The organism is Streptomyces sp. SAI-127, assembly GCF_029894425.1.
Classification (GTDB): Bacteria; Actinomycetota; Actinomycetes; order Streptomycetales; family Streptomycetaceae; genus Streptomyces.
This window is the reverse complement of record NZ_JARXYJ010000001.1, coordinates 6,053,326-6,276,960: the sequence shown is the minus strand read 5'-3', so window position 1 is coordinate 6,276,960 and position 223,635 is coordinate 6,053,326. Positions and strand designations below refer to the sequence as shown.

Sequence of the window (223,635 nt, the reverse complement as noted above, 5' to 3'; positions counted from 1 at the left end):
TCGGGTACTCGTCGGGCTTGGTGAACAGCTCGATCTGGGCCAGGGTCTGGTCCGCGAAGGAGTTGGACATCACGAACGACGGGTGGCCGGTCGCGTTGCCCAGGTTCAGCAGACGGCCCTCCGACAGCACGATGAGCACCTTGCCGTCGGGGAACTTCCAGGTGTGCACCTGCGGCTTGACCTCGTCCTTGACGATGCCCGGGATCTTGGCGAGACCGGCCATGTCGATCTCGTTGTCGAAGTGACCGATGTTCCCGACGATCGCCTGGTGCTTCATCCTGGCCATGTCCGAGGCCATGATGATGTCCTTGTTGCCCGTCGTGGTGACGAAGATGTCGGCCTTGTCGACGACCTCGTCCAGCGTCGTGACCTGGTAGCCGTCCATCGCCGCCTGCAGAGCGCAGATCGGGTCGATCTCGGTGACGATCACGCGGGCGCCCTGGCCGCGCAGGGACTCCGCGCAGCCCTTGCCCACGTCGCCGTAGCCCAGGACGACCGCGGTCTTGCCGCCGATGAGAACGTCGGTGGCGCGGTTGATGCCGTCGATCAGGGAGTGACGGCAGCCGTACTTGTTGTCGAACTTCGACTTGGTGACGGCGTCGTTCACGTTGATCGCCGGGAACAGGAGGACCCCGTCGCGCTGCATCTCGTACAGGCGGTGGACGCCGGTCGTGGTCTCCTCGGTCACGCCGCGGATCTCCGAGGCCAGCTGGGTCCACTTCTGCGAGCCGTCCGTGATGGTGCGGTGCAGGAGTTCGAGGACGCAGCGGTGCTCGTCGGACTCGGCGGTGTCCACGGAGGGAACCTTGCCGGCCTTCTCGTACTCGACGCCCTTGTGGACGAGGAGGGTGGCGTCACCGCCGTCGTCCAGGATCATGTTCGGGCCGCCGGTGGGGGTGTTCGGCCAGGTCAGCGCCTGCTCCGTGCACCACCAGTACTCCTCCAGGGTCTCGCCCTTCCAGGCGAAGACCGGGGACACCCTGGGGGTTGTCCACGGTGCCGTTCGGGCCGACGGCGATGGCGGCGGCCGCGTGGTCCTGGGTGGAGAAGATGTTGCAGGACGCCCAGCGGACCTCGGCGCCCAGGGCGACGAGGGTCTCGATGAGGACGGCGGTCTGCACGGTCATGTGCAGGGAGCCGGTGACGCGGGCGCCGGCGAGCGGCTGCGTCTCGGCGTACTCCTTGCGGATCGACATCAGGCCGGGCATCTCGTGCTCGGCGAGGGTGATCTCCTTGCGGCCGAACTCGGCCAGGGAGAGGTCGGCGACCTTGAAGTCCTGTCGGTTGTCGACAGTCGTCATGTGGTGCTGCTCCTCGGGTTTGGGGCGCGGAAGTACTGCTGGTCTGCGCGGCGGCGGACACAGGGGTGCCCGAAGAGGACACAGGCATGCCCGGTGCGCGCAGCGCAGTCCGTCGGAGGCCCTCTCTCCCTCGGTCGGTCCGCGTGCGGACCGCCCGACCGCCATCAGCAGCGACGTCTGGCTCCGTCCCAAGCTACACCGGTCGGCCGGGGCACCCCAGTCCGCCTCCGCATACATCAGGCCGATCATGGGCGGCCGTCCGGGATGTCGGCGGGGCGCCGTCAGTCGCCCTGACAGGGTGCCGTGACTCAGGTGACAACAGGCCTGAGAACTGCGGAACAGGCGACATCAGACCAGGTCATCCGGGGACTTTTGCTTCTCGGTCGGTCTGGGCAGGTGAGGGAGGATGCGAAGAGATCGGAAGATCTGATCGATCTTGCGGGGCGTCCGGGACGGCGTTTCCGCGGGACAAAGGCGTGAGGAGATCGACGTGACCAGTCCGGCCGGACCTCCCCCCACGGGCGACGGCAGCGAGCAGCAACGGTTGAAGCTGCTCGCGGTGACCGCGTGCCCGACCGGCATCGCCCACACATATATGGCCGCGGAGAAGCTCGCACAGGCCGCTGCGAGCCGTGGCATCGATATGAAGGTGGAGACCCAGGGCTCGATCGGGGCTGAAAATGTCCTGAATGACAACGATGTCAGCAACGCGGACGGCGTCATCATCGCCGCGGACAAGGACGTGGACCTGAGCCGTTTCGTGGGCAAGCGCGTTCTGACCGTGGGGGTGGCGGAAGGGATCCACCACCCTGAGCAGTTGATCGAACGGGTGCGGTCTGCGCCGGTGCACACGGCGGGCGCCACCCCGGCGGCATCGGCATCGGGCGGTGGCAAGGAGCGGAGCGTCGCGTACAAGGCGCTGATGAACGGGGTCAGTTACATGATCCCGTTCGTGGTGGTCGGCGGGCTGCTGATCGCGATCTCGCTCTCGCTCGGCGGGCACACCGATCCGTCCGGGGGCCTGGTCATCCCGAAGGACTCCTTCTGGATGGACATCAACAACATCGGTGTCATCGGCTTCACGCTGATGGTGCCGATCCTGTCCGGATACATCGCCTACGCCATCGGGGACCGGCCCGCCCTCGTGCCCGGCATGATCGGTGGCTGGATCGCGAACACGGGTGACCTGTACGACTCCAAGGCGGGCGCCGGATTCATCGGGGCGATCGTGACCGGCTTCCTCGCCGGGTACCTGGTGCTGTGGATCAAGAAGGTCAAGGTCCCGAAGTTCGTGCAGCCGATCATGCCGATCATCGTGATCCCGATCGTGGCGACCACGGCACTGGGACTGTTCTTCATCTACGTCATCGGGAAGCCGATCTCCTGGGTGTTCGAGCACCTGACCGACTGGCTCAGCGGAATGACGGGCACGAGCGCGATCCTGCTGGGCGCGATTCTGGGGCTCATGATCGCGTTCGACATGGGTGGGCCGGTCAACAAGACGGCCTTCCTGTTCGGCACGGGGCTGATCGCGACCGGCAACCAGACGGTCATGGGCATGTGCGCGGCCGCGATCCCGGTCATGCCGCTCGGACAGGGACTGGCGACCTTGATACGGAAGCGCCTCTACACCGAGCAGGAGCGGGAGACCGGTCTGGCCGCGCTGTTCATGGGCTGTTTCGGCATCTCCGAGGGAGCGATCCCGTTCGCCGCGGCGCGGCCGGCGCAGGTGATTCCGGCCAACATGCTCGGCGGCGCGGTGGCCGGCGCGATCGCCGGTGTCGCCGGGGTCGAGGACGCGGTGCCGCACGGCGGGCCGATCGTGGCGGTGTTGGGCGCGGTGAGCGGGGTGCCGATGTTCTTCGTGGCCGTGTTGATCGGCACCGCGGTCACCGCGCTGACGACGGTCACGTTGGTCGACGTCAGCGAGCGGAGGCGCGAGGGTGCGGCACCGGTGGCCGGACTGGGCGCGGCCGGGCCGCTCGAGCCCGCGCTGGTCGGGGTGGGCGCAGGTGCGGCGGCCGGTGGAGCCGCCGGTGCCGTGGTGGCGCAGCGGGTCGTGGCCTCGTCGAGCGCGTCCGCTGCGGAGGCGTCACCGACCGGGACGCCGAACGTCGGGGGCACCCGTGCGGGCACCGAAGCCGTCGGCACCCCCGCGGCCGAAGCCGACGGCGAAGTCCTCTCCGGCTATCTCACCGAGCAGACCGTGAAGGTCGCCCTCGACGCTCGCGACAAGGAGGCCGCCATCCGGGAGATGGCCGAGCTGCTCGCCCGGACCGGCAAGGTGGCGGACCTGGACGAACTGGTGGCCACCGCCTTGCGGCGGGAGGGGGAGGGAACCACCGGGCTCGGAGAGGAGATCGCGATTCCGCACGCCAAGACGGATGCGGTGACCGCGCCCGTGGTCGGATTCGCGCGGTCCGCCGAGGGCGTCGAGTGGGGTTCGCTGGACGGTACGAAGGCCAGGCTGGTCTTCATGATCTCCGTGCCGGAGGCGGCTGCGGGCGATGAACACCTACGGATCCTGGCGCTGCTGTCGCGCAAACTGATGGACCCCGGGTTCCGGGAGCGGCTCATCGCGGCGCCGGACGAGGGGGCGGTGCTGGAGGTGCTGAGCGAGATCCGGTAGCTGCCGGAGCACCGAGAACCGACGGGGCCCGCCGAGAAAGCCGGCGGGCCCCGTCCTCGTGCAGCAAAAGGCCGTACCGCGACAGAGCCTCAGTGGCCGGCCGTCGGCTGCTGTGCCGGTCCCCCGGGGGTCGCCTCCCGGTCGGCGCCCTTGGCGGCCTCGGTCTCGCTGTAGATGTCCGGCTCCAGGTAGATGACGCGGGCGATCGGGACGGCCTCGCGGATACGGGACTCGGCGGCGTTGATCGCGGAGGCGACCTCGGCGGCCGTGTCGTCGTGCTGGACGGCGATCTTGGCTGCGATGAGCAGTTCCTCGGGACCGAGGTGGAGCGTGCGCATGTGGATGATGCCGGTGACGGTGTGGCCGTCGACGATCGCGGCCTCGATCTTCTGGACCGCCTCGATGCCGGCGGCCTCGCCGAGCAGCAGCGACTTGGTCTCCACCGCCAGGACGAGGGCGATCAGGATGAGCAGGATGCCGATGCAGAGGGTGCCGATGCCGTCCCACACGCCGTCGCCGGTGAGCAGGGCCAGGCCGACGCCGCCGAGGGCGAGGACCAGGCCGACGAGCGCGCCGAGGTCCTCGAGGAGGACGACCGGGAGCTCGGGTGCCTTGGCGCGGCGCACGAACTCCTTCCAGGAGAGGTTGCCGCGCAGCGGGTTGGACTCCTTGATGGCCGTCCGGAAGGAGAAGCTCTCGGCGATGATCGCGAAGACGAGGACGCCCACCGGCCAGTACCAGTGCTCGATCTCGTGAGGGTGCTTGATCTTCTCGTAGCCCTCGTAGACGGCGAACATGCCGCCGACCGAGAAGAGGACGATGGAGACCAGGAAGGCGTAGATGTAGCGCTCGCGGCCGTACCCGAAGGGGTGTTGCGGGGTGGCCTCGCGTTGGGCCTTCTTGCCGCCGAGCAGCAGCAGGAACTGGTTTCCGGAGTCGGCGAGGGAGTGCACGCCCTCGGCGAGCATCGACGAGGAGCCGCTGAACGCGAACGCCACGAACTTCGATGCCGCGATCGCGAGGTTGGCGCCGAGTGCCGCCACGATCGCCTTGGTTCCGCCTGACGCGCTCATCTGCTCGCGTTGTCCCTTCGCCTCAAGTGCCTCTGTGCCCGTCCAGGCCTTTGCCCGTCCTTTGCCGGGGGGCCATTCTTGCAGCATCGCCCGGCACGGACGTCTCAGCCGTCCACAGGCCCGGTCATACGATCACACGTCACGGTCACACGATCACCGTTGCCCGGAAGACCGTGCCCGTGCCGGACACCTCGGCCTTCTCGCCCGCCGGTACGAACACCGACCGGCCGGGGCTCAGTTCGTGTTCCCCGGTTCGCACGGAACCTGCCGTGCAGAGCAGGATCTGCGGGGTCGGGCGGGTCAGGTCGTGGGTGGCGCCGCCTTCGGGAAGGACGTAGCGGGAGAGCCGGAACTCGTCGATGGGGGTCTCGTAGACCTCCTCGCCGTCCGGGGACGCCTCGGGGCGGAGGACGCCGGGGTCGGCGGCCTCGAAGCGGACGATGCGCAGGAGTTCGGGGACGTCGACGTGCTTGGGGGTCAGGCCGCAGCGCAGGACGTTGTCGGAGTTGGCCATGATCTCGACGCCGAGGCCGCTCAGGTAGGCGTGCGGGATGCCTGCGCCGAGGAACAGGGCCTCGCCGGGCTGGAGTCGGACGTGGTTGAGGAGCATCGCGGCGACGACGCCCGGGTCGCCCGGGTAGTGGTGGGCGATGTCGGCGTACGGGGCGTGGTCGCCGCCGAGGCGGGCGCAGGCGGCCGCGGCCTCGGTGACCGTGTGGGCCATCTCCGCGCGGTCGGCGGTCAGGACGGCCGTCAGGACCTCCCGCAGGGCCGCCTCCTCGGGGCGGGCGTGCAGGAGGTCGACGTAGGGCTTGAGGGAGTCGACGCCGAGCGCGTCGAGCAACTCGGCCGCGCGCGCGGGCTCACGGAAGCCGCACAGGCCGTCGAACTCGGTGAGCGCGCAGATCAGTTCGGGCTTGTGGTTGGCGTCCTTGTAGTTGCGGTGGCCCGCGTCAACGGGGATGCCGCGGCGCACCTCGTCGTCGTAACCCTCTTTCGCCTGGGCGAGGTCGGGGTGCACCTGGAGGGAGAGCGGGGCGCCCGCGGCAAGGATCTTGAGCAGGAAGGGCAGCCGGGGGCCGAACTTGGCGACGGCCTCGGCGCCGAGTTCCTTCGCCGGGTCTGCGGCGATGACCTCGACGAGCGTGCCCCGGCCGGTGCGTGAGGGGGCTCCCGGGTGGGCGCCCATCCACAGCTCCGCCTGCGGTTCACCGGTCGCGCGGACGCCGAGGAGTTCGGGGATGGCGGTGGTGGAACCCCAGGCGTAGGGGCGGATGGTGTTGTCGAGGCGGTCCATCAGGCTCTTTCTGTACGTACGGCGATCAGGGCGTCCTGGGCAACGTCAGGCCCCCGAGGCGAGCGCCAGGTAAACGGCGGCGAAATCCGTGACGGCGATCAGTTCCGCGAGGGTCTCGATCTCGCCGCCGGACTCGGGCTCCAGCTCGCTGATCGGCGTGTCGTGGCTGAGGGCCAGGTCACGGGCGGCCGGAGCGGCGCTGAGACCGCCGATGGGCCGGTCGCGAAGGAGCACCACGCGCGCGTGCAGCGCGGGAGCTTCCTCGACGCGGTCGCGGAAGAAGTCGTCCGGGTCGGCGCTGGCGGCCAGCGGCCCGGCGAGCAGCGTGCTGTGCGCGGCGAGGGCCTCGGGAAGTTCGGAGATCACGGCGGGGCGGCCGGAGAGCTCGGCGAGAGCGGCGGCGAAACGGCGGCCCGCGGGCCCTGCGGAGGTGCCCTCGGTCCAGATCACCGGGAGCGCGTCGAAGAGTTCGGCGGCGAGGGTCTTGGCCGGGTTGCTGTAGGTCGCGATGGCGGGGCCACAGCGCTCGGCGATCTGGTCGAGGCGGTCTGCGATCTTCTCGAGCGTGTCGGGCGGGGCGGTGAGCAGGCCGGCGCGGTCGAGGATCGCGAGCAGCGGTGTGAGCAGGGCCCACAGGACGCCGGGGGCGGATGCGGTGAGGGGTGTGGCCTGCTCGTACGGGGCCGTGGCCATGGGCACGAACATGCCGTGTGCGCCCTCGACCGCCTCGCTGAGCGGTGTGCGGCCGGGCGCCACCGCGACGACCGTGCAGCCGCGCCGGTAGGCCTGGTCGGCGAGCAGGGACAGGCCCGGTTCGGTGCCGTCGGGAGTGGCGATCAGAAGCAGGTCGACCGAGCCCGCCCAGCCGGGGAGTTCCCAGCGCAGGGCGCCCGCGGCGGGGGCGACTCCGGTGGGGGCGAGGCGGGTGACGGGGCTGCCGGCGCCGGCGAGTGTGCCGAGGAGGTCGGCGGCGCAGGTGGCGGCGGCGCCGGGTCCTGCGATGAGGACGGCACGGGGGCGGCCGTCGGGCTTGAGGTCGTTCACCCCCGCCTCGGCGGCGTGCCGGGCTGCCGTGCGGACGCGGGCGCCGGCCTCCGCGGCGCCGCGGAGCAGGCCTCGGCGGTCGGCCTCCGAGAGGGCCTCGGGGGTGTCTAGCAGCGATTCGTCGAGCATGGGGCGGCAGCCTCCGATCGCCGGGTCTCCGGGGACGCCGGGTTGTCGCTTCGCCGGGTCGTCGGTCGCGCGGGTCCGGGACTCCGGTGGTCGCTGTGTCGTTGTCGCTCTTACGGCAGCTGGGTCGCTGTCTCGCCTACGGCGGCAGCGGGGACGTCACGCGGGGCGGCGGGCCTCGTCGACGAGGAGGACGGGGATGCCGTCGCGGACCGGGTATGCCAGGCCGCAGTCCTGGCCGGTGCAGATCAGCTCGGTGTCCTGCTCCTTGAGGGGGGCGTGACAGGCCGGGCAGGCGAGGATCTCCAGGAGGCCGGCTTCGAGCGGCATGGGGGTTCCCTTCGGGGGCGGACGGCTGCATGTGCGGATGTGCCTGGTCAGGGTACCGCCGGGGAGAGGGGGGCGCCGGGGTTGGGGCGAGGTCGGCGGGTGGGGGTTCCCGTCGCGGTTTTTACGCCGGGGCCCGAGCCGCGACTTGGTCGTTCGCCCCGCCACCTCGCCCCCGGCAGCCGCGTTCCGTCAGGCTCTGATGATCGCCAGTACCTCGTCGCGTATCTTCGCCGTCGTCGCCTCGTCCCTCGCCTCCGCGTTGAGGCGCAGGAGGGGTTCCGTGTTGGAGGGGCGGACGTTGAACCACCAGTCGGGGGTGGTGACCGTGAGGCCGTCGAGCTCGTCGAGCTGTACGCCCTCCTGGCCCTCGTAGGCCGCCTTGATCGCGGCCAGGCGGTCCGTCTGGTCGGCGACCGTGGAGTTGATCTCGCCGGAGCCGACGTAACGGTCGTACTGGGCCACCAGGGACGAGAGCGGGTCTTCCTGGCCGCCCAGTGCGGCCAGGACGTGGAGGGCCGCCAGCATGCCCGTGTCCGCGTTCCAGAAGTCCTTGAAGTAGTAGTGCGCCGAGTGCTCGCCGCCGAAGATCGCGCCGGTCCTCGCCATCTCGGCCTTGATGAAGGAGTGGCCCACGCGCGTGCGTACCGGTGTGCCGCCGTTCTCCTTGACGACCTCCGGGACCGACCAGGAGGTGATCAGGTTGTGGATGACCGTGCCCTTGCCGCCGTGCCTGGCGAGCTCGCGGGAGGCCACCAGGGCGGTGATGGCGGACGGGGAGACCGGGTTTCCGCGCTCGTCGACGACGAAGCAGCGGTCGGCGTCGCCGTCGAAGGCTATGCCGAGGTCGGCCCCCTCCTCGCGGACCCGCTTCTGGAGGTCGACGATGTTCGCCGGGTCGAGGGGGTTGGCCTCGTGGTTCGGGAACGTGCCGTCCAGTTCGAAGTACATCGGGACGACGTCCAGGGGCAGGCCCGCGAACACCGTCGGCACGGTGTGGCCGCCCATGCCGTTGCCCGCGTCCACGACGACCTTCAGGGGGCGGATGGAGGTCAGGTCGACGAGGGAGCGCAGGTGGGCCGCGTAGTCGTCCAGCGTGTCCCGCTGCGTGATCGTGCCGGTCCCCGCGGCCGCTTCCGGGGCGCCCGCCTCGCTCCACCGCTCGACCAGTTCGCGGATCTCGGCGAGGCCGGTGTCCTGGCCGACCGGGGCCGCGCCCGCACGGGACATCTTGATGCCGTTGTACTGGGCGGGGTTGTGGGAGGCCGTGAACATCGCGCCCGGCAGGTTCAGCGCGCCGGAGGCGTAGTACAGCTGGTCGGTCGAGCACAGGCCGATCTCGGTGACGTCCACGCCGCGGGCGGCCGCTCCGCGCGCGAAGGCCCGCGACAGACCCGGGGACGTGGGCCGCATGTCGTGGCCGGTCACGATCGCGCTCGCCCCGGTCACCTGGACGAAGGCGGCACCGAAGAGCTCGGCCAGCGTCTCGTCCCACTGGTCGGGAACGACTCCCCGCACGTCGTACGCCTTCACGAGCTGTGACAGATCAGCCACGGCCAACCCTTCTGAAAGTCCTGTCGGTCACCACAAACTACCCGTAGCCACTGACAGCGGGTTGTGCGGGAGCCAAGTGGACTCCGAGCCGTTACCTGAGGTCAGACGGCGTCGACGGGGTCAGGGAAGCATCCAGCCCAGGACCGGTGAGCTCTGTCCGACCACGATCAGGCACATCACCAGCAGCAGTCCGAGGCTCCAGGGCAGCACCTTGCGCAGCAGGTCCCCCTCACGGCCCGCGAGCCCGACGGCCGCGCAGGCGATGGTGAGGTTCTGTGGCGAGATCATCTTGCCGAGCACCCCGCCCGAGCTGTTGGCGGCGGCCAGCAGCTCCGGGGAGAGCCCGGACTCCCGCGCGGCGGTCACCTGCAACGCCCCGAACAGCGCGTTGGCCGAGGTGTCGGAACCGGAGACGGCCACTCCGAACCAGCCGAGGACCGGCGACAGGAAGGCCAGTCCGGCGCCCGCGGCCGCTACGAAGTGGCCGATGGTGGCGGCCTGTCCGGAGAGGTTCATGACGTACGCGAGCGCCAGCACGGACGTCACGGTCAGGATCGCGAACCTCAACTCATGGACGGTCGCCGCCCATTCACGGACCGCCACGCGCGCGTGCACGCCGAGCACGAGGGCTGTCAGGATCCCCGCGAGCAGCACGAGGCTGCCGCCGGTGGAGACGATCGGCCAGGTGAAGACGTTGCCGCCGACCGGATCCCCGTCGGGACTCACGACGTTGAGGAAGGGCCAGTCGTACATCCGGGTCGCCTTCGCCAGCCAGTCCTTGACGGCCGGTACCTGCGCGACGGAGAAGATCACGACGATCAGCGCGTATGGGGCGTAGGCGCGCAGGACTTCACCGCGCGGGTCCGTCTCGTCGAGGTCCTCGCTGCGCGCGCCGGTCAGCACGGACGCGCGTACGGACTCGTCGGCCGGTACGCGCGCGTGCGGTACGGCGACCAGGGCACCCGCGCCGGCCAAGGCGGCCCCGATGTCGGCGAGTTGCGCGGAGACGTAGTTGGAGGCCGCGAACTGGGCGACGGCGAAGGCGACTCCGCAGACCAGTGCGGGCACCCAGGTCTCGCGCAGGCCCCGTCTGCCGTCGACCAGGAAGACCAGCACCAGAGGCACCACGAGGGCCAGCAGAGGCGTCTGACGGCCCACCACGGACGCCACGTCGTCCAACGGCAGCCCGGTGACCTGCGCGAGTGTCACGACCGGTGTGCCCATCGCGCCGAAGGCCACCGGGGCGGTGTTGGCGACCAGCGCGACAACCGCCGCGCGCACCGGGTCGAAGCCGAGGGCGACGAGCATGACCGAGCAGATCGCGACCGGTGCGCCGAACCCGGCGAGGGCCTCCAGGAGCGCGCCGAAGCAGAAGGCGACGACGAGGGCCTGGATGCGCGGGTCGTCGGACAGCCTCCCGAAGGAGCGGCGCAGGATGTCGAAGTGCCGGGTGCGGACGGTCATCCGGTACACCCACAGGGCGTTGACGACGATCCACAGGATGGGGAAGAGCCCGAAGGCGGCCCCCTGCGCGGCACTGGAGACGGTCTGGCCCAGCGGCATGCCATAGGCGAGCCAGGCGACCAGAGCGGCCGCCAGGAGGCCTGTGAGGCCCGCCAGGTGCGCCTTCATGCGGACGCCGCCGAGCAGAACGAGGACGATCAGCAGGGGCAGGGCCGCGACGAGGGCGGACAGCCCGAGCGAGTCGGCGACGGGTTCGAGTTCCTGGACGTACACGGGCGCCTCCCCCGATTCCGTCAGGCGGAAAGCGATTTCTCACTTCTGCTTAACGGAATGGTCGTGTCCGCGCCAAGTTCACGTCAATGGGGCGTGCGTGGGTCAGCGAGCGAAAAGCGCGCCGAACGCGCCTGGAAGACGGGTCAGTTGTCGGGAGAGCGCAGTACCCGCAGATGACCGCGGCGTGCGACCTCCATCGGGTCGGCCGCGCGAGCTCCGCCGGCTTCGGCGGCGCGCTCCTGCGGACGGGCCGCTTCGCGCACTGCGTTGGCAAGCGCTTCCAGGTCGTCCCCGCTGGGCCGGGCCGGGGCCGAGGCGTCGAGGAGCCTGACGACCTCCCAGCCTCGTGGGGCGGTGAGGCGCTCGGAGTGCTCGGCGCACAGGTCGTAGCAGTGGGGTTCGGCGTAGGTGGCGAGCGGGCCGAGGACCGCGGTCGAGTCGGCGTAGACGTACGTCAGCGTCGCGACGGCGGGACGGCCGCAAGCGGTGCGCGAACAGCGACGTACAGGGCTCACGACGTTGGACGGTACCGCACTCTTGAACGGGCCGCGACGACTCTCCCCCAGGTCACCCCACCGTGTCGTGCTGTGAAACGTCCCACACGGCACTCCCGTCACACCGCGATGACCTGCGCGGACACCCGCTTTCGAGGGGCCGAACACACCTGAAACCGATCACCAGTTGGCGCAAACCATGTCAATTGCCCCAGATCGGCGGTCTCGGAGAGATACGGATTCGAGCCCAACCTTGGCTGGATTGGTCAACTGCCGACATGCCGTACGGGGCGGCCGTACGCCGTTTCGGACCGCGTCCGGGGTACCGCGTGGGCGGCGCACGCGGGGGTGCGGCGAGGATTACCCTTCACCAGTGATGGACAACCCTGTACCGCCCCGCGCCACCGGCCCCGGGCCCCGCCGCCGTGATCGCCACGGACGGGGCATGCGCGGCCCGATCGCCCCGCCGCAGGTGCCTCTCGCCGCGAGTCGAGCCGAGGCGTTCGCGGACCTGGTGCAGGACTCCGTGGAGCGCCTGGAGCGGCGCTGGCCACAGCTCGCCGACATCGATTTCCTGGTCCTGGAGGTGCCTCGGCTGGACGGACAGTCCTGGAACGACGAGGCGGTGCCGCTGGGCGGGACGATTGCGGCGCGTGAGGGACGCCCCGCGCGCGTGGTGGTCTACCGGCGGCCGGTGGAGATCCGCACCAAGGGGCGTGACGAGCGGGCGGCGCTGGTGCACGAGATCGTCGTGGAGCAGGTGGCCGAGCTGCTGGGGCTCACTCCGGAGACCGTGGATCCGCGGTACGGCGAGGACTGAACCGCCCGCGGATCATCCCGGGCTACTTCTGCAGCACCGACAGGTCCTGGTCCGCCTCCGGCACCGCCACCCATGCCCCGGTCGTCCGGGAGGGCCTGGATGGTGAAGCCCGGCACTCCGTCCGTGGTGGCCGTCAGGGTGCGGGCGCCGTAGACCGGGCCTCCCGAGACATGCTCGACCGTGAGGGCGTAGGTGCCCTTGAGGCCGGTCGGGGTGGGGGCTGCCACGTTCTCCGTGGTGCCCGCCTTGAGGGTGAACGTCTTCGTCACGGCCTCACCGCCCTCGCTGCCCGCCGAGGCCGTGACCTTGACGGTGGCCGCTCGGGTGGGGGCGGTCAGCGAGAGCGTGGTGCCCTTGGCGCTGTTGTCGGCGACCGTCGCGCGCGTGCCGACCGGACGCGTGGCCGGGATGAAGGCCGTCTCCTGGTCGTCGCCCTTGCCGCGGACGACCCGCAGGGCGGCGACCACCGGCACGGATGTGTCGGTGGGGGTCAGGACCAGCGAACCGGCCTCCCCGCGGGTGACGTCGCCGAGGTCGGCGGAGGTGGTCATGCCCGCCTTCACGTGCAGCGTCTCGTTCCCGGCGGGGGTGATCAGGCCGGTGGGGGACGCGAGCTGCACCTTCAGGTCGGCGTCGGAGTCACTGGGCGTGAAGGCGACCAGGCGCACGGCGGTGGCGTCCTTCGGGATGCCGGGCAGCACCAGGCTGCCGGACGGGTCCGTCGACGCGGCCAGCCAGTCGCCGCCGAGCTTGTCGTCCAGCGCCTGCACGGCCGCGCCCACGCGCCCGCTGCGGACGTTTACATGGACGGTGAGGTTCTCCTGCTTCTCCTCGGTGAGCGTGGACAGCAGGATCGGGTCGCTGGAGTGCGGCGCGACGGTGATGCCCTCCCCCAGCGTGGAGTCAAGGGCGCCGTCCTTGCCGTAGAGCTCGATGTCGACGACGGCGGCGGAGTCGTCGGGGTTGGTCAGATGGACGTAGTCGGTGCGGTCGGCGGCGGTGCTCGCGCCCGGGAACCAGAACTCGGTGTCGGGGGCGGAGCAGTTGACACCCTGCAGCCCGCGTCCGGAGCCCGCGGCGACCTTCGTGGTCTCCTGGACGGTCCAGCCGGGCGCGAACTTCCCCTCGGCGGTGCCGACGAGGGCCTGCGCGTCGCCGCCGGAGGTCTCCCCGGTGGCGGGCCTGCCGGGCTCCTCGGGCTTGAGGACCGGCTTGCCGGCCTTCTTGCCCGCGCTCTTGCCGTCCGACTCCTCGGCGGCCGCCCGGAGTTCGCCCTTGCCGCCGCTGTCCGCACCCTTGGTGACGGGCGTGAAGGACGTGTACGACGTCTCCGCGATGTCGGAGGTGCTGGGCGCCGGGCACAGCAGGCTGGTGCGCTCCACGGGCAGCTCGGCGGCCGTCCTGGCGGTGCCGGCGGCCTGCGGTGAGCTGAGCGTGGCGAACCCGGTGACGGCGGCGAGCGCGGCGGTGCCGGCGAGGAGGGACACGGTGGTGCGGTTCACTGCTGACTCCCGTCGGGACGCTCACTGCCGGTGGCGTCCGGGTGCTGCTGCGCCGGGTCGTACGCGGGGTCGTAGCCCTGGTCGTACTGCTGCTCGAACTGGCCGCCGTACGTCGTCTGGTCGTACGACGCCTGCTGGTTCTGGCCGCCGTAGGCGTACGGGTCGTACTGGCCGCCCTGGTAGGGGTCCGCCTGGTACGGCTGCTGGTCGTAGCCGCCCGTCGGGTACTGCTGGGCGGTGCCCTGGTACTGCTCGCCGCCGTAGGTGCCGTACTCGGCGTTCGCGTAGGTCGGGGCGTCCCAGTCGCCGTAGGACTGCTGCTGCGGGACCGCGGCGGGGGCCTCCTGCGGAGGCGGGGGGAGGTCCTCGGGGCGCGCGGCCTCCTCGGCCTGGGCACGCAGACGGCGGGCGCGGCGGCCCTCGCCCGCCACGGCCTGGGCGGGGATCGACGGCTCCTCGGGAAGGTCGTCGTCGACGTCGCGGCGGCGGCCGGGCAGGGCCATGACCACGAGGACGACGGCGAGGAAGCCCTGGATCCACAGCCAGAGCGTGTGGGTGAAGGGATCGTCGAAGGTGACGTCCAGCTTGCCGCCGGAGGCGGGCAGCTCGAAGCCCTGGGCCCAGCCGTCGACGGTGGTGCGGGTCAGCGGCCTGCCGTCCAGGGTGGCGGTCCAGCCCTCGTCGGCGGTGTCGGCGAGGCGCAGGATCCTGCCGTCGGCGCCGGCCGGGACCGTGGTGTGGATGTCCACGGGGCCCGCGGCCACGGGCTGCGCGGTACCGGATCCGGACTTGGCGACGACGGTGGCGCGCGCGACCTCCTGGTCGACCCGCCACAGTCCGCTGCCGTCCTGCTGGCTGAGCCGGGTCAGGCCGGGCGTGGCGTCCAGCACGCGCGTGACCTCGCGGGGCGCGCCCTTGTGGACGAGGACGTAGCGCACGGCGAAGCCGCCGAGCTGGTTCGCCTGGTCGGCGCCGGAGCCGGCGACGAGGTTCGCGACGACCTTGTCCAGCTTGTCGTTCTCACCGTCGGCCGCCGCGAGTTCGGCGTCGCCGAGGCGGGCGCCGGAGCCGCGCACCAGCATGTAGCCGACGTGCGCCGCGGAGTCGCTGTCGAGGACGAGGGTGCGGGCCTGGTCGCGGGTGCCGCTCTCCTCGGCGACGAACGCGGGCACCTGTACGGGGTCGCGGCGCTCCAGCGGTCCGTCGGCGCCGCCGATCATCCAGCCCGCGGCGACGAGCAGCGGGCCCGCGGCGGAGGCGAAGGCGATCAGGGCGGCGACCGGCTGGCGCCAGCCGAAGCTCTGCTCGGCCACGCGTGCGCGTGCCCCGTCGGCGCCGAGCATGGCGGCGGCCAGCAGGGCGAGGCCGTAGACCAGGGTGGCGGGGCCCGCCCACGTCGAGTCGTTGGACAGGACCGCGAAGACGAGGCCCACCAGGGCCACCGCCCAGGCCGTCCAGATGCCGAACTGGCGCTCGGTCCGCAGCAGGGCGGCCAGGGCCGCCAGCACCACGCCGATGAGCATCAGCCCGTCGACCGTGCCGGGGCCGCCGGGGCTTGCGCCGAGCAGGTCGAGGGCGGAGGCGGCCGAGGAGCCGTACTCGAGGCCCGCCTGCTCGAAGAAGCCGAACGGGAGCAGCGTCAGCGACCAGGGGGCGAGGACCAGCAGGGGGGTGCCGAACTGGGCCAGGAAGCGCAGGCCGTAGGCGGTGATGTCGGTGCGGCGCACGACCAGCAGGCCGATGCCGAGGATCAGCGCGATCGGCCAGATGATCGGCGTGAACGCGGTGGTGATCGTGAGCATGAGCGCGAACGCCCAGGTGGCGCGCCAGCTGCCGCGCGTGCCCGTGGTGTTCGTCAGGCCGCCGGCCACGACGCCCGCGCGCGCGATGAGCGGCAGCAGGACGGCGAGGACGGCGGTGCCGACACGGCCGCCGGCGAGGGCGCCGGTGGCGGCGGGCAGGAAGGCGTAGACGACTGCCCCCCACGCGCGCAGGAGGCGGGACTCGACGAGCGGGCGGGAGGCGAAGTAGGCCGTGAAGCCGGCCAGCGGCACCGAGCAGACCAGCAGGACCGTCAGTGCGAGACCGGTCGAGCCGAACAGTACGGAGGACAGCGCGGCGATGATCGCCAGATACGGCGGCGCGGACGGGGTGCCGCCGGCGCCCACCGCGTGCCACGCGTCCGTGTAGCGCGACCACAGCTCGCTCGCGTCGGCCGGGGCGGGCAGCAGGGCGCCGCCCGCGAGCGCGCCGCCGCCCAGGAGGTTGCGGCAGGCGATCAGGGCGACGAGCAGCAGCGCCAGGAAGAGCACCGGTCCTGGCTTGCGGGCGACGCGCTTGAGGCGGGCGAACTGCTCGATCTCCAGGAAGTCCGCGTCGTCGCCGCCGGGCCCGGACTCGATGCCGCCGCCATGGCGTCCGGCCGCGGAGGCCTCGGCGTCGGAGCCGCCGAAGAAGTTGCCCGCGACCTGTTCCACGGTGGCCCGGACGGTCGCGCCGGGCGGCGGGAACAGCTGCCTGAGCTCGTCCTTGTCGACGACCGGCGTGCCCCGCTTGCTCCGCCCGGCAATGATCCGCTCGGGCCGCAGCAGGGTGCCGAGGAGGCCGCGGATCTCGTCGAGAGCCTGTCCGGGCACCTTGCCGACGAGGTAGGCGACGGTCCGCAGCGCTGTGCCCAGGACCAGGCGCACGAGCACCCAGGGCAACGCGGCCGTACGCGTGTTGACGAGCAGGGTGTAGGCGGCGCCCGCCTTGTCGACCTTGTGCGGGGACGCGGTGGTGCGGCCCGCGCAGTCGACGGTACGGCGCTCCCGGGAGGCCGCCTCGGCATGGCGTACGACGGCTTCGGGGGCGATGAGGACGCGGTGGCCGGCGGCCTGAGCACGCCAGCACAGGTCGACGTCGTCACGCATGAGGGGCAGGCGCCGGTCGAAGCCGCCGAGCTGCTCGAACAGGTCGCGGCGGATCAGCATGCCCGCGGTGGACACGGACAGCACGGACCGGACGTGGTCGTGCTGGCCCTGGTCCTGTTCGCGGCGGTCCAGGCCCGTCCAGCGGCGGCCGGAGTTGGCGATGGAGACGCCGACCTCCAGGAGCTGCCGCTTGTCGTACCAGCCGCGGAGCTTGGGGCCCACGACGGCGACGTCGTCCCGGCCGAGCTCCAGTTCGTTCTCCACGACGCGCAGCAGCTGGGCCAGGGCGTCGGGCTCGGGGGCGCAGTCGTCGTGCAGCAGCCAGAGCCACTGGACCGGCTCGCCGTGCGGCAGCTCCGGCAGGTCGTAGGCGTCGTCGCGCCACGTGCGCGTGACCGGGTCCCAGCCGCTGGGCCGCTTCAGATACGGCAGCTGGTCCGGCGTCAGGACGGGAGCGGTGCGGGCGGCCTCCTCGACGGCCTGGCCGAAGCCGGTGCGCCGGGCGAGGTGCAGGACCCGGTCGGCCCCGAGAGCGTCGGTGACCAGCTGGGCGGAGTCGTCCGCGCTGCCGGTGTCGGCGGCCATGGCGAACTGCACGGGGCGCTCCTGGCCGAGCAGCCCGGCGAGCGCGTCGGGCAGCCAGCGGGCGCCGTCGTGGGAGACGAGCACCGCGGTCACCACATGACGCGGGAACTCAGGAGTGGCAGCGTGGTCTTGGGCTGCCGTGTGGCTGTGCACGGACATCGAGGTACGGGCCCCGGTTCGGTGGACTGCGGTGGGCGCCTGTGCCCTGAGGGGGCGGCGAGGCGTCTCGGACGAGCGCCCACACTATCGGCTGGGCAAGGCGGCGGCCCGCCGCCTGTGGATAACCCACGTGCGACGGGCCGTTCGGTTGCGTACGAAAAGTGCGGCGACGCGTGCCTCGCGTCAGACGGCGGCCTTCTTCAGCCTGCGGCGTTCGCGTTCCGACAGGCCGCCCCAGATGCCGAAGCGCTCGTCGTTGGCGAGGGCGTATTCGAGGCATTCGGAGCGGACCTCGCAGGACAGGCAGACCTTCTTGGCCTCGCGGGTCGAGCCGCCCTTCTCGGGAAAGAAGGACTCGGGGTCGGTCTGGGCGCACAGCGCGCGCTCCTGCCAGCCGAGTTCCTCGTCCGCGTCGTCGACCAGCAGTTGCTGCACCAGCTCGGTCATGTGCGCCCCTCGTCTGTCTTCGCGTCCCCGTGTGACGGCCGTTACCGATTTCGGCTGAACGACACGAGTGAAATTACAAGTGTGCTGCTCCGGGCGAGTCAAGCCGAGATCTGCTATTGAGCCCCTTATTCACTCTGCGGAACCAAGGCCTTGCAGAAAGTGTTCAAATCGGCCTAAACCTTGACAAGCAGACGAGACCCGAGCGGGCTGCCGAGCCGTGCCGGCCCTTTCGGACCTGTACGGGGAAGGACGCCCATCAGTTCGAACTCGTTCCGTGTGCGCCCGTGGAAGTCGTGCGAAGTCGCGGCCCGTGCGCCCGGTTGTGCGCCATGTGTCCCGGTAGGCGCGTGAACAAACCTTTCATCAGGGAGATGGACCGGATGAGGTGAAACATGTCCCACTTCCCGGGTGTCGAGTTGACAGTGAACGTGTGACCCGCTGTCCTTGTGGGCATGCTCGCGAACTTGGCACTCACCTCGACCCGCACTGCCGGGTCCCACGGTGCTGCCCGCGCTCGCTGTAGCTGTTGTTGCTGTTCCAGCTGTTGAGCCCAACGCGCTCCGGCTGCCTCTGAGTCCACCGTGACTCGGCTGCTTGTTCCCCGCCCGCATCCGGGCATTCCTGTCTTCCCGTGATCCGGGCGGACGGTACGCGACACCCAGCCAGCCCCCACACTCTCCGCCGAGGACCCATCGCACCCATGAACAGCGACAACGACCTCCAGATCGCCGGCGACCTCCTAGAGGTCCCGCACCTCCTCCAGGCCCCGCGCGAGCACCCGGCCACCGTCGCCGACTTCGTCGGCCTGGCACGCTCCATCGCCGCCGACCGCTCGCAGTGGGGGCACCTCGTCCAGTACGACGCGACGAGCCGCTGGTACCACCGGCTGCGTACCGGGCCCGGCTACGAGGTGTGGCTGCTGTCCTGGGTCCCCGGTCAGGGCAGCGGGCTGCACGACCACGGCCGCTCCTCGGGGGTCCTCACCGTCCTGGAGGGCACGCTGACCGAGCGCGCCGAGCGGGGCACGCGCGCGCTGGGGGCGGGGGCGCAGCGGGTGTTCGCGCCGGGGTACGTGCACGAAGTCGTCAACGACGCGCTGGAGCCGGCGGTGAGTCTGCACGTCTACTACCCGGGGCTGACCGAGATGCCGATGTACACCGCCTGCACCGCTCGCGAGACCCACGGCGAGGTGGACGTCGTAACCGCATGACGCGTTGTCGTACCCGCCTGTAAGACTTGCTCCCATGCGCATTGTGGTTCTGGCAGGCGGCATCGGCGGTGCCCGGTTCCTGCGTGGTCTGAAGCAGGCCGCGCCGGACGCGGACATCACGGTCATCGGTAACACCGGGGACGACATCCACCTCTTCGGGCTGAAGGTCTGCCCGGACCTCGACACGGTGATGTACACGCTCGGCGGCGGTATCAACGAGGAGCAGGGCTGGGGGCGGGCCGAGGAGACCTTCCACCTCAAGGAGGAGCTCGCGGCGTACGGCGTCGGACCCGAGTGGTTCGGGCTCGGGGACCGGGACTTCGCCACGCACATCGTGCGGACGCAGATGATCGGTGCCGGGTATCCGCTGAGCGCGGTGACCGAGGCACTGTGCGACCGGTGGAAGCCGGGGGTGCGGTTGATCCCGATGACCGACGACCGGGTCGAGACGCATGTGGCCGTGGAGATCGACGGTGAGCGCAAGGCCGTTCACTTCCAGGAGTACTGGGTGCGGCTGCGGGCGTCCGTTCCGGCCCACGCGGTCGTGCCGGTGGGCGCGGAGCAGTCCAAGCCGGCGCCGGGGGTGCTGGAGGCGATCGCGGAGGCGGACGTCGTGCTGTTCCCGCCGTCCAACCCGGTGGTGTCCGTCGGCACGATCCTCGCCGTGCCCGGCATCCGCGAGGCGATCGCCGAGGCCGGGGTGCCGGTGGTGGGCCTGTCCCCCATCGTCGGGGACGCGCCCGTGCGCGGCATGGCCGACAAGGTGCTGGCGGCGGTCGGCGTCGAGTCCACGGCCGCGGCCGTCGCCGAGCACTACGGCTCGGGGCTGCTGGACGGCTGGCTCGTCGACACCGTGGACGCCGGAGCGGTCGACCGGATCGAGTCGGCCGGCATCCGCTGCCGGGCCGTACCCCTGATGATGACCGACCTGGACGCGACCGCGCGGATGGCCCAGGAGGCGCTGGAGCTGGCGGAGGAGGTGCGCGGAGCTTGAGCGGCGAGGTGGCGGGTGAGGCACGGGGCTCGGGGGAAGCGGTGGCCGGGAGCCGGGGTCGCGCGGCTCCGGAAGGGGTGGCCGGAAGCCGGGGTAGCGCGCGTGCCGCCGGCGGCGGGCCGGTGAACGACGAAGCGGCCGCGAGCGGCCGGTCCGGGGTCGCGGGGGGCGCGGTGACCGGGTCCGGTCGTGGGTCGACGGGCAGCACGGCGGACGGGTCCGGTCACGGGACGACGGGCAACACAGCCGACGAGACCGGCCACGGGACAACGGGCAACACGACCGACGAGTCCGGGCGCGGGACCGCGGGCAGCAGCGTGGCGAACCCGACCGGCCACGGGACAGCAGACGGCACGGCGAACCCGTCCGGTCACGGAGCGGCTGGGAGCGCCACGAGCGGGTCCGGTCACGGGACAGCAGACGGCCCCACGGACCCGGTCGGCCACGAGTCCGCGCAGGACTCGGCGGGGGGTGGTTTCCGTGTGTGGGCCGTGGCCGGTATGCCTGAGGTCGCGCGGGGGGACGACCTTGCCAAGCTGATCGCCGCCGCCGAGCCGGGGCTCGTCGACGGGGACGTGTTGCTCGTCACCTCGAAGATCGTGTCGAAGGCGGAGGGGCGGGTCGTCGAGGCGAGCGACCGGGAGGCCGCGATCGATGCCGAGACCGTACGGGTCGTGGCGCGGCGCGGGGCGCTCAGGATCGTCGAGAACCGGCAGGGGCTCGTGATGGCCGCCGCCGGGGTCGACGCCTCCAACACCCCTTCGGGGACCGTGCTGTTGCTGCCCGAGGACCCCGACGCGTCGGCGCGGGCGATCCGGGACGGGCTGCGGGACGCCCTCGGGGTCGACGTCGGGGTCCTCGTCACCGACACCTTCGGGCGGCCCTGGCGCGCCGGGCTCACCGATGTCGCGATCGGCGCCGCCGGAGTGCGGGTGCTGGACGATCTGCGGGGCGGCACGGACGCGTACGGCAATCCGCTCAGCGCGACCGTCGTGGCGACGGCCGACGAACTGGCCGCCGCCGGTGATCTCGTCAAGGGCAAGGCCGCAGGTCTCCCCGTCGCCGTCGTGCGCGGGCTGGCGCACGTCGTGGCCGGGGAGCACGGGGAGGGAGCGCGGGCCATGGTGCGTCACGCGCGCGACGACATGTTCCGGCTGGGGACCTCGGAGGCCGTCCGGGAGGCGGTCACCCAGCGTCGTACCGTACGGGCCTTCACGGACGAGCCCGTCGACCCCGGAGCCGTACGACGGGCCGTCGCCGCGGCCGTCACCGCGCCGGCACCGCATCACACGACGCCGTGGCGGTTCGTTCTGCTGGAGTCCGAGGCCTCGCGGACCGGGCTGCTGGACGCCATGCGGGACGCCTGGATCGCCGATCTGCGGCGGGACGGGAAGTCCGAGGAGTCCATAGCCAAGCGGGTGCGGCGCGGGGACGTGCTGCGCAACGCGCCGTATCTCGTCGTGCCGTGTCTGGTGATGGACGGCTCGCACACCTACGGCGATGTGCGGCGGGACGCGGCCGAGCGGGAGATGTTCGTCGTCGCCGCGGGTGCCGGGGTGCAGAACTTCCTCGTCGCGCTGGCCGGGGAGCGGCTGGGGTCGGCGTGGGTGTCGTCCACCATGTTCTGCCGCGAGGAGGTACGGGAGGTGCTGGGGCTGCCGGCGGACTGGGATCCGATGGGGGCCGTTGCCGTGGGACATCCGGCGGAGCAGCCTCGGCCCCGGCCGGATCGGGATGCGGGGAGTTTCATCGAGGTGCGGTGATGTGCGCCGGCTTCGTCGAGGTGCGGTGGTGGGCCTCGGCTTGCGCCTAGTCTCGTAGGGCTTCTTCCGGTTCCTCTCGTACCCCAGGACTTCATTCGTGGCAGGACGTTTCGCTCCCCGGCCCACGCGTACGACCGTGCGCGGTGGGGAGGTCGTCGTGCCCGCCGCGCGGCGGGAGGCGCCGCGGGTGGAAGCACCGCTGGTGCGGAAGTGGGCGCCGGGGTGGCCCGTCGATCTCGGGCTGGTGCTCGGGGCGCTCAGGCGGGGGCCCGGGGACCCCACGTTCCGGGCTCTTCCGGACGGGTCCGTGTGGCGGGCCAGTCGTACGCCTGTCGGTCCAGGGACCCTGCGGGTTTGCGTGTACGGCGGTGAGGTGCGCGGTGAGGCGTGGGGGCCCGGGGGTGAGTGGCTGCTGTCGCGGTTGCCGGAGCTGCTCGGCGCCGCGGACGATCCTTCCGTCTTCGTGCCCCGGCACCGGGTGGTGGCTCATTCCTGGCATCGGCGGCCGGGGCTGCGGCTGACGCGGACCGGGCTGGTGCTGGAGTCGTTGATTCCTTCCGTGCTGGAGCAGAAGGTCACGACCGATGAGGCGTATCGGGCGTGGCGGTTGCTGGTGCGGAAGTTCGGGGAGCCCGCGCCCGGGCCTGCGGCGGGTGGGCGGTTGTGGGTGATGCCGGCGCCCCGGACGTGGGCGTTGATTCCGTCGTGGGAGTGGCATCGGGCCGGGGTGGACAACAAGCGGGCCTCGACGATTCTGCGGGCTGTGCGGGTGGCTGCGCGGCTGGAGGAGGCGGTGGGGATGTCTCCGGCGGCTGCGCAGGCTCGGCTGGAGGTGGTGCCGGGGGTGGGGCCGTGGACGTCCGCGGAGGTGGTGCAGCGGAGTCATGGGGCGGCGGACGCGGTGACCGTGGGGGATCTGCATCTGCCGGGGATCGTGGGGTTCGCGCTGGCGGGGGATCGGGATGCGGACGATGCGGCGATGTTGTCGCTGCTGGAGCCGTATGCGGGGCAGCGGCATCGGGCGGCTCGGTTGATCCTGTTGAGTGGGCGGGTTCCGGGGCGGCGGGCGCCGCGGATGACCCGGGGGGATATCGGGCGGTTGTGAAGGTGCGGTGGGTGGGGTTGGCGTGGCGGTTTTTCGCCCCCGCCGCCCCTACCCGTCCCATCCCCAGGGGCTGCCGCCCCTTCGACCCCGCCCAGGGGGCTCCGCCCCCTCCACCCCCGCCGGGGCTCCGCCCCGGACCCCGTCGGCCCTGAAGGGGCCTCGTCCTCAAACGCCGGACGGGCTGACAGAGGCAGACCGTCCTCAACACGCGTTCGCTACTGGTCCGACGAGAAGCGGACCGCTCCCGCGGGGATCTTCGCGTCGCACCAGACTCGCGCGCCGTCCCGCAGTTCGTTGTCGGCGCCGATGATCGCGCCGTCGCCGATGACCGTGCCGGTGAGGATCGAGCGTTCGCCCACGCGGGCCCTGGTGCCGATCAGGGAGTCGGTGATGACGGCACCCGGTTCGACCACCGCGCCCGGAAGGATCGTCGAGCCGGAGACCCTGGCGCCTTCCGCGATGTACGCGCCCTCGCCGACCACCGTGCCGCCGGTCAGTTTCGCGTCGGGGGCGACCCTGGCCGTGGGGAGTATCAGGCGGTCGCCGCAGCGGCCGGGCACCGCGGGGGACGGTGCCCTGCCCAGGACCAGGTCGGCCGAGCCGCGCACGAAGGCGGCGGGGGTGCCGAGGTCCAGCCAGTACGTCGAGTCGACCATGCCCTGGAGGTGGGCTCCGGCCGACAGGAGCTCGGGGAAGGTCTCGCGCTCCACCGAGACCGGGCGGCCCCCCGGGATCGCGTCGATCACCGAGCGGCGGAAGACGTACGCCCCCGCGTTGATCTGGTCGGTGACGATCTCCTCCGGGGTCTGGGGCTTCTCCAGGAACGCCAGGACCCTGCCCGTCTCGTCCGTGGGGACCAGTCCGTAGGCCCGCGGGTCCGTCACCTTCGTGAGGTGCAGGGAGACGTCCGCGCCCGTTGTCTCGTGCGTGCGCACCAGCGCCCTGATGTCCAGGCCCGTCAGGATGTCGCCGTTGAAGACCAGGACCGGCTCGTCGGGGGCGGAGTGCAGCCGGGCGGCCACGTTGCGGATCGCGCCGCCCGTGCCGAGGGGCTCCACCTCGGTGACGTACTCGAGGTGAAGCCCAAGGGAGGAGCCGTCGCCGAAGTGCGGTTCGAAGACCTCCGCGAGATAGCTCGTCGCGAGGACGATGTGGTCGACGCCCGCCGCTCTCGCTCTGGCCAGCTGGTGCGTGAGGAAGGGGACACCGGCCGCGCGGACCATGGGCTTCGGGGTGTGGACCGTGAGGGGTCGCAGCCGTGTGCCCTTGCCGCCGACCAGGAGGATCGCTTCTGTCACCTGTTGTCTCCGCTTCCTGCCGGGACCGGCCCGAACTGTCTTTCGACCGGCCAGTGTATGCAGACCGTTGTGCGGCACCTTCGGCGGCCGTGCGGCATTCGCGCCTGCCCCCCGACGGCGGTGAAACGGGTGGTACGAACTCTCTTCGGTCCTCAGCGACCGTCAACGACCTTGGAGACGGGCAGCTGTCGTGCGGGTGGACCCGAGTTTGCGGTAGAGCTGCCGTCCGGGGCACTCCGTGACGAAGCCGTCCCGATGGCCGGAGATCACGTTCAGTCGTACCTTCCTACCCTTCGGATAGCGGTTGCCACCGCCCGACTTCAGATACGTCTTCCCCTTCGGGTTCGCGCCGTACAGGCCGAGCTTCCACGCGGTGAGCCGTGCGATGGCCCGCGTCACGGCGGCGGGCGGCTTCTTGGAACCGTAGCTGCCGAGGACGGCGATCCCCACGCTGTTGGTGTTGAAGCCGAGGGTGTGGGCGCCGAGGACCGGCTTCGCCACGCCGCCCGCCCGGCCCTCGTAGATGTTTCCGCACTTGTCGACGAGGAAGTTGTAGCCGATGTCGCGCCAGCCCCTGCTCTTGACGTGGTAGCGGTAGATACCGCGAATGAGCGAGGGCGCCTGCGTACAGCGGTACCCGTTGCCGGACGCCGTGTGGTGCACGAAGGCCGCCTTGGACTTCTTCGTGTAGACGAACTTCCGCTCGCGCAGCCTCTCGTCGGCGCCCCAGCCGCGCCGGGTGATGATGCGCGGGCGCGGTCCGATGTACGGCTTCGTCCGCTGCCGTTCCGTCAACTCCCCCGCGCGCAGGGCGAACAGCTCCTGTTCGGTCTGCTGCCGGTTCAGCGCCGGGATCTCGATGGCGCCGGGAGCGGCCAGACCGGCGTTGGCGGCGGACGCGTCCATGGCGGCGGGATCCTCGGCCGGTTCGGCGGTGGGGTCGGACGCGTCCGTCGCGGCGGGATCCTCCGCCGGTTCGGGGGTGGGGGTGGAGCGAAGTGCGACGGCGCGGTGGGAGGCGCCGGCCGCCGCGGCTTCCTGCCGGGCGGACTCCGGTGCGCTGTCCCCCGGGTCCACCAGTTCCAGACGCAGCCCCGCCGGGAGAGGAGCGGTCGTGGTCGCCGTACGGGAGCCGCGGGCCATGTCCTCGGTCCGGTGGTCGGCTTCGGCTCGGACCCTCACCTCCACGCCGTCCGAGTCGCCCACCCACAGCGGTGCCGTCGCACCGTGGACGCGGCCGGACGTGCGCTCGGCCGTGTCGGGGTCGGCGGTGTCGTCGTTGTGGGTCTCCAGGTCCTGCCAGCCGGACCAGGTGTCGGTGCCGACCGCACGGGTGCGGATCTGGACGCGGCCATGCAGCTCGATGTCCGGGTCGTCCCAGATCACGCCTGCGAGGGAGAAGTGCCGTACGTCCCGGCGGGGCAGGCCCTGTTCGTCGGCCGGGGCGAGGGTGAAGTCGCGGGAGGCGAGGGGCGCGAGGGGCAGCGACTGGGTGCTGCCGAGGGCTTCCGCGCCCGACGCCGGTCTCACGGCCGCCGGGGACACCGGTCTCGCCGCGACCGCGGGCGAGGTGAGGGGCAGGGCGAGGGCGGCCGCACAGGTGACGCCGACCGAGGAAGCAAGTAGTCCACGCATGCTCCCGATCCTGGACATAGTCATATAAATCTGTCCATCGGGAAACTGACGGACCGTCGGGTGTTGTTGCGCCGAACCGGTGGCCCCGCGCGGGGGTGTCGAGCCGCGTGCCCGCGTAGGCTTCTGCGGATGAACGCCACCGATCGCACCCCCGCCGACCTGCTGCGTTCCGCGCTCGCCGCGGATCCTGCACGCCCCCTGGTGACCTTCTACGACGACGCCACGGGCGAACGTGTCGAATTGTCCGTGGCCACCTTCGCCAATTGGGTGGCCAAGACCTCGAACCTCCTCCAGGGCGACCTCGCCGCGGCGCCCGGTGACCGGGTGACGCTGTTGCTGCCCGCGCACTGGCAGACGGCGGTGTGGTTGCTGGCCTGCGCGTCGGTAGGGGTGATCGCGGATGTCGGCGGAGATCCGGCCGCGGCCGACGTGGTCGTGAGCGGGCCGGACACACTGGAGGCGGCGCGGGCGTGTTCCGGGGAGCGGATCGCGTTGGCCCTGCGGCCGCTGGGCGGGCGCTTCCCGCAGACGCCGGACGGCTTCGTGGACTACGCCGTGGAGGTGCCGGGACAGGGTGACCGGTTTGTTCCGTTCGCTCCGGTGGAGCCTGACGAGCCCGCGTTGATCGTCGCGGGGCGGGAGTTCAGCGCGGCGGAGGTCGTCGAGCGGGCCCGGGCCGAGGGGACGGGGGATCGCGTGTTGTCGGGGTTGCCGTACGACACATGGGACGGGTTGAACGCCGGGTTGTACGGAGCGCTCGCCACCGGGGGGTCCGTGGTGTTGTGCCGTCATCTGGAGCGGTTGGGCGAGGAGGGGCTCGCCAAGCGGATCGAGAGTGAGCGGGTCACGGCTGTTCGTCGCTGACCGGGCGGTTGCACGCCGGGTGCGGTCACCCGAGTGGAGCAGTACCGGCCGCCCCCGGACACCGGTCCGCGTCATGGTCGTAAGTACAGATTCGTACGCCATGAGGGGTGGGCCGACTCGTGACCGACAGCGCTCGCGCCCTCGGACCCGGCCTCGGGGCGTCGGCCGGTGGTGAAGGGCTCATACGCCGGCGTCGGCGGCGGTGGCTGGGCGGTGCGGGGCTCGCCGCCGCCGTGGCCGTCACGGCCACCGCCGGTGCCGGATGGGCCCTCTACGCCAAGCTCGACGGGAACATCACCGCGGACGACGCGGCCGCCGCCGAGCTCGCCCGGTACGAGAAGGAGCGGCCCACCTCGCTCGTCAAGGACGCGCAGAACATTCTGCTGATCGGGTCCGACTCACGGTCGGGGGACGAGAACGCGCGGTACGGGCGGGACTCGGGGACCGAGCGGTCGGACACCACGATCCTGTTGCATCTGGCCGCCGGGCGACGCACCGCGACGGCCGTGTCGCTGCCGCGGGACCTGATGGTGGAGGTGCCGGCCTGTCTGGGGTCGGACGGGACCCGTGGCGAGGCCGTGTTCACGATGTTCAACAGCGCCTTTCAGAAGGGCGGTTCGGCCTGCACGATCCGAACCGTCGAGAAACTCACGAACATTCGCGTGGACCACCACATGGTCGTCGACTTCCACGGCTTCAAGGACATGGTGGACGCCGTCGACGGAGTGACCGTCTGTCTCGACGAACCGATCAACGACAAGGCGGCCAGGCTGCGGCTTCCGGCGGGGCGGGTGACGCTGGACGGCGAGGAGGCGCTCGGCTATGTGCGGGCCCGCAAGTCCCTCGGCGACGGCAGCGACACCGAGCGGATGGACCGTCAGCAACGTTTTCTCGGGGCGCTCGTCCACAAGGTGCAGAGCAATGACGTACTGCTGAATCCGGTGAAGCTCTATCCGGTACTGGACGCGGCGACTTCCTCACTCACCACCGATCCCGATCTGGCGAGTCTGCGCGGGCTGTACGAACTCGTGCGCGGCCTGCGGCACATCCCCACGGAGCGTGTGCAATTCCTTACCGTGCCGCGAGAGCCGTACGTCAACGACGCCAATCGTGATCAACTCGCGGAACCCGAGGCCCGGCGGCTTTTCGAACGGTTGCGCAAGGATGCGCCGGTGAAGGTGACGGAGAAAGCCCCGAGGTTTTCAGAACATTCTCATGACGAAGAACCTTATGGAGAATCCGAGAAGGAGGGCGGGGCGCCCACCTTCCGCGGCAACACGGCCGCCGAGGACAGCTGCGGGTAAAGCGTTTCCCAAGGCGGCGAACCGGTGTCCGAGCAAATGGGCGGATTGCCCGGTTGTAGGGGCGTGGAATTTGTCACCGTCGTAACCTGTCGGCGAATCGGACGGCTAGTGTGAGCGCTCCGGTGCATCCGGCCGACGGAGGATTCAGCAACCGTGGACGCACAAGGCCGTGGGCGGGCGGGCGACATCGACCCCGCAGACCAGTGGGTACTCAACCCGCACACCGGTGAATACGAACTGCGACTGACCCCTTCCGCACCGCAGTCGGGTATTCCCGGTCCCCGTAGATCCGCGCCCTCCCCGAGCAGGGTGGGCGCACCCGCCGGTCGTACGGCCACTCCCGTGGCGCCGGGCCGTGGGGTGCCGCCGCCGCGCAGGCGGCGGGGCGCGCCGCCCGAGGAGCCGCTGCCGGGGCGCCGTGGGCGCCGGCCGGTCAAGCAGAAGTCGAAGGCGAAGAAGGCCCTGCTGTGGACCGGCGGCGCGATGGCGTTCGTGCTGGTCGCGGCGGCGGGCGGCGGCTATCTCTACATCCGGCACCTGAACGGCAACATCACCTCCGTCTCCGACGACGGTGCGAGCACCGGCGGCTTCCAGTCGGACAAGGCGATCAACATCCTGCTGATCGGCACCGACAAGCGCACCGGCGCGGGCAACGGGAGCTACGGCGACAAGAACAGCGTCGGGCACGCGGACACCACGATCCTGTTGCACGTCTCCAAGGACCGTACGAACGCGACCGCGCTGAGCATCCCGCGCGACCTGATCGTGGACGTCCCCGACTGCGAGACCAAGCAGGAGGACGGCAGCACCAAGGTCATCCCGGGCACGGACGACGTCCGCTTCAACACGAGCCTGGGCCAGGACGAACGGACGCCCAGCTGCACGGTGCGGACCGTCACCGAACTCACCGGGATCCAGGCCGACAACTTCATGGTGGCCGACTTCAACGCGGTCAAGACGCTGACCACGGCGGTCGGCGGGGTCGAGATCTGTCTGGCCAAGGACATCGACGACGAGGACTCCAAGCTCAAGCTGTCGAAGGGCACGCACACCATCTCGGGCGAGCAGGCCCTCGCCTTCGTGCGCACCCGGCACTCGGTCGGCTTCGGTGGTGACCTGAGCCGGATCACGCTCCAGCAGCAGTTCCTGAGCGCGCTGATGCGCAAGCTGAAGTCGAACGACACGCTCACCGACCCGACGAAGATGATCAAGCTGGCGGAGGCGGGCACCAAGGCGCTGACCGTCGACTCCAACCTCGACAGCATCGGCAAGCTGAAGGACCTCGGTCTGGAACTGGGCAAGCTGAACGTGAAGAACCTGACGTTCACGACGGTGCCGGTCGTCGACAACCCGACGGAGAAGGTGAAGGCGACGGTCGTTCTCAACGACGCGACGGCTCCCACCGTCTTCGACATGATCAAGAACGACGTGTCCTTCACCGAGGTCAAGAAGAAGGCCAGCGCGTCCAAGAGCGCCGAGGCGGCCGAGGAGGCGGCCCGGCTCAAGGGCACCAAGTCGGCCGCGTCCGAGGTGCGGGTGCGCATCCTCAACGGCGGTGCGGCGGCGGGCAGCGCACAGGCCGAGCTGGAGTACCTGCAGAACGAAGAGGGCGTACTGAAGTCGGAGAACGCGGGCAACGCGGACGCGGCGCTGAGCAGGACCACGCTGGAGTACGCCCCCGACCAGGCCGACCAGGCACGCAGGCTCGCGGACATCATGGGCCTGTCCGGGGCCCAGCTGAAGCCCGGCAAGAGCGTCATCAACTCCCAGGGCCTGCCCACCATGACCCTCACCCTCGGCAAGGACTTCAAGGGCGCCGGAGTGTCGTTCACCACGGCGACGAAGGCACCCGAGGGGGTGCAGCAGTCCACGGCCGACAAGGTCGAGTGCGCCAAGTGAGAGCCGGCTCTGCGGTGACCTAAGAGGCCTGTCGTGCGTCTAACCAGTCGTACGGCAGGTCTTTTCGTTCGTTCTGCGTGAGGGTGGGGAGACAGGGGATGGGGCGCAGCAGTGTGTACGAGGAGGGGGCGCGGCCGGATGTGCGGCCCGCCGAGGGGCCCGGTCCTGACAGACCCGGACGGCGCGGGCGGCGGCGGGCCAGGGCCCGGCGCAAGCACCGGGTGCTCAGATGGTCGGCGGCCACACTCGCCGTGCTGATACTCGGCAGCGCCGGCGCGGGATACCTCTACTACCAGCATCTGAACAGCAACATCCGCAAGGGGGAGCGCAGCAGCGGTGACTCCAAGGCGCACAAGGCCGAGGCCAACGCGGCCGGGCAGACGCCGTTGAACATCCTGCTGATCGGCTCGGACAGCCGTAACTCCGACGAGAACGTGAAGCTCGGCGGCAGCCGGGACAACCGCGGCAACCCGCCGCTGGGCGATGTGCAGATGCTCATCCACCTGTCCGCGGACCGCAAGAGCGCCGCGATGGTGAGCATCCCGCGCGACACCCGGGTCGACATCCCCAAGTGCACGGACCCGGACACCGGGAAGACATACCCGCCGATCACCGACATCATCAACACCTCCCTGGCGCGCGGCGGCGCCGGCTGCACGCTCGCCACCTGGCAGAACCTCACCGGGGTCTACATCGACCACTGGATGACGATCGACTTCTCGGGCGTGGTGCGGATGGCTGACGCCATCGGCGGTGTCTCCGTCTGTGTCCAGCAGAACGTGTGGGACCGCCCGACGGCCCAGGTGCCCGGCGGATCCGGGCTGAAGATGACGAAGGGCACGCACAAGGTCCAGGGCAAGCAGGCCCTGCAGTGGCTGCGCACCCGGCACGCCTGGGGCAGCGACCTGATCCGGGCCAGGGCCCAGCACATGTACCTGAACTCGATGATCCGGACGCTGAAGGGGCAGAACGTCTTCACCGACACCCCGCGGCTGATGGGCCTCGCCGAGGCGGCCACGAAGTCCCTCAAGGTGTCCGAGGAGATCGGCTCGGTCAAGAAGCTCTACGACCTGGGCATGCAGCTCAAGTCGGTGCCGACGGACCGCATCACCTCGGTGACGATGCCGAACGTCCCGGACCCGAAGAACAAGGAGCACGTCGTACCCGACGGCGCGAACGCCGACAAGCTCTGGGAGATGCTCCGCGACGACGTGTCCCTCGACAACAAGGGCAAGCCCTCGGAGGGGAAGAAGACCGTCGCGGCCACCAAACCCCCTTCCGCGCCGGACGACGAGATCGGCGTCCTCGTGCAGAACGCGACGGCGACCGCCACCCTCGGCCCGGTGGGCGGACGCGCCGGCACGATCGCCGAGGAGCTCGTGCAAAAAGGTTTCTCGCAGGCGTCCAAGGACGCGACGGCGGGCCTCTCCGAGGACCGGACGGTCGTGCGCTACCCGAGCGCCGACCTGCAGGGCGACGCCCAGCGCATCGCCAAGTCCCTGGGAATCCCCATGAGTTCGGTGAAGAAGTCGACCGATGTCTCCGGGGTCACCCTCGTCGTGGGCGCCGACTGGCGTACCGGGACGGCGTATCCGAAGCAGTCCGAGGCCAAGGCCGGTGACCTGCCGGGCAACTCGGACTCCATCAACGGCTCGGACACCGGTCAGTGCATGAACGTGTACTCGGTCTACCGCTGGTAGTCGAACGCGACGGCCGGGGGGCGAACGGAAGGGTCCGGGCGTACGTACATACTTACAGAATCGGCACGGGAACAACTCACGTCGCTCAAGGCCCAACCGGGCGGATAGTGTGAGCGATCCAGCGATCGCCGCGTGGCCCTGACGGAGGATTCGGACAACCGTGGACGCACAAGGCCGTGGGCGGGCGGACGACGTCGACCCCGCAGACCAGTGGGTGCTCAATCCGAACACCGGTGAATACGAACTGCGACTGAGTGCTTCCGCACCGCGGTCGGCCGTTCCCGGTCCGCGTGGATCCGCGCCCTCGCCGAGCAGGATGGGTGCACCGGGCAGTCGTACGACCGCCCCCGTGGCCCCCGGCCGGGACGTACCGCCGCCGCGCAGGCGCCGGGGCGCACCGCCCGAGGAGCCGCTGCCGGGGCGGCGCGGACGGCGGCCGGTCAAGCAGAAGTCGAAGGCGAAGAAGGCCCTGCTGTGGACCGGCGGCACGATGGCGTTCGTCCTGGTCGCCGGTGCCACGGGGGGCTACTTCTACCTCAAGCACCTGGAAGGCAACGTCGGCGTCGCCGACGTCGGTGACGCGGCCGCGAGCAGCTTCAGCAAGGACGAGGCCTTCAACATCCTCATCATCGGCACCGACAAGCGCACCGGTGAGGGCAACGAGGGCTACGGCGACGCGGGCAGCGTGGGCCACGCCGACACCACCATCCTGCTGCACGTCGCCAAGGACCGGACGAACGCGACCGCGCTCAGCATCCCGCGCGACCTGATCGTCGACATACCGGACTGCGAGACCAAGCAGGAGGACGGCTCCCAGAAGGTCGTCGCGGGGCAGGAGGACGTCCGCTTCAACAGGAGCCTCGGGGAGAGCGGCCGGGACGCCGGCTGCACGATGCGCACGGTCGAGGCGGCCACCGGCATCAAGCCCGACCACTTCGTGATGGCCGACTTCAACGCGGTGAAGACCCTGACCACGGCGGTGGACGGGGTCGAGGTCTGTGTGGAGAACGCCGTCAACGACAAGAAGTCGAAGCTCGTCCTGCCCGCCGGCAAGTCGAAGGTGGAGGGCGAGCGGGCCCTCGCCTTCGTGCGCACCCGGCACGCCTTCGGCAACGAGGGCGACCTGGACCGGATCAAGGTGCAGCAGCAGTTCCTGGGCTCGCTGATGCGCAAGATGACCTCCGGCGACACCCTCACCAACCCCGCCAAGCTGCTGAAGCTGGCGGAGGCCGCGACCAACGCGCTGACCGTGGACAAGGCGATCGGCAAGGTCGGCACGCTCAAGGACATCGCTCTGGAGCTGAAGAAGGTGCCGACGAAGAACATCAGCTTCATGACGATCCCGGTCAAGGACAATCCCGCCGAGACGGTCAAGGCGACGGTGGTCGTCGAAGAGACGCGAGCCCCCGCCATTTTCGACGCGATCAAGAACGACGTCTCCTTCACCGAGGTCAAGAAGCAGGAGAAGAAGGAGAAGGCGGAGGTCGCGGCCCGGCTCAAGGGCACCAAGTCCGCCGCGTCCGACGTCCGCGTGCGCATCCTCAACGGCGGTGCGGCGGGGGGCAGTGCGCAGCAGCAGCTCTCCTGGCTCCAGACCGAGGAGGGCGTGACCAAGTCCGAGAACGCGGGCAACGCCGAGGTGACGCTGGCGAAGACGACCCTGGAGTACGCCCCCGACCAGGCCGACCAGGCGCGCAGGCTCGCGGACATCATGGGGCTCTCCGGCTCGGCGATGAAGCCGGGCAAGAGCGTCACCAACTCTCAGGGCCTGCCGGCCATGACCCTCACCCTGGGCAAGGACTTCAAGGGCGCGGGCGTGAAGCTCAGCTCCTCCGCGGCGGCCGCACCGGGCGTGGACAAGTCCACGGCGGACAAGGCGCAGTGCGCGAGTTGAGGTCCCCCGGGGCAGGACCCAGGTCTCACACAGCTTCGTAGGGCAACCTCACGGGCCCGTCGTATGTCTAAGACGTGCGGCGGGCCCGTCGCATGGCGTGCGGGTCCGGTGGGGTGGGTGGGGAGGACGGAAACGTTGACAACGCAATACAGCGTGCAGGAAGTCGCGCCGGGGACCGAGGCGGAGTCCGGGCACGGCAGCCGGAGGGCGCCGCGCAAGCACCGGATGCTCCGATGGTCCGCGACGACGCTCGCGGTGCTGATACTCGCGGTGGCCGGGACCGGCTACCTCTACTACCGGCACCTGAACTCCAACATCGAGCAGGACGACCTGAACCTGGGCGACAACAAGGTCGCCGAGCCGACACCGAACGCGGCGGGCCAGACCCCGCTGAACATCCTGATCATCGGTTCCGACGCGCGGGACAACGAGGAGAACCAGAAGCTGGGCGGCGCCAAGGAGACGTTCGGCTCCACTCCGCTCGCGGACGTGCAGATGCTGCTGCACCTGTCCGCCGACCGCAGCAACCTCTCGGTCGTCAGCATGCCGCGCGACACCCTCGTGAAGATCCCCAAGTGCACGGATCCGGACGACGGCAAGGTGTACGAGGCGAGCAACGGCCGGACGATGACCAACCAGAGCCTCGGCCACGGCGGCCCGGGCTGCACGGTGGCCACCTGGCAGGAGCTCACCGGTATCCACATCGACCACTTCATGATGGTCGACTTCTCGGGCGTGGTGTCCATGGCCGACGCCATCGGCGGCGTCCCGGTCTGCGTGGACGCCAACATCCACTCGCGGGACAGCCAGGGGCACGGCTCCGGCCTGAAGCTGGAGAAGGGCACCACCTCCATCAAGGGCGAGCAGGCCCTGCAGTGGCTGCGCACCCGCTACGGCTTCGAGGACGGCAGCGACCTGGCCCGCGCCAAGGCCCAGCACATGTACATGAACTCGATGGTCCGCGAGCTGCGCGCCAACGCCACCCTGAGCAGCCCGAACAAGCTGCGCAGGCTCGCCGAGCAGGCCACGAGGGCGATCACGGTCGACTCCGGGCTCGGCACCGTGAAGAAGCTCTACGACCTCAGCAACGAGCTGCGGAAGGTCGAGCCGAAGCGCATCACCATGACCACGATGCCCAACCGGTACGTGGGCGCCCGGGTGGAGCCCACCGAGGACGCCGAGCAGCTCTTCCGGCTGGTGCGCGAGGACATCGCGCTGGACGGCAAGGACGCGAAGAAGGCGACCGCCGAGAAGGCCGATGCGGCCTCCGGCGACCCGGCCGCCGCGAAGGACGAGATCGGGGTCCTGGTCCAGAACGGCACCCGCACCGACACCCTGGCCGCGGCGGGCGGCCGCGCGAGCACGGTGGCCGGGCTGCTGGTGGAGAAGGGCTACGACAAGGCGGTCTCCGACCGGACGGGGTCCCTGAGCGAGGCGACGACGCTCGTGCGCTACCCGAGCGCCGAGTTGGAGGGCGACGCCCAGGCGGTCGCCAAGTCCCTGGGCATTCCGATGAGTTCGGTGAAGAAGTCGACCGATGTCTCCGGGGTCACGCTCGTCGTGGGAGCGGACTGGCGCGAGGGTACGACGTACAAGGCTGCCAAGGAGGACAACACCACCCCGAAGACGGCTGAGGCCCTCAACGGGGCGGACGACTCGGCCTGCATGCACGTCAACCCGGGGTTCACCTGGTGATGCGACTCACACCTTGTTCGGCACCGCGGGCCGCCGCGAGGCGATGACCCGCCTGGCCAGCGAGCGCGGGCTGGTCAGGAAGCCGTAGCCCCAGCACATGTGCATGGTGGCGAGCGCCACAGGGATCTGGAGCCGTGCCTTCAGGGGGAGCCCCTTGCCCGCGGGCAGCGAGCCGAGGACGATCGCCGCGAGGTAGCCGCCGGGGACGACGAAACCGAGCGGGGTCAGCGCGGCACCGACCACGATCCCGGCCGCGATCGCGCACACCGCCGTCGGCGGGGCGAGGTAGCGCAGGTTGATGGAGCCCTCGTGGTAGCGGGCGACGACGTGCCGCCAGCGGCCGTAGTCCTTGTACTGCTTGGCGAGGGCCTTCACGCTCGGCCTCGGGCGGTACGACACCCTGAGCTCCGGCGAGAACCAGATCAGCCCGCCCGCCTCACGGATCCGGAAGTTGAGCTCCCAGTCCTGGGCGCGGATGAACTCCTCGTTGTAGCCGCCCTGTTGCTCCAGCGCCTCGCGCCGGAAGACACCGAGATAGACGGTCTCGGCCGCCTGCGCCTCGCCACCGGTGTGGAAGGCGGCGTTGCCCACACCTATCTTCGAGGTCATCGCGGCGGCGACCGCGCGCTCCCAGTCGTTCTCGCCCTCGGCGTGCATGATGCCGCCGACGTTCTGCGCGCCGGTCTCCTCCAGGAGCCGTACAGCGGTCGCGATGTAGTTCGGCGAGAGCATGCCGTGCCCGTCGACGCGGACGACGATCGGGTGGCGGGAGGCCTTGATCGCGGCGTTGAGGGCGGCGGGGGTGCGGCCGGTGGGGTTCGGGACGGTGTGGACGCGGGAGTCCTCTGCCACGAGCTGGGCCGCGATCTCGTCCGTGCGGTCCGTGGACGGACCGAGGGCGATCACGACCTCCATCTCGCCGGCGTACTCCTGCGCGAGGATCGCTTGGACGGCTCCGCGCAGATGCCGCTCCTCGTCGAGGACGGGCATGATCACAGATACGGCGGGGAGCTGCACGTCGGGCTTGGCGTTCATAGGGGGCTCACGTTACCGCGAACGGGGGACACCGCCGCGCCCCGCCCGGGGCGGTGCCGGTCGTCGCAGATCGTATGGGCCTACGGTGCTCACGATCCCTCGTTCGGCTGCCCTCGCGGAGGTGTCCCCCCATGCCCACCACGCCGCCCCGCCCCTCCGCCGCCCGCCCTCGCCCCCCGCAGCGCCGGCCCTCCCGGCCCCCCGTGCGACGCAAGCGGCCCCGCTGGGGCATGCGGGCGGCGACCACGCTGTCCGTCGTCGTGCTCGCCTCCGCCGGGATCGGGCACGCGGTCGTCACCAGCCTCGACGCGGACATCGCGCGCGTGGACCCCTTCAAGGACATGAAGAACCGGCCGCGCGCCGGAGACGGCATGAACGTGCTGCTGGTCGGCACCGACGGCCGCGACAAGATCTCCGAGGTCGAGCGGCTGAAGTACCGCTTGGGCGGCGCGCCCTGTCACTGCACCGACACGATCATGATCGTGCACATCTCGGAGGACCGGGAGCGCGCGAGCGTGGTGAGCCTGCCGCGCGACTCGTACGCGATGACGCCCGATCACGTCGACGTGACCACGGGGGAACGCCACCACAGGCACCCCATCAAGATCAACGCGGCTTACGCGGAAGGCGGGCCCCAGCTGACGGTCCGGACCGTCGAGAACATGACCCACGTGAAGATCGACCACTATCTGGAGGTCGACTTCACCAGCTTCATGAAGACGGTGGACGTGCTCGGCGGCGTCGACATCTGCAACGCCGACCCGCTCAAGGACGCGTACACCGGCCTCGACCTCGCGGCCGGCCGGCACCGGCTGATGGGCGGGCAGGCACTGCAGTACGTCCGCTCCCGGCACGCCGACGGCTCCTCCGACCTCGGCCGGATGAAGCGGCAGCAACGCTTCCTCGCGGCGCTGATCGACCGGGCGACCTCGTCCGGCATCCTCCTGAACCCGATCAGGTTCCGCGACGTGACCCGGGCCGTCCTCGGCTCCGTACGCGCCGACAAGGGCTTCGGCACGGACGAACTGCTCGGTCTGGGCCGGGCGATGCGGAACTTCTCCCCCTCCTCCTCGGAGTTCACGACCGTGCCGATCGAAGAGATGGGATACGTCGTCAAGGGCGTGGGGTCGACCTTGAAGTGGGACCCGGTGAAGTCGTCGCGGCTCTTCAAGTCCCTGCGTGAGGACCAGCCGCTGGCCGCGTACAAGCCGAAGAACAAGGCGCTGCTGGTCCCGGTGGCCCCGCAGCAGATCCGCGTCCAGGTCGAGAACGGCACGGCGGCGGGCGGACTCGGCAAGCGCGTGGACGCGGCGCTGGCGGCGACGGGGTTCCGTACGACGGGGTTCCCGGTGAACGCGGCCGACCGCACGCTGAAGCGCACGGTCGTCGCCTACGACCCCCGCTGGGACCGCTCCGCCCGCTCCCTGGCGGCGGCCCTGCCCGGCAGCGAGCTGCGGGCGGTCAAGGGTCAGGGGGCGGTGCTGAAGGTGATCGCGGGCGCGGACTTCGAGCGGGTGCGCAAGGTACGGGCCGAGGACGAGCTCCAGGGTGAGTTCGGGGTGGTCACGGGAGACGAGGTGGGGTGCGTGTAGGCGGAGCGCCGGCCGTGACCTCTCTCACACGGGCTCAGTCCTCGAAACCCTCCGCCGCCCGCTTCTCCCGCAGCTCCATGATCGCCCGGCGTCGCGCGAGGCGGTGCGTGCGGCGGATCTGGGCCTCCTGGTAGCGGCGCTCGTCCCTCTCCGTCTCCGGGAGCACCGGCGGGACCCGGCGGGGCTTGCCGTCGGCGTCCACGGCCGCGAAGACGAGATAGGCGGAGCCGACCTGGGTGGCGGGCGTGGACTCGTTCCAGCGCTCGGCGAGGACCCGCACACCGACCTCCATCGAGGTGCGGCCGGTCCAGTTGACCTGGGCCTTCACATGGACGAGGTCACCCACCCGGACCGGCTCGAGGAACGCCATCTCGTCCATGGAGGCGGTGACCGCGGGCCCGCCGCTGTGCCGCCCGGCCACCGCGCCCGCCGCGTCGTCCACCAGCTTCATGATCACGCCGCCGTGCACGGTACCGAGGAGGTTGGTGTCGGCCTGCGTCATGATGTGGCTCAGCGTGGTGCGGGACGCCGAGGTGGGCTTGCCCGGGATCTCCGGAGTGCCCGGTTGCGTGAGGGTGGCCTGGTCTGTCATGGCCTCCACCTTATGCCGTGATGACAATCGCGGAATTTGTGTCAGCTTGGCAACAGCGGTGCCCTGATTTTCCGACGACCCTTGTATAGGGCACAGCCGGTACCTGCACACTGGGCCCCATGAACGATTGGCCCGAGGGATGGTCCGGCGACAACCGCGACCGGTACGGACGCGGCAGCGCGAGCGCACAGCCCGAGAGCGCCCGCGTGATGCGGCAGGTCCGCCGCGATCAGGGGGCGCCCGGGCAGGGCGCGTACGGCCGTCAGGGCCCGTCCGCGCCGCCGTACGGCAACGGCGTGCCCCAGCAGCCGTCGTACGTCAACGGCCAGGGCCACGGCGGTGGCTACGACGCGTACGACAGCGGCTACAACACGGGCCAGGTCTACGGCGGCGGCGGTGGCCAGGGCGGGCCCGGCGATCCGGGCGGCGGCCGTGGTCCGCGGCCCGCGCCGAACTGGCGCAAGCGGATCAAGTGGACCGCGATCGTCGTGATCACCGGGCTGATCGTGACGACCGTCTCCACCTACTTCTGGGCCGACTCCAAGCTCAACCGCGAGGTCGACCTGTCCAAGGTCATCGACCGGCCGGAGCAGGGCGACGGCACCAACTACCTCATCGTCGGCTCCGACAGCCGCGCCGGGCTCTCCTCGGAGCAGAAGAAGCAGCTGCACACCGGCTCCGCCGCGGGCAAGCGCACCGACTCGATGATGATCCTGCACACCGGCAGCAACGGCGACACGCTGATCTCGCTGCCGCGTGACTCGGACGTGGAGATCCCGACCTTCGTGGGCTCCGAGTCCGGCAAGACCTACAAGGGCACGGGCCGGCACGTGAAGCTGAACGCCGCCTACGCCGAGGACGGTCCCGAACTGCTGGTGCGCACGGTCGAGTTCAACACCGGCCTGAAGATCGACCACTACGTCGAGATCGGCTTCGCCGGCTTCGCGAACATCGTGGACGCGGTCGGCGGGGTCGAGATCGACATCCCGAAGGGCGGCATGAAGGACACCAAGTCCGGTGCCGACTTCAGCGCGGGCAAGCAGACCCTGAACGGCGACCAGGCCCTCGCCTTCGTCCGCACCCGGTACGCGCTCGCGGGCTCCGACCTGGACCGCACGAAGAACCAGCAGAAGTTCCTGAACGCGCTCGCCAACCAGGTCGCCACCCCGAGCACGATCCTGAACCCGTTCAAGCTCTACCCCACGATGGGCGCGGGCCTGGACTCGCTGGTCGTCGACAAGGACATGGGCCTGTACGACCTGGCCAAGATGTTCTGGGCGATGAAGGGCGTCAACGGCGGTGACGGCACGTCCATGAACATGCCGATCGCCGGCTCCACGGGCGGCAACCTGCTGTGGGACAAGGCCAAGGTGAAGACCCTGGTCGACGAGCTGAAGAACGACGAGAAGGTCACGGTCTCGGGCAACTGAGCCCTACGCCCGCCGTCCCGAGCCGAGCAACGCGATGTGCGGAAGGGCCAACTGCCCTTCCGCCACCGCGTGTTCAGTGCTCAGACGCTCGTACTCCCGCCGGATCCGTACGACGGTCTCCGGGCCCTGCGAGGTGACGATCAGTCCGATCGTGGCGACCCCGCCCACGGCGGCGCTCCACCACTCCTCGACCCCGGCACGGTGCTCCCAGGTGAGTTCGGCCGCCTCCGCCTCCATGAACCCGGCCCCGCCGAGCAGTTCGGCGAGGCCGTCCGCCGTACGGGCCCAGTCCTCCGCCGGATCCAGCCGCGGGAGGTAGGCCGGCGGTACGGCCCCGCCCGCCTCGCACGCCCGGCCCAGCAGGTCCTGTCCCGCGCCGCGCCGTGCGCTCCACGTCGTGAGGGCGATCCGGCCGCCGGGGCGCAGGAGGCGGTGGAGTTCGGCGAGGGCGGTGCGGGGGCGGCCGACGTGATTGAGGACGAAGTTGCCTACCACAGCATCGAACTCGCCGTCAGGATAAGGGAGTTCGGGCAGCACACCGGTGCGTGCGTCGAGCCCGCGGGCCCGCGCCGCCGCCACCATCCCGGCATCGGCGTCCACGGCACTCACCCGGGCACCGCGCGCCCGCGCCGCCACGGCCGCCGTACCGGTGCCGGTACCGACATCGAGGACCCGCGTCCCCTCGCCCACTCCGGCCGCGTCGAGCAGGGCCTCCACCGGGTGGGCGCACAGCCGCGCGAAACTCCCGGCGTAGGCCTCGGTCCGGCCCTGCCACATGTCCCGCTCGGCGGCGTCGAAGGCCTCGGTGGCGTCCGTCGCCGGGGGCAGCGGCGGCGGCTGGAAGAGCCGGTCCGCGGGCCGCCCCTGTCCATCCGTGTAGGGCGGTGTCGCGTTCTCGTGCGAGGTCATGTCCGGAAGTCTGCCCCCCGATGATCAAGGGCACCCCGGCGGGTGCCCTTGATCCCGTCAGCCGGCAGGCGTCACATCGCCATCCCCGACATCGCTCGACAGGTCTGCACGCAGCGACGACACGCCTCCGCGCAGCGCATCATCTGCGCATCGTCCGGCATGGACATACACGCCTCGGCGCACATCTCGCACGCCTTGGCGCACATCGCGCACATCTCCGCCGACAGGGGCGAGCGGCGCATCATCATGTCCGCGCACATGCGGGTCATCTCGGCGCAGTCGATGAGCGCGCGCATGATCTGCATCTGCGCCTGGCCACCCATCTGCATGCAGGAGCTCATGGTCTCCTCGCAGACGCTGTGGCATTCCATGCACGCCGCCACGCAGTCCTGCATCTCCTTGCTCATCGCGGACATGCTCTCGGCCTGGGTCATGGCTCCTCCTGGGGGATGCGGGGACCCGGGGCGGGCCCCGTGCCCTTCCGTCCTACGCCCCTGTCTCGCGGGGCGCCATCGGGCGGACACGAACAATCCACCCCGAAATACCCCAGCCGCAGTACGACAAAAGCCCCCGGAACGCATCCGGGGGCTCGGTCGTCGCCGGTCGGACCGGCTACGGCAGGTTGCGCGCCATGACGATCCGCTGGACCTGATTCGTGCCTTCATAAATCTGCGTGATCTTCGCGTCGCGCATCATGCGCTCCACCGGGTAGTCCCGGGTGTAGCCGTACCCGCCCAGCAGCTGGACCGCGTCCGTGGTGACCTCCATCGCCACGTCCGAGGCGAAGCACTTGGCGGCGGCGCCCTGGAAGGTGAGGTCCTTGTCGCCGCGTTCGGACTTCGCCGCCGCCTGGTACGTCAGGGCGCGGGCCGCCTCGATCTTCATGGCCATGTCGGCGAGCATGAACTGGATGCCCTGGAAGTCGGCGATGGCCTTGCCGAACTGCTTGCGCTCCTGGACGTAGCCCTTGGCGTAGTCGAAGGCGCCCTGGGCGACGCCGAGGGCCTGGGCGGCGATGGTGATGCGGGTGTGGTCCAGGGTCTTCATGGCGGTGGCGAAGCCGGTGCCCTCGTCGCCGATCATGCGGTCGGCGGGGATGCGGACGTTGTCGAGGTAGACCTCGCGGGTCGGGGAGCCCTTGATGCCGAGCTTCTTCTCCGGGGCGCCGAAGGAGACGCCCTCGTCGGACTTCTCGACGACGAACGCGGAGATTCCCTTGGAGCGCTTGGTCGGGTCCGTGACCGCCATGACCGTGTAGTACTCGGACTCGCCCGCGTTGGTGATCCAGCGCTTCACGCCGTTGAGGATCCAGTGGTCGCCGTCGCGGACCGCCTTGGTCTTCATGCCGGCCGCGTCGGAGCCGGCGTCCGGCTCGGAGAGGGCGTACGAGAACATCGCGTCGCCCTTGGCGAGCGGGCCGAGGTACTTCTTCTTCAGCTCCTCGGAGCCGGAGAGGATCACCGGGAGCGAGCCCAGCTTGTTCACGGCGGGGATGAGGGAGGAGGACACGCAGGCGCGCGCGACCTCCTCGATCACGATCACCGTGGCCAGCGCGTCGGCGCCCGCGCCGCCGTACTCCTCGGGGACGTGCACGGCGTGCAGGTCGCCCGCGACCAGCGCGTCCAGCGCCTCGCGCGGGAAGCGGGCCTCCTCGTCGACCGCGGCGGCGTGGGGCGCGATCTTCGCCTCCGCCAGCGAGCGGATGGCGTCCCGGAGCATGTCGTGCTCCTCGGACGGGCGGTACAGGTCGAAGTCAGCCGATCCGGCCAAGGTCTCTCACGCTCCAAGGACGCTGCAATGCCTGTGCTAATTACCGTTAAGTAACTCAAATTTTAGGGCCCGGCCCACGGGAGTGATACGTGAGCTTGGCGACAGCGGGAAAATTGCCCGTCAGACCGTCCGACTATGCTCGGGCGCGCACTGGCCCGTCCCCCTTTCTGGAGTCTCCATGGCCCTCAAGATCACCGTGATCGGCACCGGCTACCTCGGCGCCACCCACGCCGCGGCCTTGGCCGAGCTCGGTTTCGAGGTGCTGGGGCTCGACGTGGTGCCCGAGAAGATCGAGATGCTCCAGCGGGGCGAGGTCCCGATGTACGAGCCGGGCCTGGAGGACCTGCTGCGCAAGCATGTCGCCGGGATCGAGGGCTCCACCGGCCGGCTCCGCTTCACCATGGACTTCGCCGAGGTGGGCGCCTTCGGGGACGTGCACTTCGTCTGTGTGAACACTCCGCAGCGGCACGGCGAGTACGCCTGCGACATGTCGTACGTCGACTCCGCGATCGCCTCCCTCGCCCCGCACCTGACCCGCCCGGCCCTCGTCGTCGGCAAGTCGACGGTGCCCGTGGGTTCCGCCGACCGGCTGGCCCGCTACCTGGCCGACCACTCCCCCGCGGGCGCCGACGCCGAGCTGGCCTGGAACCCCGAGTTCCTGCGCGAGGGCTTCGCGGTGGACGACACGCTGCACCCCGACCGGATCGTCGTCGGTGTGCGCAGCGAGCGTGCGGAGAAGCTGCTGCGCGAGGTGTACGCGACTCCGCTCGGCGAGGGCACGCCGTTCGTGGTGACCGACTTCCCGACCGCCGAGCTGGTGAAGACGTCCGCGAACTCCTTCCTGGCGACCAAGATCTCCTTCATCAACGCGATGGCGGAGGTGTGCGAGGCCGCGGACGGCGATGTGGCGAAGCTGGCGGAGGCCATCGGCTACGACGACCGGATCGGGAAGAAGTTCCTGCGGGCGGGTATCGGTTTCGGCGGCGGCTGTCTGCCGAAGGACATCCGGGCCTTCATGGCCCGTGCGGGTGAGCTCGGCGCCGACCAGGCGCTGACGTTCCTGCGCGAGATCGACTCGATCAACATGCGCCAGCGCGGCCAGATGGTGGAACTGGCCCGGCAGATACTGGGCGGCGGGCCGTTCCTCGGCAAGCGGGTCGCGGTGCTCGGCGCCACCTTCAAGCCCGACTCGGACGACGTCCGGGACTCGCCCGCGCTGAACGTCGCCGGGCAGATCCACCTCCAGGGCGGCCAGGTCACGGTCTACGACCCGAAGGGCATGGACAACGCCCGCCGTCTCTTCCCGACCCTCGGCTACGCCGACACCGCCGTGGACGCGGTCCGGGGCGCCGACGTCGTACTCCACCTCACGGAGTGGCGGGAGTTCCGCGAACTGGACCCGGCGGCCCTCGGCGAGGTAGCGGCCGCAAAGGTCGTCCTGGACGGCCGCAACGCGCTGGATCCGGCGCTGTGGCGGAAGGCCGGATGGACTTACCGGGCAATGGGGCGGCCGACCGCCTGACCCCGGAGACGGGTCGTACTGGGCCCCGGCGCCGTTCCAGCGCCGGGGCCCTGTCGTGCGCCGACCTGGCATATGCCCGCCCTTCCCGGAATCCTCAACACGAGTTCGATTTGCATTCGAGCACAGTGTGGAATCGACCGTTCTCACAGACCGCACCCCCGTGATGGAGAGGTAGGCAACCATCGGTTAACCGGTGCGTAGTGATGCGGAATCCACGCTCCACTCCACTGTTCGTCATCGGCCGCGTTCTTCGGTCCGATTGATCTGAGCATGTCAGGAGTGAGTCATGCCCTTGTTCCGCAGGGCGACGGGTGTCCCTCCGCGTGACCACCGCGACGAACTGGTCGCCGGGGCGCTCGTCGGCACCGTGGTGATCGTGCTGGGGTACGCGTCGGGCATCGGCGCCCCCGCCTCCGGCGCCGCCGAGGCCGCTCCCCCGGTGACCCCGCCCGCGGCCACGGCACCGGCGACGACCTCCCCGGGGTCCGGTCAAGCCCCGGTGGGCTCCGGGGAGTTGCCGTCGTACGGCGGAGTCGGCGGAGTCGGCGGGGGTCTCGGATACGGCGGCGGGGGCGCGGTGACCGGTACCGTCCCCGTCGGCTCCGGTGGCGGCCAGGGCGGCGGGCACGCCGGCCACGGGACCACTCCGGTTCCGGGCACCGGCTCCCCGACGCCCGCGCCCACCACCCCCACGCCCTCCCCCTCGGGCACGGACTCCTGCGCGGACGGCGAGGTCGAGCTCGTACAGCCGCTGCTCGTCGGGGTCACCGACTCCGTCCTCGGTCTCCTGGACGGCCCGGCGGCCACCCCCTCCCCGTCGCCGACCGCGTCCCCCTGCGTCGGGCTCGCCCCCGCCTCCAGTCTCCTCGGCGGCATCCTCGCCCCGGCCGCCGCCTCCCCGCAGCCGGAGGCGACCCCGTGAGGACCCTGCGCCGAACCCTGCTCCTGCTCGCCGCCCTGCTCTGCGCCCTGTTCGGCGCGGTCCAACCCGCCTTTGCCCACACCGGGTTGGTGAGCTCCTCCCCCAAGGACGGGGCCGACCTGGCGAAGACACCCGACCGGCTCACCCTCACCTTCGACGAAGCCGTCGACCTGGCCGATGTACGGGTGCTGACGGTGGACGGCGACCGGCTGCCGGTGTCGGGTACGGCGAGGAAGAGTGTGGTGCGGGTCGCTCTCAACAGCCCGGCGGACGGGAGGTTCGCCGTCGTCTGGTCCGTCGTGGACGAGGAGGACGGACACGCCTCCTCCGGTCGGATCGCCTTCACCGCCGGCACGGCCTCCGCCAAGACCGACGGCGACGAGGCCCCGGCCGCCGCTCCCGCTCCGTCCCCCTCGGTGCGCAAGGGCCTCGTCGCCGTCCGCTGGGCCGGATACCTCGCACTGGCCCTGTTCGTCGGCGGGCTCGCGTTCGTCGCCCTGCTGTGGCCGGGCGGCACCCACGAGCCGCGGGCCCGGGTGCTGCTGGGGCTCGCCTGGACGGGCGGGCTGCTGGCGACCGTGGCGGCCGTCGGGCTCCAGGGCGCCTACACCTCCTTCGGCGGGCTGCGGGACGCGCTGCGCCCGGCGACCTACGCGGACATCCTGGCCACCGAGCCCGGCATCGTGCTCGCCGCCCGGGGGCTGATGTGGGTGCTCGCGGCCGTGGTGCTCAGCGCGCTGCTCCAGGGCGGCGCGGCGACCTCCCGCTCGCCGGGCTGGCGGGTGGGCGCCCTCGCGGTGACCTTCGGGCTGCTGCGCACGACCGGGATGGCGGGCCACAACTCCGAGGGCAGCGAGCCCACTTGGGGTGCCGTCGCCGACTTCGTGCATCTGCTCGGGGCCGCCCTGTGGATCGGCGGGCTCGCGATGCTCGCGCTGGCTGTGCTGCCGCGCCGCCGGGCCGCGGAGCTGGCGCGGGTCGTGCCGGGCTACTCGAAGCTCGCGGCCGTGAGCGTCACGGGCATCGTCGGCGCCGGGCTGGTCCTCGCCTGGCAGGTGGTGGGGTCGTACGGCGCCCTGCTGCACACCTCGTACGGGCATCTGCTGCTCGTCAAGACAGCCGTCCTCGGGGGCGTCCTGGTGGCCGCGTACGCGAGCCGCCAGTGGGTGCGCACCCGTCTCGATCTCGCCGTGCTGCTGCGCGGCGATGCCGCCACCGTGCGGCCCTTCGGTTACTCGGTCGCGGTCGAGACGGGGCTGGTCCTCGTCGTCCTCGCCGTGACGAGTCTGCTGGTCACGGCCGATCCCGGCCGCTGAACTCCATGGGAAACAACTCCCTGGGAAACAATAGGAGTTGAAGTGAATAGAAGCGATGAGACCGGCGAACGGCGGCTCGAGCCGCCGACGGCCAAGGCCGGTAGGTCCGGGGGCCGGTCCCTGCTGTTCGTGGGACTCGGTGCGGCGCTCGCGGCCGTGCTCAGTCTCGGACTGCTGAACGCGGCGTCGGGTTCCACGAGTTCCTCGCAGCAGACCGCGGGCGCGGCTCAGGCGCCCGCTGCCGCCGCTGCCGAGGTCCAGCCCGCCGCGGCCGCCGAGCCGGACTACCAGGTCGACATCATGAGCTACAAGTTCGGCGACGGTAAGCAGCTCGTCGTCGAGGCCGGCCAGACCGTCCAGTGGACCAACCACGACAGCGCACCGCACACGGTGACCACGACCAAGGCCCCGGTGGCCTTCGACTCGGGGACGCTGAAGCAGGGCCAGTCGTGGTCGTACACCTTCACCAAGGTGGGGACGTACGAGTACTACTGCGCGGTGCACCCGGACATGGTGTCGTCCGTGAAGGTCGTCGCCGCGTCCGGTGGCGGCGGTGGCGGTACGACGCCTGCGCCCACCCCGACCGCGACGCCGACCGGCACACCCACGGCCACCCCTACGGCCAGCCCCACCTCGACGCCGCCCACGGGCACGCCCACCGCGGCCCCGACGCCCACGCCGACCTCCGGTGGTGGCTCCGGCTCCGGCGAGCAGTGCGCCAGCATCAACAACGAGCTGCTGCCGATCCTCCAGCACCTCTACGCGGCGCACCTGGAGGAGTCGCCGGGCCAGCAGGTGCAGGACGCCCTGGCGCTCGACTCGTATCTCAAGATGCACACGGTGTGGATCGAGTCCATCCTCAAGCCGGCCGTCAGTGACGGTGGTTCGGTGGCCGACGACACCCTCACCGTGCTCCTCCAGCACATCTACTCGGCACACCTGGAGGAATCGCTCGGACAGCAGGTCACCGATCTGCTCGACGTCGACGGCTACGTGAAGATGCACACCGTCTGGGCCGGGCACATGCTCAAGCCCACCACGGACTTCCTCACCGCCAGCTGCTGACGCGTCCCGCGCAAGGGTGGACGCCGCTCCGGCCGGGGCTCAGCCGGCCGGAGCGGCGTCCACGACCCATTCTCCACACCCCCGCCACATTTCGGGAACCGCTTTCCAAGGAGTTCGGGATGACAACCGTCACCCTGCCCACCGTTCCTCCGCCCCGGCGCCACACCGTGGCCCCCGGCCGCTCGCTCGCCGAACTCACCGCCTGGTACGGACCGTTGCCGCTGCGGCGACGGCGGGTACCGCTCGCCGAGGCGTCCATGGAGACGCCCGCGGACGCCGCCGCCGGACAGCCCGCGTTCCGCTTCGCGTTCGACGATCGTGAACTGCGGGCCGTCCTCACCTCCGAGCGGGTCGACGCCGTGCCCGGCGACCGGCTCCAGCTCACCGGCGACCTGGATGTGAACGGTGTCGCCTTCCCCGTCCTGCTGCGGCTGCGGGTGGTCGAGCGGGCCGAGGACCGGCTGCTCGTCGTGGGCGCGGCCAAGCTGCCGTACCGGCTGCTGCGCCGAGCCACCGGATTCCGGCTGCCGTGGCGGCTTCCGGCCACGCGCCTCAGGCTGCTCGTCGCGGCGGAATTCGCATGAGGGGGGTGCTGCGGGCCGCGGCGGTGCTCGCGCTGCTCGTCGTGGGGATGCTGCCGTACGGTCACGAGGCGTCGGCGGCGACATTCCAGGTCGCGATGAAGGGGTACGCGTTCGCTCCCGCCTCCCTCTCCGTGCCGGCCGGGTCCACGGTCACCTGGACCAATGACGACACGGCACCGCACGACGTGAAGACCACCTCCGGCCCGCTCGCGATCCACTCCCCCATGCTGAACAAGGGCGAGAGCTGGAGCTTCACCTTCACCACGGCCGGTTCCTACGGCTACGTCTGCACGGTCCATCCGGACATGACGGCGGGCATCACGGTACGGGCGGCGGCTCCGGCGCCGGCCCCGGCGGCACCGACGCAGCACGAGCACACGCAGCCGTCCACGAGTCAGGAACAGCACTCGACGATGCCGGGCATGACGACGAGCCGCAGGCCCGCGGCGACCCGTGCCGGTTCGTCGCCCTCACCCACGGCGTCCCAGGCCGCCGTACCGCAGACGGCACCGTCGCCGCAGGCCTCGCAGGCGGCGCCGCCGGCCGCGACCCAGACGGCCGCGTCCACGGCCCGGCCGCTGGATCCGCTGCTGGTCCTGGCCGGCCTGGTCGCGGGGGTCGCGGTGCTGTGCCTGCTCCTGGTGGGGTCGCGGGCGGCGGCTTCGGCTCCGCGGGGAGGAGAGGAGGGAGTGTAGGTCGGGTGCGGCGCCGTCGTGGCCGGTCGCGCAGCTCTCCGCGCCCCTGCAGGGCGCGAAGCTGTATCGATATGCGGCTCCGCGTGGGCGCGACCGGCCCCCATGGCGCCGCACTCCCTAAGGCGCCCCCTTCCCCCGATACCGCCGCATCTTCGCCCGCGCCCCGCACACCCGCATCGAGCACCAGCGGCCCCGGCCCGCCGGACTGCGGTCGTAGTACGCCCAGTGGCAGTCCGTCGCCTCGCAGGCCTTCAGACGGGTCCAGGTGCCCGCGACCAGGGACTCGGCGACGGCGGCGGCGATGCGGGAGAGGAGGGCGCGGGGGTCGGCGGGGGCGAGGGCGGCCGAGCCGTCCGACGGGTCCACCGCCAGACACAGGGGCGCCCCGGCCAGCAACTCCCCCAGCGGCGTCACCGTGCGATGCGGCGGGTGTCCAGCGTGGGCCAGCAGAGCGACTCTCAGCGACTCCCGCAGCTCGCGCGCCTGCGCGGCCTCGCCCTCGACGATCCCGAACGGCGCCCGCCCCTCCGCCGTGTCCAGCGTGTCGGCTCCCGACTCCAGGTCCAGCGTGTTGACCAGGGACTCCACCAGGGCCAGGGCCCCGGGCGCGGGCGATCGTTCACTCATGGCTGCACGCTACCTAGCTCTTGAATCCTCCCCTCCCTGAAGAGAAGGGGATTCCTGGCTCAGGCCGCCTCCTGGAGCAGCGCTCCAGGAGGTCTTCCGCCATCAGCACCAGCCGGGTCGAGACCAGCCCGGACAAGCATCACGCGGGCGGAGTTCTTGTCCCGTGGGGACACGGCTCCGCACACGGCGCAGGTGTAGGTGCGCTCACCCAGCGGCAGGCGATGCTTGGCTCTCGCATCGCAGTGCGCGCAGTCCATCGTGGTGTACGCGGGGTGGACGAGGCGGATGTCCCGCCCGTGCTTGCGGCCCATCTCGATCAGAGCGGCCTTGGTGGCGCCGATGGCGGCGTCAGCGGCCTTGAGGGCCATGGTGGTCCTGGCCAGGAACTTCGGGCGGAAGTCCTCGACAGCGATGGCGTCGTGGTCGCGGACCACCTTCTTGGCCCACTTGCGGCCGGTGTCCTCCCGCTGCCTGGCGACCTTCTTGTACGCCTTCGCCCGCAGCTTCTTCGCCTCACGGTAGCCCTTCGACGCCGGATGTCCCTTCTTCGGCTTGCGGCGGGCCACCATCCGGTCGTACCGGGCCAGCTTCGCCTTCGCCTCCCTGCCGTGCCCGGCGTGGGGAAGGTCGTACGCGTCAAACGTGGTGGTCGCGGTCTCCTTCACACCCCAGTCGACACCGAGTACGCGACCGGTCCTGGGCAGCGGCTCGACGTGGGCGGGCACGACGAACGAGGCGTACCAGTGCCCGAGGCTGTCCTGGTACACGCGCACCGAGGACGGCTCGGCCGGCAGTTCCCGCGACCACACCACCGCCGCGACGATGCCGCCTGCCAGGTGCAGCCGGCCGTCCTTCAACCGGAACCCGCGCCGGGTGTAGTTGAGGGTCGGCGCTGCCTCGCGCTTCTTCTTGTACGTGGGCATCCCCGCCCGGCGCGCCATGGGCAGGCGCCCTTCGATGTCCTTGTGCGCCTTGGCACGGGAGCGGCCGAAGTCGCGGATGACCTGCTGCTGGCAAACCGACGAGCCCTCACGCAACCACGGCGTACGGGCGCGGGCCTCGGTCAGCATCCGGTCGAGCTGAGCGGGACCGCACGTGGCCTTCTCGCCGGTGGCCTTGCTGTGCAGGTGCACGGCCCTGGACTTGGCCACGCATTCGTTCCACACCCAGCGGCACCGGTCCCACTCCGCCCCCAAGACGGTGCGGGCAGCGGCCGACACGCGCAGCCGGTAGGTATACCGCGCATGCCCGGCCTCCGCAGCCGCCGTCACCTGCGCCACCTCGCCCCCTCACGGTCTGCGGCCGGAACCACTGCGCCGCCCCGAACCCTCCGAAGGACCGTACGTACGACAGCCGTACAAACGCACCCCCATCCCACAACCGCCACCCCGACCAGCGATCACCGGCACACGCGTTCGTATCACCTCAGCAACGCCGACAGCGGTACGGACGCTCCGCGTCCTGAACCCGACGCGGCGACGCTCCGCGTCGCGAGCACAGGATGCGATGCCTACCCGGCGTGAACGCCGGAGCCCCCTCGCAAGAAAGGTGAATTCGCTTGCGACGTTACCGCCTATGACGGAGCATGCGGTAACCGTAAGCGTTACTGGTTGCCAGCTTCTACTGGTAACCGCACTTCAAGGAGGAAGCCATGGCCATCGCCGAACTCGGAGTCGTCGTACTGGACTGTCCGGACCCCCGCGCGCTCGCGGGTTTCTACGCCGGTGTCCTCGGGGGCAGCGTCGAGGGGGAGGGCGACTGGGTGGACCTCAGGACCCCTGGCGGACCGTCGCTGGCCTTCCAGGCCGCCCCCGGCTTCGTACCGCCGAAGTGGCCCGCCCCCGACGCCTCGCAGCAGTTCCATCTGGACCTGACCGTCGAGGACCTCGACGCGGCCGAGAAGGATGTGCTGGCGCTCGGGGCGAAGCCGTTGGACGCCGAGGACCACTCCCGCACCTTCCGTGTGTACGCGGACCCGGCGGGGCACCCGTTCTGTCTCTGCGCCTGCTGAACCGCCTGTCGAACCAGGAGGATCTCTCGTGACTGTCGCACGCTTCCGTTCCGTCGTGATCGACTGCCCCGATCCCCGCGCGCTCGCCCGTTTCTACGCCGGGATCGTGGGCGGCACCCCGGAGGACGACGACCCCGAGTGGGTGGTCCTGCGCGTCCCCGGCGGCCCCCGGCTGGCCTTCCAGAGCGCCCCGGGGCTCACCCCGCCGGAGTGGCCGCGGGCGGACCGCAACTCCCAGCAGTTCCACCTCGACTTCGACGGCGGGACCACCTGGGAGGAGATCGACGCGGCCGAGGCCCGGGTGCTGGAGCTGGGTGGCCGGCCGCTGCACGCGGAGGACAAGGAGGACTTCCGGGTCTACGCGGACCCGGCGGGACACCCCTTCTGCCTCTGCCGGATCGACCCCGTGTAGCACCGTCGGCCATCCGCCTGGGCTCGGCGATGCCACCTCCACCGGGATCGGGCCCGTGCGGCACCGCCAGCCATCCGTCGAGCCCGGCGATCCCGCCTCCGCCCAACCGATCCCGTGGCGCGCCACCGGACCATCCGTCGAGCCCGGCGATGCCACCTCCACCGGGATCGGGCACGTGCCGCGCCACCGGCCATCCGTCCAGCCCGGCGACCCGCCTACACCGGACCGATCCCGTGCCGCGCCGCCGGCTATCCGTCGAGCTCGGCGATCTTCGCCGTGGACGGCTCGCGCCGTAGCTGGGCCGCCCGTGCGGTGAAGTCGGACTCGCGCAGCACCCGCTGGACGTTTCCCCAGGTCAGCAGTGCGAGGTCGGCCTCCTCCCAGCCGCGGCGCAGCAGCTCGGCGACGAGATGCGGGTAGCAGGCGGCGTCGTCGAGCTCCTGGGGGTGGGCGATGCCGGCGTCGTAGGTGCCGGACAGGCCCACGCATTCGGCGCCCGCGACCACGCGCAGATGGTCGAGGTGGTCGGCGACGTCCCGGACCGTAGGGCCGGCCTGCTCGGCGGTCAGCGGCACCATGCACAGGCCCCGGGCGGCGCCCAGCTGGGCGAGCACGTCGTCGGGAAGGTTGGCCGGATGGGGGCGCAGGGCGCGGGCGGCGGAGCGCGTGAAGAGCACCGGTGCCTTGGCCACCGCCAGGGCCCGCCGGACGGTGGCCTCGGAGGCGCCGGAGAGGTCGGCGAGGACTCCGAGCCGGTTCATCTCGCGCAGCACCTCCTCACCGAACCGGGTGAGCCCCGCCTCGCTCGCCCAGGACACCCCGGACAGGGTGAGGACACGGAGGCCGAGGGTGTGCAGGGAGCGCAGGATGCCGAGCGAGTCGCCGAGGGCGGCGGCTCCGGCGGGGCCGAGCAGGACGGCGACGCGGCCGCAGTTGCGGGCGTCGGTGGTCTGTCCTGCGGTGCAGGCCAGACGCAGCCCCTCCGGGTGATTCCGTACGACCGTCTTCACCAGGTCGAGCTGTTCCAGGGTGGCGCCGACGGCACGGTCCCCGTCGAGCCCCTCGGGCAGGTGCAGCGACCACATCAGGGCGCCGACGTGGCCCTCCCTGAGCCGGGGCAGATCCGTGTCCACGGCGCTCTCGCCGACCTCCAGATCGAACCAGCGCAGGTGTCTCAGGGCCCAGGGCAATCCGCTGTAGCCGTCGGCGACGGGATGTGCGGCGAGGATCGCGCGGGCACGGTCCAGGGGCTCGCTGTCCGGGTCGGAGACGGGGGTGTACAGCTCCGGCACAGCCTCGAAGAGCCGGGGCAGCTCTCCCATCTCGGCCGTGGGGGGCAGTTCGTCCTGGAGGTCTGCCATGACGGGCTCCGTACGTCGTGATCTTCCTCATCGCCGTACGGCCACCGTCGCACGGAGCGCGGGGGGCTTCCTGGTGGGCGGGGCGTTCGGGGGTCGGGAACTGCTGCTGGTGTACGGAGCAGGAGTGACTTCTGGTGAGTGTGAGTGCGCGCCCGAGGTGCCGTGCGCCGGCTGGGGGCGGTTGGTTCGAACATCACCGCGCTCCACACCGACCGGCACACGGCCGGCTGGCGGCGGGTGACCGAGGCCGTGCGGGCGACCGGCGGGCGGATGTTCCTCCAGCTCCAGCACGGCGGCCGGGTCGGCCATCCGGCGACCACGGGCCTGACGCCCGTCGCACCCTCCGCCGTACCGCTTCCGGAGACGATCTTCACTCCGGGCGGACACCGGGCGGCCGTCGTGCCCCGGGAGATGACCGCGGCCGACATCCGGTCCACCGTCGACGACTTCGCCGCCGCCGCCCGCCGGGCCGTCGAAGCGGGCTTCGAGGGCGTCGAGGTGCACTCGGCCAACGGGCATCTGCTGCACCAGTTCCTCGCCGGGAACACCAATCGCCGGACGGACGGCTACGGCGGGTCGGTGGAGCGGCGGGTGCGGTTCACGGCGGAGGTCACCGAGGCGGTGGCCGACGCGATCGGCGCGGACCGGGTGGGCGTACGGCTCTCCCGGGAGCACGGTCAACGGTGTCGAGGAGGACGACACCGAGGTCCTCTACCCGGCTCTGCTGGCCCGGCCGAAGGGCCTGGACCTGGCCTACCTGCATCTCGTGCACGCCGACCCCGGCACACAGTGGTACCGGGGGATCCGCGCCGACTGGCCCGGCGTCCTGATCGGCAACCCGGTGCTGTCCGGGCTCACCACCGGGGCCGTCACCCGGGCCGCCCACGACATGCTGGCCGCGGGGGCCGACCTGGTCGCCCTGGGTCGGCCGTTCCTCGCCAACCCGGACCTGGTGGACCGGCTGCGGCGGGGCGTGCCCCTCAATCCGGTCCGGGACCGGTATCTGATGTACGTGGGCGGGGCGGACGGCTACACCGACTACCCCGCCCTGGGGGCGGACGGCGGTCAGCCGTCCAGCGACTCGATGGTCGCGTTGGACGGCGCACGGGTCGCCTGAAGGCCCCGGGCCACGTCCTCCGCCGCGCCCAGCACCCGTACCGCGTTCTGCCAGGTCAGCTTGGCGAGGTCGGGCTTCGACCAGCCGCGGTCCAGGAGTTCGGCGATGAGGTTGGGGTAGCCGGCGACGTCGCTGAGGCCGTCGGGGGTGAAGGCGGTGCCGTCGTAGTCGCCGCCGATGCCGATGTGGTCCACGCCGGCCACCTCGCGCATGTGGTCCAGGTGGTCGGCCACCGTCGAGACGGTGGCGACCGGGCGCGGGGTGCGCTCCTCGAAGGCGCGGTGCACCTTCATCGCCTCCGGGGTGGTCGCGAGGTGGTGGAAGCCGTGCTCGCGCATGTTCTCGTCGGCCGCGGCCGTCCAGTCGACGGCGGCCTGGAGGACGAACTTCGGGACGAAGGTCACCATCGCCATGCCGCCGTTGGACGGGAGGCGCTCCAGGACGTCGTCCGGGATGTTGCGCGGGTGGTCGCACACCGCCCGCGAGGAGGAGTGCGAGAAGATCACCGGCGCGAGCGAGGCGTCGAGCGCGTCCCGCATGGTCGTCGCCGCCACGTGCGAGAGGTCCACGAGCATGCCCTCGCGGTTCATCTCCCGGACCACCGCACGGCCGAAGGCCGAAAGCCCCCCGACGCCGGGCTCGTCGGTCGCCGAGTCCGCCCAGTCCACGTTGTCGTTGTGGGTGAGGGTCATGTAGCGCACCCCGAGGGCGTACAACGCGCGTAGCGTGGCGAGGGAGTTGGCGATGGAGTGACCGCCCTCGGCACCCATGAGGGAGGCGATACGGCCCTGAGAGCGCGCCGCCTCCATGTCGGCGGCCGTCAGCGCGGGCGCCAGTGTCTGCGGGTAGCGCGCCAGCAACTGCCGTACGCAGTCGATCTGTTCCAGTGTCGCCGGCACCGCGTCGGGCAGGTCCGAGCGGACGTACACCGACCAGTACTGCGCACCGACCCCGCCCGCCCTGAGCCGCGCCAGGTCGGTGTGCAGGTGGGCCGACTGGTCCGTGGCGATGTCCCGCGCGTCGAGGTCGTAGCGGACCTGTTCACGCAGCGCCCACGGGAGGTCGTTGTGGCCGTCGACGACCGGGAACTCGCGCAGGAGTTCCCGGGCCGTCTCCAGCGGTCCCACGGCCGTCACTTGCCGAAGCCGAAGCCGTTGGAGCCCTCGACCTTGGCGCGCAGGCGCTTGCCCTTCTCGGTGGCCTGGTCGTTGAGCTCCTGCTGGAACTCCCGCATCCGGCCGAGGAGTTCCTCGTCGTGTGCGGCGAGGATGCGGGCCGCGAGCAGACCGGCGTTGCGGGCGCCGCCGACGGAGACGGTCGCGACCGGGACGCCGGCCGGCATCTGCACGATGGAGAGCAGCGAGTCCATGCCGTCGAGGTACTTCAGCGGGACCGGGACGCCGATGACCGGGAGGGGGGTCACGGAGGCGAGCATGCCCGGGAGGTGGGCGGCTCCGCCGGCCCCCGCGATGATCGCCTTCAGACCCCGCTCGGCCGCCTGCTCGCCGTACGCGATCATCTCGCGCGGCATGCGGTGCGCGGAGACGACGTCGACCTCGTACTCGATCTCGAACTCGTCGAGGGCCTGGGCGGCGGCCTCCATCACGGGCCAGTCGGAGTCCGAACCCATGACGATGCCAACAACGGGGCTCATTCGGTGATCGTGCCTCTCAGGTAGCCGGCAGCGTGACGTGCGCGTTCGAGAACGTCGTCCAGGTCGTCGCCGTAGGTGTTGACGTGGCCGACCTTGCGGCCGGGCTTCACGTCCTTGCCGTACATGTGGATCTTCAGCTTGGGGTCGCGGGCCATGCAGTGCAGGTACGCGGAGTACATGTCGGGGAAGTCGCCGCCGAGGACGTTGACCATCACGGTCCACTTGGCGCGGGGGCGCGGGTCGCCGAGCGGGAGGTCGAGGACGGCCCGGACGTGGTTGGCGAACTGGGAGGTGATCGCGCCGTCCATCGACCAGTGGCCCGAGTTGTGCGGGCGCATCGCCAGTTCGTTGACGAGGACGCGGCCGTCGCGGGTCTGGAAGAGCTCGACGGCGAGGTGGCCGACGACATCCAGTTCCTTGGCGATGGACAGGGCCATCTGCTCGGCCTTGAGGGCGAGGGCCTCGTCGAGGCCGGGAGCGGGGGCGATCACGGTGTCGCAGACGCCGTTCACCTGCTGGGACTCGACCACCGGGTAGGCGACGGCCTGGCCGTGCGGCGACCGTACGACGTTGGCGGCGAGCTCGCGGACGTAGTCGACCTTCTCCTCGGCGAGGACGGGGACGCCGGCCCGGAAGGGGTCCGCGGCCTCCTCGACGGAGTCGACGACCCACACGCCCTTGCCGTCGTAGCCGCCGCGGACGGTCTTGAGGACGACGGGGAAGCCGTCGCCCTCGGCCGCGAAGGCCGCCACGTCCTGGGGATCGACGACGATGCGGTGCCGGGGGCACGGGACGCCGAGCGCGTCGAGCCGCGCGCGCATCACGCCCTTGTCCTGGGCGTGCACGAGCGCGTCGGGGCCGGGGCGCACGGGGATGCCGTCCGCCTCCAGGGCTCTGAGGTGCTCTGTGGGTACGTGCTCGTGATCGAAGGTGATCACATCGCACCCGCGCGCGAAGTCGCGCAGCGTGTCCAGGTCGCGGTAGTCGCCGATGACGACGTCGCTCACCACCTGCGCCGCGGAATCCTGAGGGGTGTCACTGAGGAGCTTGAACCTGATGCCGAGCGGGATGCCTGCCTCGTGTGTCATACGAGCGAGCTGGCCTCCGCCGACCATGCCGACTACGGGGAACGTCACGACCCCAGGGTATCGGTCACGCCACGGCGGCTGGATTCAGCGCCTCTTACCGGCCCTCTTACCAGCTTGTTTCCCTGTGTGTGAGTTCGTCCACAGGCAATGGGCCAGAGGGGTGGTTAGCATGGCTGAGTTGACGAAACCAATCGACTGGGGGCCTGTACGACCATGGGACATGGTTCCTCAGGGCTGCGAAGGATCGTTCGCGAGGTCGCCAAATTCGGTGCGGTGGGCGGAGCCGGCCTCCTCGTCAACCTCGTCGTGTTCAACCTCGTACGGCATGTCACCGAGCTTCCGGTGGTCCGTGCGAGCGTCATCGCCACGGTTGTGGCGATCGTCTTCAACTACATAGGGTTCCGGTACTTCACGTACCGTGACCGCGACAAGAGCGGCCGCACCAAGGAACTGACGCTGTTCCTGCTGTTCAGCGTGGTCGGCCTGGTCATCGAGAACGGCATCCTGTACGCCGCGACCTACGGCTTCGGCTGGGACAGCCCCCTGCAGAGCAACATCTTCAAGTTCGTCGGCATCGGCATCGCCACCCTCTTCCGCTTCTGGTCCTACCGCAGCTGGGTCTTCAAGACCCTCCCCGCCCGCGAGGCGGTGGCGAGCGCGGAGTCCTTCCTGGAGGAGGCGGAGCAGGCGGCGGTCAAGAAGCCGCCCCGGCCCAAGCAGCGGGTGCTCTGACACAGGCCCCTGACCCACCATCCCCGGCTCAGCCCGCGCAGCTCACCGCACCGTCGGCTCGTCGTCGTCCAGCACGGCCGGGGCCGGGCCTGAAGCATCTCCAGGCGGCCGCCGTCGGCCTCCGCCCAGAACAGCGGATCCCCCGGCTCAGCCCGCGCAGGACACCGCACCAACGGCTCGCCGTCGGCCTCCGCCCCGAGCAGCGGATCCTCGGACACAGGCCCCTGACCCACCATCCCCGGCTCAGCCCGCGCACCTCACCGCACCGTCGGCTCATCGTCGTCCAGCACCGTCGACTTGAGCGGGGTGCGGGAGAGGAACAGGCCGAAGACCGGAGGCTGGGCCTGGAGCATCTCCAGGCGGCCGCCGTCGGCCTCCGCCAGGTCCCGCGCGACCGCGAGGCCGATGCCCGTGGAGTTGCGGCCGCTGATGGTGCGCTCGAAGATCCGCGCGCCGAGGTCGGCGGGGACGCCGGGGCCCTCGTCGGTGACCTCGATGACGGCCTGGTTGCCGGTGACGCGGGTGCGCAGCGCGACCGTGCCGCCGCCGTGCATGAGGGAGTTCTCGATCAGCGCGGCCAGGACCTGGGCCACGGCGCCGGGCGTGCCGACGGCTGTGAGGTGCCGTTTGCCCGAGCTGACGATCGCCCGGCCCGCACTGCGGTACGCCGGCCGCCACTCCGCGAGCTGCTGCTGGATGACCTCGTCGAGGTCGAAGGTGACGGCGTTGCCGGCCCGGGGGTCGCGGGAGTTGGTCAGCAGCCGCTCGACCACGTCCGTCAGCCGCTCCACCTGGGTCAGCGCGACGTTCGCCTCCTCCTTCACCGTGTCCGGGTCGTCGGTGAGGGTGATCTCCTCGAGGCGCATCGAGAGCGCGGTCAGCGGCGTACGGAGCTGGTGGGAGGCGTCGGCGGCCAGGCGCCGCTCCGCCGTCAGCATGCGCGCGATGCGCTCGGCGGAGGAGTCCAGCACATCGGCGACCCGGTCCAGCTCGGGGACGCCGTACCGCTTGTGCCGGGGTCGTGGGTCGCCCGAGCCGAGCCGTTCAGCGGTCTCGGCGAGGTCGGTCAGCGGCGAGGCCAGTTTGTTGGCCTGGCGGATCGCGAGCAGCACCGCGGCGATCACCGCGAGCAGTGCCACGAGGCCGATGATCAGCAGCGTGCGGCCGACCTCCCGGGTCACCGAGGAGCGCGGCTCCTGCACGGTGACCGTCTCGCCCTCCTCGCCCTTCTCCGTGGAGCTGATGACCTGGCCGACCGGCTTGGAACCGACCTCGATCGGTGCCCTTCCGGGGATCCGGATCACGGCGTACCGTTCCTGCGCGACCTGGTCACGCAGGATCTCCGCGGTCACGTCCTCCGCGGCGAACAGCCGGCTGTCCACGATCCCGGCCAGCCGGATCGCCTCGGAGTCGACCCGCTCCTGGGCGGAGTTGCTGATGGTGCGGGTCTCGACGATGACGAGGGAGACGCCGAAGACGGCGATCACCACGAGCACTACGGCGAGCGTGGACTGGATCAGTCGACGGCGCATGTCCTCTTACCTGCTAGCCGGGTACCCGGGGAGTCAGCTCTTCTCGAAGCGGAAGCCCACTCCTCGTACCGTCGCGATGTACCTCGGGTTGGCCGCGTCGTCGCCGAGCTTCTTGCGGAGCCACGAGATGTGCATGTCGAGCGTCTTGGTCGACGACCACCACGTGGTGTCCCAGACCTCGCGCATCAGCTGGTCCCGGGTCACCACCCGCCCCGCGTCCCGCACCAGCACCCGCAGCAGGTCGAACTCCTTCGCGGTGAGCTGGAGTTCCTCGTCGCCCATCCACGCCCGGTGCGACTCGACGTCGATGCGCACCCCGTGGGTGGCCGGCGGCTGGGCCGGCTCGGACGCCCCGCGTCGCAGCAGGGCCCGGACCCGGGCGAGCAGCTCGGCGAGCCGGAAGGGCTTGGTCACGTAGTCGTCGGCGCCCGCGTCGAGACCGACGACGGTGTCCACCTCGTCGGCACGTGCGGTGAGGATGAGGATCGGTACGGCGTGGCCCTCGGCGCGCAGTCGGCGGGCCACCTCGAGGCCGTCCATGCCGGGCAGACCCAGGTCGAGGACGACCAGGTCGATGCCGCCCTGCATTCCGGCGTCGAGTGCCGTGGGGCCGTCCTCACGCACCTCGACCTCGTACCCTTCCCGGCGCAGGGCGCGGGCCAGCGGCTCCGAAATGGACGCATCGTCCTCGGCGAGCAGTACACGGGTCATGAGCTGATGGTAGACCGCTCCTGACAGATGCTGTGGTGTGATCGCAACCCAGTGGTTCTTACCTTTTGTGGTTGTGGGGTGAACCTGTGACTGTGGGGTGCCAATCCCGTAAGGACCTTAGAAACAGGGTGTACGGTTCCTCGGTCACCTGTGATTCACGTCTCAAGTCCTTCCATTTCCGGCCGTATCCTGCCGTATGGTGAATCAATACCTGTCGCATCGTGGGGGCCTTTGGCGCGTATCTGTCGCTGAAGGTCTCTTTTGTGTGCGGTGATCCCCACCAGCAAGGAACGACCATGGCGTCCAGCCTGACGAAGGACTCGGTGACTCCGGGCACCCCCGGTTCCGACAAAGCCTTCTTCGGCCACCCCCGCGGACTGGCCACACTCTTCATGACCGAGATGTGGGAGAGGTTCTCCTACTACGGCATGAAGGCCCTGCTCACCGTCTACCTACTCTCCGGCGGCCCCGACGCCGGCAAGGGCAGCATGGGCGGCGGCCTCGCGATGGACCTGGCGACCACCACCGTGATCGTCTCCGTCTACTCGGCGATGGTCTATCTGCTCGCCATGCCCGGCGGCTGGCTCGGCGACCGCGTCTGGGGCCCGCGCAAGACCGTGGCCATCGCGGCCGTCACGATCATGTGCGGCCACCTGGTGCTGGCGCTGCCCGGCGGCCAGGCACCGTTCTTCGCCGGTCTCGCGCTCGTGGCCGCCGGTTCCGGTCTGCTCAAGGCCAACATCTCCACGATGGTGGGCCACCTCTACGACGGCCCGGACGACCCGCGCCGCGACGGCGGCTTCACGATCTTCTACATGGGCATCAACGCGGGTGCCTTCTTCGCCCCGCTGGCCATCGGCACCGTCGGCCAGGAGGTCAGCTGGCACCTCGGCTTCGGCATGGCCGCGGTCGGCATGGCGATCGGTCTGGCCGCGTTCCTGCTCGGCACCCGCAACCTGAGCCCGCAGAGCAACCTCGTGCCCAAGCCGCTGGCGGCCGAGGAGCGCGCGGCCTGGCTGCGCAAGGGCCTGTTCTGGGTGATCGCCGCGACCGTCTTCTACGGCGCCGTCGGCTTCACCGGCCACTTCACACTGAACTGGGCGATGATCCCGCTCACCGTCATCGGTCTGGTCGTCCCGGCGGGTGTGCTGCTGCGCATCAAGCGGGACAAGGAGCTGACGGCCGACGAGCAGTCGAAGATGTCCGGCTACATCTGGTTCTTCGTCGCCGCCGCCGTCTTCTGGATGATCTACGACCAGGGCGCGTCCACGGTCCAGGCGTTCGGCTCGAACGACCAGAAGACGGCCGGCTCACTGCTCGGCTTCGACTTCCCGACCTCCTGGTACCAGTCGCTGAACCCGCTGTTCATCATGGCGCTGGCCCCGGTCTTCGCCTGGCTGTGGGTGTGGCTGAACCGCAAGGGCAAGGAGCCCGGCACCATCGTGAAGTTCGCGATGGGCCTGGTCCTGGTCGGTGTCTCGTTCTTCTTCTTCCTGGTCCCGATCGCCATGGCGGCGAACGGCACCGTGGTCAGCCCGATGTGGCTCGTGGGCATCTACTTCATCCAGACCGTGGGTGAGCTGTGCCTCTCGCCGGTCGGCCTGTCGGTGACGACGAAGATGGCTCCCGCGAAGTACGCCTCGCAGATGATGGGTGTCTGGTTCCTCGCGGTCACCGCGGGCGACTCGATCACCGGCCTGCTGTCCAACCCGGCGATCGCCGGGGTCGACCTCAGCGGGACGCCCGCGGTGTTCGGGGAGGCCGCGCTCGCGGCTCTCGCCGGGTTCGCCGTGTGGATGTACCGGCGGAAGGTGAAGTCCCTTATGGGGGACGTTCGTTAGGGCCGGGCCGAAGCGACGGGGCCGTTGGAATCCGGGTGGGTTCTGACGGCCCCGTCGATGTCACCGCTGTGCGTTCCCCGCGCCCCCGAGCGCGTTACCTGGTCCGCCTTCCAGGCATGAACGTGAAGACCGCCCCGCCCAGTAGCACCGCCGTGCCCGCCACCAGGCCCAGTGCCTTCAGCGCCGCGTGGCCGTCCGCACCCGTCGCCGCCAGGCCGCCGCTCGTCGACGTACCGGACGAGGAACCGCCGGAGGACGACGACCCACCGGACGCCCCGCCCTCCTGCTCCTGCGTGGTCAGGGTCAGGGAGACCTGCGTCCGGTCCGGCTTGCAGGTCGTGGTCGTGCCCAGCGCCTTGATCGTCAGAACCCCCGGCGACAGGGTCGACTCACCTGTCGCACCGGGCTTGTACGTGCCCGTCATGTCCGGGATCTCTATCGGGTCGCCCGACTTGATGGCCTCGGAGTTGGTGGGGCCCTCGACATGGACCGAGCCTGTGTCGTCGCCGCCCAGAACCACGTCCATGGAGGGCTTGACCGAGTCCGCGGGGATGTCGGCGGGGCTGTCCATCGGGGAGTTCTTGAACTGCACGGTGAGGCCGTAACTGCCGCCGTTCTTCTTGGCGTTGATCTGGATCGTGGAGGTGGCCTTCTTCTCCCCGAGGGGCGACTGGCAGGTGTAGGGGATGTCGACCGCCTTGCCGGTGAAGTCGGTCTGACCGTCATCCGACGCGGTGGCGGTCGGGCTCGCGCTGTCCGTCGGGCTCGCGCTGTCGGTCGGCGTGGCGCTGTCGGTCGGGTCGGGGGACTGGGACTCCGTCCCGGTCGGCGTGGGAGTCGACGTCCCGTCACCCGCCGCCACGGTGACCGTCGCCCCCTTCGGCACCGTCTCCGTCGGCGTGCACACCGTGTTCGTCCCCATCGCGTTCACCGTGTACGGGCCGGGCGTCAGGGTGAGTTCCCCGGCCGCCGTCAGCTTCAGCGTGCCCTTCATGTCGGACAGCACCATGTCGCCGCCCTTGGGGATCGCCGGGTTCTCGCGCGGTCCGGTCATCGCGATGTCGGCGGTCTGCGCGCCCGCCGCCTTCAACGTGCCGGTCGGCTGGACGGAGTTGGCGGGCAGATCGATGATGTTCGGGTTCTTCGACGCGGCCTGCGTGAACTTCCACACCACGTCGATCTCGTCGCCGACCTTCGCGCCGGCCGGCGCGGTGATCTCGACCTTGGTGGTGCCGTTGACAGGGTCGAGTCCGACGCCCGCGGGTGGCACGCACCGGGTCGCGAACGACACCTCCGCGGCCTGGGCGGGCCCGGCGGCCAGGCCGAGCACCACGCCCGCCCCGGCCAGCACCAGCGCCGCACCCGCCGCGCCCGCTCTTCTCGGCCCGGCGGCCGGGGTGACTCTCCTTCGCATGCTCACGGGGATCCCTCTCTGGTGGGAGTCGTCGGACTCGTCGGGCTGTCGTCGTGCGGTGCGGAGAGCCGGCCACCGGCCGCGCCCGGATCCGCGTCCGGGCTGAACCACGGCAGGGTGGACGCCGGGGTGGCCGCGTGCGCGGCCGTGGAGGGCTTCAAGCCCGGCAGGCGCAGGGCGAGTTCGGGCAGCCGCAGGCCGCGGTGCCGGATGCCTCCGGCGGGCCGTGGCCGTACCCGGTCCACCACCGCCATGCCGATGCGGAACAGCGCGGCGGGCACCACCAGGCAGACCAGGATCCAGAACAGGGTCACGCCCCAGGGCCGGCCCACGTCCCAGGGCTGCTCGGCCAGCACCTTGCCGCCGTACTTCAGCGACACCGTGTACTCGCCGTGCGCGCCGCCCGTCAGCTCGACGGGCAGTTCGAGCCGCGCCTTTTTGCCCGGCTGGATCGTGCCGCGCCACTGCTGTTCCTCCCACTGCGGGGCGAACACGCCGTGTGCGGTGCCGACCTGGAAGACGGGGTTCTTGACGGCGGAGGTGCCGACGTTGCCGACGGTGAAGACGAGGGTGCGGGCGGGGGGCGCCCCGAACCAGGTCAGCAGGCCACCCGAGCCGTCGAGCCGGGTGTCGGTGAGGACGGACAGCCGCCCGCCGTCCGTCTCGGCGGGCAGCGGTTCCACGGCGTGTCCGGCCACCTGGAAGATCGCGTCGGCCTCGGCCTTCGCCCCGGTCACCGTGGCCACGTGCACCACGCAGGGACAGGGCACCGGCGGCTCCGCGACGGGCAGCTTCCTGCTGAAGCGCCCCTTCGAGTCCGTGGTGACGGCCCGGCCGTCCGCGTTGGCACAGGAGTTGGTGCCACCGGGCACCCCGCGCGACGGCACCGCCTGCCCGCAGATCAGGATCATCAGCAGCGCCCGTTCACGCCATCCCCCTCCGCTCACGGTGATCGAACTCCCGGTCCCTGCCTGGGACTTCGACAGCTTCACACTCGGCTTGTCCGCCGCGGCCGCCGTCCCCGCCAGGGGCGCGAGCAGCAGCGAGAGCACTGCCACCAGCACCGCCCACCGCACCCTGCCGCTCGCGCTCACGTCGTCACTCCCGTCAACTCGGCGTCCGTACACGGGGATTCGGGCCCGGATGCGGCCGTACGACGCCTTGGACGCCGTACGCGAGACCAACCGCACCCCGCCACCACGCCGTGGGGCGTGCCGGACGACCCGTCGGCGACGCGGGCCGGCGGGATCGGTGGAGGCAGGACACGGGCGGTGGACGGCATGCGCGGCTCCAGCTGTCGTACGAACGCGGTCCGGGGCCGCTCAGCGGCGCGCGCGGGCCGCCTGGTTGCGCCGGGTCAGCCACAGCGCGCCGGCCGCGCCCGCGAGCAGTACCGTGCCGCCGAGCGTGCCGAGGGCGATCGCCGAGTCCTCGGGGCCGGTCTGCGGGAGGGCGGAGCCGCTGCCGGACGCGTCGCTGTCGCTCTGGGTGCCGCCGGAGGAGCCCGAGGCGGCGGTGACGTCCAGGGTCAGCGAGGCGCCGGGGCTGTTGGTCGGCGTGCAGGTGGTCGTCGTTCCGAGCGCCTTGATGGTGAGCACGCCCGCCGTGAAGGTGACCTTGCCGGACTTCTTCGGGGTGTACGTCCCGGTCAGGTCATTGATCTTGATGGGAGTGTTGGCGGGGACGGTCGCCTGGTTGGCCGGGCCCGTCACGTTCATGGTCCCGCTGTCCGCGCCGCCCAGCTTGATGGTGGCGCTCGGGTTCATCGCGCCCTTGCCGAGATCGACCGGGCTGGACGAGACGCCCTTCTGCCAGGACATGGTGAGCTTGTAGCCGCCGCCGCTCTTGACGCCCTTGATGTCGATGGGCGAGACGGCGCTCTTGTCACCGATCGGTGTCTTGCACTGGTAGTTGACGTTCACGACCTCGGCACGGGCAGCGGGGGCGGCCATCAGCACCGCCGAGCCGGCCAGAGCCGCGACGGACGCGAGCGCGGCGGTTCGTTTCGGGTACGACACGGTTCCGCTCCCCTTACTCGTTCCTGACGGCACATCAGATCGGCCGTCAAGGTACGCCGGGGCACCAGAGGAAGGAAGAGAAAGTAAGTGTCGGAACTGTGGGGACACCAACGGGAGAGCGCCGGGCCGGTGCTAGGCGGGTGCCCCGAGCTCCGCCCACACGGTCTTGCCGGCCAATCCGGGGGCCCGTACGACTCCCCAGTCCAGGCAGAGCCGCTGCACGATGAACATCCCGTGCCCGCCCGGCCGTCCGGCCCGGTGCGGAGTCCGCGGCGCCGGCTGCCCGGTGCCCTTGTCCGAGACCTCGAGGCGGATCACCTTGTTGTCACACGAGATCCACAACTGGTCCGGGCCCTCCGCATGCAGACACGCGTTCGTCACCAGCTCGGAGACGACGAGCAGCACGTCCTCCGCCACGGCCCTCCGGTCGGCGGACGCCGCCGGAAGCCACCCCCACGCGTACAACGCCTGCCGGGTGAAGTCGCGCGCGAGCGGGACGACCCCGCTCTCCCCCTCGAAGCTCAGCCGCCGGACCTGCCGTCCCGTCGGCACCTCGGCTTCGCCGCCAGGCTCCACGCTGGGCTCCGGGTCACGGTCGCCCGGCGAGTAGGGCCGGGTGGTGCTCATCAGCGCTTCACCTCACCGATTCACCGGTTCACGATTCAAAACGTCACTGCATGGTCGCTCACCGAACAGTCAGTACGGATGTCTCCTGCCCGAGCGGACCGGTAGAACACCCCTCCATTGGGGACGTATGTCCGGCACGAGGGGTGTGACACCCGATGGGGACCGGCCGGAGGAGACGAGCGGGGCGCGAGCCAGGACACCGTGACCGCCACTCGTCTCGCCGCCTCAGCCGCCGGATTCCTCGGCCAGGGCCTCGTCCAGGGTGTCGTGCACGGTGAAGACCGCATCGGCCCCCGTGATCTCGAAGACCCGTGCCACGACCGGCAGCATGCCCGCGAGGTGCACGCCACCTCCCGCCGCCTCAGCTTTCAGCCGCGCCCCGAGCAGCACATTCAGTCCGGTGGAGTCACAGAACTCCAGCCGTGTGCAGTCGACGACAAGCCGGCTCTTCCCCTTGGCGAGGCAGTCCTCGAGTGGCTCACGCAACAAATCGGCCGTGTGGTGATCCAACTCACCTGCTGGAGTCACGACGGCGCTGGAGCCCTCTTGCCGCACCTCAACCAGAAGCCGGCCAGACTGTGCGCTGCCGACCGTCCCGCGGTCCATGCCGTCTCTCTCTCCCGACATCGTGGCTGCTGATGACGCCCTCGAACACTACGCCTTCTCCACACCCTCCGACACCCGAACAATCACCCACAAACGGACATAACCACACAGAACACACTTGCGGTCGTGTCGGGAAACCGGGTAGGGCTAGTAGAGACACGTACTCGACACGGCCGGCTTTGGAGGCGCCGCACACCGCAGTGCACGAACTGGCTTCGGCAGCCTTATGCCGAGAACGATGGAGGACATCATGTCACCCCGGCTCGACGCCTCGCATACCCATCAGGCGACGTCGACATCCCCCCCGGAACATCTGAATCCCATCGAGCAGGGCAGCGAAGACGATGTGCTCGCCGGGCTCCCGGACATCCCACCCTTCGAAGAGGTGGGGGCCGTGGACGCGCGCGCGCTCTCCAAGACCCTCTTCGCGCGGCTGGAGTCGCTGGAGGAGGGCACGCACGAGTATTCGTACGTCCGCAACACGCTCGTCGAACTGAACCTCGCCCTGGTCAAGTTCGCCGCCTCCCGCTTCCGCTCCCGCAGTGAGCCGATGGAGGACATCATCCAGGTCGGCACCATTGGCCTGATCAAGGCGATCGATCGCTTCGAACTCAGCCGCGGTGTGGAGTTCCCCACCTTCGCGATGCCAACCATCGTGGGCGAGATCAAGCGCTTCTTCCGGGACACGTCCTGGTCGGTGCGGGTGCCGCGCCGCCTCCAGGAGCTCCGGCTCGACCTGGCCAAGGCCGGCGACGAACTGGCCCAGAGGCTCGACCGCGCCCCGACCGTGGGCGAGCTCGCCGAGCGTCTGGGACTGTCGAAGGACGAGGTCGTCGAAGGCATGGCCGCGTCCAACGCGTACACCGCCTCCTCGCTGGACGCCCAGCCCGAGGAGGACGACTCCGAGGGTGCGCTGGCCGACCGGATCGGTTACGAGGACCACGGCATCGAGGGCATCGAGTACGTCGAGTCCCTGAAGCCGCTGATCGCCGAGCTCCCGTCCCGGGACCGCACGATCCTCTCGCTGCGCTTCGTCGCGGGCATGACCCAGTCGGAGATCGGCGACGAACTCGGGATCTCGCAGATGCACGTCTCGCGGCTGCTGTCGCGGACTCTGGTACGGCTGCGCAAGGGGCTGACCGTCGAGGAGTGACGCGTCGGCACTACTGACCTGCGCGTGTGCCCGGTGTCCATTCGGACACCGGGCACCGTGCGTTCGGGGTGGCTCGTGGTTACTCGGAGAAACCCTTTCCCCAGCGGTTCACTTCCCCCACTATGGTCCCTCACAGACTGGCCGGTACGTCGGGAGGAGGGTGCGCATGACCCCCGACGGGGCGTCCGACGCCCGGCTCACGGAGCTGCTGCGCGCCGACACGGTCACGGCGTACGCGGCCCTGCTGGAGCTCCGCGCCCGCCACCAGCCCTCGGTCCTGGCCTACGCCCGCCTCTGCACGGCCGGTGAGAGCGCCGCACGGCAGCTGACCGCGCAGACCTTCACCCTCGCGGCCCGGGAGACGGCCCGCGGGGTCGACCCGGGTGTCCCGTGGCGCCACCGGCTCCTGCTGCTGACGGCCCGCTCGGCGGCGGCGTGGGCCGGGGACGAGCGGGCGGCGGGCCTGGACCCGAGCGTCCTGCTGCTCCTGAACACGGCGGGGCCCGGTGGCCCGGTGCCGCCCGTGCTCACCGCCTTCGAGTCCCTGCCGGCCCGCACCCAGGGCCTCGTCTGGTACGGCCTGGTGGAGGCCGAGCCGGAAGCCCGCACCGCCGACCACCTGGGCCTGACCCGCGAGGACGTGGTCTACGGCATGGAGGGGGCCCTGCAGTCCCTGGCCCGGACCTGTCTGAGGCTGCGCCTCGCCGCCTCGGACGACTCCCGCTGCGCGGACTTCCGCCGCCTCATCGAGGAGTCCGTACGTCCGGTCAGTCCCCGCGCCAGCACCGACCTGCACGCCCACATGGTCCGCTGCCCGCACTGCACCGCGGCCCACGAGGAGCAGTGCGCCTTACGGGACGCTCCGCGGTCGGCGCTGGCGGAGGGGCTGCTGCCGTGGGGCGGGACCGCGTACGTGGGGCGGAGCACGGCCGAGCCGGAGGCGCGACCGCGGGCGGGGTCCCGTACGCCGTCCGGCACCTGGCCACGCCCGCGTCGGCTCGTCCTGGCCTCGGCGGCGCTGGGGGTGGCTCTCGCGCCGCTGTTGCTGTTCCTGGTGGCACAGGGCGGTGACTCTCCGACCGACGCGTCGGCCTCGGTTCCGGCCTCGGCCTCGGCTTCAGCGGGCGGGGCGCTGCCCGGCCCACCGCAGGTGACGGTGACGACGACGGTCTCGCCCTCGCCTTCCTCGACCAGCAGACCGCCGTCCCCCTCTGCGTCCCCTTCCGCCACAAAGAGTTCGGCCCCGCCCCGGAGGACGAGCCCGCCCCCGTTCCGCCCGCCGGGCGGCTCCTACGCCCAGGTGGTCAACGTCTCCACGGCCCGCTGCCTGGACGTCGCCGGCGACTTCGGCAACGGCACGGACGTCGTCACGGCCCCCTGCTCCTCGGCCAGCTCCCAACGCTGGCGCGTCGACTCCGGCCGGGGTGTGCTCCAGTCCGCCGCCGACCCCGACTTCTGCCTCGACAGCCGCGGCGACGTCGACAAGGGCCTCGGCATCTGGTCCTGCGACTCGGTCGAGGGCGACAACGGCGACAACCTCCGCTTCACGGTCGACCCCGACGGGGTGATCCGCCCGGCGATCGCCATCGCGACGGGGCTGACACCCGGGGGCGGGGACGGTGTCTCACTGGAGCCGCTGACCGGGGGCGCGGGGCAGCGGTGGCGGGCGGGGGCAGCGTGATCGTCGCGGCCGGCCCGTGCGGCCGGCTCAGGCCACGCGTGCGCCGCGCCGCCACACCCCGCTGACCAGCGGCACCCCCGGCCGGTACGCCAGGTGTACGTGGCTCGGGGCGTCCAGGAGGATCAGGTCGGCGTAGGCGCCGGGAGTGAGACGGCCGATGTCCTCGCGGCGGAGGGCGGCCGCTCCGCCCGCCGTGGCCGACCAGACGGCCTCGTCCGGCGTCATCCGCATGTCGCGTACCGCGAGGGCGATGCAGAAGGGCACCGAGGAGGTGAAGGAGGAGCCCGGATTGCAGTCCGTGGACAGGGCGACGGTGACACCCGCGTCCAGGAGACGGCGGGCGTTCGGCCACTCGGCGCGCGTGGAGAACTCCGCGCCGGGGAGGAGCGTGGCGACCGTACGGCTGTTCGCCAGGGCGTCCACGTCCTCGGCGGTGAGGTGGGTGCAGTGGTCGGCACTGGCCGCGTCCAGCTCGACGGCCAGCTGTACGCCGGGGCCGTAGGAGAGCTGGTTGGCGTGGATGCGGGGGTGCAGGCCCTTCGCCCTGCCCGCCGTGAGGATCGCGCGGGCCTGGTCGCCGTCGAAGGCGCCCTTCTCGCAGAAGACGTCGATCCAACGGGCGTACGGGGCGCAGGCGTCGAGCATCTCGCCGGTGACGAGGGAGACATAGCCCGCCGGGTCGTCCGTGTAGTCCGGCGACACGATGTGGGCACCGAGGTAGGTGACCTCGTCGGTGTGGGCGGCGGCGATGCGCAGGGCCCTCGCCTCGTCCTCGACCGTCAGGCCGTAGCCGGACTTGGTCTCGAAGGTCGTCGTGCCCTGGCGCAGGGCCTCGGCGAGGTATCGGGTGAGGCCCGCCTCCAGTTCTGCGTCCGTGGCCGCGCGGGTCGCGGCGACCGTCGTACGGATGCCGCCCGCGCTGTAGGCCCGCCCCGACATGCGGGCGTTGAACTCCTGCGTGCGGTCGCCCGCGAAGACGAGGTGGCTGTGGGAGTCGACGAAGCCGGGGAGGACCGCCCGGCCGTCCGCGTCGACCCGATTGTCAGTGGCGGGTGCTTTGCTTTGATCACCGGTCCACACGACGCGGTCGCCCTCGATGACGACGGCCGCGTCCTGGATCAGTCCAAGGGGGGATCCGTCACCGAGGGAGGGGTCATTGGTGACCAGGGCGGCGATGTTGGTGATGAGCGTGCTTGCGGTGCTCGCGGAGTGGGCGGGGCTGACGGTCGTCGCGTTGCTCATGGCGTCCTCGGTGGCCTGGTCGGCGGTGGGGGCGGGTTCGGGGGCCGGCCGCGGGGGCGGGCGGCCCGGGGTCATCCGTGCAGCGCTGCGACGGCGTCCGCGAGGGCTCCCGGCACATCCGGCACGAGCGCGTGGACCCCGTCCCGTACGACGTGCCGGCCTCCCACGACCGTGTGCGACACGTCTGCTGCCGACGCGGCGAATACGGCCGTCTCGGCCCCGAGCCGCGGAAGCGGCCCTGCCGTCCTGACCGAGTCGAGGGCGATGGTGGTGAAGTCGGCGAGCGCGCCGGGCTCCAGGGTCCCGGCGCCGTCCCAGCCGAGGGCCGCGTGGCCGTCGGCCGAGGCCGCCCGCAAGAGGGCCGCCGCCGTCCAGTGACCTCGCCTGCGGGTGCGCAGGCGCTCGTTCAGCTCCATCGCGCGGGCCTCTTCGAGCAGGTCGATGACGGCGTGGCTGTCGGAGCCGAGGGAGAGCGGTGAGCCCTTGCGCTGCAGGGCGACCGCGGGTCCGATGCCGTCGGCCAGGTCCCGTTCCGTCGTCGGGCACATGCAGGTGCCGGTGCCGCTGTCGCCGATCAGGGCGATGTCCTGGTCGGTGAGGTGGGTGTTGTGGACGCCGGTGGTGCGCGGCCCGAGGACACCGTGCTCGGCGAGCAGTTCGGTGGGCGTGCACCCGTGGGCCTCACGGCACGCGTCGTTCTCGGCGGTCTGCTCGGACAGGTGCACATGGAGCGGGGCCCGGCGTTCCTCGGCCCAGCGGGCCACGGTCGCCAACTGGCCGGCGGGCACGGCCCGTACGGAGTGGATCGCCGCGCCGATCCTCGCGTGATCCCGGTCCTTGAGAACTGAACAGCGTTCGGCCCAGGCGTCCGCGCTTCCGTCGGAGAAGCGGAGCTGGTGGGTGGTGGGCGGCTGTCCGAAGCCGGAGGAGAGATAGGCGGTGTCGAGGAGGGTGATACGGATACCGGCTTCGGCGGCGGCCTCGATCAGGGCCTCGCCCATGGCGTTGGGGTCGGCGTACGGAGTGCCGCCGGGGGCGTGGTGCAGATAGTGGAACTCGCCGACCGCCGTCACGCCCGCCAGTGCCATCTCCGCGTACACGGCACGGGCGAGCGCGTGGTACGTCTGCGGGGTCAGCCTGTCGGCGACCGAGTACATGACCTCGCGCCAGGTCCAGAAGGTTCCGGAGCCGACCTGGACGGTGCCGCGCAGGGCCCGGTGGAAGGCGTGCGAGTGGGTGTTCGCCAGGCCCGGGAGCGTCAGTCCGCGCAGGACCTCGGCGCCGGGGGGCGGGGTGTCGGCGTCCGTGCGGACGGCGGCGACGCGGCCGCCCTCCACGTCCACGGCCACCCCCGGCTCGACGTGGGTGTCGAGCCAGGCGTGCTCCAGCCAGTAGGTCTTCGGTGTCACCTGCAGGCCAGCCCTTCCAGTACGTCGGCGAGCGCGAGGACCCCGGCCACGCAGTCGTCCTCGGCGGCGGATTCCGCCGGGGAGTGCGAGACGCCCGTGGGATTGCGCACGAACAGCATGGCGGTCGGGATGCTCCCGGAGAGGATCCCGGCGTCGTGTCCGGCGCCGGTACCCAGGACGGGCACCTTGAGACCGGCGCCGGTGCCCAGGATGCGGGCGAGTTCGTCGCGCAGGGCGTGGTCGAACTCGACGACGGGTGTGAAGGACTCCCGGACGACGTCGAGGGCGATGCCGTGCGCCTGCGCGTACTCCCTGGCGGCCTTCTCGATCCCGCCGACCACCTGGTCGAGGCTCTCCTGGTCGGCGGCACGGGAGTCGAGCCAGCCGCGCACCAGGGAGGGGATGGCGTTGACGCCGTTGGGCTCGACGGCGATCTTGCCGAAGGTGGCGACGGCACCGGCGAGTTCGGCCTCGCGGCGGGCGGCGAGCACGGTCTCGGCGTAGGACAGCATGGGGTCGCGCCGGTCCACGAGGCGGGTGGTGCCGGCGTGGTTGGCCTCGCCCCGGAAGTCGAACCGCCAACGGCCGTGCGGCCAGATGGCGCTGGCGATGCCGACCCGGTCGCCGGAGAGGTCCAGCGACCGTCCCTGCTCGACGTGCAGCTCGACGAAGGCGCCGATGCGGGCGAGCCGTTGCGGGTCGGCTCCGATGCCGTCGGGGTCGTGTCCGGCGGCTTCCATGGCCCGCGGGAGCGTGACCCCCTCCCCGTCGGTCAGCCGGTGCGCCTGCTCGACGGTGAGCTGCCCTGCGGTGAGCCGGGACCCGACACACGCGAGCCCGAACCGGGCGCCCTCCTCGTCCCCGAAGTTGACGATGGCGAGGGGCTTGGTGAACTCGGCCTGCCGAGCGCGCAGTTCATCGAGCGCGGCGAAGGAGGACACGACTCCGAGGGGCCCGTCGAAGGCGCCCCCGTCGGGCACGGAGTCGAGGTGCGACCCGGTGACGACGGCGTCCCCTTGGGCGGGGTCCCCCAGCCAGGCCCACTGGTTGCCGTTCCGGTCGACCTCGTAGGTCAGTCCGCGGGCTTCGGCCTGCTCCTTGAACCAGGCCCGGCACTCGGTGTCGGCCCCGGTCCAGGCGAAGCGCCGGTAGCCGTGGGAGTCGGGGTGCCGGCCGATGGGGCGCAGTTCACGCCACATCTCCTGGAAGGAGGCGGTGCCGTGGCTCCGGACCGTTCCGGCGGGGCCGTGGCTCTGGACTGTTCCGGAGGTGCCGCGCTCCGTCACGCCGAATCACCTTCACGCATCGGCACCCGCACACCCCGCTCGTCGGCGACGGACTCGGCGATGTCGTATCCCGCGTCCACGTGCCGGATGACACCCATGCCCGGGTCGTTCGTCAGCACCCGCCGGACCTTCTCCCCGCCCAGCTTCGTGCCGTCGGCCACCGTGACCTGCCCGGCGTGGATGGACCGACCCATCCCCACGCCACCGCCGTGGTGAAGGGAGACCCAGGACGCGCCCGAAGCCACGTTGACCATCGCGTTCAGCAGCGGCCAGTCGGCGATCGCGTCGGATCCGTCGAGCATGGCCTCGGTCTCGCGGTACGGGGAGGCGACGGACCCGGCGTCCAGGTGATCCCGCCCGATCGCCAGCGGCGCCGCCAGCTCTCCGCTCGCCACCATGTCGTTGAACCGGTCCCCGGCCTTGTCCCGCTCGCCGTAGCCGAGCCAGCAGATACGCGCGGGCAGGCCCTGGAAGTGGACCCGCTCTCCCGCCATCTTGATCCAGCGGGCGAGGGACTCGTTCTCGGGGAACAGTTCCAGGATCGCCTTGTCGGTCTTGGCGATGTCGGACGCCTCACCGGACAGCGCGGCCCAGCGGAAGGGTCCCTTGCCCTCGCAGAACAGCGGCCGGATGTAGGCGGGGACGAACCCGGGGAAGGCGAACGCCCGGTCGTACCCGGCGAGTTGGGCCTCGCCCCGGATCGAGTTGCCGTAGTCGAAGACCTCGGCGCCGGCGTCCATGAAGCCGACCATGGCCTCGACGTGCCGGGCCATCGACTCACGGGCGCGCACGGTGAACCCGGCCGGGTCCTTGGCGGCGGCGTCGGCCATGTCCTCGAAGGCGACCCCCACCGGCAGATACGCCAGCGGGTCGTGGGCCGAGGTCTGGTCGGTGACGATGTCGACGGGCGCGCCCTCGGCGAGCATGCGCGGCAGCAGCTCGGCCGCGTTGCCCAGCAGACCGATGGAGAGCGGGCGGCGGGCGTCCCGGGCCTCGACCGCGAGCTGGAGGGCGTGCTCCAGGCTGTCGGCCCTGACGTCGAGGTACCGGTGCTCGATACGGCGCTCGATCGCGCGCGGGTCGACGTCGATGCAGATCGCGACGCCGTCGTTCATGGTGACGGCCAGCGGCTGGGCGCCGCCCATCCCGCCCAGACCGGCCGTCAGCGTGATCGTCCCGGCGAGGGTGCCGCCGAACTTCTTGGCGGCGACGGCGGCGAAGGTCTCGTAGGTGCCCTGGAGGATGCCCTGGGTGCCGATGTAGATCCAGGAGCCGGCGGTCATCTGGCCGTACATGGTCAGGCCCAGCTGCTCCAGGCGCCGGAACTCCTCCCAGTTCGCCCAGTCGCCCACCAGGTTGGAGTTGGCGATCAGGACGCGCGGGGCCCACTCGTGGGTCTGCATGACACCGACGGGGCGGCCGGACTGGACCAGCATGGTCTCGTCCTGCTTGAGGGTGCGCAGCGTGCGGACCATGGCGTCGAAGGAGCGCCAGTCGCGGGCGGCCTTGCCGGTGCCGCCGTAGACGACGAGCTTGTCGGGGTGCTCGGCGACCTCGGGGTCGAGGTTGTTCTGGAGCATCCGCAGGGCGGCTTCCTGCTGCCATCCCAGGGCGCTCAGTTCCGTACCGCGCGGCGCTCGTACGGGGCGGGGGTCCTGACATGGTCTGCCTCCTGGGGCTCTGCTGCGGATTGTTGCTGTCGATATTCACATCTTTGCTTTCTGAATAGAACTAGTCAATACGTTCTCGCGTCAGCATCGGTAGGGCAGGGATGTTTCGTTCGGACATCCGAACGCGGCGCGACGGCAGGGACGACGAGTAGGAGTCGTGGTGGACGAGTACGGCAACACCGGTGAAGGGCGGGCCGCCCGCCGGGACGAGGCGGTGCGCGCGGCCGTGGAGCAGGGCCTGCTGGGGCCGGACTCCCCCATCGTCGGACTTCTCGACGTCACCGGGATCCGGGAGTCGGCGGCGGAGCTCCGCGCGGCCTTCGCCGAGGTCACCGCGCCGGGCACTCCGGTGCTGCACGCGTTCGCGGTGAAGGCGACTCCGCTGGTGCCGGTGCTGCGGCTGCTGCGCGAGGAGGGCATCGGCGCGGAGGTGGCGAGCCCGGGCGAACTCGCGCTGGCGCGGGCGGCCGGGGTGGCACCGGCCGAAACCGTCCTGGACTCGCCCGCCAAGACGCCGGTCGAGCTCAGGGAGGCACTGGCGCTGGGGATCGCCGTCAACGCGGACAACCCGCAGGAGCTGGACCGCATCGACGGCCTCATGAGGTCGGCGGTCAGCCGCTCCCCGCTCGGGATCCGGGTCAACCCGCAGGTCGGAGGCGGCTCCATCGGGGCGACCTCCACGGCCACGGCGACCTCGAAGTTCGGGGTGGCGCTGCGGGACGAGGGGGCGCGCGAATGGGTCGTGCGCGCCTACCTCGACCGGCCCTGGCTGAGCCGGCTGCACGCGCACACCGGCTCGCAGGGCATCCCGTTCCCTCTGATGGCCCAGGGGGTCGCGGAGACGTACGCGCTCGCCGAGGAGATCAACCGGCGCATCGGGCGGCCGCAGATCGACACGATCGACATCGGCGGCGGGCTGCCGGTGAACTTCGCCTCGGAGGTGACGGCACCGACGTACGCGGAGTACGCGCGGGCACTCAGGGAGGCGGTACCGGGGCTGTTCGACGGGCGGTACGGGCTGGTCACCGAGTTCGGGCGGTCGCTGCTGGCCAAGCACGGCACGATCGTGGCGCGGGTGGAGTACGCCAAGAGCGCGGGCGGCCGGGCGGTCGCGGTGACGCACGCGGGTGTGCAGGTGGCGACGCGGACGGTGTACGTGCCGGGGTCGTGGCCGCTCCGGATCAGCGCGTACGACGGCAAGGGACGGCCCAAGAGCGGGCCCGAGGTGGTGCAGGACGTCGCCGGTCCCGCCTGTTTCGCGGGCGACCTGCTGGCCGAGGGGCGTGCGCTGCCGCTGCTCGACCAGGGAGACTACGCGGCGGCGCTGGACACGGGCGCGTACTACTTCGCGCACCACTACGCGTACAACTCGCTGGCCCGGCCGGGCATTTACGGCTTCGTCCCCGACCGTGCGGGAGGCGCTCGCTTCGCGACCGTGCGGGATCCTCAGACGCTCGCCTCGATCGTGGCCGAGTCCGGAGGGGCGCACGCCGGTGCGCTCACCACCCTCCACACGCCCGGGAGCCGTTGACACGCAGCGGCGGACCCATTGATCAATGGGCCTGCAAACAAGGCAAGTTGACCCACTCTAGCCACCCGGAGCATGTTCCACCGGAAAATGCCAGATCCCTCACCCCTCGCGCACACGTTGCGTAGTTTCGGCGTCACTCAGCCGAACCCCAGGCGGGAGGGGAGCCACGGTGCAGGGAATCGACGAGTGCCTGCTGGAAGCCATGCGACTGCCGGGTGCGCGGGGGGCCGCGCTGGTCGACTGGACGAGCGGGCTGGCCCTGGGCGCCGTCGGGGAAGCCCCCGGCGGCGACCAGGAGGCGGCCGCCGCGGAGGCCGCCGAGCTCGCCCGGCTCGCCGCCGAGCAGCGCGCCTTCGCCTCCGAGAGTTCCCGGGCCGCTGATGCGGGGGCGCCCGGGGACGAGCCGGACCCGCCGGTCGAAGATCTCATCCTCAGCAACCGGGACAGCTACCACGTCCTGCGGTTCGTGCCGACGTCCTTCGACAGCAGCGTGTTCCTGCATCTGTGGCTGGCCCGCACGGAGGGCAATCTCGCGCTGGCCCGGATCCGGCTCGGCGAGATGGCCGGACGGCTGGAGCTCGGATGACGACGGTCCGCACCACGCCCGCCACTCCGCCGCCCCGGCTGCCGGTGCGCGACAAGGCGGCCGCCCTGGACCGCGGCTGGGGCGGTGTCTCGCCGATGCTGACCCGGCTGGCCGCCGAGCGCGCCACCGGCGTCCTGGTGCGCGAGCGCGGCACCCTGCACCTCGCCGACGGCAAGGTGGTGCACGCCGAGAGCCCGGCCGCCCCCGGCGCCGACGTCCTCCTCGCCGCCCACGGCACGCTGGACGCCGACGTCTGGCGGCAGGCCCTGGCCGAGAGCGTCGCGAGCACGGGGAGCGCCGGCACCGGGGCCCGCCGCCTCACCGGCGCCGAGGCCGTGCGCCGGGCGGGCCGCCGACTGGTCGCGGGCGGGCTGCTCACCCCGGGCGCCCTGGAGATGTGCCGGCTGACCGCGCTGTACGACGCGGCGTACTTCGCCCTCGCCCCGAGCAGCACCCCGGGCCGCTTCCGCTACGGCAGCGAGGACGGACCGGACGAGCCCGCCGTGGAGCCCCGGGAACCCGACGACATCCCCGGCGGCCCGCGCCCGGTCCCGGTCGCGGACCTGGAGCGCGAGACCCTGCGCCGCCGCGACCTGCTGCACCGCATCTGGCCGGACGCCCTGCCGGACGAGGTGCCGCTGACCCGGGAGCACCGCCCCGCGCCTCCGCTGCTCCCGGCCCGGCGGCAGGCGGTGCTGGCCCGCGTGGACGGCATCCGCACGGCGTCGGAGATCGCGCGTGAGCTGGGCCGCCCGGCCTTCCACACCCTGGTGGACGTACGGCGGCTGGTGGCGGCCGGAATGGTCGCGCCCAGCCCGCCGGTGTCCCTCGTCGAGCCTCCGCCCGGGCCACCGGGCGACAGTCCCGCCATCGAACCCGTCGAGCCCGTCGATCCCCACATCACCTTGCTGAAGAGGCTCAGGGATGCGCTGGAGGCCCTTTGAGCGGCAGCGGATCCGCGCCGAGAGGAGAGACCTGATGGCAGCAGCTCAGGACGGGATCCTGGAGGAGCTGCGCCGGCTCAGAGCCCGGGTGCCGCAGCTCACGGGCGCCCTCGCGGCGGACGCCGACGGTCTCGTCCTGGCCCAGGACACCCCGGGTGTCGATCCGGAGGCCGTGGCCGCGCTCACCGGGGCCACCCGGGCGCTCGCCGCCCAGCTGGCCGACGAGACCGGCCAGGGCGACCTGCGCGAACTGCTCGTGCGGGGCGTCTACGGCTACGTCGCCACGTACGCGGCGGGCGCCGGGGCCGTCGTCACCCTGCTCGCGCAGGACCGGGTCAACGTCGGCCGCCTGCATCTCGAGGGCCGCCGGGCGGGTGCCCGGATCGGGGAGCTCGTCGACAGCGCGGCCGCCGAGCACACAGAAGCCATCACGAAGGCGCCCGCGAAGCCCGCTCCGGCACGTGCCAGAGCGGCTCGCACGTCCCGGGCCAAACCCGCGGACCCGCGCGCAGCGGCCACCGCACCGACGGCGGCCCGCACCACCACCGAAAGTTGAGAGAACGAGGAGACACAGTCATGGCCAACACCGAAACCACACTGAAGGAGGCTCTCGCCTCCATCGAGGGCGCGACCGGCGTCGCGCTCGTCGACTACACCAGCGGCATGGCGCTCGGCACCATGGGCGGCAGCAAGGGGTTCGACCTGAACGTGGCCGCCGCGGGCAACACCGACGTGGTCCGCGCGAAGATGCGCACGATGGAACACCTCGGCCTCAAGGGCCAGATCGAGGACATCCTGATCACCCTGTCCGACCAGTACCACCTGATCCGCCTGATCAGCGGACGCGGTGGCAACGGACTCTTCCTCTACCTGGTCCTGGACGCCAAGCGCTCCAACCTCGCGATGGCCCGCCACCAGCTGAGGCAGATCGAAAACGACCTGGAGGTGTGACCCGGGAGCACCGGAACTAGACGAGTGCCGCGGTGCGGCGGCGCGATCCTCCCGGGGCCGCGTCGCCCGCCGCGATACCCGTGCTGCGGTACGCCCTGACCGCCTTGCCGGCCGGGCGGCCGCCGTTCGCGGCGAGCCAGTCGACCCGCACCCACAGCAGCGCGTCCTCGGCCCGCTCGCGCCGCCCGAGCCAGGCGGCCTTGAGCCTCAGGCCGGTACCGCACCCGGCCAGCAGCATGCCGCCCGCGACGGGCACGGCGAACGAACTCGCCAGCGCGACCAGCCAGGCCAGCAGCAGCCACCAGCGGTGTCCGCGGCGCCAGTTGCGCTCACTGACCGCACGGTCCTGGAGCACGTCGTGCTTTCCCGCGCGAGCGGCCGCCCGCCCCAGCGTCGTGTACCGCTTGCGACGGCTGTACGACACCACGGCCACGGCGACGATGAACAGCGCCGCGCCCGCCATCACCCCGATCCGGCGCCCGGTCAGGCCCGGGATCAGCAGCCCGACGCCCGCCGCGAACACTCCGAGCCACCACAGCGGCGCCGCCCCGGCGCGCACGACGACGGCCACCCGAGCCAGCCCCTGAGCCCTGCGATCTGCGCGTGCCACGTCCCGCCTCCTCGTCGTCCTGGCACAGTCCTGCTGGGCCGGGAGAGTAGCGAGCGAACGTGAGACGAGTCTGAAAAAACGCGCTACTCCACGAAGAGTCCCCGCGCCGCCGCCCGCGCGTCGAACTCCTCCAGCCGGGCCTGCGCGTCCGGCAGGTCGTCGCACATCGCCTCCAGCAGCACCCGGCCGAGGAGCATCGGGGCGCAGGCGGTGTCGAAGGCGAGGCCGGTGCCGACGGCGGCGGGCAGCAGCAGGTCGGAGACCTTGGCGACCGGGGCGAAGGCGGAGTCGGCGACCGTGACGACGCTCAGGCCCGCCTCCTTGGCGTAGGCGAGGGTGTCGACGACCTCACGGGGGTGCCGGGGCAGCGCGAAGCACAGCAGGGTCGAGGCGCCCGCGCGGACGGCGGCGTCGATGCGGTCGTGGATCATCGTGCCGCCCTCGTTGAGCAGCCGTACGTCCGGGTGGACCTTGGCGGCGAAGTACGCGAAGCCGTACGCCTGGGAGGCGGCGGCCCGCAGACCGAGCACCGGCAGGGGGCGGGAGGCGGCGAGCAGCCGGCCGGCCCTCTGCACCGGCCGCGGGTCGGCGAGGATCTCCGCCAGGTGCCTGAGGTTCTCGATCTCGGCCTCGACGGCCTGCTGGTACTCGTTGTACGACGCCGAGGCCGCCGACTGTTCGGCGGGCGCGACCTCGCGCAGGTGTCGGCGCAGGGCGGGGTAGCCGTCGAAGCCGAGGGCGACGGCGAAGCGGGTGACGGAGGGCTGGCTGACCCCGGCCAGTTCGGCCAGCTCCACGCTGGACAGGAACGGCACGTCCGCGGCCCGCCGCACCATGCTGTGTGCGATGCGCCGCTGGGTCGGCGTGAGCCGGTGCCCCTCGAACAGTGCCTGCAGCCGTCCCGCGGGAGTGTCCACTCCACCCGTGTCGGTCATGCCTCGCTCCCCCTCCAGATGTCCGTGAACCGGTCGAGCAGTGCGGCCGCCGCCGTCACGTCGCCCGTGAGCGGCCGGTCGGCCGCGTCCTCTTCGAGCACCGCCTCGGCGAGCTCCAGCGCGCGGCCCACCGGGAGGTCCGGGTCGGGCCGGAGGTCGCGCTGGCGCAGCGCCCTTACGGCGGCCACGAGTTCGCAGCCGACGACGAGACGGTACGCGCCGCAGGCACGCAGTGTCTGACGGGCGGCGAGCGAGGCGAAGCTGGCCTGTTCCTCGACGCCTCGGGAGAGTACAGCGTGGCCGAGCGAGGCGGGCGCGGAGAAGGCCCGCAGGTCGCCGAGGGCGGCTCCGGCGGCGTACTCCAGGATCATCACGCCGGAGGAGGCGGGCTCCTGGTCGGCGAGGAAGGGCCTCAGGCGGGTGAAGGCGGGCTCGTTGAGCGTGGAGAGCCGGGACGTGGACAGGCGGGCGACCTGGGTGAGGGCCAGCCTGAAGTGGTCGAGTGCCAGGGCGAGTTGGGCCTGGTAGAAGCCGCCGTGGTGGTAGGCGGCCATGTCCTCGGGCGAGATGAGGGGGTTCTCGGCGGCCGCGTTGATCTCGATCGCGAGGACCTCCTCCAGGGTGTCGGCGGCGTCCTGGGCGGGCCCGTGGATCTGGGGGAGGCACCGGAAGCCGTACGGGTCCTGGATCCGGCCGAGCGGCGGGGTGGGCCGGTCCTCCGCCCCGATCAACTCCCGCATCCGCCGCGCCACTTCGACGGATCCGCGGTGCGGGCGGGCGGCGTGCACGGGGGCGGCGTACGCCTCGTGCGACCCGTCCACGGCCAGCAGCGACAGCGCCCCGACGACCTGCGTGGCCTCGATGAGCCCGCGCAGTTCGTGCAGCGCGAGGGCGGCCTGGCCGAGGGTGAGGGCATTGCTGCTGATGAAGGCCAGGGCGTCGTTGTTGTCGAGGAGCTGGGGCTCGGGGGCACCCCCGGCAGCGCCGTCCGCCCCTCGCCAGGGATGCTCCCCCGCCAGCGCCAGTCCCACCTGGGCCAGGGCCGCGATGTCCCCCGTGCCCACCGAGCCGAACTCGTTGACGACCGGATACGCCCCGCTCTCCAGGGCCTCGCACAGGGCCGTCACGACGGTCGGCCGCAGCCCCGCGCCCCCCGCGAGCAGTTGGTTGGCCCGCACCGCGAGCGTCGCCCGGACCTGCCGGGCCGGGAGTTCCTCGCCGATCGCGCCGGCGTGGCTGCGCAGCAGCCGCAGACCGTGTTCGGCGGCCGCCTCGGTGGGCACGTCCTCGTTCCGGTTGGCGCCGACACCGGTCGAGCGGCCGTAGACGCGTCCGGTCGCGGCGATCTGGCGGGCGGCGTCCCAGGACTCCGTCACGCGCTTCATCGCGTCGGTCCCGGGCACCGGTCGCGCGCTCCCGTCGGCGAGGCGGACGACGTCCGCGACGCCGAGACCGATCCCGTCGAGGATCACCAAGCCCGTGTGCCCGACCTTGACGGGATCAGGAGTGTCCACGATCCGAGACGACATCTAGCTCAAACTCCCCTCAAAGCGGACAACTGATCTTGCCTGCCGGTCATCCGTTACCTCGGATTAACACCGAACCGTTGACAACCTATTCAGCTACCGAGAACTCTGCATGACGTTATACAGCCGGGCAAGGGACATCTCATGATCCAGTTCGACACGGTCCACAAGCGCTTCCCCAACGGCACGACAGCAGTGCACGATCTCACCCTCGACATGCCGGAAGGCGGCGTGACCGTCCTCGTCGGATCCTCCGGTTGCGGCAAGACGACCACCCTCAGAATGATCAACCGGATGGTCGAGCCGACCTCCGGCACCATCAAGGTCGGCGGCAAGGACGTCACCGAGCAGGACGCGGCCGGACTACGCCGCTCCATCGGGTACGTCATCCAGCAGTCGGGCCTCTTCCCGCACCGCACGGTGCTGGACAACATCGCCACCGTCCCGCTTCTGCTCGGCCACGGCCGCAGGAAGGCCCGGGCCCGGGCGGCGGAACTGCTGGAGACGGTCGGCCTGACCGCCGAGGCCGGCAAGCGGTACCCCCACCAGCTCTCCGGCGGCCAGCAACAGCGCGTCGGTGTCGCCCGCGCCCTCGCCGCCGACCCGCCGGTGCTCCTCATGGACGAGCCCTTCGGCGCGGTCGACCCGGTGGTGCGCACCCAGCTCCAGGACGAACTGCTCCGGCTCCAGAAGGAGTTGAGCAAGACCATCGTCTTCGTCACCCATGACGTCGACGAGGCCGTACGCCTCGGCGACCGCATCGCGATCTTCCGCACCGGCGGTCACCTCGTCCAGTGCGCCCCGCCCGCCGAGCTCCTCGCCCGTCCGGCCGACGACTTCGTGGCCGACTTCCTCGGCGCCGAGCGCGGCCTGAAGCTGCTCTCGCTGAAGACCCTGGCCGAGGTCCCGCAGGGCCCGGCCCCGGACGGCGGCGCCTGGACCCTCGTGCGCGACGAAGCCGGGAAGCCGGCGCACTGGCGCTCGGCGGACGCCCTCGAACTCCCCGTGCGGCCCCTCAAGGACGGCGACTCCCTGCTCGCCGCCCTCGACGAGTCCCTCGCCTCCCCCACCGGTCTGGTCGCCCGCGTCGACGCCGACGGCGTCCTGACCGGTGTCACCTCCCGCGACGACATCCACCGGCACGCGGGCCGCGCCCACACGGAAGCCCGGGTGGCCGCATGACCATCGACTGGTCGTGGATATCCGGCCACACCGACGACCTGACCACCCTGACGGTCTCGCACCTCCAGGCAGCCCTGAGCGCCGTCTTCTTCGGCCTGCTGATCTCGCTGCCCCTCGCGGTGGTCGCCCACCGGATCCGCCCCCTGCGCGGCTTCCTGCTCGGGCTCTCGAACGTCCTGTTCACCATCCCGTCCATCGCGATCTTCGTGCTTCTGCTGCCGGTCAGCGGTCTGACCCGCACCACGACCGTGATCGGCCTGACGGTCTACACCCTGGTCGTCCTGCTGCGGAACACGGTCGAGGGCCTCGACTCGGTCCCCGCGAGGACGAAGGAGGCCGCGAAGGCGATGGGCACGCGCCCCCTGCGCACGCTCCTCACCGTCGAACTCCCCCTCGCGCTCCCGGTGATCATGGCGGGCGTGCGGATCGCGACCGTGATGTCGATCTCCCTGGTGTCGGTCGCCACCTACATCGGCGACGGCGGCCTCGGCCAGCTCTTCACCGACGGCTTCCAGCGCGACTTCCCGACCCCGGTGATCGTGGGCGTGGTCCTCACGCTCCTGCTCGCCGTGGTCGCGGACGCCCTGCTGGTGGCCCTCCAGTACGTCCTGACCCCGTGGCGGCGGAGGCGAGCCTGACATGTACGAACTCTTCAAGAACCTCGGCACCTGGCTGACCAGCGGCTCCCAGTGGACCGGCTCGGACGGCATCGCCCACCGCCTCGCCGAGCACCTCCAGTACTCACTCCTCGCGACCCTCGTCGCGGCCGCGATCGGCCTCCCCCTCGGCCTGCTGATCGGCCACACCGGCAAGGGCGCCTTCCTCGCGATCAACCTCGCCTCCTTCGGCCGCGCCCTGCCGACCGTCGGCCTGGTCGTGCTGGTCTTCCTGGCCGGCGGCCTGTCCATGCTCCCGGTCTACGTCGCCCTGGTCGCCCTCGCGGTCCCGGCGATCGTCACCAACACCTACGCCGGCATGACGGCCGTCGACCCGGACGTTCGCGATGCCGCCCGCGGCCAGGGGATGCGCGGCCACCAGGTCCTCCTCCAGGTCGAACTGCCGCTCGCCCTCCCCCTGATCATGACCGGCCTGCGCCTGGCACTGATCCAGGTCGTCGCCACCGCGACCATCGCGGCCTACGTCTCCTTCGGCGGCCTGGGCCGCTACGTCTTCGACGGCCTCGCCCAGCGCGACCTCGTACAGGTGCTCGGCGGGGCGGTGCTGGTCGCCGTGGTCGCCGTGGCCCTCGACCTGCTGCTGTCCGGCCTCCAGCGCTTCCTCTTCCTCCCCCACTCTCGACTTCGCTCGAGCGGGGGGACCCCCACCCGCACTGCCTAGGGACCTTTCGATGAACCGACGCACTCTCCTCGGCGGCCTCTTCGCAGCGGCCTCCGTCCCCGCCCTCGCCTCCTGCTCCAGCGGCGTCACCTCCCTCGACGGCCAGGGGAGCTCGTCCGGTGGCGGCGGCTCCAGCAAGGGCGGTCTCACCATCGGCACCGCCAACTTCACCGAGAACCAGGTGCTGGGCTACCTCTACGCGGCGGTGCTCCAGCAGGCCGGCGTGAAGGTGAAGGTCCGCCCGAACCTCGGCACCCGCGAGATCGTGATCCCCGCGCTCAAGGCGGGCGACATCGACCTGCTGCCCGAGTACCAGGGCGCCCTGCTCAACTACCTCGCCCCGAAGGACGCCTCCGCCGAGCCGGGCACCATGCAGAACGCGCTCACCGTGGCACTGCCCGGCGGCCTCCAGGTACTGCCGTACGGCCAGGCGGCCGACTCCGACTGCTTCGCCGTCACCCGGGCGACGGCACGGAAGTACGGCCTGACCTCCCTCGCCGACCTCGCCAAGCAGAACGGCGAGCTGGTCATCGGGGCCGCGCCCGAGGTGAAGAAGCGCCGGGTGGGCGCGGTCGGGCTGAAGGACGTGTACGGCGTCGAGTTCAAGGAGTTCAAGTCGCTCGACTCGGACGGCCCGCTGGTCAAGGGCGCTCTGAAGAAGGGGGACGTGGACGTGGCGAACCTCTTCACCACCGACACCGACATCGCGGCCAACGGCTGGGTGGTGCTGACCGATCCCAGGAACCTCATCCCCAGCCAGCACATCGTCCCCCTCATCGCCGACCGCAAGGCCGACGACACGGTCCGCAAGGCGCTCGCCCGCCTCGGCAACGTCCTCACCACCGAGCAGCTCACCCAGCTCAACAGCCAGGTCGACAACGACAAGAAGGACCCGGAGGACGTGGCGAACGCGTACGCGAAGCAGCACGGGCTGGCCTAGGAGGGACCCCCGCTTCAACAGGGGGGATAACCCCAGTGCAGCGGGCGTTCCGGCTGCCTACCGTGGGTTCCATGACCCCAATGGATGAGCGGGACCCCGAACTCAAGAAGGAACTCAACGCCACCCTGCAGGCCCGCAGGGAACTGGGCGAGGAGTACGAGTCCGCGCTGGTCGACTCGTTCCTGGAGAAGGTCGACCAGCGGATCGACGGCGCCGTGGACCGCCGTCTGCGCCGGCAGCTCGCCGAGCAGCAGATGGTGACGGCCCGGGGTGCCCGCTCGCCCAAGTCCACCGACTCCTTCGGCGAACGCTACGGCTTCGGCATCGTCTCCATGGTCCTGGCGATCCCGCTCTCCGCGATCGGCGGCGGCCTGGCCCATCTCCCGGGTCTCCTGGTCGCCTGGGCCGGCATCGTCGGCGTCAACGCCTTCCAGGCCGCCCGCACCAACCCGGACCTGTTCCGGGGCCGCCGTCACCGCGGGTCGTCCAAGGACGGCGACTGGGAGGGCTGACACCGGCTCGGGGTCCGTCAGGCGTGGCTCGACGGCGGCGGGTGGGCAGGGTGCCGGACGCGGCCGTAAAAAAATAATGCGCGGGGACCGCCGCACCCCCGTTACCGGGGGGCGGGACGACGGCGGTCCCCGCGAAGGACGTCGACCGGGTCAGGCCAGGTCTCACGTCCGGCGTCCATGGAGGTCCGGGAGCCGCTCCGGAGGTCCTTGGACGTTTCGGTGCCGGCTGGGGCGGGGAGCCGCTCCCGCCCTGCCGACATCCACCAATGTGCCGGACCCGTGTTAAGCGTGTGCTGCGCGGACGTGACACGCTCGTACCAGTTCCGCGAAGTCCACCCTTTCGGTGGGAAACCGCAAGTTCGCCTCCGGCACCCGGCGTTCACCGGACGTTTCCCGCTACTTCCCGCCCTTGGCGAGGAAGGCCAGCAGATCCTGGCGGCTGATGACGCCGGTGGGCTTGCCCTCCACGAGGACGATGGCCGCGTCCGCCCGGCCGAGGACCGACATCAGGTCGCCGACCGGCTCGCCGGAACCGACCTGGGGCAGGGGGGCCGACATGTGCTTCTCCAGCGGGTCCTCCAGCGAGGCCCGCTGGGTGAACAGGGCGTCGAGCAGCTCGCGTTCGACGACCGAGCCGACGACCTCCGCGGCCATCACGTCCGGGTGACCGGCGCCCGGCTTGACGATCGGCATCTGCGAGACGCCGTACTCGCGCAGGACCTCGATCGCCTGGCCGACGGTCTCGTCCGGGTGCATGTGGACCAGGGAGGGGATGGCGCCGTGCACCTTGTCGTTCAGGACGTCGGCGACGCGGGCGCTCGGGCCCTCGTCCTCCAGGAAGCCGTAGTCGGCCATCCACTCGTCGTTGAAGATCTTCGAGAGGTATCCGCGCCCGCTGTCCGGGAGCAGGACCACCACGACGCCGTTCTCGTCCAGGCGCTCGGCGACCCGCAGGGCCGCGACGACGGCCATGCCGCAGGAGCCGCCCACCAGCAGGCCCTCCTCCTTGGCCAGCCGGCGGGTCATCTGGAAGGAGTCCTTGTCCGACACCGCGACGATCTCGTCGGCGACGGTCCGGTCGTAGGCGGTCGGCCAGAAGTCCTCGCCGACGCCCTCGACGAGATACGGCCGCCCGGACCCGCCGGAGTACACGGACCCCTCGGGGTCGGCGCCGACGACCTGGACCTTGCCGTCACTGGCGTCCTTCAGGTAGCGGCCGGTGCCGGAGATGGTGCCGCCGGTGCCGACGCCCGCCACGAAGTGGGTGATCTTCCCCTCCGTCTGCTCCCACAGCTCGGGGCCGGTGGAGTGGTAGTGGGAGAGCGGGTTGTTGGGGTTGGAGTACTGGTCGGGCTTCCACGCGCCGGGCGTCTCGCGCACCAGCCGGTCGGAGACGTTGTAGTAGGAGTCCGGGTGCTCGGGGTCCACGGCGGTCGGGCAGACGACGACATCGGCGCCGTAGGCCCGCAGGACGTTGATCTTGTCCGTCGACACCTTGTCGGGGCACACGAAGATGCAGTGGTACCCCTTCTGCTGCGCCACGATGGCAAGCCCGACCCCGGTGTTTCCGCTGGTCGGCTCGACGATGGTGCCCCCGGGCTTCAGCGCCCCGCTCTCCTCCGCCGCCTCGATCATGCGCAGGGCGATGCGGTCCTTCACGGAGCCGCCGGGGTTGAAGTACTCGACCTTGGCCAGGACGGTCGCCTTGATGCCCTTGGTCACGCTGTTGAGCCTCACCAGCGGGGTGTTGCCGACGAGGCTGATCATCGAGTCGTGGAATTGCACCGTTGTCTCCGGATGCTTGCAAAAGAAGTGGTCCTAGTGGTCCAGCCAGCCTATGGCCTGATCGGGCGCCATGACGGTCGTTCACTCCCTGTTGGGATTGGGCCACGGTCCGTGCGGGGCAAGGAGTGGGTGTAGCGGGTTCGACGGAGGTGGCGGCGACGTATGACGAGCATGTCGAGGGCGAGGACGGCCAGGCGGATCGCGGCCGGCGCCGCATACGGCGGCGGTGGGATCGGTCTGGTCGGCGCGGCGGCCATGGGGCTGTTGCTGGCGGAGGTGCGGCTGGCCAGACGGCAGGTGGGCAACGGCACGACGCCGCACGTCCCGCAGGCCGAGGGACGGTACGGCCACGTCTACGCCACCGTCGGCGAGCCGCCCCTGCGGCTGGTGATGCTGGGCGACTCCACGGCCGCGGGCCAGGGGGTGCACCGGGCGGGCCAGACCCCGGGCGCCCTGCTGGCGTCCGGCCTGGCGGCGGTGGCGGAGCGCCCGGTGGAACTGCGTAACGTCGCCCTGCCCGGCGCCACCTCGGACGACCTGGACCGTCAGGTGGCGCTGACACTGGCGGACCCCGAACGGATCCCGGACGTCTGCGTGATCATGATCGGCGCGAACGACGTCACGCACCGGATGCCGGCGACGCGTTCCGTGCGCTTTCTGTCCTCCGCGGTACGGCGGCTGCGCACGGCCGGTGCCGAGGTCGTGGTCGGCACCTGTCCCGACCTGGGCACGATCGAGCCGGTCCAGCAGCCGCTGCGGTGGCTGGCCCGCCGGGCCTCGCGCCAACTGGCGGCCGCGCAGACGATCGGGGCGGTGGAACAGGGCGGCCGCACGGTGTCCCTGGGCGACCTGCTGGGCCCGGAGTTCGAGGCGAACCCGCGGGAGTTGTTCGGCCCCGACAACTACCACCCCTCGGCGGAGGGCTATGCGACAGCGGCGATGGCGGTGCTGCCGACGGTGTGCGCGGCCCTGAGCCTCTGGCCGGCCGACGAGGACCGCCCGGACGCCTCCCGCCGCGAGGGCTTCCTGCCGGTGGCGAGGGCCGCGGCGGAGGCAGCGTCGGAGGCGGGCACGGAGGTCGCGGCCGCGATGCCGACGGGTCCGAAGGGGCCATGGGCTCTGCTGAAGCGCAGGCGGAGGCGGCGGGTCAAGGAGGCGGAGCCGTCACCCACCAGCGCGACGGGCGTCCAGTGACCCGGCCGGCGCAACCGCCACCCTACAAAGCAAGCGCTTAGACAAAGGTCACACCGTCACCCCCGTGACCCAGGCCATACGTACGGGTAACTTCCCAAGCAGCCACGACCCGAAGACCGAAGAACACCCTCGTACGCCAATGGAGCCGTGATGCCCGAAGCCGTGATCGTCTCGACCGCCCGCTCCCCCATCGGCCGCGCCTTCAAGGGCTCCCTCAAGGACCTGCGCCCGGACGACCTCGCCGCCACGATCATCCAGGCCGCACTCGCCAAGGTCCCGGAGCTCGACCCCAGGGACATCGAAGACCTGATGCTCGGATGTGGTCTGCCGGGCGGCGAACAGGGCAACAACCTCGGCCGTATCGTCGCCGTGCAGATGGGCATGGACCACCTCCCCGGCTGCACGATCACCCGGTACTGCTCCTCCTCCCTCCAGACCAGCCGGATGGCCCTGCACGCCATCAAGGCGGGCGAGGGCGATGTCTTCATCTCGGCGGGCGTGGAGATGGTGTCCCGCTTCGCCAAGGGCAACTCCGACAGCCTCCCGGACACGCGCAACCCGCTCTTCGCCGAGGCCGAGGCCCGCACCGCCGAGGTCGCCCAGCAGGAGGGCACCACCTGGCACGACCCGCGCGAGGACGGCCTCGTCCCCGACCCATACATCGCGATGGGCCAGACCGCCGAGAACCTGGCCCGCCTCAAGGGCGTCACCCGCCAGGACATGGACGAGTTCGGCGTCCGCTCGCAGAACCTCGCCGAGGAAGCCATCAAGAACGGCTTCTGGGAGCGCGAGATCACCCCGGTCACGCTCCCCGACGGCTCGGTCGTCTCCAAGGACGACGGCCCCCGCGCCGGCGTCACCATGGAGGGTGTCCAGGGCCTGAAGCCGGTCTTCCGCCCCGACGGCCTGGTCACCGCCGGCAACTGCTGCCCCCTCAACGACGGCGCCGCCGCGGTCGTCATCATGAGCGACACCAAGGCCCGCGAGCTCGGCCTCACCCCGCTCGCCCGCATCGTGTCGACCGGCGTCTCCGGCCTCTCCCCCGAGATCATGGGCCTCGGCCCGGTCGAGGCCAGCAACCAGGCCCTGCGCCGCGCCGGCCTCACCATCGACGACATCGACCTGGTCGAGATCAACGAGGCGTTCGCCGCCCAGGTGATCCCCTCCTACCGAGACCTCGGCATCGACCTCGACAAGCTGAACGTCAACGGCGGCGCGATCGCCGTCGGCCACCCGTTCGGCATGACGGGCGCCCGCATCACCGGCACGCTCATCAACTCCCTCCAGTTCCACGACAAGCAGTTCGGTCTGGAGACCATGTGCGTGGGCGGCGGCCAGGGCATGGCGATGGTCATCGAGCGTCTGAGCTAAAAGGCGACAAGAACGTCAACGCTCCGTATCCACACGGGCACTTAGTGCCACTCTTTGGCCCAGAACCGGGGAAACTCCAAGGTTCTGGGCCGATTTGTGATCCAATCTCCCCCAGGATGTGACCTATCTCCCTTCTGGAAGGGATCTACGCAGGTCAGAGCCGTTTCACCACCAAACCCCCGACCCAAAGTCCTGTCCGATTCGTGACGTTACGCACTGACAGTTGGATAGTCCGCCCTTCAAGCTGATGTAGGAAGTCGGGGGTCGACTTTGAACCGGGAGTACGTCAGTGAGCGCCATGCCGATCGCCTTGTTGGTCACCACGGCCGCCACGGGCGCCGTGGGCGTCGCCGTCCTGCGCACCCTCATGGTGTTGCGCCGACAGGTCGCCGCCCTGCACACCGAGCTCGCCAGGAACAACTCCGCGCCCGCACGGGGTCTCGTACCGGCCGCCCGCCTCGCCGCTGACGTCGACGAGATACGTGCCGCCGTGGCCGAGGCCCTCGCCGAGGAACGCGAGCGCGAACTCGCCGAGGCGCGTGCCTTCTGGGCTGCCCAGGAGGCCCGTGACGCCTCCGACGCGCCCACGCTGCTCGGACTGCCCGACAGTGACCTGTTCCTGCCCCGACAGGCCGATTTCGTGGGCCTGGAGCCGGTGTCGGAGTCGTCGGCCGACGCGGACGAGTTCGCCGGCGGCACCCCCGGAGACAGCCCCGAACTGGCCGCGGCCCGCCGCCGCCACCCCTCCCACCCGGACTTCGTCCCGGTCGGCTCACCGATGGTGGGCGACCACGAACGCACGGTGGCGACCCTGGAGGAACTGGCGGCCTCCGGCACCGAACTGGCCGACGTCCGCCCGGGCCCCCTGGGCACGCTGGACGTCTACGTCTTCGCCGACGGCACGACCCTCTGCATGACCCCGGGTCACCGCGAGACGGCCGAGCGCCTCTCCGCGGCCCTGCGCGCGGGCGAGACCCCGGTGCTGCTGGGCGGCTCGGGCGTCTCGGGCGCGTACACGCTGACGTTCGCGTGCGGCGAGGAGAACGTCTACATCCTGGCGGACCGGGTCATAGCGTCCCTGTAGGAGTCACACCCCGGCGCGCTGCTGGGCCTGTGCCACCAGTTCCATCGCTTCTTCCAGTTGGCTCTCGTCCGTCAGGACGAGAGCCAGGTCATGTACGGCCACGGTGATCTGGTCGGCGGCGGCGAACATCCCCGCGTCCGGCATCTCGCGAAGTTCGGTCCCCGGCTCCTCCAGAACCTGCGTCCGACGGGCGAACTCCCGGGCCAGCCCCAGCGCCTCAGCGGCAGCGCCCCGCTGCAACCGGCTCTGCGGCGCGGCCCGCAGACGGTCGGCGAAATGGTCCACAGCCCGGGTCAGACGCGCAGTATCAGCCACCCGGCAACCGTACGCGTCCCACCGGGACTGTTGCCAACAGGCGAACGCTCAGGCACGGTGACCTGAAGGACCGGCTTACATCCCCTTTGCGTCCGGAGGCGCCGATGTCCCACGTCCTCTCCGAGGAGACCCACCGCAACCTGCTCGCCCGCATTCCCCACTGCACCGGTCGTGAAGTCTCCGACTGGCTCCGCACCGTCGACGAAGGCCCGGCCCTCTTCCGCTTCGAGGAAAAGGTCAGCTGGCTCCGCCACGAACACAACCTCGCGTACGGCCACGCCAAGGCGATCATCCACGAGTACGACCTGAGGAGGGCCGCGCGCAGGTACTTCTGAGCTGCGCACATGCCGAAGGGCCCCCGGTCGCGACCGAGGGCCCTTCGCCGTACGACCGTCGAGGACTAGTCGTTGCTGTTGAGGATCGCGATGAGTCGCAGGAACTCCATGTAGATCCACACCAGCGTCAGCGTGAGACCGAACGCGGCCAGCCACGCCTCCTCGCGCGGGGCGCCGTAGGCGATGCCGTCCTCGACCTGCTTGAAGTCGAGGGCGAGGAAGCACGCGCCGAGCAGGACGCCGATGATGCCGAACAGGATGCCGAGGCCGCCACTGCGGAAGCCGAGGCCGTCACCGCCGCCGAAGGCGGCGAACAGCAGGTTGACCACCATCAGCAGCATGAAGCCGAGCGCGGCCGCCATGACGAAGCCGTAGAACCGCCGGTTGACGCGGATCCAGCCGGCCTTGTACGCCACCAGGACCGCGGCGAAGACCGCCAGGGTGCCGATCACGGCCTGCATGGCCGCGCCGCTCGCGATGCGGTTGTCGACGATGCTGGAGATGACGCCGAGGAACACGCCCTCGAACGCGGCGTACGACACGATCAGCGCGGGCGTGGCCGTGCGCTTGAAGGACTGGACGAGCGCCAGGACCATGCCGATCACCGCGGCACCGATACCGATGCCGTACGAGCGGCCGATGTTGGCGTCGTCGACGGGCAGCAGCGCCCAGGCGAGCGCGGCCGTGACGATCAGGATGCCGAGCGTGGTGCCGGTGCGCATGACGACGTCGTCCATCGTCATACGGCCGGTGGTCACCGGGGTCTGCGGCGGTGCGCCCTGCTGCAGGTCCTGCTGGGCATAGGGGTTGGTCGCGTACGGGTTGCCCTGCGGCTGCGCGTAGGGGCTGCCCTGCGTGCCCACGGCTCCGCCCCCGGCCTGCGGCGCGGTGTTGAAGCCCGCGTAGCCGTTGTCGCGGCTGAACCCCCGTCGCGAGAAGACCGGGTTGCTGCTCCTCATTTCACTCCTCCATGGCCACCGTGTGTGGGCCTTGCCTCAAGAGTAATGGGTAGGCAAAGGAATGACCCTAGTGCTTGGGGAGGATCTTCCCTCGATGTGCTGGCCAACACGCTACGCGCACGGGTGATTCCCGGCACTGGAGGGGCCTCACCCGAAGGGGAAGCCGGTGTACCCCTCCGCGAGGTCGGTCTCGGCGGCCCGCGAGCCGGCGATCCGCTCCAGCCGGGCCAGCTGCATCCGGTCCTCGAAGGGAGTGGCGTCGGGCGCCCGGTGCAGGAGGCTCGTCATGTCGTACGAGAAGCGCTCGGCCTGCCACACCCGGCGCAGGCAGGTCTCGGAGTAGGCGTCGAGGCGTTCGGCCGAACCGGTCTCCTTCCGGAACGTCAGCGCCCTCGCGAAGGTCACGACGTCCCCGACGGCGAGGTTCAGGCCCTTGGCTCCGGTGGGCGGGACGATGTGCGCCGCGTCGCCGGCGAGGAAGAGACGGCCGTGGCGCATGGGCTCGTGGACGTAGGAGCGCATGGGGGTGACGGACTTCTGGGTGATCGGGCCGCGTTCCAGGCTCCAGTCGTCGTCCGTCTCGAAGCGGCGTTCCAGCTCGTCCCAGATCTCCTCGTCGCCCCAGCTCCCGGCGTCCGTGCCCTCGGGGACCTGGAGGTAGAGACGGGAGACGGTCGGGGAGCGCATGGACAGGAGGGCGAAGCCGCGGTCGTGGCGGGCGTAGACGAGTTCGTCGTGGGAGGGCGGGACGTCGGCGAGGATGCCGAGCCATGCGAAGGGGTACGCACGTTCGAAGATTTTGGTCAGTTCGGCGGGTATCGCCTTCCTCGCGACACCCCAGAAGCCGTCGCAGCCGACGACGTACTCGCACTCCAGGACGTCCTCGCGGCCCTCGTGCCGGAAGCGGACGCGCGGGGTATCGGTGTCGGCGCCCTCGACGGCCAGGGCCTCCGCCTCGAACAGCAGGGGGCCGCCGTCCTTGAGCTGGAGGGCGATGAGGTCCTTGCAGACCTCGGTCTGGGCATAGACCATCACGGCCCGGCCGTCGGTGAGTGCGGGGAAGTCGACGCGGTGGCGCTTCCTGTCGTAGCGCAGCTCGATGCCGTCGTGCGGGAGTCCCTCGCGGTCCATGCGTTCCCCGGCACCGGCCGCGCGCAGCACGTCGACCGTGCCCTGCTCCAGGATCCCGGCGCGCTGGCGGTGCTCGACGTAGGCACGGTCGCGGCTCTCCAGGACGACCGAGTCGATGCCGGCGTTGTGGAGGAGCCGGGCGAGGAGGAGGCCGGCGGGGCCGGCTCCGATGATGCCGACGGTGGTACGCATCGGGCGTTCCCTTCGGAGACCTTGGTTCGTGTGCGCTGACTCGGGTGGCGTGATGCCGCACGCTGTTCGCGTGGTGAAATTTCCTTCACTTAAGTGTGCCGAGTCTGCGCCGGGGGTCTGCCGATGTCAACGGTCTGCGCGGTCGCCGGGCCCGCGGAAGGCTGCCGCGGGCCCGGCGGCCGGACGGTCAGCGGCCGGGCCAGCCGTCCAGGTGGCGGCGCATGGTGACGTCGTCCTGCGCGTCGCCCTTCGGGGCGTCGGCCACGGCGTCCTGGAGGACGGTGTTGACCTCGGCGGCCAGGGCGTCGGCCCGGGTCCGCAGGTCGGCCGCGGGGATCTGCGAGCGGGTCAGGGTGTCCAGCCGGCGGTGGATGTCGGCGAGTTGGCGGCGGTGGTCGGAGTCGAGGGTGAGCGGGGTGGGCGTGGAGACCACGAACTGGTAGGCGCCGGCCAGGGTCTGGCAGCCGGTGCAGCTCTTGTTGGTGGCGTCGCTGAGGTTCACGGCGTTCAGGCGGGTGTGCTCGCCCGCCATGGTGACGATCTGGAAGGACAGCGCGACCGAACGGCAGGCGTCGTCGGCGGTGCAGCCCGACGAGACCGCGTTGGCCTGGTTGCGCACGGTGGCGGCGTTCACCTTGCCGAACTGCCGGATGGTGAACGAGTCCTTCTCCTCCGTGTGGTCGAGACGGTCGGCATGGCTGAAGACATGGTCCGACGCGACGGCGACCTTGGTCGCCCCGCCGGTCGCGGCCTGCGCCGGCACGGCGGTCGCCACACCGGCGACACCGGCGGCGAACAGCCCCACGCGAACGGCACGCCGGGTGAACGGGGTGGAGGTACGGGGTTTTCGGTGGCTGTTCAAGGGATCTCCCTGAATGGATGGATGAGTACGGATGCGGGGGGCGGCGGTGGCGACCGGACCGGCCGGGGTGCTCAGGACGCCCCCGGAGAACCGCCGGCCGGCGGTGGGGACGCGGTCTCGGTGGGTGAGGGCGGGATGCTTTCCGACGGGGTCGGGGACGAGACGGGGGTGGAGGGGCCCGCTCCCGTACCCGGTGACGACGGTTCCGGGGCCGCCGATGTGCCCTGGGTCGGGGAGGCCGGCCCGCGGGAGGAGCCCCCGGTCGCAGAGCCCGGTGCCGTCGCGGACGACGCCGGTGAGGCGGACGTCGATGCGCCGGTGGATGTCCCGGGGGTGGGGGCGCCGGAGCCCGTGGAGCGCCCCGCCGCCGACGGGGGAACCGCACCGGGGCCCGTGCCCGCCGGGTCGTCCGCGGCGTCCTCGTCCGATGTCGAGGCGTTGCCGTCAGGGGTCGTGGCCTGGCGGGGCTGCGGTTCCTCCGTCGACACCCCGGGCTGCAGGATCGGCGCGATCGGAGGCTTCTTCGGGAGCGGCTGGGGTGTCAGCCCGGACGTCCATGCGTAACCGAGGCCCGCCAGTCCGGCGAGGACCACCGCGCACAGCGCCACCCGCAACCGGGGCCGCCCCGCCGTGGACCGCTTCGCGGCCCGCAGGAGCCGCCCTCCGATCTTCACGGACAGATAGACGACACCGCCCATCGGGATCAGCAGCATCAGACAGCCCAGCACCCCGACGAGCCCCTCGACGACCTTGCCGTCCGCGAAGGCCGACCCGGTGCCGGAGAACTGCTCGACCATGGACCGGGTCATCGTGGCGATGATCCGGGGCAGGTTCCACAGCGCGTAGGCCATCTCGCCGATGATCAGCGGCACCATGGTGAGCACCCACGTGGCCACGATGGTCCGCGCCGACTTCTTCAGCCCGGCGACCTCTTTGCGCGCCGCCCGTCCCTTCCTCCCCGGCACCAGACCGAGCAGGATCGGCTTGATCTTGCCGTAGAGGTCCGGAACCCCGGCGAGGTCGCCCAGGATGTAGTAGCCGTCCAGCCGGACCGCCGGCATCAGCTGTTCGAGGATCTCGAAGTGCCCGAGGTACACCGCGGCCAGGAAGAACGGCTCCCCCGTGGCGAAGTACAGCCCGGCCATGGCGAGCATGAAGACGACGTTGAAGTAGACCCCGCCCAGGTCGGTCCTGATCCGCCCGCCGCGCCCGATCCGGTAGACGTCGGTGACGTCGGTGTACATCGACGGCCAGATGAGGAAGATCCCGCAGCCGATGCACCCGGGCCGGGCGCCGCCGTAGGTGCACGCGGACGCGTGGCCGAACTCGTGGAACACGAGCGAGGCCACGGTCAGGGCGAAGACGATCAGGATCAGCACCGGCTGGTCGAGGACCTCCAGGACCGGCTCGATCGCCCCGTAGAACGCGAACAGCCACACGTCCATGGCCACGGCCGCCAGCATCATGACCGTGACCACGACCGGCCGGTGCAGCCAGGCGAACATCTGCGCGATCCGTGCCGAGCGCCGCTCGTCGAAGATGACCCGGTGGCCCTTGAGGGCGAGCAGGAGGTCGGAGCGCGGTGCGTCGACCTCGTCGCTCTCCTGGCCCTCGGGGACCGTCACCCCGAGCGGTTCGAGCTTCTTCTCCACCAGGTAGCGGATGTTCTCGCCGCTGACCTCGCGGCCGAATCTCGCGCTCACCCGGTGGGCGATCGACTCGGTGTCGCGTACGCCGTCGACGGACGACGCCACGAGATGCAGCAGCCGTGACAGTTGCACGACCTGCCCGTCCCCCCGGCGGGCGATGTACTTGGGCTCGGTGAAGCCCGACCCCTGGTACTCCCCGTGCAGTCGCAGTCCCGCGCTCAGCCGCGGCACCAGCGGCTGTTCGACGACCGGCAGGCTGCCCGTGGCCACCTGCTCGTACGTCACCGGCCAGCCGCCGGGCCCGGGCACCGGCCCGGGGTCGTACAGCGTCGGCGGTCCGTCTCCGAGCACTGTCATATGTGGTCTCCCCCCACGTCCTCCCCGCTTCCCCCCTTGCATGGCCGTCGGGGTGGACCGCACCGCTGGTACGGGCGGTCCACCCCGACGGCCGTGGTCACGCCGGCGTCACTGCTTGACGGTGATCGACTGCGAGGCCTGCGACTCGGCGACCGAGTACGAGGAGTGGTCGTTGAGCGCCGCGGACTGGTTGTCCGCCTGGATGTTGGCGATGTGCTTGGTCACGTTGGTCGTCTTGTTGAAGCTGAACTTCAGACGACCGAGGGCCTCCCGGCCCGGCAGCAGCTCGGCGGACTCGGTCTCCAGCTCGTGCATGTCCATGCTCATGACGGACGTCCTTTCAGGTGATGTGGATCGGGTTCGAGGTGGTGCGCGGGTGTTACTGGGTGACCGTGATGCTCTGGCCCGCACTGGAGGCGGCGGCCGACGCGAAGGAGTGGTCGTTGACGGCCAGGGACGAGTTGTGGGCCTCGACGTTGGCGATGTGCTTGGTCACGTTGGTCGTCTTGTTGAAGCTGAACTTCAACCGACCGAGGGCCTCCCGGCCCGGCAGCAGTTCCGCGGACTCGGCCTCGAGCTCGTGAGCGTCCATCATGATCAATTCCCCCTCAGGGATGGGCATTTCCGGTCGGACCGAGTCAGGTTCCCCCCACACTCTGTCCAACTTGGTCGGACGTGTTGTCCAACGAGATTGGACACTAGGGCCTGGCGGGACCCTTGCGCAACCCGTTCGGGGAATCACCCTTTCGGCGGCGGGAGGGGCCGCCCTTAGAATCGGCTGCGACATGGACGGTTCCGCCGAGCGGCGAGCAGGAAGTGACCCACCCGTGGCCAACGCACTGCAGCAGTTGATCCGTGAGCGCCTCGACCGCAAGGGCTGGTCCTACGGCGACGTGGCGCGCCGCGGCGGTATCCCGCGCTCCACCGTCCACCACCTGGCGACCACCGACCGCGTCGTCCGCATGCCCCAGTCGACCACCCTGGAGGGCCTGTCCAAGGGGCTGGAACTGCCGTTGGACACCGTGCGCCGCTCCGCCGCCGAGGCCTGCGGCATCCATGTGTACGGCTCACCGGGCACCGCCCCCGACGCCGACCCCGAGGTGGACCTGCTCATCGCCAGCCTCCAGAAACTCTCGGCCGACGACCGCCGCCACGTGGCCGCGCTCGTGGAGTCCCTGCTGGACCGCACCCCGAAGAAGTAACCACCCGGCCACGCCCGTTCCGGGCCCCAGCGTCGTTCTGGAGAACGGTCCCGCCCGAGGCAAACGGCCGCCCGGTCTCGCACTCACCCCGCGGACACACCCTTCACGGCCACCCGGGCACTGACCCGTCCCACGAACGCGTCCCTGACGCGCCCGATCACGCCATGGGCCACCCGGGCGCCGGCCCACCCCGCGGACGCGCCCTTCACGGCCACCCGGGCACTGACCCGTCCCACGGACGCGTCCATGACGGGCCCGACCACGCCATGGGCCACCCGGGCGCCGGCCCAACCCGCGGACGCGCCCTTCCCGGCCCCGCCCTCGCACCACGCCCCCGGAGAGCGCCCCCGCACCACGCACCCACCCGGGCCGCACGAGCAACCGCCCGGGACCCCCCACCCCTGGCCAAAGGAGTGACCGTCCGGAAGCCTGTCCCGGCGGTCCGCGACCGCGGATGTTCACTCTTCCGTGCAGTCGGAAAAAGAATTCGACTGTGGCCGAAAGCCCCGCACTCCCCCGCTAGTCTCTCGTCCTGCCCGAGGAGCGAGAGCCGCACGCCCCCGGGCTCCCAGGGGGGAATGTGTTGTTCGTGCATGGGGGGCCGGCCACAGCCGTGGTCCGCGGGCCCGCCGGTGAATCGGTCGTTCTGCTCTCCGGTGAGCTGCCCGAGGTACTGACCGACCAGTCAGTGACCGAACTCGTGGAACTGGCCGCCGCCGTCCTGGACGCGGACGAGCTGCCCCTGTTCCACACCTGTCTGAGAACACTGCGCCGCGACGGCCTGCGCGCCGGCCGCCGGATCGAGATCGATGGCGCCGTACTGACCGTCTACGAGGGTTGACGACGGAGTACCGGCCCACGCTTGAGAATCACTGCGTGGGCGGGAAAGTGCCCGGAGCCGGACTTGAACCGGAAGAGGCCGCACCCCCTGACCTGGCCTTTCCTCATTTCCGCAGGTAGCCGACCCCTGACGAGACCGGACCAGAGCGGACCAGACCCGGCTGGACCGAGCCAGCCGGGCGTCCGTGCGCCAACTGGCGCACGGCCTGGCGCACTTCCGGTCACGCCACGGCGGCCAGCTCCTGGGCGGCCTGGGCGACCGCCGCCACCGGGTCCTGGTCGGCCGGGAACTCGAACCACTCGCCACGCACCCTGTACGCGGCGAACCGGGCGTGCAGCGCCTGCTCCAGGGCCAGCTCCCCGGGGCCGGTCCACAGGATCACCAGCGGGAAGGGGTTGCCGGTCTGGAGCTCGGCCAGCCGCTCCGCCGGGTTGCCCTTGCCGATCTTCACCGGGCGGAACTGGGGGGACCCGATGACGTACACGCCCGCGCTGTAGGGCGTCCCTCGGCGGCCTCGTGCCGGGATGAGCGCGGGCAGCCGCTGGCGGTTCACTCGGAGCGTCGCCGCGATGTCGACCATCGGCATGCCCCCGCCGTACAGGGCTCCGGCCCGCGCCTCCAGCTCGTCGTCCGGCAGCTCCGGGGCGGGCGGCGCGCCGCGCCGAGAACGGCCCTGGACGTACTGCGGCACCAGACGGCGGTTCACCCGGAGCGTCACCGCGATGGCGACCATCGGCATGCCTGCGTCGTAGAGCAGTTGCGCGATGGCCCGTTGCTGGTCGGCGGACAGCTCGCCCAGGTCCCACTCACCCGCCAGGTATTCCGCCCACGTCGCGTAGCCGAACTCCTGCCACGCGTCCGTGACGTACGCCTCGGCGACCTGGCGCCAGCACTCGGCCGCCGGGGCCTCTGCCGTAGGGTCGTGCATGTCGACCTGCTCTCTTTCAACGGTGGTCAGGTTGGCCACGCCCCGGGGTGTTCGCGCACCTGCGGGGCCTGATCGTTTATAACTCTCCTGGGCCCGTCCACGCAGGGAGAGGGGAGCGCGGCCGGGAGCGCGCCCAGAAAACAGGTCGTGCGCCCCAGATTTTTTGGTGCGAGGGGGATCCAGTAAGGGGTTTCGGCCCGTATAACTCAGTGGGCCCAGCGGCACGTCTCGCCGCTGGGCCCACCTGCGGTCCCCCCCTGCCCAACTTGCGGAGTATGGACGAGGGGAACCGCTCGGCCGCGCCTCTCGGGCGCGGCTGCCTGCATCTCGCGTCACGGCCGTTTGGCCGAAACACGAGTGTCATTTAACCCCGTCCTCACCTCGGTGACTAGATGAATGCGTACGGCGACCCTTTGTCACCCGAAAGAGTTACACGTGCCATGGGTCGCACCGATGGCGTCAGCACTGCGTCTTGCCCGGCTCCAGGGCCAGGTAGGCGCGCAACTCTGCGGCCTGGACGGCCATATGCAGCTTCCAGGCGTCTGGCTCCTGGGTGGCGATCTCGTGCCACACGCGCGCGACCGCCGCCCCGAACGCCCGGATCGCTGCGGGGTCACCATCGCGCCACGACGGCACCTGACACGCCCAGGCCACCGCCGAGGCCGCCGAGTGGCCGGCCTCCATCAGGCGCAGCGCCCACGTGTACGGGTCGATCCACCCCGCGCCCTGGGTAGGCCATGCCCAGTCCACCAGGTACACCTGACGGCCGGTCACCAGCACGTTGTCCGGCGCCCATTCCGTGTGCAGCAGGACGTCCCCGTCGAACTGCTCCGCGTCCCCCTCATCGGCGTATGGCCCCCACCGCTCCACGGCAGTCTTCAGCCCCGCCGGGGCCCGGACGCGCTGCACGTCCTCCAACGCGGCCCGCACCAGGTGCAGGTCCGCCGGGACGTGGTAGTCCGCGTGACGGCCGGCCACGGCCTCCCAGGCCATGAGCAGCCACCCGCCCGCCTCCTCCTGCCACAGCAGCCGCGGCGCGAGCGCGGGCAGGTGCGGAGCGATGGTCACCTCACGCCGTTGGGCCACGGCCTGCGGATGGTCGGCGGGCACGCCCTTGAGGAAGACGGGCCCGGCCTGGGTGGACAGGATGACGGCCACCGCGCTGTTGCGGCCGCCCTCCACGGGGCGTATCGAGCGGACGGGCCCGGTGTGGCGGGTGACCGCCTGGCGGGCGGCGGCGGGCAGGGCGGCGAAGTCGACGCGAGACAGAGGCATGGCGCGGTTCCTTGTAGGCGTTGGGCCGAAACAGCGTTGCCCCGGCCAGTGGATCGACCGGGGCAACGGGCGGGCGCTTGGGTGGTCAGGTGGTGTACTCCAGGTCGGTGAGAGCGCAGCGGCTCACCTGCTCGGCGAGGGCGGCGACGTCGACGCCCGACAGGTGGTCCACCAGGCGCTGGCGCACCTGGTCCAGGTGGTCCGGCAGGCCGGGTCCGAGCAGGTCACCAGGCCGGATCACGCGGCGCAGCTCCGGGTCCTCGATCGCGCTGCCCAGGAGTTGCTCCGCCAGCCAGAACGGCGTGCGCTCCCTGATCGCGAACGTCAGGTGCACGCTGTCCTTGCCGCCGTCCTTGGGTACCAGCGGGTTGTGGATCCAGCCGCGCGGCACCAGCAGGGACTGACCCGGCTCCAGGAGCACAACCTGGTCCGGGCCACGGCGCTCCCCAGTCGTCTACCCACTCCTCGCGCCACACACGTCCCGAATCGTTGTACGTGCGCATGGGAGCGGACACGACCGGCGCCCACAGCTCCCACCGCTTGACGCCCTCCAACTGGACGATGACCGCCATCTGCTGGTCCCAGTGGTGGCTGAGGCCCTGGCGACCGGTCGGGGTCATGAACGCGTGGACGTAGTTGCTGTAACCGGTCTCCTGCTGGATCTCGCGGGACATCCGGCCGACCGCGGCCATGCACCGCTGGAGGTTCCCCAGGCGGATGGTGTAGCCGCGCTCGTACAGGGCGAGCAGCCTCGCCCCGTCGAGCCGGCCGTGCGTGGAGTAGGCGTGCGCGGTGATGGACGGCACGTCGCTCTTGACGGCGCGCACCTCCTCCGGCGGCACACAGCCCAGGCGGACGTGCTCCCACAGCCAGTCAGCCGTGATGGTGTCCACGTCGGTGCGGCCCCGGTCGTACACCGCTGGCTCATCCGGCCAGCGGGTCATCAGCTCCTCAACGCCGTCAGGCGGGAGCAAGTGCTGAAGGGACATTCCCCCTCCTCCTCGAATCGAGAGAGGTCACGTTGGACGGAAGGGGACAGGGGATGCCCTGGTGGAACAGGTTGGGACAGCACACGACGCTGTAGGAGGCGAGCATGCGCGACTGCGTCCAGTACGCCCAGGTGACGTCAACGCCCCGGGGCAGCGTGTCCAGGGCGCACTTCACCTTCCACTCCAGCGAGCAATAGGCGGCCTTGCCGTCCTCCCGGACCATGGGCGGCGCCTCGGCGTAGCGCTCCTGGAGCCACGCCACGGCGTCCTCCACCGTGGTCAAGGTGGCGGCCACCTGGCGGCGCTTCAGCAGCCAGTGGCCCGTCATCATCGGGGGGAGCTTCTCCTCCAGGAAGGTGCGGGTCTGCGGGTCCCCGGGGTTCTCGCCCGGCCGCCGCCGCCCCTCCTGCCGGTAGGTGTCCCCGCTCCCGACCCACGGCCCGAACGCGTGCCAATGCCCTGCCCAGTTCTGGCTGGTCAACCTGTCGCCCATACCGCTGTGACCCCTTCCAAGGTCGAAAGGCGGGCCCCCACCCGCATCGAACGGGGGCCCGCCCTGGAACACCCGAGGCTCGTCGGCCTCAGACTGTAGAGCTCGGCACTGACAACGTCAGTGCGTCAGCGTCAGGCGCCGATGACGTCGCCGGCCTTGGCCAGCGCCGCGCGCAGCTCCACGCCGGTGAAGCGCAGCACGGGGCCGTCCTCGACCTTGTTGTCGCGAATGGCGAACGCGTCCGCCACGCCGGGGATGGCCGCGATCTCCATGCACTGCTCGTTGTCGCCGCCCTGGTTGCCGCCGCACAGCGCGGTGAACTCCGCGCCCTCGATCGGCAGCGCGTACAGGTCGGCCTGGCCGAGGTTCTGGGTCATGACACTCCTCGTGTCTCGTGCGGGGAATCGGTCCCCGCGACCGCCCCGCCCCCACGCCGGGGGCGGAAGTCTGTGGGCGCCGGGCTCCTCGGCCGCCAAGGCGCGGGGCGGCCGAGGGGCCCGGCTGTCCCGGCCGCCGTCACTCCCCCACGGAGGGCCGGCCGGGACGCGTGCCCACCCTGGGCCGGGAACCCGCGCAGGATGCGGGTTCGGGCGGTGGGAGAGCCTGTCGGGCTTGCCGCGACCGGCCCAGGGTGGTGTCGAGGTGGTCAGGTTCTGACGGCCAGCAGCAGCGCGGACAGCAGCGCTGCACAGGTCATCGAGCACACGACCAGGTGGGTACGGGGGTTCACAGGGGGCCTTTCCTGACCACGCGGAGGTGGCGGCCGGGGCCGCCGCGGGCGATCTCCCGCCAGCAGTCGCGGCACGCATATATCTCCACGCCGGGGCCGGAGTCCCCGCCATGGCGGGCGAGCAGGTGGCCGCGGGTGGTAGGTACGCCACAGGAGACGCACACCTGTATGGGCTCCGCGTCGGCGAGGGGGCCGACGATCCACTCAAGGGCGAGGCGCAGCACCCGCGGGTCGGTGTCCCAGCAGCGCGCGGTCGGGATGCGCAGCCACCGCATACCGGAGCGGTAGCCGTCCAGGCCGCACACCATCAGCTCCGCGCCCTGGCGGTGGACCTGGACGCCGGCGGCCGTGGCGTCCGGCCAGTTGTCCGCGCCGCCTGGCGGGATGATCCACGCCAGGTGGTCGGCGGCCGGGTCATCCAGGACCGGCCCGGAGCGCTCCGCGAGGACGTCCCACACCAGGCGGCCCCAGTCGGCGGGCACGGTGACGGCGTTCCATGTGTCGTCCACGGTGACGGCGGCCAGGAGGGCGCCGTCCTGGGGCAGGTAGGGGGGCGCTAAGAGGGTGGTGCTCACGAGGCGGCCACCTCCGCCCATACGCTCTTGCCCCAGTTGTAGGGGATGACCCCCCAGGCGCTGGACATGGCGTCGACCAGGCGCAGGCCGCGGCCGGTCTCGTCCATCGGGTCGCCCACCACCAGCTTGGGCAGGGTCCGGCTCTTGTCGGTGACCGCCACGCGCACCCGGTAGCGGGCCGTACGGGTCACCGTGATCCGTACGACCGAGCCGCGGGCGTGGCGGGCGGCGTTGCTCATCAGCTCGGTGACGAGCAGGTTGGCGTCCCCGGCGAGCTGCTCCAGCTTCCACACGGCCAGCACCATGGCCAGGATCTTCCGGGCCTCCTCCGCGGCCTGCTCGTCGCGCTGCAGGACCCCGCTGTAGGCCGGATCTCCAGTGGTTGAGGCGACCGGGCGCCAGGACGGCCGTAGCCGTTCCTCGCACTCAGTCAGGTGGCTGGTGGTGCTCGCCATGCTGATGCCCCCAAGCGGCTTCGCGCGGTTTGCTCGTACGGTGAGTACAACGGGCAATACGCTGGGTGCACTAGGACCGGCAGGCGCTGATGCGTTTACCGGGTTTACTGCCCTGCTTGGGAGGGTGGCCGGAATGGAAAATCACTCTGTCGAGCGCCGCGCTGCGTTCGAACAGGCCCTGAAACAAGCCGATCTGTCGTACGAGCAGGCCGCCGCCGCGGTCCGGGTGGTGGCCGCTGAGGCAGGCGAGTTACTCCGCACCAATAAGTCCGCTATCGCCCAGTGGGTGGCAGGCACCAAAACGCCGACCCCACAGACGGCGTCGTACATTGCCGAAGCGCTGTCGCGCAGGCTCGGCCGCTCTCTGCGCCCGAGCGAACTCGGGTTGTGCGACCTCGACCAGGACCCTCCCCACGATCGGCTGGGCCTGATCCTGGGCGCCGACCCAGTGGACACACTGAGGCGGATCGGGGAGGCGGACATTCACCGGCGGAAGTTCCTCACAGGAGCGGCCTACAGCGTCGCAGCGGCTGCCCTGCCGCTGGGCATAGACCAGGCCGTCGAGTACGAGCAGCGCGCCCAGGCGGGCCACCAGCGGGCAGGGCAGGCGGAGATCGCGGCCGTCCGGGACATGGTGGACATGTTCACCCGCATCGACGAGCGCCACGGCGGCCAGCACGGCCGCAGCGCCGTCGTCCAGTACCTGAGATCGGACGTCGCCGGCCTGTGCCGGTCGACGTTCGCCACGGAGGAGGACCGCCACCAGGCGCTCACGGCCAGCGCCAGCGTGGCCTACCTGTGCGGCTGGAAAGCCTATGACGCCGGGGAGCACGGCCTGGCCCAGCGCTACTACCTCCAGGCATACGCGCTGACGAAGGAGGCCGGGGACGACCTCCACGGGGCGTGGATACTGCGGATCATGGCGCACAACGGCATGGACGTACGCCAGCCGGAGCGCACCGTGGACCTGTCAGAGGCCGCCCTGGCCCGCGTCCGCCAGCGGGTGGACCCGACCACGGAGGCCTTGTTCGCCGTCACCCGCGCCCGCGCCCTCGCCCACGCCAACCGGCGCACCGAGGCGGTCGCCCAACTCCGGGAGGCGCAGGACCTGGTGCTGCGCGGCGACGAGCAGGCCCTACCGTTCTGGGCCGCACTGTGGGGCTCCGCCCGGGCCACCGTCGCCTCCCACACCGCCAAGACGTTCCGGGAGCTACGCGACCACGCCAACGCCGAGAAGCAGTACGCCGTATCCGCGCGCAGCCGCCCCGGCAGCGGCCACGAGCACCAGCGGATCACCGCGCTCACGCTGGCCGCGCAGGGCCGCGAGCAGGCCGCCCAGGGCCACCTGGAGCAGGCATGCGGAACGTGGGGCCAGAGCCTGGACCTGTTCGGCGGGGTGCGCTCCGCCCGCGCCGCCGGCGAGGTGCGCGGCATCCGCCGGTCCTTGAAGGTGTTCGAGCGGCGCGGCGTCCCGGCCGCCGCCGACCTGGACGAGCGCGCCCGCTCCTGGCAGCTCGCGTACGCCTGATCATGGTGCGGGCGGTGTCAGACCCCGCCCGTACCTTGGTCCCATGCCCAACTCCCCCCGGCTCCCGGGCAGTGCGTGCTGCCCTGCCCGGGTGCACCTCAACGACGCCATCCGAGACCTGATGAGCCAGCCGGCCACACGAGAGCGCAGCCAGCAGTGGGCGGAGCTGCTGGAGCGGGTGGGCCGACGCGTGCCCCCAGGACGGCAGCTGCTGGACCACCGCCGCCTGACCGTGAACATGGGTGCGCCCCGTCCCGGTTTTCCACGCCGGGCGGGGCGCTTCACATGCGTCCGAGCGGCAACGCAGCCTGGACACCCTCACGGTACGGCCGGGGACTGACAACGCCCCGAGGCCGGGGGCCCTAGGCCCGCCGGCCCGCACCGGAGACAGGACGGCCGAACGCCAGCGGCGCCACCTTCACGTGGGGCGGGCTCGCCATGATCCGCGCGAAGTTCCACAGCGCTGCGGCCGGGCTGCTCAGGTTGTCCCGGATCGCGCGGCAGTCCCGGCAGGACGGCTCCTCATGGCCGCGCGTGCACACCCGTTGCCCGGCCTGGACGTCGTGGGCCTGGACCGGGTGCTTGCACCACGGGCACTCACGCAGGTGGGCGGCCCGCTCGATCTGGTGGCGGGCGCGGTCAACGCGCGGCCGGGGCCGGTGTCCCATGGATCTCCTCCCAGCTCGGGGTGCTCGGTTCGGTAGTGCTCGCGAAAGGCGGCGTCCAGCCGATCCTGCCGCACCTGGGCGCGCTCGCTCGCCTGGGCGGAGATGGCTGCCGATACGTCCTCGGCTGTGAAGTTGGCCGGGAGCCGCAGCGGCCCGGGCAGTTCGTCCATGTACTCCAGGTACACCATGAGGCACCCCGGCTGACGGCAAGCGAACCGGGCCGTCATCGCGTTGAGGCCCTTGAGGCCCCACGGGAACTCTGGGCCGCGCATCAGCGGCGGCGCCTGCTCTGCCTCGACGGCCATACGCGCGGCGTCCTGGTGCAACCGCTGGACGAGGGCGGCGGCCGTGTCGTGCGGCATCTCCGCCAGCATGGCGTTGATGCGATCCACCGTCGCCTGCTCGCTCACCGGGCGCCGCCGACCAGGCCGAGGGAACGCAGCGCCTCCAGCGCCGGCTGCATCCGCGCCGCGGCCTCCTGCATGCGGCGGGCGCCCTCCGCCACCACGTCCGGAGCCGGGCCGCCGAGCGGGGACGCGGCCAGCGCCACCAACTCCTCCGTGGACAGCGACCGCAGCCACGCCGCGCGCTGGTCCGCGGTTTCCTCGAGCGCGCCCGCGCGCCGCGCGTGCTGGTCGACCAGGCGGCGGTCCCCGGCCTCCGTCAGCTCCACGAGCAGACCGCCGTCAGCCGCCGCTCTCACCTCGGTGTAGTCGCCGCGCTCCAGGTGCAGGGTGGTGCCCACCATCGCCTCCATGCTCATCGGGCCGGACATGATGGCACAGCAACGCCCGCCCTCCGCATGTGGAGGACGGGCGTGGTGACGGTACCCGGGGTGGGACTCGAACCCACAACAGACCCGTTTTAAGCGGGATGCGTCTTCCAGTTGCGCCACCCGGGCCAGCGACGGCCTAGGTACGTGACTGGGGGTCACACCCCTTGGCGTGGGCCGAAGTTCGCCAACCATCATGCCCTGGCGTAACTGCCTCCCCTACCGGCATCACCCACACAGGCGGGAAACCGATCACGAGGTGACGCAAAGACGCCCGCCCCTGCCGGACACTGAGCAGGAGCGGGCGCCCGTCTTGGGCCGCCGGGGTGGGGCGGTCAGTGCACGAACAGAGAGACCACCGCCGTCAACGTCCCGACGACGCCCGCGACGGCGCCGAGCACGCCCAGCGGCCAGCGTCTCGCCTTCAACGCCTCCAGATCCGTCTTGAGTGCAGTGATCTCCTTGTCCGTGTCCTCACGGAGCCTCGCCAGGTCCTGCTCAGTGCGCGTTGACCGTTCCAGCAGAACGGCCAACGAACCCTTGACCTCCGCGAGCCCTGTCGACACAGCGCCCCGTAGGCGCTCCAGCTCTACGGCTACAGCAGCCTCCCCCGGCGTCGTCATGAGCTACACCTTTCGCGACAGGCTGGCGCTGTTGGGGTCCCCGAACGCCCGGGCCGCCATGCCCTTGATCAGGGCCAGGCCGGCGCCCACGCCCGCGCCGAGCGCGGTGTACCACATGCTGGCGTCGGTGGCCTCGGCCGGGACGAACGCCGCCGCGAACCCGTAGGCCGCGCTGGTGACGACCCGCTCGAACAGGTCGCGGGCGTACGTCTCGGCGTCCCGCAGGATCGCGCCGCCGTCGGGGAGCTGGAAACCGTTGAGGGTCATGGGGTCAGGACTCCTTCCACACGAGGGCGGAGAGCACTGCGCTCGCGACCTCGATCCCGCCGGCGCTCTGGTTGAGCAGCCGGACGCGCATGGTGCGGCCCGCGGGGAGCCGCTTGACGAGGGGCACCACGCTGTAGGCGCCGCCTCCGGTGCCGATCACCTCATGGATCGGGTGGAGGGCCTTGAGGGTGGCGCCCTCCCACTCGCTCATGCGGACCTGTACGACGTCCCCGGCGGGCAGGCCCTCCAGGCGCAGAGACAGGGAGCCGGTGAAGCGGGCCGCCCCGGCCGCGAACACCTCGCTATCCGTGGCGTGGTGGCCGAGCTCATCCGTCCACTCCTCGGTGAAACCGATCTCGTCCCACAGGCCGGGCGCCAGCTCGTAGCCGTGCTCCAGGCCGAGGTTGACGTACGCGGGTCCCTCCACGGTGACCTCCTGGGGGGTGCTCGCCTGCTGCGGGCTCCAGCTCGCCGGGTGCGCCAGGCGCTCGGCGACGTCGGCCCGCAGCTGGTTCATGGTGAATGTGAAGCGTCCGCGCTTGCCGTAGCCCTCCACGGGGCCGCGCGGGTCCGGCTTGCCCTCCACGCTGGTCTCCAGGTGGCCGGCGACGCTGCCCGCACCCCACCCGTGGTGGCGGCAGATGGCGGCGTTGTAGCGGACCCATGTGTCGTACTGGGCGCGGGTGTACGTGTCCTTGGCGTCGCCGAGGTTCTCCACCTCGATCCCGTACAGGCCATCGTTGCCGTCCACCGTGCCGGTGGACCTGTCCGGCTTGGGGATCGGCTGCTCTGCCACGATCGCGTCGTACGCGTTGCGGGCGGCCAGGCCGGCGTGGTTGGCGCGGCCGTCCGCGACCAGGACCAGGACGCCGGTCTTGGGCAGGAAGGTGTGGGCCAGGGGCGCGGGTACCGCGGCGCTCTGGCCTCGGTAGGCGATCCCTTGCAGGCTGTCCCGGCCGGCGGTGTGGTGGTTGAGGCTGCCGTGGACCGGACCGAACGGCTTGCCGGTCGCGGCGTCACGGCCGCGGGACGTCCACCCCTCCAGCTCGGTGAACTTGACGCCCTCCGCCTTGAGGGCGGTCCGCCATTGAGCGGGCGTCATGGGCGCGGACATCAACGGCCGTCCAGGCCGGGACCGTTGCCGGTGAGGTCGACGTGGGACAAGGCAGATCACTCCCGTAACGGGGTACCTCGTCCGGCCCTGAACCAGCGACGCTAAGGAGTCTAACCGGGCGCCTGCGCGGCAGCCGAGGCGTCCTCGGCAGCAGCCTGGCCCCCGTAGCCGGACAGCGACCGCGCGGTGGTCTCCGGGATGCCCACCGCCCGCAGGTCCTCGTACTGCTGGCGCTGCACGTCCTCCTCCGCGGCCAGCATCTCCGCGACGCGCGCCTCATGCGCCTCCAGCATCTGGGCGCGCAGCATGTCGTACACCTCCTGCGTCACCAGCTTGGCGCCGCCGGCCAGGACCGGCTTTTGGCTGCCGGTGACGGTGACCCGGCCCAGGACGCCGTCCGGGAACAGGACGTGATAGATCGTCGGCTCCGGAGCCGGCTCGAAGTCGGGCAGCGGCAGCCCGGGGATGTCCAGCATGGGCGTGCTCCTCACAGGCTGATGATCAGGGCTCGCAGGATAAAGATGATTTGGTAGTAGTAGGCGCCGCCCGAGCCGCGCCCGGCGGTCGCGTTGAGGGAGATCGGCGCCGTCGCTCCGGGGCCGAGCGTGAACGACTCCGGGACGAACTTGGTGGACTGCGAATGCGCGCCAACGATGGTGCTGGTGCCGGTGTTGCGGGTGTAGTACATCTCGTCCGAGCCGTGCCCGGTGCCCGCTCCTGCCCCGGCAGGGAGCACGAGGTACACGTCCACCTCCCGCTCTGTGTAGACCACGGCCGGCCTGCACGTGTCGGGGTTGGTGATGGTGACGGCGAAATTGTCAAGCACCGTGTTCTGGGCGGCCGGGACGGCGATGTCGTTGTAGTCCCGGCTTTCCGAGTACGAGGTGAAGGAGACTTTCCCGCGTGGCTCGGACCGCAGGCGGCCTTGGCTGTCGCACGCCACGACCCCGCCGAAGGTGTCGACGTTGCAGGCGTACGGCCATGCCTGGGTGTTCGCCTTCACCGGGGAAGCGCCCGAGCCGTTGCCGGACAGGCCGCAACCGGTGAGCACCTGGCCGCCCGCCGTAGGCACGAGGAGACCGCCGTCTGCGCCGATGACGATGTTGTTCCCCGCCTGCCCGGACAGGTCGGCGGAGATCTGGCCGGTGCCCTGGTCCAGGTTGATGCCGGGTCCGGCAGACAGGCACGCCCGCACGTCCGCACACGGAACGTCGGAACTGATCACGTAGGGGTTGGCCGCCGACCCGGAGCCGCTGACGACCACGTTGGTCCCGGCCTCCACCGTGCAGTTGCACGCGCCGCCGGCGCATCCGCACCTCGCCACTGTCCCACCATCCTTGGGGGTTGTGATCGGGGCCCGGACCTAAACCAGCGGCGCACTGTCGAGTGTATCGACGCCTACCCGGACACCCTCCGGACATGTCCGCGGACACTGTCCGCCCATGTCCGCCAGCGTGTCCGGACACGAGCAGCGGACACGGCCTGACCTGCCCGGACACCATCCGGACACGGTGTCCGCCAGCGTGTCCGGACACGGTCAGCCGTACAGCTCCACGATGACGATGCCGGCGCTTCCGGTGTTGCCGTTCACGCTGTCGCCGTCCCTCGCGAGGGCACCGGCCGCGCCCGAGCCGAAGCCGCGGCCGGCGCCGCCGGGGCCGGTGGAAGCGCGCTGCCAGCCGCGGTGCCCGAGGTGGGCGTCCCCGCCCTCCCCGCTCTGTCCCTGGCCGCCGTCGAGGCGGAGGGAGCCGCCGCCGGGGCCGCCACCCATCGACCAGTCCCCCACCCCGGCCAGCGGCCCGGACGTACCGGAGTAGCACACGGGCACCGCCCCGGACGTCATGACCGCCTGGCCGCCGTTGCCGCCCAGGGCGGTGCACAGGCCGCCGAAGGAGGAGCCGCCGCCTGCGCCACCGTCCACCGTGGGCGTGCCGGCATCCCCGCCGTCCCCCACGACGATGGACTCCGTGGCACCGAGCGCGGACACGTCGATCAGCCGCTCCGAGTACCCGCCGCCGGATCCACCCGGCTGCGCCACCAGTTGGTTGGCGCTCGCCCGGGCACCGGCCGCGCCCCCGCCGCCCGCCTGCACCCTCACACGGACCCGAGCCAGCCACGGGTAATCCGCCTTTTTGAAGGTGTAGCTGCCCGGGGTCTTGAAGTACAGGATCTGTCGCAGGCCCTGCTGCCCCGGGATGAGGGTCAGGCGCCCGTCGTCGCCCACCTCGAAATAGTCGTTGTCCACGCAAACCGCGGCCATGCCGAACCCACCTCTGCCGAGCAGTGCGTGTCCGGCCCTAAACCAGCGACTGACCAGCAGGGTACCTAGGCAGGGCTGATGTCCTGGGCGGTCACGTGCACGTGCACCCCCGCCCCGGCCGGCTCTGCCACTCCCGCGCCGCGCCGCCCCCTCGTGCGCCACACCCGCACGACCAGGCACCAGGCGGTGGTCTCCTCCAGGGCGACGAGCACCGTACGGTCGTCATCCTCCGGGGCCGGGTCCACGGCGACCGCCGACACGGCCGGTACGGCTCCGTACGGGGCCGGGAACTCCCAGCGGGCCCGCCCGTCCTCGCCGGTGGTCAGCACGGCGGCAGCAGGCCGTGCAGCCACGCGCACGGGTGGCGTCTCCGCCGGGCGGGGGTCCTGCTCGAACGTCAGGCCCGTGGTGCGGGTGCGGCCGGCGATCCGGGACCGGGCGTCCAGGTGGCGCAGCACCCCGCCCAGCGGGTTACCGGGCAGGCTGCGGGAGGGACTGGTTCGCATGGCCATCAGGGGGTCTCCGCTCCGCTCGCCGCTACCTGCACTTGCACGCTCTCCGACCCCGGGCTGTTGTTGTCCCCGCCGGTCTCCGCCACCCGCAGGCCGGTGATCTTCAGCCGCTGGCGCACCGTGCGGCAGGTGGACGCCGACGTGACGTCCAGGCACCAGCCGGGCACCAGGGAAGGCACGTTGACGGCGGCGTCCGGGCTGATGGTGACCTGCTGGGTGTCGATGACCACCGGCACGATGCCGGACGCCCGCTGCCTCGCCCCGGCCGCCTGGTCCGCCGATGCCTGGTCGGTGATCTCCGTCTGTTCCACGTACCGCTCGTGCAGCCCGTAGTAGGGATCAATCCCGCCGGCCGTGCCGATAATGCCGCTTTCCTCACTGCCCGCGACGATCCACCGCGTGGTCAGGCCGGTGCCGTCCTCGCTCACCTCCAGGCCGTCCGGCAGGTCGTTGTCCGACAGGCGGCCGACCGGCACCAGGTGCGTCTCCGGGAGCAGCAGGATCTTGGATCCGATCGCGGTGTAGTCGATCCCGGCCTCCGCCAACTGGCCCAGGTGGTCCAGGGTCTGGCCGATACCGGCGCTGTAGGAGCGGGAGCCGGTCACGCCCGCCTTGCCCACCACCTCCACCGTGTGGCCCGGGTCGTCCGGACGGTAGCCGTCCTCGATCAGCCACTCGGCGATCTCGGACAGGTCCGTGTTGGTGAAGGTCTTGTTCTCGTGGGGCACGCGGTCCCCGAGCCACGCCAGGACGTCCTGGGCGCGGATCACCACCTGTCCCAAAGACCAGGTGATGCCGGTGATGGGGCCGTCCCACACGTACTGGCCGTCCCGGAAGATGACCAGTCTTGAGCGCCACGTCGAGATGCGGCCGAGGCGACCGCAGCAGTCCCCGTCCGGGTTGATGGTGGCCTGGGCCGTCGAGACCCCGTCCAGGACCCGGGTCCATTCCACGGACGTCAGCACGTTGGCGACGGCGACCGTGGCGCCGCTCCTGTCCAGCACCATGGCCTGGTGCGTGCCGCAGCCGGCGACCGCCATTACCGCCCCCTGCCCGAGACGTTGAGGGTGACCAGGGCGTCCAGCGCTGGCGGGTTCTGGAGGTCGGTTTCCAGGCAGATGCAGAAGGTGGCGCAGTCCAGCGGCTGGAACGTCACCGGCATGCCGTCCATCCCGTACACGTCCGGGCTGGACTCGCAGGTGCCGCCGCACTCCACCGTGGACCGGCCGGTCTGCCCGTCCAGGGTGACCGCGCCCCCGGCCGGGACATAGGACACGTGGAAGTAGTTGACCGGCGCGCACCGCTTGAAGTCGGCGACCTGGTCGCACGTCATGCCTGCCTCGCCGCTCTCGTAGATGGCGATGGTGAGGTTGCGCAGCTCCGCCGATCCGGACCGCACGGTGATGACGGGCAGGTCCGTGGACCAGTTCGGCCGGCTGGTGAGGTCCATGGGGTAGCAGGCGCGCTCTGTCGCCAGCGGCAGGCAGAAGCAGGTGGACAGGGGAGCACCGGGCAGGGGTGGGGCCTCCGGGAGGCAGCGGGTGTCCGCGCACGCCGCGGTGGGATCCAGGCAGGCAGTGAACTTGCAGCCGCCTGGGCAGCCCGCGTCCCCGGCCGGGTGCAGGCACCACTCCACGCAGGACCCGTCCAGGTCCATGGGCGGGGTGACCTCCATGACGGGCAGGGGGTCCGTCCACAGCCACGGCACCGCGGCGGTCATCACCCACTCCACGGTGATGATGTCCGCCCCGGACTGGCAGGTGCCCGACGAGCAGCCGGTGCCCGCCTTGGCGGTAACTCGAGGTCCGTCCGTCAGCGCCACGCGGCGCAGCGTGCGCCGGTGCCGCTGGTTGAACTCCTCCGGGCTCAGGCCTCCCCCGGGACAGCAGGCGTACACGACCAGGCAGTCCCCGTCACAGTCCCCGCCCGCGCAGCCTTGGAGGGCCTGGCCGAGGAACTGGAGGCCGTACTCCACGCCGCAGCAGGTGGACCCGAGCAGGATCGCCGTCACGGTGATGGTGCGCGGCAGGGCCCGGGCGGGGCCGATGGCGCCGCCGCCGGCGATCCCGCCCGTCACGGTGCGCTGCACCGGGTAGTCGTCCAGGCCGGCGACGTCCAGCACCATGACGCCGGCGAACTCCGCGCTCTCCGGCACGTCCGGGTCGTACCAGGGCGCCGGGTTGTCCTCGTCGTCCGGTGTCGTGTACGGCAGTTGGTCCAGCACCTCGTTGGTGAAGGTGGGGCACCCGCAGCCGCCGCCGCTGTCGAGCGGGGAGCCCACCGTCTGTAGGTACTGGTCGAGCCTCGTATGGTTCACGATCTCGACGCCGCCGTACTCCATGTACCACTCGGCCGTCATCAGCCCCTCACAATCCTGCCGCGTACACGAGCCGGTTGACGACGCGGTGCGCGGTCATCTGCCCGTCGCCCACCTCCCGGATCTCGAAGTGGTTGTTGATGGTCGTTCCGGCCCCGAACCGGCCTCCTCCTGCGGCCGCCGCGGCCCCGGCCTGGCGGACGCGCTGCCCCCGGGTCAGGGGCACCACGTCCGCGCCCATGTCGCCCACCGCGCCCAGGGAGGAGGAGACCCGGCCAGGCAGCAGGCCGAACTGTCCGGCGACCGCGTCCACCATGGAGCGGGCCGCCGCCGTGGACGCACGCATGATCCCCGCCATCCGCTGCACCAGGCCGAGCTCCAGGCCGGCGCCCGTGTACTCCCCGAGGCGCCGCATCACGAGCGAGGGACTGTGGATCTTGAGCGCCGTACGGATGGCGGACTGCATGCCCTTGGCGATGTCGAGCATCAGCTTCTCGATGCTCTTGCGCTGGGCCTGGAGGCCGGTCAGGAAGCCCTTGCCCGCCTGCTTACCGGCGTCGAACAGGACGTCGGCGCTGGTGGTGCCCAGAGCGCCGGACGCCTTGGTGAGCTGGCCCTGGAGGTTGTTGATCCGCTTCAACTGGTCGGAGGTGGCGGAGGCCAGCGTGGACGCGAGCTGCGCGCCCTGCTGGGGGCCCAGGCCCACGAGCTGCTGGAGCAGGTCCTTACGCAGGCCGCGCTTGGCGAGCCGGTTGAGCTGTCCAGAGAACAGCTTCACCTGGTCCACGGCGCCCTGGAGGTTGGCCGTCAACGCCTTGACGGTGAGGGCCTGGCCGTCCGCGATCCCCTGGGCCAGGTTCTGCAGAGAGAACGCCTGCAACGCCTGGGCGGTGGTGTCCGCGGCGAACTTCTGAGCGTCAGCGATCCTCTTCGCCAGGGCGTCCCGCTGGGCGGCCAGGGTGGTCAGGCGCTTGTTCCCGGCGTCGAGCATCGCCACCAGGCGGTCATCCAGCCGCGTCTTCTTCCCGGAGAACGCGTTCTGAATGTCGCGTACCAGCTTCTCCGTGGTGCTCTTGATCTGGGCGGCGGTGCCGGTCAGGCCCTGCACGAACCCGCGCCCCACGTCCCGGCCGATCTTGGCGAACACCTTGGAAGGGCTGTGGATCTCCAGGGTGTCCCGCGCGGACACCGCCGCGGTGTCGGCCATGTCGGCGGCGGCGGAGGCCACCAGCCCGGCGTTGTTGCGGATGCCGTCGACCATGCCCTGCACGACCTGGGCGCCCACGTTGTCCAGCAGGTTGCCAATGCCGGCGAGCAGGGAGCGCAGGGTGGACACCGCCCCGCCGACTGCGGCGGTGCCGCCGCTGGTGGTCGCCGTGGCCAGGGTGCGGGCCTGACCGGCCAGCATGCCGAGGAGGCCGGACTGCTGGGCGAGCTGGGCGGCGCGCTTGGGGTTGGTCAGCGGGATGACGACCTCGGGCCCGGCCTCACCGATGAGGGCATGTGTGGGCCCGTACACGATGCCGCCCTTGGCGAACGGCAGGTACTTGCGGACGCTGGACGGCAGCCCGGACTTGACCTTGGCCATGATCTGGCCGCCGATGTTGCCGATCGCGCCGAGGATCTTGCCCGGCAGGCCGCGGAAGAGGTCCACCACACCGGAGATCAGCGACGAGACAGCCGACCGCGCCTTACCGGCCGCGCTGGTGAACGCGGACGCGATCCGGCCCGGCAGAGCAGACAGGGCGGACGCCACCTTGCCGGGCAAGCCCCGGAAGAAGGAGACGGCCGAGGAGATGAACGAGGTGATCCGGCCGCGTACGAGGTTGAACCCGGCCACGAAGTTGCGCAGCAGGAAGGAGCCGAGCGATGCCAGCGCCCCGGCGATGCGGCCAGGCAGCGCTCGGAAGAACCCCACGGTGGTCGAGATCCCGCTGGTCACGGCGGAGCGTACGAGGTTGAACCCGGCCACGAAGTTGCGCAGCAGGAAGGAGCCGAGCGATGCCAGCGCCCCGGCGATGCGGCCAGGCAATGCCTGGAAGAACGCCGCGGTGGACGAGATCCAGCCGGACACGGTGGACGTCACCAGGTTGAACCCGTTGACGAAGGACGTGAGCAGGAACTGGCCCAGGGCTGCCAGTGCGTTGTAGATCCGGCCCGGCAGCTCGGTGAAGACGAACACGATGCCGGCGACCACGGTCAGCAGGCCGATGATCGCGAACGCCACGGCGCTGGTGAAGGCGTCGAGCAGCAGCCCAGGCAGCGCCAGCAGGCCGGCCACGATCCGGCCCGGCAGCGCCACGAAGAAGTCGACCACGGCCTGGACGGCGGTCGACAGACCGGCCTGGGCAGTCGCGAACGCGCTGACGAAGAACTGGCCGATGGTGGAGCCCAGTGACGACAGCCCGGAAGTGATCTTGCCTGGCAGGCCGGTGAAGAACTGGACCACGGAGTCGATCCCGCTGGACACCGCCTCCCGGGCACCGGTGAAGGCGTCACGGAAGAACCCGGCCACGGCCGACAGCCCGGACGAGATCCGGCCGGGCAGGCTGACCACGAACGAGACCACGGAGGTGATGGCGCCGACCAGGCCGGTCAGCGCGCCCACGATGCCCTGGATCACGGGCACGACGATCTTGATCGTCAGCCAGGCGGCGAACGCCGCGGCGATCCGCAGGACCGGGGCGGCCAGCCGGATGACCATGACGACGAGCGGCGCTACGGCGGCCACGAGGCCGGCCAGGGACGGCAGGAGGGGGATGAGCGCCGTAGCGACGGCGGTCAGGGCGTCCACGATGGGTGGCAGCGCAGGGAGCAGCGCATCAGCCAAAGCCGTGTAAACCGGGACGAGTGCGGACGAGACCTGCACGAGGGCGTCAACCAAGGTTGACAGCAGCGGGGCCAGCCCCTCGAACAGCTGGGCGACTGCCTGTCCGGCGCCGGCCGCCAAGGGCTGCATGGCAGCGGCGAGTTGAGAAAAGGCGGTAGCAATCCCGGGCAGAACGGGCAGAAGCGCACCAACTAGGGCGCTGATGATCGGCTGAAAGAGCGTCGCCAAGTTCTGCAGGACGGGGGCGAGCGCGGACGCCAGGACGCTGACCAGCTGACCGGCCAGCGGCAGCAGCGGAGCCAGGGCGGACAGGGCGGAGCCGATCGCGGTCCCGAGCTGCCCCAGGTCGATCTTGCCCAGACCCTCCGCCAGCGCCTGACCCACGGTCTGGAGGCTGGGCGCGATCTGCGCCAGGGCGGGCCCCAGGGCGTTGATCAGGGAGACGAGCGCGGGGCCCAGCGCGCTGAAGACGGGCGCCAGGGCGGGCGCGATGGCGCCGACCTGCGTCACCAACGCACCAAGGATCGGACCCAGTTGGGACGCGATCGTGCCGACCGTGGCGAAGAGGTCTTGCAGGGCGCTCTGACCCTGCGCCGAGTTGACGAAGTCCGCTACGGACTGGGTGACGGTTTGCAGGTTGTTGAGGAACCCGGCACCGGCGGCGTTCCCGGCCGAGAACACGCCGCCGATGATCTGGCCGAGGTTGCCCAGCAAGTCCCCGAGCTGCGCCAGGGTGTTGAGCGCCCCGTCCACCCAGGCGACGGCCTGGCCGCCGGATGAGATCCGCTGGAGGAAGTCCCCGAACCGCTGGCCCAGGTTGGCGATGCCGCCGGACAGCTCCGCGCCGAACCGGTCGGAGATGACCGCGGCGACCTGCAGGACGCCGGCGGTCAGCTTGTTCGTGGTCTGGGAAAGGCCCTCCGTGGCCGCCTGCGCGCCGCCCAGGATGGAGCGGACGTTGGCCACGCCCTGGGCGCCCTTGACGTACCCCAGGGCGTTCTTGGCCGCCACGCCCCAGGCCGTGGAGATGCCGGTCAGCCCGGTCTTGAGGGGGCCGGACAGTGCCTTGGCGGTGGAGGTGATCTGCCCCTCGATCTGGGCGAAGAACCCGTCCTGGACGCTGTTGCGCAGCTCCTCGAACGCGGGCTTGAGGGCGCGGACCTCCTGGGCCGCCGCCCGGGCCTTGGGTGACAGGTTCTCCAGGGACTTCTCGAACTCTTTGGCGTCACCGGTCAGCGCGGCCTGGAACGCGTCGCCGACGCCGGCCAGGGCGAGCTTGAGGGCGCCCAGGGCGGCCTGGAACCCGAGGACCACCGCCGGGACCGCGGCGAGCAGGCCGGCCGCCGGGGCCAGCGCGGCCACGAACTTGGCGATCCCGGTAGCCGCGCCCGCAGCGGCGATGCCGATAGCGCCGAACTTGAGCGCCTTCAGCAGGACGCCGCCAACCCTGCCCGCGACACCGGTAAGGCCGGACAGAGCGCGAGAGAACCGGTTTGCGTCCGGGTCGACGTTCACCGTGACGTCCGGCGCCCTGTGCGCCCGGATACGGGCGTCGAAGTCGTCCAGGTCGGGGACGACCCGGATTGCCACCTCCTCGCCCGCCAGGAGGGCACGGATACGGGCCAGGAAACCCGTCAGGTCCGGGACTACGTCGAGGAGCGCTTGAGGGAACTTGTGGCCGCGGATCCTGCGGTCGAGGCCGTCGAGGTCGAGGAGAACGTCCAGCGCCAGCTGTGGCAGCTTGTGCCCGCGCAACCGCCGGTTGAGCGCGTCCAGGTCGGGGACCAGCGTGACGGGGAGGTCCGGCAGCCGGTGACCGCGTAGTGCCGCATCGAACAGGGACAGGTCAGGGGAGACGTCGACGGTGACGGCCAGGCCGCGCAACGCCCGCTGGACCCGCGCCTGGAACCGGGCCGTGTCCGGCTCCACCCGCGCCGAGATCGCGGCCGTGAGGCCACGCTGGATATTGCGGCGGATCTGCTGGCCGATGTTGCGGGTCGCGCGGTCCAGGGCGTTCTGGATCCGCTGCCCGAGCGCCTGGGCCTCACCGACCGCCGCCGTGTCGTCCAGGTCGATGGTGATACGGGCTGAGCCGTAGTCCTCTTCCTCGCCAGCCACCGGGCAACCCCACGATTCGTGAGTGGTTGCCCGGCCCTTAACCAGTCGGCGAGAGGCCAGGGCGCGCGGCCCGGCCTGGTCCCAGACTATCCGTTACGGCCACCAGTGACCTGGGCGTCTTCGGTGGCGACGGCGGACATGAGCGCCTGGGCCTGTTCCAGGCTCATGCCCTGCGCCGTCGGCCGCTCCCCGGTGGCGGTCGGCCGGCGCTGCCCTCGGGGCGGGGCGTACAGCTTGGCCCGGTTACGGGTGCGCTCCCCGTCATCCTGCGCGGCCGCATCCATGGACGCCTCGGCGGCGGCCAGCATCGTGCGCAGCCGCCACGCGTGGACGTCTACCCCTTCGAGCGCGAGCGCGCCGCTCCAGCTTTCCCAGCCCGCGGCGATGCTTTCGCAGAGCCGCCACGTGACGTAGGAGGGCGCTGGTCCGCCCCGCCTCCGTACAACTCCGTCACCCACTCCATGAGCTGCACCAGGATGCGGTCCGGCATGGGCATCGCCCACTTCACGCGGGCCCCGTCCACCTGGTCCGCGGCCTCCTGCGCCTCGTCCCACTCCTGGTGGGTGGAGAGCAGCGTGCCGTCCTTGGTGGCCACGTTGAGGGCCATGAACCGCTCCGCGTCCTCCGGGAGCATCAGCCGGGCCAGGAAGCCGCGCAGGCCCCGGGAGGCGCCTCGCAGCGCGGCCGGGTCCAGCGTGGAAAGGTCCTCCAGGTCGATGCCCTGGGCCGCTTTCTGCGCGTCGCGCAGCTCCCCAAAGGCGTCCATGAACTCATCGCCCATGATCTCCGGTTCGAACCGGAGTTCCGTGCCGTTGACGGTGGCGACGTGGGGGTCGGTGTTGTAGGAAAAACTCTTGTTTGCCACGGGGTGTGTCCTCGTCCTCCGTGCCTCGCCCGGCCCTCAACCAGTCGGCGTGCAGATCAGGGTAGCCGGACCGGGTTACCGGCCCAGGCGGAGCGCCCGCTGGAGGAACGGGTTCGGCCTCGTGCCGGGGTGGCGCACCAGCTTGGCGAACACGACGTCGCCGCCCACCTCGAACCGCAGCGCGGCCGGCCGGTTGTTGCGGCCCTTTGCCCGGCGGGGCCGGATGATGTGCGGGCGGGTGCCGTCCAGCACCAGGCGCACCTTGGGGTGGTCGCACACGATGACGCCCTGGAGGCCGCGCGGGCCCTCCACGATGTCCGTGCTGATGTAGTCGCCCATGCTGCCGGGCGCCTCCGCCGCGGCGATCTCGGCCACCCGCTCCGTGCGCTGCTCCAGCTTGCGCCGCGCCGTGCGGCCCCGCAGCAGCCGCGCCAGGGCGCCCTGGTTGATGCGTACCTCCACGCTCATGGCGTCCCCTCCTGCGGGCACAGGCAGCCCGGCAGGGCCACCGTCACCCGCTGCTCAAGGCCCACACAGCCGCCCTGCGGGCCGACCGTGCGGGACTCCCCGACGAATACCACCCGGCCGCGCCGGTGCTCGCTCGCGGTGGGCAGGCAGCACTCCACGGCGTTGCGCACGACGACCAGGTCCGTGTGCAGGATGCGGGCCGCGTCCCCCAGTGCCTCGCACGGGGGTGGACAGCCGCCCTCGTCGAAGGTGGGGGCGCAGCGCAGCAGCGTGACCACCAGCTCCACCGCCATGGCCGTGGGCGCCGCGCAGGTGAGCCGACCGCGTGCCTGGGTGGCCGGCAGCGTGCGGTCCGCGCTGGGGAAGTCCGTGGACGCGTACAGGCGGGCCACGTTGACCGAGAGCTGGCCGCCCGCGCCTCCGTCCGGGTTGGCGTTGCAGGGGTCATCGCAGGAGTCCCAGGCCGGGGTGCCGGGCACCAGGCAGCTCCTGCACGGGCAGCCGGGCTGACCCTCGATCACTTCCGCCGCGTCCTGGAGGGCCGCGCACACGCACCCCAGCACGGCCTCCGCCGCGTCCTGCACGGCGTTGAGATTCAGGGCCACGTCGTCTTCCTCGGCCGGTTGTAGTCAGGCGAGTACACGCGGGACGGCCGCGTGAGCCGACCAGGGTTGACGGTCGTCAGGAACAGGTCCGCCAACGGCAGGCCAGTCAGGCCGCTGGCGTACATGAGGGTGGGGTCCGGCATCTCCATCTCCACGCCCTGGCGCTGAAGCCTGGTGATGTTCCGATTCGCTTTGCAGCCGCAGGAGCCGGTGCCGCCGCACCCCTTGAGCAGGTGGCAGGTCAACTCCGAGACGGCCGCAATGGCGGAGTCGTCCGGCTCGATGCCCCACCGGTAGGTCACGGTGAACGTGCCCGGGGCGCCCTCGGGCTCGGCGAGCTCCTGGCACCGTGGCCAGCACTCCCCGCCCAGGCGCACGAGCAGGCTCGGCGCGTCCACCCGGTACTCCACCCCGGGCACCAGGTCCTGGCCGTCCACGTTGACCCGCACCACGGAGTGGACGGGCCCCTCCAGCTTCACCTCACACAGCTCCGAGCAGGAGCAGCCGGACGGCCGGCACCCGCACACGCTGGCGTTGCGCCACTGGCCGTCAACGCCGATGTACGGCACCCACGGGCCGGTGCCCACGCCGGCCTGGAACGAGATCGGGGCGCCCTCCAGGCACGCCTGGCGGCATGGCCGTACGGTGACCTCGCAAACTCCGATGCGCCGGCCGGACAGCCGCCACAGGATCTGGGTCGCGACGCGCTGCCACCGCTCCAGGGTGGCCGCCTCCACGCCGTCCACGTCGCAGCACAACTCCACCGGCCACGGGTCACACGCCGTCGTCTGGAGCGGCACGGCTCCACCTCCCTCCTACGGCGCAGCCGCGCGACGAGGCGCCGCGCGGCTGCAAGGTGGACACGGGGTCAGGCCGGAACCGGCACGTAGTCACAGGACGGCACCGGGGGCTCCACCGTGGTGATGAATGTGCGGCGGTGGCAGTTGGCGTCCAGCGGCGTGAGCAGCGGGCCGGGGGTGTTCGCGGCGTCCGCCGGCTGGACGTCGTACGGGCCGACGCCCCAGTTGCCGCCGGTCTTGGTGGACCCGGTGATCTGGAGGGTGACCGCCTCCGATCCGATCTCCAGGTCGCCCAGCAGGCCGTTGCTGACCCACGGCAGAAGGAAGTAGATCCACTGGCCGGTGGCGCCCGCCACACACGCCTCGCCGAGGACTTCCGCCCACAGCTCCAGCGCGAAACCGGTGTCGCACTTGACGGAGCAGGTGTCGAACCCGATCGGCTTGCCGTCGTAGCCGAGAACCACGGGGTTGCCGGTGAGGATCTCGATCAGCTCCGGGGAGACGCTGAACACGTTGAGCTCCAGGTCGAAGCCCCGGAAGGTGGGGCACCCCTTCTTGTAGCCGCATACGCGGCCGTTGGCGGCCTTGTATTCGATGTCGTCGCCGTCGTCGCTGTTGTTGTTCATCGCCAGGCTGGCGAAGCAGTCGAAGACGTACCCGTTGTCCGGGCCAGGGATGGGGTTGCCGCACTGGTCGAGCCGCGTGACGCGCATGACGTCCGCATTCGCAATGAGCGGGCAGGACATGCCGGTCCTCCTAGAAACAGGAGTCCGGCCCTCAACCAGCGACATGTGCGTCCGGCCCTAAGCCAGCGACGTGGTCAGTTTAGCTGTGGCCGGGCTGGTCAGCCCGGCCACAAGCGGCAGGCGGTCAGGACGCCACGCGGTCGCCCTCGTTGGGCTCCGGGGCGGGCAGCGTGATGACGCCGGCCGCCTCGTTGTACTCCGCCTCGGTCACCTCTCGGTAGCCGGGCGGGATGGTGGCGAACATCTCGGCGTCGCCGCTGACGGACAGCCAGCCGCCGTTGTCTTCCAGGTAGTAGCGCACGGGGGTCTCCTATCGGGTCATCGCGAGCAGGTCGGTGTCGGTGATCCACTGGTTGATCGTGACGGTGCCGGCGATTACGCGGATTGCCGGGTACACGCGCACCGCGTAGCCGGTGTGCGGGGGCAGTACGACGGCCTGTGAGACGCCGAAGCTGTACCGCTCGTGACGGGCCGGGCCGTTGGCCAGGACGCTGTGGGTCTGCCGTACGGCCAGGGCACCGCCGTTGATCTGCACGGCATATCCCAGGTCGAACTGGGCGTTGGCCGGCCAGGTGAGTTCCACGTGCCCGGTGAAGCGGGTGGAGAACGAGATGCCGCGGCAGTCGGACAGGCTGTCGGCGGTGTAGGTGCCCTCTGACCAGGCTGTGGAGTCCACCAGGATGAACCCGGTGACGCCGATCGTGGGTGTGCCCAGCGGGTGGTTCTGCTGGAGGGTGGCGGCCGCGCTGGTGTGCTCGGGCGGGGTCCACAGGGCGCCGCTACTCGGGTCGCACTTCAGCGTGGAGTTGGCCACCGGGTCACAGTCCCAGTCATCCGTCCACAGCTGGCTGCCAGCGATGGGGAATGCCGCCAGCGGTGAGGCGGCCGTGCCGTCACCCTGGAGACCGCAGCCGACCTCCGGCGGCGGCACGGGCGGCACGAACAGCCTGCCGTCCCCACCGAACGCCAGCCGGTTACCGGCGTCCGCGCTCGGGGCCACCAGGAGCCCACTGGCCGCCGCCTCCACGCCGTTGGGCTCCGGGGCCACCACCACGTCGCCAGAGACGACGTACGGGTCCCCTGCCGCCCCTGTGCCGGTCACGGTGGCGTTGAGGGTCGGAGTGTCCCCGGCCGTGACGACGCTGGGCGCCCCGCCCCCGCCAGCCGCGTACAGACCGCCGTCCGTACCGAACGCCACGGTGTTACCCGCGTCCGTGGACAGGCGCGCCGCAAACTCCCCCGTGGCCGGGTCGTAGGCGGCCCCGTCCCCGGCCGTGAAGCACTGGCGTACGTCGGCGCACTCCACGAACAGGCCGCCCGGGCCCTCCTGCAGGAGGTTGCTCCCACCGCCCGGCGGGGTGGCGTCCAGGATCACCGCGGCGGCCACCTGGTACGGGTCGCCGGCCGCGCCGCTGCCCGTCACGGTCACGTCCACCGTGGGGGTGTCGGCTTCCTCGAGCGCAGTCGCCGCGGCGGGGGTGTAGAGGCCGCCGTCCGCGCCGATGGTCGTGGTGTTGCCCGCGTCCGCGGACACCCGCGCGGAGATCTCCCCGGTGGCCTGGTCGTAGGCCGCGCCGTCGCCTGCGGTGAAGCACTGGCGTACGTCGGCGCACTCCACGAACAGGCCGTCAGGCCCTGCGCTGAGCAGGTTGGTTCCGCCGGCGGGCGGGGCCGGGTCCACGAGCACGTCGGTGGTGACCACGTACGGGTCGCCGGGCCGCGCCGGTGCCGGTGACGGTGTTGTTCGCCGTGGTGGTGTCCCCGGCCGTGACGACGCTGGGCGCGCCGCCTCCGCCGGCGGCGTACAGGCCGCCGTCCGTACCGAACGCCACGGTGTTGCCCGCGTCCGTGGACACCCGCGCGGAGATCTCCCCTGTGGCCGGGTCGTAGGCCGCTCCGTCCCCGGCGGTGAAGCACTGCCGCACGTCCGCGCACTCCACGTACACGCCATCGGGCCCGGCCTTGGCCAGGTTGGCGCCACCGCCTGGCGGGGCGGGGTCCAGGATGACGGCCGCGCTCACCTCGTACGGGTCCGCCGCGCTACCGGTGCCGGACACTGTGACGTCCACGGTCGGGGTGTCGACGGCGCCCAGGGCGGTGCTCGCCGCAGGGGTGTACAGGCCGCCGTCCGCACCCAGCGTCGTGGTGTTCCCGGCGTCGGTGGAGACGCGCGCCTCCACCACGCCGGTGGCCGGGTCATAGCTCGCGCCGTCCCCGGCCGAGATGCAGCCGCGTACGTCCGCGCACTCCACGTACACGCCATCGGGCCCGGCCTTGGCCAGGTTGCTGCCACCGCCTGGCGGGGTGGGGTCCAGGATGACGGCGGCACTCACCACGTACGGGTCGCCGGCCGCGCCGGTCCCGGAGACGGTGGTGTCCACCGTGGGCGTGTCCGCGGCCGTCACCGGGGTGGGCGTGCCTGAGTCCGCGCTGACGATGTACGGGTTGGTAGGAGAGCCGTTGCCGTCGACGGTGACGCCGGGCCCGGCGGTAACGGCGCACTTGCAGCCGGCTGAACCGCAGCACTTGGCCATGAGGGAGCTCCTCGGAGAGCGTTGGAGGAGTCGCCCGGCCCTCAACCAGCAGCGTCACAAAACGGGGTGTGCGCCCGGCCCTGAACCAGTCGGCGCCATATCGAATCTAGGAACGGTGGAAACGCGCTATGCGGCCGTCCAGTAGCCGGAGATCTGCCGCGCGGAGGCTTCCGGGATCCCGACTGCCAGCAGCGCCTCGTAGGCGCTCTCCTTCGCGGCGGTCTCCGCGGCCCGGGTGTCCGCATGCTGCTGCTCCAGCGCTGCCTCGGCCGCAGCCAGCTTGGTGGTGTAGTCCGCCTCCGTCAGCAGCGTCACGCCCTCGGGGTGGACCGGCTCTGCTGCGGTCGTGGTGCGCTCGGTGAGGGAGCCGTCCGGGTGCTCGTAGTAAAACGTCTGTACTGCCATGACCACTGATCCCGTCAGTTGAACCGGTTTGACCAGACCCACGCGCGCAGCGACTTCTGGATGCGGGTGATGGTGGCGCCGCCGCTGCCCCGACCGGCCTCCACGTTCATCGTGATCGTGCGCGTCTCGCCCGGGTTGAGCGTGAAGGCGGTGAGCTTGTTGTCCTGGGAGTGGGTGGCGAAGATCGTGCCGCTGCCCTGGTTGCCGAAGTAGTTCATGTCGTCGCCGTCGACGCCGGACATGCCGCCCGAGTTCGGGGGGAGCACGAAATCGAGGTCAACCTCACGGAAGAGGAGACCGAGCGCGCGACGGCACGGATCCGGATTCGTGGTCTCGACCGAGATTGTGTCGATCACTTCAGACGGGGCGGTCGGGACGAGCAGCGGCGATCCGAGGAGCGTGGTCGACTGCTCGCCCTGGAAGTCCGCCCAGTACGCCGGATCGGCGCGCAGCTCCCCTGAGACCGGGTCGCAGTAGACGCCCCCGCCGTTCGTGTCGATCGGGCATGGGAACGGCCACGCCGCGACGGCGGCGGTGAGCGGCGTGCCGCTGCTGCCGTCACCCGCCAGGCCGCATGCCGTCTCGACCGTCGCGCCTCCCCCACCGGGTGCAGAGATCACGTACGGGTTCCCCGTGGAACCGCTGCCGTCGATCTCGACGCCTGGCCCGGCAGTCAGGGTGCATGTGCAGCGGCGGGAGCCGCAGCAGTCGGACATGGTCACTCCTCGCGTGAGCGGGTCTCAGGACAGGTCAGGGGGCTGCGGCTTGCGCATGGACGGTGACGCCTTGGGCGGCCACGCCGGGGCCGAGGACGCTGATACCGAGGACCGTGACGCCAGTCGTGACGAGGACCTCGAACGTGGTCGCCGCCGCGGTGTTGGCGATGATCCGCGCCGTGCGCACGCCGACCGCCGCGGCCTCGATCGAGTGCGTCACGACGGGCGCGGCAGCGAACGCCCCGACCGGCCACGTGAACGTGATGCGACCGTTGGAGTCGGTCACGCCCCTCTGCCGCTCCAGGCGGGTTGCGGGCGCCTCGTAGTCGCCGCTGGTCCCCATCTTGGCTAGATCTCCCTGGTGGTCGTCACCAGGAAGTCACTGCCCGCGACGCCGGTGAACGCGTAGGCGTCCTGGAGGGATTCGCCTGTGTCGCCGCCCTGGTCCACGCCCCATGTGAGCGAGGTGCCCGGCCCGACCGCGACGGCCGCGCCGCCGCCGATGGCCACGGTCGGATTGCCGGTGTAGACGACGAGGGTGATCGAGCGGGCGCCGGCCGGCCGGGATCGTGATGGTGCCCACGCCGGGCTGCCGCTGGACCGTGCCGTCGATGACCGGGTTCGCGGGGGTGGCTGGTGCCGCGCAGCGCTGCACGGCCCCCACGGGGGCGTATGCCGCGCCGTCGAGGGTGGTGTCGACGTGCGTGAGGGCGCCGGTGTCGTCCAGGCCGTACCGGCGCAGGAACGCCCCGGCCGAGTCGCACAGGATCTCGTACTCAAGATCGGGCCGTCCGGCGACGCTGCCGCTTGTTCCTGCCATGGGATGCCTCCATCAGGCGATGCGCTTGAAACGGAAGTTGTGCGCCCACAGGGCCCGGCCCGAGGTGGCCCCGGCGTCGGTACGCCAGGACCCCTCAACCCGGACCGTCGTCGGGCTCGCCACCTGGTAGAGCGCGGCTGCTGAGGCGTCGGCTTGGACGCCGTGAACGACGGGCTCGGCGGACTGGTCGGTGAACAGGATCACGCGCCGCTCAGCCATCGGGACCGCGGCGCCGGCCGTGACGTCGAAGACCCGGGCGTCCACGATGGCGTTGGTGAGGCTGCCCGTCCCGCCGATGGACCCCTGCACGTCAGCGGTCACCTCGTAGAGGCCGGCCACGGGGAGCAGCAGATCCGTCCCGGGGACCGGCACCCACGTGTTCGCGGGCGCGGCGTCGAGGCTCACGACGCCGGATGCCTGCCCGGTCTGGGGGATCAGCCGCAGCGATCCGGCGGTGCCCGTCATCGGCCCCGGCGCTTCCGTGCCTTCGCGCCGTCCGCGCTCGCCTCCTTCGGCTGCTCGTCGCTCACGGGGAGTACGCCGAGGGCCGGGGCCGCCTCGGCGGCTGCCGTCACGGCCTGGTCGTACTCCTCGGCGGTGATCTCCTCATGCCCGGCGTCCGCGAGCACCTGGACGCCCTCGTCGGTCAGGTTGCCGTACTGCACCACCCCATGCAGGGTCCGGAAATAGCGCACGCTCATCGCGGTCTGCCCTCCTCAGTCAGAGATCTTGTTGAACGCGACAGACACGCTCCCCGCGAGCCCGTCACCGCCGACATAGGTGCCGTTGAACTGCACCCAGCCCTGCACCTTTTGACCGGCGGTGAGCTGCTGGCGGAAGGTGAACGTGGCCGCGCCGGTCTCGAAATTGGACATGGCCGCCGGAGCCGACAGGGTGTAGGCGTTCTGCATGACGACGCCCTCCTTGAGTCGGGTGCCGTCCACACCTACGGCACCGACGACGGAGTAATCAGCGGTGGCCCGGGGGTAGAGGATGCCGGCGTAACCGGTCACGAACGCCTCGATCAGATAGACGCCGTCCTCTGGGACCGCGAGCTCCTGCCCGAGATTCCACTGCCCCATACCGGCGCTGACAACGGACTGGAGGCCGCCCTGCGCCCACGGCGGGGACAGACGCGCCCCGACATTGAAGGTATGGGCGGGGCTCTCCGTCACGTCGATGTCCACCGACCGGGCCGTACCGACCGGGGCCGGGGCGCCGCCCGTGACGGGCGCCACGGTCGCGCTGGGGGCCGGTGGCGGCACGAACAGGTCGCCGTCAGCGCCGATGGTGAGGGCGTTTCCGGCATCAGCCGAGGGCCGCACCACCAGGCCCAGGGGACCGGCTGAAAGCCCGTTCGGCTCCGGCCCCTGCACCTTCACGGCGGCGGTGAGCGGCGCCCCCGCCGTGCCGTCCCCGGACAGGTCGACCGTCGCCGTGTCCGTCGTAGCCACGGCCGCGAGACCGCCTCCGCTTCCGCCTCCGCTACTGCTACCGCCGCAACACCACATCTTCGCGCCCACGGGCTACCTCCTTGCTCGGGATGGCGGGCCCCTCGCCGGGGGCCCGCCGGGTGGATGGGGTCAGGCGGTGTACGTCCAGCTCAGCAGGTAGTCCGCACCGGCCTGGCCGGTGCAGGACCAGCCGTCGAGCGCCCCGGCGTCACCGTCCAGCGCGGACCAGGTGAGTGACGTCCCGGCCGGGACGGTGGCCCCGAAGGACGAGGCGGTCACGGCGACGTTGCCCGCGAGGACCGTCAGGGTCACCGACTGGAGGCCGGGGAAGTCCGCCGACAGGTTCCGGGGCAGGGTGTCGGCGGGGCGGACGAGTCCGGTGAGGACCGGGGCGGCCACCGTGCCGTCGTCGGGGCAGTCGACCGGCGAGACGGGCGCGTAGGGGCTTTCGAAGTCCCCTTCCAGGTAGGTGCCGACGAGGAGCGGAGCGCCGATGCCCTCCGGGTCGACGGACCACAGCTCGACGTAGCGGACGATTCCGCCCGGCGTCTGGTCGCAGCCGCAGCGTTCCACGATCTGCCGGCCGCTCGCCGTGGTGGTGCTGCCCTCGCCGGCGCACAGGCCGACGTCGCCTGTCGGGGCGTAGGTCGCGCCGGTGAGGGTGGTGTCGAAGAACGCGGCGGTCCCGGCCGCCGAGTCGGGGGTGTAGTGCCGCAGGAACGGGACGGCCGTGGTCTCCCCGCAGCCGGGGAGGACCGTCTCGTCCTCGATCGTCACCGCGTACTGGTCGACGTTGAACGACTTGTGGATGTTCGGCGTCTGGTAGACGCGCGCCCACCAGTACCAGGTGATGTTGCCCGCGATCAGGTCCGCCCACGGCACGACCGCAGTGACCGTGAAGGTCTGCTGGGCGTTCGTCGGGGTGTTGGCGACGTTGAAGGTGTTGACGATCGACGCGCCGTTGCGGAGCGTCAGCCCGGCCTCGGGGCTGCCGAGATCGGTCGCGCTGCCGGTGTTGGTGGCCCGCAGCGACACCGTCACCCGCACATTGGCCGGCGTGCCGCACGGCGTCGGGGCGGAGGAGGTGACGCTGGCGGAGATCGTGTTGTCCCGGAATCCGCCCGGGTCCGTCCCCCAGGTCGGCACGACGACCGAGCCGCCCGACGGGAACAGCGGCGACGGGTCGATCATGAACCCGGCGTTGGTGAAGAGCTGCGCGGGTTCGCCGTGCGAGACCGACGGCACGATCGCCGTGCTCGTGGGTGCGTACTGCTGGAGGTCGCCCCCGCTGGTGGTGATGTCGCACAGGAGGACCGTCTCGACGTCCGCCCCGCTCGTGCCTCCAGTGCCGGCGCAGGACGTGACGGCCCCTACCGGGGCGTACGGCTCACCGGCGAGGGTGGTGTCGCTGGTGATGATCTGCTCGCCCTGGTAGACGACGTGGCGCAGGAACGGGCCTGCGTCGTCGCACAGCAGCAGCGGCACGGCACCGGAGCCGCACGGCACGATGACCGTGTTGTCCGGCAGCACCTCGTGCCGGTCGCCGTTCTCGTCCAGGTAGTAGCTGCTGTCGTCGCAGCACACCATCTGGATCCACTGCCGCTGTCCGGGCTGCGCGATGTCGTAGCTGGCGATCAGGTGGGCGATCACCCCGGCGCCGTTGGTCGGGTCGCTGGCCAGGGTCTCCCGCACCTGGAAATACAGGGTGTTGGTGCCCGGCTTGGCGCCGGCGAGCTGCCCGGGGCCGAAGGTGTATCGGGTGCCGTCGTACTTCGCCGAGGCCGGGAGGGACTGCCACGCGCCGTCGTTGAGGCGGAACCGCTCCGACACTTGGTCGGAGTTGAGGACGGTCACCTCAACCCGGATCGAGTCCGGGTCAGCCGCCGCGGGCAGGTCAAACGAGGCGCGAGCCCACCAGGACACCGGCCCGTTCAGGGTCGGGCCCTCGTTGGCGCGCGGCGGGGAGGACTGCGCGGTACGGGCGTTCGGGTGCGGGGCCACCCAATGCGCCTGGCGGGTGTTCGGGGAGCCGTCCGCCTTCGTCGGGCCGTCCGTGACCGACCACGTCGCCCCGTAGGTCGCCTGATACATGTCGTACCAGACGGCGGCCGGGTCGTCCGGGCTGGTCGGGCTCCACTTCCACACCGGGTCCACGGTGCCGTCCGTGCGCCCCTGCTCGTTCGAGATGAACTCCACGCTCTCGGTGACCGTGGTCGCCACGCACACCGGCACGGGCTGGCAGCAGGTGTCATCGCACGAGACCGTGGCGGTCGCCGGGAGCGGCACCCGCGTGGTCGCGTCGACGGTGGTGATGACGCCGTCGCAGTCCGCGAGCCGGAGCGCCGTCCACGGCACCCGTTCGGCGACGACGCCGCACAGCCGCTCCATGTTCGGGGTCGGCGGGTCCGCGAACGCCGAGGTGGCGACGGTGAGCCGGACCGGCTTGGAGAACTCGATCCCGATGCGGTCCTGTGGGCTGAGCTCCAGCAGCGTCGTCCCCTGGAGGACCACGCCGTTACCGGCGAGCACGCGCAGCGTGACCGTGACGCCGTTGATCATGGCCGTGCCCACGTAGTCCGGGGCGGACGGCGTCCCGGCCGGCAGCGGCGGCGTGAAGGCGGCGAAGGAGATGGGGCCGCCGAGGTCTGCGCTGTTGAACCCGATGTCGGACACGGTGCCCGTGTTGGACAGGTAGGTGCCCTCCCACGAGGTGACCCGGTCGCCGTACGCGTAGCCCGGATTCGTGGCGGTCCCGAGCCAGCAGTCGGGGAAGCTGGCGTTGGCCGTGTCGAAGCCGCCCACGGTGTCCGGCAGGGAGTAGTCGCACTCGCTCAGGACCGTAGTGTCGCACTGCCTCGGGTCGGCGCACTGGCCGACTGCCCCCAGGGGCGTGTACGGGGTGACCGCGTCCAGCTCGGTGTCGGTGACGCTCGTGACGTTGCCGTCGCAGTCGCGGCAGATCCGCCGAAGGAACTGGCCGGCCGGGGTGACCGTGACCGCTCCGGCCCAGTAGTTGAAGAACGTGCCGCACAGGGCGATACGTGAGTTCGGCGCGGGCGCGGTCGTGAACGTCGTGACCGCCCCCGGCGTGCGGAACCGGGCGCTCGTGTCCGCGAGCGGGTTGGTGACGTATGAGCACGGGTCCGCTGGGGTGCCGTCCGCGGTGCGGGTCAGGACACCGGTTACCGGGTTGTAGGTGTAGCCGGTCGGCAGGTGGACGATCTCCAGGCCGGTGGGGAGCTGCGCGGTGTTGAGCGCGGTGTTGACCGCGTTGTAGTGGAGGTAGACCGAGAACTCGGCGACCACCGGCCGCGAGAAGTTCCATTTGGTCGGGGCGACGTTGGCGACGGGGAAGACGTGGAGGCCCCACCAGGCGCCGTCACTGTTGGTGAAGTTCGCCGGGTTCGCCTGAGTGCCCGAGGTGGTCGTCGCCGACCAGGTGACACCGTTCGCGAGGGTGCCGGATGCCACGTTGCCGGTGATCATGGCCGGGTCGCTGGAGCCGTCGCACAGGAGCAGCGTCTCGCAGTTGCTACACGTCTCGGTGTCCGCGCATCCCGTGTGGGGCGTGCACTGGGCGACGTCCCCGACCACGGCATACGTAGCGCCGTCGAAGTCCTGGTCAACGGTGTCGATGAGCGCGCCCGTCGCGCAGTCACGGACGTAGGTCCGGAGGAACTGCTTCCCGCAGCCCGCCGTGCCCGTGGCGCTGCCCGCTACGGGGGTGAGGCTGTAGGTGAGGGCGTCCACCGTCCACGTCTTGGCGGTGTTCGCTCCCTGCTTCAGCTCCAGGGCGAGCACGGCCACCACGTTGGGCAGATCGGCGACGGCATGGACGGTCGGGGTGAAGGTGAGCGTCGCCGAGCCACCGGAGGGCAGACCGGCCGGTAGGGCCTGCTGGCCGATCCACGTCGTCCCGTTGAACAGGGCGAACACGCCGTCATCGGCCACGCCCGCGGCGGGGCCGTTGTTGGTGACGCGCACGCTCATGTTCAGCGTGACGTCGCCGGCCTCGTCCCAGGAGCCGCAGGGCGGGCAGTCCGGCAGGGTGAAGCCGAAGCCGCCCCACACGAAGTGATCGGGGTTGGCGGTGTCGTCGAGGAGGCCGGTGGTGCCCCAGGAGGCGGAGCCGCCGTCGAGGACCGTTTGAACGGCGGCCCGTGCGGCGTCGCGCCACCGGTGGCCCGGGTACTGCGTGGTCGCGGAGGTGTCGGCCGGGTTGGCGACGCGCAGCGTCACGGCGGCCGGGTCGAACTCCAGCGGCGTGGAGTCGCACAGCACTTCGCTGCTGGTGGTGCGGCACGGCGTGGCGCAGACGCCGACCGTGCCCGTGGGTGCCGGGTACGGGGTGCCGTCGAGGAGGTAGTCCGTGTGGCCGACGATGGCGCCGAGTTCGTCGCGGCGGTAGTCCCTCACGAACTGCACGGCCGTGCCGTCCGCCTGGACGTCGCACAGGATCACGGCGTCCTGCTCGGGCTGCTCCACACCGGCCGGGCAGGTGGTGACGGTGACCCCGGCCGGTGGCGTGTAGGTGGCGCCGGTGACGGCGTCGACCAGGCGCACGGAGGCGATCGCCCCGGTGTCGTCGTAGTGGTACTCGATCAGGACCAGGGCGACGACGTCCCCGGTGGCGTCGTCCACGGCGCAGAACGTTCCGGACACCTGGATCGAGCGGGAGTCACCACAGGCGACGGTCCCGGCCGGGGGCGCGCCCGCGCTGTAGGCGCCCGTGACCAGGTTGAGCCAGCCCTCGGAGGTGACGGTGCCCGCACAGTCGCGGATCACGGTGACCGCGATCGGTGTCCCGTCCGCGAGGCACAGGCCAACCGTGGCGGTCGGCTCGGTCGGAGAGGCGCAGTCCCGCTGTGGCTGCGGGCACGGAACGACCACGGCCTGAGTCAGGTCTACGGTGTCGCCGCTGACCTGGTCGCGCCATGTCGTCTCGCCGGTCGTGCAGTCGCGGAGCCCGTACGCCGTCCGGATCTCACCGGCCCCGGTGACGACACCGGTCGCGACCACGCCGCAGAACCGCTCATCGTTGCCGGGAGCCGGGTCGGCGAAGCCCTGGGTGGCGAACTTCATCGTCACCGGCGACGAGAACGACAGCTTGAAGTGCTCGGTGCCGCCCATCCGCAGGTACTGAGTGCCCGTGGTGATGGCCGACGCGGTGAGGACGTCCAGCGTGACCGTGACGCCGTTGAAAACGGCGGTGCCCGTGTACGGGGCCGGGATGCCCGCGTTGGGAACCGACGGGATCGGCGGGCTGAACGCGCTCCAGTCGATGAACCCGCCGAGCTCGGGAGCGCTCACTTCGACGTTCGACGCGGTCCCGGTGTTCGAGGTGTAGGTGCCCTCCCACGCGGTGACCGGGTCGTTGTACTGGATGAACGGGAAATCGCCGTCCATGGCGTCGAGCCCGACCAGGCAGCCGGGATGGTTCGGCTCGGCCGGGTTGAACTTGTGCAGCGTGAACGACGGATCCGCTGTGGTCGGCTGCTGGTAGCAGAGCGTTCCGACGAACTGATCGCAGCCTTCCTCCGTGGCGGGCGACTCGGTGGGCCCGCACACGCCGACGACGCCTTGCACGGCGTAGACCGTGGTGCCGTCGAGGGTGGTGTCCGTGACGGTGGCGGTGCCGGTGCAGGTGCGGCACAGGGTCCGCAGGAACGGCACCGCGACCGTCTCCGTGGCGCCGGGCACGCCGGGGCCGAGGAGGGAGACGTCATCGACGAGGGCGTCAATGAACTGACCGCCCGCCTGGTCGGTGAAGCGGACCGTCATCTCGGCGTCCGTGGCGACGATCGACACCGGGCCGACCACGCCGTCCGCCGGCCACTGCGGGCCGCCGCTGACCTCCACAGGGGCGACGGTCTGCGAGTACAGAACCGCCCCGGACCCGTCGACCACCTCGACCAGCACGCTTTGCGGGGTGACCCCGCCCGTGCTCCAGATGCCGATGCGGGCCGACAGGTCGTAGGTCAGGCCGGGGGTGACGGTCACCGTCTGCTCGGCCGTGCCCGCGGGGTTGTTGTTCGCCGACAGGTCCAGGAAGCCGACCGACCCATCCGGGCTGGCGGACGGAACGTAGGCAGCGCCGCCCGTGAGCGTCCACCCGGAGGCGTCCGCGGCGAACGTGCCGTTCGTGATCCGCTCGGGGGTCTCACCCGGCGTGGTGACCGTGGTGACATCGCACAGGAGCAGCGTCTCGCACGTGCACGAGTCGGGCGGCGGGCACGGCTGCAAGGTGCCCTGCGGGGCGTAGACCGCGCCGGTCGCAGGGTCGACGGTCCGCGTACCCACGCGGTCGCCGCTGCTGGTGTCGTAGACCGCCTCGACGAGGGCCTGACCGGCAACCGTGCCGTCCGCGAGGACGTCGCACAGGAGCGAGCCCTCGACGTCGACGCGCGGCACCGGGGGCAGGCTGGTGATGATCGGGCTCGGCCCGCAGCATCCGCTCACAGCGTGGTCTCCTTGGTGTACGTGACGGTCACGGTGCCGTCTGTGGCGGTGATGGTGAGGGGCCCGGTCAGCCGGGCGTGGACGTCGCGGGCGACCGTCCAGGCGGCTTCCTCGCCGTCGAGGAGGGGGCTCGTGCCGTCAGCGGTCGTGACGGTGCCGGTGCCTCCGGACGCGCGGACGGTGACCGCCTGGAGCGTCGGCACGGTAGCGCCGTCCCACGATTCCCCAGGGGCGAGGACCACACGACCGGCCTGGACGCCGAACGCCGGGGGCGCGCCCTCGTCCTGGCCCGCGTCGCAGTCCATCGGGGCGACCGGCGCGTACGGGGCGCTGTAGTCCGGCAGGTAGGTACCGACGCTGGAGAGGGTGCCGGTGCAGTCAACGGCCAGCAGCTCGACGTACCCGACCTCGGGCACGCCGTCGCCATCGGCGTCATCACAGCGGCATGCTTCGATGACGTTCTGCGCGTCGCACGGCGTCACCGCCCCGGCTGTCGCGCCGTCAGCGGCGCACTGGCCCGCCTCGCCCTGCACGGCATACGGCGTGACACCGTCCAGGCCGAGATCCTCAGTTGAGGTGAGGACCCCGTCGCAGTCGAAGGTGAAGCGCCGCAGGAACGGTGTGCGCGTGACGGTCAGGACGGCTGTCCGTACCTCGATCGGCATCAGGAACAGGTCACGGTCGTTGACCGGCCCGCCTGTCGTCTGGTCGGTGAACCGGATGGTGACCGCGCCAGTGGCGGGGGCGATGAACGCCAGCGGCGGCAGATCCTCGGTCAGCACGCCGCCAGGGAACACGGTCGAGCCGTTGGACGTGTTCCGCGTCCTCGTGGCGAGCACCGTGGTGCCGTCGAGGACTTCCAGGAGATAGATCGCGTTGTTGTTGGCCGGGTTGGGGGCTCCCGCACCGATCCATGCGGACGCGAACCGGAACTCGTACAGGGTGGCCGGGAGCAGCCCGCCCACGGTCAGCTCAGCTACGCCGTTGGCGGGCTGGTTGGCCTGGGCGAACCACAGGGTGGTGCCGTTGTTGGCGGCCACGACGTTCCCGGTCAGCGTGAAGTCGCTTGCCGGGGTCGGGATCGGGGCTTGCGGGTCGTAGGTCAGGTCACAGAGCTGCGCGATCTCGGTGTCCCCGCACGGCTCGGTGACCGTGCCGCCGCTGCTGGCCGGGGTGCACTGTCCGGGCTCGCCGGTGAGGTCGTACGGGGCCCCGTCCAGGGTGGTGTTCGTGACGGTGAGGACCGCGCCGGTCTCGCAGTCGGTGGTGACGGTGCTGAGGTACTGGGTTGCGCATCCGGTCTGGTCGTAGACCACCGTGGCGGCGAACTGGTCCAGCTGCCATCCGGTGTGGCGCGGTGGCGGGCAGGTGACGCCGCTGTCGTCGTAGGCGTCGAACGCGATCGCGGCGGCGATGTTCCCGGCGGCGAGGTCGTCGGCCGGGACGTCGGCCTCAACGGTGAGCGTCCCCGACCACCCGGCAGGCGTGTCGGGCGGGGTGAGCGCCAGGCCGATCCGGTTGGATTCGCCGGTGCCGTTGTAGAGGGCGAGGAACCCAGTAGCACGGCAGCCGTTGTCCGGGCCGAGCTGGGTGACGTCCACCTGCACGCTCACGCGGGCGGTACCGGCGTCACAGACGGGCCGGGGAGCCTGGAGGATCGCCGCGGCGGTGCGCACGGTGCCGCCGGTGCCCGGCTGCGGGCCTGCCGCCTCCGGGAGGGTCAACGTGCCGCCGTCCCACAGTGCCTGGGCCCCTGGCGTGGCCACGCCCGTGGTGTACGGGTAGTACGGCGCTCCGGGGGTGTCCGTGACGGTCGGGGCCGGTGTCCCGTCGGTGGGCACGTCGCACAGCAGGAGCGTGCTGGCGTCCCGACACGCCTCCGTGCACTGGCCCACCGTGCCCACCGGGGCGTAGGCGGCGCCGTCCAGGGTGAGGTTGACGACCGAGGTGACCGTGCCGTCCGGGTCCTGGACCAGCTTGCGGATGAACGGGCCGTTGTCGTCGCACAGCACCAGCTCCCCGTGGAACACCTGGGGGATGACGGGCACGGGGCCGGGTACGTCGGTGGGGCACTTGCCCACGGTGCCGGTGGGCAGGTAGCCGGCGCCGTCCAGGGTGTAGTCGGTGTGGCCGACGATCTGGGTGTTCTCGTCGCGGCGGTAGTCGCGCACGAACGGGGTGGCGGTGCCGTCCGCCTGGATGTCGCACAGGAGGACCAGGTCCGCCTCCGGCTGCGCCTGGCCGGTCGGGCAGTTCCTCAACTCTCCTTGGAGCGCGTACGGGTTGCCGGTGGCCGGGTCCACGAGGGTGACGCCGGCCAGGCTGCCGTCCGGGTTGTATGCGTACTGGACGAGGACCAGGCCCAGCACCTCGCCGGTGGCGGGGTCGGTGTCGCACAGGATCCCGGCGAGCTCGAACGCCCCGGGCGACGAGCAGGCGCCCGTCCCGGCCGGGGGCGCGCCGGCGTTCCACACGCCGCTGGTGAGGTTGAGCCAGCCGTCCCGGGTGGTGTTGCCGTCGCAGTCCCGGGTCACCACCACGGCGATCGGCGTGCCATCGGCGAGGCACAGGCCCACCGTGGCGATGGGCGGCGTGGGCGCGCAGTTGGGGCACGGGCCTACCTGGCCCTGGACCACGTGCGGGGTCTGGCCGTCCAGGGCGACGTCCTCGAAGGACGCCGTCCCGGCCACGAACGTGTAGCGACGCAGGAAGGGGCCGCCCTCATCGCACAGCATCACCGTCTCGTTCTCGGGGCAGCCGTACGTGCAATCGACCGGGGCGACCGGTACGTAGGGGGTTGAGGGGTCGTCCTGGTAGGTGAGGATCAGGTCAGCGGAGCCGTCCGCGCGGATGCACCACAGCTCTGAATACGTCGTGTCGGGGGTGCCGTCGCCGGTGGTGTCATCGCAGCGCTGGCGGCAGAGCGTGTCCAGGCAGCCGGGCACCTGGCACGGGGTGGCGTCCGCGGGGGCCGGGCCGGGCGTGAACAGGCCGGTGACGGGGTCGAGCCAGCCGACCAGGCCGGGGTCTGGGGCCACGGCGCCGCAGTCGGTGCACGCGGACCGGATGATGAGCGCGATCGTGGAGCCGTCCGGCCGGCACAGCGGCATGGACGTGATGGAGGGCGCGCAGCTACAGGCGTCCGAAGGGGTGCCGGTGCACGGGCCGGCCCCGGCCGGGACCGCGCCGGCCGTGAACACGCCGGTGAGCGGGTCCACCCAGCCGATGACGGCCGGGTCCGGGGCGGGCGTGCCGCAGGTAGCGCAGGGGGAGCGCAGGACGATGAGGATCGGCGTCCCATCGGCGCGGCATAGGGGGCTGGTGGCGATGGACGGGGCGCAGGCACAGGCTCCGGGCGTGCCGGTGCCGCCGTCCGGCCCACAGGGCAGAGGCTCAACTGGCACCGGTCAGTCCTCCCTGTGGACTTGGCGGCGGTGGGAGTCCCGGCCGCGTTCGGTCTCGAACTCGCGGGGGCACAGGTCGCACGCGTAGGGGCCGCCGTCGCCGGCGGCCTCCTCCTCGTGCTCGTCGCCCTCCTCGGTGGGGGCGTCCTCCAGCGGCGCGAACTCCGGCACTTGGTCGCTTGGGTCGCTGCCGTCCCCTCCTGCAGCAGCGTTGGAGGCGGCCAGGTCGACGGCCAGCAGGGCGGCCGTCATGGCCCGTTCGACCGCCTCGGGCGGGGTAGCGGCCACCATGGCCGCAGCGGCCGCCTCCGGGCTGCCGAGGGGCGGCGTGAGGGCCTGCGGCGTGGCCACGCCCAGCAGCTCCTGGCCGCCGTCGTCGTAGTCGCCGGGCTCGGGCACGCCGTTGGCGGCGTCCTCGGTCGGGGACACGTAGCGGTGGCCGTCCACCAGGGCGCCGATCAGGACGTCCTCCGGGGCGTTGACGAACTGGTCCGCGGGGACGCCGAACTCGCCCAGGCCCACGGTGCCGACCTTGGGTGTCTGGGCGGTCGCCCAGCGGGCGAACGCGACGAGGCGGGACCGCTCGGGCCTGACAGTGATCATGTTCATGGGCACGCCATCACCTGCACTGCGCAGATCGTGCAGGTGGTGCCGACGACTACCGTCCGCTCCGCGAGCACCCTGCGGTCGTTGTTCCTGATGTTCACGGAGGCGGACGCGCGGGAGCGGTCCGGGATCACGTCCACTGGCCCGCGGCGGATGACCAGGGGGCCGGTGATGTAGAGCCAGGCGGCGCCCGCGTCGGCGGGGATGCCGCCGGGGCCCTGGTTGAGGTAGGAGTAACCGGCGCCGATGACGGCGCAGTTCCCGGCCCAGGTAGCGAGCGTCCCGGTGGCCGGGTCCTCGTGGAGGACGTTGCAGCAGCCGAGCAGCGCGGCCACGCCGGCCGGGATGTGCAGGGTGCCCACGCCGCCGTAGTTCTCGGCCAGGCAGCCCTCCAGGGAGGCGATGCCCTGGGCGATGTTCAGCGGCCCCTCGGGCGGGGTGATGTCCACCGCGTCCTGGGTGAGCTTGGTCCGCATGAACCCGGCCTCAATGGCGTGCTGCTCGCCGAGCGCCAGGGAGGCCAGCGCCTGCTCCCGCGCCTCCTCGTACGAGAAGCCGGGGGCGGAGCACTCCGCGCCGGCGTAGATGGTGATGGGGGTGGCGTGTTCGGTGGTGGGGCGGCAGAACTCCTTATCGGTGGGGGCCCCGGGCACGGGGTCCTCGCACGGGTCCGGCCAGTCCCTCGCCGGGCAGCAGCCGACAGCCAGCCACTCCACGCCGTTGAGCTGGTGGATCTCGTCCTCGGTGACGTCGATGACGTTCGTGCAAGAGGCGCCGAGGATGCCGCGCGGGAGTGGCGTGCCAGGGATACCGGGGACGACTTGGCGCAGTCCAGCAGGCATCACGCACCTCCAGTCATGGTGTGGGCGCGTGCCGGGCCCGTGTCAGGTACAGGGGCCCGGCACGCACGTCATCGGGTGACCGGGGGCGGTCAGGCGGTCGGGCAGGCGACGAGGGTCTGGGCGCCGGTCTCACCGGAGGCGCAGACGGGCACGGTCACCAGGCGCGTGTCGACCGAGCGGTCCACCAGCGCCACGCACTCCTCGGCGAACAACGCGGTGTAATCATTTCGGCTGAATTTGACCGAATCGTGAATTACGCCCAGGTTCACGTCCTCGCCGCGCCCGATGACCAGGGAGCCGGCCGGGTACATGAGGAACTGGATGGTGGACGGCCAGTCGGTGGCCGGGTTCGTGCCGCCGATGTCGGTGGGGACGGCCGGGGTCAGGCCGCGCGCCCACTGGATGCGCACCCCGAGCGGGCTGAACAGGTCCTGTACGTCCTGGGCGCTGACCTCGGAGGGGCAGCAGCCGTTACGGCGTGCCAGGTCCGCCAGGAACATGTTCTTGGACCACCACGGGAACACGACCTCCAGCGCGGTGGAGTCACACAGGCTGTGACGCTCGATCATGTCGGCGGCCTGCAAGCTGACCGCGCCGAACACGGCCGAGACGGCGGCCATGGACGCCGGGATGGTCACCGGGGTGGCGGTGGCCAGTGCCTTCTGGAACAGCACCTGACGCAGCCGGATCTCATGGGCCACCATGCTGTTGCGCAGGTACCAGGCGATCAGCTCCGGGAAATGACGCTGGGTCAGGATGCCTGCCTCCAGGCAGACGCCGACCGCGTCACAGCGGACCTCCACGGGGTCCGGGCAGGGGATCTTGAAGCACGGTTTGGTGTTGCCGGCGATGTCGTCGGCCTCGGTGTGGATCCAGCTCATGCTGGCGACGTCGAGGGACAGCGGCTTGTAGTAGCGCAGGCCGCCGCGGCTCAGCTGGATCTCCGGGGCGTCCCACAGCATGTCCGGGCAGCTGGTGTCCGTGAGCTCGTAGAGCGTCTCGGACGGGGCGCACCAGCCGCCGCTCGCGACCAGGTCGCCCTGGGGCAGCCGGGACTGGCTGGAGGCGACCATGGCCACGGTGGTGCCCTCGGGCGCGCTGCTGGAGTCCGTGACGATCGTGTCCGCCGGGTACGGGTGGTGATAGCTGATCACCTGGCCCACGCCGCCGCCTGCGGTCTTGAGGGCGGTTGCGCGGGAGTTGATGCCCTTGACCACGTCGTCGAAGACCAGGTCCGAGCCGGGGGTGTAGCCGGGGACGTCCACCGCGGCGGTGATGGTGGTGCCCGGGGGCGGGGCCTCCGGCAGGACGCGCGGCTGCGCGCGGCGTACGGCGCGCAGGTTGAGCGCGGGGCGGGTCGGCACGACCACACCACCGCCGGCGGATGCCGTCGCGGTGGTCTCCGGAGCGGCCGGCGCCTCCGGGGCGGCCGGGGCGGCGGGGGTCTCGGTGGCGGCGGCGGTCGGCTCGGCCGGCTGCTCGCCCTCCGGGGCGGCCGGGGTGCCCTGCTCGCCGCGGACCTGGGCGGCCAGGGTCTCGATCTCGGCGGCGGCCTGGGTGGCGGCCTCCACGCGGGCGGTCTGCTCGGTGCGGATGTCCTCGACGCAGGCGGCCAGGGAGCGCATGCGGCCCATGGCGTCGCCGTCGATGACGTCCTGACCGGAGAGGGCGGCGAATGCGGCGCGGGCCCCGTCGAGGGCCTGGGCCAGGGCCTCGTCATCGAGGGCGGTGACGTCCTCGGGGATGTCGAATTCCATGGACGAATCTCCAGCGGAGTGCGTTGGAGACTCGGCCCTAAACCAGCAGTCGCAGAGGCATCTTAGCCCGTCACGGGAGGTGGCGGGCTGGTCGTGTCAAGTGGGCGGCCTGCGGGGGCCGTCGAGGGGCTGCCGCGCCCCGGGCGCTGGTGGGCGGCCCGGGGCGTGCGGCAGGGCGTTACGCGGGCGCCTGCTCGGTCTTGGTGAGGTCCGCGGCGGGCGCCCTGGGGGGCGGGGTGTACGACGGTGCCGGTCTCTCGTTCCCGGACGACCGCGCCGTCCAGGGTCTCGGCGTGGGCGACGGCCTCGGCCTGGTCGCTGTGGGCGAACACCACAGCGCCCGCTCCGCCGTCCGTGGCCACCTCATACGTCTCCTTATGGAAGACGATTTCGTTGGTGCCCTTGATGCGGACGGCGCTGCCCTTGTACCGCGGGGTCACGGTGATGGCGGTCGGCTTGCTGCCGCTGGTGAAGGCGACGCGGCCACGGCCGGCCTCCATGGCCACCTCGAACTGTGTACGGCCGCGCTGGTTGCAGGCGCATCCCATGGCTACTGGTCCCCCTTCGGGTTGGTGATGGTGGTGGGCGCGAGGACGGCGGCGGTCATGGCCTCCACCTCCGCGCGTCGTTCGGTCTCGCGGCGGGCGAGGGCGGCGGACAGGCCGTCAAGGAACGTCGGGTCGTCGAGCAGCGCGGCCGGGTTGTCCGGGACGTGTCCGGGCACGGTGTCCGGACTGTGTCGGCGCAGGCCAGAGACCATCCCGTCCATCGCCTCCGCGCCCAGGGTGTAGAGGCGTCCGGAGATGTCCGCCTGCTGTCCGGGCACGGTGTCCGGGTTGTCCAGGACGGCGGCGGCGCTGGCGGCAAGGGCGAGGTTGCCGCGCTCCACGACGGAGGCGAGCAGCGGGGAGGAGTGACCGGGCACGGGTACGGACAGGACCGCCCGCAGCTGCCAGCGGCCATCCCCGCCCTTCTTCATGTGATAGCTGGGCTGGCACCCCATGAACACGGTTCGGTCCCAGTCCGAGAGCCAGGGCGCGGCGGCACCGGAGAACCACATGCCCCTGCCGTTCATCCCCACGGTGACGATGCCGGCGACGGTCCTACTGTCGTCGAACTGGCACGCCACGTCGTTGCACTCCGCCCCGTCCCGGGAGTGGGGGGCGTTCATGGTGAAGGCGCCCCCCTTGACGGTCTCCCCGTTGTCGAGCTTGAAGCGGGCGCGCAGGAAGTGCGTGGTGTCGATGTCGCCGAGGCTCTCGATGGTCAGCTTCCGGTTGGAGAACCCGGCGTGCGGCTCCCCGGCCTGGGCCACCCACCCGTAGATCCGGCCGTCCGCGTAGTGCACCCCGCCGCTCCCTGGCGGCAGTTCCTCCTCCGTGGGCTCCGCGAACCACGCGGCCGGCATGGGCGGCAGGTCGCGCATGGCCGTCCAGGCGGACGCCACCAGCTCCGTCAGGGCCGCGTCCTCCCCGTCCCCCACAGCGGAGGCGGCCACCTCCGGGCCCTCCGGGATGGTGGAGGCGCCGACGTACAGGCCGGCGGCCAGGCGCACCAGTTGGCCCTCCCTGCTGGCGGCGCGCAGGTGCTTGCGTGCGGTCTCCACGGTGAGGCCGAGGGCCTTGGCGATCTCGCCCGCGCCGACGGGGCCGGGGCAGGCGCGTACGTACTTGATGACGCGCTGGCGGGTCTCCCCCGGGGCGGAGGCGGCGGTGAGGGCGGCGGTCACCGCGGCGGCGGCCTCCTCGTCCACCTCGGGCGGGTCCAGCACGATGCGCGCCTGGTCGTAGGCGGGCATGCTCACGAGGGTGGCGCCGCGGACGCGGGCCTTGGTGATGCGCACCAGGAAGTCCCCGGCCTGCTCGGAGTGCAGGACAACTCCGTCTTCGTCGTCCGGGTCGCCGGCCGCGGCCGTCAGCTTGGGCAGGCGGGCCCCGTCGAACACTGCCAGGGCGGCGGCGGAGATCCGGCCGCCGGGGCCGGTGATGAGCTGGGCCAGGGACTGGCGGCGGGTGAAGGACGTTCCGGCGGCGGTGGCCTCCACGCTGGTGGCGGCGTTGATGACCCACGCCCCGTCAGGCAGACGCATCACGCTGGCGTACGGGATGGACGCGGCGAGCACCAGCATGCCGTCCTCGTCCTCCGTGAGCGTCTTGTCCACGAACTCCACGTCGACGGAGTCGAGATCGACGGACACGCCCAGTGGGGCCTCCTGCTCCAGCAGGGTCACGGCGTCGTATCCGGCGCGCTGGGAGAGATAGAGGACGCCGGTGCCGGTGAGGCGGTCGCCGTCCCGGCCGTACTTGCCGATGGCGCCGGCGAGTTCGGCGCCCTCGTGGCCCATGCCCATCTCCTCCGCGTACTGGAGGGGCCAGGGCCCGGAGCCGTCCCAGTACAGGGCCTTGGGCGCGAAGATCCGGCCGTCACCGGTCTCGGTGTTCTCGAATGCCAGGGCCGCGCCGTCCGGGGTGGACCAGGTGCGGACCGGCAGCGCGGCCGTCAGGGCCGCGGCGGTCGGGTTGTCCATGGGGGGCTCCTCCTCGGGGCCAAGTGGGATGTCCGTGGCCTCGCCGGCGAAAGCGACGCGGATACGGTCGAAGGTGAGCGGGCCCAGGCGGTCGGCCATGGCCTCAAGGGGCCATGTGTCCTTGGTGTAGGCGCCGGTGGTGTGGGCGACCCAGGGGGTGTGCTGGCGGGGCAGGTCCGGGTTGTTGTGGCCGTCTTCCAGGGCGTCCTGGGCGATAAGGCGTGCCTCGTGCAGGGTGGCCGTCTCGTCGCCGGCGTCCGGGTCGTCGCCCACGGCCCACACCCAGGCGGGGTCTTCGCTGGCGGGGTTCCAGTGGTTGACGCCGAACGCCACGGCGGGGACGGGCCCGGGCAGGTTCTGGGCGCGGGCCCGTACGCCGGCGATCAGCTCGTTGCGCTGGTCCTCGTCCCAGTCGGCGGCGGTGCCGAGGAACCACAGGGTGCAGTGCAGCTCCTCCGCGGGCTCCCCGTCGTCGAGGGCCAGGCGCTCCACGTCCTGGGCGCTGGGGACGAGGGCGATCATGGCGCCGGTGTGCTCGGTCGCCGCGGCTGCCATGGATTCGTTAGCGCGGCCTCGTCCGGCGTCTGGTAATGCCAGGGCGGAGGCGCTGCGGTCCGGGGCGTGCTGGAGGCGCAGGATGCACCGGCAGTTGCACACCTCGGCGGGCGGGGCCGACGGGTCGCCCGGGTGCTGCATGTCCACGCCGCCCACCTCGAACGTGTCGTCGAGGAGGCGCAGGAACCCGTCCACGTCGTGGTGGGTGTCCCGTACGCGGCTGTCCCGGCGGGTCTGCCACTGCTTGACGATCGGGCGGTCCGGGCCGGTGAGGGCCTGGGCCGCGGCGAGGGTGGCGGTGTTCCAGGCGCGGGCCGCCTCGGTGGTCGAGATCAGCGCTTCCCGGCCCTCCCCGAGCTGCGCCCCCTCTCGGGCGAATACGGCCAGCAGGCGGGCGCGCAGGGCCTCCACGCCCTCCCCTGCATCCACGCCTGTGGCGAGCTCGCGCACGGCCACCTCGGCGAGGCGGTCACCCACGGCGCGCAGCAGGTGCTCCGTGCTGGTGACGTACTGGCTGATGCCGTCCGGGAGTTCCTCGTCGCGGTCGTGGCGGCCGGGCAGGTCGTCCCACCCGTCCGGCAGGGTCGCGTCCACCTGGTCGGCGGCCGTGTGGGCGGCCGTCTCGGTCACGCCGAGGAGGCGGCGCACCAGGCGCGGCACCCGCTGGCGGAACATCGCCCCGATACGGGACACGCTGAAGCGGGCGGCCACCAGCTCCGTGGCGTCCTCCAGCGCGGCGGCGAACTCCTCGGCCACCTCCTCCAGTACGGCGCGCACCTCTGCCGCTACGTCCTCCTCGGCGGCGGCCAGGGCCTCCTCCAGCTCATCCATGGCGCTCCACCTCCCGGGAGGGGTGCGGGGCCTGGTCGGTGGCCGGCTGGTCCTTGAGGAGTCCGCGCTCGCGCTGGCGCCAGGCGTGCAGCTCCTCCCACAGCTCCACGCCCGGGCACTTGCTGCACCAGCCGTGCACCTGGTGGGCGATGAGGCTGTGCTCCGGGGGCGCTTGCCGCACCACGGGGCGGCCGGTGGGGATGGTGTCGGTGGTGTCAGCCACGGTCGGAGTCCTCCAGCGTGGGGTGGGGGGTGGCGTCACATGCGGTGCAGTGGGCCCAGCCGCCGGCCTTGCGCTGCTCCCCGCTGTCGGTGAACAGGCGGACGGTGACGACGGTCAGGGCCTCCTGGCCGCACACGGGGCACAGGTGGTCATGCGTGGCGGCCAGGTCCACGGTGTTGGAGCGGGCGGCGGAGACGGCCAGGGCGGCCTGCTCGGCCTCGTGCCGCCTGTTCTCACGAGCGCGCCAGGCCACGACCTCCTCGGCCGGGTCGTGGTCAGGGCAGTGGGAGCACCAGCCGTGTACGCGGTGGGCGGCCGTGCTGTGGCCCCAGGGCGCGGCCGGGGTGGCGGTGGTGAGGTCCGGCGGCGGGCTCGGGTTACACATCGTGGGCCGCTCCTTCCTCGAGGGCCGCCGTGTTGGGGCACGGCTCCACGCGGCTGATGTAGACGGCGGCCGGCCGGCCGCTGCTGATGACCCGGCCGCCGGCGTCCCGGACCTGGAACGCGGTGACGCCGTCCAGGCGGGTCTCACGAGTGACGGCCAGGCCCTGGCAGTGGGGGCACAGGTCCAGGCGCGTGCGGTGCTCGGGGCACTGGTCAGCCGACACGGGACACCTCCGGGGGGTCGCAGGTCTCGCACCATGCCCAGTAGCCGACCGTGGCCACGCCCTCCGGGGTGAGCAGGACGATCTCCCCGGCCAGCAGGGTGTACGCCTTGCAGGTGGAGCACCACTCGGCGCTCACGTTGGCCGCCGCGGCGGTGACTTCCACCTCGGCGGGGCGTGGCTCGGTCGGCCGGCGCGTCATGCCGCCAGCCCCAGGCAGGAGGACCGCAGCAGGCGCACGGTCTCCTCATACGTGTGCTTCATGCGGGCGGCGATGAGGGCGCGGGCGTAGTTGTCCAGGGTGTCGATCAGGCATTCCGCCTCGAACCCGTACCGCTGGGCCATCTCCGGGACGCGGTCCCAGGCGCCGACGAGGAGGTGCCACTGGTCGACCTGCTCGTCCGAGACGGGGAACACGGTGTGCAGTTCCCCGGGGGCGATCTGCCGGGACCGGCCGCGCTCGCTGCGCGGGCAGGCCGGCTTGACGCGGATCTTCTCGCCGGCCATGCACATGGCGTTGTGGATCACGCCGTCGATGGCGGCCAGGATCGTCTGGTTGCGCAGCACCCGAGCGTCCTCGGGGGCCGGGACAACCGCCGCGGCGGCGGTGGCCTCCGGGGCCTGCTCGGCCGGGTCGTCGGTGGGCTGCTCTGGTTCGGCGTTGCTCTCGTCCACCGGCAGCTGGGGGTCCTGGCCGTCCTGCGGCTGCTTCTGGCGGCGGGCCTGCTCCTCCTCGGTGGGGGCGTCCGCGTCGGTGAAACCGGTCTCCCGGCGCAGCGCGGAATCCGAGATGGCGCCGGCCTCATGGACCTTGAGGGCGGTCTCTGCGCGGTTGGTGCGCACGCGCAGGGGGCTGGTGTCGTGCCAGACCAGGCACTCGTAGGCGTCCTCGACGTTCTCGGCCTCCAGGAGCGGCTGGAGGTACTGGGTCGTCAGGGCGTCAGCGACGGTGCCCAGCTTGGGCTCCACGCCCAGGGTGATGGCCTCGTCCTTGAGTGCCCACTGGCCCCAGTGGTTGATGTCGCCCTGGCCCAGCAGGATTTCTGAGGGGACCTCAAGGCCGTTGGCGAATCGGCGGATTGCCTCCTCGCGGAGCTGGATGGCCAGCGTGTCGAAATCGGACTCGAAGGTGAGGCGCTTGATGTTGGGGATCTGGTCGGCCGGCACCTCCAGGATGATCGGGACGGTGGCGGCGGCGCTGTCGGGTTCCTTGTAGGCGGTCTCGGCGACCGTCATCAGGACCTCGATCAGGTCGTCCTCCTCGTTCTGCTGGCCCGGGGTGGTGGGGAACTTGGTGCCCTGGGGGACGAGGACGATGCCGCGGCCGGTCAGCCGGGAGCGCGCGATGGCGGCCACCGCGGCGTTGAGGAGCTTCAGCTCCTCCAGCAGGCCGAGGCTGGAGCGTACGGAGCTGTCGGCTTCCAGGTGGCGGCGAGGGTGGCTCTCCCATACGCGGATGGCCACGGGCTCGCTGGAGTCCAGGGGGGTGTTGTCGTCCTCTGCGCCGGGGATGGCGACCTCTTCCCCGTCGATCTCGGCGACCAGCTTGGTGCCCTGCGGCTTGACCTCCTGGGTGGACAGCACACGCCAGTCCGCGCCGATCTCGTTGCCGCGGGCGTCCTGCTTGGGGCGGACGATGATCCATCCCTCACCGGGCACGACCAGGTGCGGGCCGAAGGCGCCGAGGAGCTGCGCCTGGCCGCCGGGGCCGCCGGCGATCTCGGCGACCAGCTCGGACGCGCGATGGGTGGCGGGGAGGGGGACCACCTTGCCCTCTTTGTCGCGGCGGCCGGCGAACAGCAGGGCCCGGCTCATGGCGTTGGAGTACCAGCGGGCGGCGAACCGCACCTCTGGCGTCTCGTCGTAGAACAGCCAGGCGCGCTCTTGCCAGGAGCCGTCAACGGGCTTGGTGCGCAGGCGGCGGGCGGTGTAGCGGGCGGCGGAGGCCGTCAGCTCCCCGCGCGGGCCGGTGAGGGCGGTCATCCGTGCACCCGGCTCAGCATGTCGTCCAGGCGGTTGAGGAGGACGGCCAGGCCGGCGACGGCCAGCCACTCCACGCCGTGGACGAGCAGGGGCGTGCCGGTGAAGGTGCCGGTGGCGAGGAGGTAGGTGGCGAGGAGCGCCCCGGACACCCACCAGCCCATGCAGTACACGCAGGAGATGAGGGTGACCACGGCGCTGCGTGTGGTGGAGTCCTGGCGGGCCTCGTGCCACGCGATGATCCGGTCTCGGGCCGGGTCAAGGATGGTGTCGTGGACGGCGAGCTGTGTGCCTCGGTAGCCGGCCAGCCCGAGCAGGGCGAGGTGGGTCAGGTCGATCAAGGTCGCCCCCTGGCGGAACGTGTGCTTCCGGTTTCGGTCGGCGGAGCATGATAGGCCACGCCGCCAACTGGTCCTGTGGGCGTGAACGTGCAGGTCAGCGCCAGGAGTTCGATCACACGGGCGCTGGTAGCGTGTGCCGGGTTCCGAGCGGGGACAGGCGGGCGCCGGCGGAAGTGCCGATGCAGTGCCCGGGCGGCGCAGGGGTAGACGCACCCTGCCCGCCGGCGCCCCACCTCGCGCCTGGGCCGCCCGTACGATCAGGGCATGGACCGCGAGGAAGTCACCGCCGAGTTGCTGGCCGCTCTCCGCCCGGGGCCGACGCCCCCACACGTCACGCTGGAGACTGCCGACGGGGGTACAGAATTGCTGTTCTACGGCGATGACCCGGCGTTCACCCCCGGAGGCGTGATGCTCATCCCGGCCGCCGTCATGGACACCGACCCCATCTAGCGCACCTCGCGCGCCCCCTGAACTGCTCCTAGAAACCCCTGCCGCGCCCGTGCGCCCGCTTCTACCGTGGGTGTATGTCCGGTTATGGCGAGATAGCCCGAGACGTCCTGACGGGTCGTCTGGAGGCCCTGGAGGGGCCGCCGCTGCGCCTGGTGGAGGTGCCCGCGGCTGACGGCGGCCTGGACCTGCTGATCTACGACGAGCGCGGCGCGCTGGTGGACGTGTCCTATGTGCCGGCGGAGCTGATGGACGCGCCGGCCCTGGAGGCGTCCTGAGACTGAGGCGGCCGGGGCGGGCGCCTCCCGCGCCAACGGGACTGCAAGGGCGCCGCACCCCGGCCGTGGTTGGAACTTCAGAGTGAAGCAGGGCTCTCCACATAAAAGGAGAGGTGGAACGAGCAGGACGGTAGCGGCCCACCAGGGCGTGCCGCCAGCCGGGTTGGGACACGGCTGCATCAACCCTGGCCAGGGCGGCAGAGCGGATATGCCAGCGGTCCTCACTTGGTGGCGGGCAGGCCCTGGGTCGTGGGGCGGGCGTATCGAGCAGCGGCGCGGGAGGGGCGGCCGTCGCGCTGTCCGCCGGGGGCGTGGACCTTGGAGGTGGTCAGGTGGTCCGCGTACATGGCCATGGCGACGGCGTCGCCGCGGTCCGGGGAGCGGCCGAGGCGGGCGACCACGTCGTCCTTGGGCTCCACTTTGATCTTGGGTGGCACGCCGGTGGTGATGTCCCACGTCGGTGTCGTCAGGTCTGAGACCAGCAGGTCGTCCGGGGGGAGGGCGAGCTGGGCGCCGAACGCGGGGTCGAGCAGCTCCCGCAGCTTCCAGTAGGCGGCGCTGCGGGTGTTGGTGAACCCGTATTGCCCGTCACGGGTGCGCAGCTTGGTCTTGGCCGCGCCTGTGTAGGCGAGGACGGGCACGCGCAGCTCCCGGGAGCGGTCGATGACGCCTCCGCCGACGCCCACGGAGTCCACGACGGCGACGGCGCCGCCGGGCTCCTCGCCCAGGGCGGCCTGGACGCGGGCGGTGGTCTGCATGGTGTCCTCGCGGTCGTGGATCTCCAGCTCGGCGATGATCAGGGCCAGGCGGTGGGCCAGGACGGTGGAGTCTCCACCGGAGCGGGCGACGTCCACGCCGATGACGCTGCGGCCGTCCGGGGCGGGGCGGCCGGCCTGGTCCCACTCGTGCCACCGCTCGATCGCTGCGTCCACCCAGGCGAGCGGGATGACGCTGTCCTCGTCGCTGGCGTGGAACTCCCCCAGGACGCGGTTGGCGTACATGGCACTGTCCCGGCCCCACTGGCGGGCGCGCTGCTCGGCCCAGTCCTCACTGATGCGGCCGGCGGCGATGGCCTCCTCAAGGGTGACGTGGCGGGCGTGCCAGTCCTCCAGGCCGGCCGCCCGCTTGTGGATCTCGTAGAACCGTCCGGCGGGCGGGCCCGGGGTGCTGATGGCCAGGGCGAACGCTTCCGGGAGGCCGTCCATGCGGCCACCGGAGAACGCGCCTTCAATGGCGTCCCAGGTGCCGTCTGGGACGACCTTGGCCTCATCAATCAGGTAGAACAGGCTGTCCGCGTGGGCGCCCTCGATCAGCTCCGGCTTGTTGGACGCCACCGGGGAGGCGGCGCCGTGCACCAACTTGAGGTTGAGGCGCAGCAGCTCCGACAACTCGGAGAAGGGTTCACGCCCGAGGACGTCCCAGCGGATACGGCGGGCCCACTTGTGGATCTCGGGCCACAGGTACACCGTCAGGTGCCTCCACGCGGACGCGGTGGTGAGGACCTTCCAGTCGTAGCCGGCGGCCTCCCTCGTGGTGGCGAACCACAGCACCGCCAGGGAGGCAACGCCGGTCTTGCCCAGGCCGTGGGGGCCACGGGCGGCCACGCGCCGATGCTTCGTCAGGGCGCCCAGGATGTCGCCCTGGTAGACGGTGATCCCGCCGTCCTCGCCCCAGTCGATGACCTCCCGCGCCCAGGCGGCGGGCCGGTACAGGTACCGCTCCGCCGCCTGCATGCGCCGCTCCAGCCGGGCCAGGTGCGGCCGCCAGGACGGTGGCGCCTTACGGGCCAGCTCCAGGCGCTGCGCCCGGCTCAGGCGCCGGTATGCCGCCTCCGCTTCAGGCGTCAGCACCGACCGCCCCCAGCTCCGCGTCGTCGCCGGCCGGGGTGGCGCTGATGATCGCCAGCAGGTCGTCCGCCGTGATCTGCCCGGTGACGTCCAGGTCCAGCTTGTCCGGCTCGGCCAGGCCCCACAGCTTCACGATGCGGTCCACCAGCCGGGCCGCGGTCTCCACCGCCTTCAAGTCGCCCTTGAGGGCCTTGGGCCACACGGCCGCCAGCAGCCGCTGGTAGCGCATGGCCTGGAGCTCGCGCAGCTGCTGCGCCTTGTCCTTGAGGTTGGTCAGGTTCGCGGACAGGGCGCGGTCCACGTCCGTGTGGGCGGCCCCCCTGCTCGCGTAGCCGAGACGCTCGGCGATCGTGTCGTAGTCCACGCCGGCCAGCACCATGCCGATGGCCTTGGTACGCCGCTCCGCCACCTGGGCGCGCTTGGCCCTGCTCGCGCTCATCCGGTGCCCTCCGTTCGCATATCCCTATTGGTTCGCATGACCGAACGCTCAGCCGGACATGAGCCGGTGCAACTCCTCCCGCCGGTACGGGTCGGCGTCGAAGCAGCCGGTATAGGAGGCGGTGACCATGACCGCGCCTGGCTTGCGGGCGCCTCGGTGGGCCAGGCAGCCGTGTTCGGAGCGGATGACGCAGGCCGCGCCGAGCGGGGCCAGGTGCTCGTCCAGGGCGGCGGTCACCTGGCGGGTGAGGTCTTCCTGGGTCTGGAGGCGGCGGGCGTACACGTCCAGGACGCGCGGCAGCTTGGACAGCCCGGCCACCGGGTCCCCGAGGCGGGGCTGATACGCGATGTCGGCGTGCCCGGTGAACGGGAGCAGGTGGTGGGCGCACAGGCTGGTGAAGGGGACGCCGGTGACGACGATGGGCGTGCCGGCGTGCTCGGCCGGGAACGTGCGGGCGAGGTGCTGGGCGGGGTCCTCGTCGTAGCCGGCCGTCATCTCGTTGAGCGCCCGGAGCACGCGGTCCGGGGTGTCGACCACGTCCGGGGCGGCCGGGTCCAGGCCGCGGGCGGCCAGCCAGGCGCGCACCCCGGCCTTGAGCGCCACGGCCCCGGGCAGCGGGTCCCCCGGGTAGGCGGAGGCGGGGAGCTGGATGGTGCGCCCCTTGCGGGGGTTGAGGGCGCCCGGGGCGACGTTGAGGCCCTGCGGCTCGTCGGTGGTGGTCATGGCTCATCGGCCTTTCTCGTCGCCCCAGATGGCGACATGGAGGCGGGGCGAGACGTTGAAACCGGCGGCGATGGCCGGGTCGGCGAGCTCGCTGAGGCGGCGGGTGATGGTGGCGTTGTCGGTGCCCTCGGGCATGATCCAAACGCGCTCCGGGTCGATGGCGTGGGCGGCGGTGAACGCCTGTACCTCGCGGAGGTCGTCCAGGCCGCGGCACACGAACTTGAAGCAGGCTTTGCGGGTGTCATGGAGGGCGTACAGGGCGCCCGGGCGGATGCGCTTCTCCGCGGGGTCCCCGGCGTGGGCGAGCTTGGGTGAGACGTTGAAGCGGGTGACCCAGCGGGCGGTGTGCTCGGTGGGCTCCTGGGTGCCGTTGGTCTCCACCTCGATCTCCGCCCCGGCGAGGATGAGCGCGCCGAGGAGGGCCCGCCAGCCGTCTTTGCGCTGATGGAGGAGGGGTTCACCGCCGGTGATGACGACCATGGCGGGGTCGCCCTGCAGGGCGTGGGCCAGGATCTGGTGGATGGGGCGGCGGGTGAGGGTCTCGCGCAGGTTGTAGCGGCCGGCGTCCCAGGTCTCTGGGGTGTCGCACCAGGTGCACGTCAGGTTGCAGCCGCCGAGGCGGATGAACGAGCAGCGGCGGCCGGTGCTCGGTCCCTCGCCTTGCACGGTGGGCCCGAAGACCTCCCGGACGACGAGGGTGTCGTTGGTGTCGACGTCCAGGGCGGTCACGAGGCGTCCTCGAACGGGTCGGTCTGCTCCCAGGTGGCGCCGTTGGCGTGGGTCTCTGTGATGTGGACGCGGGAGATGTAAGCGCGGTAGGCGTGGTCCAGGCCGAACAGGATGTCGCCGGCGACGTGGGCGAGTAGCTCAGCTGTGGCCTCCACGGTGGGCCAGCGGGTCACCTCGTAGACCTTGGAGCCGTGGGCGCGCAGGATGGGCAGGAGGGCGTCCTGAGCGCCGAGCATGGCGCCGTGGTCCAGGTGCTGGTCGATCCAGGCGCGCAGCTCCTTCTTGAAGGCGCCGAACTCCACGACCATCCCGGCCGGGGACAGGTCCGGGGCGGCCACGGTGACCTCCGCCCACCAGGAGTGGCCGTGGAGGGACTGGCACTTGCCGGGCAGGTGCGGGAGGCGGTGCGCCGTCTCGAAGTTGTGGCGGATCGTCACGAGGTTGGTCATGGCTGGAGCTCCGTGTGGTGGGGGCGGGCGACGGTGTAGCGGGTGGTTCCGGTGTCGTGGCCGATGGCGTCGCGGACGCCGATGACGTCCAGGTGGACGGCGCGCAGCCGGTAGTGGCCGCCCCAGCTCTCCCAGGCGTGGTCTACGTAGCCGTCCAGGTGGGCGAACAGGCGGTCGGCGATGTCCTCGTTGGTGGCGTCTTTGAACACGGCCCGGGTCAGGGCGTGGATGTACCGCTCCAGGGCCTGGTTGGTGTCGGCGAACGAGGGGTAGCCGTGGCGGCCGATCGTGTCGTAGACGACGGTGACGGCGCCGGTGTGGGAGTGGGCGCGCAGGTTCATGGCCCGGTTGACGTTGGTGAAGAAGACGGCGATGGGGCCGACCGTGACGGTGCGGTCCAGCACCTCGGCGGCCGGGGCCGGCTGCTCGGGCTCGGGTGTGGTCATGCTCGTGCTTCCTGCTGGAGGGTGCGGACGCCGCCAGCTGCGCGGCGCAGGTTGGTGGTGGTGGACTCCGCCAGGTACAGGTGGAGTCCGGGCGCGGCCTGGGCGCCGTTGCGGGTTACGGCGTTGTGCGGGCCGGGCGGGATGGCGATGGGGCCGTGGCGGGCGCGGATGTACGCCTCGAAGCGGCGCCAGGCGACCGCCGCGGTGACGGCTGCCGCGGTGTTGTCCTGGGTGGCCTTGGACGCGAACGCCAGCGGGTTGGCGTGGTGGTGGCGGATGAGGTCCCGGTGCTGGAGCAGGGCCTGGCGGTCGCGCTGGAGGAGGGTCACCCACCGGCCGGTGGCGTTGTCGAAAAGGCGGATGATCCCGAAACGGAACCCGGCGGTCCAGGTGGAGGAGTCCACGGAGTAGAACGGGAACTCCCGCAGGGCCCGGTCCACGGTGAGGCCGAACCCGTGGAAGACGGCGCGGCCATCCGCGATGCGGAACACCTTGTCCAACCAGGTGAGGACGTCCGGAAGAGGGTTGCCGAGGAGCTTGCCGAGGGCGATGTACGTGTATCCCTCGTCCAGGTAGCGCTCCAGCCAGTGCCAGGGCTCCCCGGTGTGGAAGACGGGGATCGGCTCCAGGCCGTGCTCCTGCTCCAGCCGCTTCTGGTTGCGCCAGGTGGCCTCTGGGGCGCCGATCACGTCCAGGTTGGCGTACAGGGTCAGCCGGCGGTCGTGCTGGTGGCACCACGCGGCGTAGTCCTCGACGGTGAGGGTGATGCCGAGGGTGCGCGCGGAGTGCGCCCCGGAGTCCCCGAACACCTGGGTCGGGCCCACGTGCAGCTCCTCCAAGAAGGGCGCGAAGATCGGCGTGCGGAAGTACGCGTATGAGGTCAGGGCCTTGAACGGCTGCGGGGTGCTCATGCCGCGGCCCCGGCCCGGGCCGTCTCCACCTCGTTCAACAGGCCGAGGAGCTTGGCGCCGTCGTCCTGGCCGGGGTGGGCGTCCAGGGCAGCGCGCCAGCGGTCGAACACGGCGTGAGGCACGCGGAGGCTGATGACGGGGTTGAACACTTCCGGGTTGGTGTCCAGGTCGCCGTCCTCGTCGCCGGCGGCCCGGGCGGAGCGCTCCGGGGCGCCGCGCACGGGCTCGTCGTCGTCGGGCAGGTCCACCAGGGCGGTGATGTCGGCGACGTCCTGGTCGCTGTAGCCGGTGCCGTCGACGTCGCCGAGGGTGCCGAGCAGCTCGGCCAGGCCGGCGTAGTCGTACGTTCCAAGGTCTGAGGTGCGGTTGTCGGCGAGGTTCACGCGCAGCGCCGTCTTGTCGTCGCACTCCACGACGTCGCAGCGCGCGGCCGGGACCCAGTGCGGGCTGTTCCGGCAGACGCCGCAGGCCTTGACGCCGCAGTCGCCGGGGCCGTGCTCGAAGAGGGCTTGACGGGTGTGGTTGCCGGCGAGCACCACGAGGGCGCCGTCAGGCTGCTGACGGACCACCAGGCCGCGGTACTGCCCGTTCTTGCGCAGGCTGGCCAGGATCGCCGGCACGTCGCCGCGCTTTGCGTTGCCTGGGTACGGCGTGAGCCGGTCCACCGGGATGGTGTCGGTGCGCAGGTAGGTGGCGGAGGTCATTTGGGGGAGTCCTCTCGGGTCGGGCGGGTGAGTTCCAGCAGCCAGGCGAGGCGGGCGCCGTCGTCGGCGGAGCGGGGGCAGGTGGCGGTGGCGGCGTAGAACTCATCCCGGACGGCGGGCGGGATGCGCAGGCGCAGCACGGGCCACAGGCCGCTCCCCTGCTCGTCGTCGCCGGTGGCGTCCCCGGCCGGGACGGCGGCGCGGGCCGGCTGCTCGTCGCCGTAGTCCTCGCGCGGGGCGTAGGTGTCGGCCAGTTCCTCGAGGGAGGGGGGCGGTGCCAGCAGGCGCTCCACGTCCGCGTCGCTGTAGCCGGTGCCGTCCAGGTCCGGCAGGTAGGAGAGCAGCTCGACCAGGCCGTCCAGGTCCCAGTCGCCTTTCTCGGCGGCCCGGTTGTCCACGAGGTTGATCCGGCGCGCGGTCTCCTCGTCGCACTCCACGATCTCGACGCGCGCGGCGGGGGCCCAGGGGAGGCCGTGGCAGACGGCGCAGTCGGCGTCCGGGCGGGCAGCGGTGGGGATGGAGGAGGTGCAGGGGCCGCGGCCGTGGAGGGCGAGCGCCAGCATGGTGTGGTTGCCGGCGAGGACGACCAGGCCGTCCGGCGTCTGGCGGGCGATGAGGGAGCGGTACTGCCCGCTGGCGCGCAGGCTCTCCAGGATGAGGCGCACGTCGCCCTTGCGGGCGTTGCCCGGGTACAGGCTCAGGTCTTCCAGCGGCACCTGTTCGGTGCGCACGTACGTCGCCTGTGACATGGGCTTATCCCCCTGCTCGGTGTCCTGGGCGACGGAGAAGGATAAGCGGAAGCGCAAGTTCCGCCTGGGGGTGTGGTGGTGGACGGTGGGCGTACAGTGCCCGCCGCGCCGTTCCCGACTGTGAGGAGTGCCGTCGATGCCTGTGCCGAGCTGCCCGCCCCCGCCACCGCCGCCCACCCACGTGCGCGTGTTCGCCGAGGCGAGGGTGGAGGCGTTCCCCTACAGCGCGTGGAAGGTGGTCACCCGGCAGGAGTGGGCGGCCTCCAGCCGGGAGCAGCGCGAGGAGTGGAGGCTGGAGGCCGCCATGTGCCTGTTGAGCACCATTGCTATGGAGAAGGGCGTGGGCGCGGCGGTCAGGGCTCGGGTCACGTACTGACCCGGTCCCGGCGGCGGGCGTCCTGCTCGGCCTGCCACTGGCGGAACGTGCGGCCCTGCATGCGCCGGCGGAACTGCGGGATGTTGTTGGATGGGATGCCGACGGGGGCGGGGCCGAGGACGGCCAGGAGGTCGCTGGAGTCCTGGGAGTGCCAGCCGTCCGCGCGGATGGCGGCCTCATCCGGGTACACGTCGGCGACGCGGTCCCTGCTCGGGTCCAGCAGGTGGTCCTCCCGGCCGCCGTAGCTGTAGACCCAGCGGAAGTTGGCAGGCGGGTTGGGCGCCACCATGCGCTTTAGCCGGCTGACTTCCTTGGTGTACGCGTAGAAGTTGACGCCGGGCCGGAAGATCATGATGCGGAGCCAGGCGGCCAGGTAGTGGTCACTGAAAAAATCGCCGGCGTCGTGTACGCGCACCCACCCGCCCTGGTGGCGTGGGTGGGCGAGCTCGGCGGCCATCTGGCGTTGCCAGCCGGGCAGGTCGTCCAGGACGTACTCCAGGTTTCGCTGGTGGCGGTCGACCACGCCCGGGAACAGGTAGGTCCCCTGGCGCGCGTAGCAAGCCAGGGCGCAGACGCCGGCCTCCGGACAGGTCTTGACGGTGCGTCCGTCGCGCAGCCGGGTGGCCAGGGCCGGGAGGGTCCAGTTCCAAATGCCCTCGTCGCGCAGCTCGCTGTTCTGGGTCAGCAGCCGCTCAGGGCGGCGCAGGCGGCGCCGCCGAGGCGGGGCCAGGTCGACGGCCGTGCTCATGATTCGGGGGCGCCTGCGGCGCGCAGCAGGGCCTTGACGGTCACGACGCCGTCGTGGGCGTGGCGGGAGTCCAGGACGGCCACGAGGGTGCGCAGGGCGCGCAGCACGATGACGCTCGCGTCCTCCGCCTCGAACACCTCCCGGGCCGCGGACACGAGGCGGGCGGCCTCGTCGCGGTCGGCGGCCGGGTACGTGAGCAGCATGGACCGCATGCCGTCCGGCATGGGCGGGGCGACGGTGCCCGGGGCGGGGCCTTCCGGGATGGTGTCGCCGCTGGCCGGCGGCGCGCTCGAGGTGGCCGGCTGCGCCGGTGCCGTGTTCCCGGCCGGGGCGGCCTGCTCGGGCTCGGGCTCCTCGTCCTCCTCGTATGCCTCCTCGATGGCGGCCACCAGGTCGGCCAGGTCCTGGTCGGTGTAGCCGGTGCCGGCGAGGTCGCCGTCCAGACCGGCGATCAGCTCGGCCAGGGCCTCCTCGTCCCATCCCCCGGTCTGGGCTGCCTTGTTGTCCACCAGGTTGATGCGGGTGGCGGTGGCGTCGTCACAGGTGACGATCTCGCAGCGCGCGACGGGCGCCCATTCCTGGCCGCCGCACAGGGCGCAGGGCAGTTCCTCGCCGTCCACGGTGGTGGTGAGGCCGCAGGGGCCGGGGCCGTGGGCCAGCAGGGCCTGGAGGGTGTGGTTACCGGCGAGGACCACCAGGCCGTCGCCGGTGTCCCGGGCGATGAGGCTGCGGAACTGGCCGGTGCGCACGAGGCTTTGCAGGATGACGGCGGGGTCGCCGCGGCGGGCGTTGCCGGGGAAGGGGCGCAGGTCGCCGAGGGCGACGTCTTCGGTGCGGGCGTAGGTGGCCTGGCTCATGGGTGTTGTCCCTGCTCGGGGGCTGCTTGGGCAGCGGAGCAGGGTACGCCGGGCGGTGGGCGGGGCCCTGGGGACGAGGAGGGCCCGCACGGGCCGGAGGGGACGGCCAGGGCGGGCCCAGTGGGCGGGCGGTTACGGGCGGACGGCCTCCTGGTGGGCCAGGGCTTCCTCACAGTTGACGGTGCGGCAGCCCTCGGTGAGGTAGCAGCCGTGGACGCACCGGTCCCGGTTGTAGGGGTCCTCCTCGTTCCGGCGGGGGGCGCGGCGGGCGGGGACGGTGGGCCGCTTGTGCCAGCCCATCGGCTCGTCCTGGGTGTCCGGGTCCCAGTCGGCGACGGCGCGGGCCACCAGTTCCGGGTCCTTGGGGTAGCACCAGCCGTGCTCATACATCCATGCGCCGTCGTCGTGCTTAGGGATGGCCACCAGGCGGATGTTGAAGCCTTGCCACAGCCACACGTACCGGTGGGTGTCGTCCTCGGCGAGTTCGGTGCCCTCCCAGTGGGCGTCATAGCGGGGCGGGGTGTGCAGCTTCATGCGGGGCGCTCCGTGCGGGGTCGGGTGCGGTGGAGGGTACCGGCCGGGGCGGGACCCCGGCCGGGTGTTCAGCGGTGTTCGGACAGTGTCCGGACAGTGTCCGGGGCGGTGTCCGGACACGGGGCGGACATGTCCCCACCGGTGTCCGGCGGTTGAGGTTGCTGCTGGTCAGGCGTGTCCGGACGTGTCCGCGGGGGTGGTGTCCGGGGCGCGTCCGGTGGTGTCCGCGCGGGCGGCCAGGCGCGCGGCGGTGGCCAGGCACGCCTTGCAGCTCGGCGTGCGGCCGTCGTCGATGGGCTCGAAGTGCTGGAGGTCCCGGGCGCGGCTGGGCACGTAGCACAGGACGGCGTGAGCGTCCCGGTGCAGTCGGCCGGCGTTGAGGTCGTCCAGCAGGTAGATGTGGTCCCCACCCTGGGTGTAGCCGTCCAGGTGGCGGTGGCTGGTGTAGTTGTGGCGGACGTCCGCGCGCACGCCGTACGCGTCGCGCAGGACGGCCTGGAGGCGCTGCCACTCCTCGACCTTGCGGTGGCGCTCGGCTGCCTCGGCCTGGCGGCGTTGCTCCTGCTCGGCCTCCTGCTGGGCGAGGCGGGCGGTGGCGAGCGGCGGCGGGGGCGGGGTGGGCTCGGCGAGCGCGGCCAGGTACAGCAGATAGTGGTCCGGCCAGGTGAGGGGCCGGGAGTCCCCGGAGGGGCGGCCCAGGACTTCCGCTGCCCACTCCGGGTTGTGGGTCGGGCGGTTGAGGACGTGAGGCTGTACGAACGGGCCTGCCTCGCGGCGGGCGCGCTCGCGCAGCTCGGTGAGCTGCTCGTCCGTCAAGGCGGACGCTCGGGGGCGGTCGACGTCGACCCATTCCCAGGCGTGGCCCTTGATCTCGTCCGGGGCGTCGGGGTTGGTGATCAGGTCGCCGCCGTCGCCGCGCTTGAGCTCCCGGACGGTCACGGGGCCGGGGCCGCTGGTGATGATGTCGCCGACCTGGAGGTCGTCGGCCTGGATGCGCATGGGGTGCTCCCGGGGTGCAGGTCGGGGCGGCGGCGCGGGGTGCGCCGCCGCCAGCGGGGCGGGTCAGTCGGTGGTGGACTCGGCGGCCTCGGCGGTGTCCTCGACGTGGGCGCAGCGCAGGTCCTTGACCTCCTCCCACCCGTACTTGTCCTCCCAGGAGTAGCCGGTGGTGACGGCCACGGTCTTGGCGTTCGCCCGGACCACCTGGCGCCACTGGCCGCGGATCTTCACCTGGTCGTCCTTGTGGACGTTGTCGCGGCTGTACTGGCCGAACCGGCCCGCCTGGCGGGCCTGCTCCAGCAGCTCCTTGTCCCCCTCGATCCGGGTCACGAGGGTGGCGCGGTCTCCCTCGTACTGCTCGCGTACGACGCTGGGGCCGGGGGCGAGGCGGGCCAGGCGGCGGTCGATGCCGCGCACCTCGGCCTCCATGCGGTCCACGCGGCGCTTGATGACGTCCGGGCGCTCCCCGCGGGCCTCGGCGCGGTGGGATCCGGCGATGCGCTCGGGGATGACCTCCGCCTGGCGGGCCACCTGGGAGCCCTTGATGGCGGTGTCGATGGAGCGGTTGAGGAGGTTGCGGTGGGCCTGGCCGCGGCGGCCGGGCAGGACCGGCTGGCCCATGGGGATGTGCTCCACCATGGCGTTGGAGCGGGCGTGGAGGGCGGCGGACTCGGCGGTCAGGCGCTCGCCCTTGGCGGCCAGGCCGGTGCGGCGCTCCTCCAGCCGCTCGTGCTTGTCCGCGCGCACGGTGGCGTTGTCGCGGGGGGTGTCGTCGATCTCCACCGTGACCTCGTGGCCGGCGGCGCGCAGGGCCTCCGCTGCGGCGTTGATGGACAGGCGGCGGGCGGCCTGGTCGCGGCTGTTGCGGATGCCCCACTGCTTGATGGAGGGGAACCAGCGGAAGCCGTGGGTCTTGAGGATCGGGGCGGTGCCGTCGCCCTCGGCGGTGCCGTCCACCAGGGTGCCGTCCTCGTGGGTGTGGGTGATCTCGATCATGCGGGGTGTCTCCTTGCCTGGGGTGTGGGTGGGGTGCGGGGCCGGGCGCATATCGGGTGCGCCCGGCCTGGCGGGTGGTCAGGTGTTGACGCGGCGGGCGTAGTTGAAGCGGCGGCTGGTGCCGTTGTCGAAGAACACGGTCCGGACGGTCATGCCGTCGATCACGTCCTTGATGGTCATGCCGTTGATCTCGCGGCCCACGTGGAGGTTTCCGGTCACGGTCAGGTCGCCCTCGACGGTGGTGTGCTCCTGCTCGCGCTGCTGCATCGCTGTCCTTTCCGGTCGGGCGCTGTGCCCTTCCAACACCCCACACGTTACACAACATGACTTGGCCAACGCAACTTGGCCAACGTCGGGAGTGTCGCCGCTCCAGCGGTGTCCGGACGTGTCCGCGGACACGTCCGGACACCGTCCGGCCTGCGGTTACGCGTACAGGTCGGCCACCAGGGCGGTGGCGTTGTCCGGCCGGTTGGTGACGGTGCGGGCGGTGGCCACGGCGTCCTTGACGACGCGACGGGCGGCCTCGGCGGGCGTGCCGTACAGCAGGTCACCGATGCGGTGGCCGGCGTCCTCGTGGGGCTCGTACGCGCCGTCACAGGCCAGCAGCAGGCGCCCGCGCTCGGCGCTGATGGTGGCCGCCTCGACGGCGGGGTGGTTCACCTCGTTCATGAGGTCCTGGTCGGTGTCGACGGAGCCGAGGCAGCTGGTGACGCGGTGGCGGCTGCCGCCGTCGTGCGTCTCGCAGGGCGGGTAGACGCGACGCAGGTTGTGGTCCTGGGTGAGGGGGCGCAGGGTGCCGCGTACGAGCCAGTAGGCGCGCACGTCGCCGCTCCAGGCGACGGTGAGCGGCAGGCCGGGGGCCTCGACGGCCACGAGGGCGCACGCCTTGGGGCCCATGGCCCACGGGCCTTGGCGGTCGTCCTCGCGGGCGTAGCGGTCGCGCTCGTGGCGCAGGCCGGTCTCCGCGTCGTGGAGGCGGGCGGCGGTGCGGGCCAGGCGGCGGGCGGCGGCGCGGGTCCAGTCCCGCACGTAGGGCTTGTCTCCGATGCCGTCCAGGAGGGCGTAGGCGCGTACGCCGTCGATGGTGGCCACGGCGGTGGCGTCGCACTGGAAGTCACGGCCGCCGGTGCTCTGGTGGGTGGCGTAGTTGCGCATGGGTCCTGCTCCGTTCCGGTGGTGGGGTGGGGGCGGGGCCGGGGACCGTATATCGGGTACGGCCCCCGGCCGGTTGTGGGTGGGTCAGGCGGCGACCTGGCCGCCGCGGGCGAGGTGGTCGCCGTGCAGCTGCACGAGGAGGGCCAGGAGGGCGTAGCGGGTGGTGGGGTCGGCCTCGGTGGTCAGGTCGTGCTCCGCCAGGGCGATGCGGGTGCGCAGCTCGGCGTCCTCGCGGCCGCCACCGGCCAGCGGCTCCGGGCGGTAGGTGCGGCGGGTGATCGGGGCGGTGACGTAGGCGAACACGGCCTCCGAGATGCCGGCCTCCGGGTGGTCGGCGGCGTGGGCCACGGCCATGAGCAGGGGCAGGTGGCCCTCGGCGGGGGTGCAGTTGGTGATCGTCACGCCGTCCATGACGAGCGGCTCGGCGGTCTCGAATCCCTCGGCGGCGGTGTGCAGGTGGCCGATGAACACCAGCAGCTCGGCGCGGTGGGGGTGGCCGTCCAGGCGGGTGCGGAGGATGTCCGCGAGGTCGCGGGCGCGGGCGGCGCACTGGCGGTACGTGTACGGGGTGGCGGTGCGGGCGGCGGTGGCGGTGGTGTTCATGTGGGTGCTCCGTTCCCGGGGGGCTGTATTGCCCTCCAACACCCCACACGTTACCCAACTCACGTTGGGCAAGTCAAGTTGGCCAACGTGTTCTGTGGCGTGTCGCGGCAGGTCAGGAGGTGCCCGGACACAGCAGCGGCCGGGCGCTCATCGGGTGCGCCCGGCCGGAGAGGGTGCGGCGGTCAGGCCGCGGTGGCCCACACGGGCCCGTGGTCCACACAGTGGGAGTCGAAGCAGTACAGCCAGTGGCACATCCCGCTCCGCCGGTGGGAGGCCGGGGGCTCCGGGTCCAGGACGTAGTCCCGGCCGGCGGGCAGATCCCCCACGGCGCGGCGGCGGGCGTCGACCACCAGGGAGATGGCCTGCGTGAGCACGGCGGTGCTGGTCTCCCCTGCCGGGAAGAACTCACCGGCCTCGGCGTCGTACCACTCGGCATGGATGGCGGTGGCCATGTGACCGAGGGGCAGGATCACTCCGAGCAGGGAGCCGGTGCGGTCGCGCACCTCCCACCCCTGGACAGGGTCGGTGCCGTCCGTCTCGTCGCCCACCCACTTCCAGGCGGCCACCTGGGCGGAGGTCATGGCCACGAGCATGACGGTGGCCTCCATGAAGGTGAGGGCGGCGCCGTCGCGGCCGGTGAACAGGTCCAGGGTGCGGGCGGTAACGGTGCGGCGGGCCATGGGGGGTGTCCTCTCGGGTGGGTGGGGCGGGTCCGGGTGCATATCGGGTGCACCCGGGCCCAGGGTGGGGCGGGGGGTGGGTGGGTCAGGCGGCGGTGATCTCGTCCGCGCTGTACTCCGCGGGCACGTCGTGCGGGTCGCAGGACAGGAGCACCCCGTAGCCGCTGGTGGAGTCCGGCAGGGCCTGGACGGTGCCCAGCGTTCCGGCGGGGGCGTCGATCTCCTCGCCCTCCCAGTCGCCGGCCTCGTACGCCTCGGTGTCGGTGAGGTCGACGGTGGTGCGGATCTGCTGGCCAACGGTGAACACGGTCGGTCTCCCTTCCCGGTCGGGCCCTGCGCCTTCCCGGTGCTTCACACGTTACACAACTCGACTTGGACAACGCAAGTTGGTCAACGGGTCGGATGTCGCGTTCCGGCAGGTGGGAGGCGGGTGCGGCCCCGGCCGCGATGGCGGCCAGGGCCTGGAGCTGGTAGCCCATGCCGCCGAGGCCGGCCAGCGGGGTGGCCGCCTCGGGCCACACGGTCAGGGCGGCGGCGGTGTAGGCGGCGCCGCCCAGCACGGTGACGTCCGCGGCCTGGTCCACGCCCAGGGCCCGGGCCTGCTCGGCCAGCCGGGCCGGGGTGACGCTGCCCGGCTGACCCATGCGCACGTCGTACGGCTCCAGCACCTGGTCCAGGGGCACCAGGCCGTGGAGGGCGCTGAGCACCAGGACGGTGCCGCCCTGGGCGGTGAGGGCGTCAGCAGCGCGTCGGCAGGCCCGGTGATACCCGCCGGTGTAGAGCTCCCCTGCCGGGGCGGCCTGGGCCTGCTTGGCACCTCCGCACGGGATGACGACCACGCGGGGGGCGGGCGCCTCGGCCGGGGCGGGTGCTTCCTCGAGGGCTGCCGCGGCGGCGGCCTGCTCGGCGGCGTGCTCCAGGTGCTGGGCCAGGCTCCACACGGTCCACTCCGGATGGCGGGTCAGCTTGCGCCCGGCGTCCAGGTCGGCGGCCATGCGGCGCACCCATTCCCGCTGGTTGACGTGCATGTTGGGGTCAATGCGCATGTGCTCCAGCGGGGTGCGCACGTCCTGGTGCCACTTGTAGGGCCTCCAGCGCACGCAGGTGGTGCCCACGCTCACGATCGTGCCGCCGTGGCAGTGGCGGGTGCGGGCGCCCGGGCGGAACGGGGGCAGGTACTCCACGTGCATGCCGGGCTCGACCACGCCGGGCCCGGGGATCGGCCCGGGGCGGCCGTTCCACAGCTCCCCCTGCGCGGGGGCCTGCTCGGCCTGCTGCGGGCCGTCGACGGCCGCCGCGGTGTCGGTGTCCCGGGGGGCCTGCTCGGCCGCCTCGGCGGCGCGCTGGCGCAGCAGGGCCACGATCTCCGGGTCCAGGCTGTGGAGCTGCGCCTCCTCCTCGGTGGGCGCCCACCCGGCGGGCACCTTGCGGCCGAGGCGGTGGGTGATGTCCTGTACGCGGGCCCACGCGTCCCAGCAGCGGTCTTCCAGGGCCTCGGCGGCGTGGCGCTGCTCCAGCTCGGCGTAGAGCCACTCCCGCTCCACCTCGCGCTGGGCCTGCTCGGCGCGGAACTTGGCGGCGCGCCGCTGGTGCTCCTCGCCGCCCTGCAGCGGCGGGAGGGCCTGGTGCTCCTGCTTGCGGCCGCGCTCCACGGGGGCGGGCTGGAAGTGGTCCCACAGGGCCAGGGCGCGGCGGGCGTCGGCGGTGGCCAGGATCGGGCGGCGGCCGTGCTCGTCGGCGTCGCCGTGAACCAGGTACCCGGCGGCCTCCAGGGGGATGAGGCGGCCGGCGGCGATGGGGGTTCCGGCCAGGCCGGGGCGGGCGACCAGGCGGGGGGTGCCGTCCTCGTCGCGGAGGAGGTGGCCGTCGACGGCGGCCCGGACGGCGGCGGCGTGCTTGCTGGACCAGGCCAGGGCGCGGGCGGCCTGCTCGGCGCGCCAGTCGGTGGGGTCCACCTCGACGGCGGCCTGCGGGGCGTCGGCCGTTTCGGTCGCCGCCGGGGCCTCGGGGGCCTCCTCGGCCGGCTGCTCGTCGGCGGCGGTGCGGGCGGACTCCGGGAGCTCCCTCACGCGCTCGGCGGCGCCGTTGTGGATGCTGGCGACCGGGCGGTCGCCCATGTAGCGCACGCTCACCTTGAAGGGGAACGGGCCGTTTGCGGTGCGCTCCTCGATCTCGTCGGCGCGCTCGGCGACCAGGACCTCCGCCTCCCGGCGGTACAGGGTCACGTAGGTGAAGCGGCGCTCTCCGTTCACGTAGTCGCCGGCCACGGTGAAGTCGCCGCCCCTGCCCTGCTTGAGGCCCAGGCGGCGCAGCTCCCGGGCGATCGCCACGGTGGGGGTGCTGGGGATCGGGTTCATGGCCATGGGGGCTCCTTCGTTTGGTGGTGCGGTCCAACACCCCGAACGCTATACAACCCCTCTTGCCCAAGTCAAGTTGGGCAAGAGGGGTTGTGGCAGGTGGGAGGCAGTTTCACCCCTGCGGGTCAGGCGGGGTGGGCAGGGGGGCGGTGGGGGTGGTGTCCAGGTCGATCAGCACGTCGGCCCGGTCCTCGTAGCGGATCCGGTAGTCCTCCAGCAGGGCGGGCAGGTCCGCCAGGTCGAACACGGAGTCGCAGGTGAGCAGGTCGCCGGTGGTGACGTCGCGCGCGGCGACTCCGTACAGGGCGGGTGCGGCCATGGCGGTGGTTCCTCTCCAGGGGGGAGCGGGCCGGGCGCCTATCGGGTGCGCCCGGCCCGGGCGGTGCGGGGTGGGGTCAGCTGTCGCCCTGGGCGGCGGCGCGCAGGCCGGCAACCGCCAGGGCGACGCCTGCTCCGTCTCGCCAGGCGACGGCGGCCGGGCTGTCCCAGCTGGTGGCGTACTCCTGGGGCACGGGCACGCCGCGCCAGGTGGCCGGGGCGGGGATGCCGGGCTCGTCGGCGTCCATGGCGGCTGCGGCGATGCGCTCGGCGGCCTCGGGGGCGTCCACGCCCACGCCGTGCTCGACGCCGGGGCCGCGCAGCGCCCACCCGTAGCGGCTGCCGAGGAACGTCAGCTCCCAGCGGATGCCGCCGTGGTCCACGATGCGGGTCACGCGGGTGCCTGGCTTGACGGGGCCCAGGGTGATGCCGGCGGCGGTCAGTTCCTCGGTGAGGGCGTCCAGGTGAACCTGGGGGGTGTGGCGCGGCAGGATCGACATGGGGTGTGCTCCGTTTCTTCGGTGGGGGCCGGGCGCCTGGTGCGCCCGGCAGGGCGGTGCGGGGTGGGTCAGCCGGTGGGCGGGACGTAGTAGCCCAGGGCGCGGGCTACGTCGCGGCGCCAGGCGGCGGCGGTCTCGCCGTCCCAGTCGGCGGCGAGGCTCTTGGGCACAGTCGCGCCGCGCCACAGGACGGGGGCCTGCTCGGTCGTGGTGGCGGGGGCGGGGCGGGTCTGGGCGGCCATGGGGGGCTCCGTTTCTTCGGTGGGGCCGGGCCCCGGGTGGGGCCCGGCGGGTTGGGGGGGTGGGTCAGGCGGTCAGGACCAGGGCGACGTCCTCGGCGACCTCCACGGCGGGGGCCTCGGCCAGGGCCACCTTGAAGGTGTCCTTGCGGGCCTTGCGCGGGGGCACTCCCAGGCCGTTGTCCAGGTAGGCCACGGCGACCTGGTCGGCGTCGATGACCGTGCCGCCGTTGGTGCGGGTGACGGTCACGCGGCCGTACACGCCCACGGGCAGGCGGCGCAGCCACTTCTTCTCCGCGTCGGCCAGCTTGGCCGTGGCCTTGGCGTCGGCGTCCAGGGCCTTGAAGCGGTCCGCGTGGGCCTCGATCTCCTTGACGGCGGGCAGCTCCTCCACCGGCAGCGTCTTGTCCTGCTCTGGGGCGGTGGCCGTGTGGCGGCCCATGCGCTCGGCGACCTCGCCCACCATGCGGGTGGCCGTGGTGGCGGCGCGCAGGGCCAGGCGGTCCAGGCGGCGGGCGGCGGCGCGGGCGGCGCGGGCGGCCAGGCGGGCCTGGTGGCGGGCGACGCGGGCCGTCTGCTCCAGGTCGGCAGCCTTGGCCATGCGGGCGGTCAGGCGGCGGGTGGCGGCGGCCAGGCCCTTGCCGGTGCGCTCGGCCTTGCGCAGCTCGGCGCGGGCGGGGGCGACCTTGGCGCGGGCAGCCTTGGCGCGGTCGGTGGCGCGCTGGGCGGCCTTGGCGGTCTTGGCCTCCTCGCGGCGGGCGGCGGTGAGGGCGTCCTCGGCGTCCACGAGGCGGGCGATCTGCTGCGCGGCCTTGGCGGTGATGTTCATTGCGCTGTCCCTCCGTTCCGTCCGGGCCCCTCGCCCGTCCTGACAACCCATAACTTACCCAACTCACGTTGGCCAAGTCAAGTTGGCCAAGCTGTTCGGGAGTGTCGCGTGTCGCCTCCCGGAACTGCCGGCGCCCCGTCCCCCTGGCGGGGGCGGGGCGTCCTGGGCGGGGCCGGTCGGTCAGGCGGTGGGCGCCTCGGCCGGGGTGCTCGCGGTGCGGCTGGCGATGACCCGCTGGACCTCCGCGCGGCGGCGCAGGACCCGGGTGGCGGCCAGCACGGCGGCCATGTCCACGGTGCCGGGCTCGGCGGGGGCGTCCTCCGCGATCGGGTTACCGGCGAAGTCCACCCGGATCGGGGCGGCCTCACCGCGGACCCATACGCGCTCACCCTCGGCGCTGCGGGCGACGATCAGGGCCACCTTGTTGACCGTGAACCGCTCCTGTGCCGCGTTCCAGCGGGGCATGCGGCGCATGGCGGCCACGGTCTCCTGGACGGTGGAGGCGTCCAGGGTCAGGGTGCGGTCGTCGTTGTCCTTGCCGTTGATGTGCAGGGCCTCCAGGGCGGCGGTGTAGGCGGTCACCTGGACCGGCTCCGCCGGGGCGTCCTCGGTCTCGGGAGCCTCCTCGACGGGGGCGTCGTCCGCCTCCGGGGCCTCCTCGGCCTCGGCCGGCTCGGCCACCTCCGCGGGGGCGTCGTCCACCTCGGTGGCCTCCTGGACGGCCGGGACCTCCGGGGCCTCCTGCTCGTCGGCGGGGGCCTGCTCGGCGACGTCGGCGGCCGGGGCCGGGATGCCGTCCACCATCCAGACCCTGGTGGCCATGCCGCCGTTGAACTCCACGGTGCGGCCCTCGGTGTCCTCCAGGTAGCGGTTGAAGCCGCGGTTGCCGCTCCACTGGCGGGTGAAGGTGTACGGCTGGCCCTTGATCTGCTTCGCGGTGCCCCAGGAGGTAAAGATCAGCTTGCCGCGCGCCTCGTGCAGGTCGCCGTAGATCATGAACGCTCCGTCGGTGCCCGCGCCCTTGAGGGTGCGCCACACCGGGGTGGCCTCCACGGCCGGGGCGGCCTCGGTGGGCGCCTGCTCGGCGGCGGGGGTCTCCTCGGCGGCCGGCGCCTCGGGGGCGGCCTCGGCGGTCCGCAGGGCGGCGATCTTGGTGCACTTGGCGCACGCCTTGCCCTTCTGGGCCTCGGCGGCGGCCAGGAGGCTGGTGGCGGTGCTGCCGCACAGGGTCACCATCTCGCCGGTGGGCACCTGGTGGACGGTGCGGCCCTTGCCGACCTGGGCCGGGCTGGTGGTGGTGGTGGCGTTCATGGCGTGTCCTTCCGTTCCGTCCGGGCCCCTTGCCCGTCCTGACAACCCATAACTTACCCAACTCGCCTTGGCCAAGTCAAGTTGGATAGAGAAAGTCGGGAGTGTCACGCGTCCCAGGCCCTGGATACGGCGGCGCCCCGCCCCCGGAGGCGGGGCGGGGCGGCGGCCGGCGGGAGGTCAGGCGCGGGCGGCCTGCTCGTGGTCCGGCAGCTCCAGGCGCTGGCGGATCTCGTCGGCGGCGGCCTGGGTCACCCGGCTGTTCGTGCCGGTGTATGCCTCGGCGCGCAGGATGGCGCGGCGACCCTCGGGCTTCCACTCCTGGGCGACCTGCTCGGCAACCTCCAGCACGCGGGAGGCGGGCGCGCCCAGTTCGCCGGCGATTTCGGCGACCTCCACGGGCCACGCCTTGGCCACGGCGTCCCGGGCGGCGTCCAGGTCGTGGTGGAACCCGACCTGGCCGTCGCGGCGCTCCGCGTACGGGGCCCAGGCGGCGTAACGGCCGCGGCGCATGCGGGCGCCCTCGTCGTGGACGGTGCCCATGAAAGTGCCGCCGCGCTTGACCTCCCAGCGGCCGGGGCCCACCTCCTTGGCGTAGACGGTGTCCTGGTCCAGGGCGGCGGCCATGCGCTCCAGGGTCTTGGTGGGCTCGGCGGTCACCAGGGCGATGTGCTCAGCCATGGGGGCGTCGTCCAGGCCGGTGCGGCGGGCGAGGCGGGCGGCCTGCTCGGCCTGCCACCGGTACTCGCTGCCGTTGCCGTCGCTGAGGACGTTGCGGGTGGACACCCAGCGGTAGCGGGCGCTGGCACCGTTGCCGGTGCGGAACGTCCAGGCGATGCGCTCGCCGTCCGGCTGGTCGACCGGCTGGAAGCTGTGGGCGGTGGCGTGGGCGGACAGGACGAGGGTGCGCGCGGCGACCTCGGTCACCAGCTCCTGGCGGTGCGCCTCGGCGTCCTGGTCGGCGCGGTGGAGGACGTGGGGGGCGATCAGGTCGGCGTCGCCGTCGTCCCAGCGCACGGCCTGGTAGGCGTACACGTTCGGCAGTCCGCTCCCGGCCTTCCCGAAGGTGGTGCCGGTGCGCTCGGTGTCCTTGGCACGCATGACCACGCGGGTGCCGTCCGCGTAGTAGGTCAGCTCGGGGTCGAACATGGTGGCGGCCGTGACGGTGTCGGCCTCCACGGGGTGCACGCGCCGCTCGATGTCGGCGATCTTGGCGGCCCGGGCGTCCTCGGCCGAGGTGGCCGGGGCCTGCTCGGCCGGCTGCTCGGCGGTCAGGGCCTCCAGGGCGCGCTTGCAGGGTCCGCACGCCTTGCGGCCGGCGGCCTGCTGCTCGGTCAGCTCCGTAGCCACCAGGCGCCCGCAGCCGATGGTGTGGGAGTGGAACGAGTCCTTGCGGACGTAGTGCACGGCCTGGCCTTTGCCGACCTGAGCGGGGGCGGTGGGGGTGGTGCTCGCCATCGGGACCTCCTGGTGCCGCGGCCGGGGCGTTCGCCCGGCCTGCGTCACACAAGTTACCCAAGCATTGTTGGCCAAGTCAAGTTGGCCAACATGAGGCACGCGAACTCAGATCACGCCCCTTACGTGCGGCTCGCCGCGCGGGGACTTGCTTGGCCAACCTGAGTTGTGTAACCCTGCTGCCATGAGCCAGTACACCCCCAGCGATGACGTGATGGCCGGCATCAAGGCCGTGGCAGATGCCGAGAGGGCGCTGAAGCGGAGCCGCGAAGCTCTGCGCGCTGCCGTAGCCTCCGACCTCCTCAACAACCCGGACGCGACCAACAAGCAGGTGGCGGACGTCCTGCCGTTCACCGAGGAGTACGTGCGCCAGGTCGCCCGCGAGTTCGACGTCCCGCGCAAGCGGCAGCCCACCGTGCGCTCCATCAAGGGCGCCAAGCGCACCACCAAGTAGCGCCGGCCCCACGGGTCTGGGGGACCGGCGACGCCGGCGCGCGTACGAGACAGGGCCGCACCCGGAGAGTTCCGGTGCGGCCCTGTGCTGTGCCCGGGGGAGCGGGCCGGGGTCAGCGCATGAACACCGCGGCGACCATGACGACGAACAGGATCGCGGAGGCGACGGCCTGGCCGCGCGGGATGTCCAGGAGGTTGGCGACGGGCACGTAGATGGCGCGCTCGCCGTCCGGGATGAGGCCGGCGTGGGCGATGTTGCGGTGCCGGCGGGCCTCGGTCCAGTACGCGCCGTCCGTCACGCACACCGTGGACGTGCTTCCGCAGTCGTCGCAGCGGTACCTCTTCATGGCCCCCGTCCTCCTTACGGTCTGTGCCCCCATGGTGACCGATCACCAGCCCTGGAGGGAACCGTTCGGGACGGATCGGGGGCGTGAGGTTGCCCCCGATTCGGTCAGTTCGAGCGGCGGGCGCCCGGGGTCGAACGGTCGCGCGCTACGGCTCGCGGGGGTAGACGATCCGCGTGCCGTGGGGGTTGGCGGGGTCCGGCTCGAAGTAGTAGGGCCGCCCCGGAGGCCAGTAGGTGCCGTCTGCATCCAACCCCTTCTGGGGGTCGCTCTCGGTGTTGGCATTGTTGTTGTTGGTGCTCTCACCTGCGCAAACAACGTCTCCAGGGGAGGGGTCAGGAGAGGGGGGCAGCGGCGGGAAATCGTGGGTGTGGACGCCGGGCCCATTCCCGCCCGGGGTGCGCACCCCCTCCCGCACCCGGATACCGGCCGCTCCCAGCACCTCCCGGACGGCCCGGGTGTGGGGCTGTGAGAGGTGCTGGCGGAGGGTGGTGAGCAGCACCCCGCTACCCCCTCGGTAGAGCTGGTGGAGGGCCCCCGCGATGACCTCCCGGGAGGGAGGCGCGGGGGGCTCTGCAGCAGCCTCGGCGGGGGCCTCCTCCTCGCCCTCGTCGGCGGCCTCGTCGGGGGAGTCGCCGGCGTCCTTCTCGGGGGTGTCGGCGGGCGCCTCGTCCGGCTCTCCGGGGGAGGTGATCCGGGACCACCAGGAGCGGCGTGCGGGGGTCTTCTCGGCTGCCTCCTGGTCGCCGTCCTCGGCGTCCTTGGCGGCGGCCTTGGGGGAGCTCTTGCCCGCCTTGCCCTTGGTCTTCTTCTTGACGTCCTCGGCAGCCTCGGCGCGCTGGCGGTGCCGCTCCCCCAGAGCCGCGCCGAGCCAGACGGCGGCCAGGCCGGTGGTGCCGTACAGGGGCCAGGTGTCCACGGTGCGGTAGGCGAAGTATCCGCCCAGGAACGCCAGGCCGATGCGGCCGGGGCCCTTGACGCTGGCCGGTCCGTAGTCGCCGCCGAGCCAGGCGACGCCGTGGCGCAGCAGCAGGACGGTTCCGGCAGCGACGTCCACAGCGATGGCCAGGAGCCGCCGGGGCCGGCCCTTGCGGCGCTCGGCCCGATTGGCGCGGGCGCGGCGGGTGGCCTCCACGCCAGCGCTGATGACCTGGGGGACGGCGGTGACGTCCGCGTACGGACGCAGGTCGGGCATGGCGAGGACCCGCCGGGGGGCGGGCTCCTCGTGCTCCTCGTCGTCCTCGCCGACCTCGTCGTCCGGCTCCTCGTCTGCCTCGTCGGCGTCGTGCAGCTCCTCCCCCGGCTCCTCCTCGACGGCCGGGGCCGCTGGGGTGGGCTCGGGGGTGGGGTGCTTCTCCCCTGCCGTATCGGGCGGCGGGGTCTCGTCGTCGGGGTCGGGGACCAGGTGCAGGGCGGAGGTCATCTGCATCACGCCCAGTGCATGGCGATGATCTCGATCCGCTGCGCCAGGAAGTGGAAGGGACCAGCGTCCGCGCCGGCGGCCACGGTGGTGAAGGCGATGCCGAGGAACGCCACCTTGCGCAGGGAGTTCTTGGCGAACAGGACGATCAGCACGAGGGCCATGCAGAGACCGGCGGCGGTCACCTTGGGGATGACTCCCCCGGCCATGCCGGCGCCGTCCATGATGAGGTCCGAGATCCAGGAGAACGGCTCACCGGCGGCCTTGTAGGCGCAGCCGGCGACCGTGGCGAGGAACAGCGTCCATCCCCAGGTGAGGCTGTGCTTACCGCCCTTGGTGGTGCCGAACCACAGGGCGATGGTGAGGCCCAGGGCGACGCCGCCGATACCGAGGTGCATGTCCATGGGGTGGTGTCTCCAGATCAGAGGTCGAGGTCGGCGAGGGGCGTGCCGTACCAGAGGGCGCCGACGATGACGGACGTCGACAGCGCGCGGACGGCCCAGGCGAGCGGGGGGAACAGGTTGCGGACGCGGTAGTCGGCCATGAGCAGCAGGACGAGCAGGCCCCAGGTGGCCCACACCTCCAGGTCGCCGGCGGGGTTGTCCGCGATGAACCGGTGGCCCTCGTAGCCGTAGGCCGGTACGCCGAAGTAGAGGCCGGCGCCCAGGCCGGTGCCGTGGTACATGAGCCACTTGGTGTGGGGCTCCATGCCGCGCCACCAGGTGAACAGGTTGTGTTTCTCGGCCGGGAGGCCGGGCGGGCGTCCGAGGACGGGCCGGGACCAGCGCGGCCCCTCCTCGCTCTCGTCGCCCTTGCCCTTCTTGCGCTTCCCCTTCTTGCCCTTGCCCTTCTTGGACTTCTTGCCCTTGGCGTCCTCGTCGTCCGGCTCGTCCTCGTCCTCGTCGCCGTCGCCGTCCTCGTCGTCGTCCTTGGCGGGGCGCTTGGACACGCGTCCGCGGTGGGGGCGGGGGCCGCGCGCGGCCGGCTCCTCCTCGCCGTCGTCGTCCGGCTCCTCCTCGCCGTCGTCGCCGTCGTCGTCGGCCAGGTGGGGCTTGTGCGCGCTCCACCAGTCCACCAGCCGGTCGTTAAGGGCCTTGGCCGGGGCGGCCTGCTCGGGCTCCTCCCCCGGCTCCTGGTCGACGTCGGCGGCGTCCGGCTGCGCGGGCACACGCGGCGGTCGGGAGGGCATGGGCGGCGGCGAGGAGGCCGGGCCGCCCGGGCCGAGCCCGCGGCGGTGCAGCTCCGCCCGGATACGGGCCTCCGCCTCTGCCTCGGTCTCGGGGCCGCCGCCGGGGATGACGCGCAGCCGCTCGTCCGGTCCGGCGGTCATCCCAGCGCCTCCGCCATGCGGGCGAGCAGGGGGCGGGCCACCAGCAGGTAGACGGCCGCGGTGACAATGCCGCACGCGAACGCCGCCAGCAGGGCGCGCCATACCGTCTTGAAGCGGCGGGGGTTGATGAACAGGCAGCCGAGGAGGCCGAGGATCAGGACGTCAAGGTTGCTGAGCATGGTCACTTTCCGGTCTTGGGCGGCAGCAGCCGCCGGGCGGTGTCGGCCAGGCGGCCGGCGGGGATGGTGGTCAGGTGCTTGCGGTCCAGGGCACGCAGCAGCTCGGGGACGTCCTCGGCCGGGACCAGGCGGATGCCGCGGAAGCGCAGGATCGTGCCGCGGAGCATCGGGCCGACCATGGCGGCCACCGACACGACCGGTACGGACAGCAGGGCGGCGACGGTGCGCGTCTCGTAGGCCAGGCCGCGCATGCGCTCGGACACGTCCTTGGTGCCGTGCAGGAGGCGGTTGCCGCGCACGGTCAGGCGGAAACGGCGGTCCCACCTCTTCGGGTCCACGTTCACGACCAGGCCGCGCGGGCTGATGCCGAGCAGGTCCACCTGTGCCTCCCCGCGCGGCAGGGCGCAGTCAGCGAGGAACACCCACCCCTCCCCGGTCAGGGGCTTCAGGAGCTCGGCGACGTACCGCTCCCCCTCGGCGCCGATCGCGAAGTTGCGGGCGCGGGCCTCCGCGCGGGTGTGGATCCCGGCCGCGGTGGCCAGGCGCACCAGCGGGGTGCGCAGCTCCCGTGCGTGGGTGTCCGCCGAGGCGCCCGCGCCCTGGATCGGACGGCCGCCCGGGCGGGAGCCGGCCGGGCGGCGGTCGCTCGAGGTCGCTCCGGGGCGGTAGCGCAGCCAGCAGTAAGCGGCGACCGCGACCACGGCCAGCAGGACGGCACCGCGCATCAGGCGCTCCGGGTCTTCTTGCGGCGCGCGGGCGGGTTCTCCTGGCGGCGGCGAGTGCGCAGGACGGTGTCGGTGAACTTGACGCGGTCGCCGTTGTCGTCGCCGCCGCGCAGCATCAGCACGCGGGCGACCATCTGGGCGTCGGTCTGGTCCGGGTCCTCGGTGCGGGCCTGGCGGACGGCGGCGGCGATGGACAGCGGGCCCACGGGTTGCAGGTTGGGCGGGGTGCCCGTCGTGCCCTGCTCCTCCGGCTGCTCCTCCTCGCCGCCCTGCTCGCTGCTGCCGGATGCGCCGGTGGCCGCCGGGGTGACCGGCGGTACGGGCGGCGCGGGAGCGGCAGGCGGCGGCACAGGGGCGGCCGGGGGCACAGTGGGCGCCGAGGGCGGAGGCGTGGGCGCGGCCGGGGGCGGGGTTGGCGCCGAGGGCGGCGGTCCGGACGGGTCCGGGACCTGTCCGGACACCGGCATCGGGGCCTGGGCCGGGGTCTGTCCGGACACCGGAGCGGACACCGGGACAGCGTGTCCGGACATGTCCGCGGCCGGGAGCTGCTGGGGCTGTCCGGTGGCCTGGCTCATGATCGCCTGGGCGGCTTGGAACTCCGGGCCGCCTGCGTGGAGCTGGACGGCGCGCCGGTTGAGGCGACGCAGGCGGATGCCGAGCAGGTACCGGCCGGCCATCTCCTGCTCCTGCTCGGTGACCCAGTGGGCGACGCCGGCGTCCAGCTTCACACGGTCCAGGCCCATGATCAGCCACCACAGGCCCTTGGCCGCCAGGTCCAGGCAGGAGCCGACGACGCCGGCGGGCAGCTGCTCCATCTCGTGGCCGTACGTGATGACGGCGGCCATGCCGATCAGGAGCATGATCCACCCGGCGTTGCGGGCCCGGGCGGCGCGGTCGGCGTCCACGCGCTCGATGTGCTCGATGCCGAGGCACACCAGCCAGGAGGAGGTGAAGACGGCGCCCACGGCGTAGGCGACGCCCGGGTGCAGGAGCCGACCGAGCAGGCCGCCGACGCTCGCGGTAGTCCCGGCCGCGGCGAGGAGCGTCACGAGGACAGCCACGCTGGTGGCGCCTCGTCGAATGATCTCGTCCCAGTCACGCGGCGGCACGTCGACCCACACCTCCTGGGTCTCCATCCGCGTGGACGGCTTGCCGTCAATGACGGTCGTCACCGGACGCTGCACCCTTTCCTTCCGGCGGCGCATGCCCGGCTGCCCGTTCTGCGGCATCTCGGGTGTCTCGGTCATCGTGGGTGCCCTCCGGGCTCGTGGGTCGTGGACAGACCCGGGCCACCACCCCAAGAGGGGGGGCGGCGGCCCAAGTCGGTCAGGGAAAGTCACCAGCCGCGAATGTTCCGGTTGGCGTCCTTGCGGGTTTTGGCCGCCAACTTGGCGACCTCCTGCCTGTGGCGGCGGGACCGGTCCTTGCGGTCCGCCGCATCCTGAGCCGCGCGCTTACTCGCGCGCGTCTCCTGCTTCTGCCGGGCCACGGCCGCAGCGGCCGGGCCCTGGCCCGGGGTGACGGACAGGAGGAAGTCGCGGAGCCCCATCAGCGCGCACCGCCCTGGTTGCTGGTGCCGGTAGCCGCGCCGTCGATACGGGCGTTGTCCTGGCCCATCTGGACGGCGTCGCCGTCGCGCTGCTCACGGCCGGCGGCGTATGCCTGGCGGGCCTTTTCCTGCTCCGTCACCGGCCCGCCCCCTGCTCCGGGCGAGGGGCCGGGACGCGCCCGGACTCCTCCGTACGGCGCGGGCCGGGAATGTTGTGGCGCGGGATCGCCGGCTCGTCGCCGTCATCCCACGTCGCCTGGATGCCGCTCCAGTCGTAGCCCAGCGCGTGGGCGGCCTGGGCGACCGTGACGGCGAACTCCTCGCGCGTGGCCCCGGCCGGGGCCTCGCCCCGCTCCAGGCCCGTGCGCTCGGCAACCGCCGTCAGCGCCATGCGGGACACGTTCTGCCCACCGCCGTGGCAGCTACGGCCGGCCTGGTCATACGCGCGGGCACCCACCAGGACGGTGAACTTCAGCGCGTCCACCGGGTCGGTGGGGTCCTCGCACGCCAGCGCCGTGGCCACCTGCGCCAGCACCGTGGCCGCCTTGGACCTGTGTTCACCGGTGACGTCCCGAGCCAGGCCCAGGGGTCGATCAGTAATCTGTGCCATGCGTCAGCTCCATCTGACGTGGCCCCCGGTCGGCGTTTCCTAGGCCCCGACCGGGGGCCGTTCTGTAGGCGCACCTCGCGCCGGTTGCCCAAGTTACGGGACTCCCGTAACTTGAGCAACCGGCCACGGCAGACAAGGAACCGAATGGCCGACGAACAGGTAGGTGGCGAGGAGGAGGTGCGGCGCGTGTTCGACGCTCTCGACGCCCTGGAGGCCATGGAGGACCCCAAGGCCAGAGCCCGTGCGATCAGCGCGTTTCTCAGGGAGCAGCAGCCCCGACTGCGCAAGTTGAGTGCGCTCCGGCGGGACTACGTGCTGGGAGAGCGGCGCCAGAAGGTGACCAGAAAGAAGATCGCCGACGACATCGGCGTGTCACCCTCCACGGTCCAGGACATCGAGCAGGGGTATACCGGTTCGGGCCGCAACCGACCGCCCACCGGGAACGAGAAGCGTGGGAGCGATGACGGAGACGACGGAAAGTAGACCGGCCGCGGTTGATCCGGTCGTGGAGGCCGGGCGCGCATGGCTGGATGGCCGGCTGAGCAGTGCGGAGTATTTCGCGCTGGCCAGGAGGAGCGCGCGGGGGCCTGGTGTGTTGGCGAGACTCTGGGCGTGGCGGGGGTGGCGCCGGTGAGGCGAGTAGGGGCCAGCGTGGGCGACGAGGGGCAGCAGGCGGGCGACGGCACGCACTGGTGGTTCATGTCCTTCATCCAGCCGGACGGGCTGGGGTTTGTGACGGCGCGGCGGAGCGGGACGTGTACGCCTTACGAGGGCGCGACGCGGTCTGAGATGTTCGAGCGGCTGCGCGCGCAGGTGTCCGAGGCGGACCCGTCACTGGCGGGCGCAACGGTGATGTTCTTCGACATTCAGCCGGACCGGCTGTGACCCGGCCGACGCGGGCGCCGACGACCTGACCGTGGAAGCACCTCGGCCCCCCAGCTGCTTGGGAGCGGTGGGGGGCCGTGGCGCGGGCTGTCGCACGGAGCAATGCGCGTCAGCAGTTGGGCAGTTCTGAGATTAGCAGGGGGTGAGGACAGGTGTGCAGAGTGCGAGGGGCGGCCGGGGGCACGCGGGGCGGCCAGTCTGCTGGCTGTGCTCCCGCTGTGACGACTGCCACGGTGTGGGCGGGAACCTGGTGCGTGGATCCGGTCTGGTGGTCGAGCGCCCCCCGTGGGGGTGACTGTTCGTGGCGGGGCGGTCGGGGTGGCCGCTACGGTCTGCCTCCGTTTGGAAGTCAACGGAGGGTCAAGGGCAATGCGCAGGTTGGGACTGGTGGCCGCGGTGGCCGTGCTTGTGGGCGGGTCGCTGCTGACGGCGTGCAACGACAGCACGACGGACACCGCCAGTGGGGACGGTAAGGGCGGGGCTTCCTCGAGCGCGCCGGCGGCGAAGAAGTCGAAGGCGCCGGCGGACGTCAAGATCGTGTCCGCGAAGTACGAGGACCACGAGGTGTGGGGGGACCACGCGTTCGTCGTCCGTTGGGAGCTGACCAACACCGGGACCAAGGCGGGCAACTTCTACGCTGGCCTGGACTTCACCGACGCGGACGGCGACGTGATGGGGTCCACGGGGATCACGGCGGACAAGCTGGGCCCGGGCAAGACCGCCAAGGGCGACAGCGCCCCGCTCCCGGCCGAGATCACCAAGGGCGACATCGACGCCATCAAGGGCGTGACCGTGTCCGAGGTGGAACGCATGGACTACTGACCACCGTGAGGTGAGGTGAGGCGGGGCCCCGGTTGCTGATGCGGCCGGGGCTCTGCTCTGTACCCGGGGCGTCGTGGATTGGGCGGTCAAAACCCCTACGGCAAGGGGAGTTGGCGGCCCTCTTCTCGTTTCCGTGCGTTCCTGGTGGGGCCGCTGCTGTTGACTGGTGGCACGGTCCGTTCCTGGCTGGGTCCGGCCTTTTGCGTGGGCTCCGGGGTGGTGCCCGGGGCCCACGTCGTCTTCTGGTCAGCGGCCTCTTGGCCGCTCCGGGAAACGCCGCCAGATGTGGGCGGCGTCGTTGATGCGGCGCACGCGGGACCAGGTGGGTACGGGCGCGCACTGGTAGGTGAATGCCTCGATGTTGCGCCAGGTGCGGGCGAACTTGCGGCGCTTGAGGCGGCGACGGATGCCGTGGGGCAGGAGGTGCACGGTCAGCTCCGTCCGGTCGTGAGCTGCTCGGCCAGGCGCAGGAGCAGGCGGGCCAGGAGGGGCGGCCGTGGGCGGGGTGCCGGGTTGGCCCTGACGGGTGAGCGGTCGAGCGCGCGGCATGCGCTTTCGGCGACCTGGCGGGCGTGCACGGACGGCCAGGCGGCGGCGCTCTGGTCGACGGCTGCGGTGGTCGCGTCGAAGAGACAGGCGCGGGCGGTGACGCCACCGGCGCGGGCGGCGGCGACGGCGCGGCGGACGTCGTCGAGGAGTCGGGCCGTTTCGGGGTCACGCATGGGGCACCTCTCGTTCCGTGGCCCAGGCGGCCAGGGCGGGGTCTGCGTAGCCGGCCGGTGGGGGCGGCGTCTCGGTGATCGCGGTGAGGCAGTGATAGCGGCTGATGTGTGGGTCGTTGTCGCGCGGCTCGTACGGGGCCGGGGTGGGCCAGGTGTGGCCGGGGTTGGGGGTGACCTTGCCCGTGGTGTGCACGGTGGTGCGGTGCAGCTCCTCCAGGGGCCAGTCCTCGGCGGGGGTCCAGGTCCAGCGGGGCAGCAGGTTGTAGAGCCAGCGGCGCGGGCCGGTGGTGGCGGCGCGCTCGGCGGTCCAGGTCTCGACGGCCAGGCCGTCGTTGGCGTGGTGGTGCAGGCGGCGGTCCAGGGCCTGGGGGATGTCGCGGCGCTGGAGGTCGGGGTCGCTGGTGAAGGCGGCGACGAGGCCGAGCAGGCCCATGTGGTCGCGCTCCAGGGGGCCCAGGGCGAGGTTGGGCGTGGGGTACAGGGCGGCGATGGTCAGGTCGAGCGGGGCGTCCGCGGTGTAGGTGGCGGCCCAGGTGTGGTCTGGGGCGCCGTCTCGGAGGGGGGTGAGGCGGACGACGTCCACGCCGACGGTGCGGGCGCGCACGGCCTCTGTGTCGCGGTTCACTGGTCGGCCTCGGGGTGGTCCCAGCCTCGTTCCCGGGCGATGACGCCGAACGCGTCGGCGATGGCCAGGTGGACCTGGTCACGGCGGACGCGGGCCCGGTACTCGATCCGGACACCGGGCTCCGCCGTGTCCGCCGTGCCTGTGTCCGGGTGTGTCCGGACAGTGTCCGTGCTGGTCACGGGCAGGAGGCAGGTGGGCGGCTGCTCGCCGATGTCGCGTGTCCGGACGTGTCCGCCTCGGGTGTCCGCTGTGTCCGCGGACATGTCCGGATGCGTGTCCGTGGGGTTGTCGGGCCGGGCGGTCCGTACGCACACGTCCTGTCCGCACGAGCAGTTCGAGCAGGCGCTGCAGAACGGCTGCTCCTTGAAATTGCGGTAGGCCACCGGGCCGCCGCGGCACACGCAGCAGTCGGCGAGGGCGTTGTCCAGCATGGCGATGACGGACTCCCAGCCGCGGGTGTAGGCGCGGCCCTGGACGCCGGTCTGCTGGGAGACGTGCGGGAGTCTGGGGATGGCGCGGACGCGGGCCAGGTACTCCTCCGCGCGCTGGCCGGCGGCCAGGTGGCGGTTGGTGCGGTCGAGGAGGGGGCGGCCGAGCTGGGCGGCCAGGGAGGCGTCCAGGACGTCGGCGCCGGCCTCGGTGGCTGGTGCTGCCGGCCGGGGGCGGGTGGCCTGCTCACGGTCGTAGCGGCGCCAGCGCAGATCATGCGAGACGGCCATGACCCTGCCGTTCTGGTGGCGGCACGGCATGTTCCTGGGTGCCTGGCACTTCCATTCCGGGCAGTCCACCGTCCAGGAGGCGTCAGCGGTGCCGCCGGTGGCCTCGGTGCAGGCCAGGGCGCAGGTGCCGAGGAGGTAGGTGTGCTGTTCGGAGCATGGGGGGCCGCACTCGGCGGGCGGGGGGATCGTCATGGAGGGACTCCGTAGGTGGTGGTCAGATCAGGCCGGACAGGCGCCACAGGGTGCGCGCGAGGAGGAAGCGCCGGCGGTCGATGAGCCAGACGGCGGCGTGGTCGACGAGGCCGTCGACGCGCAGGCGCCAGGCGGTGCTCATGCCGGGGGCGCGGGGTCGGTGGGGTGGGCGAGGAAGGTTCGGCCGCATCCGTCGTTGGGGCAGCGGTGGACGTCGCTCCAGGCGTGCCGCGGCTCGGGTACCTCGGTGAGGGTGATGCCGGGCGGGATCTCGCAGCGCTGCGGGCAGTCCAGGCGCTGGACGTCGCCGGGCTCGTCCACCCCTGGCGGGGTGCTGGCCTGCGTGTTCGTGTCCGGGTGGACGACGTCGCCGACAGCGGCCAGATTTTCGTCCACTGGTGCGGGCTGGGGACTGTCGGCCCGGGGGTTGTCCGGGTACAGCTCGAAGGCGTCGCCCCGTTCCTGGCGTAGCCAGCCGTCGCGGGCGAGCTGCGCCAGGGCGTGGGCGAGGAGGTTGCGGCAGGCGGGGGTGTGGGCCCAGGCGTCGAGCATGGCGGCGCCTGCTTCGGCGGAGTCCAGGGCGCCGTCCGGCAGGCCCTCGGCGGCCGGCACCGGGGCCGGGGGCTCGGCGCGGGTGACGGTGAACCGCTGGGGAAGGCAGGTGCCGCCGCGGCCGGGGATGGTGAGCATCAGGCCGGGGTCGTCGTGGTAGGCGATGAGGCGGCCGTACCAGGAGACGGGCAGGTCCGGGTTGCGGACGGTGACCCACTCCCCCAGCAGGTTCTTGAGGGTCTCGGTGTCGGTCACTTCAGTCCCTCCTCGTCGGCATCCAGGCGGGGGAACACGTAGAACCTGGCCAGCAGGTGCTCCGCCATGGCAGTGGAGCACTCCGGGGACAGGTCCAGTGCCCACCCGCCGTGGGCGTTCTGGAGGGCCTGGCCCAGCTCCTGGACGGTCGTGGGGGCAGGCTCGGGGAACTCCTCCACGGCCGGGGCGGTCATCGGGCACCGCCAGGGCCGGCGAGGTGGTGGCGGATGTTGGCGGCGACGGGGTGGACCCGTACGGCCTCCGTCCGGCCGGCGACGTGGAAGGCCGTTTGGTCCAGCTCGTCGCACCAGTCGGTGAGCCGCTGCAGGGCGGCCTCGGCGGTGCGGGCTCGGGCGGCCCAGGCGCGGGCCTGGCCGACGGCGGCCTCTCGGGCGCGTGCCTCGTGGTTGGCCTCGGCCAGGTGGTCCAGGCCCCGGCGGTCGTGGCCGGACAGCCAGGACATGGCCTTGCGCATGTGGTCGATCGTGGCGCGGGCGTCGGCGAGCTCGGCGGCCAGGCGCTGGGTCTCCTCGGTGGCAAGGTCCCGAACGACCACGTTCGTGCTGTTGAGGTCCACGACCGTGCGTGCGACCGCTTCGGCGGCGCGCTCACACTGGCGCAGGTCCCCTTTCCAGTCGGCGTAAAGCCACAGGACGCCTGCGAGGTGTTGTGCCAGGGCGGACGTCTTTGGCCGGGTAGGCGGCGGGACCGGGGGCATGTCGACGGCCAGGAATCCGACGCAGTCAGTGGCGTCCATGGGTGATCTCCTCCGGGGTGTGGTCGTGGGTCGAGTCGAGGTCGAGGGCGCAGCGTCCGGCCGGGCCCCACCAGGTCATGCCGGGCAAGGGGCAGGCGGCGCCCAGGGGGTGCCGGTCGCTGTAGACGTGCTCGGCCTGAATGGCGGTCATGTGGGGGTCGCAGGCGAAAGAGGTCGCCACGCCGCCCTCCAGGGTCCAGGCGATGTGCCAAGTGGCGGGCTGTCCGCATGGGCTGCCGAGCTGTTCCGGGCAGGTGGCGCACAGGGCCGTGCCGTTCATCGGCTTCAGCGGGCCGCGCAATGGCAGGGGCCAGGGGTCGGGCGGGCTGGTCATGGTTTCCTTCGGGTCGGGGCGCGAAGAGCGAGTTGCGCCAGGGCGTGGAGGCTGCCTGCCGCTGCTCGGCGGCGGAGGGTGTCCCAGCTCAGGGCGGCGTCGATCTCGTCACGGGTGATGCGGGGCAGCGGCGGCATGTCGCTCCAGCCGAACGGGGATTCAGCGCGGTCGCTGTCGGCGGTGACGGCGAGCAGCTGCCACAGCGCGGCGTCTCGGTACGGCTCGACGGCGGGGGTGGGGCAGTCGTGCACGGTGGGAGGCTCCTGTCTGGACGGGGCACCAGGGGTCGTGATCGGTACCGAATGAGGTCCACCAGCGGTCACAGCGGCAGGCGTCGCGCAGGACGCGGTGGGCCAGGCGGCGGGCGTGGGTGCGGCTCGTCGGGGCGGTGGACTGGCCGTCGTCCACGGCGTGGGCGTAGTAGGCGGCGGTGTCCCAGTCCAGGAACGCGAGCAGGGCCAGCGCGAAGGCGGGCAGGTAGAACACGGCGGCGAGCGCCCACAGGCCGGCGAACATGGCCCCTGCTCCGTACCAGCCGAGCAGCCCGAACCCCGTGGTGTAGGCGAGCAGCCGCGCCCACCTGCCCCACGTCACGGCCGGCTCCATCTGGCCGGGGTGGTCTGCTCGGTGAGGGGCCCGTGCTCGGCGACCAGGACGCGCCAGCGGATCCAGCGAGTGCCGGTGCACGTCCAGCGGGTGCCGTCGCGGGTCCACAGCCGGCTGGCGCGGTCCCGTACGGCGGTGACGCCGGCCGGGGCCTGGAAGCTGCCGGGGCCGTCCGGGCGCCAGGTGCGTGGGCCGGGCTCGGCCGGGCGTTCGGTGGGTGTCTGCGGTGCGGGGTCTTGCTCGGCCACGGGGCTCCTCCAGTACGGTGGGTGCCGGCGCCGATGGCCCCCATATCGGGTGGGGACGATCGGCGCCGTTCTCGTGTCAGCGGGTGGTGCCGTCCTCGGATGCGGGCCAGGTGCCGGCGTCGATCTGGGTCAGGCGTGTGCTGCGCAGCGCGGTGAGCCTGAGCAGGCGTCCGTCCCACATGCCGCGCTGCCTCTTGGCGCGCTGCACCTCGGCGTCGATGGACTGCACGCTGGCGTGGTCGAAGAACTCCGGGCGTAGCCGGTCGATGCGTTGCGGGTCCGCGGGTGGCTGCTCGGCCGTCTCGGCGTCGGCCACGGCCATGGCGGCCTCGGCCCGGGCGTACCAGACGGACCGGCGGAAGCTGGAGAGGGTGGCCCAGGGGTGCCGGTGGGGTGTCACCTCCAAGGTGGCGTAGAGGGCTGCTGCGTACCGCTCGCGGCGAGGGTCGGTCGTGTCAGGCATGGGCTGGCTCCTGGGTGGGCGGGCCGCCCTGGTGTCGGCAGGGCGGCCCGTTGCGGTCGGGTCAGGCGGTGGTGTCGGTGTCCGGGCCGGGCGCGGTGTTGTGGGCGTGCTGGGCCTCGGCGATGGCGCGCCAGGTGCCGCAGGTCTTCTCCAGGCCATCGAGGATGCGGCGGGCCTGGCCGCGGCCGGACAGGGTGGCGAACCGGTCCGCCTCGCGCATGACGCCGGCGAGGTCGGTCAGGAACTCGATCAGGTCGCCCTCGTCCATGAGCAGCGCCCACGGCACGGTGCGCGGGTAGGCGCCGGTGTAGGCCTCGCCGGCCAGGCGCTCCAGCAGCTTCCGGGCGTCGCCGCGGCCGGGGTCCAGTTCGTGGTCCTGGGGCAGGTCGTAGATGAGCGCGGCGCCTTCCAGGAACGCCTGGGCGCGTGCCTGGGCGGCGGCCAGCCGCTCGGCGGTCCGGGCTTTGACGTCCTCCCACACGGGCTGGAGGTCGGCGCCGTACATGCCGCGCAGGTCGGTGGACTCGTACCGCTTGGGCACCATGGGCGCCTCCCACAGGACGCGCTGGACGTTGGCCTGCCTCCACACGTGGCCGTCCGGGGTGCGGTAGCCGACGAAACGGCGCTCCGTGGCGGGGTGGATGAGGAACAGGCGGTCGTCGGAGATCCACACGTCGTCTGCGTTGCCGGGGCGGTCGCCGGTGTAGGTGGGCCGGTTGGTCACGCGGACCTTGGCCTTGCCCTTCCCGAGCTGGACGACGGGGCCGGTGATGGTGGTCTGGTAGCGGCCGGAGGTGGTGCCGCCCACGTGGTCCTGCTCGCGGATGGTGCGGCCGGCGGCGTCGGTGAGGGTGCTGGTGGTCACTGGCTGGTGCCTTTCTCGACGGGCCCGGGCCGTCCGCGTATCGGGCGGGGCGGCCCGGGCTGCTGGTGGTGGGTCAGGTGGTCTTGGCGGCCTGCCTCTTGGCGCGGCGGGCCTCTCGCTTGCAGCCCTCGCAGTAGGAATGCAGGGCGCCGTCCAGGCGGCCCTCCACGGCGAGGTCGTGGCCGCCGGGGCAGGTGCCGGTGGGCGGGTCGGGCAGGCCCTGGAGGCGGCGCGTCATGAGGCGCAGGGCCTGGCGGCCGGTCTCGTCCTCCACGCAGGCCGGGGCCACGCAGTGCTTGACCTCGCACTCGGTCTTGACCTGGCCCTGGGGTGTGCGGCCGGTACGAATCTCGAAGGCCACGGCGGCGGCGCTGTACCAACTGCCGAGGTGGCGAAGGATCGGGGTGCGGCTGCCGCTGGCGCGCGGCCCGTCCCAGGCCATGTGGCCGCCCTCGGTCTCCCGGGCGTACTGGCGCCACAGCTCCTGGGGTCCCGGCCGCTCCTCGCGCTTGCGGTCGCCCACGTCCGGGATGCCGTTGTCCCGTCGGATGCGGGCCACGGCGACCTTGTCCACGTGCAGCTGTTCGGCGATGCCGTTGTTGGTGCCGCCAGCCTGGAGGGCAGCCAGGATCTCGGCCTCCCTCGGGTGGGGGCGGGCCTTGGGCTTGGGGCGCGGGGCCGGGCCGACCTTGGCGAGCGCGCGGCGGTTGGCGATGACGCGCAAGTCCGCGCCGGTCCGCCGGCGGATCTCGTTGTTGCTCAGGCCCTCCAGCAGGAGCTGGTGAATCTCGCGCTCCTTCGGGTGCGGCCGGCGCCAACTGGACCGCGCGGCCGGGGCCTTGCCGTGGGCCTTACGCACCTCCCGGACGGCCTGCTGGCCGCAGTACAGCCGCTCAGCGATGGCCCGGTTGTTCAGGCCGCGGCCGATCAGATCCAGGATCTGGGCCTCCTGCGCGTGGGGGCGACGCTCGGTCATCACAGGGCGCCCCTCCATCCGGCGATCTCCTGACCGGCCTCGGCGTTGGCCTTGACCAGAGCGTCGCGGTCGTTGAGCAGGTCGGTGATGGCGTCCCGGCAGCGGGTCAGGGTCTGGCGGTGCTCGGCGTCGCCGGCGGTCGCCTTGCGGCGCGGGGCGGCGACGAGCTCGGCGAGCAGGTCGCGGATCTCCTCCACGCGCTCCACCGGGAGCTGGAATACGGGCGGGGTCTCGGTCTCGTCGGTCATGTCGTCAGTCCTCGCGCGGCCACGTGATGCCGTCGCCGGCGTCGTGGTCCTCGGTGTGGTCGGGGTCCTCGATCTCGCAGAAGACCTCCCGGCCGGTGGAGTCGTGGTTCATCTCGTCGCACACGGTCCGGGCCTGCTTGGGCTCGGCGGGCGGCTGCTCGACTTCCGGGCGGGCGGCCTCCCACCGGGCGCAGCCGACGAGGGGCAGGACGGTCCCGGCCGGGACGGCGCTGATGTCGCAGGCGGCCGGGTAGCCGGTGCAGCCGCAGCCGCCGGGGTTGCACGGCTCCTCGGGCGGGGTGGCGGGAAGGAAGTGCTCGCAGGTGAGGCAGCCCGTACGGGCGGCGGCACGTGCCCGGCGGCGGCGCTCGACGGGGCCAACCAGGCCGGCGCCCCGCTCGAACGCCACCAGGACGGCGGCCAGGCGGCGGGCCTCGGCGCGGGCCGTACGGCGGGCCCGCATGCGGGCCAGGATCTGCGCGTTGGTGGGCCGGGCCCAGACGTGCAGTCCGATCGCTTCAGTGCGGCGGGCGCGGTGCTCGGCGTGGTCGATACCGCACCAGCGGCAGCCGTACGGGGCGGGCGGGGTGCCGTCCGGGTGGCGCACATGGCCGTGGTGCAGGCCACAGGTCCGGCAGCGGGTGGACGGGTGTTTGCGGATCATCAGTGGTTCGCTTTCGCTGCGATGGCGGCCAGGCCAGGGTTCTCGGCGATGACCCGGGCACGGATCTGCTCGAACTCCTCGCGCTCGGCGCGCTGCTCGTCGGTTTCGGCCGGGGCGGTCTCGGCGGTATCGGGCCGTCGGGGAGCCTCGGCGGGTTGCTGCGGGGCTGCGGTGGGCTCGGCGGGTGCGGGTGCCATCTCGGCCTTCCAGCGGGCCTCAAGGGCTGCGCAGGCGTTGGCCGCTTCCGCCCGGCAGCGGCGGCACTCCAGGTCAGCCGGTGCCTGCCCCTTGCCGGGGGCCCAGCAGGCCCTGCAAATCCAGGCGGGGGCCTTGGAGCGCTGGCCAGGCACCGGGGCCGTGCCGTTTCGGCGGCGGGCTTTGCGCTCCGGGCATGCCTTGCAGTCGGCGCCGGTGTCGATGATCCGGCCGTCCTCGCAGCCCGGGTCCGGGCACTCACCGGCGCGCAGCAAGGCGTTGGCCACCCCGACCGCCCGGCGCAGGTTCGGGCCCTCGGCGGAGAACGAGCCCTTGGCGTACCCGTGGTCCTCCCACCGGCGAGCCGCCCGGGTGATGAGCTGGGCCACGGTGCGGTGTTCCAGCTCCCGGGCCACCAAGTGCCGGACGCTGGTGGGCAGCTGCTGGTACGGCAGGCGCTCCACCAGGGTCTCCGGCAGGGTGGCCTCCACCTGGGCGACGGCGGCGACCTGAGCGCGGGTCAGGCGTGGGGTGTTCTTCGGGCGGGGGGTCTTGCTGGTCGCGGCGGAGCCGCCTCGAGGCTCACGCGCGCTACTACCCGCAGTAGCCCTGCGGGCGTCACCGGCGCTACGCGCCGTAGGCGCTTCCCCCTGTTCTTCTTCAACCTTGGTCTTCTGGTGGTTGTTGTTCTTCTTAGAGGGCGGATTCGCCGGTTCCGATGAACCCGCCGTCGGGAAACCCGCCAACGGTGCGGAGCTGGAGGAACGGGTTCGGGTGGGGAGCTGGGGGGCGTCCTCGCCGAACAGCTCATACAGGTGGGCGGGCATGTCCGTGATCCGGTAGACGACGCCTGCGAACTTGCCCTCCTCGCGCTGCTGGTCCCGCTCCAGGTAGCCGTGGGCCTCCAGCTCCTCCAGGGCTGCGCGGATAGCGTCCTTGCCTTCCTTGCACCACTTCTTGATGCGGGCCACGGTCAGGCCGTAGCCGTCGCTGTGGGTCGAGATCAGGCCGAACAGGCCCTTGGCCTTGAGGCTGATCCGGGGGTCACGGAAAAGGGCGTTCGAGACCGTGGTGAAGCGGTCCCCCGCCATGGGGCCTCGCTCGATCCGGCTGCGGTAGCTGTTCGCCATCGCGTCACCTCCTCTCTTGGTGTGGCTGTGGGGTGGGGCGGGGTGCCGTATCGGGCGGCGCCCGCGTCCTCGGGTCGATCCGAACGTACACAACAACCCTTGGACAACACAAGTTGCCCATGCGTATTTGGCTTCAGAAAGAAGCAGGTGGGAGGCATGATCACCCGTACGGGTGGCTGCTCACGGATCGCCCTCCAGCCAGCGCGTCAGCTCCTCGTCGCTGGCGGTGGCCACGGCCTGCTGCCAGTCCACGGGGTGGCCGGCCTCCTCCCGCAGCGAGGCGCCCGAGTAGCACGGCGTACACAGGAGCCGCAGCAGGCCGTCCCGGGTCGACTTGTGCGGGCTCAGGTGCCGGCGGTGGCCGCACAGCGCACACCGCCCCAGCGGCGGCAGTGAAGACGTGTTCACCGCGCCCGCTCGCCCCGGCCGCGGCGGTCGTCCAGCCGGATCACACCCAGGCACCGTGTCAGCGGCTCCTCGACGGCCTGGCGGGCCGCGCAGGTGGCCACGTGCGGCTTGTGCAGCTTCTCGTAGGGCGCCAGCGGCAGGTCCGCGGTCGGCCGGCGCGACAGCCAGGTGCCGCGCCCGTCCCGGGACACCGCCGTGTTGCCCTCCTCCCGGGTCCGGCGCGAAGTCGACGGCCAGGCGCTTGCGGCCCTCGGTGATGGTCCACCGGACCTGGGCGCCGCAAGCCGTGCAGTACGAGGGGCGCATGGGTGACTCCTTCGGTGCCGGGCCCTGTGGAGGGCAGAGAGGAGGGGCGCGCGGGCCCGGGTCGAGGGGGAGGGAGCCCGGGCCCGCGCTGGGAGGGTGGTCAGGGGGTCAGCACACGTCCAGGTCGACGTCCACGCCGTGGCCGCGGTGGTGCGGGTGGGCGGTGACGGTGCGCGTCGGGGCCGCGCTGGGCACCTTGTGCACGCTGGAGGCCGGGGCCGGGCGGGCCGTGCGCGCGGGGGCCTGCGTCTTGGCCATGGGCACCCGGGACGCGGCCGGCCGGGCCGGGGCCGCGGGTTTGGGCGTCCGACCGGCGACCGCTGCCAGGCCCAGGCTGTGGCAGTCGTCGCCGTCGTCGGCGGGGGCGACCGCGGCGCACGAGAACAGCAACACGGCCAGCGCAACCAGGCCGGTGCCGATGACCAGTTGACGGGGAGTGAAGAAAGGCACGGTAGTTCTTCCTGGAGGAGGGACGGGCGTGGTCGGTCAGGAACGGCGGTGCAGGCCGCTGGTCCTGGAGCGCATGGGCACCTTGGCCTCCAGCAGCAGGTCCCGCGTGAGGCCGAAACTCACGGAGCCGTACCGCTCGCTCAGGTGGTCGGCCACCGCGCGGATGCTGGACCCGGCCGCGTAGTCCTTGGCGGCCTCGGCGCGCATCCGCTCACGCGTCTCGCCCTTGCACGGCTGGTACTTGAAGCGCTCGCGCACCTGGTCCTCGGTCATGCCGGAACTCCTCCCGGGTCTGGTGTGGCGGGCCCCTGCTCGGCGCGCAGCGCCAGGCCGCGCACGTGGGCGAGCAGGGTGCAGATGGACTCCGTGCGGTCCTGGTAGCCGGCCGCCTCGGTGGCCTGGAACAGCGCGAACGCCATCACGGGGTCGTCGTTGAGGTAGGCGGTGGTGAAGCGGGCGGCGAACAGGCGGTGCGGGTCGCCGGCGAGCTGGTCGGCCAGGCCCGGGGGCAGCTGCCAGCCGTCGCCGGGCGCGGTGCCGGCGTCCGGGAACAGCGCGAGCAGGGCACCCCGCGCCGTCTCGGCGGCGGCGCAGCACACGCCGAACAGGTCCGCGGTGTCGCCGTGTTCGGTGACGACGTCCAGGAGCGAGGCGGCCATGGCAGGCCGGCCGTCCAGGGTGTGGCGCAAGATCTCCTGCACCAAGGGTTCCAAGGCCTCCGAGCCGATCACTGGACCCTCACCGCCGCCCGGGCCTCCAGGGCCTCCCTCGGCGGCGGCAGCGTCTCCAGGGCCTGCCCGATCCGGTCCGCGATGGCACGGCGCCGCTCGGCGACCTCCTGGCCCTCGGTGTGGTCGGCGGCGACCAGCAGGGACTCCACGATCTCCTGGTAGTCCGCCACGCCCAGGCCGCTGACTTGCAGCGCCATCACGCACCACCCGTCCCGGCCGGGGCGGACCGGTCCTCGCCGGGCAGGACCAGACGCCGGTCCACCCCGTCATGCGCCCACTGCACGGCGTGCTCCACGCCGTTGACCGCCTCGGACTGCTCACGGCAGCCAGGCACCAGCTCACAGATGAGCAGCGCCAACTCCTCGGCCTTGGCGGAGATCTGGGCCTTTATGTCGTTGCGGGCCTGGTCGGTCTTGGGCGGGGCGAAGCGGATGCGGATCTCTCGCGCGTTGATGGCCACGGGTGGCTCCCCTCGGTGGTGGGCGGGACAGGGTGGTGCGTGGTCGGGCGGTCAGCCGGCCTGTGCGGCCTGCTTCTCCTTGGCGGCGGCAGCCCGGCGGACCTTGCGCACGGCGCGCAACTCGTCCTCGTCCAGGCCGCCCCAGACGCCGTGCTCCTCGCCCCGGTTGAGGGCGTCCGTACGGCAACGCATCTCCACCGGGCAGCGCCGGCAGTAGCTCTTGGCGTTCTCGACGGCCAGCGGGTCGGTAGGCACCGGAAAGAACGTCTCGGGGTCGAGGTCGGGGTCTTTGCAGACGGCGGCGGTCGACCAGTGGACGGGGCGCGGCAGGCTGCCGCGCGGGTCACTGCGCAACCGCGCAAAGATGCCGTCGTACTTCATCGCTCGCCCCTCGCATCTCGCCCGGACGTGTCCGCCCTGGTGTCCGCGGACACGTCCGGACACGTGTCCGCGCAGGTCACAGCGCTGGGAGTGTCGGCGTCCGGATCGGTGTCCGCGCACGTCCGGACATCGCCCGGGACATGTCCGGACACCGCCCGGCCGGCGGGCCGGTGCGCGCACACCAGGGCAGCGACCGCCCCGACGAACAGCACCGGCCCCCAATACGGCACGGTCTCCACGACCGCGAACACGGCGTTGACCACCCGCCCGTAGACCTCAAGCACGGCCGGCCTCCGCAGCCTCACGCCACCGGGATACCTGCCGGTCGTACGTCCCCAGGCGGGTGGCGGTGTCCTCGATGCTCATGCCGACCTCCGCCATGACGAGCGCGGCCAGGCGCGGCTCCTCCTGGTCCTCGTCCAGCGCGGGCAGTGACGCGGCGAGATCAGCCGCGCGGGCCACGGCCACCAGGTCCCGGCCGCGCCACCAGGTGGCGCCCTCCGGGGCCCCGACGAGACGGCGGGCGACGGCCAGCAGCTCCCCGCGCCCCACCCCCACCGGCATGGAGCCGGTGAGGGTGCGGGCGGGCGCGTCGACGGCGCTCACGCGGCCACCTCCGCCAGCGTGGCGCGGGCCGCCTCGCGCATCAGCCGGTCCGCCTGGTGCGCGGGCTCCACGCAGTGCGGGAACGTGCACGTCGGCCGCACCTGGCCCACCGGCTCCCGGCCGTTGGCCATCTTGAAGGCGACCCGGCCAGCCGTGACGTGCTGGCCGCGCCACGAGAGCACGGGCGTGCCGCTGGCGGCGAGCTGCTTCGTCCACTCACGGTGGCCGCCGGCCACCGGCCGGGACCGCTGCCGGAACACTTCCTCCAGGGCCTGCCTCGTCGGCCGCTTGCCGCGCGCGTACGCCGGTGCCTTCAGGTCCCGGCGCACCCGGGCCACCAGGCCCACGCTGCACCCGTGCTCGGCGGCCAGTGCCAGGTCCGACAACTGGCGCGGGTCACCCTCCTGCAGAGCCCGCGCCACGGTCTCCCAGCTCATCCCGGTACCCCCGTCCCGAGCAGCGCGCCGTCGATGGCCTCGGGCCAGTCGGCGTTGTCCACGGCCTTGCGGTGGATCTTGGGCAGGTCACCGATCGGGTGGCGCAGCCAGTCCCGGCCGGCCGCCATCAACACCACGGCGTCCGCGGCGTTGTCGTTGCCGCCGGTCTGCCACTGGGGCCAGCGCCGCACCACCTGCTCCAGCACCACGCCCTTGGCGCCGGTCCCCTTGCCGGTGGCGTAGTGGATGCGCTGGTTGGTCGAGAGCACGCCGGTGGGGATTCCGGCGTCCAGCAGCCGCTCGAACACCCGCCACCACAGCCAGCCGCGCTCATGCGCGCCACCGGACGCCTTGGACAGGGCGGCGCCCTCGATGACGGCCAGGTCCGGGTGGCCGATCCCGGCCATGATGCTGTCCAGCAGCACGTTCATGTGGGCCAGGCGCTCGATGCGCGGCAGCTTGCTGATGGGGTTCTTCTTGCTCTTGTCCACGTAGCCGATCACCCGGCACCAGCCCTCTGAGGAGGCCAGGCCCGTACCGGTCAGGCTGGTGTCCACGCCGACCACCCGAGGCCCGTCAACGGGCCGGACCTCCGGGGTGCTCTCGTGGATCGTCTGCACGCCGTGGTTCATGCCTGCTCACCCCCGACCAGGGCGACGTCCGACGCCTGCAACGTCACCGTCTGCTCGGGGTCCATGGCCCCCTGGGCCAGCGGCTCCGCCAGCCGGACCTTGGTCAGCACCAAGTCGTCCGGCTCCTGGGCGTGGCAGTTGACGTCCGCCTCCAGCCACACGCCGGGCAGCTCCTCCGCCGGCAGGCCGGTGGCATCGGTCAGGTGGGACAGGAGCACCGGCACCGGCCGGGCAGGGTCCCAGGCACCCACGGTCACCTGGGCGAGGCGCGCCGTCTTGTCGACGCTCAGCACCTCCACGCAGGCCGGGAGCCGCGGGTCATGCCGCGCGTCCAGGTACACCTGGCCCAGCTCGCAGATGCTCCACTCACCGTCATCGGTGTCCTGGGCGAACCCACCGACGCGCAGCAACCCCAGCGCCTGGCGGTCCTCGGCCACCTCACCCTGGGCGAGAGCGCGCAGGATGACCTCCACGCACGGCGGCAGCGGGCACTCCGTGGCGCGCACCGTCGCCCGGATGCGCTCGGCCCGCCAGGCCGCCGTGCCGCGCAGCAGCGGCGACGAGCACGGGCAGCCGAACACGCCCATGCGGTACTCCGGGCGGACGCAGCTCACGCACTCCCCGGTACGAGCCGCGCCGCGCTGGCACAGCTCCCGGAAGCAGCACGAACAGTTGGGGCAGTTCTCTTCCTCGGGCCACTCGAATGCGGGCCCAGGCATGGGGAGTTCCATGGTCATGGTCACTGGTTGCCTGCCGTTTCTCTCGCGCAGCTCCAGCACGTGCGCGTGCCGTCAGCGTCAACGGCGTGCGCGCGGGTGGAGCGCTCGCGGGTGCAGTAGTGGTATTCGGCGGCGGCCACCTCGCCGGCCGCGTACATCGCGGCGAGCGGGTCGGCGCCGTGTTCCTTGAGGGCCGCCGCCACGGCGGCCGGGACCATCGGCCAGTCCAGGCGCACGCCCAGGGCCTCCAGCTCCCGGCCGGGCGTACGGGCCAGGTAGTCGCGGAAGGAAGCGTTCTGCTGGTTCGCCCACTTCTGCTGGGCGTCATGCAGCTCCGCCAGGGTCTTGCGCTGCAACCACGGGTGCCGCTTGGCGATCCGGTACACCAGGTCACAGGCGGCGATGGCGTCCACCTGCGAGTCGTGGGCCGGACCGGCGAGCGAGGCGCACCAGTGGGTGCACAGGTCGGTCAAGGTCCGCCGGCCTTTCCGGTAGCGGTCGACCTGCTTGTCCAGGACGCGGGGGTCCAACACGTACGGGGTGACCCGCTCGGCGAGCGGCCGGACGCCCAGACGCCGGGCCGCTCGGTCGAGGAGGGTCAGGTCGAACGGGGCGTTCATGACCACCAGGGGGTAGCCCTGCTCCACCCCGTCGACCACCGCGGCGATGATGTCCGCGACCACGCCGTCAGGCGGCGATCCCTGCGCCGTGGCCGCCTCCGTGCTCCAGCCGTGCACGGCCTCCGCATCGGCCGGGATCTCGAACTCGGGCACGGCGACCCATCGGCGGCCGGCGGTCGGCTTACCGCCGCCCCACCGGACGGCGGCGGCCGTGACGATGCAGTCGTGCTCCGGGTCGGTGCCGGACGTTTCGAGATCCAGGCCCAGGAACGGGCGGCCGTGCCAGCTCATCAGCTCACCCGGCCCTTACGGCCGCCGCGCTGCTTCTTGCCCCGGTAGGTGCGGCCCTGCTTGGACCGCTTCACCGGCAGGGGCGCCGTCTCCTGGCTGCCCTCGGCCGCGCGGTGGGCCCGCTCGGCCTCGGCGACCAGGGCGGCCCGCTCCGGGTCGGGCGCGTGCACGATCTGCACGTCGCCGCGCTCGCCGGCGTCGTCCGCCTCCACCAGCGCCACCAGCTCCGCCGAGGTGGGCACGGACGGGTACAGCGCCTTCAACGCGGACTTGAGCATCATGTGGTCGAAGTCCCGGTGCCAGAACGAATCCTTGCGGCCGTCCTGCTCGGCGAGCTGGTAGGCGTAGCTCCACTCGTCGCGGAGCTGGGCTGCCTTGGCCCGGTTGACGAACACCACTTGAGAGCGGGCGCCGTCCTTGGTCCGGATAAAGGCGTACGCGAACAGCGCCTTGCCGCGCTCCTCGGGCCCCAGCTCGGGCCGGATCTTGAGCGTGAAGTCATCCGGCGCCGGGGCGGACGGGCGGACCTCCCACTCGTCGCTCTCGTGCACCAGGCCGTAGTGGACCGAGGCCACCAGCCCGGACCGGTACATGAGCCGGACGTAACCCTTGTACGTGGGGATGAACACGGCCTTGTTGCCCTGCACCTGGATGGCGGCCTCATAGCCGTCCGGCACCAGGCCGAACCGGGCGCAGGTCATCAGCGCCATGCGCAGGGACGCCGGCGTGCACCGGCCGAGCCGTGGCAGCAGGGCGGACACGGCGGCCTGGAACTTCTCGTACGGCACGTGCGCGGGCAGCGAGGCGGCGAACTTATCGCCGTGCTTGTCCAGATACTCCTGGACGGCGTCCACCTGGGCCGGGGTGGCCTCCCCCACCGGGGGCTCCACCGTGGGCGCCGGGTCCTGCTCGGGGGCGGGGCGCCCGCCGCCAGTGGCGGCGAGCACCCGGTGCATCAGAGTCTCAGTCACGGTCACACTCCCTTGGCGGGCACGCGGAGCACCCGGGCGCGGTACTGGCGGTAAAGGTCGGGGTGGTCCTTGGCGAGGGCCTTGGTGTCGATGCCGGTCTTCGTCACGGCGTACTCGGCGGCCAACTCCGGGTGGTCCTTGGTGAACTTGGACGGGGCGAAGTTGCCGTTCTGCTTCCAGGTCCAGGCGACCTTGCCGCCGGGGGTCTTGACGATCTCGGACTCCCGGGCGAGCAGGCGCATGGTGTTCTGCACCTCGTCCAGGCGGCGCTGGGCCCGCTCGATCGCGGACCCCAGGGCGGCCTCCCGCTTACGCAGGTTGCGGGCCTGCTCGACGGCCACCTCGGCGACGCCGTCGACCTTGACGTCCCACAGGTGGGCCAGCAAATCCTTGGTGCCGGGCAGGCCGTCCGCGTCGGGCTCCTCGCCCTCCACGATGTGGCGCTGCCACCAGTCCCCGGTCCACTGGACGAGGTGCGCCAGCAGGTCCTCACGGCGCGGCACCTCGTGCCACCGCAGCTTGTTCCCGCCCACGCACGCGGCGACGTAGCCCTTACGCCAGCCGCCTACGGCCTGGTACCACAGGTTCTGGATCTGCGGGGCGTCCGGCGCCTCGTCCTGCTCCCAGTCCGACAGCTGCCACTCGGTGCGGTTCTTGCACTCCACCGGCCCGTCGACCTCGCGGGTGTCCGCGTCCAGGGCCAGCCGGTCGACGTTGCCGAGCATCCACGGACGCTCGACGTTGACGTACATGCCGGGCGGGTCGATGACGGGGATGCCGGTACGGCGGGAGAACACCCGGGCAATGGGCTCCTCCATCTCCCGGCCGAACTCCATGGCCTCGGTGTCGAAGTCCTTGCCGCGCCCGTGCTTGTCCTCGAACACGTGCCACGGCCCCTTGCCGGACACGAACCCGAGCAGCACAGCGACGTCGGAGCCGCCCAGGCCGTTCAGGCGCGCGGCCAGCCAGCGCTTCCGATACTCCTGGTCCCACATGTCGCCGGTGGGCAGGAGCACCCGGGCCTCCGGGGCCAGGTCCACGCTGGGGATGGTGGGCTCGGTCATGGTGGCGCTCACGCGTCGGTGTCCTTCCGGGGGGTGTTGTGCTGTGTCGCGGCGGCGGTGAGGTTGCGGAGGTAGCCCGCGGCCTGCTTGGCAGACATGAGGCCGTTGCACTGCTTGACCTCGGCCCTGATCAGGGCGGCCTCGTCGTTGAATCCGCGGTCGCCGAGGAGTTGGGCGGCCTGCTTGCCGCTGTGGATCGTGCGCTCACCGCACGCCTGGAGGATCAGCCGGACCGGTTCCGGCAGCTCGACGTGGCTCTGCATCGCGTCGCGGTTGCGGGCCTCGGCGAGGACGTCGGGGGGAAGGTCGACGTGCTGGCAGGGGTTGTCCCAGACGTCGACCTCGTACCGGTCGCCGTCGTGGCGGAAGTGGTGCGGGCGGATGGTGTCGGCGCCGCGCGGCGCGTGGCAGCGCGGGCACTGGCTGTCGACCGTGACGGTGATGATGCCGACGCCCTCATGACCGGGGCCGTCGCCGTCGTGGCGGATGCGCACGGTCATCGTGGCCGGCATCGCCGGGGCCGCCTCGGGCAGGTCGACGTATCGGACCCACACGGCCGCGCCGTCCTCGACGCGGGTCACGTGCGACTGGAACTGTCCAGCCGGGGCGTACGCGTTGAGGCCGCCGCTACGGACGGCGCGGGCGATGCCGCCCGCCGTTTCGGTGGAGGCGTAGACGCCTGCCTTGAGCCAGTAGCGGGGGGTCAGCCGAGCTTTCTCGGCATTCAGGAAGTGGTCGGCGCCGCGCGGGCGTCCCTTGGGCGTCACAGCGCACCGCCCTGGCGGGTCTGGTGCGGCAGCCGCGCGGCGATCTCACGGCGCACGCGTGCCTGCGAGGGGTGGCCGAACAGGATCGAGCACTCCCGGCAGTCGTCACCCGAGCACTCGCCGGGGTCGACGGTCGGGCGAGGGGCGGCGGTCGCTGCGCGGTGCGCCATGACGGCGGCGGGAAGGAGCGCGGCGCAGGACACCGCAGCGGCGATGATCAGTTCACCGGCCACTGGGCACCTCCCTACGGGGGTTGGTGCGGGCACTAGAGTTCCGGTTCACGGGTTGGACCTCGATTCAGCGGATTGAGGTACGGCCTTGGTGAGCGGGGCTGTGTGGACCCGGCATGGTCCGTACGGCCCCGCCGCCTCACACCTGGGCGACCGCTCGGCGGGCGCGCTTGGCGGGCCGGGCGGCCTGGTACGGCAGCGCGGTGGGCGTTTCGGCGGGGGTGGGCGCGGCCTGGTCGGCCGGCGCGTTGAGCACTTCCTGGGCCTTGGCGGGCATGGCCGTGTTCATGGCCTGGATCAGCCGCAGGTCGCAGTGGCAGAAGACGGCCGGGTTCTGGCCGAACTTCTGGTGCGGCAGCTTGCTGATGTTGTCCCGGAGCCAGTCCGTTTTGATCTTGAGAGCGTTGGCGGCCTCCTCGTAGTCGAGGTTCCGCACCTCCGTGCAGACGCAGTGCCTGCGCGTCCAGGCGGTCATCCGGCCGCCGCCGCTCCGGTCTTGGCGGGCACCTGGGCGCCCTCCAGCACCAGGTCGTCCAGGGGAACGCCGTATGCCGCCTTGATGGCGAGCAGCGTGCGCAGGGACGGCGCGGTCTTCCCGGCCAGGAGCCGGGAGACGGTGGACTGCGTGAGCTTCAGCCGCCGGGCGATCTGGGCGTGCGTCTTGTCGCCTGCCTGCTCGGCCCGGGACTCGACCGTCTTGCCGTGCAGCGTGGGCATACGCATACCTCCTCTCGTCTTGCATGCGTGCAAGGTCTTGCTTGCATGCATGACGCTAGCTCCTGGCTTGCATGCGTGCAAGAGCTATGACGATCACCGCGCCGTGTCTTTTCCGTGAAGAGCTTCCGTACGCCCCCTGCCTCCCACCAGCAGGTATGGCCTTTACACGCCCTCACCTGGGAACATGCATGCATGCAAGCCCTTCCAGCTTGCATGCATGCGCGCTAACCTCCCCACCATGCGGAGTATGGACACACCACCCACGGCGCCTACGGGCGAGCCACCAGACGGCCGGAGCACGGCCAAGGAGTTCGGCAATCTCATCCGGCGGCTGGCCATCGAGGCCGGTTACGACTTGACCCCGGGCAAGGGCGGCAGGATGGCCCTCGCGCGCGACACGGGCATGAGCGAGTCCGCCGTCGGGCGCATGATCAGCGGCTCCACGCTGCCCATGCCGAGCCAGTTCGAGAACCTGGCCAAAGTTCTCAACACGGATGTGCGCAACCTTCTGGTGGCGGCGGGAGTCATCTCCCGCGAGGCATGGCCAGAAGGGGTCATTCCGGATGTACGCTCAGCAACCTCGCAGTCGCCGCTGTCCCCCGAGGCATACGCGGACGCATGGGGCATTACCAACCCCGTGATCCGCCAGACGATGGTCTCGAACATCGAGTTGGCGATCAGGCTGCAACGGGCGCAGGAAGACACGGAGCACACAGCGGCGACCTCGGGGGCGCCGTAGTAGTCAGGGGGACGAATGCCGGGAAAGGCAGCAGCCGCGGCCTCAGTCAGCGGCATGGTCGCTGGCGTGGCGGCAACACTCATCGTCACAGGTGAGGAGCCGCGCCTAGGAGCCGACAAGCACGTGCTGCTAACGGCGGTGGGTCTCTGCGCCATGGTGTGCATCACCGTGGTGTCCATGGTGATTCTGCGTAAGTGGATCAGCGCTCACGACGACCGCACCCGCCAGATGGCCAATCAGATTGCCCAGGAGCGGACCACGTTCGTGGAGGCCAGCGCACGCCGGGCACAGGAGCTGAACGACAGGGAGGCACGACTCAACGAGAAAGCCGAGAACGCCCACGGATACGTGATGGGCATACTGCGCCGACTGGATGCAGCGCTGACCCAAAACAGCCACCTCGAGCGCGAGCACGCCCAACTGCGCGGGCTGTACGAGGAACTGGCGCGGGATCACAACGCGCTCATCCGCGAGACGTTGCAGGAGCGGGCCGACCGGTTTACCCGACGAACCGTTACGCCGGCCGCTCGGGCGGCATCCTGCCCACCACCGGGGCCGGCGACGGAAACGCCGGCCCACCCCGACACCGACCACGACCGCGGCCACGCACCCGTTGCCGCTATCCCGCTCCGACGCTGCCCGGCCCCCGCGGCCCGGCTGGCCGAACCTATGCAGCACGACCGTCCCGTGGAAGGCGCGGTCAGCGGTCCTGCATAACCCCATAAACCAGCAGCGCGGGGGCCCCGGTTGAGCCGACCAACCGGGGCCCTTTTCGTGCCCGGTGTCAGGTGACCGGCTGCCGCTCCCCGGCCGCCCGCTCCGGGTGATAGCCGCAGGTACGCACCGCGTCCGCCCGGGCCACCGTGTAGGCCGCCAGGACGGCCTCCTGGTCCAGGCCCCACGCCCGAGCCTCCGTCAGCGCCTCCCACCCAGGCCGCCACCGGGTGGTGGAGCGAGACGGCTCCTCGATGTGGTCCTCCTCCTCGAACTCCCACACCCACCGCCCGGCCGGCTGATGCGCGCTCGGGTTGGGCGTGCACTCCCTGCCGTCCACGTCGTACAGGGCCGGGCCGAGGAACCACACGAACGCCCGCCCGGGCAGCTCATCCCGTACGGCCTTGAGGCCGTTGTCGGACCCGACCTGCCCGCCGGTGGACCGGATCCACCAGTCCGCGCTCATCCGCTCCACCCGCACGGCGCCGCCGCGCTCCCGCGCCCACCGCTCCGCCAACTCCTCGGCGTGCTCGGCCCGCCAGAACCCGACCAGCAGGGAGCCCACATGCGCGACATACAGCGACCGCCCGGGGTCCGTCACCGGGGTACGCGCCTCGTGCTCCTCGAACTCGTCCGCCTCCCCGTCCGGGCCGGCGGTCGACGGGATGCCCAGCGCGCGGTCGATCGTCGCCAGCGCTCCCGCATGGGCCTCCCGCAGCAGGTGGCCGTACCGGTCGCTGGTGGTCTTGATGCTCTCGTGGCCCAGGCGCCGCTTGACGTACTCCAGGCTGTGCCGGTCCGACAGCAGCGCGGCCACGTGGGAGTGGCGCAGGTCGTGGAACGTCGGGTACTTCCACTCAGGGATCAGGCCGCGCGCCTTGGCCTCCGTGACGGCCGCCACCCACCGGTCATAGAACGTGCTGTAGACCAGCCGCTCCCCGTGCCCGTTGTGGAAGATCAGCGCGTCCTTGCCCAGGCCGGCCAGGCCGTGCCCCAGCAGCTCCTGCCACAGGCCGGCCGAGATGTCCACGGTGCGCCGGGACGCCTTGCTCTTGGGCGTGCCCAGGTACGCGCCCGGCTGCGGGTGGGTCTTCGGCCGGCGCTTCCACGCCCGGGACACCCGCACCTCGAAGACGTCGGCGGACGGGTTGCGGGCGTGCCGCGCGGCCAGGGCCGTGATCTCGCCCCAGCGCAGGCCGGTGCCGTACGCCAGGCGCACCAGCACCTTGTCCTCCGGACGCTCGAAGCAGGAGACCAGGCCCCCCACCTCGTCCGGGGTCATGAACTCCATCTCTTCGGTGCGCTCGTCGTCCAGCGCGCCCTCATCGTCCGTACGCGGCAGCCGGATGCCCTTGCAGGGGTTGCGCACCCGCAGCGGGGGCTCCGCCTCCACCGCCTCGTTGAGGACGGACGACAACAGGCCGTGCACGTTGCGGAGCGTCTTCGGGCTCATCAGCTTGCGCTTGGAGCCGCGCCATACGTACGTCTGGGCCATCTTGTTGACCCAGGCCGCCACGGTCGCCCGGCTGAAGTGCTCCGGGGAGCGGATATCACAGTTGCCGAACGTCGGCAGAAGGTACTGCTCCAACTCCCGGTAGCAGTCCGCCCTGTAGCGCTCCTCCACGCCTGTCTTGTTTGCAATGCACTGGCGGGCGTAGGTGCCGAAGATGTAGGAGTCCTCGACGCCGGCGGACGGGTCGATGTACCCCTCCCCCTTGACCCACCCGGGCGGCCACTGCTGGCCGTTGTCGTTGACGGCCTGACAGAACACCTCCGCCGCCTGCGCCCCGGCCTCGTCCCCGTCGAATCGCTCGCTCTGCCAGGCACCGTCACGGGCGCCGCCCAGGCGCCACTTCACGCGGTGGCTGGTGACCGATCCGTCCTTGCCCGTCATCGGTTTCACGTACGCCATGGACGGCAGGGTAAGGCAGCGTGCGCCAGCCGTGCGCCAGTTACGCGAAAGAGAGTCGGCGCCGAGAGCCCGTATCCGCAGGTCAGGACCGGTTTCAGCGAGAGTGCCCGGAACCGGACTTGAACCGGCACGCCCGCGAAGGGGCAGCGAGGTTTAAGCTCGCCGTGTCTGCATTCCACCATCCGGGCAGGCCATGGGCTCCGCGTCGAGGTTCCGAGCCTATCGGGACGCATCCCCCGAACAGCGGACGGGCGGACCGATGTTGTCTTATTTTATTGACGTCTGAGGGTGCATCAGACCACGGAACACGCCATCCGCACTTGCCAATAGCGTTACGTGGGACACCCGGCCGCGCATGCGGAATGACGGAATTTCACCGCCCGAACGAGGACGCTCCACCTGTTCTCTGCACTTTCCCCGATCAGGGGCCTCCGTCATCCCCAGGTATGACACCCGGCGCCGCGGTCCCTCCAAAGTCTGCCTTCGGAACCAGAACTGCGGCTGACTACACGGCGCGCTGTGGCCACCACGATGGAAGACGTCCTTCAACGATGTCGTCCCGCTAGGAGTTCCATCCCGTGACCACCACACCCGTCGCCGGCCGGACCACCACCGTGGCCGCGCGCGCCACGGATCTGTCGAAGATCTACGGACAGGGCGAGACCCAGGTGGTCGCCCTGGACCGGGTCACCGTCGAGTTCCACCAGGCCGAGTTCACCGCGATCATGGGTCCCTCCGGCTCCGGCAAGTCCACGCTGATGCACTGCGTCGCCGGCCTCGACACCTTCTCCTCCGGTTCGGTCCGCATCGGCGAGACCGAGCTCGGCTCGCTGAAGGACAAGCAGCTGACCAAACTGCGGCGGGACAAGATCGGCTTCATCTTCCAGGCGTTCAACCTGCTGCCGACCCTGACGGCCCTGGAGAACATCACCCTCCCGATGGACATCGCCGGCCGCAAACCGGACAAGCAGTGGCTGGAGTCGGTCATCCAGATGGTCGGGCTGCGGGACCGCCTCAGCCACCGGCCCGCCCAGCTCTCCGGCGGCCAGCAGCAGCGCGTCGCCGTCGCCCGGGCACTGGCGTCCAGGCCCGACATCATCTTCGGCGACGAGCCGACCGGAAACCTCGACTCACGCTCCGGCGCCGAGGTGCTGGGCTTCCTGCGCAACTCCGTTCGGGAGCTGGGGCAGACGGTCGTCATGGTGACCCACGACCCGGTGGCCGCGGCGTACGCGGACCGGGTGGTGTTCCTCGCGGACGGCCGGATCGTCGACGAGATGTACCAGCCCACCGCCGACAACGTCCTCGACTTCATGAAGCAGTTCGACGCGAAGGGCCGCACCTCCTGATGTTCCGCACCGCCCTGCGCAACGTACTCGCGCACAAGGCCAGACTGCTCATGACCGTGCTCGCCGTGATGCTCGGCGTGGCGTTCGTGTCCGGCACGCTGGTCTTCACCAACACCATCTCCGAGGCCTACCAGAAGAGTTCGGCCAAGGGCTTCGACCAGGTCGACGTGGCCGTCACCGCCGAGTCCCGGGAGGACAAGGGCAACACGATCGGGAAGAACCCCGACCTGACCCAGGCGCTGCTCGAGAAGAGCGCCGGGGTTCCGGGGGCCTCGAAGGCCATCGGCGTCGTCAGCGGCTTCACCGCCATCGCCGACAAGGACGGCAAGCTCATCGGCGGCGGCTTCCAGTCGCAGGGCGGCAACTACTACGGGGACAAGGACCCCCGGTACCCGCTGTCCGAGGGCGCCGCACCACACGGCGCGAACCAGGTCGCGATCGACTCCGAGACCGCGAAGCGGGCCGGCTACAAGGTCGGCGACACCGTGCGCATCTCGGTCGACGGCCCGGTCCTGAAGCCGGTCGTCACCGGCATCTTCACCACCGACGACGGCAATGTGGCCGCCGGCGGCAGCCTCGCCCTCTTCGACACGGCCACCGCCCAGAAGCTGTTCGGCAAGCCGGGAACGTACGACGAGATCGACGTGAAGGCGGCCTCCGGCACCTCCCAGACCGCCCTGAAGGCCGCGCTGGACAAGGCGCTTCCCTCGGACCTGGTGGAGACCGAGACCGGCAAGGAACTCGCCGACGCGCAGGCCGAGATGATCTCGTCCTCGATGAGCGGTCTCAAGCAGGGCCTGCTGGTCTTCGCGGGCATCGCGCTCTTCGTCGGCACCTTCATCATCGCCAACACCTTCACCATGCTGGTCGCCCAGCGCACCAAGGAGCTGGCGCTGCTCAGGGCCGTCGGCGCGTCCCGCAGGCAGGTCACGCGGTCGGTGCTGATCGAGGCGTTCGTGGTGGGCCTGGTCGCCGCCGTGACCGGTCTCGTGGCCGGTATCGGCATCGGCGCCGGGCTCAAGTCCCTCATGGGCACGCTCGGGGCGACCGTCCCGGACGGGCCGCTCGTCGTCACGCCGGGCACGGTCGGTGTGGCCCTCGCGGTCGGCGTCCTGATCACCATGCTGGCGGCCTGGCTGCCGGGCCGCAGGGCGGCGAAGATCCCGCCGGTCGCGGCGATGAGCAGTGTGCACGCGAAGGCGACGACCAAGTCGCTGGTGCTGCGCAACACGCTGGGCGCGCTGTTCAGCGGGGCCGGTGTCGCGGTCATCCTGGCGGCCACCACCATGGACGGCTCGGACGGTCAGGCCCCCATGGGCATGGGCGCGGTCGTGCTGATCATCGGTGTCTTCATCCTCACCCCCCTGCTGTCCCGCCCGCTGATCGCGGCCGCGGCACCGCTCCTGCGCGTCTTCGGCGTCTCCGGGAAACTGGCCCGCCAGAACTCGGTGCGCAACCCGCGCCGTACGGCCGCCACCGCCTCCGCGCTGATGATCGGACTCACCCTGATCACCGGTATGACGGTGATGGCGGGCAGCCTGCAGAAGTCGATCGACAAGATGGCGTCGGCGGCCGTCAAAGCCGACTACGTCGTCTCCATGGCCAACGGCAACGAGCTCTCGGCGGACGTCGAGAAGAAGCTGGCGAAGGTCGACGACGTCACCGCCGTCAGCCCGCTGCGCAACGCGGCCTCCCGCATCGACGGCCATACCGAGTACCTGACCGGCGTCAACGGCTCCGCGATCGGTGAGCTGACCGACCTCAAGGTCAACGACGGCGCGTTCAAGGTCGGCGGCAGCCAGGTGGTCGTGGACCAGGACCGGGCCAAGTCCTTCGGCTGGAAGGCGGGTTCGACCTTCACCGTCCACTACGAGGACGGCAAGGCGCAGAAGCTCACGGTCGCCGGGGTCTACGAGGGCAACGAGCTGATCAGCGGCATCATGCTCGACACCGCGACACTCAATCCGCACCTGAGCGACCTGTCCGACATGCAGGTCATGCTGAAGACGTCCGACGGCGCCTCCGCCGCGACCAAGGACAAGCTGGAGAAGGCCCTCGGCTCCAACCCGGCCATCAAGGTCCAGGACAAGAAGGATCTGTCCGACTCGATCGCGCAGATGTTCACGCTGATGCTGAACATGCTCTACGGCCTGCTCGCCATGGCGGTGATCGTCGCGGTCCTCGGAGTCATCAACACCCTGGCCATGTCGGTGTTCGAGCGCTCCCAGGAGATCGGCATGCTCCGCGCGATCGGCCTGGACCGCAAGGGCATCAAGCGGATGGTCCGTCTGGAGTCCCTGGTCATCTCCCTGTTCGGCGGGGTCCTGGGCATCGGCCTGGGCGTCTTCTTCGGCTGGGCGGCCGGTGAGCTCCTCGGCACGAAGATGGCGACGTACGAACTCGTCCTGCCCTGGGCCAGGATGGCGGTGTTCCTCCTGCTGGCGGCGACGGTGGGCATCCTCGCCGCCCTGTGGCCGGCCCGCCGCGCGGCCCGCATGAACATGCTGGCGGCCATCAAGGCGGAGTAACACCGAGCACCCGTACGGCAGTCGGGGCCCGTTGCCAGGCAACGGGCCCCTCGTCCCTGCCAGGCACCCCACCGACCGACCCGGGACCCGTCCCCCGCGACCGGTCACCGACCAGCTGCACCAACTGCGCCGACCGGCCAGGGCACCGCGTAAAGCCGAACAGCCGCCGCCCCCCGATCCTGCCCGGCGCCCGCCCAACCACCGCGGAACCCGAGCACCGCGGCACCCGGGACCCAGGCAATCGCACCAGCCGCACCGACCGGCCAGGGCACCCCCTAAGGCCGAACAGCCGCCGGTCCCCCGACCCTGCCCCCCCGCCCGCCAACCACCGCGACATCCGGGCACCGCAGCGCGCGGGATCCAGGCAGTCACACCAGCCGCACCGACCGACCTGAGCACCCCCTAAGGCCGAACAGCCGCCGGTCCCCCGATCCTGGCCAGCGCCCGCCCAACCACCGCGGAACCCGAGCACCGCGGCACCCGGGACCCAGACAGCCGCACCAGCCGCACCGACCGCCCTCGGCACCACGTAAGGCCGAACAGCCGCCAGGCCCCCCGACCCTGCCCCCCGCCCGCCCAACCACCGCGGAACCCGAGCACCGCGGCACCCGGGACCCGGACAGTCGCACCAGGCGCACCGACCGACCTGAGCACCACCTAAGGCCGGGCAGCCGCCGGTCCCCCGACCCTGCCCCCCGCCCGCCAACCACCGCGGAACCCGAGCACCGCGGCACCCGGGACCCGGACAGTCGCACCAGCCGCACCGACCGGCCAGGGCACCCCCTAAGGCCCAACAGGCGCCAGGCCCCCTTAACCTGCCCGGCGCCTTGCCAGCCACCACCGGACCCGGCCCCAGCGACCGGTCACCGACCACGTGCACCAGCCGCTTCGCCCGCCCCGGCGGGGCCGTCGGCCGGTTACCGCCGCCCGCGTTGCCGTCTCGGCCGCTGGGCCGGACCGATCGGCGGACGGCGACATCCAGCGGCGGCTCACCCGGGAGTCAGTTCCAGGTTCGGGATCTCAGCGGCAGACCGGACGCGCCGGATTCGGTGGCTCTGACGGCGAGTACCTGGTTGACGCCGATGCGGTTGTGTTCGAAGGCGAGGGCGCACGCGGCCATGTACAGCCGCCACACACGGGCCCGCCCGGGTCCGGCGAGCCGGATCGCGCGCTGCCACTGTGCCTCCAGGTTGGTGACCCAGCGGCGCAGGGTGTGGGCGTAGTGCTCGCGGATCGACTCCACGTCCCGCACCTCGAACCCGGCCCGCTCCAGCATGGTCACGGTGGTGCCGAGGGGGGCGAGTTCGCCGTCGGGGAAGACGTAGGCGTCGATGAACCCGTCGAGGTCGTACGCCGATTCGTCGCGCTGCGGGCGCCGGGCGATCTGGTGGTTGAGGAGCCGTCCGCCGGGCTTCAGGAGCTTCAGCAGGACCTCGGCGTACTCCAAGTACCGTTCCGCGCCGACGTGTTCGGCCATGCCGATGGAGGAGACGGCGTCGTACGGCCCGTCGGTGACGTCCCGGTAGTCCTGCACCCGGATCTCGACCCGGTCGGTGAGCCCCTCGTCGGCGACGCGCTTGCGGGCGTAGGCCGCCTGCTCCTGGGAGAGGGTGATGCCGACGACGCTCACGCCGTACTCGCGGGCGGCGTGGATGGCCATGGAGCCCCACCCGCAGCCCACGTCGAGGAGCCTTTGCCCGGCCCGCAGATCGAGCTTGCGGCAGACGAGGTCGAGCTTGTCGCGCTGGGCGCGCTCCAGGGTTCCCCCGGGTTCGGGAGCCTCCCAGTAGGCGCACGAGTACACCATCGACGGTCCGAGGACGATCTCGTAGAAGCCGTTGCCGACGTCGTAGTGGTGGCTGATGGCCCGCTTGTCGCTGCGTCTGGTGTGCAGATGGCCGCGGGCCCGGCGGATCTCCTCGGGCGGCGGGGCGGGCGGCAGCGGCGGTCCGCCGAGGGCGACGAGCCCGCGGACGGCGGAGCGCACCTCGGGGTCGCGCAGGGCCTGGAAGAGGGTCCTGGCGTCCTCCCCGCGCTCCCACACGAGCCCCGAGATCAGGTCGAGGGCGGTGTAGAGATCACCGTCGATGTCCAGGTCTCCCGTGACCCAGGCGCGGGCCAGCCCCAGCTCACCCGGCTTGAACAGCAGCCGGCGCACGGCACGCCGGTTCCGTACGACCAGCGCGGGCGCGTCGGGCGGCCCGGCCTCCGAACCGTCCCAGGCGCGGATCCGCAGCGGTAGCTGCACTCCCAGCAACTGTCCGACGAGGTCCCTGAGCCGCAGCGCGGCATCTGCCATGGCGTACACCTCCGTGACGAGGATCCCGGAATTGTCCACCTTGGTAAACAGCGGCATGCCGGGGCGCAGTCCCTCCGGCGGGTTATGTCTGGGCAAAACACATGCAGCGACCATCTACACCCAGTGGGCGCGGGAACGCCGAAGGACCTCCCGCACCACGGATGGCGGGAGGTCCTTCGGGGTGGATCAGCGACCGGAGCCGGTCAGGAGGCCTTCGCCTCGGTCTTCTTCGGCTCGGCGGCCGGCACGGGCCTCGCGGCCTCGTAGAACTCCTCGCGCGGGTGCTCCATCGCGCCGAGGGAGACGACCTCGCGCTTGAGGAACATGCCGAGGGTCCAGTCGGCGAAGACGCGGACCTTGCGGTTCCAGGTCGGCATGGCCAGACCGTGGTAGCCGCGGTGCATGTACCAGGCGAGACGGCCCTTGAGCTTGATCTTCATCTTGCCCATGACGATCATCGCGACGCCCTTGTGCAGGCCGAGACCCGCGACAGCACCCTTGTTGGAGTGGCTGTAGTCCTTCTGCGGGAAGCCCCGCATACCGGAGATCACGTTGTCGCCGAGGATCCGCGCCTGCCGCAGCGCGTGCTGCGCGTTCGGCGGGCACCAGGCGTTCTCGACGCCGGCCTTGCGGGCGGCGACGTCCGGGACCTGGGCGTTGTCGCCCGCGGCCCAGATGTAGTCGGTGCCGGTGACCTGGAGGGTCGGCTGGGCGTCGACGTGGCCGCGCGGGCCCAGCGGGAGGCCGTAGCGGGCCAGGACCGGGTTCGGCTTGACGCCGGCGGTCCACACGACGGTGCTGGAGTCGACCTCGAGGCCGTTCTTGAGGACCACGTGGCCGTCGACGCAGGAGTCCATCGACGTGGAGAGGTAGATCTCCACGCCCCGGCTCTCCAGGTGCTCCTTGCCGTACTGGCCGAGCTTGGGGCCGACCTCGGGGAGGATCTTGTCGGCGGCGTCGACGAGGATGAACCGCATGTCCTCGCGCGAGACGTTGGTGTAGTACTTGGCCGCGTCGCGGGCCATGTCCTCGACCTCGCCGATGGTCTCCGCACCCGCGAAGCCACCGCCGACGAAGACGAAGGTGAGCGCCTTGCGGCGGATCTCCTCGTCGGTCGTGGAGTCGGCCTTGTCGAGCTGCTCAAGCACGTGGTTGCGCAGGCCGATGGCCTCCTCGATGCCCTTCATACCGATGCCCTGCTCGGCGAGGCCGGGGATCGGGAAGGTGCGGGAGACCGCGCCGAGCGCGATCACCAGGTAGTCGAAAGGCAGCTCGTACGCCTCGCCGACCAGCGGGGCGATCGTGGCGACCTTGCGGTCCTGGTCGATGGTGGTGACCCGGCCGGTGAGAACCTCCGCCTTGGGCAGCACGCGTCGCAGCGGGACGACGACGTGGCGCGGGGAGATGTTGCCGGCGGCGGTTTCGGGGAGGAAGGGCTGGTAGGTCATGTACGACCGGGGGTCGACGACCGTGACGGTCGCCTCGCCGTAGCGCATCTTCTTGAGAATGCGCCGAGCTGCGTACAGGCCTACGTACCCACCGCCTACTACGAGGATCCTGGGACGCTCCGTGGTGCTCATGCCATCGAGTATCCACCCGCCTCAGGGGGGTCGCTCGTGCGCCCCTTCACAAGCTCTTGCAGAGGGTGTGTTATCCTCCGCGACTCGCGTGATCCAGGTCATGGCGCGAGACGGGAACCGCCGTGTAGAGCGACCCGTTGTCAATGCCGCGTGAGCTGCCTCTCTGCGCCGGAAGCCCTCCCGTGAGAGACCCGCGCAACCCCCTCACGCGCCCCTCCCCCGAGGTCCGCATCCCCCCGTTTTGAACGTGTTCACACGGGTGTTGGGACCCCGGAAGGGGCAACCGGGCCAGATTCGTCGTCCGACAGGGCCCAATTCCTTGTGAAGAACTTCACGAACTTTCCCGGCGACACGTCAAAGAGGGGCCCCGAAGGGCCCCCCGGACGCGCTCATACGTTGTTCTCCCTGCTCAGCAGAGGTGCTCAGCAAGGCCTACGCGACCGACCACGCGATGCCGTCGAGGATGTCGTGCTCACTCACGACGACCTCCTCGGCGCCGATCCGCTCCATGATCGACAAGAGGACGAGGGCCCCGGCGGCGATGACGTCCACGCGCCCGGGGTGCATGGAGGGCACGGCCGCGCGCTCGGCGTGGGTGGAGTGCAGCAGCCGGTCGGTGATCTCACGGACGCGGTCGTGGGAGACCCGGGAGTGGTGGATGGCCTGCGAGTCGTACTCGGGCAGCTCCTGCGCGATCGCCGACACGGTGGTGACGGACCCGGCGAGCCCCACCAGCGTGCGCGCCTCGCGCAGCGGGACGGTCTCCTCGGCCAGGTCGAGAGCGGCCTCGATGTCGGCCCGCATGGCGGCGATCTGCGCGTCGGTGGGCGGGTCGCTGACGACCCCGTCCCGCACGAGGTGCCGCTCGGTCATCCGCACACAGCCCACGTCGACGGAGCGTGCGGCGCGCACATGGTCGTCGCCCACCACGAACTCCGTCGAACCACCGCCGATGTCCACCACGAGGTAGGGCCGGGCCAGGTGGTCGCTGCCCTTGAGCTCCTTGGTCGCCCCGGTGAAGGAGAACTCCGCCTCCTGGTCACCGGAGATGACCTCGGGCTCGACCCCGAGGATGTCGAGGACCCCGCGCACGAACTCGTCCCGGTTCTCCGCGTCCCGGGAGGCGGAGGTGGCGACGAACCGCAGCCGCTCGGCCCCGTGCTCCTTGATGACCGCCGCGTACTCCCGGCACGCGGCGAAGGTCCGCTCCAGCGCCTCGGGGGCGAGCCGCCCGGTCCGGTCGACGCCCTGCCCGAGCCGCACGATGGTCATACGACGGTCCAGGTCGACCAGTTCACCGGTCTCGGGGTCGCAGTCCGCGACGAGGAGCCGGATCGAGTTCGTGCCGCAGTCGACGGCGGCGACGCGGGTCACTGGGCGTCCTCCTCGGCGAGGGACACGCAGGCGCCCTTGCGCCACCACTCCGGCAGCATCGCGATCGCCTCGTCGCCCAGCGGGTTGACGCCCGGGCCCGCGGCGAGCGAGTGGCCCACCAGGACGTGCAGGCACTTCACCCGGTCCGGCATGCCGCCCGCGCTGGGGAAGCCCTCCAGCACCTCGATGGCGTCACGGCGGGCGATGTAGTCCTCGTGCGCGGCCCGGTACGCCGCCGCGAGCTCCGGGTCGGTCTGGAGCCGCTCCGTCATCTCCTTCATGACGCCGTTCGCCTCGAGGGTGCCGATCGCCGAGGCGGCGCGCGGGCACGTCAGGTAGTACGTCGTCGGGAAGGGCGTGCCATCGGGGAGGCGGGGGGCCGTCTCCACCACGTCCGGCTGACCGCAGGGGCAGCGGTGCGCGATCGCGCGCAGTCCGCGCGGCGGCCGGCCGAGCTGCTGCTTGAAGGCCTCGACGTCCGCGTCGGTCGGCTCGGTTCGCGGAGTGGAGGGCGGAGGCGTTTCCATGCCTGTCTTTCTATCGGTCCATCGGTCGGTTCACTGGTCGGAGGCGTCGGACTTGTCGACCCCGTCCCAGACGTTCGCGTACCAGGGGCGGTCCGCGGCCCCGAGGTCGGTGTGCGACTGCCTGGCCGCGTCCGGGTCGACCACGATGAAGCCCGTCTCGCCCGGCATCACGTAGTGCAGCCGCTGGCGGATCTGCTGCTCGGCGTACGTGTCGTCCTGCCAGCGCGCCTTGAGATCGCGCAGCTTCTCCACCCGCTCGGCGGCCTGCGCCTTCTCCCGCTGCAGATCGGCGATCTCGGCGCGCTGGGAGACGTACTGCCTTATCGGGTACGCCAGCGCCACCACCAGCGTGCACAGCACGAGCGCGAGCAGCGCGGCCCGGCCGGTCAGCCGGGAGCGGCGGGCCTGTCGCTTGGTCTGGGAGCGGTAGACACGGGCCGCGGTCTGCTCGCCGAGCAGTCTGATCCTGGTCGCGGTGGAGAAACGGTCCCGGTCCTTCACAGCCATCGGCTTCCGCCTCCCCTTCTACGTGCGTACGTCCCCGCACACGGTACGGGACCGGTACGGGGACGTACGTACGACTGGCTAGGGATTGACCCTGGTGGGGTCAGCCCTTGCTGTGCCTAATGGTTCGCAGAGCGAAACCGGGGGAACGCGCTGCGGCCGGCGTACACCGCCGCGTCGTCGAGGATCTCCTCGATGCGCAGGAGCTGGTTGTACTTGGCGACGCGCTCGGAGCGGGCCGGGGCGCCGGTCTTGATCTGGCCGCAGTTGGTGGCGACGGCGAGGTCGGCGATGGTGACGTCCTCGGTCTCGCCGGAGCGGTGGGACATCATGCACTTGAAGCCGCTGCGCTGGGCGAGCTCGACGGCGTCCAGGGTCTCGGTGAGCGAGCCGATCTGGTTCACCTTGACGAGCAGGGCGTTGGCGGCGCCGTCGTCGATGCCGCGGGCCAGTCGCTCCGGGTTGGTGACGAACAGGTCGTCGCCGACGATCTGGACCTTGTCACCGAGCTTGTCGGTGAGGACCTTCCAGCCGGCCCAGTCGTCCTCGAACAGCGGGTCCTCGATGGAGACGAGCGGGTAGGCCGCCACGAGCTCCTCGTAGTACTCCGTCATCTCGGCGGCGGAGCGGTCCTTGCCCTCGAACTGGTACTTGCCGTCCTTGTAGAACTCGGAGGCGGCGACGTCGAGCGCCAGGGCGACCTGCTCGCCGGGGATGTAACCGGCTTCCTTGATGGCCTCGAGGATGAGGTCCAGGGCGGCGCGGTTGGACTCCAGGTTCGGCGCGAAGCCGCCCTCGTCACCGAGGCTGGTGGACAGGCCCTTGCTCTTCAGGACCTTCTTGAGGGTGTGGTAGACCTCGGTGCCCCAGCGCAGCGCCTCGGAGAAGGACTCCGCACCGATCGGGGCGATCATGAACTCCTGGATGTCCACGTTGGAGTCGGCGTGCGAGCCGCCGTTCAGGATGTTCATCATCGGCACCGGCAGCAGGTGCGCGTTCGGGCCGCCCAGGTAGCGGAAGAGCGGGAGGTCGCTGGCCTCGGAGGCGGCGTGCGCGACGGCGAGGGAGACGCCGAGGATGGCGTTGGCGCCGAGCGAGCCCTTGTTGTCGGTGGCGTCCAGGTCGAACATCGCCTGGTCGATCAGGCGCTGCTCGGTGGCGTCGTAGCCGACCAGCTCCGGGCCGATCTGCTCGATGACGGCGAGGACGGCCTTCTCGACACCCTTGCCCTGGTAGCGGTTCGGGTCACCGTCGCGGAGCTCGATGGCCTCGAAGGCACCCGTGGAGGCACCGGACGGGACGGCGGCACGACCCGTGCTGCCGTCGTCGAGGCCGACCTCGACCTCGACCGTGGGGTTGCCTCGGGAGTCCAGGATTTCCCGGGCTACGACGACGTCGATGGACGGCACGAGCATCTCCTTCTTGGGGTGTGACACGGTCCGCCGGGACCGCGGTGGGTTCTGCGAGACCGAGCCTAACCGGCTCCGGGGGATCGGCCACCGTGTGGACCGCCCCGTGGACAGAACCGAGAGTAAATTGTTTCTGAACTGAACAAAGACGTCCCGGTGGCGGCGCATGAAAAAACCCCGCCCCGGTGCGTACGGGGGAACACGCACCGGAGCGGGGAGCCCGTGGGGACGGGGGGACCCTCACGAGGCCTTCATCGTGAAGGACACGGATGTGAGGGCGCTGTGGTTCAGCTGGGTCTTACTTCAGGTGCAGCTGCTGGCCCGGGTAGATGAAGTCGGCGTCGGTGACGATGTCCTTGTTCAGCTTGAACAGCTTCTGCCAGCCGCCCTTGACCTTGTGCTTCTCGGCGATCGAGCTGAGGGTGTCACCCTTGACGACCTTGTACTCGCCGTCGCCCTTCTTGACCTTCTTGCCGGTCGGGGTGGTGACGGTCTTCTTGGCCGCCGGGCGGTCGGTCGAACGGGACGCGCTCTGCTCCTCGGTCGAACGGCTGCTCGTGTTCGAGCTGCCGGAGGAGGACGAGCTGCTGCCGCCGCTGTAGGTGGCGCTGGACAGGCCCGTGCCGCAGACCGGCCAGGCACCCTTGCCCTGCGAGGCGAGGACCTTCTCGGCGACGGCGATCTGCTGGGACTTGCTGGCCTGGTTGGCCTGCGCGGCGTACTGCGTGCCGCCGTAGGCGGCCCAGGTGGAGGCCGAGAACTGCAGACCGCCGTAGTAACCGTTGCCGGTGTTGATGGACCAGTTGCCGCCGGACTCGCACTGGGCGACGGTGTCCCACTCGGAGGCGGTGGCGGCGGAGGCGTTGCCGGCCGCCATCAGCGGGGCGGCGATGGCGACACCGGTGACACCGGCGAGCGCGGCGGCGCGGGTGGCCTTGGACGGACGACGGTGCTTGCCCTTGCCCGAAAACAGCATGGTGGATCCCCTCACCGACGCCTGCGAGGTGAGCTGTCGGGTTCGGGCCGGTTGAGTTGCCCGGTCGCGCACCCTGCGGTGCGCGGCTTCACCCCAAGCCGGTTCCGGCGGCCTTTCGACCGTGAGACCCCGTGAGGCCTCTGCTGCCGGACCCGGCACTTACCTTGGGTCCCCCGCTCCTGCCTACGGCGCTTGACGCGACGACTGTTCCCGTACGGCCGCTGGCAGGATTCGGCGTTGCGACAGACGGGGCTCGGGTTGCCGAGCGGTGACGACCGTAGACACGCGCTCGGCGGAAATTCAAAGACGATCAGGGCTTCTGAGACTCATCCCACACTTTCACCAAAGTGGACATTCAGTGCGAAGTGTGACGCGAACTCCCGCTGTTTTTCTGGGCTTTTCAGCCCTATTCAGCCCCTGTGTCGAGCGTCTGACCGGCGACGATGTTGCTCGGGTCGGCCCCGATGCGGTCCTTGTTCTCGGCGTAGAGGGCGCGCCATCCGCCGTCGAGGCCAAGGGAGTCGGCGATGGAGGCGAGGGAGTCGCCCTCCTGGACGGTGTAGGTGCGGGCGGCGTGCCGGCCGGCCGCGGAGGAGGCCGTGCTCTTCGTCGCGACCTCCTCGGCGCTGCCGCCCCGGTGCTTGCCGGAGCCGAGTGCGCCGACGTCCACGAGGGCCGAAGAGCTGCCCTCCTGCCACGACTTGTCCGCTTCATCCTCTTCCGGGCTCACCACGGGCGAGCTGTCGGAACGCTGCGCTTCTTCCGTGGCGGATCCCTCGGAACCCGAAGAGTTCTTTTTGTCCGACTTGGCGGAACCATCGCCATTGCCGGAAGGGGTGGCCGATGGCGAGGGAGTCGCGGACGAACCGTCCAGCGCGTCGAGCAGACCGGAAGACTTTTCGGAGCCTGATGAGTTGGAGGAACCGGATGAATCGGATGAATCCGACGAGCCGGACGCCGAGGCCGAGGGCGTCCCGCTCTCCACACCCGTGTCGACATCGGCCGAGCTCGAGTCCTTGCTGAGACCGCCGAGCAGACCGCAGGTCGGCCATGCGGCGATGCCCTGGTCCGCGAGAAGCTTCTCGGCCACGGCTATCTGCTGGTTACGGCTGGCCAGATCAGCGGTCCTGGCGTATTCGAGGCCGCCGTACTTCTCCCAGTTCTCCTGGGACATCTGGAGGCCGCCGTAGTAGCCGTTGCCGTCGTTCGCGCTCCAGGAGCTGCCGCTCTCGCATTCCGCGACCCGGTCCCAGGTGGTGCCGGTGGCGGCGCTCGCTCCGGTCGCTCCGAGCAGTGGGATCGCGATGGCGGATCCCGTCACACCGGCCGCGACGAGGAGAGCCGGAGCCTGACGGGGGCGACGGTGACGACCGTTCCCGGAGAGCATGCGGGGACCTTTCCCGAGAGAGCAGGGACCTGCGCGGCCGGTGTTGCAGGGCACCGCGCTGGTCCGTGAACGTATAGGGATTCGATCACTTGTCACAAGTTAATGCCGCGTAGATCACGTGAAGATCACAGACTTGAGGGCGCGTCATGTTTACGCGGCCCCGCGCGGGGATAGGCCGGACCCCTCGGTCGATTACCGGACGGGCGTGAACTCCACGGGCAAAGTACGCAGTCCACGCATGATGAGCCCCCCACGCCAGCGCAAATCGGCTGAATCCACCGCGAGTTGCAGGTCCGGGAGACGGGTGAGGAGGGTGGCGAGCGCGGTCTGCCCCTCCAGGCGGGCGAGCGGGGCACCGAGGCAGTAGTGGATGCCGTGGCCGTAACCGAGGTGCTGATTGTCACGGCGGGACAGATCGAGCACATCGGGGTCTGCGAACCGCTCGGGATCCCGGTCCGCCGCCGCGAGCACGACGAGCACCGGGTCGCCGGCTGCGATGTCCTGACCGCCGATCCGCAGGGGTTCGGTGGCGAACCGCCAGGTGGCCAGCTCGACCGGACCGTCGTACCGCAGGAGCTCCTCCACACCGGTCTCCAGCAGGCCTCTTTCCCCGTCGGCCAGGGACTTCTGCAGCCGACTCCGCTGCTCGGGGTGGGTGAGGAGGGCGTACACGCCGTTCCCGATGAGATTGACGGTGGTCTCGAAGCCGGCGAACAGAAGGATGAAGGCCATCGCGGCGGCCTCGTTCTCGGTGAGGTGCTCGCCGTGGTCGGAGGCGCGGATCAGCCCGGAGATGAGGTCCTCGCCCGGGGCCGGCTCGTCGGGCAGTGCTTCCCGCTTGCGGTGGATGAGCTCGGCGAGATAGCCGCGCATCTTCTTCACGGACCGCGCGACCCCGCCCCGCGGGCCCCCTCCGTGGCGGATCATCATGCCGGCCCAGTCCCGGAAGTCGTCCTGGTCCTCTCGGGGGACGCCGAGCAGGTCGCAGATCGCGTAGATGGGGAGCGGGAAGGCGAAGTCATGGATGAGGTCGGCGGTGCCGGTGGCGGCGAACCCGTCGATGAGGCGGTCGGTCAACTCCTGCACCCGCGGCGCGAATTCGGCGACCCTTCTGGGCGTGAACGCCTTGCTGACGAGCCGTCGGAGCCTGGTGTGGTCCGGCGGGTCGATGTTCAGCAGATGCGTCATCAGCTCCGCCTTGCGCTCCCCCGGGATACCGGTCTTGCCCTTGGCGTGCGCGGGCTCGTCGTGGTGCGCCGGGTTCTTGCTGAGCCGCTGGTCGGCGAGGGCCTGCTTGGCATCGGCGTACCGGGTGACCAGCCAGGCCTCCACCCCGCTGGGCAGCCGGGTCCTGTGCACGGGGGCGTGCTCGCGGAGCCAGGCGTAGGCGGGGTAGGGGTCGGTGGCGAACTCCCAGGAGAACAATTGGGGGGCGGGAGTCGCGGCGGCGGCAACGGCAGGGGACGCGGGGGTGCCGGGGGTCGCGGGGTCGGCGAGGCCGGCTGGGTCGGCTGAGGGCTGGTCGGTCACTCCTTGACGTTTTCCGGCGGGTGGGGTGCCTCGACCTCCCGGATCGCGTCCCGGTACAGCCGGGCCGCCGCACGCAGGGCCGCCTCCGGATCGACGCCCTCCGCCTCGGCGCGGGCGGCCAGGACGAGGAGTTCGTAACCGATGCCCTCGGTCTTCGGCAGCGGGACGTCCAGGCCCGCCATCCGCACCCGCGACGCCAGCTTCGCCGCGAGGGCGAGGCCGGGCTGGCCGAGGGGGATGCCCTCGGTCACCGAACTGCGCTGCTTCTCTATCGCCTTGGTGCGCAGCCAGTGCGCCTTGACCTCCTCGGGCGTGCTGGCCGTCTCGTCGCCGAAGACGTGCGGATGGCGGTGGATGAGCTTGGCAACGATGCCGCCGGCGACGTCGTCGACGGAGAAGGGGGCGTCCGGGTCGTCCTCGGCGATACGGGAGTGGAAGACGACCTGGAGCAGGACGTCCCCGAGCTCCTCGCGCAGTTCGTCGCGGTCGCCCTCCTCGATGGCCTCGACGAGTTCGTACGCCTCCTCGATGCCGTACTTGGCGAGGCCCTCGTGGGTCTGCTGGGAGGACCAGGGGCATTCGGCGCGGATCCGGTCCATGACCTGGACGAGGTCGAGGAGCCGGGCACCGGGCAGGTCGTAGGAGGCGGGGAGCAGCTCCAGCTCGGGCATCTGTATGCGTCCGGATCCGGCGAGGCGTGCCAGACCGTCCGTGAGGGCCGGCTCGCCCTCGCCCGTGGCCACGACGACCACCTTGTGTCCGCCCGCGCACGCTCCGACCAGCTCCTCGGCGGTCGGGGACGTCTCGTCGACCTCTATCCCCGCCTCCCGCAGATACGGCAGCTGAGGGTGGGCTCCGTCCGCGCACAGAACGCGGTCGGCGGCGTGCAGCGCCTGCCAGGCGGGCCAGGACAGCAGGCCGGGGGCGACGCGGTGGCTGGTGGTGAGCAGGACGATGCGGCCGGGGGCGGACGCCGTGTCGGGGTCCTGGTCAGGGGCGGGCTCGAAGCCGGTTGCGTTCACAGTTCGAAGCTAACGCACGGCGTCGACGGGGCGATCAGTTTGTCCACAGGCAGGGGGTGGCGGGGTGATCGTATGATCATCCGTCTGCCTGCCGGGTTGCCCCGCGGTGTGGGGCTGGTCCCACGGTGTGGGGCTGCCTCGGTCCCGCTACGCGCTCTGCTCGCTCCCCGCCGTCGTGACCTCGCGCACCCACGGGGTCTTCGCGTCGACGCGGGTGCTCTTCGCGACGTCCCAGGTGCCGTAGCGCGGGTTGAGGTCGACGTCGAGTTGCTTGGACGCCTTGCTCAGGGCGTTCCAGAAGGCGGGGTTGCCGGTGTCGGTGCCGAGCTTTCCGGCGAGTTTCTGGGCCTCCAGCTGGAGGAGGAGGTTCTCGTCGAGGCGCTCGGGCGCGATGCCGTACTGCTGGAGCCACGCCGTCTCCAGGCCCTTGGCGCCGCCCGCCTGCTCCTCCAGGCCGGAGCGCAGCGCCTGGACCTCCTTGCGGTTGACGGACACGCCCGCGTTCTCGGCCGCCCGGTGCAGCACCTGGTCGAGGACCATGCCGTGCAGGACGTCGCGGGTGAGGGTGCCGGTCTTGGCGATGGCCTGCGCGTACTGCGCCTCGTCGGTGACGGCCGCCCGCTGCGCGTCACGCACCTCGGTCACCCGGTTCTCCAGCTGCGCGACGGTGATCCGCTGCCCGCCGACGACGGCCGCGGCGCCGGGATGCGCGTCGCTTCCGCACGCGGTGAGCAGGGGTGCCGCGGCGGCGAGCGCGGCGGAGAGGACGAGCGCGGTGCGACGACGGCGGTGCAAGGAGGCCTCCCGAGGAGATTGTGCGACGGTGCACAAGGTCTTGCGGTGATCGATGGTAGGCAGGGGACGGGCTCTGGCCAACCCATTCGACCAACGATTCACCAGGACTTCGGGCACCGCCGCGCCACGCGCGCGTGGTTGCCGTCAGCCGGTGATCGCCACCGGCCCGTCCCAGGCGTCCCGGTCCACGGTGATCGTGTAGCCGTTGCGCGACTCCTTGCTGTTCACGAGGTACTGGTGGCCACGGCTGTGGTCCGTGTACTGCGTGGCGCCGAAGGGCCAGTCCGCGGTGGTGGTGTTCTGCTTGTCCCACAGCGCGTACCAGAGGTTGCCCGGCAGGTCGGTCCTGTCGGTCGCGTTGGCGATCGCCTTGGCGCTGGAACTGCTGAAGCCGTAGAAGCCCGCTCGGTACGTCTTCGCGCGCAGGGTCTTGTCGAAGGCACGCACATAGGTGAGCACGGCGTCGTTGCACGCCTTGTTCGTGATGTCGTACGCCTCCATGTCCAGGAAGATCGGGCTGCCGGCCTTCATGCCGAGGGCGGAGGCCTTGGCCACCGCGTCCGCGCCGTCCGTCGCGCCCAGGGAGGCGGCGGTGGAGGCGGTGAGCCTCTCGGGGTTGGAGCCGCTCTGGCAGGGCGGCTGGGCTCCGACGTAGAGCGGGATGAGCTTCCAGCCGACCGCGCTGACCGACTTGACCCAGGAGGCGGTGAGGTTGGGCTGGGAGCAGCCGCGGTTCTTGCCGCCCACGTAGACGGCGGCGGCGCCGTAGAGGCCGCCGTGCCAGGCCTTCATCGCGGAGAGGGAGGGGGCGGCGCAGGTGTCGAAGGCGCGGCCGGTGTACGTCTTCTGGGCGGGCCAGGTGGTCGCGGCCATCGAGCTCTGCGCGGCGAGGCCCGCGCCGGCGACCACGGCGGCTCCGGCGACGCCCCACGTGACGTATCTGCGCTTCTTCGACTGCCGATGACTGGACATGGACGACCCCACCCCTTGGTTGTGCTGTACGAGTTGTGCGTGCTGTGCCTGTTGTGCGTGGCTGAAATGAAGCGCAAAGCTATCCGGCGCCAGTCCTGTCTTTCGGAAACTCAATCCCCTGAAGGTGACAAGTTTCCCTCTGGGCGCGGCAAAATCTGACGGGTCGCCCTAGCGCACCTGACCCAGCCACTGGAGCGTCCGGCGGACCTCCACCGCGAGCGGGTGCGCCGGCCCGTGCAAGCGCTCCACGTCGTGCAGCAGCCGCGCGAGTGTGTCGTGGGCGGCGGCGCGGTCGCCGAGGGCGAGCAGGAGGTGCCCGATCCGGCGGCGGACGTCGTGGGCGAGCTGGGGGTCGCCGGCCACGTACTGGTTCTCGTAGTACGGCAGCAGGGCGCGGTATTCGGCCAGTGCGGCCGCGGGTTCGCCGAGTTGTTCCAGACACTGGGCGGCGTCGTACCGGAAGCGCAGGGACTGCGGGTCGGCGTGGCCCGCCTCGGTGGCGCGTTCGTCGGCGAGGCGGCGCAGTTCGGGCAGTGCGCGGCGGTACTGGCCGTCGTCCATGAGGGTGGCGGCGTACTGCTTGCGCAGGGTGCGTACGACAGGGGAGTTCACGCCGTGCTGTTCGGCGGCCGCGGGCAGGATCGCGCCCAAGATGTCGACGGCCTGGGTGATGCGGCCCTCGCCGAGGAGCCGCTTGACCTCGTCGACCGCGCGCGCGACATCCGGTTTCTCGGTCGCCTCGGGGACCGGCGTGACCGGGGCCGGCTGGGGTGCCGGCGTGCGCGCGCGGTCCGGCCAGGGGGCGTGCGGACGGAGGAAGGGACGTGTGGGATCGAGAGGAGCTCCCGTGGGCGTCCCGCGCGCGGGCAGCAGCAGCGCCAGATCCTCGTACACGTCCTGTGCGGAGGCCGGGCGGTGCTGCGGGTCCTTGGCGAGCAGCCGCAGCACGAGCGCTTCGAGGGCCTCGGGGACTTCGGGGCGGGTGCGGCGCACGGGCAGCGGGGGCTCGTACAGGTGCCGGTGCAGCACGCCGAGCGCGGTGGAGCCCGCGAAGGGGACGTCGCCGCTGAGCAGTTCGTGCAGCAGTACGCCGAGCGCGTACAGGTCGGTGTACGGACCGACCGCCCCGCCCATGGCCTGCTCGGGCGCCATGTAGGCGGGCGAGCCGATCGGCGAACCGGTGTGGGTGAGGCGGGTGGTGTCGGTGTCCATGACGGAGGCGACACCGAGGTCGAGGACGGTGACCGTGCCGTCCTGCTTCACCATCACGTTGCGCGGCTTGAGGTCGCGGTGGACGATCGGTACGGCGTGCACGGCACTCAGTACGGCGCACAGTTGCGCGGCGACGGCGACCGCCCACTGCCAGGGGTACGGGTCGTGCTCGGCGAGATGGTCGGAGAGGTCCGCGCCGTCGACGTACTGCATGACGAGGAACAGCTCCTCGCCCTCGCTGCCCGCGTCGTGCACGGTGACGAGCCCGGGGTGGTCGACCTGCGCGGTCACCCGGCACTCCCGGACGAACCGGCGGCGCAGTTCGTCCGCCTCCTGCCCGGCCACCTTGTCGGGGCGCAGCAGCTTCACCGCCACGCGCCGGTCGAGCCGCTGGTCGTACGCCGTCCACACCTGGCCCATGCCGCCCTGGCCGATGAGCGTGGACAGTTCATAGCGTCCGGCGACGACACGTCCTGTCGCCACGGTCACCTGCCGCCCTCGGGGTTGCCGTCGTGCTTGCGCAGATAGTCGCTGAGCTCGTCGAGTTCGGCGCGCACCTGGTCGATCCGGGCAGGCGCGGGGCGCTGCGGCGGGGGCGGGACGACACCGGGCGCGGAGACCGGAGGAGTCGGCGGCTGCGGCAGGAGCGTGGACGTGTACGGCGGCGTCGGCTGCGGATAGCCGTAGCCGGTGTGGACGGTCGGGCCCTGGGGCGGCGGGTAGCCGGCGAACCGCCTCTGCTGGTGCACCCGGATGTCCATCACGAGGAAGTACACACTGCTGAAGAGGCCGAGCAGCAAAACCAGCGACATGGCGACGTCGGTCCGGGGATCGCTCTCGGGCAGTGAGCCGACCACCGCGAAACACGCGATGGACAGCGGAAGGCTCGCCCAGGACAGCACCCAGTCGACCGACCGCCCGCGCAGGAAGGCGACCCGGAACAGCGGAGCGCAGGCGAGCAGGCCGCACGAGAGGAAACCGGCGGCGGCGAACAGCACGCGCAAGGTGATGACGGTGCCCGAGCTGCGGGCGGGCGGCGCCGCGCCGTGGCCGTACATGAACGCTCCTGAACCGGGATTCGATGTGGGGTTCGAGCGTATAGGCCGACACCGACAACTGGTCACGGGTTGTACCGAACCGTTGTCGTCCTGATCAGTCGGGCGCGACCGTTCCATCGGTGAGCCCGTCGTACATCCCGCGCACGAGCTGCTCTCCGAGCCGCCCCGCGTGCCTGAGCGCCCGCTCGAACTCGTCGAGCGCGCGGAAGCGTTCGCCGTATCGCCGTTGTTCGTCGAGCGGGAGCCTGGGCAACTGGAGCCTGCGCACGTCCAGGCGGGTCGCGGTGGAGGCATAACTGCTGGCCTGGCGGTTGTTGGCGGTGCCGCGCAGGAAGCCGGCCAGGAACCAGGGGTCGAGCGCCGCCGGATCGGGGCGCAGCAGCACGAGGTTGCGCCCCAGGGCGGCGCCCGCGGTCGCCGCGTCGATCACGCGCGCCACCGAGCCCCCGCCCAGCACCGGTACGACGACGTCGCCCGGTTCGGTCAGTACGGCGTCCTCCTCGCTCTCGGGAAGCGTCCCGGAGGGGTCGGCCCCGAAGAGGACGTCGTGGTCGGTGAGCACGGGTACGCGTGCGTGGCCGCCGTTTCCGCCCGTGCGCAGCATCAGGGCTCCCCCGCGCGCGAGTTCGCCGATGGTGGTGAGCGGCCACCGCGCGGGGTGCGCGGCGTCGGCGCGCGGCGGGGTGAGGTCGGCGGTCAGGCGCAGGGTCTCGCCCAGGTGCTCGCGCACGGCCGTGAGCTGTTCGGCGCCGTCGGCCGCCGTGGGGGGTGGCAGGTGGCGGGCGGGAGCGAGGTCCACGTCGTCGTCGAGGAGTTCGATGACGGGCAGCGCGCGGGCCAGTCCGGGCCGTTCGGCGAAGCGGCCGGGCCGCCCGAAGGCCTGCCAGGCGTCGAGAACGGCCTCGCGCAGGGCCCGCCAGTCCGGCCCACCGCGCCCCTCCCCCGCGAACTGGCCCACGTCGACGAGGAGCACCTCGGGCTGGGCGGGCGCCTTCTCCGGGCGGCGCAGCACCCACAGGTGCAGCGGGATGTTGTACGGCGGTGCCGCTCCGAGCGGCAGGGCGATCACGGCGCGCAGGGCACCGCGGCGCAG

234 protein-coding genes, 2 tRNA genes, 4 pseudogenes and 1 riboswitch (2 of these 241 cut by a window edge) are annotated in these 223,635 nt (G+C 71.6%); of the genes and pseudogenes, 55 read left to right on the top strand and 185 right to left on the bottom strand.

Annotated features, from left to right (window positions below; translation table 11 throughout):
- Nucleotides 1-1,301 (bottom strand): annotated as a pseudogene (gene ahcY / locus M2157_RS28985) (adenosylhomocysteinase) (it extends 158 nt beyond the left edge of the window).
- Nucleotides 1,302-1,791: 490 nt separating this feature from the next.
- Between ahcY and M2157_RS28980 the strand changes: the two are divergent.
- Nucleotides 1,792-3,930 carry a fructose-specific PTS transporter subunit EIIC gene (locus M2157_RS28980; RefSeq protein ID WP_280866638.1) on the top strand — a complete coding sequence of 713 codons (2,139 nt, stop codon included), beginning with the start codon at nt 1,792-1,794 and terminating at the stop codon, nt 3,928-3,930.
- Nucleotides 3,931-4,019: 89 nt separating this feature from the next.
- On the opposite strand, the gene M2157_RS28975 is transcribed toward M2157_RS28980, so the two are convergent.
- The 7 genes from M2157_RS28975 to M2157_RS28945 all read right to left on the bottom strand — a co-directional run bounded on the left by M2157_RS28975 (nt 4,020) and on the right by M2157_RS28945 (nt 11,603).
- Nucleotides 4,020-5,003: a cation diffusion facilitator family transporter gene (locus M2157_RS28975; protein ID WP_280858064.1), complete on the bottom strand. Its 984-nt coding sequence runs from the start codon at nt 5,001-5,003 to the stop codon at nt 4,020-4,022.
- A 145-nt stretch (nt 5,004-5,148) separates the two neighbouring features.
- On the bottom strand, nt 5,149-6,300 hold the full coding sequence (manA, locus tag M2157_RS28970) for a mannose-6-phosphate isomerase, class I (RefSeq protein WP_280866637.1): 1,152 nt from the start codon (nt 6,298-6,300) through the stop codon (nt 5,149-5,151).
- 45 nt (nt 6,301-6,345) lie between these two features.
- Nucleotides 6,346-7,473, bottom strand: a complete 1,128-nt coding sequence (locus tag M2157_RS28965; RefSeq protein WP_280858066.1) for an SIS domain-containing protein — start codon at nt 7,471-7,473, stop codon at nt 6,346-6,348.
- Nucleotides 7,474-7,629: 156 nt separating this feature from the next.
- A complete protein-coding gene (locus M2157_RS28960) occupies nt 7,630-7,800 on the bottom strand; it encodes a Trm112 family protein (protein WP_007382472.1) in 171 nt (56 codons plus the stop codon).
- 189 nt (nt 7,801-7,989) lie between these two features.
- Entirely contained in the window at nt 7,990-9,357 is a 1,368-nt protein-coding gene (locus tag M2157_RS28955) for a phosphomannomutase/phosphoglucomutase (protein ID WP_280858067.1), read from the bottom strand.
- Between the two features lie 114 nt (nt 9,358-9,471).
- Nucleotides 9,472-11,088 (bottom strand): L-lactate permease, encoded by a 1,617-nt coding sequence (locus M2157_RS28950; protein WP_280866635.1) that lies wholly within the window; start codon nt 11,086-11,088, stop codon nt 9,472-9,474.
- 143 nt (nt 11,089-11,231) lie between these two features.
- Nucleotides 11,232-11,603 carry a DUF3499 domain-containing protein gene (locus tag M2157_RS28945; protein WP_280858068.1) on the bottom strand — a complete coding sequence of 124 codons (372 nt, stop codon included), beginning with the start codon at nt 11,601-11,603 and terminating at the stop codon, nt 11,232-11,234.
- Nucleotides 11,604-11,958: 355 nt separating this feature from the next.
- On the opposite strand from M2157_RS28945, the gene M2157_RS28940 reads away from it, so the two are divergent.
- Nucleotides 11,959-12,402, top strand: a complete 444-nt coding sequence (locus tag M2157_RS28940) for a metallopeptidase family protein (protein ID WP_280858069.1) — start codon at nt 11,959-11,961, stop codon at nt 12,400-12,402.
- A gap of 22 nt (nt 12,403-12,424) precedes the next feature.
- On the opposite strand, the pseudogene M2157_RS28935 reads toward M2157_RS28940, so the two are convergent.
- The 3 genes and pseudogenes from M2157_RS28935 to M2157_RS28925 form a co-directional block, all read right to left on the bottom strand.
- A pseudogene (locus M2157_RS28935) lies at nt 12,425-13,904 on the bottom strand (DUF5719 family protein).
- On the bottom strand, nt 13,901-17,560 hold the full coding sequence (locus M2157_RS28930; RefSeq protein ID WP_280866634.1) for a glycosyltransferase: 3,660 nt from the start codon (nt 17,558-17,560) through the stop codon (nt 13,901-13,903). The pseudogene M2157_RS28935 and the gene M2157_RS28930 overlap by 4 nt, the downstream one beginning before the upstream one ends.
- Before the next feature lie 183 nt (nt 17,561-17,743).
- Complete coding sequence (locus tag M2157_RS28925) at nt 17,744-18,007, bottom strand: WhiB family transcriptional regulator (protein WP_003990679.1); 264 nt, start codon at nt 18,005-18,007, stop codon at nt 17,744-17,746.
- A gap of 700 nt (nt 18,008-18,707) precedes the next feature.
- Here M2157_RS28925 and M2157_RS28920 point away from each other — a divergent pair.
- The 4 genes from M2157_RS28920 to M2157_RS28905 all read left to right on the top strand — a co-directional run bounded on the left by M2157_RS28920 (nt 18,708) and on the right by M2157_RS28905 (nt 23,079).
- Nucleotides 18,708-19,217: a cysteine dioxygenase family protein gene (locus M2157_RS28920; protein WP_280858072.1), complete on the top strand. Its 510-nt coding sequence runs from the start codon at nt 18,708-18,710 to the stop codon at nt 19,215-19,217.
- 34 nt (nt 19,218-19,251) lie between these two features.
- Entirely contained in the window at nt 19,252-20,211 is a 960-nt protein-coding gene (gene cofD, locus M2157_RS28915) for a 2-phospho-L-lactate transferase (RefSeq protein WP_280858073.1), read from the top strand.
- Nucleotides 20,212-20,528: 317 nt separating this feature from the next.
- The gene (locus M2157_RS28910; RefSeq protein WP_280868289.1) at nt 20,529-21,974 is read left to right on the top strand and encodes a coenzyme F420-0:L-glutamate ligase; all 1,446 of its coding nucleotides are present in this window, start codon (nt 20,529-20,531) and stop codon (nt 21,972-21,974) included.
- Between the two features lie 97 nt (nt 21,975-22,071).
- Complete coding sequence (locus tag M2157_RS28905; protein WP_280858074.1) at nt 22,072-23,079, top strand: DNA-3-methyladenine glycosylase 2 family protein; 1,008 nt, start codon at nt 22,072-22,074, stop codon at nt 23,077-23,079.
- A 215-nt stretch (nt 23,080-23,294) separates the two neighbouring features.
- Here the strand turns inward: M2157_RS28905 and M2157_RS28900 are convergent, their stop codons facing one another.
- The gene (locus tag M2157_RS28900) at nt 23,295-24,377 is read right to left on the bottom strand and encodes an NDP-sugar synthase (protein WP_280858075.1); all 1,083 of its coding nucleotides are present in this window, start codon (nt 24,375-24,377) and stop codon (nt 23,295-23,297) included.
- 162 nt (nt 24,378-24,539) lie between these two features.
- On the bottom strand, nt 24,540-26,012 hold the full coding sequence (locus tag M2157_RS28895; protein WP_280858076.1) for a peptidoglycan recognition protein: 1,473 nt from the start codon (nt 26,010-26,012) through the stop codon (nt 24,540-24,542).
- Nucleotides 26,013-26,141: 129 nt separating this feature from the next.
- Here M2157_RS28895 and M2157_RS28890 point away from each other — a divergent pair, with 129 nt between their 5' ends.
- The 6 genes from M2157_RS28890 (at nt 26,142) to M2157_RS28865 (ending at nt 35,368) form a co-directional block, all read left to right on the top strand.
- Nucleotides 26,142-26,876, top strand: a complete 735-nt coding sequence (locus tag M2157_RS28890) for a TIGR03089 family protein (RefSeq protein ID WP_280858077.1) — start codon at nt 26,142-26,144, stop codon at nt 26,874-26,876.
- A gap of 119 nt (nt 26,877-26,995) precedes the next feature.
- Complete coding sequence (locus M2157_RS28885) at nt 26,996-28,180, top strand: LCP family protein (protein ID WP_280858078.1); 1,185 nt, start codon at nt 26,996-26,998, stop codon at nt 28,178-28,180.
- A 153-nt stretch (nt 28,181-28,333) separates the two neighbouring features.
- Complete coding sequence (locus tag M2157_RS28880) at nt 28,334-30,079, top strand: LCP family protein (RefSeq protein WP_280866633.1); 1,746 nt, start codon at nt 28,334-28,336, stop codon at nt 30,077-30,079.
- Nucleotides 30,080-30,177: 98 nt separating this feature from the next.
- Nucleotides 30,178-31,779, top strand: a complete 1,602-nt coding sequence (locus M2157_RS28875; protein WP_280866632.1) for an LCP family protein — start codon at nt 30,178-30,180, stop codon at nt 31,777-31,779.
- Nucleotides 31,780-31,939: 160 nt separating this feature from the next.
- Nucleotides 31,940-33,673 carry an LCP family protein gene (locus M2157_RS28870; RefSeq protein ID WP_280858081.1) on the top strand — a complete coding sequence of 578 codons (1,734 nt, stop codon included), beginning with the start codon at nt 31,940-31,942 and terminating at the stop codon, nt 33,671-33,673.
- A gap of 153 nt (nt 33,674-33,826) precedes the next feature.
- Nucleotides 33,827-35,368, top strand: coding sequence for an LCP family protein (locus tag M2157_RS28865; RefSeq protein ID WP_280868288.1), 1,542 nt, complete (start codon nt 33,827-33,829; stop codon nt 35,366-35,368).
- A 6-nt stretch (nt 35,369-35,374) separates the two neighbouring features.
- On the opposite strand, the gene M2157_RS28860 is transcribed toward M2157_RS28865, so the two are convergent.
- Complete coding sequence (locus M2157_RS28860; protein ID WP_280866631.1) at nt 35,375-36,403, bottom strand: glycosyltransferase family 2 protein; 1,029 nt, start codon at nt 36,401-36,403, stop codon at nt 35,375-35,377.
- 131 nt (nt 36,404-36,534) lie between these two features.
- Here M2157_RS28860 and M2157_RS28855 point away from each other — a divergent pair, with 131 nt between their 5' ends.
- Entirely contained in the window at nt 36,535-37,995 is a 1,461-nt protein-coding gene (locus M2157_RS28855; RefSeq protein ID WP_280866630.1) for an LCP family protein, read from the top strand.
- Nucleotides 37,996-38,029: 34 nt separating this feature from the next.
- Here M2157_RS28855 and M2157_RS28850 read toward each other — a convergent pair whose 3' ends face one another.
- Complete coding sequence (locus M2157_RS28850) at nt 38,030-38,587, bottom strand: acyl-CoA thioesterase (RefSeq protein WP_280866629.1); 558 nt, start codon at nt 38,585-38,587, stop codon at nt 38,030-38,032.
- 119 nt (nt 38,588-38,706) lie between these two features.
- Here M2157_RS28850 and M2157_RS28845 point away from each other — a divergent pair, with 119 nt between their 5' ends.
- Nucleotides 38,707-40,017: an LCP family protein gene (locus tag M2157_RS28845; RefSeq protein WP_280866628.1), complete on the top strand. Its 1,311-nt coding sequence runs from the start codon at nt 38,707-38,709 to the stop codon at nt 40,015-40,017.
- A gap of 3 nt (nt 40,018-40,020) precedes the next feature.
- Here M2157_RS28845 and M2157_RS28840 read toward each other — a convergent pair whose 3' ends face one another.
- From M2157_RS28840 to M2157_RS28830, 3 genes are all read right to left on the bottom strand, one after another.
- The gene (locus M2157_RS28840) at nt 40,021-40,794 is read right to left on the bottom strand and encodes a class I SAM-dependent methyltransferase (RefSeq protein ID WP_280868287.1); all 774 of its coding nucleotides are present in this window, start codon (nt 40,792-40,794) and stop codon (nt 40,021-40,023) included.
- Nucleotides 40,795-40,997: 203 nt separating this feature from the next.
- Complete coding sequence (locus M2157_RS28835; RefSeq protein WP_266518486.1) at nt 40,998-41,360, bottom strand: four-helix bundle copper-binding protein; 363 nt, start codon at nt 41,358-41,360, stop codon at nt 40,998-41,000.
- A gap of 178 nt (nt 41,361-41,538) precedes the next feature.
- Nucleotides 41,539-42,696, bottom strand: coding sequence for an acyl-CoA dehydrogenase (locus tag M2157_RS28830; RefSeq protein WP_280866627.1), 1,158 nt, complete (start codon nt 42,694-42,696; stop codon nt 41,539-41,541).
- Between the two features lie 178 nt (nt 42,697-42,874).
- On the opposite strand from M2157_RS28830, the gene M2157_RS28825 reads away from it, so the two are divergent.
- The 6 genes from M2157_RS28825 to M2157_RS28800 all read left to right on the top strand — a co-directional run bounded on the left by M2157_RS28825 (nt 42,875) and on the right by M2157_RS28800 (nt 48,800).
- A complete protein-coding gene (locus M2157_RS28825; RefSeq protein ID WP_280858087.1) occupies nt 42,875-44,218 on the top strand; it encodes a UDP-glucose/GDP-mannose dehydrogenase family protein in 1,344 nt (447 codons plus the stop codon).
- 286 nt (nt 44,219-44,504) lie between these two features.
- Nucleotides 44,505-45,140, top strand: coding sequence for a hypothetical protein (locus M2157_RS28820; protein WP_280866626.1), 636 nt, complete (start codon nt 44,505-44,507; stop codon nt 45,138-45,140).
- Complete coding sequence (locus tag M2157_RS28815) at nt 45,137-46,456, top strand: copper resistance protein CopC (RefSeq protein ID WP_280866625.1); 1,320 nt, start codon at nt 45,137-45,139, stop codon at nt 46,454-46,456. The genes M2157_RS28820 and M2157_RS28815 overlap by 4 nt, the downstream gene beginning before the upstream one ends.
- Before the next feature lie 42 nt (nt 46,457-46,498).
- Nucleotides 46,499-47,521: a cupredoxin family copper-binding protein gene (locus M2157_RS28810; RefSeq protein WP_280866624.1), complete on the top strand. Its 1,023-nt coding sequence runs from the start codon at nt 46,499-46,501 to the stop codon at nt 47,519-47,521.
- A 119-nt stretch (nt 47,522-47,640) separates the two neighbouring features.
- Entirely contained in the window at nt 47,641-48,105 is a 465-nt protein-coding gene (locus M2157_RS28805; protein WP_280858091.1) for a hypothetical protein, read from the top strand.
- Entirely contained in the window at nt 48,102-48,800 is a 699-nt protein-coding gene (locus M2157_RS28800; RefSeq protein ID WP_280858092.1) for a cupredoxin family copper-binding protein, read from the top strand. The genes M2157_RS28805 and M2157_RS28800 overlap by 4 nt, the downstream gene beginning before the upstream one ends.
- Nucleotides 48,801-48,917: 117 nt before the next feature.
- On the opposite strand, the gene M2157_RS28795 is transcribed toward M2157_RS28800, so the two are convergent.
- Both M2157_RS28795 and M2157_RS28790 read right to left on the bottom strand, forming a co-directional pair.
- Nucleotides 48,918-49,427 carry a CGNR zinc finger domain-containing protein gene (locus tag M2157_RS28795; RefSeq protein ID WP_280858093.1) on the bottom strand — a complete coding sequence of 170 codons (510 nt, stop codon included), beginning with the start codon at nt 49,425-49,427 and terminating at the stop codon, nt 48,918-48,920.
- 59 nt (nt 49,428-49,486) lie between these two features.
- Complete coding sequence (locus M2157_RS28790) at nt 49,487-50,707, bottom strand: transposase (protein WP_280866623.1); 1,221 nt, start codon at nt 50,705-50,707, stop codon at nt 49,487-49,489.
- Between the two features lie 371 nt (nt 50,708-51,078).
- Between M2157_RS28790 and M2157_RS28785 the strand changes: the two genes are divergently transcribed.
- Together M2157_RS28785 and M2157_RS28780 are read left to right on the top strand one after the other, a co-directional pair.
- A complete protein-coding gene (locus tag M2157_RS28785) occupies nt 51,079-51,438 on the top strand; it encodes a VOC family protein (RefSeq protein WP_280866622.1) in 360 nt (119 codons plus the stop codon).
- Nucleotides 51,439-51,466: 28 nt separating this feature from the next.
- Entirely contained in the window at nt 51,467-51,850 is a 384-nt protein-coding gene (locus M2157_RS28780) for a VOC family protein (RefSeq protein ID WP_057611570.1), read from the top strand.
- A 248-nt stretch (nt 51,851-52,098) separates the two neighbouring features.
- Here M2157_RS28780 and M2157_RS28775 read toward each other — a convergent pair whose 3' ends face one another.
- A complete protein-coding gene (locus tag M2157_RS28775; RefSeq protein ID WP_280858096.1) occupies nt 52,099-53,211 on the bottom strand; it encodes a dipeptidase in 1,113 nt (370 codons plus the stop codon).
- Nucleotides 53,212-53,400: 189 nt separating this feature from the next.
- On the opposite strand from M2157_RS28775, the pseudogene M2157_RS28770 reads away from it, so the two are divergent.
- Nucleotides 53,401-54,328, top strand: a pseudogene (locus tag M2157_RS28770) (alkene reductase); the annotation flags it as partial.
- On the opposite strand, the gene M2157_RS28765 reads toward M2157_RS28770, so the two are convergent.
- From M2157_RS28765 to M2157_RS28755, 3 genes are read right to left on the bottom strand one after another with little or no spacing between them, the layout of a single operon-like run.
- Nucleotides 54,277-55,455 carry a dipeptidase gene (locus M2157_RS28765; protein ID WP_280868286.1) on the bottom strand — a complete coding sequence of 393 codons (1,179 nt, stop codon included), beginning with the start codon at nt 55,453-55,455 and terminating at the stop codon, nt 54,277-54,279. The pseudogene M2157_RS28770 and the gene M2157_RS28765 overlap by 52 nt on opposite strands.
- A 5-nt stretch (nt 55,456-55,460) precedes the next feature.
- Nucleotides 55,461-55,958: a 5-(carboxyamino)imidazole ribonucleotide mutase gene (gene purE / locus M2157_RS28760; protein ID WP_266518724.1), complete on the bottom strand. Its 498-nt coding sequence runs from the start codon at nt 55,956-55,958 to the stop codon at nt 55,461-55,463.
- A gap of 20 nt (nt 55,959-55,978) precedes the next feature.
- Complete coding sequence (locus M2157_RS28755) at nt 55,979-57,118, bottom strand: 5-(carboxyamino)imidazole ribonucleotide synthase (protein ID WP_280858098.1); 1,140 nt, start codon at nt 57,116-57,118, stop codon at nt 55,979-55,981.
- A 165-nt stretch (nt 57,119-57,283) separates the two neighbouring features.
- Between M2157_RS28755 and M2157_RS28750 the strand changes: the two genes are divergently transcribed.
- Nucleotides 57,284-57,802 (top strand): GtrA family protein, encoded by a 519-nt coding sequence (locus tag M2157_RS28750; protein ID WP_280858099.1) that lies wholly within the window; start codon nt 57,284-57,286, stop codon nt 57,800-57,802.
- Nucleotides 57,803-58,059: 257 nt separating this feature from the next.
- Here M2157_RS28750 and M2157_RS28745 read toward each other — a convergent pair whose 3' ends face one another.
- Nucleotides 58,060-59,334 carry an ATP-binding protein gene (locus M2157_RS28745; protein ID WP_280858100.1) on the bottom strand — a complete coding sequence of 425 codons (1,275 nt, stop codon included), beginning with the start codon at nt 59,332-59,334 and terminating at the stop codon, nt 58,060-58,062.
- Nucleotides 59,335-59,367: 33 nt separating this feature from the next.
- A complete protein-coding gene (locus tag M2157_RS28740; protein WP_057611579.1) occupies nt 59,368-60,045 on the bottom strand; it encodes a response regulator transcription factor in 678 nt (225 codons plus the stop codon).
- 296 nt (nt 60,046-60,341) lie between these two features.
- On the opposite strand from M2157_RS28740, the gene M2157_RS28735 reads away from it, so the two are divergent.
- Nucleotides 60,342-61,886: an oligopeptide:H+ symporter gene (locus M2157_RS28735; protein ID WP_280858101.1), complete on the top strand. Its 1,545-nt coding sequence runs from the start codon at nt 60,342-60,344 to the stop codon at nt 61,884-61,886.
- Nucleotides 61,887-61,980: 94 nt separating this feature from the next.
- On the opposite strand, the gene M2157_RS28730 is transcribed toward M2157_RS28735, so the two are convergent.
- From M2157_RS28730 to M2157_RS28710, 5 genes are all read right to left on the bottom strand, one after another.
- Nucleotides 61,981-63,306, bottom strand: a complete 1,326-nt coding sequence (locus M2157_RS28730; RefSeq protein ID WP_280866621.1) for a hypothetical protein — start codon at nt 63,304-63,306, stop codon at nt 61,981-61,983.
- On the bottom strand, nt 63,303-64,394 hold the full coding sequence (locus tag M2157_RS28725) for a hypothetical protein (RefSeq protein WP_280866620.1): 1,092 nt from the start codon (nt 64,392-64,394) through the stop codon (nt 63,303-63,305). The genes M2157_RS28730 and M2157_RS28725 overlap by 4 nt, the downstream gene beginning before the upstream one ends.
- Nucleotides 64,395-64,622: 228 nt before the next feature.
- Complete coding sequence (locus M2157_RS28720; protein ID WP_280858104.1) at nt 64,623-65,318, bottom strand: LPXTG cell wall anchor domain-containing protein; 696 nt, start codon at nt 65,316-65,318, stop codon at nt 64,623-64,625.
- 132 nt (nt 65,319-65,450) lie between these two features.
- A complete protein-coding gene (locus M2157_RS28715; RefSeq protein WP_280858105.1) occupies nt 65,451-65,945 on the bottom strand; it encodes an ATP-binding protein in 495 nt (164 codons plus the stop codon).
- 225 nt (nt 65,946-66,170) lie between these two features.
- Nucleotides 66,171-66,551 (bottom strand): STAS domain-containing protein, encoded by a 381-nt coding sequence (locus M2157_RS28710; RefSeq protein ID WP_069764043.1) that lies wholly within the window; start codon nt 66,549-66,551, stop codon nt 66,171-66,173.
- Nucleotides 66,552-66,801: 250 nt separating this feature from the next.
- On the opposite strand from M2157_RS28710, the gene M2157_RS28705 reads away from it, so the two are divergent.
- Together M2157_RS28705 and M2157_RS28700 are read left to right on the top strand one after the other, a co-directional pair.
- Nucleotides 66,802-67,704, top strand: coding sequence for an RNA polymerase sigma factor SigF (locus tag M2157_RS28705; RefSeq protein ID WP_280858106.1), 903 nt, complete (start codon nt 66,802-66,804; stop codon nt 67,702-67,704).
- A gap of 166 nt (nt 67,705-67,870) precedes the next feature.
- On the top strand, nt 67,871-69,385 hold the full coding sequence (locus tag M2157_RS28700) for an RICIN domain-containing protein (protein ID WP_280866619.1): 1,515 nt from the start codon (nt 67,871-67,873) through the stop codon (nt 69,383-69,385).
- A gap of 27 nt (nt 69,386-69,412) precedes the next feature.
- On the opposite strand, the gene hutI is transcribed toward M2157_RS28700, so the two are convergent.
- The 4 genes from hutI to hutU form a co-directional block, all read right to left on the bottom strand.
- A complete protein-coding gene (gene hutI / locus M2157_RS28695) occupies nt 69,413-70,702 on the bottom strand; it encodes an imidazolonepropionase (protein ID WP_280858108.1) in 1,290 nt (429 codons plus the stop codon).
- Nucleotides 70,699-72,036 (bottom strand): formimidoylglutamate deiminase, encoded by a 1,338-nt coding sequence (locus M2157_RS28690; protein WP_280866618.1) that lies wholly within the window; start codon nt 72,034-72,036, stop codon nt 70,699-70,701. The genes hutI and M2157_RS28690 overlap by 4 nt, the downstream gene beginning before the upstream one ends.
- On the bottom strand, nt 72,033-73,235 hold the full coding sequence (locus M2157_RS28685) for an allantoate amidohydrolase (protein ID WP_280868285.1): 1,203 nt from the start codon (nt 73,233-73,235) through the stop codon (nt 72,033-72,035). Before M2157_RS28685 ends, M2157_RS28690 begins: the two co-directional genes overlap by 4 nt.
- 83 nt (nt 73,236-73,318) lie before the next feature.
- Nucleotides 73,319-75,013 carry a urocanate hydratase gene (gene hutU, locus M2157_RS28680; RefSeq protein ID WP_280868284.1) on the bottom strand — a complete coding sequence of 565 codons (1,695 nt, stop codon included), beginning with the start codon at nt 75,011-75,013 and terminating at the stop codon, nt 73,319-73,321.
- A 139-nt stretch (nt 75,014-75,152) separates the two neighbouring features.
- Here hutU and M2157_RS28675 point away from each other — a divergent pair, with 139 nt between their 5' ends.
- The 5 genes from M2157_RS28675 (at nt 75,153) to M2157_RS28655 (ending at nt 79,004) form a co-directional block, all read left to right on the top strand.
- Complete coding sequence (locus M2157_RS28675) at nt 75,153-76,523, top strand: diaminopimelate decarboxylase (RefSeq protein ID WP_280866617.1); 1,371 nt, start codon at nt 75,153-75,155, stop codon at nt 76,521-76,523.
- A gap of 169 nt (nt 76,524-76,692) precedes the next feature.
- Nucleotides 76,693-77,109 carry a hypothetical protein gene (locus M2157_RS28670; RefSeq protein ID WP_280866616.1) on the top strand — a complete coding sequence of 139 codons (417 nt, stop codon included), beginning with the start codon at nt 76,693-76,695 and terminating at the stop codon, nt 77,107-77,109.
- A complete protein-coding gene (locus M2157_RS28665; RefSeq protein ID WP_280858112.1) occupies nt 77,106-78,053 on the top strand; it encodes a hypothetical protein in 948 nt (315 codons plus the stop codon). Before M2157_RS28670 ends, M2157_RS28665 begins: the two co-directional genes overlap by 4 nt.
- A gap of 34 nt (nt 78,054-78,087) precedes the next feature.
- Entirely contained in the window at nt 78,088-78,609 is a 522-nt protein-coding gene (locus M2157_RS28660; RefSeq protein WP_266518431.1) for a roadblock/LC7 domain-containing protein, read from the top strand.
- 20 nt (nt 78,610-78,629) lie between these two features.
- Nucleotides 78,630-79,004, top strand: coding sequence for a hypothetical protein (locus M2157_RS28655; RefSeq protein WP_266518429.1), 375 nt, complete (start codon nt 78,630-78,632; stop codon nt 79,002-79,004).
- Nucleotides 79,005-79,020: 16 nt separating this feature from the next.
- Here the strand turns inward: M2157_RS28655 and M2157_RS28650 are convergent, their stop codons facing one another.
- The 3 genes from M2157_RS28650 to M2157_RS28640 all read right to left on the bottom strand — a co-directional run bounded on the left by M2157_RS28650 (nt 79,021) and on the right by M2157_RS28640 (nt 82,078).
- A complete protein-coding gene (locus tag M2157_RS28650) occupies nt 79,021-79,614 on the bottom strand; it encodes a hypothetical protein (RefSeq protein ID WP_280866615.1) in 594 nt (197 codons plus the stop codon).
- Between the two features lie 83 nt (nt 79,615-79,697).
- Nucleotides 79,698-80,549, bottom strand: a complete 852-nt coding sequence (locus M2157_RS28645; protein ID WP_280858114.1) for a MurR/RpiR family transcriptional regulator — start codon at nt 80,547-80,549, stop codon at nt 79,698-79,700.
- A complete protein-coding gene (locus M2157_RS28640; protein ID WP_280858115.1) occupies nt 80,546-82,078 on the bottom strand; it encodes an aromatic amino acid ammonia-lyase in 1,533 nt (510 codons plus the stop codon). Before M2157_RS28640 ends, M2157_RS28645 begins: the two co-directional genes overlap by 4 nt.
- Nucleotides 82,079-82,219: 141 nt before the next feature.
- On the opposite strand from M2157_RS28640, the gene M2157_RS28635 reads away from it, so the two are divergent.
- From M2157_RS28635 to M2157_RS28615, 5 genes are all read left to right on the top strand, one after another.
- Nucleotides 82,220-83,257 carry an ABC transporter ATP-binding protein gene (locus M2157_RS28635; RefSeq protein WP_280858116.1) on the top strand — a complete coding sequence of 346 codons (1,038 nt, stop codon included), beginning with the start codon at nt 82,220-82,222 and terminating at the stop codon, nt 83,255-83,257.
- The gene (locus tag M2157_RS28630) at nt 83,254-83,895 is read left to right on the top strand and encodes an ABC transporter permease (RefSeq protein ID WP_280858117.1); all 642 of its coding nucleotides are present in this window, start codon (nt 83,254-83,256) and stop codon (nt 83,893-83,895) included. The genes M2157_RS28635 and M2157_RS28630 overlap by 4 nt, the downstream gene beginning before the upstream one ends.
- Nucleotide 83,896: 1 nt before the next feature.
- The gene (locus M2157_RS28625) at nt 83,897-84,595 is read left to right on the top strand and encodes an ABC transporter permease (RefSeq protein WP_280858118.1); all 699 of its coding nucleotides are present in this window, start codon (nt 83,897-83,899) and stop codon (nt 84,593-84,595) included.
- 10 nt (nt 84,596-84,605) lie between these two features.
- Nucleotides 84,606-85,535 (top strand): ABC transporter substrate-binding protein, encoded by a 930-nt coding sequence (locus M2157_RS28620; protein ID WP_280858119.1) that lies wholly within the window; start codon nt 84,606-84,608, stop codon nt 85,533-85,535.
- Between the two features lie 80 nt (nt 85,536-85,615).
- Nucleotides 85,616-86,047, top strand: coding sequence for a hypothetical protein (locus M2157_RS28615; protein ID WP_280859040.1), 432 nt, complete (start codon nt 85,616-85,618; stop codon nt 86,045-86,047).
- 396 nt (nt 86,048-86,443) lie between these two features.
- Here the strand turns inward: M2157_RS28615 and M2157_RS28610 are convergent, their stop codons facing one another.
- A complete protein-coding gene (locus tag M2157_RS28610) occupies nt 86,444-87,832 on the bottom strand; it encodes a cystathionine beta-synthase (protein WP_280858120.1) in 1,389 nt (462 codons plus the stop codon).
- Between the two features lie 162 nt (nt 87,833-87,994).
- On the opposite strand from M2157_RS28610, the gene M2157_RS28605 reads away from it, so the two are divergent.
- From M2157_RS28605 to M2157_RS28595, 3 genes are all read left to right on the top strand, one after another.
- Nucleotides 87,995-89,026 carry an SGNH/GDSL hydrolase family protein gene (locus tag M2157_RS28605; protein WP_280858121.1) on the top strand — a complete coding sequence of 344 codons (1,032 nt, stop codon included), beginning with the start codon at nt 87,995-87,997 and terminating at the stop codon, nt 89,024-89,026.
- Nucleotides 89,027-89,176: 150 nt separating this feature from the next.
- Complete coding sequence (locus M2157_RS28600; RefSeq protein ID WP_280866614.1) at nt 89,177-90,397, top strand: acetyl-CoA C-acetyltransferase; 1,221 nt, start codon at nt 89,177-89,179, stop codon at nt 90,395-90,397.
- Between the two features lie 289 nt (nt 90,398-90,686).
- Nucleotides 90,687-91,481 carry a hypothetical protein gene (locus M2157_RS28595; RefSeq protein ID WP_280858123.1) on the top strand — a complete coding sequence of 265 codons (795 nt, stop codon included), beginning with the start codon at nt 90,687-90,689 and terminating at the stop codon, nt 91,479-91,481.
- A 3-nt stretch (nt 91,482-91,484) separates the two neighbouring features.
- Here the strand turns inward: M2157_RS28595 and M2157_RS28590 are convergent, their stop codons facing one another.
- Nucleotides 91,485-91,796: a hypothetical protein gene (locus tag M2157_RS28590; protein WP_280858124.1), complete on the bottom strand. Its 312-nt coding sequence runs from the start codon at nt 91,794-91,796 to the stop codon at nt 91,485-91,487.
- A gap of 104 nt (nt 91,797-91,900) precedes the next feature.
- Between M2157_RS28590 and M2157_RS28585 the strand changes: the two genes are divergently transcribed.
- Complete coding sequence (locus M2157_RS28585) at nt 91,901-92,131, top strand: DUF4287 domain-containing protein (RefSeq protein WP_007382546.1); 231 nt, start codon at nt 91,901-91,903, stop codon at nt 92,129-92,131.
- Between the two features lie 65 nt (nt 92,132-92,196).
- On the opposite strand, the gene M2157_RS28580 is transcribed toward M2157_RS28585, so the two are convergent.
- The 6 genes from M2157_RS28580 to M2157_RS28555 all read right to left on the bottom strand — a co-directional run bounded on the left by M2157_RS28580 (nt 92,197) and on the right by M2157_RS28555 (nt 97,876).
- A complete protein-coding gene (locus M2157_RS28580; protein WP_280858125.1) occupies nt 92,197-93,090 on the bottom strand; it encodes a Bax inhibitor-1/YccA family protein in 894 nt (297 codons plus the stop codon).
- 147 nt (nt 93,091-93,237) lie between these two features.
- The gene (locus M2157_RS28575; protein WP_280858126.1) at nt 93,238-94,413 is read right to left on the bottom strand and encodes a 4-hydroxybenzoate 3-monooxygenase; all 1,176 of its coding nucleotides are present in this window, start codon (nt 94,411-94,413) and stop codon (nt 93,238-93,240) included.
- A 187-nt stretch (nt 94,414-94,600) separates the two neighbouring features.
- The gene (locus tag M2157_RS28570) at nt 94,601-95,275 is read right to left on the bottom strand and encodes a hypothetical protein (RefSeq protein WP_280858127.1); all 675 of its coding nucleotides are present in this window, start codon (nt 95,273-95,275) and stop codon (nt 94,601-94,603) included.
- Nucleotides 95,276-95,346: 71 nt separating this feature from the next.
- A complete protein-coding gene (locus M2157_RS28565; protein WP_280858128.1) occupies nt 95,347-97,281 on the bottom strand; it encodes a hypothetical protein in 1,935 nt (644 codons plus the stop codon).
- Nucleotides 97,282-97,389: 108 nt separating this feature from the next.
- Nucleotides 97,390-97,608 carry a hypothetical protein gene (locus tag M2157_RS28560; RefSeq protein ID WP_053848216.1) on the bottom strand — a complete coding sequence of 73 codons (219 nt, stop codon included), beginning with the start codon at nt 97,606-97,608 and terminating at the stop codon, nt 97,390-97,392.
- A gap of 52 nt (nt 97,609-97,660) precedes the next feature.
- Complete coding sequence (locus tag M2157_RS28555; RefSeq protein WP_225886303.1) at nt 97,661-97,876, bottom strand: hypothetical protein; 216 nt, start codon at nt 97,874-97,876, stop codon at nt 97,661-97,663.
- Between the two features lie 232 nt (nt 97,877-98,108).
- Between M2157_RS28555 and M2157_RS28550 the strand changes: the two genes are divergently transcribed.
- Nucleotides 98,109-98,483 (top strand): helix-turn-helix transcriptional regulator, encoded by a 375-nt coding sequence (locus tag M2157_RS28550; protein ID WP_266518361.1) that lies wholly within the window; start codon nt 98,109-98,111, stop codon nt 98,481-98,483.
- An 83-nt stretch (nt 98,484-98,566) separates the two neighbouring features.
- Here the strand turns inward: M2157_RS28550 and M2157_RS28545 are convergent, their stop codons facing one another.
- Nucleotides 98,567-98,719 carry a hypothetical protein gene (locus M2157_RS28545; RefSeq protein WP_280866613.1) on the bottom strand — a complete coding sequence of 51 codons (153 nt, stop codon included), beginning with the start codon at nt 98,717-98,719 and terminating at the stop codon, nt 98,567-98,569.
- 353 nt (nt 98,720-99,072) lie between these two features.
- Here M2157_RS28545 and M2157_RS28540 point away from each other — a divergent pair, with 353 nt between their 5' ends.
- Nucleotides 99,073-99,324: a hypothetical protein gene (locus tag M2157_RS28540; RefSeq protein ID WP_280858129.1), complete on the top strand. Its 252-nt coding sequence runs from the start codon at nt 99,073-99,075 to the stop codon at nt 99,322-99,324.
- A 220-nt stretch (nt 99,325-99,544) separates the two neighbouring features.
- Here M2157_RS28540 and M2157_RS28535 read toward each other — a convergent pair whose 3' ends face one another.
- The 8 genes and pseudogenes from M2157_RS28535 to M2157_RS28500 all read right to left on the bottom strand — a co-directional run bounded on the left by M2157_RS28535 (nt 99,545) and on the right by M2157_RS28500 (nt 104,769).
- Nucleotides 99,545-100,252, bottom strand: a complete 708-nt coding sequence (locus tag M2157_RS28535; protein ID WP_280866612.1) for a GIY-YIG nuclease family protein — start codon at nt 100,250-100,252, stop codon at nt 99,545-99,547.
- Nucleotides 100,253-100,711: 459 nt separating this feature from the next.
- Nucleotides 100,712-101,527, bottom strand: a complete 816-nt coding sequence (locus M2157_RS28530; RefSeq protein ID WP_280866611.1) for an aminoglycoside phosphotransferase — start codon at nt 101,525-101,527, stop codon at nt 100,712-100,714.
- A gap of 85 nt (nt 101,528-101,612) precedes the next feature.
- Complete coding sequence (locus tag M2157_RS28525) at nt 101,613-101,948, bottom strand: cupin domain-containing protein (protein WP_280868380.1); 336 nt, start codon at nt 101,946-101,948, stop codon at nt 101,613-101,615.
- A 139-nt stretch (nt 101,949-102,087) separates the two neighbouring features.
- Nucleotides 102,088-102,147: pseudogene (locus M2157_RS28520) on the bottom strand (hypothetical protein); the annotation flags it as partial.
- Between the two features lie 340 nt (nt 102,148-102,487).
- Nucleotides 102,488-103,009, bottom strand: coding sequence for a hypothetical protein (locus M2157_RS28515; RefSeq protein ID WP_280866610.1), 522 nt, complete (start codon nt 103,007-103,009; stop codon nt 102,488-102,490).
- 131 nt (nt 103,010-103,140) lie between these two features.
- On the bottom strand, nt 103,141-103,386 hold the full coding sequence (locus tag M2157_RS28510; RefSeq protein ID WP_280866609.1) for a DUF397 domain-containing protein: 246 nt from the start codon (nt 103,384-103,386) through the stop codon (nt 103,141-103,143).
- A 349-nt stretch (nt 103,387-103,735) separates the two neighbouring features.
- Nucleotides 103,736-104,314: a hypothetical protein gene (locus M2157_RS28505; protein WP_280866608.1), complete on the bottom strand. Its 579-nt coding sequence runs from the start codon at nt 104,312-104,314 to the stop codon at nt 103,736-103,738.
- Nucleotides 104,311-104,769, bottom strand: a complete 459-nt coding sequence (locus M2157_RS28500; RefSeq protein ID WP_280866607.1) for an ATP-binding protein — start codon at nt 104,767-104,769, stop codon at nt 104,311-104,313. Before M2157_RS28500 ends, M2157_RS28505 begins: the two co-directional genes overlap by 4 nt.
- A 133-nt stretch (nt 104,770-104,902) precedes the next feature.
- Here M2157_RS28500 and M2157_RS28495 point away from each other — a divergent pair, with 133 nt between their 5' ends.
- Nucleotides 104,903-106,297 (top strand): hypothetical protein, encoded by a 1,395-nt coding sequence (locus tag M2157_RS28495; protein ID WP_280866606.1) that lies wholly within the window; start codon nt 104,903-104,905, stop codon nt 106,295-106,297.
- A gap of 362 nt (nt 106,298-106,659) precedes the next feature.
- Here the strand turns inward: M2157_RS28495 and M2157_RS28490 are convergent, their stop codons facing one another.
- The 42 genes from M2157_RS28490 to M2157_RS28285 form a co-directional block, all read right to left on the bottom strand.
- On the bottom strand, nt 106,660-106,965 hold the full coding sequence (locus M2157_RS28490; protein ID WP_280866605.1) for a hypothetical protein: 306 nt from the start codon (nt 106,963-106,965) through the stop codon (nt 106,660-106,662).
- Nucleotides 106,966-107,371: 406 nt separating this feature from the next.
- A complete protein-coding gene (locus M2157_RS28485; RefSeq protein ID WP_280866604.1) occupies nt 107,372-107,740 on the bottom strand; it encodes a hypothetical protein in 369 nt (122 codons plus the stop codon).
- A 52-nt stretch (nt 107,741-107,792) separates the two neighbouring features.
- A tRNA-Leu gene (locus tag M2157_RS28480) sits at nt 107,793-107,866 on the bottom strand.
- A 206-nt stretch (nt 107,867-108,072) separates the two neighbouring features.
- Nucleotides 108,073-108,360, bottom strand: coding sequence for a hypothetical protein (locus tag M2157_RS28475; protein WP_280866603.1), 288 nt, complete (start codon nt 108,358-108,360; stop codon nt 108,073-108,075).
- A 3-nt stretch (nt 108,361-108,363) separates the two neighbouring features.
- The gene (locus M2157_RS28470) at nt 108,364-108,627 is read right to left on the bottom strand and encodes a hypothetical protein (RefSeq protein WP_280866602.1); all 264 of its coding nucleotides are present in this window, start codon (nt 108,625-108,627) and stop codon (nt 108,364-108,366) included.
- Nucleotides 108,628-108,631: 4 nt separating this feature from the next.
- Nucleotides 108,632-109,741: an N-acetylmuramoyl-L-alanine amidase gene (locus tag M2157_RS28465; protein WP_280866601.1), complete on the bottom strand. Its 1,110-nt coding sequence runs from the start codon at nt 109,739-109,741 to the stop codon at nt 108,632-108,634.
- Between the two features lie 110 nt (nt 109,742-109,851).
- Nucleotides 109,852-110,217, bottom strand: a complete 366-nt coding sequence (locus M2157_RS28460; protein WP_280866600.1) for a hypothetical protein — start codon at nt 110,215-110,217, stop codon at nt 109,852-109,854.
- Nucleotides 110,218-110,228: 11 nt separating this feature from the next.
- Nucleotides 110,229-111,065 carry a hypothetical protein gene (locus M2157_RS28455; protein ID WP_280866599.1) on the bottom strand — a complete coding sequence of 279 codons (837 nt, stop codon included), beginning with the start codon at nt 111,063-111,065 and terminating at the stop codon, nt 110,229-110,231.
- A gap of 213 nt (nt 111,066-111,278) precedes the next feature.
- Entirely contained in the window at nt 111,279-112,001 is a 723-nt protein-coding gene (locus M2157_RS28450) for a hypothetical protein (protein WP_280866598.1), read from the bottom strand.
- Nucleotides 112,002-112,066: 65 nt separating this feature from the next.
- On the bottom strand, nt 112,067-112,513 hold the full coding sequence (locus M2157_RS28445) for a hypothetical protein (protein ID WP_280866597.1): 447 nt from the start codon (nt 112,511-112,513) through the stop codon (nt 112,067-112,069).
- Nucleotides 112,513-113,553 carry a hypothetical protein gene (locus tag M2157_RS28440; RefSeq protein ID WP_280866596.1) on the bottom strand — a complete coding sequence of 347 codons (1,041 nt, stop codon included), beginning with the start codon at nt 113,551-113,553 and terminating at the stop codon, nt 112,513-112,515. The genes M2157_RS28445 and M2157_RS28440 overlap by 1 nt, the downstream gene beginning before the upstream one ends.
- Nucleotides 113,553-114,872: a hypothetical protein gene (locus tag M2157_RS28435; RefSeq protein ID WP_280866595.1), complete on the bottom strand. Its 1,320-nt coding sequence runs from the start codon at nt 114,870-114,872 to the stop codon at nt 113,553-113,555. The genes M2157_RS28440 and M2157_RS28435 overlap by 1 nt, the downstream gene beginning before the upstream one ends.
- Nucleotides 114,873-114,879: 7 nt before the next feature.
- On the bottom strand, nt 114,880-119,778 hold the full coding sequence (locus M2157_RS28430; protein WP_280866594.1) for a hypothetical protein: 4,899 nt from the start codon (nt 119,776-119,778) through the stop codon (nt 114,880-114,882).
- A gap of 86 nt (nt 119,779-119,864) precedes the next feature.
- Complete coding sequence (locus M2157_RS28425; RefSeq protein ID WP_280866593.1) at nt 119,865-120,062, bottom strand: hypothetical protein; 198 nt, start codon at nt 120,060-120,062, stop codon at nt 119,865-119,867.
- A 50-nt stretch (nt 120,063-120,112) separates the two neighbouring features.
- Entirely contained in the window at nt 120,113-120,643 is a 531-nt protein-coding gene (locus tag M2157_RS28420) for a hypothetical protein (protein WP_280866592.1), read from the bottom strand.
- A 75-nt stretch (nt 120,644-120,718) separates the two neighbouring features.
- The gene (locus M2157_RS28415; RefSeq protein WP_280866591.1) at nt 120,719-121,111 is read right to left on the bottom strand and encodes a hypothetical protein; all 393 of its coding nucleotides are present in this window, start codon (nt 121,109-121,111) and stop codon (nt 120,719-120,721) included.
- Nucleotides 121,108-121,716 (bottom strand): hypothetical protein, encoded by a 609-nt coding sequence (locus M2157_RS28410; protein ID WP_280866590.1) that lies wholly within the window; start codon nt 121,714-121,716, stop codon nt 121,108-121,110. The genes M2157_RS28415 and M2157_RS28410 overlap by 4 nt, the downstream gene beginning before the upstream one ends.
- A complete protein-coding gene (locus tag M2157_RS28405; protein ID WP_280866589.1) occupies nt 121,707-122,516 on the bottom strand; it encodes a hypothetical protein in 810 nt (269 codons plus the stop codon). Before M2157_RS28405 ends, M2157_RS28410 begins: the two co-directional genes overlap by 10 nt.
- 68 nt (nt 122,517-122,584) lie before the next feature.
- Nucleotides 122,585-123,262 (bottom strand): hypothetical protein, encoded by a 678-nt coding sequence (locus M2157_RS28400; RefSeq protein WP_280866588.1) that lies wholly within the window; start codon nt 123,260-123,262, stop codon nt 122,585-122,587.
- Nucleotides 123,263-123,386: 124 nt separating this feature from the next.
- The gene (locus M2157_RS28395; protein ID WP_280866587.1) at nt 123,387-123,563 is read right to left on the bottom strand and encodes a hypothetical protein; all 177 of its coding nucleotides are present in this window, start codon (nt 123,561-123,563) and stop codon (nt 123,387-123,389) included.
- A 9-nt stretch (nt 123,564-123,572) separates the two neighbouring features.
- On the bottom strand, nt 123,573-124,964 hold the full coding sequence (locus tag M2157_RS28390) for a hypothetical protein (RefSeq protein ID WP_280866586.1): 1,392 nt from the start codon (nt 124,962-124,964) through the stop codon (nt 123,573-123,575).
- Nucleotides 124,891-125,796: a hypothetical protein gene (locus M2157_RS28385; protein ID WP_280866585.1), complete on the bottom strand. Its 906-nt coding sequence runs from the start codon at nt 125,794-125,796 to the stop codon at nt 124,891-124,893. Before M2157_RS28385 ends, M2157_RS28390 begins: the two co-directional genes overlap by 74 nt.
- Nucleotides 125,797-125,922: 126 nt before the next feature.
- Nucleotides 125,923-126,201, bottom strand: coding sequence for a hypothetical protein (locus M2157_RS28380; RefSeq protein ID WP_280866584.1), 279 nt, complete (start codon nt 126,199-126,201; stop codon nt 125,923-125,925).
- A gap of 14 nt (nt 126,202-126,215) precedes the next feature.
- Nucleotides 126,216-126,821: a hypothetical protein gene (locus M2157_RS28375; protein ID WP_280866583.1), complete on the bottom strand. Its 606-nt coding sequence runs from the start codon at nt 126,819-126,821 to the stop codon at nt 126,216-126,218.
- A 130-nt stretch (nt 126,822-126,951) separates the two neighbouring features.
- Nucleotides 126,952-127,260: a hypothetical protein gene (locus M2157_RS28370; protein ID WP_280866581.1), complete on the bottom strand. Its 309-nt coding sequence runs from the start codon at nt 127,258-127,260 to the stop codon at nt 126,952-126,954.
- Nucleotides 127,261-127,265: 5 nt separating this feature from the next.
- Nucleotides 127,266-127,427, bottom strand: coding sequence for a hypothetical protein (locus tag M2157_RS28365; RefSeq protein WP_280866580.1), 162 nt, complete (start codon nt 127,425-127,427; stop codon nt 127,266-127,268).
- A 322-nt stretch (nt 127,428-127,749) separates the two neighbouring features.
- Nucleotides 127,750-128,202 (bottom strand): hypothetical protein, encoded by a 453-nt coding sequence (locus M2157_RS28360; protein WP_280866578.1) that lies wholly within the window; start codon nt 128,200-128,202, stop codon nt 127,750-127,752.
- The gene (locus tag M2157_RS28355) at nt 128,199-128,438 is read right to left on the bottom strand and encodes a hypothetical protein (RefSeq protein WP_280866577.1); all 240 of its coding nucleotides are present in this window, start codon (nt 128,436-128,438) and stop codon (nt 128,199-128,201) included. The genes M2157_RS28360 and M2157_RS28355 overlap by 4 nt, the downstream gene beginning before the upstream one ends.
- A 15-nt stretch (nt 128,439-128,453) precedes the next feature.
- Nucleotides 128,454-129,191: a hypothetical protein gene (locus tag M2157_RS28350; protein WP_280866576.1), complete on the bottom strand. Its 738-nt coding sequence runs from the start codon at nt 129,189-129,191 to the stop codon at nt 128,454-128,456.
- A gap of 129 nt (nt 129,192-129,320) precedes the next feature.
- A complete protein-coding gene (locus M2157_RS28345; protein ID WP_280866575.1) occupies nt 129,321-135,650 on the bottom strand; it encodes a hypothetical protein in 6,330 nt (2,109 codons plus the stop codon).
- Nucleotides 135,647-139,054 (bottom strand): hypothetical protein, encoded by a 3,408-nt coding sequence (locus tag M2157_RS28340; RefSeq protein WP_280866574.1) that lies wholly within the window; start codon nt 139,052-139,054, stop codon nt 135,647-135,649. Before M2157_RS28340 ends, M2157_RS28345 begins: the two co-directional genes overlap by 4 nt.
- Before the next feature lie 3 nt (nt 139,055-139,057).
- Nucleotides 139,058-139,663 carry a hypothetical protein gene (locus M2157_RS28335; RefSeq protein WP_280866573.1) on the bottom strand — a complete coding sequence of 202 codons (606 nt, stop codon included), beginning with the start codon at nt 139,661-139,663 and terminating at the stop codon, nt 139,058-139,060.
- Nucleotides 139,660-140,502: a cupin gene (locus M2157_RS28330; protein WP_280866572.1), complete on the bottom strand. Its 843-nt coding sequence runs from the start codon at nt 140,500-140,502 to the stop codon at nt 139,660-139,662. Before M2157_RS28330 ends, M2157_RS28335 begins: the two co-directional genes overlap by 4 nt.
- Nucleotides 140,503-140,591: 89 nt before the next feature.
- Complete coding sequence (locus M2157_RS28325) at nt 140,592-142,259, bottom strand: major capsid protein (protein WP_280866570.1); 1,668 nt, start codon at nt 142,257-142,259, stop codon at nt 140,592-140,594.
- Between the two features lie 62 nt (nt 142,260-142,321).
- Complete coding sequence (locus M2157_RS28320; RefSeq protein WP_280866569.1) at nt 142,322-142,807, bottom strand: hypothetical protein; 486 nt, start codon at nt 142,805-142,807, stop codon at nt 142,322-142,324.
- Between the two features lie 2 nt (nt 142,808-142,809).
- Entirely contained in the window at nt 142,810-146,172 is a 3,363-nt protein-coding gene (locus M2157_RS28315) for a phage minor head protein (RefSeq protein ID WP_280866568.1), read from the bottom strand.
- Complete coding sequence (locus tag M2157_RS28310; RefSeq protein ID WP_280866567.1) at nt 146,165-146,395, bottom strand: hypothetical protein; 231 nt, start codon at nt 146,393-146,395, stop codon at nt 146,165-146,167. Before M2157_RS28310 ends, M2157_RS28315 begins: the two co-directional genes overlap by 8 nt.
- Complete coding sequence (locus M2157_RS28305) at nt 146,388-146,780, bottom strand: hypothetical protein (RefSeq protein ID WP_280866566.1); 393 nt, start codon at nt 146,778-146,780, stop codon at nt 146,388-146,390. The genes M2157_RS28310 and M2157_RS28305 overlap by 8 nt, the downstream gene beginning before the upstream one ends.
- The gene (locus tag M2157_RS28300; RefSeq protein WP_280866565.1) at nt 146,773-147,003 is read right to left on the bottom strand and encodes a hypothetical protein; all 231 of its coding nucleotides are present in this window, start codon (nt 147,001-147,003) and stop codon (nt 146,773-146,775) included. Before M2157_RS28300 ends, M2157_RS28305 begins: the two co-directional genes overlap by 8 nt.
- Nucleotides 146,993-147,202 carry a hypothetical protein gene (locus tag M2157_RS28295; RefSeq protein WP_280866564.1) on the bottom strand — a complete coding sequence of 70 codons (210 nt, stop codon included), beginning with the start codon at nt 147,200-147,202 and terminating at the stop codon, nt 146,993-146,995. Before M2157_RS28295 ends, M2157_RS28300 begins: the two co-directional genes overlap by 11 nt.
- Entirely contained in the window at nt 147,199-148,983 is a 1,785-nt protein-coding gene (locus M2157_RS28290; protein WP_280866562.1) for a hypothetical protein, read from the bottom strand. Before M2157_RS28290 ends, M2157_RS28295 begins: the two co-directional genes overlap by 4 nt.
- Nucleotides 148,980-149,321, bottom strand: coding sequence for a DUF1360 domain-containing protein (locus M2157_RS28285; RefSeq protein WP_280866561.1), 342 nt, complete (start codon nt 149,319-149,321; stop codon nt 148,980-148,982). Before M2157_RS28285 ends, M2157_RS28290 begins: the two co-directional genes overlap by 4 nt.
- A 264-nt stretch (nt 149,322-149,585) precedes the next feature.
- Here M2157_RS28285 and M2157_RS28280 point away from each other — a divergent pair, with 264 nt between their 5' ends.
- Nucleotides 149,586-149,771 (top strand): hypothetical protein, encoded by a 186-nt coding sequence (locus M2157_RS28280; RefSeq protein ID WP_280866560.1) that lies wholly within the window; start codon nt 149,586-149,588, stop codon nt 149,769-149,771.
- A gap of 74 nt (nt 149,772-149,845) precedes the next feature.
- Nucleotides 149,846-150,046, top strand: coding sequence for a hypothetical protein (locus M2157_RS28275; protein ID WP_280866559.1), 201 nt, complete (start codon nt 149,846-149,848; stop codon nt 150,044-150,046).
- 221 nt (nt 150,047-150,267) lie between these two features.
- Here the strand turns inward: M2157_RS28275 and M2157_RS28270 are convergent, their stop codons facing one another.
- Genes M2157_RS28270 through M2157_RS28230 form a run of 9 tightly spaced genes read right to left on the bottom strand, consistent with a single transcriptional unit; the run spans nt 150,268 to nt 157,043 of the window.
- Nucleotides 150,268-151,896: a hypothetical protein gene (locus tag M2157_RS28270; RefSeq protein WP_280866558.1), complete on the bottom strand. Its 1,629-nt coding sequence runs from the start codon at nt 151,894-151,896 to the stop codon at nt 150,268-150,270.
- Nucleotides 151,883-152,332, bottom strand: a complete 450-nt coding sequence (locus M2157_RS28265; RefSeq protein WP_280866557.1) for a hypothetical protein — start codon at nt 152,330-152,332, stop codon at nt 151,883-151,885. The genes M2157_RS28270 and M2157_RS28265 overlap by 14 nt, the downstream gene beginning before the upstream one ends.
- A gap of 48 nt (nt 152,333-152,380) precedes the next feature.
- Complete coding sequence (gene folE / locus M2157_RS28260; RefSeq protein WP_280866556.1) at nt 152,381-153,055, bottom strand: GTP cyclohydrolase I; 675 nt, start codon at nt 153,053-153,055, stop codon at nt 152,381-152,383.
- A gap of 3 nt (nt 153,056-153,058) precedes the next feature.
- On the bottom strand, nt 153,059-153,784 hold the full coding sequence (locus M2157_RS28255; RefSeq protein ID WP_280866555.1) for a 7-carboxy-7-deazaguanine synthase QueE: 726 nt from the start codon (nt 153,782-153,784) through the stop codon (nt 153,059-153,061).
- Nucleotides 153,781-154,233 (bottom strand): 6-carboxytetrahydropterin synthase, encoded by a 453-nt coding sequence (locus tag M2157_RS28250; protein WP_280866554.1) that lies wholly within the window; start codon nt 154,231-154,233, stop codon nt 153,781-153,783. The genes M2157_RS28255 and M2157_RS28250 overlap by 4 nt, the downstream gene beginning before the upstream one ends.
- On the bottom strand, nt 154,230-154,679 hold the full coding sequence (locus M2157_RS28245; protein WP_280866553.1) for a hypothetical protein: 450 nt from the start codon (nt 154,677-154,679) through the stop codon (nt 154,230-154,232). The genes M2157_RS28250 and M2157_RS28245 overlap by 4 nt, the downstream gene beginning before the upstream one ends.
- Complete coding sequence (locus M2157_RS28240) at nt 154,676-155,590, bottom strand: hypothetical protein (protein WP_280866552.1); 915 nt, start codon at nt 155,588-155,590, stop codon at nt 154,676-154,678. Before M2157_RS28240 ends, M2157_RS28245 begins: the two co-directional genes overlap by 4 nt.
- A complete protein-coding gene (locus tag M2157_RS28235; protein WP_280866551.1) occupies nt 155,587-156,294 on the bottom strand; it encodes a ParB N-terminal domain-containing protein in 708 nt (235 codons plus the stop codon). Before M2157_RS28235 ends, M2157_RS28240 begins: the two co-directional genes overlap by 4 nt.
- The gene (locus tag M2157_RS28230) at nt 156,291-157,043 is read right to left on the bottom strand and encodes a hypothetical protein (protein WP_280866550.1); all 753 of its coding nucleotides are present in this window, start codon (nt 157,041-157,043) and stop codon (nt 156,291-156,293) included. Before M2157_RS28230 ends, M2157_RS28235 begins: the two co-directional genes overlap by 4 nt.
- A 136-nt stretch (nt 157,044-157,179) precedes the next feature.
- On the opposite strand from M2157_RS28230, the gene M2157_RS28225 reads away from it, so the two are divergent.
- Entirely contained in the window at nt 157,180-157,419 is a 240-nt protein-coding gene (locus M2157_RS28225) for a hypothetical protein (protein WP_280866549.1), read from the top strand.
- Here the strand turns inward: M2157_RS28225 and M2157_RS28220 are convergent.
- The 16 genes from M2157_RS28220 to M2157_RS28145 form a co-directional block, all read right to left on the bottom strand.
- Nucleotides 157,409-158,167, bottom strand: coding sequence for a hypothetical protein (locus tag M2157_RS28220; RefSeq protein ID WP_280866548.1), 759 nt, complete (start codon nt 158,165-158,167; stop codon nt 157,409-157,411). The genes M2157_RS28225 and M2157_RS28220 overlap by 11 nt on opposite strands.
- Nucleotides 158,164-159,024 carry a hypothetical protein gene (locus M2157_RS28215; protein ID WP_280866547.1) on the bottom strand — a complete coding sequence of 287 codons (861 nt, stop codon included), beginning with the start codon at nt 159,022-159,024 and terminating at the stop codon, nt 158,164-158,166. Before M2157_RS28215 ends, M2157_RS28220 begins: the two co-directional genes overlap by 4 nt.
- 132 nt (nt 159,025-159,156) lie before the next feature.
- Nucleotides 159,157-159,558, bottom strand: coding sequence for a hypothetical protein (locus M2157_RS28210; protein WP_280866546.1), 402 nt, complete (start codon nt 159,556-159,558; stop codon nt 159,157-159,159).
- Nucleotides 159,559-159,726: 168 nt separating this feature from the next.
- Complete coding sequence (locus M2157_RS28205) at nt 159,727-160,557, bottom strand: hypothetical protein (RefSeq protein WP_280866545.1); 831 nt, start codon at nt 160,555-160,557, stop codon at nt 159,727-159,729.
- A 63-nt stretch (nt 160,558-160,620) separates the two neighbouring features.
- On the bottom strand, nt 160,621-161,553 hold the full coding sequence (locus M2157_RS28200; protein WP_280866544.1) for a DUF3560 domain-containing protein: 933 nt from the start codon (nt 161,551-161,553) through the stop codon (nt 160,621-160,623).
- 78 nt (nt 161,554-161,631) lie between these two features.
- Nucleotides 161,632-161,820: a hypothetical protein gene (locus M2157_RS28195; RefSeq protein WP_280866543.1), complete on the bottom strand. Its 189-nt coding sequence runs from the start codon at nt 161,818-161,820 to the stop codon at nt 161,632-161,634.
- A 156-nt stretch (nt 161,821-161,976) separates the two neighbouring features.
- Nucleotides 161,977-162,708, bottom strand: coding sequence for a mucin-2 (locus M2157_RS28190; RefSeq protein ID WP_280866542.1), 732 nt, complete (start codon nt 162,706-162,708; stop codon nt 161,977-161,979).
- Between the two features lie 84 nt (nt 162,709-162,792).
- Nucleotides 162,793-163,311, bottom strand: coding sequence for a hypothetical protein (locus tag M2157_RS28185; RefSeq protein ID WP_280866541.1), 519 nt, complete (start codon nt 163,309-163,311; stop codon nt 162,793-162,795).
- 182 nt (nt 163,312-163,493) lie between these two features.
- Nucleotides 163,494-163,991 (bottom strand): hypothetical protein, encoded by a 498-nt coding sequence (locus M2157_RS28180; RefSeq protein WP_280866540.1) that lies wholly within the window; start codon nt 163,989-163,991, stop codon nt 163,494-163,496.
- The gene (locus M2157_RS28175; protein WP_280866539.1) at nt 163,889-166,354 is read right to left on the bottom strand and encodes a DUF6884 domain-containing protein; all 2,466 of its coding nucleotides are present in this window, start codon (nt 166,352-166,354) and stop codon (nt 163,889-163,891) included. Before M2157_RS28175 ends, M2157_RS28180 begins: the two co-directional genes overlap by 103 nt.
- 106 nt (nt 166,355-166,460) lie before the next feature.
- Entirely contained in the window at nt 166,461-166,667 is a 207-nt protein-coding gene (locus tag M2157_RS28170) for a hypothetical protein (protein ID WP_280866538.1), read from the bottom strand.
- A 76-nt stretch (nt 166,668-166,743) separates the two neighbouring features.
- The gene (locus tag M2157_RS28165; protein WP_280866537.1) at nt 166,744-167,166 is read right to left on the bottom strand and encodes a hypothetical protein; all 423 of its coding nucleotides are present in this window, start codon (nt 167,164-167,166) and stop codon (nt 166,744-166,746) included.
- A 68-nt stretch (nt 167,167-167,234) separates the two neighbouring features.
- The gene (locus M2157_RS28160) at nt 167,235-167,408 is read right to left on the bottom strand and encodes a hypothetical protein (protein WP_280866536.1); all 174 of its coding nucleotides are present in this window, start codon (nt 167,406-167,408) and stop codon (nt 167,235-167,237) included.
- Between the two features lie 64 nt (nt 167,409-167,472).
- Entirely contained in the window at nt 167,473-168,234 is a 762-nt protein-coding gene (locus tag M2157_RS28155; protein WP_280866535.1) for a hypothetical protein, read from the bottom strand.
- A 180-nt stretch (nt 168,235-168,414) separates the two neighbouring features.
- Entirely contained in the window at nt 168,415-169,545 is a 1,131-nt protein-coding gene (locus tag M2157_RS28150) for a hypothetical protein (RefSeq protein ID WP_280866534.1), read from the bottom strand.
- A gap of 177 nt (nt 169,546-169,722) precedes the next feature.
- The gene (locus M2157_RS28145) at nt 169,723-171,000 is read right to left on the bottom strand and encodes a hypothetical protein (protein WP_280866533.1); all 1,278 of its coding nucleotides are present in this window, start codon (nt 170,998-171,000) and stop codon (nt 169,723-169,725) included.
- Nucleotides 171,001-171,181: 181 nt separating this feature from the next.
- On the opposite strand from M2157_RS28145, the gene M2157_RS28140 reads away from it, so the two are divergent.
- Nucleotides 171,182-171,451, top strand: a complete 270-nt coding sequence (locus M2157_RS28140) for a hypothetical protein (RefSeq protein ID WP_280866532.1) — start codon at nt 171,182-171,184, stop codon at nt 171,449-171,451.
- Nucleotides 171,452-171,563: 112 nt separating this feature from the next.
- Here the strand turns inward: M2157_RS28140 and M2157_RS28135 are convergent, their stop codons facing one another.
- The 10 genes from M2157_RS28135 to M2157_RS28090 form a co-directional block, all read right to left on the bottom strand.
- The gene (locus M2157_RS28135; protein WP_280866531.1) at nt 171,564-171,797 is read right to left on the bottom strand and encodes a hypothetical protein; all 234 of its coding nucleotides are present in this window, start codon (nt 171,795-171,797) and stop codon (nt 171,564-171,566) included.
- A 145-nt stretch (nt 171,798-171,942) separates the two neighbouring features.
- Nucleotides 171,943-173,223 carry a hypothetical protein gene (locus tag M2157_RS28130; RefSeq protein ID WP_280866530.1) on the bottom strand — a complete coding sequence of 427 codons (1,281 nt, stop codon included), beginning with the start codon at nt 173,221-173,223 and terminating at the stop codon, nt 171,943-171,945.
- Nucleotides 173,223-173,618 (bottom strand): hypothetical protein, encoded by a 396-nt coding sequence (locus M2157_RS28125; protein ID WP_280866529.1) that lies wholly within the window; start codon nt 173,616-173,618, stop codon nt 173,223-173,225. Before M2157_RS28125 ends, M2157_RS28130 begins: the two co-directional genes overlap by 1 nt.
- A gap of 17 nt (nt 173,619-173,635) precedes the next feature.
- Nucleotides 173,636-174,544, bottom strand: a complete 909-nt coding sequence (locus tag M2157_RS28120) for a hypothetical protein (RefSeq protein WP_280866528.1) — start codon at nt 174,542-174,544, stop codon at nt 173,636-173,638.
- A complete protein-coding gene (locus M2157_RS28115) occupies nt 174,541-174,723 on the bottom strand; it encodes a hypothetical protein (protein WP_280866527.1) in 183 nt (60 codons plus the stop codon). The genes M2157_RS28120 and M2157_RS28115 overlap by 4 nt, the downstream gene beginning before the upstream one ends.
- Nucleotides 174,724-174,725: 2 nt before the next feature.
- Nucleotides 174,726-175,448 (bottom strand): nuclease-related domain-containing protein, encoded by a 723-nt coding sequence (locus M2157_RS28110; RefSeq protein ID WP_280866526.1) that lies wholly within the window; start codon nt 175,446-175,448, stop codon nt 174,726-174,728.
- Entirely contained in the window at nt 175,448-176,695 is a 1,248-nt protein-coding gene (locus tag M2157_RS28105; protein WP_280866525.1) for a hypothetical protein, read from the bottom strand. Before M2157_RS28105 ends, M2157_RS28110 begins: the two co-directional genes overlap by 1 nt.
- Before the next feature lie 89 nt (nt 176,696-176,784).
- Complete coding sequence (locus M2157_RS28100; protein ID WP_280866524.1) at nt 176,785-176,997, bottom strand: hypothetical protein; 213 nt, start codon at nt 176,995-176,997, stop codon at nt 176,785-176,787.
- On the bottom strand, nt 176,997-177,137 hold the full coding sequence (locus tag M2157_RS28095) for a hypothetical protein (RefSeq protein WP_280866523.1): 141 nt from the start codon (nt 177,135-177,137) through the stop codon (nt 176,997-176,999). Before M2157_RS28095 ends, M2157_RS28100 begins: the two co-directional genes overlap by 1 nt.
- Nucleotides 177,134-177,607, bottom strand: coding sequence for a hypothetical protein (locus M2157_RS28090; RefSeq protein WP_280866522.1), 474 nt, complete (start codon nt 177,605-177,607; stop codon nt 177,134-177,136). Before M2157_RS28090 ends, M2157_RS28095 begins: the two co-directional genes overlap by 4 nt.
- A gap of 144 nt (nt 177,608-177,751) precedes the next feature.
- On the opposite strand from M2157_RS28090, the gene M2157_RS28085 reads away from it, so the two are divergent.
- From M2157_RS28085 to M2157_RS28075, 3 genes are all read left to right on the top strand, one after another.
- Nucleotides 177,752-178,090 (top strand): helix-turn-helix domain-containing protein, encoded by a 339-nt coding sequence (locus tag M2157_RS28085; RefSeq protein WP_280866521.1) that lies wholly within the window; start codon nt 177,752-177,754, stop codon nt 178,088-178,090.
- A gap of 168 nt (nt 178,091-178,258) precedes the next feature.
- Complete coding sequence (locus M2157_RS28080) at nt 178,259-178,492, top strand: hypothetical protein (RefSeq protein WP_280866520.1); 234 nt, start codon at nt 178,259-178,261, stop codon at nt 178,490-178,492.
- Between the two features lie 369 nt (nt 178,493-178,861).
- On the top strand, nt 178,862-179,314 hold the full coding sequence (locus M2157_RS28075; protein WP_280866518.1) for a hypothetical protein: 453 nt from the start codon (nt 178,862-178,864) through the stop codon (nt 179,312-179,314).
- A gap of 246 nt (nt 179,315-179,560) precedes the next feature.
- On the opposite strand, the gene M2157_RS28070 is transcribed toward M2157_RS28075, so the two are convergent.
- The 36 genes from M2157_RS28070 to M2157_RS27895 form a co-directional block, all read right to left on the bottom strand.
- Nucleotides 179,561-179,743, bottom strand: a complete 183-nt coding sequence (locus tag M2157_RS28070; protein ID WP_280866517.1) for a hypothetical protein — start codon at nt 179,741-179,743, stop codon at nt 179,561-179,563.
- 2 nt (nt 179,744-179,745) lie between these two features.
- Entirely contained in the window at nt 179,746-180,036 is a 291-nt protein-coding gene (locus M2157_RS28065; protein WP_280866516.1) for a hypothetical protein, read from the bottom strand.
- On the bottom strand, nt 180,029-180,661 hold the full coding sequence (locus M2157_RS28060; RefSeq protein ID WP_280866515.1) for a hypothetical protein: 633 nt from the start codon (nt 180,659-180,661) through the stop codon (nt 180,029-180,031). Before M2157_RS28060 ends, M2157_RS28065 begins: the two co-directional genes overlap by 8 nt.
- Nucleotides 180,658-181,572 carry a hypothetical protein gene (locus tag M2157_RS28055; RefSeq protein WP_280866514.1) on the bottom strand — a complete coding sequence of 305 codons (915 nt, stop codon included), beginning with the start codon at nt 181,570-181,572 and terminating at the stop codon, nt 180,658-180,660. The genes M2157_RS28060 and M2157_RS28055 overlap by 4 nt, the downstream gene beginning before the upstream one ends.
- Before the next feature lie 138 nt (nt 181,573-181,710).
- Entirely contained in the window at nt 181,711-182,379 is a 669-nt protein-coding gene (locus tag M2157_RS28050) for a hypothetical protein (RefSeq protein ID WP_280866513.1), read from the bottom strand.
- Nucleotides 182,376-182,573 carry a hypothetical protein gene (locus M2157_RS28045; protein ID WP_280866512.1) on the bottom strand — a complete coding sequence of 66 codons (198 nt, stop codon included), beginning with the start codon at nt 182,571-182,573 and terminating at the stop codon, nt 182,376-182,378. Before M2157_RS28045 ends, M2157_RS28050 begins: the two co-directional genes overlap by 4 nt.
- Nucleotides 182,570-183,136, bottom strand: coding sequence for a hypothetical protein (locus tag M2157_RS28040; protein ID WP_280866511.1), 567 nt, complete (start codon nt 183,134-183,136; stop codon nt 182,570-182,572). The genes M2157_RS28045 and M2157_RS28040 overlap by 4 nt, the downstream gene beginning before the upstream one ends.
- Nucleotides 183,123-183,470, bottom strand: coding sequence for a hypothetical protein (locus tag M2157_RS28035; RefSeq protein ID WP_280866510.1), 348 nt, complete (start codon nt 183,468-183,470; stop codon nt 183,123-183,125). The genes M2157_RS28040 and M2157_RS28035 overlap by 14 nt, the downstream gene beginning before the upstream one ends.
- A 159-nt stretch (nt 183,471-183,629) precedes the next feature.
- Nucleotides 183,630-184,064, bottom strand: a complete 435-nt coding sequence (locus tag M2157_RS28030; RefSeq protein WP_280866509.1) for a hypothetical protein — start codon at nt 184,062-184,064, stop codon at nt 183,630-183,632.
- Nucleotides 184,061-184,324, bottom strand: coding sequence for a hypothetical protein (locus M2157_RS28025; RefSeq protein WP_280866508.1), 264 nt, complete (start codon nt 184,322-184,324; stop codon nt 184,061-184,063). Before M2157_RS28025 ends, M2157_RS28030 begins: the two co-directional genes overlap by 4 nt.
- A 76-nt stretch (nt 184,325-184,400) precedes the next feature.
- Entirely contained in the window at nt 184,401-184,787 is a 387-nt protein-coding gene (locus tag M2157_RS28020) for a hypothetical protein (RefSeq protein WP_280866507.1), read from the bottom strand.
- Nucleotides 184,788-184,848: 61 nt separating this feature from the next.
- On the bottom strand, nt 184,849-185,652 hold the full coding sequence (locus M2157_RS28015) for a hypothetical protein (RefSeq protein ID WP_280866506.1): 804 nt from the start codon (nt 185,650-185,652) through the stop codon (nt 184,849-184,851).
- Nucleotides 185,653-185,725: 73 nt separating this feature from the next.
- A complete protein-coding gene (locus tag M2157_RS28010; protein WP_280866505.1) occupies nt 185,726-186,628 on the bottom strand; it encodes a hypothetical protein in 903 nt (300 codons plus the stop codon).
- Nucleotides 186,628-186,876, bottom strand: coding sequence for a hypothetical protein (locus tag M2157_RS28005; RefSeq protein ID WP_280866504.1), 249 nt, complete (start codon nt 186,874-186,876; stop codon nt 186,628-186,630). Before M2157_RS28005 ends, M2157_RS28010 begins: the two co-directional genes overlap by 1 nt.
- Before the next feature lie 4 nt (nt 186,877-186,880).
- On the bottom strand, nt 186,881-187,540 hold the full coding sequence (locus tag M2157_RS28000; protein ID WP_280866503.1) for a hypothetical protein: 660 nt from the start codon (nt 187,538-187,540) through the stop codon (nt 186,881-186,883).
- Entirely contained in the window at nt 187,540-188,865 is a 1,326-nt protein-coding gene (locus M2157_RS27995) for a helix-turn-helix domain-containing protein (RefSeq protein ID WP_280866502.1), read from the bottom strand. Before M2157_RS27995 ends, M2157_RS28000 begins: the two co-directional genes overlap by 1 nt.
- 180 nt (nt 188,866-189,045) lie before the next feature.
- A complete protein-coding gene (locus M2157_RS27990) occupies nt 189,046-189,273 on the bottom strand; it encodes a hypothetical protein (RefSeq protein ID WP_280866501.1) in 228 nt (75 codons plus the stop codon).
- Nucleotides 189,270-189,464, bottom strand: coding sequence for a hypothetical protein (locus M2157_RS27985; protein ID WP_280866500.1), 195 nt, complete (start codon nt 189,462-189,464; stop codon nt 189,270-189,272). Before M2157_RS27985 ends, M2157_RS27990 begins: the two co-directional genes overlap by 4 nt.
- A 223-nt stretch (nt 189,465-189,687) precedes the next feature.
- The gene (locus M2157_RS27980; protein ID WP_280866499.1) at nt 189,688-190,029 is read right to left on the bottom strand and encodes a hypothetical protein; all 342 of its coding nucleotides are present in this window, start codon (nt 190,027-190,029) and stop codon (nt 189,688-189,690) included.
- A 36-nt stretch (nt 190,030-190,065) separates the two neighbouring features.
- The gene (locus M2157_RS27975) at nt 190,066-190,302 is read right to left on the bottom strand and encodes a helix-turn-helix domain-containing protein (RefSeq protein WP_280866498.1); all 237 of its coding nucleotides are present in this window, start codon (nt 190,300-190,302) and stop codon (nt 190,066-190,068) included.
- Nucleotides 190,299-190,730 (bottom strand): hypothetical protein, encoded by a 432-nt coding sequence (locus M2157_RS27970; protein WP_280866497.1) that lies wholly within the window; start codon nt 190,728-190,730, stop codon nt 190,299-190,301. Before M2157_RS27970 ends, M2157_RS27975 begins: the two co-directional genes overlap by 4 nt.
- A 26-nt stretch (nt 190,731-190,756) precedes the next feature.
- Complete coding sequence (locus M2157_RS27965; protein WP_280866496.1) at nt 190,757-190,957, bottom strand: hypothetical protein; 201 nt, start codon at nt 190,955-190,957, stop codon at nt 190,757-190,759.
- Nucleotides 190,957-191,220, bottom strand: coding sequence for a hypothetical protein (locus M2157_RS27960; protein WP_280866495.1), 264 nt, complete (start codon nt 191,218-191,220; stop codon nt 190,957-190,959). Before M2157_RS27960 ends, M2157_RS27965 begins: the two co-directional genes overlap by 1 nt.
- A 51-nt stretch (nt 191,221-191,271) precedes the next feature.
- Nucleotides 191,272-191,601: a WhiB family transcriptional regulator gene (locus M2157_RS27955; protein ID WP_280866494.1), complete on the bottom strand. Its 330-nt coding sequence runs from the start codon at nt 191,599-191,601 to the stop codon at nt 191,272-191,274.
- Nucleotides 191,598-191,885 (bottom strand): hypothetical protein, encoded by a 288-nt coding sequence (locus M2157_RS27950; RefSeq protein WP_280866493.1) that lies wholly within the window; start codon nt 191,883-191,885, stop codon nt 191,598-191,600. The genes M2157_RS27955 and M2157_RS27950 overlap by 4 nt, the downstream gene beginning before the upstream one ends.
- Entirely contained in the window at nt 191,878-192,207 is a 330-nt protein-coding gene (locus M2157_RS27945; RefSeq protein WP_280866492.1) for a helix-turn-helix domain-containing protein, read from the bottom strand. The genes M2157_RS27950 and M2157_RS27945 overlap by 8 nt, the downstream gene beginning before the upstream one ends.
- Nucleotides 192,204-192,644 carry a hypothetical protein gene (locus M2157_RS27940; protein ID WP_280866491.1) on the bottom strand — a complete coding sequence of 147 codons (441 nt, stop codon included), beginning with the start codon at nt 192,642-192,644 and terminating at the stop codon, nt 192,204-192,206. The genes M2157_RS27945 and M2157_RS27940 overlap by 4 nt, the downstream gene beginning before the upstream one ends.
- Nucleotides 192,641-193,276: a hypothetical protein gene (locus M2157_RS27935; protein WP_280866490.1), complete on the bottom strand. Its 636-nt coding sequence runs from the start codon at nt 193,274-193,276 to the stop codon at nt 192,641-192,643. The genes M2157_RS27940 and M2157_RS27935 overlap by 4 nt, the downstream gene beginning before the upstream one ends.
- Nucleotides 193,273-193,995: a hypothetical protein gene (locus tag M2157_RS27930; RefSeq protein ID WP_280866489.1), complete on the bottom strand. Its 723-nt coding sequence runs from the start codon at nt 193,993-193,995 to the stop codon at nt 193,273-193,275. The genes M2157_RS27935 and M2157_RS27930 overlap by 4 nt, the downstream gene beginning before the upstream one ends.
- Before the next feature lie 20 nt (nt 193,996-194,015).
- Nucleotides 194,016-194,906 carry an exonuclease domain-containing protein gene (locus M2157_RS27925; RefSeq protein ID WP_348541809.1) on the bottom strand — a complete coding sequence of 297 codons (891 nt, stop codon included), beginning with the start codon at nt 194,904-194,906 and terminating at the stop codon, nt 194,016-194,018.
- Nucleotides 194,906-195,877, bottom strand: coding sequence for a recombinase RecT (locus M2157_RS27920; protein WP_280866488.1), 972 nt, complete (start codon nt 195,875-195,877; stop codon nt 194,906-194,908). The genes M2157_RS27925 and M2157_RS27920 overlap by 1 nt, the downstream gene beginning before the upstream one ends.
- Before the next feature lie 2 nt (nt 195,878-195,879).
- Nucleotides 195,880-196,953, bottom strand: coding sequence for a YqaJ viral recombinase family protein (locus tag M2157_RS27915; RefSeq protein WP_280866487.1), 1,074 nt, complete (start codon nt 196,951-196,953; stop codon nt 195,880-195,882).
- Complete coding sequence (locus M2157_RS27910; RefSeq protein WP_280866486.1) at nt 196,950-197,708, bottom strand: hypothetical protein; 759 nt, start codon at nt 197,706-197,708, stop codon at nt 196,950-196,952. The genes M2157_RS27915 and M2157_RS27910 overlap by 4 nt, the downstream gene beginning before the upstream one ends.
- Entirely contained in the window at nt 197,705-197,941 is a 237-nt protein-coding gene (locus M2157_RS27905) for a hypothetical protein (RefSeq protein WP_280866485.1), read from the bottom strand. The genes M2157_RS27910 and M2157_RS27905 overlap by 4 nt, the downstream gene beginning before the upstream one ends.
- Nucleotides 197,942-198,077: 136 nt before the next feature.
- On the bottom strand, nt 198,078-198,413 hold the full coding sequence (locus tag M2157_RS27900) for a hypothetical protein (RefSeq protein ID WP_280866484.1): 336 nt from the start codon (nt 198,411-198,413) through the stop codon (nt 198,078-198,080).
- Nucleotides 198,410-198,655, bottom strand: a complete 246-nt coding sequence (locus M2157_RS27895) for a helix-turn-helix transcriptional regulator (protein WP_280866483.1) — start codon at nt 198,653-198,655, stop codon at nt 198,410-198,412. The genes M2157_RS27900 and M2157_RS27895 overlap by 4 nt, the downstream gene beginning before the upstream one ends.
- Before the next feature lie 247 nt (nt 198,656-198,902).
- Between M2157_RS27895 and M2157_RS27890 the strand changes: the two genes are divergently transcribed.
- A complete protein-coding gene (locus M2157_RS27890) occupies nt 198,903-199,394 on the top strand; it encodes a helix-turn-helix transcriptional regulator (protein WP_280866482.1) in 492 nt (163 codons plus the stop codon).
- Nucleotides 199,395-199,460: 66 nt separating this feature from the next.
- A complete protein-coding gene (locus M2157_RS27885; RefSeq protein ID WP_280866481.1) occupies nt 199,461-200,111 on the top strand; it encodes a hypothetical protein in 651 nt (216 codons plus the stop codon).
- A 67-nt stretch (nt 200,112-200,178) separates the two neighbouring features.
- Here the strand turns inward: M2157_RS27885 and M2157_RS27880 are convergent, their stop codons facing one another.
- Together M2157_RS27880 and M2157_RS27875 are read right to left on the bottom strand one after the other, a co-directional pair.
- Nucleotides 200,179-202,020, bottom strand: coding sequence for a site-specific integrase (locus tag M2157_RS27880; RefSeq protein WP_280866480.1), 1,842 nt, complete (start codon nt 202,018-202,020; stop codon nt 200,179-200,181).
- A gap of 104 nt (nt 202,021-202,124) precedes the next feature.
- Nucleotides 202,125-202,208 (bottom strand) — tRNA-Leu (locus M2157_RS27875).
- 390 nt (nt 202,209-202,598) lie between these two features.
- On the opposite strand from M2157_RS27875, the gene M2157_RS27870 reads away from it, so the two are divergent.
- A complete protein-coding gene (locus M2157_RS27870; protein WP_057610363.1) occupies nt 202,599-203,369 on the top strand; it encodes an ABC transporter ATP-binding protein in 771 nt (256 codons plus the stop codon).
- Nucleotides 203,369-205,897, top strand: coding sequence for an FtsX-like permease family protein (locus M2157_RS27865; protein WP_280866479.1), 2,529 nt, complete (start codon nt 203,369-203,371; stop codon nt 205,895-205,897). The genes M2157_RS27870 and M2157_RS27865 overlap by 1 nt, the downstream gene beginning before the upstream one ends.
- A 1,000-nt stretch (nt 205,898-206,897) precedes the next feature.
- Here the strand turns inward: M2157_RS27865 and M2157_RS27860 are convergent.
- From M2157_RS27860 to M2157_RS27790, 15 genes are all read right to left on the bottom strand, one after another.
- A complete protein-coding gene (locus tag M2157_RS27860; protein ID WP_280868283.1) occupies nt 206,898-208,196 on the bottom strand; it encodes a cyclopropane-fatty-acyl-phospholipid synthase family protein in 1,299 nt (432 codons plus the stop codon).
- A 203-nt stretch (nt 208,197-208,399) separates the two neighbouring features.
- Nucleotides 208,400-209,776: an NAD(P)/FAD-dependent oxidoreductase gene (locus tag M2157_RS27855; RefSeq protein ID WP_280858131.1), complete on the bottom strand. Its 1,377-nt coding sequence runs from the start codon at nt 209,774-209,776 to the stop codon at nt 208,400-208,402.
- A gap of 432 nt (nt 209,777-210,208) precedes the next feature.
- Nucleotides 210,209-211,150 carry a Ppx/GppA phosphatase family protein gene (locus tag M2157_RS27850; protein ID WP_280866478.1) on the bottom strand — a complete coding sequence of 314 codons (942 nt, stop codon included), beginning with the start codon at nt 211,148-211,150 and terminating at the stop codon, nt 210,209-210,211.
- A complete protein-coding gene (locus M2157_RS27845) occupies nt 211,147-211,677 on the bottom strand; it encodes a DUF501 domain-containing protein (RefSeq protein ID WP_062044019.1) in 531 nt (176 codons plus the stop codon). Before M2157_RS27845 ends, M2157_RS27850 begins: the two co-directional genes overlap by 4 nt.
- A 30-nt stretch (nt 211,678-211,707) precedes the next feature.
- Nucleotides 211,708-212,184, bottom strand: coding sequence for a septum formation initiator family protein (locus tag M2157_RS27840; protein WP_280866477.1), 477 nt, complete (start codon nt 212,182-212,184; stop codon nt 211,708-211,710).
- A gap of 116 nt (nt 212,185-212,300) precedes the next feature.
- Nucleotides 212,301-213,596, bottom strand: coding sequence for a phosphopyruvate hydratase (eno, locus tag M2157_RS27835; RefSeq protein WP_280868282.1), 1,296 nt, complete (start codon nt 213,594-213,596; stop codon nt 212,301-212,303).
- Nucleotides 213,597-213,888: 292 nt separating this feature from the next.
- Nucleotides 213,889-214,566 (bottom strand): transglycosylase family protein, encoded by a 678-nt coding sequence (locus tag M2157_RS27830; protein ID WP_280858133.1) that lies wholly within the window; start codon nt 214,564-214,566, stop codon nt 213,889-213,891.
- Between the two features lie 3 nt (nt 214,567-214,569).
- A riboswitch (cyclic di-AMP (ydaO/yuaA leader) is annotated at nt 214,570-214,813 on the bottom strand.
- A gap of 159 nt (nt 214,814-214,972) precedes the next feature.
- Entirely contained in the window at nt 214,973-215,953 is a 981-nt protein-coding gene (locus M2157_RS27825; RefSeq protein WP_280858134.1) for a transglycosylase family protein, read from the bottom strand.
- A 192-nt stretch (nt 215,954-216,145) separates the two neighbouring features.
- Complete coding sequence (locus M2157_RS27820) at nt 216,146-217,378, bottom strand: cytochrome P450 (RefSeq protein ID WP_280868281.1); 1,233 nt, start codon at nt 217,376-217,378, stop codon at nt 216,146-216,148.
- Between the two features lie 101 nt (nt 217,379-217,479).
- A complete protein-coding gene (locus tag M2157_RS27815) occupies nt 217,480-218,505 on the bottom strand; it encodes a nucleoside triphosphate pyrophosphohydrolase (RefSeq protein WP_280866476.1) in 1,026 nt (341 codons plus the stop codon).
- Between the two features lie 147 nt (nt 218,506-218,652).
- Nucleotides 218,653-219,300: a SurA N-terminal domain-containing protein gene (locus M2157_RS27810; RefSeq protein WP_280866475.1), complete on the bottom strand. Its 648-nt coding sequence runs from the start codon at nt 219,298-219,300 to the stop codon at nt 218,653-218,655.
- Between the two features lie 144 nt (nt 219,301-219,444).
- Nucleotides 219,445-220,272: a glycoside hydrolase domain-containing protein gene (locus M2157_RS27805; protein WP_280866474.1), complete on the bottom strand. Its 828-nt coding sequence runs from the start codon at nt 220,270-220,272 to the stop codon at nt 219,445-219,447.
- 168 nt (nt 220,273-220,440) lie between these two features.
- The gene (locus tag M2157_RS27800; RefSeq protein ID WP_266518714.1) at nt 220,441-221,931 is read right to left on the bottom strand and encodes a serine/threonine-protein kinase; all 1,491 of its coding nucleotides are present in this window, start codon (nt 221,929-221,931) and stop codon (nt 220,441-220,443) included.
- 38 nt (nt 221,932-221,969) lie between these two features.
- A complete protein-coding gene (locus M2157_RS27795; protein ID WP_280866473.1) occupies nt 221,970-222,542 on the bottom strand; it encodes a hypothetical protein in 573 nt (190 codons plus the stop codon).
- 94 nt (nt 222,543-222,636) lie between these two features.
- Nucleotides 222,637-223,635 carry the 3' portion of an N-6 DNA methylase gene (locus tag M2157_RS27790; RefSeq protein ID WP_280866472.1) on the bottom strand. The gene runs 1,188 nt beyond the window's last position, so the window shows 999 of its 2,187 coding nt (coding positions 1,189-2,187); its start codon lies off the right edge, out of view — the gene reads right to left on this strand; the stop codon is at nt 222,637-222,639.

Coding starts and splice junctions, on each gene's coding strand:
- M2157_RS28630 (WP_280858117.1), top strand. CDS start 83,254: ATGACCATCGACTGGTCGTGGATATCCGGCCACACCGACGACCTGACC.
- M2157_RS28485 (WP_280866604.1), bottom strand. CDS start 107,740: ATGTCCGGCCCGATGAGCATGGAGGCGATGGTGGGCACCACCCTGCAC.
- M2157_RS28185 (WP_280866541.1), bottom strand. CDS start 163,311: ATGAACACCACCGCCACCGCCGCCCGCACCGCCACCCCGTACACGTAC.
- eno (WP_280868282.1), bottom strand. CDS start 213,596: ATGCTCGTGCCGTCCATCGACGTCGTCGTAGCCCGGGAAATCCTGGAC.
- M2157_RS27855 (WP_280858131.1), bottom strand. CDS start 209,776: ATGAGCACCACGGAGCGTCCCAGGATCCTCGTAGTAGGCGGTGGGTAC.
- M2157_RS27860 (WP_280868283.1), bottom strand. CDS start 208,196: ATGGCAGATGCCGCGCTGCGGCTCAGGGACCTCGTCGGACAGTTGCTG.
- M2157_RS28740 (WP_057611579.1), bottom strand. CDS start 60,045: ATGACCCGTGTACTGCTCGCCGAGGACGATGCGTCCATTTCGGAGCCG.
- M2157_RS28225 (WP_280866549.1), top strand. CDS start 157,180: ATGCCTGTGCCGAGCTGCCCGCCCCCGCCACCGCCGCCCACCCACGTG.
- M2157_RS28045 (WP_280866512.1), bottom strand. CDS start 182,573: ATGACCGCCCCGGCCGTGGAGGAGTTCCCCGAGCCTGCCCCCACGACC.
- M2157_RS27830 (WP_280858133.1), bottom strand. CDS start 214,566: ATGCTGTTTTCGGGCAAGGGCAAGCACCGTCGTCCGTCCAAGGCCACC.
- M2157_RS28450 (WP_280866598.1), bottom strand. CDS start 112,001: ATGGCCGCGGTTTGCGTGGACAACGACTATTTCGAGGTGGGCGACGAC.
- M2157_RS28795 (WP_280858093.1), bottom strand. CDS start 49,427: ATGAGTGAACGATCGCCCGCGCCCGGGGCCCTGGCCCTGGTGGAGTCC.
- M2157_RS28200 (WP_280866544.1), bottom strand. CDS start 161,553: ATGATCGAGATCACCCACACCCACGAGGACGGCACCCTGGTGGACGGC.
- M2157_RS28110 (WP_280866526.1), bottom strand. CDS start 175,448: ATGCGCGGTGCCGTCCTGCTGGCCGTGGTCGCGGTCGCCGCTTACTGC.
- M2157_RS28460 (WP_280866600.1), bottom strand. CDS start 110,217: ATGCTGGACATCCCCGGGCTGCCGCTGCCCGACTTCGAGCCGGCTCCG.
- M2157_RS28565 (WP_280858128.1), bottom strand. CDS start 97,281: ATGACAGTGCTCGGAGACGGACCGCCGACGCTGTACGACCCCGGGCCG.
- M2157_RS28245 (WP_280866553.1), bottom strand. CDS start 154,679: ATGACCACACCCGAGCCCGAGCAGCCGGCCCCGGCCGCCGAGGTGCTG.
- M2157_RS27995 (WP_280866502.1), bottom strand. CDS start 188,865: ATGGCGAACAGCTACCGCAGCCGGATCGAGCGAGGCCCCATGGCGGGG.
- M2157_RS28265 (WP_280866557.1), bottom strand. CDS start 152,332: ATGAGCGCGAGCAGGGCCAAGCGCGCCCAGGTGGCGGAGCGGCGTACC.
- M2157_RS27975 (WP_280866498.1), bottom strand. CDS start 190,302: ATGACCGAGGACCAGGTGCGCGAGCGCTTCAAGTACCAGCCGTGCAAG.
- M2157_RS28645 (WP_280858114.1), bottom strand. CDS start 80,549: ATGACCGACACGGGTGGAGTGGACACTCCCGCGGGACGGCTGCAGGCA.
- M2157_RS28575 (WP_280858126.1), bottom strand. CDS start 94,413: ATGCGTACCACCGTCGGCATCATCGGAGCCGGCCCCGCCGGCCTCCTC.
- M2157_RS28800 (WP_280858092.1), top strand. CDS start 48,102: ATGAGGGGGGTGCTGCGGGCCGCGGCGGTGCTCGCGCTGCTCGTCGTG.
- M2157_RS28230 (WP_280866550.1), bottom strand. CDS start 157,043: ATGTCACAGGCGACGTACGTGCGCACCGAACAGGTGCCGCTGGAAGAC.
- M2157_RS28280 (WP_280866560.1), top strand. CDS start 149,586: ATGGACCGCGAGGAAGTCACCGCCGAGTTGCTGGCCGCTCTCCGCCCG.
- M2157_RS28370 (WP_280866581.1), bottom strand. CDS start 127,260: ATGGGGACCAGCGGCGACTACGAGGCGCCCGCAACCCGCCTGGAGCGG.
- M2157_RS28335 (WP_280866573.1), bottom strand. CDS start 139,663: ATGAACATGATCACTGTCAGGCCCGAGCGGTCCCGCCTCGTCGCGTTC.
- M2157_RS28320 (WP_280866569.1), bottom strand. CDS start 142,807: ATGGGATGCGCCTGCAACCAGCGCGGCCGTACACAGTTCGAGGTGGCC.
- M2157_RS28010 (WP_280866505.1), bottom strand. CDS start 186,628: ATGACCGAGCGTCGCCCCCACGCGCAGGAGGCCCAGATCCTGGATCTG.
- M2157_RS28465 (WP_280866601.1), bottom strand. CDS start 109,741: ATGTCCGCGCCCATGACGCCCGCTCAATGGCGGACCGCCCTCAAGGCG.
- M2157_RS28530 (WP_280866611.1), bottom strand. CDS start 101,527: ATGCCTCTGTCTCGCGTCGACTTCGCCGCCCTGCCCGCCGCCGCCCGC.
- M2157_RS28930 (WP_280866634.1), bottom strand. CDS start 17,560: ATGTCCGTGCACAGCCACACGGCAGCCCAAGACCACGCTGCCACTCCT.
- M2157_RS28040 (WP_280866511.1), bottom strand. CDS start 183,136: ATGGACGCCACTGACTGCGTCGGATTCCTGGCCGTCGACATGCCCCCG.
- M2157_RS28415 (WP_280866591.1), bottom strand. CDS start 121,111: ATGAGCGTGGAGGTACGCATCAACCAGGGCGCCCTGGCGCGGCTGCTG.
- M2157_RS28735 (WP_280858101.1), top strand. CDS start 60,342: ATGGCGTCCAGCCTGACGAAGGACTCGGTGACTCCGGGCACCCCCGGT.
- M2157_RS27880 (WP_280866480.1), bottom strand. CDS start 202,020: ATGGCGTACGTGAAACCGATGACGGGCAAGGACGGATCGGTCACCAGC.
- M2157_RS28115 (WP_280866527.1), bottom strand. CDS start 174,723: ATGCTCAGCAACCTTGACGTCCTGATCCTCGGCCTCCTCGGCTGCCTG.
- M2157_RS27865 (WP_280866479.1), top strand. CDS start 203,369: ATGTTCCGCACCGCCCTGCGCAACGTACTCGCGCACAAGGCCAGACTG.
- M2157_RS28515 (WP_280866610.1), bottom strand. CDS start 103,009: ATGGGCGACAGGTTGACCAGCCAGAACTGGGCAGGGCATTGGCACGCG.
- M2157_RS28960 (WP_007382472.1), bottom strand. CDS start 7,800: ATGCCGCTCGAAGCCGGCCTCCTGGAGATCCTCGCCTGCCCGGCCTGT.
- M2157_RS28235 (WP_280866551.1), bottom strand. CDS start 156,294: ATGACCTCCGCCACCTACCTGCGCACCGACACCATCCCGGTGGACCGG.
- M2157_RS28620 (WP_280858119.1), top strand. CDS start 84,606: ATGAACCGACGCACTCTCCTCGGCGGCCTCTTCGCAGCGGCCTCCGTC.
- M2157_RS28745 (WP_280858100.1), bottom strand. CDS start 59,334: ATGCGCCGTCGACTGATCCAGTCCACGCTCGCCGTAGTGCTCGTGGTG.
- M2157_RS27845 (WP_062044019.1), bottom strand. CDS start 211,677: ATGGAAACGCCTCCGCCCTCCACTCCGCGAACCGAGCCGACCGACGCG.
- M2157_RS28385 (WP_280866585.1), bottom strand. CDS start 125,796: ATGGCCAAGTGCTGCGGTTCAGCCGGCTGCAAGTGCGCCGTTACCGCC.
- M2157_RS28445 (WP_280866597.1), bottom strand. CDS start 112,513: ATGGCCATGCGAACCAGTCCCTCCCGCAGCCTGCCCGGTAACCCGCTG.
- M2157_RS28965 (WP_280858066.1), bottom strand. CDS start 7,473: ATGCTCGACGAATCGCTGCTAGACACCCCCGAGGCCCTCTCGGAGGCC.
- M2157_RS28855 (WP_280866630.1), top strand. CDS start 36,535: ATGCCCACCACGCCGCCCCGCCCCTCCGCCGCCCGCCCTCGCCCCCCG.
- M2157_RS27895 (WP_280866483.1), bottom strand. CDS start 198,655: ATGCCCACGCTGCACGGCAAGACGGTCGAGTCCCGGGCCGAGCAGGCA.
- M2157_RS28020 (WP_280866507.1), bottom strand. CDS start 184,787: ATGCCTGACACGACCGACCCTCGCCGCGAGCGGTACGCAGCAGCCCTC.
- M2157_RS28295 (WP_280866564.1), bottom strand. CDS start 147,202: ATGACGCGCCGGCCGACCGAGCCACGCCCCGCCGAGGTGGAAGTCACC.
- M2157_RS28165 (WP_280866537.1), bottom strand. CDS start 167,166: ATGTCGATCCTGCCGCGCCACACCCCCCAGGTTCACCTGGACGCCCTC.
- M2157_RS28085 (WP_280866521.1), top strand. CDS start 177,752: ATGGCCGACGAACAGGTAGGTGGCGAGGAGGAGGTGCGGCGCGTGTTC.
- M2157_RS28940 (WP_280858069.1), top strand. CDS start 11,959: ATGGACAACCCTGTACCGCCCCGCGCCACCGGCCCCGGGCCCCGCCGC.
- M2157_RS28875 (WP_280866632.1), top strand. CDS start 30,178: ATGGGGCGCAGCAGTGTGTACGAGGAGGGGGCGCGGCCGGATGTGCGG.
- M2157_RS28635 (WP_280858116.1), top strand. CDS start 82,220: ATGATCCAGTTCGACACGGTCCACAAGCGCTTCCCCAACGGCACGACA.
- M2157_RS28750 (WP_280858099.1), top strand. CDS start 57,284: ATGGGACATGGTTCCTCAGGGCTGCGAAGGATCGTTCGCGAGGTCGCC.
- M2157_RS28510 (WP_280866609.1), bottom strand. CDS start 103,386: ATGACCCAGAACCTCGGCCAGGCCGACCTGTACGCGCTGCCGATCGAG.
- M2157_RS28700 (WP_280866619.1), top strand. CDS start 67,871: ATGACCCCCGACGGGGCGTCCGACGCCCGGCTCACGGAGCTGCTGCGC.
- M2157_RS28215 (WP_280866547.1), bottom strand. CDS start 159,024: ATGAGCCAGGCCACCTACGCCCGCACCGAAGACGTCGCCCTCGGCGAC.
- M2157_RS28150 (WP_280866534.1), bottom strand. CDS start 169,545: ATGAACGCCACCACCACCACCAGCCCGGCCCAGGTCGGCAAGGGCCGC.
- M2157_RS28240 (WP_280866552.1), bottom strand. CDS start 155,590: ATGAGCACCCCGCAGCCGTTCAAGGCCCTGACCTCATACGCGTACTTC.
- M2157_RS28125 (WP_280866529.1), bottom strand. CDS start 173,618: ATGGACATGCACCTCGGTATCGGCGGCGTCGCCCTGGGCCTCACCATC.
- M2157_RS27930 (WP_280866489.1), bottom strand. CDS start 193,995: ATGCCTGGGCCCGCATTCGAGTGGCCCGAGGAAGAGAACTGCCCCAAC.
- M2157_RS27805 (WP_280866474.1), bottom strand. CDS start 220,272: ATGTCCAGTCATCGGCAGTCGAAGAAGCGCAGATACGTCACGTGGGGC.
- M2157_RS28315 (WP_280866568.1), bottom strand. CDS start 146,172: ATGGATGAGCTGGAGGAGGCCCTGGCCGCCGCCGAGGAGGACGTAGCG.
- M2157_RS28850 (WP_280866629.1), bottom strand. CDS start 38,587: ATGACAGACCAGGCCACCCTCACGCAACCGGGCACTCCGGAGATCCCG.
- M2157_RS28035 (WP_280866510.1), bottom strand. CDS start 183,470: ATGACCAGCCCGCCCGACCCCTGGCCCCTGCCATTGCGCGGCCCGCTG.
- M2157_RS28155 (WP_280866535.1), bottom strand. CDS start 168,234: ATGAACATCACCGCCAAGGCCGCGCAGCAGATCGCCCGCCTCGTGGAC.
- M2157_RS28835 (WP_266518486.1), bottom strand. CDS start 41,360: ATGACCCAGGCCGAGAGCATGTCCGCGATGAGCAAGGAGATGCAGGAC.
- M2157_RS28535 (WP_280866612.1), bottom strand. CDS start 100,252: ATGCACGACCCTACGGCAGAGGCCCCGGCGGCCGAGTGCTGGCGCCAG.
- M2157_RS28325 (WP_280866570.1), bottom strand. CDS start 142,259: ATGGAATTCGACATCCCCGAGGACGTCACCGCCCTCGATGACGAGGCC.
- M2157_RS28470 (WP_280866602.1), bottom strand. CDS start 108,627: ATGACCCTCAACGGTTTCCAGCTCCCCGACGGCGGCGCGATCCTGCGG.
- M2157_RS28665 (WP_280858112.1), top strand. CDS start 77,106: ATGACGACGGTCCGCACCACGCCCGCCACTCCGCCGCCCCGGCTGCCG.
- M2157_RS28495 (WP_280866606.1), top strand. CDS start 104,903: ATGGAAAATCACTCTGTCGAGCGCCGCGCTGCGTTCGAACAGGCCCTG.
- M2157_RS28605 (WP_280858121.1), top strand. CDS start 87,995: ATGACGAGCATGTCGAGGGCGAGGACGGCCAGGCGGATCGCGGCCGGC.
- M2157_RS27965 (WP_280866496.1), bottom strand. CDS start 190,957: ATGGCGCTGCAAGTCAGCGGCCTGGGCGTGGCGGACTACCAGGAGATC.
- M2157_RS28210 (WP_280866546.1), bottom strand. CDS start 159,558: ATGAAGCTGCACACCCCGCCCCGCTATGACGCCCACTGGGAGGGCACC.
- M2157_RS28120 (WP_280866528.1), bottom strand. CDS start 174,544: ATGACCGCCGGACCGGACGAGCGGCTGCGCGTCATCCCCGGCGGCGGC.
- M2157_RS28360 (WP_280866578.1), bottom strand. CDS start 128,202: ATGACGGGCACCGCCGGATCGCTGCGGCTGATCCCCCAGACCGGGCAG.
- M2157_RS28135 (WP_280866531.1), bottom strand. CDS start 171,797: ATGAAGAGGTACCGCTGCGACGACTGCGGAAGCACGTCCACGGTGTGC.
- M2157_RS28105 (WP_280866525.1), bottom strand. CDS start 176,695: ATGACCGAGACACCCGAGATGCCGCAGAACGGGCAGCCGGGCATGCGC.
- M2157_RS28065 (WP_280866516.1), bottom strand. CDS start 180,036: ATGCGTGACCCCGAAACGGCCCGACTCCTCGACGACGTCCGCCGCGCC.
- hutI (WP_280858108.1), bottom strand. CDS start 70,702: ATGACCCCGGGCCGCCCGCCCCCGCGGCCGGCCCCCGAACCCGCCCCC.
- M2157_RS28840 (WP_280868287.1), bottom strand. CDS start 40,794: ATGTGGCAGGGCCGGACCGAGGCCTACGCCGGGAGTTTCGCGCGGCTG.
- M2157_RS28055 (WP_280866514.1), bottom strand. CDS start 181,572: ATGACGATCCCCCCGCCCGCCGAGTGCGGCCCCCCATGCTCCGAACAG.
- M2157_RS28585 (WP_007382546.1), top strand. CDS start 91,901: ATGTCCCACGTCCTCTCCGAGGAGACCCACCGCAACCTGCTCGCCCGC.
- M2157_RS28975 (WP_280858064.1), bottom strand. CDS start 5,003: ATGAGCGCGTCAGGCGGAACCAAGGCGATCGTGGCGGCACTCGGCGCC.
- M2157_RS27925 (WP_348541809.1), bottom strand. CDS start 194,906: ATGAGCTGGCACGGCCGCCCGTTCCTGGGCCTGGATCTCGAAACGTCC.
- M2157_RS28555 (WP_225886303.1), bottom strand. CDS start 97,876: ATGATGGACGCTCACGAGCTCGAGGCCGAGTCCGCGGAACTGCTGCCG.
- M2157_RS28275 (WP_280866559.1), top strand. CDS start 149,846: ATGTCCGGTTATGGCGAGATAGCCCGAGACGTCCTGACGGGTCGTCTG.
- M2157_RS27935 (WP_280866490.1), bottom strand. CDS start 193,276: ATGAACCACGGCGTGCAGACGATCCACGAGAGCACCCCGGAGGTCCGG.
- M2157_RS28355 (WP_280866577.1), bottom strand. CDS start 128,438: ATGAGCGTGCGCTATTTCCGGACCCTGCATGGGGTGGTGCAGTACGGC.
- M2157_RS28400 (WP_280866588.1), bottom strand. CDS start 123,262: ATGTCCTGCCCGCTCATTGCGAATGCGGACGTCATGCGCGTCACGCGG.
- M2157_RS28290 (WP_280866562.1), bottom strand. CDS start 148,983: ATGACCGCCCTCACCGGCCCGCGCGGGGAGCTGACGGCCTCCGCCGCC.
- M2157_RS28655 (WP_266518429.1), top strand. CDS start 78,630: ATGGCCAACACCGAAACCACACTGAAGGAGGCTCTCGCCTCCATCGAG.
- M2157_RS28130 (WP_280866530.1), bottom strand. CDS start 173,223: ATGCAGATGACCTCCGCCCTGCACCTGGTCCCCGACCCCGACGACGAG.
- M2157_RS28625 (WP_280858118.1), top strand. CDS start 83,897: ATGTACGAACTCTTCAAGAACCTCGGCACCTGGCTGACCAGCGGCTCC.
- M2157_RS28895 (WP_280858076.1), bottom strand. CDS start 26,012: ATGCGTGGACTACTTGCTTCCTCGGTCGGCGTCACCTGTGCGGCCGCC.
- M2157_RS28715 (WP_280858105.1), bottom strand. CDS start 65,945: ATGAGCACCACCCGGCCCTACTCGCCGGGCGACCGTGACCCGGAGCCC.
- M2157_RS27940 (WP_280866491.1), bottom strand. CDS start 192,644: ATGAGCTGGGAGACCGTGGCGCGGGCTCTGCAGGAGGGTGACCCGCGC.
- M2157_RS28305 (WP_280866566.1), bottom strand. CDS start 146,780: ATGTGTAACCCGAGCCCGCCGCCGGACCTCACCACCGCCACCCCGGCC.
- M2157_RS28860 (WP_280866631.1), bottom strand. CDS start 36,403: ATGAACGCCAAGCCCGACGTGCAGCTCCCCGCCGTATCTGTGATCATG.
- M2157_RS27900 (WP_280866484.1), bottom strand. CDS start 198,413: ATGACCGCCTGGACGCGCAGGCACTGCGTCTGCACGGAGGTGCGGAAC.
- M2157_RS28170 (WP_280866538.1), bottom strand. CDS start 166,667: ATGGCCGCACCCGCCCTGTACGGAGTCGCCGCGCGCGACGTCACCACC.
- M2157_RS28640 (WP_280858115.1), bottom strand. CDS start 82,078: ATGTCGTCTCGGATCGTGGACACTCCTGATCCCGTCAAGGTCGGGCAC.
- M2157_RS28195 (WP_280866543.1), bottom strand. CDS start 161,820: ATGCAGCAGCGCGAGCAGGAGCACACCACCGTCGAGGGCGACCTGACC.
- M2157_RS28925 (WP_003990679.1), bottom strand. CDS start 18,007: ATGACCGAGCTGGTGCAGCAACTGCTGGTCGACGACGCGGACGAGGAA.
- M2157_RS28435 (WP_280866595.1), bottom strand. CDS start 114,872: ATGACGGCCGAGTGGTACATGGAGTACGGCGGCGTCGAGATCGTGAAC.
- M2157_RS28250 (WP_280866554.1), bottom strand. CDS start 154,233: ATGACCAACCTCGTGACGATCCGCCACAACTTCGAGACGGCGCACCGC.
- M2157_RS28205 (WP_280866545.1), bottom strand. CDS start 160,557: ATGCGCATCCAGGCCGACGACCTCCAGGTCGGCGACATCATCACCAGC.
- M2157_RS28615 (WP_280859040.1), top strand. CDS start 85,616: ATGGATGAGCGGGACCCCGAACTCAAGAAGGAACTCAACGCCACCCTG.
- M2157_RS27795 (WP_280866473.1), bottom strand. CDS start 222,542: ATGTACGGCCACGGCGCGGCGCCGCCCGCCCGCAGCTCGGGCACCGTC.
- M2157_RS28175 (WP_280866539.1), bottom strand. CDS start 166,354: ATGGCCATGAACCCGATCCCCAGCACCCCCACCGTGGCGATCGCCCGG.
- M2157_RS28180 (WP_280866540.1), bottom strand. CDS start 163,991: ATGGCCCGCCGCACCGTTACCGCCCGCACCCTGGACCTGTTCACCGGC.
- M2157_RS28600 (WP_280866614.1), top strand. CDS start 89,177: ATGCCCGAAGCCGTGATCGTCTCGACCGCCCGCTCCCCCATCGGCCGC.
- M2157_RS28475 (WP_280866603.1), bottom strand. CDS start 108,360: ATGACGACGCCGGGGGAGGCTGCTGTAGCCGTAGAGCTGGAGCGCCTA.
- M2157_RS28145 (WP_280866533.1), bottom strand. CDS start 171,000: ATGGCGAGCACCACCCCCACCGCCCCCGCTCAGGTCGGCAAAGGCCAG.
- M2157_RS28845 (WP_280866628.1), top strand. CDS start 38,707: ATGAACGATTGGCCCGAGGGATGGTCCGGCGACAACCGCGACCGGTAC.
- M2157_RS28220 (WP_280866548.1), bottom strand. CDS start 158,167: ATGAGCACGGCCGTCGACCTGGCCCCGCCTCGGCGGCGCCGCCTGCGC.
- M2157_RS28920 (WP_280858072.1), top strand. CDS start 18,708: ATGAACAGCGACAACGACCTCCAGATCGCCGGCGACCTCCTAGAGGTC.
- M2157_RS28090 (WP_280866522.1), bottom strand. CDS start 177,607: ATGGCACAGATTACTGATCGACCCCTGGGCCTGGCTCGGGACGTCACC.
- M2157_RS28100 (WP_280866524.1), bottom strand. CDS start 176,997: ATGGGGCTCCGCGACTTCCTCCTGTCCGTCACCCCGGGCCAGGGCCCG.
- folE (WP_280866556.1), bottom strand. CDS start 153,055: ATGACCACCACCGACGAGCCGCAGGGCCTCAACGTCGCCCCGGGCGCC.
- purE (WP_266518724.1), bottom strand. CDS start 55,958: ATGGGTTCGGACTCCGACTGGCCCGTGATGGAGGCCGCCGCCCAGGCC.
- M2157_RS27840 (WP_280866477.1), bottom strand. CDS start 212,184: ATGGCTGTGAAGGACCGGGACCGTTTCTCCACCGCGACCAGGATCAGA.
- M2157_RS28005 (WP_280866504.1), bottom strand. CDS start 186,876: ATGACCGACGAGACCGAGACCCCGCCCGTATTCCAGCTCCCGGTGGAG.
- M2157_RS28380 (WP_280866584.1), bottom strand. CDS start 126,201: ATGGCAGTACAGACGTTTTACTACGAGCACCCGGACGGCTCCCTCACC.
- M2157_RS28140 (WP_280866532.1), top strand. CDS start 171,182: ATGAGCCAGTACACCCCCAGCGATGACGTGATGGCCGGCATCAAGGCC.
- M2157_RS28490 (WP_280866605.1), bottom strand. CDS start 106,965: ATGGGACACCGGCCCCGGCCGCGCGTTGACCGCGCCCGCCACCAGATC.
- M2157_RS28710 (WP_069764043.1), bottom strand. CDS start 66,551: ATGGACCGCGGGACGGTCGGCAGCGCACAGTCTGGCCGGCTTCTGGTT.
- M2157_RS28685 (WP_280868285.1), bottom strand. CDS start 73,235: ATGTGGCGTGAACTGCGCCCCATCGGCCGGCACCCCGACTCCCACGGC.
- M2157_RS28705 (WP_280858106.1), top strand. CDS start 66,802: ATGTCACCCCGGCTCGACGCCTCGCATACCCATCAGGCGACGTCGACA.
- M2157_RS28190 (WP_280866542.1), bottom strand. CDS start 162,708: ATGCGCAACTACGCCACCCACCAGAGCACCGGCGGCCGTGACTTCCAG.
- M2157_RS28160 (WP_280866536.1), bottom strand. CDS start 167,408: ATGGCCGCCCAGACCCGCCCCGCCCCCGCCACCACGACCGAGCAGGCC.
- M2157_RS28785 (WP_280866622.1), top strand. CDS start 51,079: ATGGCCATCGCCGAACTCGGAGTCGTCGTACTGGACTGTCCGGACCCC.
- cofD (WP_280858073.1), top strand. CDS start 19,252: ATGCGCATTGTGGTTCTGGCAGGCGGCATCGGCGGTGCCCGGTTCCTG.
- M2157_RS28890 (WP_280858077.1), top strand. CDS start 26,142: ATGAACGCCACCGATCGCACCCCCGCCGACCTGCTGCGTTCCGCGCTC.
- M2157_RS28000 (WP_280866503.1), bottom strand. CDS start 187,540: ATGATCCGCAAACACCCGTCCACCCGCTGCCGGACCTGTGGCCTGCAC.
- M2157_RS28580 (WP_280858125.1), bottom strand. CDS start 93,090: ATGAGGAGCAGCAACCCGGTCTTCTCGCGACGGGGGTTCAGCCGCGAC.
- M2157_RS28660 (WP_266518431.1), top strand. CDS start 78,088: ATGGCAGCAGCTCAGGACGGGATCCTGGAGGAGCTGCGCCGGCTCAGA.
- M2157_RS28560 (WP_053848216.1), bottom strand. CDS start 97,608: ATGAGCATGGACATGCACGAGCTGGAGACCGAGTCCGCCGAGCTGCTG.
- M2157_RS28075 (WP_280866518.1), top strand. CDS start 178,862: ATGCGCAGGTTGGGACTGGTGGCCGCGGTGGCCGTGCTTGTGGGCGGG.
- M2157_RS28775 (WP_280858096.1), bottom strand. CDS start 53,211: ATGGCAGACCTCCAGGACGAACTGCCCCCCACGGCCGAGATGGGAGAG.
- M2157_RS28805 (WP_280858091.1), top strand. CDS start 47,641: ATGACAACCGTCACCCTGCCCACCGTTCCTCCGCCCCGGCGCCACACC.
- M2157_RS27890 (WP_280866482.1), top strand. CDS start 198,903: ATGGACACACCACCCACGGCGCCTACGGGCGAGCCACCAGACGGCCGG.
- M2157_RS28820 (WP_280866626.1), top strand. CDS start 44,505: ATGCCCTTGTTCCGCAGGGCGACGGGTGTCCCTCCGCGTGACCACCGC.
- M2157_RS27955 (WP_280866494.1), bottom strand. CDS start 191,601: ATGAAGTACGACGGCATCTTTGCGCGGTTGCGCAGTGACCCGCGCGGC.
- manA (WP_280866637.1), bottom strand. CDS start 6,300: ATGGACCGCCTCGACAACACCATCCGCCCCTACGCCTGGGGTTCCACC.
- M2157_RS28330 (WP_280866572.1), bottom strand. CDS start 140,502: ATGCCTGCTGGACTGCGCCAAGTCGTCCCCGGTATCCCTGGCACGCCA.
- M2157_RS28825 (WP_280858087.1), top strand. CDS start 42,875: ATGGCCCTCAAGATCACCGTGATCGGCACCGGCTACCTCGGCGCCACC.
- M2157_RS28440 (WP_280866596.1), bottom strand. CDS start 113,553: ATGGCGGTCGCCGGCTGCGGCACGCACCAGGCCATGGTGCTGGACAGG.
- M2157_RS27825 (WP_280858134.1), bottom strand. CDS start 215,953: ATGCTCTCCGGGAACGGTCGTCACCGTCGCCCCCGTCAGGCTCCGGCT.
- M2157_RS28500 (WP_280866607.1), bottom strand. CDS start 104,769: ATGGCGAGCACCACCAGCCACCTGACTGAGTGCGAGGAACGGCTACGG.
- M2157_RS28425 (WP_280866593.1), bottom strand. CDS start 120,062: ATGGATGCGGCCGCGCAGGATGACGGGGAGCGCACCCGTAACCGGGCC.